The following is a 229905-nucleotide window of genomic DNA, read 5'->3' as shown; positions in this document are numbered from 1 at the left end:
ACCCGGACCAACATCGAGTTCCTGATGCAGATCGCCAAGTCGACACCCGGCGAGTAAGCAGCCCGATCGCCACGAGGCCCACCCGTTAGGGTGGGCCTCGTCGCTTTTGTCGCACAAGCTGTCTGATTCGGCACGTACGTGGTCGTGCGAACCTCCGGTATCCCTCTCCTCGATCCGCCGGAGGATTTCGATGATCGTGCCCGGCTACCGGGACCACCCGACCGAGCCCTGGGACCCGGACAGCCCGGCCGACCCCGGTGAGGCGGAGGATTTCCTGCGCCGGTGCTACACCGAGAACCCCCGGCTCGGCCCGGTCGAGCCCCGGCTCGCCATCATCCGCGCGCAGATCGCCGCCACCGGCACCTACGTGCACACCCCCGACGAGCTGACCCACGGCGCCCGGATGGCCTGGCGCAACGCCAGCCGTTGCATCGGCCGGCTCTACTGGCGGAGTCTGCTGGTCCTCGACCGGCGCCGGGCGCGGACCGCCGACGAGATCTACTCCCTGCTGGTACGTCATCTGCAGACCGCCGGCGACACCCAGATCCGCCCGGTGATCAGCGTCTTCGCCCCGGCCCGGCCCGGCCAGCCGTACGCCCGGGTCTGGAACGAGCAGCTCATCCGGTATGCCGGCTACCGCACCGAGGACGGCGACACGGTCGGTGACCCGCGGCTGCGCGAGTTCACCACCGCGGTTCGGGCCTTCGGCTGGCGGGGCAAGGGGGAGGCGTTCGACGTGCTGCCCCTGGTGGTCGAGACTCCGTCCGACGGGATCCGCCTGTACGAGCTGCCCGAGCAAACCATCTGCGAGGTGCCGATCAGCCACCCCGAGTACGCCTGGTTCACCGAGCTCGGGCTGCGCTGGCACGCCGTACCGGCGATCGCCAACATGCGGCTCACCATCGGCGGGGTGCACTACCCGCTGGCCCCGTTCAACGGCTGGTATCTGGGCACCGAGATCGGCGCCCGCAACCTGGCCGACGCCGACCGGTACAATCTGTTGCCGGTGCTCGCCGCCCGGATGGGCCTGGACACCAGCCGGGAGTCGACGCTCTGGCGCGACCGGGCCCTGGTCGAGCTGAACCGGGCGGTGCTGCACAGCTTCGAACGGGCCGGGGTGAAGATGAGCGACCACCACACCGAGTCGCGGCGGTTCCTCCAACACCTGAACAACGAGGAGCGGGCCGGCCGCCCGGTGCCGGCCGACTGGACCTGGATCGTGCCGCCGATGTCCGGCGGGATCACCCCGGTCTTCCACCGGTACTACCGGGAGATGGACCTGCGGCCGGCCTTCTACCTCGACGACGAGGCGGCGGCACTGGCCCGTGAAGGGATGCGCGGCTGCCCGCATCCGCACTGACGTCTCAGGCGAACTCGTTGACCGCGAAGTCGTCCCGGTGGCGCCAGGCGGCGTCGGTGCGGACGTGCTCCGCGCGGACCCACTTGAGCAGCTTGAGGGGGAAGTCGGCGGCCGGGATCCGTCCGGTCACCCGGACCACGTACCCCTCGGAGGTCTCCTCGCTGCGCTGCGCGGCCCAGGCGGCGCACGCCTCGGAGAGGCTCCCGCCGCGGTAGAGGAGCGGGACCATCGGCAGCTCCAGCCGGCGGGCCCAGTCGACCGTGTCGTCCCAGCCGAGCAGGGTGTCGGTCTCGTCCCAGATGCCGAAGACCAGGAACACCCCGGGCAGGTCGGTGTAGGCGACGCTGCGGCGGGCCCACATCGACTCGCCGCAGACCCGCCACCCGTCCGGAATCCGGTACGACGTCATCGCCCACAACGCCTTCGCCGGGCGGTCCCACGGGTGGGTGCCGGAGTCGGGGGAGCGGGCGTACATGGCGTCGCGGGTGAAGGTGAGGTTCCCGCCGTCCATCTTCTCGGTCACCACGAGCTCGCCGTCCAGCCACGACAGGTCCGTCTGGATCCGGTCGTCGGCCGAGGCGCCCGGGGAGCCGGGCAGATGGCAGGTCCGCGGATACTTCCGCACCTCAGAAGTCCCCCTCCGCCACCTGGAACACGGTCAGGCCGAGCGCACGCCACATGCGTACCACCTGCTGCCGGTCGTCGAACACCCCGACGACCCGCCACCGGTCCCGGATCTCGGTGTCGAAGATCTCCCGCTTGACCACCGCATCCTTCCGGCTGTCGCCCTCCGGGCGCAGGAACAGGCCTTCGTACGGGACGTCGACGAACAGCTCCAGCCAGGCCTCCGTCTCCGCCCGGCACACCTCGTCGCGGCCGGAGCAGAAGACGATGGCGTGCCCGGCCGCGTGCATCGCCCGGACCGCCGTGATCACCGCCGGGTTCGGCTCGTCCTCGCCGACCCGGTGCCACTCGAACGGACTGCGGCCGGTCATCAGCGCGACCGTGCCGTCGATGTCGACCAGCACCACCGGCGGCAGCTCCGGATCCGGCGCGTAGACCACCCCGGGGCCGCCCGGGTCGACGAACGGCACCGGCAGCGGCACGTTGCGCCCGGCCAGATAACGCTCGTGCATCCGGCGGATGACGTCCGCGCCGACCCGGTCCTGCTCGGGCCGCCCGGCGTCGCGCCGGACACACTCGGCCAGCGGCACGTCGGTGAAGTCGTGCACCTCGAACGACGCGCCGTAGCGGACGGCGAGCTCGGCCCACTCCCGGACCACCCTGGCCCGCAGATTGGTGTCGTCCACGATCACCGAGGCCCGGGCGCGCAGCAGAGCCTCGACCGCGGCCCGCTGCGCGTGCGTCACCTGCGACTCCGACCACTGGGTGAAGAGCCGCTCGCCGTGCAGCATCCGCCGGAGGTCGTCCCGGTTGACCCGGACCACCCCCGGCTGCAGCTTCCGGGCGAACGTGGTCTTCCCGGACGCGGGCAGGCCCCGCGTGATCAACAGTCGTGTCATTCCTCGGTTCCTCCAGCGGCCGCCCGGTCGGCGGACGGTCGCACCCGCTGCCACAGACCCGGACGGTAATCATGACCGTCCAGGCGCTGGAACAGCTCACCCCGGTGCGGGCTGCGCACCGCGGCCAGCGCGAACTCCTTGCGCCCCCACCCGTCGGGCAGGGCGGCGACGATGCCGGCGTAGGCCGCCTCGACCGCGGCGGCGCGCGCCTCGACCTCGGCGGTCAGCTCCGCGGCGACGCCACGGGCCCATACGTGGAACTCGTCCGGCAGCGGCTCCAGCAGGGCGTCGAGGTCACCACCGGTGGCGAGGATCTCCCAGACGCTGCGCGGGGTGAGGCCGGTCACCAGGCGATGCAGGCGTACGTAATCCGCGTATTTGATCTTTACGCGCTGATCGGCCTCGGTGAAGTGGACGACCAGCCCTTCCCGGCCGGCGCGCGGCGCGGCGGCGAGCGCCTCGGCCAGCGTCGCGTAGCCGAACGTCTCGACCACCGGGCCCGGCCAGTCCGGCACCGCGGCCGGGCCGTGCGAGCGGCCGGTGGCGATCTCCACGGCGCCGAGTAGCACCAGGTCGTCGAGCCCCTGGTAGTCCACCACGATCCGGTTGGCCGGAAAGATGATCTCCACGAGCACGGTGAGGCCGTCCGGCGGCGTGAACGACCCGTACCGGGTGCGCAACAGTGTGGTGGCATGGATCGCCTGGTCGGAAGCGAACGACCCCCTCGTGGCGACGGCGTAGCCGGAGCCGTCGTGGTAGATGATGCCCAGGCTGCCGTCGACCTTGTCGGTGACCGCCACCGGCGCGGCGGCGTCCAGGGCCGGTGCCTGCGCCTCGGTGTGGTTGAAGAACTTGGTCAGCGGCCGGGCCACGATCCGTCCCGACGCGTCCACGATCAGGCCGCGGCAGGCCAGCGTCACCGGTGTCCACGCGCCGGAGTACTGGCAGGCCTCGGTGTAGTTGTAGATGGTCAGCGGCAGGTGGGGGTGACGCTGCGTCCGGACCAGCCCGTTCTGGACCGCTTCGGTCAGCGTGACCGGATCGAAGACGTCGTGCAGCAGCGTCATGGCAGGGTCTTTCGTGAGCGGGAATGACGGGAAGGCCGCTCACGTTATGGCTTGCGAAACCAGTTGCACCTCCTGATTTCCGGCCGGTACGGGAGGCATGGCAGACTGGTACATCGGCCAGTAAGGGTTCCGGTTCCCGCTCTCACTCATCACAGAGCGACCCGGCGGCCCGCATCATCGAGAGGGACCGAGAAGACATGAAGAGCGGTATCCACCCGGAGTACACGACCACCGAGGTCATCTGCTCCTGCGGCAGCACCTTCAGCACCCGTAGCACCGCCAAGGGCGGCGAGATCCGCGTCGAGACCTGCAGCGCCTGCCACCCGTTCTACACCGGCAAGCAGCGCGTCCTCGACACCGCGGGCCGGGTCGCGAAGTTCCAGGCGAAGTACGCCAAGGTCAACGCCGCGAAGAAGAAGTAACTGCTTCAACGGCGCCCGTCCCGGAGAACCGGGGCGGGCGCCGTTCGCATGTGCGTCCGTTTTTCCAGGCCCGGAGATTGAAGAAGATGAGCAACGACCGTTTGAGCACGCTTCTCGCCGAGTACGCGGACCTGGAGAAGCGGATGGAGGACCCGTCGATCCACGCCGACCAGGCGCTGGTCCGCCGGGTGGGCCGCCGGTTCGCCGAGCTGGCGCCGCTCTACGCGGCGCACGCCGAGCTGGAGGCGGCCCGCGCCGATCTGGCCGCCGCCAGGGAGCTGGCCGCCGAGGATCCGGCCTTCGCCGGTGAGGTGGAGGCGGTCGCCGCCGTCCTCCCGGCGCTGGAGGAGAAGCTCGGCGAGATGCTGATCCCGCGCGACCCGAGCGACGCCAAGGACGTGATCATCGAGATCAAGGCGGGCGAGGGCGGGCAGGAGTCCGCGCTGTTCGCCGGCGACCTGCTGCGCATGTACACCCGGTACGCGGAACGCCGCGGCTGGGTGGTCGAGGTGATCGACTCGCAGGAGTCGGACCTGGGCGGCGTGAAGGACATCTCGGTCGCGGTGAAGACCAAGGGGGTGCCGGAGGGCGGTCACGGGGTCTGGTCCCGGATGAAGTGGGAGGGCGGCGTGCACCGGGTGCAGCGCGTCCCGGTCACCGAGTCGCAGGGCCGGATCCACACCTCGGCGGCCGGCGTGCTGGTGCTGCCCGAGGCCGAGGATGTGGACGTCCAGATCGAGCCGGGTGACCTACGGATCGACGTCTATCGCTCGTCCGGGCCGGGTGGGCAGTCGGTCAACACCACCGACTCCGCCGTCCGGATCACGCACCTCCCCACCGGCACCGTGGTGAGCTGCCAGAACGAGAAGAGCCAGCTGCAGAACAAGGAGTCGGCGATGCGCATCCTGCGGTCCCGGCTGCTCGCCCAGGCGCAGGAGGCGGCGGACGCCGCGGCCGGCGACGCGCGCAAGGCGCAGGTGCGGACGGTGGACCGCTCCGAGCGGGTGCGGACGTACAACTTCCCGCAGAACCGGATCACCGACCACCGGATCGGCTACACCGCGTACAACCTGGACCTGGTGCTCGGCGGTGAGCTGGACGCGGTGCTGGACGCGCTGGCCGAGGCGGACCGTCAGGCCCGGCTCGCCGGTGACACGGAGCTCAGCCGGCGGTAGTGAGCCCGGCGGCGGCGACCAGGTCCGTCACGCCGAGCCGGCCGCCGCCGTAGCAGAGCAGGCGGGGGCCGGTCATCGAGCAGGTGTCGGTCCGGCCGGGAAGTGAGCCGAGCAGCGCTTGCCGGCCGGTCGCCGGATCCCAGCGGGCGACCGCGACGTGGTTCACCGGCGCGGTGACGTCCCGCAGCACCACCAGATACCTCTTCCCGGTCACGGTCAGCACCGCGCCGCCGGGCGGCGCCGTCGCCACCGTGGCCCCGGTCCGGGAGTCCACCACGGTCCAGGCGGACTGCTCGTCCCGGCTGCCGACCAGCAGATGGCCGTCGTCGATCCGCTCGATGGAGGACTCGGCCAGCTGCCAGCGCCGCGCGCCGGTCGCCGGGTCGAGTGCGATGGTCAGATGCGTGTCGCTGACGCACACCACCGGGCCGCAGTCCTGCACGTACACCGCTCCGGAGGCGGTGGCCCGCCACGTCTCGGTCAGTGTGTCCACCCGGTAGGCGGTCACCGCGGTGTCGGCCGGGGTCCGCCGGATGTCGTAGAACAGGCCGTTGAGCACCTGGGGTTGCCAGGACGAGCCGGGGGTGCCGGCCTGCGGCGGGTCGATCCGCCGGGTGGCCAGCGGCACCCCGTCGCTGAGGCGCAGCGTGGTGATCTCGCCGCCGGTGGTGTCGAAGACGATCCGCCCGTTGTCGACCACGGCGTTCTCCACCGGGGTGATCGGGCGCTGCCAGAGCTCCGTCGCGTCGGTGGCCCGGACCAGGTGCAGCCTGGTGATCAGACCGGTGTCGTCGCGGTCGCCGAGCAGCACCTCACCGGCGGTGGCGCCCACCTGGTCGCCGTCGCGCTGCCAGATGGTCCGGCCGGTGTGGCCGTCCACCGCCATCGTGCCGGTGCCGAAATAGGCCACCCCGTCGGTGAGCTGCACGGTCCGGGTGTGCAGCGCGGAGTAGAGCCGGCCGTTCTCCGGGCTCCACGACAACCCGTTCGGGAACTCGCCGTGGGTGGCCGCCCAGCGGGTCGCGCCGGTGGCCGCGTCGAGCGCCCTGACCTCCGGTCTGCCCGGGTCGCCGCTGTTGATCAGGACGATGTCCTGGACGGCGTACGGGTAGGAGTCCACCGGGACCGTGGCGGACCAGCTCTCGGCCAGGGTGGGTGGCGCGGGGCGGGCGGCACCGCCCAGGCCGACCGCGCAGAGCACGGCCAGCCCGGCCGCGACCGCCCGGCTCACGGTATGCCGGCGGAACCGGAACTCCGGTCCCGGCTCCGGCTCGGCGTCCGGCGGACCCACCTGGCCCAGCTCGATCACGGTCATCGTGCCGTCGATCCTATGACCGGGGTCATATCCGGGCGACCGGCGCCCGGTCTGCCTCGTGGCCCGGCGCCCGGTCTGCCTCGTGGCCCGGCGCCCGGTCTGCCTCGTGGCCCGGCGCCCGGTCTGCCTCGTGGCCCGGCGCCCGGTCTGCCTCGTGGCCCGGCGCCCGGTCTGCCTCCTGGCGCGGCACCCGGTCACCGGAGCCGGCGCAGCGCCGGGTGTCGACGATCGCCGCGGGCCGGCTGACCAGCTCGGCCAGGGCGACCGCCGCCGGCCGGACCCGCCACCGGGGGCGGCGGCCGGACGTCGGCCGGCGCCGGCTCGCCCGGTCCGGTGACGGTCATCTAGGTCGGTTTCCGGCTCGCCGCGGCGGCCGCCAGGGCGGCGCCGAGGCCCCGCCCGTTGGTGCCCACCTCGGACCAGCCGGCGGCCAGCCCGATCGGGGTGCCGGGGACCAGCACCTGCCAGTTCTCCGCGGCCGCGGCGGCGCTGATCCGGCGGGACACCTCGGCCGCCTGGTGCGGGCCGGCGCCCGGCAGCACCAGGACGAACTCGTCGCCGGCGAACCGGGCCACGAAGTCGCCGCGGCGCATCACCCGGGCCAGCACCCCGGCGATCCGCTGCAGCACCAGGTCGCCGCAGTGTCGGCCGTGCCGCATGTTGACCGTGGTGAACCCGACGATGTCGCAGACCCCGATCGCGGCGCGCTCGCCCCGGGCCAGCAGGGCGTCCACATAGTGCTCCAGCTGGCGGCGGTTGGGCAGGCCGGTGAGCGGATCGGTGAGCGTCTCGTCGCCGTAGCGGTGCGGGTCGCGCTGGGTCTCCTGGGCGTCCAGCCGGGCCGCGACCCCGTCCAGATAGCCGTCGCGGAGCTGGTCGATGCGCTGGGCGGCGAGCCGGAACGCGTACCGGTCGGCGGCGTGCGCGGCGGCGTGGTCGCCCGCGCTGGCGTGGCAGATGCTGCGCAACCGGGCCGGCTCGGGGGCGCCCAGCACCTCGGCCGAGACCGGCACCGTCTCGAGCATGGTGAGCGCCCGCTCCGGCTTGCCGGCCGCGATGGTCAGGCAGACCGCGCCGAGGTGCTGCAGGTCGCGGGTGCGGACGCTGTCGCCGCCGCCGGTCAGCCAGCGGGCCGCGCCGTCCTCGGTGGGCTCGCCCAGGGCCGCGCGGCGGGCCAGCGCGTAGCCGTAGACCGCGCGGCTGCCCGGGCGCAGCTGGTCGGTCGCGACGTACCGGGACAGCTCGGCGTCGATGTCGCGCAGCACCCGCAGGCAGCCGTCGGTGTCGCCCTGGTGGTCGAGGGAGACCGCGTTGCGCAGCCGGATGCCGGGGGCGGCGAACACCTCGGGGGTCAGCCCGGCGCTCGCCCCGACCTCGCGGGCCTGCTCGATCGCGGTCAGCGCCTGGCCGTGGAAGCCGAGATACGAATACGCCATGGCGAGGTCGTGCCAGCCCCAGGCGGTCTCCTCGTCGGCCTCCGGCACCGCAGCCAGCGAGCGGGCGGCCTGCACCAGGTGGGTCACCCCGCGGTCCAGATTGCTCTGCAGGTGGGCGCCGAGGGCGGCGAAGGCGTGCATCTGGCCACGCAGATAGGGGTCGGGGACCTCGCGCACCGCCTCGGCGGCCGCCGCCATCGCGACCGCGAGCTCGGCGACCCGGCCCAGGTTGATCAGCGCACCGAAGCGCTGGATCAGCGCGTAGGCGCGGGTGGTCGGATCGGTGGCGGTGGACAGCACCGCGTCCAGGATCGGCAGGGCCTGGGCCGAGCGGCCGTTCTGCTGCAGGCCCCCGGCCCGGCGCAGATCATCGGCATGCTCCGCGAGCTGGTCCAACCAACCCACCAGGCGCCTCCCCGGGCTCGGCGCGGCGCTGGGCGACCCGGCCGGTCCCCGGCGTGCGCGACGTCTCATGATTATGCCGTGACACCGCCTGACGAACACCCCCGCCGGACCCGTCTGGCACCCGAACTCGCATCGGCGGCCGCCGAACTCTCCGCGTCCGGTGTGTCCTCTCCGCGGGTCGACGCCGAGTTGCTCGCCGCCCACGTGCTGAATGTGCCCCGCGGGCGGCTGATACTGATCGACGCGATCCGCGCGGACGAGGCGGCCCGGCTGCGCGAGTTGGTCGCCGCGCGGGCCGAGCGGATCCCGTTGCAGCACCTGCTCGGCACGGCCGCGTTCCGGCACCTGGAGCTCGCGGTCGGGCCCGGGGTCTTCGTGCCCCGCCCGGAGACCGAGCTGCTGGCCGGCTGGGGCATCGAGCGGACCGCGCCGGGCGCGCTGGTGGTCGACCTGTGCAGCGGCAGCGGAGCGATCGCGGTGTCGGTGGCCACCGAGTCGGGCGCCGGCCGGGTGCTCGCCGTGGAGCGGTCGGCGGACGCCCTGCCCTGGTTGCGGCGCAACAGCGCGGGCGTCGGCAACCTGGAGGTGGTCGAGGCCGACGTGACCGATCCGGGTCTGCTGTCCGACTTGCACGGTCAGGTCGATGTGCTGCTCTGCAATCCGCCGTACGTCCCCGACGGCACCCCGGTGCCCCCCGAGGTGTCCGATCACGACCCGGCCGAGGCGGTCTTCGGCGGGGCCGACGGGCTGTCGGTGATCCGGCCGGTCATCGCGAACGCCGCGGCGCTGCTCCGGCCGGGCGGCTGGATCGGCGTCGAACACGACGACGTGCACGGTGCGGCGGTGCCCGGCCTGCTGCGCGCGGACGGCCGGTTCACCGAGGTGACCGCGCACGACGATCTCACCGGCCGGCCCCGATACGCCACCGCCCGCCGCCGGTGACGGCATGGCAGACTGCACGTCGTGATGCTCTACGACTGCACCGCCATCGCCGATCGTGATCGTGGCATCGCGGCGGCCGTCGAGGCGGCCAGGAGCGGTGAGCTCGTGGTGCTGCCCACCGACACGGTGTACGGGATCGGCGCCGACGCGTTCACCTCGCACGCGATCACCCAGCTGCACCACGCCCGCGGCTCGGACCGCCGGGTGCCGCCGCCGGTGCTGGTCGGCTCCCGGCACACCCTGGACGGGCTGGTCTACTCGCTGCCCCGGGCCGCCCGGGACCTGGCCGACGCGTTCTGGCCGGGCGCGTTGACCATCCTGGTGGAGCATTCGCCGAGCCTGCAGTGGGACCTGGGGGAGACCGGCGGCGTGGTCGCCGTCCGGATGCCGCTGCACCCGGTCGCCCTGGAGGTGCTGCGCGAGGTCGGCCCGATGGCGGTCACCACCGCGAACAAGGTCGGCTCGCCCTCCCCGCTGACCGCCGAGGAGGCCCGCGACCAGCTGGAGTATGCAGCGCGCGTCTACCTGGAGGCGGGCCCGGCGACCGACCCGTGGCCGAGCACGGTGGTCGACGTGACCGGTGACGTGCCCCGGGTCCTGCGGGTCGGCTCGATCCCGGTGGAAAAACTGCGCGACGTCGTTCCGGAGATCGTCGAGGGGCAGGCCTGAGGTGGCGCCGTTCACCGTCCTGCACATCTGCATGGGCAACATCTGCCGGTCCCCGATGGCCGAGCGGCTGCTCGACCGGGCGGTCCGGGACCGGGCCGAGACGTCCGGCGGCCCGTTGCTGCGCAGCGTCAGCGCCGGCACCGGCGGGTGGCACGAGGGCGAGGAGATGAATCCGCCGGCCGCCCGGCAGGTTCGCGCCCGGCGTGGCTCCGACGACGGCTTCCAGGCGCGCAAGCTGCGCGGCGACTTCATCGACGAGGCCGACCTGATCCTCACCGCGACCGCCGACCAGTTCGACTACGTGGTGGCGCTGCGCCCGGACGCCGCCGACCGGACATTCGTGCTCGGCGAGTTCGGCCGGCTGCTCGGCGCGGTCGACGCCGCCGCGCTGCCCCCGGCCAAACCCGAGGCGGAGTCGGTCCACCAGCGCGGGGCGGCCATCGTCGAGGCGGTGGCCCGGCTGCGCGGCGCCGAGGCGCCGCTGCTCACCGACGACCTGGACGACCCGTGGGGCCGCGGCGACCAGACCTTCCAGCGGGTGGCCGACGAGATCGAGGACACCACCGTCCCGTTCGCCACGTTGCTGCTCCCGTGAGCCGGCTTGCCCCGCCGGACGCCGCGGGCATCGACCGGGCGGTCGCGATTCTGCGCGCCGACTCGGTGGTCGCCTTCCCCACCGAGACCGTCTACGGCCTCGGTGCGAACGCGTTCTCGAAACAGGCGATCGGCGAGGTCTACCGGCTCAAGAACCGGCCCGCCTGGAACCCGCTGATCGTGCACGTGGCCACGGTCGAAGCGGCCCGTGCCCTGGCCGCCGAGTGGCCGGCCGCCGCGGACGCGCTGGCCGCACGGTTCTGGCCCGGCCCGCTCACCCTGGTGGTGCGCCGCGCCGCGCACCTGGCCGGGGTCGGCGCGGACAACGACACGATCGCCGTGCGCATCCCGGCGCACGAGGTGGCGCTGCGCCTGCTCGAGGCCAGCGGACTGCCGCTCGCCGCCCCCAGCGCCAACCGCTCCGAGTCGATCTCGCCGACCACCGCCGGCCACGTGCTGCGCAGCCTGCCCGACGTGCCGCTGGTGCTCGACGGCGGCCCGTGCTCGTGGGGCATCGAGTCGACCGTGCTGGACCTGACCACCGGGGTGCCGACGCTGCTGCGCCCGGGCGCGCTGAGCCTGCGCGCGCTGCGCGAGGTCACCGGCACGATCGCGCTGCGCGACACGGAGACCGCGGACGGCACGGCCCGGCCGTCACCCGGGATGAGCCGCCGGCACTACGCGCCGCGCGCCAGGACCATCATGCTGCCGGCGCTGCGGGAGGCGGACCGGTCCGGGCTCGCCGGGCCCGTGGCGATCCTGTCGTACGAGGGTTGCCCCACCCCGTCGTACGACCTGATCGAGATCCTCTCCGCCGACCCCCGTGAGTATGCGGCGGACCTGTACGCCGCCCTGCACCGCCTCGACGACGCGGGCGCCGGCACGATCCTGGTCCAGGAGCCGCCGCGCACCGAGGACTGGCTGGCCGTCCGCGACCGCCTGTCCCGCGCCGCCGCCTAGCCTCGCGGGCCCGCACCGGCGGAGCCGGCGCGGGCCCGGATTGCTCATCCCACCGGTCGCACGAGCTCGCCGGACCGGTTGCCGGCCCGGTCCACCGCGATGACGTGGACGGTGTGCGGCCCCGGCGACAGGCCGTCGAGCGGGATCACCCCGCGGCCGAACCGGACGTCGACCCATCCCGCGGCGTCGCTGTCGGCGGGCGCGTCGACGGCGTACCGGAAATGGTCGATTCCCGACTCGTCGAAGGACCCGACCGTCAGGGCGGCCGGAGCCCCGGAGTCCGGGACGGTCGCCGGGTACCGCCGCACGCCGCCGCTGTCCCAGCGGACCAGCAGGTCTCCCCGCGGATCGCGGATCATGTCGGCGGCGCCGGTCCAGGCGCCCACCGGGAAGACCCCGTCCCGGGTGGTGAACCCGCCGGCGTCGTCGGCCACCCGGGCGGTGGCGGCGCCGTCCGCGGTGCGCAGCACCACGGCCCGATGCCCGTCGATCGTGTCGGCGTACATGCCGACCGTGCCGGTGTCGCCGGCCGGCCGGATCACCACCGGCACGCCGGCCGTCAGGTCGCCGGACGCCGGACTGCCGAGCACCGGACAGCCGAGTACCCGACCGTCGGCACAGCGCAGCACCAGGTCGTCCCGGCCGTCGCCGAGCACGTCACCGGCGGTCAGCTCGGCGATGCCGCGGCCGTCGCACCAGCCGCCGGACGGCGCCGCCACCGGCTGTCCGGGGTGCGCCGGCGACTGCCCGGCCCGGAACGGAACGGGCACCACCGAGACCGCGTCGGTCCCCTGCCGGATCACCACGTCGTCGAGCCGGTCGCCGAGGTTCAGCGGTGCCATGTCGCGGACGTCGTCCCACCGCAGGTAGCCGCCGTCCGGAGCCATCGCCGGGGTGACCGTGCCGGTGTCCCAGCGGGCCACCACGGCGGGCGCCTCCGGGTCGGTGAACAGGCCCGCCGTCAGGTGGGTCGCCCCGGCGAAGCCGAACTCGGCGTCCGCCAGCGCGGGTTGTTCCCGCGTCCCGTCGGCGCCGATCCGGTAGCGGTGCAACCGGCCGTCGTCGGCGGGCGCCGCCCTCTGCCGCCGGCCACGGGTGACCAGGTCGTCCACGCCGTCGCCGTCGAAATCGCCGAGCGCCGTGGCGGCGACCACGTTCCGGCCGTCGGCCGCGGCCGCCTGGACCTGCGCGAAGGGCTGGAAACCGCTGCTGCCGCCGGGATAGGCGTACAGGCTGCCGCTGTTCCAGCGGACGAAGAGGTCGTCGTAGTGATCAGCGGCGCCGGGCCGCGGGCCGTACGCGTCGCCGAAGGCGATGTGCCGCGCGTCCGTCAGGCTGCCGGCCGGCATCAGCTGCCGCGCCGGCGCGGCCGTGGCCCCGGTGATGGTGATCGCGGCGAGCGAGCCGTCGTCCCGGCGGATGATCAGGTCGTCCCGGTTCTTCGCCGGGTCGCCGTCGACATCCCCGGCGGTGATCTCCGTGACGCCGTTCAGGCTCCACACCGGCAGCACCGGCGTGCTGACCCGCAATCCGTCCTTGCCGTAATAGACGAACAGACTGTTCCGGCTCCAGCGGACCGCGAGATCGGCGAGGTGGTCGCCGTCGAAGTCGCCGGCGGCGATCCCGGCCGCGTCCGACCAGCCGCTGCCCTGGGTGCTGCGCACCACCACGGGCCGCCCCAGCCGGCCGCCGGGCAGGCCGGGATACAGGTCGACGGCGCCGTCGTACCAGCGGACCACCAGGTCGTCGATCGCATCGGCGGTGAACTTCCCGGTCACCATGTCGGTGGCCCCGGACCAGCCGCTCCGGGAATCCGGAACCAGCTGGTCGGCGGCGGGCTGGACGACCGGTACGGCCGGCGGCTGCCGGTCGTCGGCCCAGACCGCCTCGCCGCGCAGGATCTTGTGATCGCGGCGGCTGAACCCGGGATCGACGGTGTCGCCCCGCACCCAGCGCACCTGCGCGGCCGAGCCGAACATGTAGTCGAACTTGCGGGCCGGCTTGGGCCTGCCCGCCTCGTCGGTGCCGGCGAAGGTGGTGGTTTCGCCGGACCGGCAGAACGCCAGTTGCCGGCACCCGTCGGTGAAGTAGGCGCGGTCCTGCTCGTCGACCTCGCGGAAGGCGCCGGTGCCGCCGCCACCGGAGTAGAACGCCCCCAGGTTCGGGTCGAACGGGTCGGCGTTGAAGTCGCCGGCGAGGATGATCGGCCGGCCGGCCGCCCAGCTGGTCATCTGCGCCGCGGCCTCCGGCATGCCCTGGTCGACGCTCACCGTGTCGAGGTGCACCGTGCAGGCCAGACTGTCCCGGCCCTGGACGACGGTGCCCATGCAGAGCACTTCGCGCTTCTCCTCGGAGGCCGCCGTCGCCGTCCGGCCCTGGTCCCACAGCTCGGTCAGCTCGTGGGAGTAGGTGGTGGCCGGCGAATCCGTGCGCACCAGCACGGCATCACCGAAGTCGTCGTCGGCGGTCACCCCGGGCACCAGCCACTTGTCGCAACCGTTGTCCCCGGACCGGTTCGTCCACCAGGCGATCCGGTAATTCGCCGGGAGCCGGTGGGCGAGCAACTCCCGCTGCCCCGCGCACATCTCCTGGAACACGGCGACGTCCGAGTCCCAGGCCCGGACCTGCTGGGCGACCCGGTCGGCCCAGGTGTCCGCCGCCTCCAGTGGCCGGCAATCGGCCTGATACGACCCGCACACATTGAAGCTCAGCACCCTGACCGACCGGGCTGTCGCGGCTTCGGCCCGTCCACCGGGCGGTCCGAACGCCAGCACCATCAGCGCGACGATGAACGCCGCCATCCCCCGTTGCCTTGCGAAGATCATGCGAAAGTGTGCCACGGCATCGACGTCCGGCACTGCCCCGGTCGGCTAGGCGCGGCGGATCGCGTCCACCTCGATCTCGATCTTCATCCGCTCGTCCAGCAGGCCGCAGACCAGCATCGTCGCGGCCGGGCGGACGTCGCCGAAGGCCTCGCGCAGGGCCGGGCCGCAGGCCGGGAAGTCGGCCGCGTCGGTGAGCAGGTAGCGGACCCGGACCACGTCGGCGAGCGAGCTCCCGGCCTCGGCCAGCGCCGCCGCGATGTTCCGCAGGCACTGCGCGGCCTGCTCACCGGGGTCGTCCGAGATGGTCATCGACGCGTAGTCGAAGCCGGTGGTGCCGGAGACGAACACCCGGTCGCCGTCGGCCACCGCCCGGGCGTAGGCGAACTCCTCCTCGAACGGCGAACCGCTGAAGATCCTCAATTCTCCGCTCCCCGGGCGATGTTGCGGGCCATGCCGTTGAACACGATGCCATGGAACGGCCAGACCGACGCCCAGTAGAGATGCCCGGCCAGCCCGTGCGGCAGGAACACCGCCCGCTGCCGGTAGACCGAGCCGCCGTCGCCGTCCGGCTCGGCGCGCATCTCCAGCCAGGCCCGTCCGGGCACCCGCATCTCGGCGCGCAGCCGCAGTAGCCGGCCGGGCACGATCTCCTCGACCCGCCACCAGTCCAGCGCCTCGCCGACCCGCAGGTGTTCCTGGTCGCGCCGGCCGCGGCGCAGGCCGACGCCGCCGGCCATCCGGTCCAGCCAGCCGCGCACCGACCAGGCCAGCGGGAACGAGTACCAGCCGTTCTCCCCGCCGACGCCCTCGATCACCCGCCACAGCCGGTCGGCCGGGGCGTGCACCTCGCGGGCCCGCTCGTCGGTGTAGATGCTGCCGCCGGACCATTCCGGGTCGCTGGGCAGCGGCTCGGCGGCGAAGTCCCGCCCGGAGGCGCCGGTCCAGCGGGTCTCCACGTCCGCGTCCCGGATCCGGCCCAGGGCCAGCCGGACCGACTCGTCGAAGCCGAGCGGCGGCGGGCCGGGCAGCAGCGTGGCCAGGTCGTTCTCCCGGGCCACCGCCTCGTGCACCAGGCTGGCCACCAGCGGGCGGGCGATCGCGTTCGGCACCGGGGTGACCAGGCCGACCCAGTGCGCCGACAGCCACGGGCTGAGCACCCGGGTGGGCAGCAGGACCCGGCGGGGCAGGCCGGCCACGACCGCGTACCGCCGCATCATCTCGGCGTAGGTCAGCACGTCGGCGCCGCCGATGTCGAAGCCGCGGTGCACGTCCGGCGGCAGGTCGGCCGCGTCGATCAGATACCGCAGCACGTCGCGGACCGCGATCGGCTGGATCCGGTTGTCGACCCAGCGCGGGGCGACCATCACCGGCAGCCGCTCGGTGAGGTAACGCAGCATCTCGAAGGAGGCCGAGCCGGACCCGATGATCACCGCGGCCCGCAGCACCGCGGTCGGCACGCCGCCGGCCAGCAGGATCCGGGCCACCTCGGCGCGCGAGCGCAGGTGCGGTGAGGGCACGTCGCCGGGCGGCGGCTCCGGGCCGCCGAGGTAGATGATCCGGCGTACGCCCGCGGCCCGGGCCGCCGCGGCGAAGTTGGCCGCCGCCTCCCGGTCGCGGCGCTCGAAGTCACCCTGGCCCAGCGAGTGCACCAGGAAGTAGGCGACCTCGATCCCGTCGAAGGCCGGCGCCAGGGTGGCCGGATCGGCGAGGTCGCCCTCGACGATCTCCACCTGGCCGGCCCACGGGACGTCGCGGAGGCGGCCGGCGCTGCGGGACAGGCAGCGCACCCGATGGCCGGCCTCGACCAGCCGTGGAGCCAGCCGGCCCCCGATGTACCCGGTAGCTCCCGTGACAAGACAGCGCATAACTCCAGACTGTGCCCCGAACGGGGGTGCTTCAGCCATATGCTCGATCCAGGCCGCGTTCGCCGAGCTCGGGAGGCCTGGTGGAAACGTTCTGGGGTCCGGATTTCGCCGCGCTGGAGCGGGACGACCCGGAGATCGCCGACGTGCTGCTCGACGAGCTGACCCGCCAGCGCGAGACGCTGACGCTGATCGCCAGCGAGAGCTTCGCCTCCCCGGCGGTGCTGGCCGCGCTCGGCTCGACGCTGGCCAACAAGTACGCCGAGGGCTATCCGGGCAACCGGTACTACGGCGGCTGCGAGCACGCCGACCGGGCCGAGGAGCTGGCGGTCGGCCGGGCCGTCGAGCTGTTCGGCGCCGACCACGCGAACGTGCAGCCGCACTCCGGGGCCTCGGCGAACCTGGCCGCGTACGCCGCGCTGGCCGAGCCGGGCGACCCGGTGCTGGCGCTGGGACTGCCGCACGGCGGGCACCTGACCCACGGGAGCCGGGCGAACTTCTCCGGCAAGTGGTTCCACCCGATCGCGTACCGGGTCGACCCGGCCACCGAGCTGATCGACTACGACGAGGTGCGCGACCTGGCCCTGGCGCACCGGCCCAAGCTGATCATCTGCGGCGCGGTGTCGTACCCCCGGCTGATCGACTTCGGCCGGTTCCGGGAGATCGCCGACGAGGTCGGCGCCTACCTGATGGTCGACGCGGCGCACCTCATCGGCCTGGTGGCCGGCCACGCCGTGCCGTCCCCGGTGCCCTACGCCGACGTGGTCACCTGCACCACCCACAAGGCGTTGCGCGGTCCCCGCGGCGGCATGATCCTCTGCCGGGCCGACCTGGCCCGGCGGGTGGACAAGGCGGTCTTCCCGTTCGCCCAGAACGGGCCGATGATGCACGCGGTGGCGGGCAAGGCGGTGGCCCTGCGCGAGGCGGGCACCGCGGCCTTCCGGAGGTACGCTTCGCAGACCGTGCGTAACGCGCAGGCGCTGGCCTCCTGGCTGACCGCCGAGGGGATGCGCCCGGTGACCGGTGGCACCGACACCCATCTCGCCGTGCTCGACCTGCGCGAGCTGGGCGTCAGCGGCCGGGACGCGGAGGCGCGCTGCGCCGCCGCCGGGATCGCCGTCAACAAGAACGCCATACCGTACGACCCGGAGAAGCCCGCCGTGGCCTCCGGGATCCGGGTCGGCTCGCCGAGTGTCACCTCGCAGGGCATGGGGGAGGCGCAGATGCGCCGGATCGCGGAGCTCGTCGGGATGGCGGTGCGCTGCGATCCGGAGACGGCCACCGGGACGACCCGGCTGGCCGCCGTCGGCGAGGAGGTGACCGACCTGGTGCGGCGCTTCCCGTTCTACCTGAAGCAGGAGGTTCTGGCGTGAGCGGCGTAATCCCCGCGGCGGTGGAGAAGGACGTGGACGACGACCTTCCGCTGCCCGATCTGCCGCCCCTGCCCGCCGACCCGCGCTGGAAGGTCGAGCATCTCGGCTTCCTGACCGCGGTCTCGGTCGCGCTGCTCCTGTGTGCCGCCTCGGCCGGCTTCCTGTCCGGCGGTCCGGCCTACGCCCTGGCCGCGGCCGGTGGCGTGCTGATCGTGACGGTCAGCCACACGCTGACCACGCTGATCGTCGCCTGGGCCGACACGGTCCGCCCGGCCCTGGTCATGCCGCTGGGAATGTTGACGTATGTCGTCAAATATTCTTTGTTCGGGATTATTCTGGCGTTTGGCGTCTCGTCCGATTGGCCTGCCAAGACGGCGCTGGGGCTCGGTGTCGTGGCCGGGGTCATGGTCTGGACCGGCGTGCAGGCCTGGCAGGTAACCCGGGCGACACTCCGAAGGTGATCTGCAGCACGAATATCACCCCAGCTCAGCGGAGGTTTAGCTGATCAACTGCCACGATCCGGTGATGTGTCCCGCCGTGCCTTGTTCCGTTTTGGCGCGACAGGAGTACCGTGTGCTTCCAGTTGCGAGACCCCTGACGCCTGGACAACTGCGGTTGTGCGGGGGGTCCCGCTTAGCTTCGTATTAGCTGCTGATATCGTTCGGGCCGTCATGACCGGCCAAGAACCTCCCCACGACAAACGCGGTGACGAAGGCCCCACCCCGCCCGATTCCGGTGCGGGCATGACGGCAGTCACCTACCTCATCGCGGGCATGTTGGTCTGGGGTGGGATCGGGTGGCTGGTCGACCACTACGTCGGAACTGAGGGCATCTTCGCCGGCATCGGCGCGGTCCTCGGCATCGGCCTAGGTGTGTACCTCATCGTGCGCCGGCTCGGCGCCTGACAGGAAGGGCCATGGTGATCGTTCAGTCGGCGGTCCTCGCGGCAGAGTTCCCGCCCAGCGTCGAGGACTTCTACCTGCCCAGCATCCTGCCGTGGGGCGCGGAGAGCAATTACTGGTTCACCAAGATCACGGTGCTCGTCTGGATCGCGGTGGCGGCGATCATCGTCTTCTTCCTGGCCGCGTACCGGAAGCCGCAGCTGGTCCCGACCAAGAAGCAGTGGCTCGCCGAGAGCATCTACGGCTTCGTGCGGAACAACGTCGCGATCGACATGATCGGTCCGCGCGGGGTCAACTTCGCGCCGTACCTCACCACGCTGTTCATGTTCATCATCGTGAACAACTTCTTCGGCATCCTGCCGTTCGTGCAGCTCTCGCCGAACTCGCACATCGCGTTCCCGGCGTTCCTCGCGGTCATCAGCTATGTGATGTTCATCTATGTCGGCGCCCGGAAGCACGGCTTCTTCAAGTACCTGAAGCACGCGCTGATCCCGCCGGCCCCGTGGTTCATCCTGCCGCTGCTGATCCCGATCGAGTTCTTCTCGAACTTCCTGGTCCGCCCGTTCTCGCTGGCCGTCCGTCTGTTCGCCAACATGTTCGCCGGGCACATGCTGCTGCTGGTGTTCACGCTCGGCGGGTTCGCGATGATCAGCGCCAACGGCTTCCTCGCCCCGGTGTCGATCCTGTCCTGGGCGCTGAGCATCGCGCTGACCTTCCTCGAGTTCCTGGTGATCTGTCTCCAGGCCTACGTCTTCACGGTGCTGACGGCGAGCTACGTCCAGGGCGCGCTCGCCGACGGGCACTGATTTTGTCCCACCCGCAACACCCCGTTTGTCGTCCCGCGTGACAGTCACGCGAGATACCAGGAGGAACTGAGAATGCTGCTCTCCGAAGTTGTTGGTAGCACCGCCGCCATCGGTTACGGTCTCGCTGCCATCGGCCCGGGTATCGGTGTCGGTCTCGTCTTCTCGGCCTACATCCAGTCGACCGCCCGCCAGCCGGAGTCGTCCCGCCTGACCCTGCCGTACGTCTGGATCGGCTTCGCGGTCGTCGAGGCGCTCGCTCTGCTGGGCATCGCGTTCGGCTTCATCTGGGCCGGCAAGTAACTCCCTCTGCCTCGTTGGGAGGTCTCCATGCTCACGTATTTGGCTGAAGGGGCCGCGAAGACGCCGAACCCGATCCTTCCTGCCTGGCAGGAGATCGTCGTCGGGACGGTCGCGTTCATCGTGCTCTGCTTTGTCCTGATGAAGTTCGTCTTCCCGCAGATGGAGAAGACGTTCCGCGCTCGCGTGGACGCGATCGAGGGCGGCATCAAGCGTGCCGAGGCCGCCCAGGCGGAGGCGAACGAGCTGCTCGAGCAGTACCGCGCGCAGCTCGCCGAGGCCCGGACCGAGGCCGCCCGCATCCGCGACGAGGCCCGGGCCGACGCCGAGGGCATCCGGCAGGACGTGCTGGCCAAGGCTCGCGAGGAGTCGGACCGCATCATCGCGGCCGGCAACGAGCAGCTGGCCAACCAGCGCGAGTCGATCGTCCGGGAGCTCCGTGCCGAGGTCGGGACGCTGGCCGTGGACCTGGCCGGCAAGATCGTCGGTGAGGCGCTGGCCGACGAGGCCCGCACCCGTGGCACCGTCGAGCGCTTCATCGCGGACCTCGACGCCGCCGGCACGGCGGGCGGGCGCTGATGGCGTCCGGCGTGACCAACCAGGCCTACGCCGACGCGGCGGAGCGGCTGCACGCCGCCACCGCCACGTCGACGGGCGCGCAGCTGGCCACAGTCGCCGACGAGATCCTGTCGGTGGCCGGCCTGCTGCGCGGTCAGCCCCGGCTGCGCCGGGCGCTGACCGACCCGTCCCGGCCCGGCGAGGACCGCGGTGATCTGCTCCACTCGCTGCTGTCCGGCAAGGTCACCAAGGTGACCGTCGACGCGCTGGCCGCCCTGGTGGCCGGCCGGTTCTCCAAACCCGGCGACCTGCTGGACGCCACCGAGCGGCTGGGTGTCGACACGCTGCTCGGTGCCGCCCAGAAGGACGGCAAGCTGGCGGAGGTCGAGGACGAGCTGTTCCGGTTCGGTCAGATCGTCGCCGGCAGCCCGCAGCTGGTGGCCACGCTCAGTGACATCGGTGCGCCGGTCGCGCCCCGGGCTAAGCTGGTCCGGGATCTGCTCGACGGCAAGGCGCAGCCCATCACGGTGTGGCTCGTCCGGGTCGCGCTCGAGGGATTCGGTGGCCGTGGCTTCGAGGCCTCGCTGACCCGGCTGGTCGAGCTGACCGCCGCCCGGCGGGACCGTGAGGTGGCGTATGTGACGGTTGCGAAGCCGATCACCGACGCCGAGGAGTCCGCGCTGGGCGCCAAGCTCGCCGCGATCTACGGTCGTGAGGTCTCGCTGAAGGTGGACGTCAATCCCGCCATCATCGGCGGGGTCAGCGTCCGGGTCGGCTCGGATCTCTACGACGGGACGATCCTGCGGCGGCTGAACGCCGCCAAGCAGGCGTTCGCCAAATAGTCTTTTTCCCCTCGATTTCCTATCGAGAAGCCCCTCGGTGGCGGCGACGTCCCGAGCTAGACAGAGAAGGCAGAGGATGGCCGAGCTGACCATCTCCTCGGACGAGATCCGGGGGGCGCTAGAGCGCTACGTCTCGTCCTATTCGCCCGAGGTCTCCCGCGAGGAGGTCGGCATCGTCTCCGATGCGGGCGACGGTATCGCGCACGTCGAGGGCCTGCCCTCGACGATGGCGAACGAGCTGCTCGAGTTCGCCGACGGCACGCTGGGCGTCGCGTCGAACCTCGACGTCCGTGAGATCGGCGCCGTGATCCTGGGCGACTACGCGAACATCGAGGAGGGTCAGCCGGTCAAGCGCACCGGCCGGGTCCTCTCGGTCCCGGTGGGCGACGCCTTCCTGGGCCGCGTGGTCGACGCCCTGGGCCAGCCGATCGACGGTCTCGGCGAGATCGCGAACGAAGGCTTCCGCGAGCTGGAGCTGCAGGCGCCGAACGTGATGGCGCGCCAGCCGGTGAAGCAGCCGCTGCAGACCGGCATCAAGGCGATCGACGCCATGACGCCGATCGGCCGTGGCCAGCGCCAGCTGATCATCGGCGACCGCAAGACCGGCAAGACCACGGTCGCGCTCGACACGATCATCAACCAGAAGGCGAACTGGGAGTCGGGCGACCCGGCCAAGCAGGTGCGCTGCATCTACGTGGCGATCGGTCAGAAGGCCTCCACCGTCGCCAGCATCCGGGGCACCCTGGAGGCGCAGGGCGCGCTGGAGTACACGACGATCGTGTCGGCTCCGGCCTCCGACCCGGCCGGCTTCAAGTACATCGCCCCGTACACCGGCTCGTCCATCGGACAGCACTGGATGTACAACGGCAAGCACGTCCTGATCGTCTTCGACGACCTGACCAAGCAGGCCGAGGCGTACCGCGCCGTGTCGCTGCTGCTGCGCCGCCCGCCGGGCCGCGAGGCCTACCCGGGCGACGTCTTCTACCTGCACTCCCGTCTGCTGGAGCGCTGCGCCAAGCTCTCCGACGAGCTGGGTGGCGGCTCGATGACCGGTCTGCCGATCATCGAGACGAAGGCCAACGACATCTCGGCCTTCATCCCGACCAACGTCATCTCGATCACCGACGGTCAGATCTTCCTCGAGACCGACCTGTTCGCCTCGGGTGTCCGCCCGGCGATCAACGTCGGCACCTCGGTGTCGCGCGTCGGTGGCTCGGCGCAGGTCAAGGCGATGCGGACAGTCTCCGGCCGGCTCCGTCTCGACCTGGCCCAGTTCCGTGAGCTGGAGGCCTTCTCGGCCTTCGCCTCCGACCTGGACCGCGCGTCGCGGGCGCAGCTGGAGAAGGGCGTCCGGCTGGTCGAGCTGCTCAAGCAGCCGCAGTACTCGCCGTACTCGACGGTCGACCAGGTCATCGCGATCTGGGCGGGCACCACCGGCCAGCTCGACGACATCCCGGTCGCCGACGTCCGTCGTTTCGAGCAGGAGTTCCTGCAGTGGTTCAAGTCGCACCAGAGCGACGTCTACACCGCGATCGAGTCGACGAATCTGCTGACCGACGACAACCTCGAGTCGCTGAAGTCGGGTGTCACCGAGTTCAAGAAGTCGTTCCAGTCGAGCGCGCCGGCCGAGAGCGGTAACTGAGCATGGCCGGTCAGGTACAGGCGCTGCGTCGGCGGATCAAGACGGTCAAGTCGACCAAGAAGATCGCCAAGGCGCAGGAGCTCGTCGCGACCAGCCGGATCGCGAAGGCCCAGGAACGGGTCAACGCGTCCCGGCCGTACTCGGTGGCGATCACCAAGGTGCTGGCCGCCCTGGCGTCGAACGCGTCGGTGGACAACCCGCTGCTGGTCGCGCGTGAGCGCGTCCAGCGGGCGGGCGTCCTGCTGATCACCAGTGACCGGGGCCTGGCCGGCGCCTACAACGCCAACGCCATCCGGACCGCCGAGCAGCTGATCACTCAGCTCCGCTCGGAGGGCAAGGAGGTGGCGCTGTACGTGGTGGGCCGCAAGGGGGCCAGTTACTACCGGTTCCGGAACCGGGAGATCGCGGCCAGCTGGACCGGCTTCTCGGAGCGTCCGACCTTCGCCGACGCCAAGAAGATCGGTGACGGTCTGATCGAGGCGTTCGCGGCCGGTTCGGAGACCGCGGGCACCTTCGGTCCGGAGGGCATCGCCGGCGTCGACGAGCTGCACATCGTGAGCACCGAGTTCAAGTCCCTGATGACCCAGACCGCGAACGCCAAGCCGCTCGCCCCGGTCCAGGTCGAGGACGAGACCGAGGGGCAGTCCGACGGGCTGCGTCCGGCATACGAGTTCGAGCCGGACGCCGACGAGCTGCTCGACGCGCTGCTGCCGAAATACCTCAACACGCGGATCTACGCGGCGTTGCTGGACTCGGCGGCCAGCGAGTCGGCCTCCCGGCGGCGGGCGATGAAGAGCGCGTCGGACAACGCCGACGACCTCCTCAAGCGGTACACGCGCGAGATGAACTCCGCGCGGCAGGCTGCGATCACCCAGGAAATCAGTGAGATCGTCGGCGGCGCCAACGCGCTGGCCGCGGCGGGAAGTGATGTGTGATGACTGTTCTTGCCACCTCCGGTGCATCCGAGCCCACCAAGGCGGAGACCGCTGTCGGCCGTGTCGTCCGGGTCATCGGCCCGGTCGTCGACGTCGAGTTTCCCCGTGACGCCATGCCTCCGATCTTCAACGCGCTGCACGTCGAGGTCACCCTCTCCGAGGGCACCAAGAAGCTGACGCTGGAGGTCGCCCAGCACCTGGGTGACAACCTGCTCCGCGCGATCTCGATGCAGCCGACCGACGGCCTGGTCCGTGGCAAGGAGGTCACGGACACCGGCGCGCCGATCTCGGTGCCGGTCGGTGACGTGACCAAGGGCCACGTGTTCAACGCCCTCGGCGAGGTGCTCAACGTCGACCCGTCGACGCTGGACATCCAGGAGCGCTGGTCGATCCACCGCAAGCCGCCGGCGTTCGCCGACCTCGAGCCGAAGACCGAGATGCTGGAGACCGGCATCAAGGTGCTCGACCTGCTCGCGCCGTACGTGCGCGGTGGCAAGATCGGCCTGTTCGGTGGCGCGGGCGTGGGCAAGACCGTGCTGATCCAGGAGATGATCATCCGGGTCGCCCGCAATTTCGGTGGCACCTCGGTGTTCGCCGGCGTCGGCGAGCGCACCCGTGAGGGCAACGACCTCATCCTGGAGATGGACGAGGGTGGCGTGCTGGACAAGACCGCCCTGGTCTTCGGCCAGATGGACGAGCCGCCGGGCACCCGTCTGCGGGTCGCCCTGACCGCCCTGACCATGGCGGAGTACTTCCGGGACGTGCAGAACCAGGAGGTGCTGCTCTTCATCGACAACATCTTCCGGTTCACCCAGGCCGGTTCCGAGGTCTCCACCCTGCTCGGCCGCATGCCGTCGGCCGTGGGTTACCAGCCCACCCTGGCCGACGAGATGGGTGAGCTGCAGGAGCGGATCACCTCGGTCCGGGGCAAGGCGATCACCTCGCTGCAGGCGATCTACGTGCCCGCCGACGACTACACCGACCCGGCGCCGGCCACCACCTTCGCCCACCTGGACGCGACCACCAACCTGGAGCGGTCGATCTCGGACAAGGGCATCTACCCCGCCGTGGACCCGCTGGCCTCCAGCTCGCGGATCCTGGCCCCGGAGTTCGTCGGCGCCGAGCACTACACGGTGGCCCGTGAGGTCCAGCGGATCCTCCAGAAGTACAAGGACCTGCAGGACATCATCGCCATCCTCGGTATGGACGAGCTCTCCGAGGTGGACAAGGTCACGGTCGCCCGGGCTCGCCGGATCGAGCGGTTCCTGTCGCAGAACACCTACGCGGCGGAGCAGTTCACCGGTGTTCCCGGCTCGACGGTCCCGCTGAAGGAGACCATCGAGGCGTTCAAGAAGATCTCCGAGGGTGAGTACGACAACTACCCGGAGCAGGCCTTCTTCATGTGCGGTGGGCTTGAGGACCTGGAGAAGAACGCGCACGAGCTGATGAAGGGCTGATCTCAGCCCTCGTCAAGTCCGACGTACGACGAAGCCGTGCCGGTGCTCACCGGCACGGCTTCTCGTTGTGCTGGGCGTGAAAGGTGTCCTGGGAACGAGGAACGTCCCGCGCTGGGCCCGGCTCGCCGCCGTGTTCGGCTCGGTGCTGATGATGATCAGCGGTGGAGTGCTGGTCGGTGGGCGAGCGCTGATCTCGCGGTACACCGCCGGGCTGGACGCCGACGGCAGCCTGATCGGCGCGGGCACCGGTGCCGCCGAGATCCGGGGCCCGATCAACATTCTGCTGGCCGGGATCGACCCGCGGGACGACCACACCGCGCCGCTGTCCGACTCGATCATCGTGGCGCACATCCCCGCCTCGATGGATCAGGTCTACCTGTTCTCCATCCCGCGGGACCTCTATGCGGCCATCCCGCCGTTTCCGCCGACCGGCTTCGCCGGGACCAGATCGAAGATCAACGCCGCGATGTCGTACGGCAGCCAGGTCGCCGGTGGCCGTCACGACGTGCGGCAGGGGTTTCGCCTGCTGGCCCAGACGGTCAGCGGGCTCACCGGGATCCGGGACTTCCAGGCCGGCGCGATCATCAACTTCGGCGGCTTCAAACAGGTCGTCGAGGCGATGGGCGGGGTGACGATGACCGTGGACATGCCGGTCCGCTCGGAGCACCTGCGGCCGGACGGGCGGCCCCGGCCCCGCCGGCCGGAGTGCGCCGACAACTCCTGCCCGCACCCGTACATCGGGCCGCAGAAGACGTACCGGCCGGGCACCTACCACCTGCAGGCCTGGGAGGCGCTGGACTACTGCCGGCAGCGGTACGGGCTGCCGCACAGCGACTACGACCGGCAGCGCCACCAGCAGCAGTTCCTCAAGGCGATGGCGAAGCAGGCGCTGAGCCGGGGCATGGTGACCAACCCGGCGCGGATGTTGCGGGTGCTGGACGCGGCCGGTGACGCGCTCACCTTCGACGGCAACGGTCACAGTCTGCTCGACTGGGGCCTGGCCCTGCGCAACCTGAACACCGACGACATGGTCTCGATCAAACTGCCCGGCGGCGCGCTGGTGGAGAACGGCACCTATCTCGGCGAGCAGTTGGCGCCCGGCACCGGGGATTTCTTCGCGGCCGTCCGGGAGGACCACATCCAGGAGTTTCTGCTGGCCCACCCGGAGTTCGTGAACCGGAACAGCTAGCCCCGGGCGAACGCCGGCGCCCGGCGCCGTTTAGACTTTCACCCGAACAGGTCTGCAGCGTCAGAGGGAGACAGCGTGGCCAACCAACTTCACGTCGAGGTCGTCGCCGTCGAGGAGAAGGTCTGGGCCGGTGAGGCCGAGATGCTCGTCGCGCGCACCACCGAGGGTGAGATCGGTGTGCTGCCGGGCCACTCTCCGCTGCTCGGCCTGCTCAAGGAGCCGTCCCAGGTGCGGGTGAAACTCGCCGGTGGTGAGCAGCTCACCTACGACGTCGCCGGTGGCTTCCTCTCCATCGACGCGAACGGCGTCACGGTGCTCGCCGAGAGCGCGACGCCGGCCACCCCCGAGCAGCACTGACCTCCGGCGATGCGGGTTCTGGAAGTTTTCGGGATCTGCCTCGTCGCGCTGCTCGCGCTGCTGTTCGCCATCTTCTTCCGCCGCCGGCTGCTGATGCTCGGCGGCGGCACCATCCGCCTGCAGGTCCGCACCAGCACGATGGTGCCGGGCCGCGGGTGGTCGCCCGGGCTGGGCCAGTTCGTCGGTGACGAGCTGCGCTTCCACAAGATGTTCAGCCTGGCGTTCCGGCCCAAGCGGGTGCTCGACCGGCGCACCCTGGCGATCGCCGAGCGTCGCCTGCCGACCGGTCCCGAGCGGCTCACCATGCCCGGCCACTGGGTGGTGCTGCGCTGCGCCACGGCCGGCGTCGACCTGGAGATCGCCATGGCCGAGACCACGGTGACCGGGTTCCTGTCCTGGCTGGAGGCGGGCCCGCCGCGCGATCCGGGCAGTGTGCCCGGCCGCTCCATCTTCGGCCCCCGCTCCCTCGAAAGCTGACGACCGCCTCTCGCGGATTGGCCGTCGCGGACCCGCGGCCGGGCGCCTAGCGTCGGGTTCATGCGGATTCGTATCGTCGACGCCTTCACCGACCGCCCGTTCGCCGGCAACCCGGCCGGCGTGCTGATCCTGGACGGGGACGGGTTTCCCGCCGCCGACTGGATGCAGCGGGTGGCCGCCGAGGTCAACCTGTCCGAGACGGCCTTCCTGCACCGCCTCCCGGCCGGCTCGGACGCCGGCTGGGCGCTGCGCTGGTTCACCCCGGGCGCCGAGGTCGCCCTCTGCGGCCACGCCACCCTCGGCACCACGCACGTGCTGCACCGGGCCGGGCTGCTCGACGGCGCCGCGGTCCGCTACGCCACCCGGAGCGGCATCCTGGCGGCGACCGTCGCCGCCGACGGACTGATCACCATGGACTTCCCGGCCGCCCCGCTCAGCCCGGTCGAGGTGGCCCCGGAGCTTGCCGCGGCTCTCGGCGTCGACGCCACGGCCGGTTTCTGGACCGGCCCGAACACCGACGACATCCTGATCGAGCTCGCCGACGAGGCGGCGGTCCGCGGTCTCACCCCGGATTTCGGCGCGCTGGCCCGGCACACCCGCCGTGGCGTGGCGGTGACCGCCCGGTCCGCGGAGCACGACTTCGTGTCCCGTTTCTTCGCCCCGGCGGTGGGCGTCAACGAGGATCCGGTGACCGGTTCCGCCCACACCGCGCTGACCCCGTACTGGGCCGGGCGGTTGGGCCGGACCGAGCTCACCGGATACCAGGCGTCGGCCCGCGGCGGTGTGGTCCGGGTGGCCCTGCGTGGCGACCGCGTCGACCTGGCCGGTCACGCGGTCACCACGATCGACGGCGAGCTTCAGGTGGCGATCTCCGCCTCGTAACCCCAGCCGTCCTCCAGGTACGCCGCGTAGCTGTCCGGTCCGCCGGCGTGCGGGTGCCGGTCGGCGAACATCAGCGACCACCCGTGCGCCGGTGCGGCGGCGGCCAGCCGGTCCACCTCGGCCGGCCCGGCCGCGGCGAACGCCAGATGGTTGAGGCCGGGCGCGAGCCGGTCGTGGACGCCGCCGGAGAGCGCCGGCGACTGCTCCATCACCAGGTAGGTGCCGCCCGGGTGCCGCCAGGACCGGCCGCCCGGCCAGTCCTGGAACGGCGCCCAGCCGAGCTCACCGAGCAGCCAGTCCCACGGCCGCAGCGACCCGGTGAGATCCGGCACCCAGAGCTCGACGTGGTGCAGCCCGCCGGAGGTCACCGGGAGCCGCCGGGCACCCACTTCACGTCGCCGTCCGGGTTCGCCACCCGGGAGAGGATGAACAGCAGGTCGGAGAGACGGTTCAGGTATTTCGCCGGCAGCACCCCGGTCCGCTCCGGGTCCGCCTCGATCAGCGCCCACGCCGACCGCTCCGCCCGCCGGGCCACCGTCCGGGCCACGTGCAGCAGGGCCGCCCCCGGGGTGCCCCCCGGGAGGATGAAACTGTCCAGCGCGGCCAGCCGCTCGTTGAACTCGTCGCACCACCCTTCGAGGCGGGTCACGTACTCCTCGGTGATCCGCAGCGGCGGGTAGGGCGGGTTCTCGTCCAGCGGGTTGCCGAGATCCGCGCCCAGGTCGAAGAGGTCGTTCTGGATGCGGCCCAGTACCACGCGGACGTCGTCGGGAAGCGAACCGAGAGCCAGAGCGGTGCCGAGAGCCGCGTTGCACTCGTCGGCGTCGGCGTACGCCGCGATCCGTGGATCGGTCTTGGCCGCCACCTCGTTGTTGACCAGCCGGGTCTGCCCGGCGTCGCCGGTTCGGGTGTAGATACGCGTCAGATGCACAGCCATACGCCCACCCTATGCAGTCCCGGCGGGCCCCGGCCCATACGATGGCCCGCGTGGATGTGATCAGGGTGAAGGGCGGCGCGCCGCTCACCGGGGACGTCACGGTCGGTGGCGCCAAGAACTCGGCGCTCAAGCTGATGGCGGTCGCGCTGCTCGGCGAGGGCCGCAGCGTCGTCGCCAACGTCCCCCGCATCACCGACATCGCGATCATGGCCGAGGTGCTGCGCCGGCTGGGCTGCGACGTCACGCTGGAGGGCACCGACGCGGTCATCGACGTGCCGCTGGAGCCGGGCGCCGAGGCCGACTACGACCTGGTCCGCCGGCTGCGCGCGTCGATCTGCGTGCTCGGCCCGCTGCTGGCCCGCCGGGGCTACGTGCGGGTCGCGCTCCCCGGCGGCGACATGATCGGCTCCCGCGGTCTGGACATGCACGTCTCCGGCCTGGCCAGGATGGGCGCGGAGATCTCCAACGAGCACGGCTTCGTGATCGCGTCGGCCCCGGCCGGCCTGCGCGGCACCAAGATCTGGCTGGACTTCCCGAGTGTCGGCGCCACCGAGAACCTGCTGATGGCCGCGGTGCTGGCCAAGGGCGTCACCGAGATCGACAACGCGGCCCGCGAGCCGGAGATCGTCGACATCTGCGACATGCTCACCGCGATGGGCGCCCGGATCGCCGGCGCCGGCTCGTCCACGCTGGTCATCGAGGGGGTGGACGGCCCGCTGCGGCCGGTCCGGCACACCACGATCGGCGACCGGATCGTCGGCGGCACCTGGGCGTACGGCGCGGCCATGACCCGTGGCGACGTCACCGTGCACGGGGTGCGCCCCGAGTTCCTCGACATCGCCCTGGACAAGCTGGTCACGGCCGGCGCCACGGTGGAGCCGGGGGACAACAGGTTCCGGGTCCGGATGGCCGAGCGGCCCCGGCACGTCGACATCGTCACGCTGCCCTACCCGGGTTTCGCCACCGACCTGCTGCCGATGGCGCTGGGCCTGGCCGCGGTCGCCGACGGCCCGTCGCTGATCACCGAGAACATCTTCGACGGCCGGTTCATGTTCGTGAACGAGATGGTCCGGCTCGGCGCGGAGATCCGCACCGACGGGCATCACGCGGTCGTCAACGGGCGGGAGCGGCTGTCCGGGGCGCCGGTCCGGGCCACCGACATCCGGGCCGGGGCCGGCCTGGTGATCGCCGGGCTGTGCGCGGACGGGGTCACCGAGGTCGGTGAGGTGCACCACATCGATCGGGGGTACCCGGACTTCGTGGCCGACCTGGCGCGTCTCGGCGTGGAGGTGGAGCGCACCGACGTACCGGAGCCGTCCTTCGATTTCTAGCTCGATCCGACGAGGCGGCGGGCTTCCTCCACCTCTTCGGCGAAGACCAGCACGCACACCCGGCCGTCGCGGCGGGTCGCGCTCGTGGCGCGGATGCCCGCGGCGGACAGCAGCCGCCGGATCTCGTCGGCGATCTCGGGCTCGTCGGTGACCGCGGCCGGGGACAGCAGGCCGTAATCCTCCTGCTCGCCGAAGATCGCGAGGCCGTCCGCGTAACCGTCCGCACCGACGGTGGGTTGCAGGCCCATGCGCCAGAAGACGGCGCCGAGAAAGCCGACCAGACCGACGGCGATCAGCGGGCCGATCAGATACCAGCCGTCGCTCGTGGCCATGCGCACAGTCTGGCACCGTCAGGGTGGGATTTCCGGGCCTTTGCCCCGATCGGGAAGCACCCCTTAGTTTCCGTTAAGTAACCCCGCTACACTGTCGCCCTCTAACGAAGGAGTGGAGCATGGCGGGTCGTCTCGCGGTCATCGGGTCGGGATTGATGGGTTCCGGCATCGCGCAGGTCTCGGCGCAGGCCGGTTGGCAGGTCACCATGCGGGACGTCGACGACGCCTCGCTCAAGCGCGGGCTCGGTGCGATCCGCGATTCGCTCAGCCGCTTCGCGGCCAAGGGCCGGATCGCCGAGGGCGACGTCGAGGCCACCCTGCAGCGGATCACCCCGACCACCGATCTGGAGGCGGTCGCCGAGGCCGACATCGTGATCGAGGCGATCTTCGAGAAGGTGGAGGCGAAACACGACGTCTTCAAGCAGCTCGACAAGATCTGCAAGGCGGGTGCGGTGCTCGGCACCAACACCTCGGCCATCCCGATCACCCAGATCGCCGCGATCACCTCGCGCCCCGAGTCGGTGGTCGGCATCCACTTCTTCTCCCCGGTCCCGATGATGAAGCTCGTCGAGCTCGTCCGCGGCTACCAGACCTCGGACGCGACCGTCGCCGCGGCCCGCGACTTCGCCGAGGGCGTCGGCAAGACCTGCGTCGAGGTCAAGCGGGACGTCGCCGGCTTCGTCTCCAACCGGCTCTTCTCGGCCCTGCTGGTCGAGGCGATCAAGCTGGTCGAGTCGGGGGTGGTCTCCGCCGCCGACCTGGACACGGTGATGAAGCTGGGCTTCGGGCACGCGATGGGCCCGCTGGCCACGGTCGACCTGACCGGTCTCGACGTGATGCTGAACGCGGCGGGCAACATCTACCGCGACACGCAGGACGAGAAGTTCTTCCCGCCGGAGCTGCTGCAGCGGATGGTGACCGCCGGGGATCTCGGGCGCAAGACCGGCAAGGGTTTCTACAGCTACTGACCGGTCGCCATCTCGGCGGTCGCTTCCTGGACCGTCGCATCTCCCGCCGAAGCCCCGTGGTTGCTACCGCGGGGCTTCGCCGCTTGGCGGTACGCCGTGGCCGGCCCGCCGTGCGTCACCGGTTTCAGTGGGTGGCGAAGGAGAGCGACAGGAGGGTGGCGGCGACCATGCCGCCGAGCAGGGTGAGGCCGATGCCGCCGATGTCCAGGCGGGCGTGCAGGCGACGGTGCGCGAGCACGGCGGCGGCCGGAACCCCGGCGGACGGGGCGATCAGGAAGGTCAGCCACCCGAGGCCACGGATCAGCAGCCCGCCGAAGACGGCGGTGTGGCCGAAAGTGACCAGGCCGGCGGCGATCAGGCCGGCGACGGTCGAGGCGATCGCGCCGATCAGCGGGAGCAGGGGCAGCGACCAGCGGGGCAGTGGGCGGCGGCTCCCGGGGCGGAAACGGTCGTCGATCCGGTCGGCGGCGCGGGCCAGCAGGGCGCGCGGCGACTGGCGGCCGGGGACGACGACGCTGCCGTCGATGTCCGGGGAGTCGGCCGAGCCGGCCGGGCGGCGTTGCAGGGCGACCCGGGGGAGGGCTTCGATCGGCGCGGGTTCGGGGACTTCGCCGAGAGCGCGGACCCGCATGCCGCGGGCGCGCCGGAGCTGGTCCCAGAGCCGGGCCGCCTCCCGGTCGACGTCGAGCACCTGGGCCGCGGCCGCGCCGGCCCAGCGGTCGGCGGCCAGGGCGTCGTTCTCGGCGCGGGACAGTTCGCCGGCGGCCCGCGCCGCGCTGTCCTGATAGGCCTGTTCAGCCTGGCCGAGTTCGGCGTCGCGGCGGCGGGTCACCTCGGCGAGGGCGCTCACCATCAGCTGGTAGTCGCGGGTGGGCGGCTGCCGGTCACGTGCGGTCACTGGTCACCTCATAGGGGATGATCACTTCCGGGGTGCGGTGCACCGATCGGTCGAAGAACAGCGCCCGCCTCGGGCGCGGGTACCACGCCGGGCCGCCCGGCTGCGGGTGCAGCGGGGCGAGGTCGGCGCCGTGCACGTCGAGGGCGACCCAGGCGCCGATCGCGTCGAAGCGGGCGCCGACGCCGCCGAGGTCGTCGCGGAGGCGGGGGACCGACCGCCACCAGCCGAGGGTGTGGGTGCGCCGCTCGGGGCCCTCGGCCAGCAGAGTCCGCAGGCCGGGCTGCCGGGCGGCGTCCAGCGCGAACCCGATCACGTAGTGCGGGACGTCGGTGAACGCCAGGTCGAAGTGGACGTTGCCGGCGTCGTACCAGTCCGCCGACGGCAACTCGGTGTACAACCGGTTCGCGGCCGCCTGCGCCGACGGGTCGAGGCAGATCACGCTGAAGTGGGCCGGGCCCTGCGCGGCCAGGCTGAGCGCCGCCGCGGACAGCACGTCGCAGGCTTCGGTGACCCGGGTGCCGAGCACCGCCAGGTTGCGTCCGGGCATCCGGCCCAGCCGCAGCCGGGCGGGCTGCGCGGCCACGTCGATCCGCTCGCCGAGCACCGCGCCCGGCGACGACCCGATCGGCGCGTCCCCGGCCGGCATCCGGCCGGCCGGGCGCAGCGACCCGGGCAGCCGGGGCACCGCGTCCCCGTCGAAGATCCGTGGTTCGGCGCAGCCGGCCGGCCGTTCCCGCCACAGGGTGCGCTGCAGGGCGCGCCAGACGAGACGGTCACCGGCGTCCGGCAGGCGGACGATCCGGTTCGCCCCGGACAGCCCGGACTCGGTGTTCACCACCGCGTGGAAGCGGGGGATGACCGCGGCGGCCAGGTTGTCCTCGGCCAGGATCCGGCGCGCCTTGGGCAGCGCGATCCGCAGGGTGAACTGGGCGATCAGCCCGGGCCGCCCCCACAGCGCCTGGATCCCGGCCACGTCCTGGCTGGCCAGGATCAGGTGGATGCCCTGCGAGCGGCCCCGCCGGGCGAGGTCTTCGAGCAGGTCGACCGCCTCGTCGGCGACCGCGTCCCGGCCGGCCAGCAGCACCTGGAACTCGTCGATCACCGCGACGATCCGCGGCCAGTGCCCGGCCGGGTCCTCGGCCCGCAGCTCGGACAGTTTGCCGGCATCGCAGCGTTTCGCCGCCTGCGCCCGGGTGCGCAGTTCCTCACCCAGGTGCCGGAGCATGGCCAGGCCGAACTCCCGGTCGCCGTTGACGTTGATCCCGGCGAGCCGCACCTGCGGCAGCCAGCTCGGGTCGCGCGGGCCGGGGGCGTACCGGGCGAACGACACCCCTTCCTTGAAGTCCAGCAGGTACAGCGCCAGCTCTTCGGGCCCGTACCGGGTGGCCAGCGAACCCAGCCAGGTGTAGATCAGGTTGGTCTTGCCGGACCCGGACGGCCCGCCGATCAGCGCGTGCGGCGGGTCGTCGCCGAGCGGCACCTCGACCAGTGTCCCGTCGGTGCTGTCGCCGATCGGGGCGACCAGCCCGTGCACCGACGACTCGGTCCAGTGCTTGGCCGGCTCCAGGTCGGCGAGCCGGGCCGGGCCGGCGCCGGCCTGCAGCCGCTCGGCGGTGGTCCGGCAGAAGGCCGCGATCCGGTCGGGTGGGGGCGGCGGGTCGAGGCGGATCTCCAGGCTGCCGAGCGAGCCGCAGGTGGCGATCTGCTCCCGGACCACGATCCGTTCGATGCTCGGATCGTCCGCCAGTTCCAGGCCGCGGACCACCAGGTGCACGCCACAGGCGACGCCGGTCCGCACGATCCGGCCCAGTTGAGCCCGCTGCGCCGTGGTCATCTCCACCGAGGTGGCCCGGTCGGCGAGCAGCACCACCAGTTTCCACGGCTCCAGGCGCGGCCCGGGCCGGGCGGCGACCATGTCGGCCAGCGTCGGGTACTGCCCGCCGAGCGACTCGTGCACCCGGCAGATGTGCTCGGCCAGGTCGTCGAGGAGCGAGCCGAGTCCGCCCGGCCCGACGAAGGTCGGGTTGAGCGGCGCGAACGGGGCCAGGGTGCCGCCGAGGTTTTCCGGGTCGTAGACGGTCAGGTGCACGTCCCCGGCCCGGGTGCTGCCCAGCGCCCGCAGCAGCACCCCGGTGATCAGGTCGTCGACCTGCGGGGACGGACCGCTGACATGCAGGTGCACGGCGTCCAGCAGCGGGATCAGCCCGGGCAGGGCGGCGGTCTCCTCGAAGGTGATCGCGCCGATCCGGAGCAGGCCGGGCCGGCTGCCCGGATCGGGTTCGCTGGGTGACCACAGCCGCCACGGCGCACCGGCCGCGCCGGTGGCGCTGGAGGTGGCCAGGCCGCGCAGGTGCCCGGCGAGCCGGGTGGCCTCGCCGCGGAAGCGTCGCTCGATGTCGTCGCGGGCCGCCTCGCGGGCTTCGGCGAGCTGGTTGAGGCAGGTGGCGTACGCGTCGCGGACCAGCCGTCGCCGGCCCTGCGCCTCGCCGCGCGCCGACTCGGCGGCGGCCAGCACCGCCCGGGCCGTGCCGCGTGCTTCGGCGAGCTCCTGGCGGACCGCGGCGACCAGCGCGTTGCGGTGACTACCCACGCGACCCCCCGGACTCCATGTGGGGGGATTTTAGCGATTTTCCACCATTACGACGGATTGGACGCTGCGTGTCGTGATCTGTCGTCAGAAAGGGCCTCGCTCCACAGGTGGCCCGCGACGATCATCGCGGCCTCCCGGTGCCACTGCCGCATGGTGTCCTCCGGCACGTTGCGCCGGAACCAGTCGACCGCCATCCGGGCCTCCCGGCTCAGCCCGTCCAGCCGCTGCCGCCGTGCGTACGGATCCAGCCCGAGCACCCCGCAGAACTGCAGCGTGTTGTAGTACCGCCAGTCCTCGGTGGTACCGAACGGGCCGGTCGGCCGCAGCGCCGACACCGACTCGCGCAGCACCGCCCGCAACTCCCGGGCCCGGGCCCGCGGCTGGTCGTCCCCACGCCCGGCGATCCGCCGGGCCACCACCGGCAGACCGGTCAGCGGGCTGCGGGACAGCCGGTTCAGATCGTTGAAGTCGGCCAGTGCCCGCCGGGTCAACCGGAGGAACTCCGGCTCGCCCAGCTCGGCCAGGGTCCGGCGCTCCCGGCGGCGCAACAGCGCGTCCGCGTTCAGGAACAGCGCGGCCCGGTCGTGGCGCAGCCGCACGTCCCCGGCCAGCGCGACCCGGTCGAGCAGCCGGCTCATCCGCCCGGTCAGCCCGGCCGCGGCCGCGGCGACCCCGACCGGCACGAACTGCAGGCAGGTCACCACGGCGTCGGCGGGAACGACGTACAACGTCAATGTCGCCGGCAGGCCGACCAGAACCAGGACGGCGGCCGCGGCGGCCAGCGACCGGCGCAGGTCGGGCCGGAGCCGCTCACCGCCGGTCACCGCGTGCGCGACAGCGATCAGATAGCCGAACACCAGCAGGTCCACCCCGGAGGCGGCGAGCGCCGGCACCGGGCCGCCGGCATCGAGCGGGACCAGCAGCGCGGTCATCGCCGCCGCGTACAGCAGAGCCATCAGGGTCAGGGCGAGCGGCAGGCGACGCGGCACCACCTGCGCCCGCCCGCGCCACAGCAGGAACAGCGCACCGCCCAGCGGGGTCAGCCCGACCAGCTTCCCGGCGCCCGGCAACGCGATCACCAGCAGCTGGAACGAGACGCCGAGGACCAGGGCGCCGACGTCGATCGGGCGCCGCTCGGCCGGCGGCAGCGGCAGCAGCGCGACCACGCTGCCGGCCCAGGCCAGGGCCGGCAGGCAGATCAGGATCTGGGCGGTCCGCCCACCGGGGTCGACGGTCCAGGCGGCGACCCCGACGCCGTACGCGGTCAGGCCGGCGCTCGCCCAGCGCAGTGCCGGCCGCCCCGGGTCCCGGCCGATCAGGTAGGCGGCGAGCCACCAGCTGAGGGCGAACGCGGGAACGGCGAAGGCGAGCACCCGCAGAGTCAACCAAACAGGCGACGCGTTTCGACACCCGCGAGCCGCGCCTGCTTGCGCCGCTTCCGTCGCTGGAACACCCAGACCGCGGCCCAGACCAGCAGGACCAGGCCCACCAGGACCAGTACCGGCAGGAGAATCGCCAGCACCGAGAGCAGCACACTGGTGATGTCCTCGGCGGTGCTGGCCACCGGGGCACCGAAACCGGCCGTGGTGACGTTCACCACCGGCCGGGACGCCGCCTTCACCCCGTGCACGCAGAACGCGATCAGCACCCCGGCCGCGATCGGCACCCACTGGTGCGAGCCGAAGAACTGCCCCGGGTCGGTGACGGTGGCCGTCTCCGACGACGAGCCGGCCCCGAACGCCAGGCCGCCCGCGGTCGGCCGGACCAGCGTCTGCACCACGTCGTTGAAGTGGTCCACCACCGGCACCTTGTCGGCCACCACCTCGATGGCGAGCAGGATCGCCAGGATCACGATGGTCCAGCCGTTCTGCAGCCACGACCAGCCGTGCGGAAGATCGATCGCGTCCGTGTAGCGGGCCAGCAGGCCCATACTGAGCAGGGGGATGTATGCATTGAGGCCGGCGGATGCCGCCAGCCCGGTGCCGGTCAATGCTTCTAACACGATCTCAGCATGGCACCGGCACGCTCGTCCTGCCGGACGGGGCGGGTCGGGTAGGGTCGCCGGGTGCGTCTGGTCATCGCGAAATGCTCCGTGGATTACGTCGGACGGCTCTCCGCTCATCTCCCGCTCGCCACGCGGCTGCTCATGGTCAAGGCCGACGGCTCGGTGTCGATCCACGCCGACGACCGCGCCTACAAGCCGCTGAACTGGATGAGCCCGCCCTGCAGGCTGCAGGAGGCGCCGGGTGTCTGGAAAGTGGTGAACAAGGCCGGCGAGGAGCTGCGGATCACCCTGGAGGAGGTCTTCCAGGACTACTCCTACGAGTTGGGTGTCGACCCCGGCCTGCAGAAGGACGGTGTCGAGGCGCACCTGCAGGAGCTGCTCGCCGAGCACCCGGAAACCTTCGGCGAGGGCTACACGCTGGTCCGCCGCGAGTTCATGACCGCGATCGGCCCGGTCGACCTGCTGCTCAAGGACGCCGGCAACGCCTCGGTCGCGGTCGAGGTGAAACGCCGCGGCGAGATCGACGGCGTCGAACAGCTCACCCGGTACCTCGAACTGATGAACCGGGACCCGCTGCTCGCTCCGGTCAAGGGCGTCTTCGCGGCCCAGGAGATCAAGCCGCAGGCCCGGGTCCTGGCCACCGACCGCGGCATCCGCTGCGTCGTCGTGGACTACGACAAGCTGCGCGGCATGGAACGCGACGAGCTCACCCTGTTCTGACCGGTCACTCCAGCGTGATCGCGGCCAGCCCGGCCGCGATCCGCTCGGCGGCCTTCCGGCCGGCGTACTGCTTGATCAGGCCTTCTTTGGCGACCCCGCGCACCCGGACCACCGTCTCGCAACCGCGGTGCTCGCCGGCCCCGCCCTCCCCGTGCGTGCCGCCGCTTTCGGCGACGACCGCCACCGTGACGACGGCCGGGTTCAGGTCCATCGCCCCGGAACCGACCACGGCCCATAGCCGGCCGGCCGGCCGCCCGGCGCGGTGCAGCACGGCCCCGGCGATCCTCTCCGCCTCGTCGCGGGGCAGCGGCAGGGCCACCTCGACCTCGTGCACGTCGGCCGGCATGAGCCGCGCCACCAGGCCGGACAGGGGGCCGCCGAGTCGCCTCAGGCCGTCGGCCAGCAGCGCGTTCTCTTCCGGGGTAACCGCATCCACCACGACGCCGATCCTGACATTGCGACGCCGGTGCCGAGGGCCCGGGTCCACCCCGCGTAACCCGTCGGACCCTTGATTCTTCGCATTACGCTCGGTGACGTGAAGACGCGGGTGACGGTCGCCGCGGTTGCGCTGCCGCTTCTCGGCCTGGCCTGGCTGGCCACGATGGCGCGGCTGGTCATCGGCGCCATCGGCGAGGGGCTGGTGGTGAATGCGAACGCCGGCCAAGGTGCCGCGGAGACAGCGGCCGCGGAGCGGGCCACGGCCGATTTCCGGCGCTGGGCGACCATCGCGGTGATCGAGCTCGCCGCCTTCACCGTCGCCGCGTTCGTGGCGCGGATCCGCTGGGTGGGGTGGGTCTCGCTGGCCGTCACCGTCGCCTTCGGCGGCTTCGCCGGGCTGTCCCTGCGGGACGACCCGGCCGGCCCGCAGCCACGGCCCACGCCGACCGTGTCGCAGTGCATCGAGCGCAGCGGGGGCGACACCCGATGCCCCGGGGGATGAGTCAGTCGCGCAGCGGCCCGGGAACCTCGACGTCGGCGAAGGCGGCCACCGTGCGATCGGCGTACGCGTTCATGTCGCCGCTCTCCATCGGCCCGTCCCACGTACGCGGCAAGGGGGTTGTCGTCGTGCCGGGCGCGACGCGCCGGACGATCTCGTCCAGCACCTTTTCCGCGTCGCCGACCCACAGATGTTTGGCACCGGGCACCGGGACGACCTCGGCCTGCGGTATCGCGGCGAAACGCTCGGCCGCGGCGTCCGGGCGCAGGTAGTCGTCGAATTCCGGGATGAGCGCGGTGACCGGTTTCCCGTCCGCCGCCCACGCCGCCAGGTGGGCGGGCTGCGAGAAGCGCAGCGGTGGCGAAAGCAGGATCGCGCCCTGCACCGCCGGGTCCAGGCCGTACATCAGGGTCAGATCGGTACCGAAGGACCAGCCGAGCAGCCAGATGTTCGGCAGGTCGTGGAACTCCGCGAATTCGATGGCGGCGGCCACGTCGTATCTCTCGTCGGTGGCGGCCGCGAAACTGCCGCCACTGGTGCCGCGGACGCTGCCGGTGCCCCGCGTGTTGAAGCGGAGCACGGCGAGGCCGGCCAGGGCGGGCAGGCGCCACGCGGCCTTGCGGAAGACGTGGCTGTCCATCATGCCGCCGTGGGTGGGCAGCGGGTGCAGGCAGACGAGGGTGGCGACCGGCTCGCGGTCCAGCGGGACGGCCAGCTCACCGACCAGGGTGACGCCGTCCGCGGTCTGCAACTCGATGTCCTCCCGCTTGGCGGGCAGGATGGAGTTGGCGCGGATCTGGTTGCTCATGACCGCCATCCTCACCCATAGCGGGGAGCGTTGCGCGAGCGCTCCACCCCCGGGCCGCGCCGGTCCCGGGCCCGCCAGCAACCGGTGTGCCAGTGCCGGCGGTCGTCGCCGGCGCCGTCGTGCGGCCAGGCGACGATGTGCGCGACGCCGGGCCGGATGTCCTGCAGGCAGCCGGGGCACAGATAGGTCTTGGTGGCGGCCGCGCCGAAGATGTTACGCACCATCCAGTCCCCGTCCTGCCACTGCTGGACGCGCTGCTCGGTGATGCCGGGGCGTTGCGACCCGGTGTCGGGTTCGGCGTCGCGGCGGGGACGGTTGCGGCGGGGACTCACGAGTTAAGAGTACGTAGTGACTCATCGGTAACATTGAGCCTAGACTCCCGGCATGACGGCGACTCACGTTCCCGGCCTGCCCGTGATCGAGGACGGCCAACTGATCTCCACCAACCCGGCGACCGGCGAGGTGGCCGGCCGCGTGCCGGCCGCCGACGAGAAGGCGGTGGTGGCCGCGGTCGAGCGGGCCCGGGCGGCCGCCGCCTGGTGGCAGGGCCTCGGCTGGGACGGCCGCCGGACCCGGCTGCTGCGCTGGCGCACCCTGCTCGTCGAGCGGATCCAGGAACTGGCCGAGCTCACCCGGCTGGAGAGCGGCAAGCCGGTCAACGACGGCATCATCGAGGTGACCGCGGCCGTCGAGCATCTCGACTGGGCGGCCCGGAACGCGAAGCGGGTCCTCGGCCCGCGTCGGATGCGGACCCGGCTGCTGCTCGCCGAGCACGTCGGCCACCTGGAATACCAGCCGTACGGCGTGGTCGGCGTGATCGGCCCGTGGAACTATCCGATCGTCACCCCGATCGGCCCGATCTCGGGGGCGCTGGCCGCCGGCAACGCGGTCGTCTTCAAGCCGAGTGAGTACACGCCGGTGGTCGGCCAGTGGCTGGCCGACACGTTCGCCGAGATCGTGCCGGAGCACCCGGTACTGCAGGCCGTGCACGGGCTGGGCGACGTCGGCGGGGCACTGTGCCGGTCCGGAGTGGGCAAGGTGTCGTTCACCGGGTCCACGGCCACCGGCAAGAAGGTGATGGCCGCCTGCGCGGAGAACCTGGTGCCGGTGGTGATCGAGGCGGGCGGCAAGGACGCGCTGATCGTCGACGAGGATGCCGATGTGCAGGCGGCGGCCGAGGCCGCGGTCTGGGGCGCGATGACCAACGCCGGGCAGACCTGCATCGGCATCGAGCGGGTGTACGCGGTCGCCCCGGTCTACGACGCGTTCGTGAGCGCCGTGGTGGAGAAGGCCGGCAGACTGCGCACCGGCGAGGAGATCGGCCCGATCACCATGCCCCGACAGCTGGAGATCATCCGCGATCACATCGAGGACGCGCTGGCCCGTGGTGGCCGGGCGGTGCTCGGCGGGGCCGACGCGGTGAGCCCGCCGTACGTCGCCCCCACGGTGCTGGTCGACGTCCCGGACGACTCGACCGGGATCCGCGAGGAGACCTTCGGGCCGACGCTGACCATCACCAGGGTCCGCGACGCGGAGGAAGCGATCAGCAAAGCCAACGACACGGCGTACGGGCTGGGTGGCTCGGTCTTCGGGAAGAAGAACGCGATCCGCATCGCCCGGCGGCTGCGCTCCGGCATGGTGGCGGTGAACGGCACGCTGACCTTCGTCGGGATGGGCAACCTGCCGTTCGGCGGCGTCGGCGAGTCCGGGTTCGGCCGGATCCACGGCGAGGACGGGCTGCGCGAGTTCGCCCGGCCGAAGGCGATCACCGTGCGCCGGGCGCGGTCGCTGCTGCCCGCGATGACCTTCGAGCGGACCCCGGCGCAGGTGCAGCAGATCGTCAAGGCCCTGCGCCTGCTGTACGGACGGAAACCGTAGTCTGTCCGGGTGACCGACCACCCCGCGGTTGAGGTAAGCGATCTCACGGTGAGTTATGGCGCGACCCCGGTGCTGGACGGGGTCGCGCTCACCGTTCCGGCCGGCACCGCCGTCTGCGTCACCGGGGAGAACGGCATCGGCAAGTCCACCCTGCTGCGCTGCGTCAGCGGCCTGCAACGGGCGGACGCCGGCCGGATCCGGGTGTTCGGCGCGACGCCCGGCTCCAGCCCCGAGTTCTGGGCCGCGGTGGTCACCACCGTCGAGCCGCCCACCTGGTATCCGGGGCTCACCACGCGCGAGCACGTCGAGCTGGTCTGCCGCGCCCACGGCCAGGATCCGGACGAGGCCGGCGTCGACGAGGCGCTGGAGCGGTTCGGGCTGGCCGGGCACGCCGACGCGATCCCGCCGTCGCTGTCCTCCGGGCAGAAGCAGCGGCTCACCCTGGCGATCGCGCTGATCCGGCCGAGCTCGCTGCTGATCCTGGACGAGCCGGAGCAGCGCCTCGACCCGGACGGCCGGGCGATGGTCGCCGCGATGCTGGTGGACTATCTCGCCACCGGCGGTTCGCTGCTGATGGCCAGCCACGACGACAAGTTCGCGGTCGCCTCCGGGGCCGAGCTGACCACGATGGAGTCGCTGACCCCATGACGATCATGGTCGAGTTGGGCCCGGTCCGCCGCTGGATCCACCAGCGCCAGGTCTCCCATCGGGAGCGCGGGGCGACGCTGGGCAACCTGTACGTCGCCGCGCTGGTCGTCGCGGTCTTCGGCGCGATGACACACCGGCAGCTCACCAGGGGTTTCTGGCCGGCCCACCCGGATCTCGGGGCGCTGCCCGCACTCGCTCTCGGGCTGCTCGGCATCGGCTTCCTGACCATGACGCTGCGCGCGATCGGTCCGGTCACGCTCGGCCGCCCCGCGGCGTACTTCCTGCTCACCGCACCGGTCAGCCGCCGCCGGCTGCTGCTGCCGTCGTTGCGGTTCGCCGCGCTCGGCGCGGCCTTCGCCGGCGCGCTGATCACCTTCGCGATCACCGGGCACGCCGCGCCGCACGACCGGGTGCCCGCACTGATCCTCGGCGGCGCGCTGATCGGCATCGGTCTGCTGCTGGTCGCGGTGGTCGCGCAACGGGTGCGCCGCTGGGCCACGCTCACCGACCGGCTCGCCGTGCTCACCGTGGCCACCGGCGTCGCGCTGCTGGTCATCGACCGGGTCACCGCTGCCGATCGGCCCGCCTCCGGCGGATGGCCATCGGCGCCGGCGCTGCTCGCGGTCGCGGGTGCCCTCACGGTCGCGGTCACGGCCGGGTTCCTCGTGACGGTACGTCTGCTGCCCCGCACTCCGGACGACCGGATCCTGGAAGCCTCGAAGGTGACCGGAACCCTGTTCGACACGGCCTTCGGGATGGAGCCGTCGTTCGTCACCGAGATGGTCGCGCGGCGCTACTGGGCGAACCGCCGGCTGCGCACCACCCGCCCGCCGGCCCGCCTTCCGGTGCTGACCGGCCAGGACTTCCTGCTGGCCCGCCGCCGCCTGCCCCGGCTGCTGTGGCTGCTCGCCGCCACCCCGATCCCGCTGCTGCTGACCGCCGCCCCACCCTGGGTCGCCGCCCTCGCCCTGCTGCTCGGCGCGATGATCGCCGGTGGCACCACGACCGCCACGGTGAACACCGACGCCGGCAACCCGGTGCTGCTCCGGCTGTTGAGCCTGAGCTCCCGGCAGGCGCTGACCCAGCGTCTCTGGGTCCCCGGGGTGCTGGCGTTCGCCTGGTCGCTGATCGCGCTGATCCTGATGGAGACCACCGGGCATCTGCCGGCCGGACGGTGGTGGCTGCTCAGTGTCCCGGCCGGGGTGATCGGCGGGGTCGCCGCGGTCCGCCGGGCCCGCGCCGGATTCGTCCGCAACGACCTGCTGCCGCTGGACACGCCGATGGGCACGGTCTCCACCGGCCCGGTGGTCTACGCGGTCGCCGGCCCCGACGCCCTGATCCTGGGCATCCCGATCGTGATCGCCTTCGGCCGGGGCACCCCGCTGAGCCTCGACCTGCTGCTGATCCAGACCGCTCTGGCCCTGCTGGGCGCCCGCGCCTACCTGGCCGGCACGACCGACTCGGCCCGGGTGGACCTGCAGCCCTGATCCGGCTCGCACGGCGCCGCGGCCGGAGCGGTCGCCGCACTTCGGCGGTCACCACCACTCACTGCTCGGGCCGGAACTTCTTGCGCAGCAGGTCCAGCTGCGCGCGGTCGGTGATCCATTCCCGGACCAGGCCGCACTGCAGGCAGATCACCCGGGAGAACGGGATCGTCCGGAAGGCGCTGACCGTCATGCCGCTGCGGTTGTAGCCGTCGTTCATGCTGCTCGGCACGCAGATGATCTCAGCGCTCCCGCAGTGCGGGCACGTGAAGGTGGTGGCATCCATGGCTTGATGATCACAGTCGTTCGCCGGCGGTGGCTCTCCGTCCTCGCCTCGCACCGGCCCACGCCGTACGACGGGGCGGTGACCTCGACGCCGGAAACCGGGCCGGAGCGCCGAGTGGGTGGATCCGGGGTGAGCGGCCGGAGAACAGATCACGGGTGCGGCAGCATGGGGGAATGAAGCGCCGCTGGCTTTTCGCCGATCAGTTGGGGCCGCATTTTCTGGACGAGCCGGGGCAGCCGGCTCTGCTGATCGAATCGAAGGCGGTGTTCCGGCGCCGCGCCTTTCACCGGCAGAAGGCTCATCTGGTGCTGTCGGCGCTGCGCCACCGGGCGAGGGAGGGTGACGCGCGGCTGGTGCGCGCCGAGACGTACCGGGAAGGGGTCGGCGAACCGGTCAGCGTGTGCCATCCGACCTCACGGGCGGCCCGCGGTCTGGTCCGGCGACTGCCGGATGTCGAGATGCTCGGGCCGCGCGGGTTCGTCACCTCGCCGGAGGACTTCCTCGCCTGGGCCGGTGGGCGGGAGCACCTGCGGCTGGAGGACTTCTACCGGTATGCGCGCCGCCGGCATGACGTGCTGATGGACGGTGCCGAGCCGGTGGGCGGGCGGTGGAATCTCGACGCCGACAACCGGGAGCCACCGCCGCGGGGGGCCGGGCGGCTGGACGTGCCGGTGCCACCCGTGATCCGCGAGGACGAGATCGACGAGGAGGTGCGCGCCGACCTGGACCGCTGGGAGCGGGAGGACGGGATCACCTTCGTCGGGCACGACGGGCCGCGGATGTTCCCGGCGACGCGGGCCGAGGCGCTGGAGCGGCTGCGGCACTTCGTCGAGCATCGGCTGCCGTCGTTCGGGCCGCACGAGGACGCGATGCTGGCCGGTGACCCGCTGATGGCGCACAGCATGCTCAGCCCGGCGATCAACCTGGGGCTGCTGGATCCGCTGGAGGTCGTCGAGTGCGCCGAGGACGCGTACCGGCAAGGGGCTGCGCCGCTGGCCAGCGTGGAGGGTTTCGTCCGGCAGATTCTCGGGTGGCGGGACTTCATCTGGCACCTGTACTGGTATTTCGAGCCGCAGTACCGGGCCGTGAACGAACTGCGGGCGCGTCGCGAGCTGCCGGAATGGTTCGCTCGCCTGGACGCCGACGCGGTGCAGGCGCGCTGCCTGTCCGACGTGCTGGCCGGGGTGCGCGACCGCGGTTGGGTGCATCACATCCCGCGGCTGATGGTGCTGGGCAACTACGCGATGCAGCGCGGCTGGCGGCCCGGGGCGGTGGCCGACTGGTTCCACCGGTGCTTCGTCGACGGCTACGAGTGGGTGATGACGGCCAACGTGATCGGGATGAGCCAGTTCGCCGACGCCGGACGGATGAGCAGCAAGCCGTACGCCGCGGGCGGCGCCTACCTGAACCGGATGAGCGACTACTGCCGCGGCTGCCGGTACGACCCGAAGGTGCGCGTGGGTGAGCAGGCCTGCCCCTACACGGCCGGCTACTGGGGTTTCCTCGCCCGCAACGAGGAGGCGCTGACCGGCAACCACCGATTGGCCCAGCCACTGCGTCTGCTGCACCGGCTGACCGACCTGGACACCCTGGTCGAGCAGGAGGAGCAACGCGGCTCCCGGGCGCCGTAGTCGCGACCGACGCCACGGTGACCAGGCACTCGGCCCGCCGTGAAGAGGAGACCGGGTGCCGGACGGGCCGGCCGCGCGGCTCCGGGGCCTCATCGGGCTCCGGAGCGACGGCTTCGGGCGCGGCTTCGGTCGACATGGGACCGGACGGTATCGCCCGGGCGCAAGCGTTCGCCGGCCGGTTCTACTCCGCGTCGGCGGGCACCCGGCTCGCCTGCGGAACGGTCACCTTGGCGGACGCGGACACCTTTTCCGACGACTTGTCCACCGGAGCCGACCCGGAAGCAACCGGAGCCGACCCGGCGGCGACGGGGGCGGACCCGGAAGCAACGGGGGCGGAGCCGGAAGCAACAGGGGCGGACCCGGAAGCGACGGGGGCGGAGCCGACGGCGGCCGACTCCTGATCGTCGGGGGAGGCGGCGGCCGCCAGCACCGCGGCGGCGGCCAGCTCGGCCACCCGCTTCGCCTCCATCTGCACCTGCCGGCGGACGTCCGCGGCATGCCGCTCAGCGGCCTCCCCGGCCCGCTTGGCGTCGGCCACCCGCTGCAGCTCGGACTCCAGTTCCCGGGCCGCCTCGGCCTGGCGCTGCCGGACCCGCTCGGTCTCCTGCTCGGCGGCCTCCGCCTGCTCCCGGGCGGCGGCCAGCCGGCGTTCGGTCTCGGTGACCTCGGCCTGGGCGGCCTCCAGCTCCCGGCCGGCCTGGGCGATCTTCTCCTGGTGCGCGGCCAGCTCCTTGCGGGTGGCGGTGGCCTGCTCGTCGGAGCGGCGCAGCACCTCCTCCGCGTACTTGTCGGCCTCGCTGCGCAGGTCGGCGCACTGCTTCTCGACGCCGGAGCGCATCTGGCCGAGCTCCTCGATCACCGCGTGCCGGCGCAGCGCCAGCTCGTGCTCGACGGCGGCCTTGAGGTCGGCCTGCTCCCGCTCGGCCTCGGTGCGCCGGGCGGTGATCTCCTGGTTCGTCTTCTCCCGCAGGGCTTTGAGCTCCTGCTCGGTCTGCACCCGGGTCGACTGCACGTAGCCGTCCACCTCGGCGCGCAGCCGCTGTGCCTCGGCGGCCGCCTTGTCGGCCAGGTGCTGCGCCTCCGCCCGCGCGCGGGCCAGCAGGGCCTCGCTCTCGGTGCGGATCTGCTCGGCGGTCTGCCGGGCGGTGGCGACCGCCTTGTCGGCGGCGGCCCGCTTGGCGGCGTCCGCCTTCTCCTCCTCGGCCCGGCGGGCGGCCAGCGCGATCTCGAAGTCGCGGATGCCGTCGTGGGCATGCGCCTCGGCCTCGGCCCGGATCCGTTCGGCCTCGGCGAGCCGGCCGGCGATGTCGTCGGTGGCCGACGCCTTGATCGCCTCGGCCTGCTCCTCGGCGAGGACCAGGATCTGCTCGACCCGGGGGCCGAGATGCCGGAAGGAGACCTCACCGGACATCCCGGAGTTGCGCCGGGCCTGGGTGATCTCCTGCTGCAGCCGCTCGATCTGGGCCGCCATCGCCTGGATCTGCGAATACGCCTGCTCCCGCTCGGCGGCGAGCGCGGCGATCTCGTTCTCGGCACGGGCGACGTAGCGTTCGACCTGCTTCCGTTCGTAACCGCGGATCGCGAACTCGAAGCTGGGCTCGGTGGCCGAGTCTCCGTTCAGGCCGAAGATTTCACCGCCGTGCGACATGCTTTCCATCCTCACATACGCGTAGTCCCGGGGCGTGTGGTTACACACCGGCTTGCGGGGGACTACGCGGGTAGTTACGAATTGTCCGACCGGGCGCCGGGCGGAACACAGGCTACGCGCCAAAACGAGTCAGGCCGCCCCGGAGAAACTCCGGTACGGCCTGAGTCACACAAAGCCGACCCGAACAACCGTCGCGCACCCGGGAGGAGAGCGCAACCGCAGGGGTCAGGAGTTGGTCTTGGCGGGCTCCGCCTCGGCCTCCTCGGCCGGCTCGGCCGGTTCCGCCTCGGCGGCCGGCTCGGCGGCCTTCTGAACGGCGGCGGCGACCGCGGCCGGGGCCGCACCCACGCCGGGAACCAGGCCGGACAGACCGGACAGCATCTGGCCCAGCTGGTTGGTGACCGCGTCCTTCTGCCGGGTCAGGTCCTCGACCTCGCGGCGGGCCGCCTGGGTGGTCAGCTCGGCCTCGGTGCGGGCCTCGCTGAGCAGGCGGGTGGACTCGGAACGGGCCTCGGAGACGGTCTTGTCGGCGAGGGCGCGGGCCTTCTCCACCGCCTCGGCGGCGGTGCGCTCACTCTCGATGCGGCGGCTCTCGGCGCGCTGCTCGATCTCCTTGGCGCGGTCCTCGGCGGCGCGGGCCCGCTCCTCGGCCTCGGACACCATCTTCTGCGTGGCGGCGACCTGGGCGGCGTGCCGCTGCGACTCCTCGGACTCGGCCTTCTCCCGGCGCTCGGCGATCTCCAGCGCCAGGGCCTGCAGGTCCTTGTCGCGCTTGTCGCGGGCGTCGGCGAGCATCTTGGTGGCCTCGGCGCGTTTCTCCTCGGCCTCCCGGCCGGCCTTGGCCCGGGCCTGGGTGATCTCCCGCTCGGCGGTGGCGCGCAGCGAGGAGACCTCGCGCTCGACCGTCGACTTGAGCTCGGCCACCTCGTGCGCGGTGACCGTGCGCAGCTGCTTGGTCTCCCGGTCGGCGTCGGAGCGCAGCGTGTCGGCCTCGCGACGGGCCTGCACCCGGGTCTCGGCGGCCTCGCGCTCGGCGTGCGTGCGGACCTGGCCGGCCTCACGCTCGGCGGTCGCCTTCATCGCGGCGGCCTCGGCGCGGGCCTTGTCGGTGATCTCCCGGGCCTCGAGGCGCGCGGCGGAGAGGATGCCCTCACTCTCCCGCTTGGCCTCGCCGCGGTGGTCGTTGGCCTGCTCCTCGGCGAGCCGGAGAATCTGCTCGACCCGGGTGCCCAGCCCGGAGAGCGTCGGCCGGTTGTTCTCCTCCAGCAGTTTGTTGCTGTCGGCGAGTTTCTGCTCCAGCACGTTGAGCCGCTGCTCGGCCTGGCGGAGCCGGCGCTGGGCGTCGTTCATCCGCTGTTCGGCCTCACCGCGGGCCTGCTCGGACTGGTTCAGCGCGGCGAGCAGCCGGCCGATGTGTCCGTCGACCTGGTGACGGTCGTAACCACGCAGGACGACCGTGAAGTCGTGCTGGGTGTTCGCGGTCTCGAAGAAGGCCAGGTTCTGATCCTGCTGCTGGGGCATTGCGCCATCCTGGCGAGAAGGGGGCCGAGTTGCAAGGGCGGGGTGACTCTCAGACCCCAATGTAGATCAGCTTTGACCTGGAACGCAGACGGGTGCCGGGCCGTTCGGGGGACGACCGTCACTCACCCGGCCCGTCCGGCGTGGTCCCGTCGCTACCTGCTGAGTCGGGGCTTCGGGGGCGCAGCGTCCCGCTGAGGGGTCGGTCGGCCCTGCTCAATGGCACCGATCCTGCCAGCCGGCCGGTCCGCCGTCAGGCTGAATCACCCGGTCGGCGTACCGGCCCGGCCGGCTCGACCAGCTCGACCAGCACCCCGCCGGCGTCCTTGGGGTGCACGAAGTTGATCCTCGATCCGGCCGTGCCGCGTTTCGGGGTGTCGTAGAGCAGCCGCATGCCGCGGGCCCGCAGAGCGTCCGCGGCGGCCTCCACGTCGGCCACCGTGTAGGCGAGTTGTTGCAGGCCGGGGCCGCTGCGGTCGAGGAACTTGGCGATCGCCGAGTCGGGCCGGGCCGGGGCGAGCAGCTGGATCCGCGGGCCCGCGCCGTCGCCGACGGCGAGCATCGCCTCCCGGACACCCTGTTCGTCATTGGTCTCTTGATGCACACACCGCAAACCGAACTTTTCCCCATAGAAGCGGATGGCCTCGTCCAGGTCGGGCACCGCGATGCCGACATGGTCGATCCGGAGGAGGCCGATCCCCGGCAGGTCGTCGCCGGCGAGTGTGAGATTCTCGCGCCGACCGGTACTCGATGTGTCGTCAGTCATGCCATTAGTCTCGGACCTGACTCTTCGTTAAGCCGGCCGGGGTGTCCACCGCACCCGGCCGCCGCAGATCGGACGTGACCCGTGACCAGCTCTGTGATCGTCAGTGGCGCCCGCACCCCGATGGGGCGGCTGCTGGGCAACCTCAAGCACCTCCCCGCCACCGCGCTGGGTGCGCACGCCATCGCCGCCGCCCTGGCCCGCGGCGGCGTCGCCCCCGACCAGGTGCAGTACGTCATCATGGGCCAGGTGCTGCAGGCCGGCGCCGGCCAGATCCCGGCCCGCCAGGCGGCCGTCGCGGCCGGCATCCCGATGTCCACCCCGGCGCTCACCATCAACAAGGTCTGCCTCTCCGGGCTCGACGCGATCGCGCTGGCCGACCAGCTGATCCGGGCCGGCGAGTGCGAGATCGTGGTGGCCGGTGGCATGGAGTCGATGACCAACGCGCCGCACCTGCTGATGGACCAGCGCAAGGGGACCAAGTTCGGCGACACCACGGTCCGTGACCACATGGCGCTCGACGGCCTGACCGACCCGTGGGCCGGGGTGTCGATGGGCGAGTCCACCGAGGTGGCCGGCGGCACGCTGAACATCAGCCGGGCCGAGCAGGACGCGTTCGCCGCGCTCAGCCACCAGCGGGCGGCCGCCGCGCAGCGCGAGGGCCGGTTCGCCGAGGAGATCGAGCCGCTGCCCTCCGGTGACCGTCGGGCGCCCGGCCCGATCGACACCGACGAGGGGGTGCGCCCGGACACCACCGCCGAGGGCCTGGCCAAGCTGCGCCCGGCGTTCCGGCCGGACGGCACGATCACCGCGGCCACCTCGTCGCCGATCTCCGACGGCGCCGCCGCGGTCGTGGTGATGAGCCGGGCCAAGGCCGAGGAGCTGGGCCTGACCTGGCTCGCCGAGATCACCGCGCACGGCAACGTGGCCGGCCCGGACAGCTCGCTGCAGTCGCAGCCGGCCAACGCGATCAAGCACGCGCTGGGCAAGGCGAACCTGACCGTCGAGGACCTCGACCTGATCGAGATCAACGAGGCCTTCGCGCAGGTGGCGATCCAGTCGATGCGCGAGCTGAAGGTCGACGAGAGCAAGGTCAACGTCAACGGCGGGGCGATCGCTCTCGGTCACCCGATCGGGATGTCCGGCGCCCGCCTGGTCCTCACCCTGGCGCTGGAGCTCAAGCGCCGCGGCGGCGGCACCGGTGCGGCGTCGCTGTGCGGCGGCGGTGGCCAGGGCGACGCGCTGATCATCAAGGTTCCTGCATGAGCCGTACGCGTGATGTGCCCTCCCTGGTCGCCAAGGCCCGGGAGGGCGATCCGCGGTCGGTCGCCCGGCTGATCAGCCTGGTGGAGAACGGCGACCCGGCACTGCCCCAGGTCGCCGCCGCGATGGCGCCCTACGCCGGCCGTGCCCAGGTGGTCGGGCTCACCGGCGCCCCCGGCGTGGGCAAGTCGACCACCACCAACGAGCTGGTCCGCGCCCTGCGCGCGGCCGGTCGCCGGGTGGGTGTGCTGGCCGTGGACCCGTCCAGCCCGTTCACCGGGGGTGCGATCCTCGGCGACCGGGTGCGCATGCAGGAGCACACCGCGGACCGGGGCGTGTACATCCGCTCGATGTCCAGTCGCGGTCAGCTCGGCGGACTCTCCGCGGCCACCCCGCAGGCCGTCCGGGTCCTGGAGGGAGCCGGCTGCGACGTGGTGCTGGTCGAGACGGTCGGGGTGGGTCAGGCCGAGGTGGAGATCGCCTCGCTGGCCGACACCACGCTGGTGCTGCTCGCCCCGGGGATGGGCGACGCGATCCAGGCGGTCAAGGCCGGGGTGCTGGAGATCGCCGACGTCTTCGTGATCAACAAGGCGGACCGGCCGGGTGCGGACAACACGTACCGCGACATCCAGGGGATGCTGGCGCTCGGCGAGCGGACGGCCGGTGACTGGCGGCCGCAGGTGGTCCGCGCGGTCGCGGTCAAGGGCGAGGGTGTCGACGACGTGGTCGCCGCGATCGAGAAGCATCGCGCCTGGATGACCGAGAGCGGCGAGTTGCGGGCCCGCCAGGAGCGCCGGGCGGCGGCTGAGGTCGCGGCGCTGGCGCTGGGCACGCTGCGCGCCCGGATCGGCGATCTGCGCGACGGCACCGCGCTGCCCGCGCTGGCCGCCAGGGTGGCGGACGGCGCCATCGACCCGTACGCGGCCGCCGACGAACTCCTGAGCGGCCTCTAGGAACCGAACTGGGCCATGGTCGCCTGGATCATGGTCCAGTCCCAGGTCAGCGTGCCGTTCTCCAGGTCACGCACCACCGCGCGCAGCCAGTCCAGCTCGGCGCGCAGCAGGGCGGACCGGTATTCGTCCTCCAGCAGGAACAGGCGCGGCAGCCCGGGCGGTGCCTGGGCGTCGATTCCCGCGGCCCGCTCGGTGAGCGCCTCGATCCGGCGGTGCAGCAGCTCCCGGGTCTCCGCCGGGCTCAGCATGGCGAGGAACGCCAGGGCCACCGGGAACTCCGGGAACTCCCGGGCCGGCGCCGGCAGCATCTCCAGCAGCCAGCGGCGCAGCATGGCGCGTCCCTCGTCGGTGATCTCGTAGACCGTCCGCTCCGGCCGCCCGGCCTCGCGGACGGTCTCCCCGGCGCGCGCCAGGTTCTCCCGGACCAGCCGGTCGAGAGCCTGGTAGACGCTGTTGCGCTGGGCGACGTTGACGAGCTGGTCCTGCCCGCGCTCCTTGATCACCTGCTGCATCCGGTACGGGTGCATCGGCGCCTCCGACAGCAGCGCCAGCAGCAGCATCGCGGTGGGGGAGCGTTTCATGCCGATCACCCTACGGTCCCCTGGAGCGGCATAGTCATTTTATGTATAGTCATTACATGACTAAAAATGCTGCCGTGATCGGCGGGGGCGTGGCCGGCACCGCCGCGGCCATCGCCCTGCACAGCGCCGGGTTCGACCCGGTCCTCTACGAACGCACCGCGCAAGGCGTGGCCGACGAGCGCGGCGCGTTCCTCACCGTCGCGATCAACGGGCTCACCGCGCTGGCCGCGCTCGGCCTCGACCCGGCGAAAGTGCTGGACAAGGGCTTCCCCACGCCGGCCATGGAGCTGCTCGGCGCGTCCGGGCGGCCGCTCGCCAGGATGTCGCTGGGCGAGGGCACGCTCACCATCCGGCGCTCCGACCTCTCCGCGCGGCTGCGGGCCGAGGCCCAGGCCAGGGGCATCCCGGTGATCCACGGCGCGGCACTGACCCGGGCGGTCACCGGTGCGGACCGGGTCGAGGCGGAGTTCGCCGACGGTCGCCGGGTCACGGCGGAGCTTCTGGTGGGAGCGGATGGGCTGCGTTCGCGTACGCGGCAATCGCTTGATCCTTCCGCGCCGGAACCGCACTATCTCGGGCTGCTGAACGCCGGGGGTTTCACCGCCGGCCCGGTCGATCCGCGTCTGGCGCCGCCGCCCGGCCTGATGCGGATGGCCTTCGGCCGGCGGGCGTTCTTCGGCTGGGCGACCGCGCCCGACGGCTCGGTCTGGTGGTTCGCCAACCCGCCCAGCAAGCGGCCGATCGACGCCACCGCCGTCACGCCGGCATCGTGGCGGGCGCATCTGCTGGACCTCTTCGACGGCGACCCGTCGTCACCGGCCGCCGAGCTGATCCGGGCCAGCGACGAGATCGTCGGACCGTGGAACACCGAGGACATGGGCCCGATCCGGACCTGGCACGACGACCGGATCGTGCTGGTCGGCGACGCGGCGCACGCCCTCGCGCCGACCTCCGGGCAGGGCGCCTCGCAGGCCCTCGAGGACGCCGTCGTGCTGGGGCACGCGCTGCGGAGCAACCCCACGATCACCACCGGATTGCGGGCGTACGAGAGCAGCCGCCGTCCCCGGGTGGCGAAGGTCGCCGCGCACGGCCGCCGCGGCAACAGCAACAAGGTGATGGGGCCGGTCGGGGCGGCCATCCGGGACGCGATGCTGCCCACGATCTTCCGCCTGCTCAACCGGAAGGGCGACCCGCAGGCGTGGATCTTCGAGCACCGGCTGCCGCCGTTGCCGGTCAGGCCTTAGTAATCGTTCAGTTCTGGCTCTAGGATGGCTCGCATGGACGCAGCCGAGATCCAGGCCGGGCGCGAGCGCTGGCAGCGCCGCTACGACGCGGCCCGCAAACGCGACGCCGACTTCACCACGCTCTCCGGGAACCAGGTGGACCCGGTCTACGGCCCGCCGGCCGGAGCCACCCACCCCGGCTTCGAACGGATCGGCTGGCCGGGCGAGTTCCCGTACACGCGCGGCCTCTATCCGACCGGCTACCGCGGGCGGACCTGGACCATCCGGCAGTTCGCCGGCTTCGGCAACGCGCAGCAGACCAACGAGCGGTACAAGATGATCCTGGCCGCCGGCGGCGGCGGGCTCAGCGTGGCGTTCGACATGCCGACCCTGATGGGCCGCGACTCCGACGACGCGCACTCGCTCGGCGAGGTCGGCCACTGCGGGGTGGCGATCGACTCGGCGGCCGACATGGACGTGCTCTTCGACGGCATCCCGCTGCAGGACGTCACCACCAGCATGACGATCTCCGGCCCGGCCGTCCCGATCTTCGTGATGTACCTGGTGGCCGCCGAGCGGCAGGGCGCCGACCTGAGCAAACTCGACGGCACCCTGCAGACCGACATCTTCAAGGAGTACATCGCGCAGAAGGAGTGGCTCTTCGCCCCCGAGCCGCACCTGCGACTGATCGGCGACCTGATGGAGTACTGCGCGGCCGAGATCCCCAAGTACAAGCCGCTGTCGGTCAGCGGCTACCACATCCGGGAGGCCGGGGCGACCGCCGCGCAGGAGCTCGCCTACACCCTGGCCGACGGGTTCGGCTACGTCGAACTCGGCCTGTCCCGCGGGCTCGACGTCAACCAGTTCGCGCCCGGGCTCAGCTTCTTCTTCGACTCGCACCTCGACTTCTTCGAGGAGATCGCGAAATTCCGCGCCGCCCGCCGGATCTGGGCCCGGCACCTGCGCGACGAATACGGCGCCACCAGCGAGAAAGCACTGTGGCTCAAATTCCACACGCAGACCGCCGGGGTGTCGCTGACCGCCCAGCAGCCGGTCAACAACGTGGTCCGGACCGCGGTGGAGGCGCTCGCCGCGGTCCTCGGCGGCACCAACTCGCTGCACACCAACGCCCTCGACGAGACGCTGGCCCTGCCCACCGACGAATCCGCCGAGATCGCCCTGCGCACCCAGCAGGTGCTGATGGAGGAGACCGGGGTGGTCAACGTGGCCGACCCGCTCGGCGGATCGTGGTACGTGGAGGCGCTCACCGACCGGATCGAGGCCGAAGCCGAGGAGATCTTCCAACGGATCCGCGACCTCGGACACGACGGCAGCGTGACGGCGGGCATTCTGCGCGGCATCGAGGACGGCTGGTTCACGGCGCACATCGCCGAGGCGGCCTTCGCGTACCAGCAGGCCTTGGAGAAGAACGACAAGCGGATCGTCGGGGTCAACGTGCACACCGGCACCGTCGCCAAGGAGCTGGAGATTCTGCGGGTGTCCCACGAGGTCGAGGTGGAACAGCGGCGGGTGCTCGGCGACCGCAGACGCCAGCGGGACGCGGCGCGGGTCAAGGCCGCGTTGGACGAGCTGGTGGCGGTGTCCCGGACCGAGCAGAACATGATCCCGGCGATGCTGGAGGCGGCCCGGGCCGAGGCCACCCTCGGCGAGATCTGTGACGCCCTGCGGGACGAGTGGGGTGTCTACCGGGAGCCGGCCCGCTTCTAACATTCACGGCTTTTTCCCGGCGGTCCGTGGGTTGCTCTGTGACGTCCGATATCGCCCGCCCGGCGGCGGCGCGAACAGGCCGGACAGCGTGCGAGACTAGGTAACCATGAGCGACCCACGGACCACTCCGTCGATCTTCACCCGCGGCGCGGTCGATCTCAGCGCGCTGCGTACCCCGGCGCCGGCCAAGCCGGCCGCGCCGAGCCGATCCGCCGCCGCCGACGGCGCACCGGCCGGCGGCGTGCCGGGCACCCTGCCGGGCCTCGCCCCGGAAACGATCGTCGACGTCACCGAGGCCAACTTCCAGAGCACCGTGCTGGAGCGGTCGCTCACCGTCCCGGTCGTCCTCGACTTCTGGGCCGACTGGTGCGGGCCCTGCAAACAGCTCTCCCCGGTGCTGGAGAAACTCGCCGTCGAGGGCCAGGGCGCGTGGGTGCTCGGCAAGGTCGATGTGGACGCCAACCCGCGGCTCGCCCAGGCGTTCCGGGTGCAGGGCATCCCGATGGTGCTCGCCGTCATCCAGGGACAGCCCGTCGAAGGCTTCACCGGGGTGCTCCCCGAGATCCAGGTCAAGCAGTACATCGACGCGGTGCTCAAGGCCGCCGGGGTCAGCACCGGCGCGGCCGCGCCGGAGGACCCGCGGCTGGACGCCGCCGACGACGCGCTGATGGTCGGTGACCTCGACGCCGCCGAGGCGGCGTACCGGAAGATTCTCGCCGAGTCACCCGCCGACGCGGCCGCCGAGGCGGGCCTGGCGCAGGTCGAGCTCTACCGCCGGATCGGCGGCGCCGACGCCGAATCGGCGCTGGCCCGGGCCGCGGCCGCCCCCGACGACATCGAGGCGCAGCGGCTCGCCGCCGACATCGAGGTGCTCAGCGGGCAGGCCGACGAGGCATACGCGCGGCTCGTGGCTCTCGTCAAGAAGACCAGCGGAGAGGATCGTGACGTGGTGCGCAAGCATCTGCTGTCGCTGTTCGCCGTCGCCGGGCCGGACGACCCGGCGGTGGCGGGCGCGCGGCGGGCACTGGCCAGCGCGCTGTTCTAGCCACCGTCAGACGACACAAGCGGGGGAGGGCGTCGTGCGACGCATCGCCGTTCTGGACGCGCCGTCCAATCTCGGCCTGCGCCCGCCGACGCCCACATCGGTGCCGGGCTGCGCCAAGGCGCCCGGCGCCCTCCGCGACCAGGGGCTGCTGCCCCGGCTCGGCGCCCGCGACGCCGGCTGCCTCACCCCGCCCCGATACGACCCGGGTGACTGGCGTCCCGGCGACGGCGTCGCGCACGCCGCCGAAATCGCGGCATACTCGCGCGCCCTCGCCGACCGGATCGGCGCCATCATCGACGGCGGCGAGTTCCCGGTCGTGCTCGGCGGCGACTGCTCCATCCTGATCGGCTCCGGGCTGGCCATGCACCGGCTCGGGGAAGCCGTCGGCGGCCGGATCGGCCTCGTCTTCGTGGACGGTCACTCCGACTTCCGGCACCCCGGCAACGCGTCCTACGTGGGCGCCGCCGCCGGCGAGGACCTCGCCCTGGTCACCGGCCGCGGCCAGGCCAACCTGGCGGCGATCGAGAGCCGCCGCCCCTACTTCCGCGACATCGACGTGGTCGTCCTCGGCATCCGCGCCCAGGACGAATATCGCCTCGACCTGCAAGCCGCCGGCATCGTCACCCGCCCGGTCCCGATGCTGCGCGCCGAGGGCGCCGCCCGCAGCGCGCAGTGGGCCCGCGACCAGCTCGTGGACTGCGCGGGCTACTGGGTGCACGTCGACGTCGACGTGCTCGACCCGGCGGTGATGCCGGCGGTCGACGCACCGGACCCGGGCGGGATCGCCTTCCCCGAACTCGAACTGCTACTGACCGGGCTCGTCGAATCACCGCACTGCCTCGGCGTGGAGATCACCGTCTTCGACCCGGACTACGACCCGGACGGCCGCTACGCCGCGGAGATCACCTCAGCGGTGGTGAGCGGCCTGGCGCCGGTCCGCACGGTGACGCCGCGGCCCGACCTGATCGCCGCCCGCAAGGACCTGGCCAACCAGCCCGCCGCGGCGCCGGCCGCGCGGAATGAGTCGGCCCCTGCCGTCGGGTCGGCTGTGGGGGCTGGGGTCCGGGCGGAGTCGGCCTCTCCCGCTGAGGACGCCGCCGTCGTGGGGGCTCCCGCGTTTGCCGAGGCCGTCGAATCTGCTCCCGCCGCGGAGCTTGGCCCGGCTTCTGGGCGTGCCGCGCTTGCGGAGCCCGCCGGGCTTGCCGCGCTTGCGGAGCCCGCCGGGCTTGCCGCGCTTGCGGAGCCCGCCGGGGCTGCCGAGGCGGAGGCGTCGGTTATCGCGCCGTCGGTGGCTGAGCGGGCCTCCGATGGCTTTTTAGCCGAAATTTCGGACAGTGGTGCGGAGACCGGTGCGGAGCCTGAGCGGGCGGGAACCCCCGCTGAGGACCCCATCGATCGCGACCCAGCCGAATCGACCGGCGAGGAGCTGTCCGACGGCGACCCGGCCGCGCCGGTTGGTGGTGGGCTGTCCGACGGCGACCCGGCCGGGCCGGTTGGTGGTGGGCTGTCCGACGGCGACCCGGCCGGGCCGGTTGGTGGTGGGCTGTCCGATGAGGAGCCGGCTGCATCGGTAGATGTTGGGATGTCCAGCGACGATGCGGTCGCGCCGGTTGGTGGGCCTTCCGGTGACGATGCGGCGATACCGGTTGGCGAGGAGCTGCCCGGCGAGGAGCCGGCAGATGCGATCGGCGAGACGCTGTCCGACGAGGAGTTGAGCGAGCCGGGAGCTGCGTCCGAGTCCGAGTCCGAGTCCGAGTCTGAGCTTGAAAACGATAAGGACGGCCCGGTTTCGGTCGTTCCCGCGGCCGAAAAACCGGTGCGACCCGAGATCCCGCTGCTCTCCCGGCCGCTGGGCTCGGCGCCGCTGCTCGACTCGGAGCCGCTGCCGGCCACCAGGCCTGGCATGCTGCGCCCCCGCACCCCTGCCGACCCGCCCGCTGTCGGCGCCGCCGCCGTGCCGCGGCCGGGCTTCGGCCCAGCGATCCCGCCGGTCTACTGACGAGCGAGCCCCGTCACCGGCGGGGCTCGCCTGTTCCGGCGGGCTTGAGGTGGGCGGTGGTGAGTGGGCCGTCCCGGGTGGGGCCTGTCTTCGTATGGTGGTGAGCGAGCCGCACCGGTGGTGGTAAGCGAGCCGCACCGGTGGTGGTGAGCAAGCCGCCCGGGTAGTGGTGAGCGGGCCGCACCGGTGGGCGGGCAAGCCGCACCGGGTGGTGGTGGGCTTGCCGCCCGGGTAGTGGTGGGCAAGCCGCATCGGTGGGTGAGCGAGCCGCACCGGTCGGTGGGCAAGCCGCACCGGTGGTGGTGGGCTTGCCGCACCGGTGGTGGTGGGCTTGCCGTTCGCGGGGGTCACTTCGTCAGAGTGGTCAGGAACTGGTTGACGATGGGGACGGCGGCTTCGGCGCCGGCGCCGCCTTTCTGCACCATGACGGCGAAGGCGATGTCGTCCTGGTAGCCGATGAACCATGAGTGGGTCTCGTCGGAGCCGGTGGCGAATTCGGCGGTGCCGGTCTTGCCGTAGACCGGCTTGCCGGGGACGGCTTTGAGGGCGGTGCCGGTCCCGCCGGTGACGACCTCGCGCATCATCGAGCGCAGCGCGGGCAGCGCGGCCGGGTTCAGGGCGGCGGGGGCGGGCGCGGCCGGCGGGGCCGGGTCGAGGACCAGTTTGGGGGCCTGGAAGCCGCCCTTGGCCACCGCGGCGGTGGCGACCGCCATCGCGATCGGGCTGACCGCGGTGGTGCCCTGGCCGAACGTGGCGGCGGCCAGCTCGGTCGGGCTGGCCCCGTCGGACACCTTGCCGGTGAACGCGTCGACGCCGATGGTCCAGCCGCCGCCGAGGCCGAGCGCGGCGGCGGCCTGCTTCAGCCCGTCGGCGCCCAGCTGGCTGGACAGGCCGACGAACGCGGTGTTGCAGGACTTCGCGAAGTCGACGTGGAACGGCACCTTGCCGAGCGCCTCGTCGTGCGAGTTCTTGAACGTCTGCCCGTCGACGACCCGGGTCCTGGGGCATTCGACGACCGTGTCGGCGGTGACCTTCCCGGTGCTGAGCAACCCGTACGCCGAGATCATCTTGAAGGTCGAGCCGGGCGGCACCTGGCCGGTCAGCGCGGTGTCGACCCCGCCGGCGTCCGGCCCGTTGGCGACGGCGAGCACCGAGCCGTCGCTGATCCGCAGCGCCACCATCGAGCTGGGCAGTTTCTGCGCGCCGATCGCCCGGTCGGCCGCGTTCTGGGTGGCGGTGTCCAGGCTGACCCTGATGTCCTTGCCGTTCACCGGCGGGGCCGTGAAGATCGGCTTCTCCTGGACCGACGCGTCGGCCGCCTCGGCGGAGGCCACCACGGACAGGCCGGGGGTGCCGCGCAGCTGCTGGTCGTACCGGCCCTGCAGGCCGCCGTGCCCGACCTGGTCGCCGGCGGTCAACTCGCTCGGCCGGTTGTCCAGGTCGTCCTTGGTGGCCGGGTCGACCGTGCCGAGCAGGGCGCGGGCGAACACCCGGGTGGGTGCCAGCTGCCGGGTCTCCTCCCGGAACACGGTGCCGGGCAGGGGCCGCACCTGATCGCGGATCGTGTCGTAGTCGGGCCGGCGCAGGGTGACCAGGTCGAGGAAGGCGCCGGGGTCGGCCTTGGCGACCCGGTCCTTGAGGCCGGCCAGATCGACGTCGACCTTGATCTTCTTGAACGCGGCGGTGAGCGCCTTGGTCAGCGCCGGCAGATTCGTGATCTTCTCCGGGCTGACCCCGATGACCACCACCTTCTGCGGGCCGACCAGGGGCTTGCCGGCGGCGTCCAGGACGGTGCCGCGCTGGGCGGGCACCCGGTGCAGCCGGAATTTCTCGCCCTGGTCGAGCTGGGGCTGCAGCACGGCCGGCTCCCAGATCACCTGCCAGCCGTCGCCGCTGCGCCTGGTCATCCGGACGCTGGACCTGTACTCCCAGATGACGTTGCCGGGCAGAGTCCACTTCAGGTCGATCGGCGTGGTGGCGACGTCGCCGGACTCGGTCGGGTCGCCGGCCACCGAGACGGCCAGGGGCTGGTCCTTGAGGTCGCCGTAGGTGCTCTTGATCGCGGCGAGCACGTCGGCCGAGGCGATCTTTCCGCCGCCGGCCGTGACGAAGCCCACCTTGCCGAGGTCGCCGTTCTTCCAGCCGTTGACGAAGTCCACCACGGTGTCCTGTGGCTTGTCGCCCGAACACCCCGCTAAGCCGGCGGTGGCCAGCGTGAACAGGGCAGTCAATCCGACAGTGGCGCGGCGCATGAGGTTTCCCCCCGTGGGTACGTCTTGCTGGGCTGCTCGCACGGTAGTCCTCGAAGGCCCGCCGCGCCGCCCCGCATCGGGCGAAAGCTCGCATACCTGCCCACCTGTCGGGCTGGCACACCCGGGGTGTGAAGCTGTCGCGCCCCGTCGTTCTAGGCTGTGCCCGACACGTTCGAACCCACAGTGCCGTGGGTGAGGGGAGCGCCGGACCATGCCTGTCGCCGACGAGGCAGCGACCGATTCTGATCAGAAAGATTCCAGGGGGCCAGGGCCTGATCTTCCAGCGCCCGGTCCCGGGCTGGCCCTGACCGGCCGGCTCGGAGCCTCCACCGACCAGGGAGAGCTCGACGAGCCGCTCCCGAATGCCGAGCGCCTGGTCGCCCAGGCCGTGGAGCGAGCCGGCGACGACCACGCCACCGCGTTGCTGGTCGACCGCTTCTGGCGGTTCGCACCCGACGAGGAGCTGGTCGGGTACACCCCGGAGGAGATGTTCACCGCCGCGGTCGAGCACCGCGAGCTGGCCCGCAACCGTCTCCCCGGCGAGCTGAAGCTGGATCTCACCGAGCCGCGCGGCGCCCAGTCGCACACCGTGCTGCAGGTCGTCACCGACGACATGCCGTTCCTGGTCGACTCGGTGATCGCCCTGCTCACCGCGCACAACCTGCAGGTCCACCTGATGGTGCACCCGCTGATCGTGGTGCGCCGCGAGCCGCTCGGCGCGCTCAGCGAGCTGGAGGCGGACGTCGAGCCGGACGACGCCATCGAGGGCGACATCGTGGAGAGCTGGATCCGGATCGAGATCGACCCGGTCCGTCGCGGCGAGGCCCGCGACCAACTGCTCAACGAGGTCCGCCGGGTGCTCACCGACGTGCGCGAGGCGGTCGAGGACTGGCCGCGGATGCGCCAACGGGCCCTGGTGATCTCCGACGAGCTGGCCACCGCCCGCGGCTCGGACCGTCGGCTGCCGGTCCCGGAGAAGGACGTCACCGACTCGATCGAGCTGCTCAAGTGGCTCGCCAACGACCACTTCACCTTCCTGGGCTACCGCGAGTACCGGCTGGACGACGGGGTCCTGACCGCGGTGCACGGCAGCGGCCTGGGGATCCTGCGCGGCGAGAGCCGCCCGCGCCGGCTGGACACGATGGCGCCCGAGGCGTACGAGCGGGCCATGGAGAAGCGCCTGCTGGTGATCACCAAGGCGAACTCCCGGGCCACCGTGCACCGTTCGGCGTACCTGGACTACATCAGCGTCAAGGTCTTCGACACCGCCGGCGAGGTGGTCGGCGAGAAGCGGTTCCTCGGCCTGTTCTCCAGCTCGGCGTACCGGACCAGTGTCCGGGAGTTGCCGGTGGTCAAGCGCAAGGTGACCGAGGTGATGGACCGCTCCGGCCTGTCGCCGCGCGGCCACTCGGGCAAGGACCTGCTGCAGATCCTGGAGACGTATCCGCGGGACGAGCTCTTCCAGATCAAGACCGATGACCTGTACGAGGCGGTCATCGGCGTGCTGCGGATGGCCGGCCGCCGTCAGCTGCGCCTGTTCCTGCGCCGGGACGGGTACGGCCGGTTCATCTCGTGCCTGATCTACCTCCCCCGGGACCGGTTCACCACCGGCAACCGGCTGCGCATGCAGGAGATCCTGCTGCGCGAGCTGAACGGCGTCGGGGTCGACTACACCACCCGGGTGACCGAGCGGATGCTGGCCCGGGTGCACTTCATCGTGCGCACCGACCCGGCCGCGCCGCCCGGCAACCTCGACCCGAACGTGCTGGCCGAGCAGCTCGCCGACGCCACCCGGATGTGGGACGACGACTTCTCCCTGGTGCTGGAGCGCAAGCTCGGTGACGAGCCGGCCAAGGAGCTGTTCAACCGGTACGCGCACGCCTACCCGGAGAGTTACAAGAACGGCCACACGCCGTACGAGGGCATGCAGGACCTGGCCAAGCTGGAGCTGCTGGAGGAGCCGGGCCAGCTGGAGATGCACCTGTACCGCCGGCGCCGGCTGGGGGCCGACGGGTCGCCCGAGCCGGACGACCACGACATCCGGTTCAAGGTGTACCGGTTCGGTGAGCCGATGATGCTCTCCGCCGTGCTGCCCGTGCTGCACTCGCTGGGCGTGCAGGTCAGCGACGAGCGGCCGTACGAGATCCGCCGCGACGACGGACTGGTCTACCTGTACGACTTCGGGCTGACGCCGCCTAAGGTGCACCGGGACCTGTCCGAGGTGCGCCCGCAGGTGGAGAACGCGTTCGCGGCCACCTGGCGGGGCGAGGCCGAGGTCGACGGCTTCAACGAGCTGGTGCTGCGCGCCGGGCTCACCTGGCGCCAGGTGGTGGTGCTCCGGGCGTACGCGAAGTATCTGCGTCAGGCCGGGAACGTCTTCTCCCAGCGGTACGTGGAGTCCACCTTCATCGCGTACCCGGAGATCGCCCGGCTGCTGCTGCAGCTGTTCGAGGCCCGGTTCTCGCCGGCCCTGCAGATCGGCGAGTCGGATCGCACCCGGCGCGCGGGTGAGGTGGCGGCGAGGATCACCGAGCTGCTCGACCAGGTGGAGAGCCTGGACCAGGACCGGATCCTGCGGTCCTACCTGACGCTGATCGAGGCGACCCTGCGGACCAGCTTCTATCAGCGGGGTCCGGAGGGGCGGCCGAAGTCGTACGTCGCCTTCAAGCTGAACCCCGAGGCGATCCCGGACCTGCCGCAGCCCCGGCCGAAGTACGAGATCTTCGTCTACTCCCCGCGGTTCGAGGGCGTGCACCTGCGTTTCGGCGCGGTCGCCCGGGGTGGCCTGCGCTGGTCGGACCGGCGCGAGGACTTCCGGACCGAGGTGCTCGGCCTGGTCAAGGCGCAGATGGTGAAGAACTCGGTGATCGTGCCGGTGGGCGCCAAGGGCGGCTTCGTGCTCAAGCAGAAGCCGGGCGACCGGGACGAGGCGGTGGAGTGCTACAAGCGCTTCGTGACCGCCCTGATGGACGTCACCGACAACATCCTGAGCGGCAAGATCGTGCCGCCGGTGGACGTGGTCCGGCATGACGGCGACGACCCGTACCTGGTGGTCGCCGCGGACAAGGGCACCGCGACGTTCAGCGACATCGCCAACGAGATCTCGGTCGGCAAGGAGTTCTGGCTCGGCGACGCGTTCGCCAGCGGCGGCTCGGCCGGCTACGACCACAAGAAGATGGGGATCACCGCCCGGGGGGCCTGGGAGTCGGTCAAGAAGCACTTCCGCGACCTGGGCAAGGACACCCAGTCCGAGGAGTTCACCGTGGTCGGCGTCGGCGACATGTCCGGCGACGTGTTCGGCAACGGGATGCTGCTGTCCGAGCACATCCGGCTCGTCGCGGCCTTCGACCACCGGCACATCTTCCTGGACCCGGCGCCGGACGCGGCCACGTCGTACGCCGAGCGCCGCCGGCTGTTCGACCTGCCGCGCTCGTCGTGGGCGGACTACGACGCCGGCCTGATCAGCGAGGGAGGCGGCGTCTACCCGCGGAGCGCGAAGAAGATCCCGGTCAGCCCGCAGGTACGCGCCGCGCTGGACCTGGCCGGGTCGGTGACCGCGCTCAGCCCGGTGGAGCTGATGCGGGCGATCCTCAAGGCGCCGGTCGACCTGCTCTTCAACGGCGGCATCGGCACCTACGTCAAGGCGGCCGGCGAGTCGCACGCCGAGGTGGGCGACAAGGGCAACGACGCGATCCGGGTGAACGGTTCGGAGCTGCGGGTCAAGGTGGTCGGCGAGGGCGGCAACCTCGGGCTGACCCAGCGCGGGCGGATCGAGTTCGCGCGCGCCGGCGGCCGGGTCTTCACCGACTTCATCGACAACTCGGCCGGGGTCGACTGCTCGGACCACGAGGTCAACATCAAGATCCTGCTCGGTGGAGCGGTGACCGACGGCGAGCTCGGCATGCCGGAGCGCGACGAGCTGCTGGCCGCGATGACCGACGAGGTCGGCGCGCTGGTCCTGCGGGACAACTACGAGCAGGCGACGGCGCTGGCCAACGCGCGGGCACAGGCGCACTCGCTGCTGCCGGTGCACCGGCGGATGCTGATCGCGCTGGAGCACCGCGGTGAGCTCAACCGGGAGTTGGAGGCGCTGCCCACGGACCGCGAGCTGGCGCTCCGGTACGAGAACGGCGAGGGGCTCAGCGCACCCGAGTTCGCGGTGCTGCTCGCCTACGTCAAGATCAGCCTGGAACGCGAGGTGCTCGCCGACGAGCTGGTCGACGAGGCGTGGACCAACCAGGTGCTGCACCGGTACTTCCCGACCCCGCTGCGCGAGCGGTACGCCGCGCGGATGGCCGGTCACCGGCTGCGCCGCGAGATCATCTCGACCGCCCTGGTCAACGAGGTGGTCAACCGGGGCGGTACGTCGTTCGTCTTCCGCGCCATGGAGGAGAGCGGGGCGTCGGCCGCCGACGTCATCCGCGCCTACGTGGTGATCCGGGACGTGTACGGTCTCACCGAGATCTGGGCGGCGGCCGAGGCGCTGGACAACAAGGTGCCCACTCCCGCGCAGACGCTGGTCTTCCTGGAGACCCGGCGACTGCTCGACCGCGCGGTCCGCTGGCTGGTCAGCACCCGCCGCTCGCCGATCGACGTGGCCGGCGAGATCGCCAAGCTACGTCCCGGCGTGGCGACGCTGCTGCCCCAGCTCCCCGAGGTGATCGTGGGGGCGGAGCGCCGCTCGTTCGAGGAGCGGGTGACGACGCTGGCCGGCAAGGGCGTCCCGGACGACCTGGCGGACAAGGTGAGCCGGGTCTTCTACGGCTTCGGGCTGCTGGACATCCTGGAGACGGCGACCGCCATCGAGCGGGACGTGACCGAGGTGGCCCAGGTCTACTTCGTGCTCTCGGAGCGCTTCGGTGTCGACGCACTGCTGTCGCAGATCTCCCGCCTGCCCCGGGGTGACCGGTGGCAGACGCTGGCCCGGATGGCGTTGCGGTACGACCTGTACGCCGCCCTGGCCGCGCTCACGGCCGAGGTGCTGCAGTCGACCCCGGAGACCGCCTCGCCGGACGACCGGGTCTCGGAGTGGGAGCAGGTCAACGCGGCGTCGATCGCGCGGGCGTCGAACGCGATGGGTGACGTCGGGGAGTCCCCGGCCGACCTGGCGGCGCTGTCCGTGCTGCTCCGTCAGATCCGCACCCTGGTGAAGACCTCGTCGGCGGCCTGATCGGCGCGCTGGGCCTGCCGGCCGAGGTCGGCGGGCCCAGCGCTGGACAGTGACGTCGCTCACCGCGACAGCGGGCGGCGCGCGGGTCGGCCAGCCGGCATCAGCGCGCGGGAAACAAGCGTGAAAATGCCGGTGAGCCGGGCCGCGGCGGACTGCTCCCGAAGTCCGTTGCCGCGCCCGGCTCACCCGTGGCGTCGTGGGGGCATTTTCCCGATGGCACCCCGCGACGTCTCCCCAGATCCACCTTCGGATATGACGCTACGTGAGGGTCGCCGGGAGCGGGAAGTGCTCAGCGTGCACTCTGGCCGTTCGTATGAGGGGATTTAACCCTCGGTTATCCGCTTTTTCCGACATCGGCTACGGACCGTGACTACACGCCGTCGTAACGTTCGGTGATCAGACCCAGGGCGGCGGCGGCGACCTCGGCGCTGGCCAGGCTGGCTCCGTGGGTGACCAGGAAGGCGCGTGCCCCGTCCGGTCGCCAGGTCGACGGCCAGCCCATCTCCACCACCGCCACGGGCCAGGCCGCGGCCAGCTTCTCGGCCAGCTCCCGGCTGGCCGCCGCCTGATGCACCCGCCGCCCGACCAGCACGATCGGCCGCCCCGCGGCGCGCGCGATCAGCTCGTCCGCGCTGGTCTCGGCGGCGTTCACGTCGATCTGCTCGACCGCGCCGAGGAACGGCCGCAGGCCCCACGGCAGCTTGCCCTCGGCGATCGAGTAGCCGCTGCCCAGCTGTACGACCAGCGGGGCGGCCAACGCGGCCGGGTCACCCTCGACCAGCAGCGCCCGGCGGGCTGCGGTGCGGCCCAGCTCCGCCGAGGTGGTCGCGGCGGTGCGGCCCGGCGCGGCCGAGGTGGTTGCGACGGTTGCGGCGGTACGGTCCGGCGCAGGTGGGACGGTTGCGGGGATGCGGTCCGGCGCAGGTGGGACGGTTGCGGGGATGCGGTCCGGCGCAGGTGGGACGGTTGCGGAGATGCGGCCCGGCGCAGGTGGGACGGTTACGGCGGTGCGGCCCGGTGCGGTTGCGGTGGTCGCGGCGGGGCGGGTGATCCGCTGGTGTGCCGCCCAGGCGGCGAGGTCGGCGTTGCGGGCGGCCGCCTGCTCAAGACGTACGACCGCGAGCCGGCCGTCACCGACCGCGGCCGCGACCTCGTCGGCGACCGCGAGCACCAGCTCCCTGTCCACCTCCGCGCCGATGCAGAGCAGGTCGGCGCCGGCCGCGAGGGCGGCGACCGCGGCCTGCGGGATCCCGCCCGCGGCGCCGGCCGCGCCGCGCATCTCCAGGGCGTCGGTCACGATCACGCCCGCGAACCCGTACTCGTCGCGGAGCAGACCCTGCAGCGCGGCCCGGCTGAACGTCGCCGGCCCGTCGCCGGTCAGCGCCGGCACCCGGATGTGTGCGCTCATCACCGCCCGCGCGCCGGCCGCGACGGCCGCCGCGAACGGGGGGAGATCCCGCTCCCGCAGCACCGGAAGCGGCACGTCGACGGTCGGAAGATCGAGATGAGAATCGGTCACGGTCGCGCCATGGCCCGGAAAATGTTTGGCACACGCGGCCACTCCGGCCGACTGCAGGCCGGCGATCGCGGCGCCGGTGTGCCGGGCGACCAGTCCGGGGTCCGCGCCGAACGAGCGGGTGCCGATGATCGGGTTCTCGGCCACCGAGTTCACGTCGACGGTCGGCGCCAGGTCGAGGTTCACTCCGGCGGTGGCCAGGTCGGCGCCGATCGCGGCGTACACCTGCCGGGTGAGGTCGAGGTCGTCGGCGGCGCCCAGCGCGGCGTTGCCCGGGTAGGGGCTGCCGGTCCGGTGGCCGAGCCGGGTGACGTCGCCGCCCTCCTCGTCGATCGCGATCAGCGCGTCCGGGCGAGCCGACCGCAACCGCGCGGTGAGCTGGGATAATTCGTCGGATGAACCGACATTGGTGCCGAAGAGGGTGTGTCCTGCGAGGCCGTCGGCGAGCAGATCCAGTGCCCAGTCCGGGGCGGACGTCCCGGGGAAGGCGGCGAGCAGGGTGCGCAGGGCGAGGCGGCGGAGCCCCGGGTCGATGGCCATGGTGTCCTTCCGGTGACGGAGCTCTGGCCACCGGCGGCGGCGAGCTGCCATGATCGCTCGGAGTCGATAGCCACCGTACGGGCGGGCACCATCGCCGACCGTTACGCTGCGGCTGCTCTCCGAGCGCCGACACTGTAACAGGAAAGAATCCTTACCATTAGGGGTACGACCATGGCCGCCACCCGCCTCCCGGGCACCCCCCGGTTGCTGCGCGCCCTCAACGACCGCGCGGCGCTGGACCTGCTGCTCAGCCGAGGTCCACTGACCCGGGCCCAGATCGGCGAGCTGACCGGCCTCAGCAAGGTCACCGCCTCCCAGCTGGTCGAGCGTCTGGAGGAGCGTGGCCTGGTCCGCCGGGTCGGCGAGCAGGCCGGCGGCCGCGGGCCGAACGCCCAGCTGTACGCGGTCACCCCGAGCAGCGCGCACGTGATCGGTGTCGACGTCGGCCCGGACTCGGTGATCGCCGCGTGCGCCGACATCACCGGCGCGGTGATCGGCCGGGCCGAGCTGAGCACCAAGGACACCGACGACCCGGTCGGCGTGGTGCACCAGGCGGTGGTCCAGGCCGCCGCGGACGCGGGCACCGACATCACCTCGGTGCGCCGGGTCGTGCTCGGCACCCCCGGCCTGGTCGACCCGGCCACCGGCGAGATCTCCTTCGCCTGGGACCTGCCCCGCTGGCATCGCGGCCTGCTCGCCGACCTGCGTCGCGACCTGAGCACCCCGGTGGTCTTCGGCAACGACGTGAACCTGGCCGCGATCGCCGAGTCCAGCAACGGTGCCGCCCGCGGCGTGTCCGACTTCGCCCTGGTCTGGATCGGTCGCGGGGTCGGTCTGGCCAGCGTCATCGGCGGCCGGTTGCACCAGGGTGCGACCGGCGCCGCCGGCGAGATCGGCTACCTGCCGGTGGGTGGCGCCGAGGTGCCGCACAACGCCTCCAAGCGCGGAGTCAAGGGCGCCTTCCAGACCCTGGCCGCCGCCGAGGCGGTCAAGGCGATCGGCAAGCAGCACGGCTTCCGGGGCGCCGAGGCCGCCGACGTGGTGCGCGCCGCGGTCGCCGCCGGCCCGGCCGGTGAACCGGTTCTGGACGAGCTGGCCCGCCGGCTCGCCCTCGGTGTCGCGGCCACCTGCCTGGTGCTCGACCCACCGCTGGTGGTACTGGCCGGCGAGGTGGGCCGGGCCGGCGACGCCGCGCTGGCCGACCGGGTGGAGCGCGAGGTCGCCGCGATCACGCTGGTCTCGCCCAAGGTCGTGGTGACCGGGGTGGCCGCCGAGCCGGTGCTGCACGGTGCCCTGCACACCGCCCTGGACGCGGTCCGCGACGAGGTGTTCGGATCGACCACCGACTGACCGGGTGAGCCGCGGCACGCCGTCGCCGGGAGCGGTCCGCGCACATGGTTGGATGGACGGCGTGCTGGAGGCTGCCGTAACCGTTCCGCCCGACGAGGACACCGTCATCGCGTTCGACCGCGTCAGCGTGGTCCGCGGCGGGAGTCACCTGATCAACAGCCTGTCCTGGCAGGTGGAGCTGGACGAGCGATGGGTGGTGCTGGGCCCCAACGGCGCCGGTAAGACCACCCTGCTCAACATCGCGTCCGGCCGGCTGCACCCGACCCGCGGCCAGGCCTGGGTGCTCGGCGACAGACTGGGCCGGGTCGACGTCAACGAGCTGCGCACCCGGGTCGGGATCACCACCGGCCGGCTCGCCGACCGGATCCCGCCGGACGAGAAGGTGCTCGACGTCGTGGTCACCGCCGCCTGGTCGGTGGTCGGCCGCTGGCGTGAGGAGTACGACCCGCAGGACGTCGCCCGGGCCAGGGAGCTGCTCGCCCAGCTGGGCATGGGGGCGCTGGCCGACCGGGAGTTCGGCACCCTCTCCGAGGGGGAGCGCAAGCGCACCCAGATCGCCCGCGCGCTGATGACCGACCCCGAGCTGATGCTGCTCGACGAGCCCACCGCCGGTCTCGACCTGGGCGGCCGGGAGACCCTGATCGGTCACCTGACCGAGCTGGCCCTCGACCCGGACGCGCCGGCCATGGTGCTGGTCACCCACCACGTCGAGGAGATCCCGCCGGGCTTCACCCACGGGCTGCTGCTGCGCGAGGGCAGTGTGGTCGCGGCCGGCCCGCTCGGCGAGGTGATGACCGCGGAAAACCTGACCAAGACGTTCGGCCTGCCGCTGCTCGTCGACCGTTTCGGCGACCGGTACACCGCCCGGGCGGCCTGACGTGCCACCCCGGGTGGTGGTCGTCGGCAGCGCCAACATGGACCTGGTCGGCCTGGCCGCGACCCTCCCGCGGCCCGGCGAGACGGTGCTCGGCGACGACTTCGTGATGACCCCCGGCGGCAAGGGCGCCAATCAGGCGATCGCCGCGGCCCGGGCCGGCGCCGCCACGACGTTCCTGGGCGCGATCGGCTCCGACGCGTTCGGCGTGACGCTCGGCGCCCGGCTGGCCGCGACCGGGGTCGACATGGCCCACGTGCGCACGAGTTACGGCCCGTCCGGCGTCGCGGTGATCATGGTGGACCGGGCGGGGGAGAACTCGATCCTGGTCAGCCCGGGGGCCAACCGGACGTTCGTGGACCTGACCGAGGCGGAGCGGGCCTGCATCGCCGGGGCCGACGTGCTGCTCTGTCAGCAGGAGATCCCGGCCGGGACGGTGGCGGCGGCACTGGCCGCGGCCCGGGCCGCCGGGACGCGGACGATCCTGAACGCGGCGCCCGCGCGGGAGTTGTGGCCCTCCGTGCTGGACCTGGTTGATTTGCTGGTGGTCAACGAGACCGAGGCCCGGGCCCTCACCGACATCACCGATTCCTCGGCGATGTCCGGCTTGCTGGCGCTGGTGCCGCGGGTGGTGCTCACGCTCAGCGGCAACGGCTCCCGTTACGCCGACCGGGACGGCACCGACGTGCACGTGCCGGCCTTCCCGGTCGAGGTCGCCGACACCACGGCGGCGGGCGACGCGTTCACCGGCGCCCTCGCGGTCGCCTGGGCGGAGGGCCGCGCTCTGGTCGAGGCGGTGCGCTGGGCGAACGCCGCCGGCGCGGCCTGTGTGCGCAAGGTCGGCGCCAGCAACGCCCTGCCGGAACGGGCCGAGATCGAAGCGATCTTCGCCGGCTGACCATCGGGCCGGGGTGCGCCCGGCTTCACCGGGAGACCCGCAGGCCCCAGGCGATCAGCGGCGCCTGCAGCGGCAGCCGTCCGAAGGCGATCGCCCGCCGGGCCGGCGGGGCGTGCCGCCAGTCCCAGGCCATCTTGACGTTGGCCGGGAAGACCGCGGCGAACAGCGCGGCGGCGGCCAGTCCACCGGCCCGCCGGGTCCGCGGATGGGCGACGGCCGCGGCCACCGCCAGCTCGGCGGCCCCGCTCAGGTAGGTCCACGTGCGGGGCGAGCCGGGCAACGCCCGCGGCACGATCGCGTCGAACGGTTTCGGCGCCACGAAGTGCAGCACGCCGCTGGTGGTGAGCAGGGCGGCCAGCCCGGCCGCGTCCCGCCTCACCGGGGCACCGCCGGCTCCAGCGCGCGCAGCAGGGCCCGGTAGATCCGGCCGAACCGCTGCGCGTTCGTGGTGCGCAGCAGCAGCACGTCGCCGGCGGGCACCCGGCCCCAGATCTCGATGGTGCGACTGCCCGCGTCGTAGGACCGGTCGACCCGCTCCAGCAGCAGGTCGGCGACCGGCACCACGGCCAGCCCGACCAGCACGCCGCCGATCAGCATCGCGACGGTGTGCAGCGCATCGGTGTGGAGCAGCAGCGCCACCACGACCGCCAGGGCGCCGACCGCCAGCGGCGACAGGATGGCCAGGCCGAGCGCGCCGCGCCGGGCGATCACCGACCAGGACCGGGCACCTCTGGTGTGCCAGATCCGGCGCACCTCGGGCAGCCGGAAGTCGCGGCCGTTCATATGGATCCCGGACGAAGTGATCAGCACGTCCGGATCCCGGTAGTACGTGGTCATCTCTCCTCCCCCGGGGACCCAATCTAACCGGTACCCGTCGTAGGCTGGCGTCCAAACGGCTACCAACGGAGGTCGGCGTGGGCGAGTTCGTACGGCTGGAGATCGCGGACGGCATCGGCACCATCCGGTTCGATCGGCCCCCGATGAACGCGCTGAACACCCAGGTCCAGGAGGAGCTGCGGGCGGCCGCCACGGCCGCGGCCGGCGACGAGTCGGTGCGCGCCGTCGTGGTCTGGGGCGGGGCGAAGGTGTTCGCCGCCGGCGCCGACATCACCGAGTTCACCACGGTCACCTACCAGCACATGGTGGGCCGGGCCGCGGCGCTGTCCGGGGCGTTCGACGCGGTCGCCCGGATCCCCAAGCCGGTGGTCGCCGCGGTCACCGGGTTCGCCCTGGGCGGCGGCTGCGAGCTGGCCCTGGCCTGTGACTGGCGGGTGGTGGCCGAGGACGCCAAGCTGGGCCAGCCGGAGATCAAGCTGGGCATCATCCCGGGGGCCGGCGGCACCCAGCGGCTGGCCCGGCTGATCGGCCCGGCCCGGGCCAAGGAGCTGATCTTCTCCGGCCGGATGGTCGAGGCCGACGAGGCGCTGCGGATCGGCCTCGCCGACCGGGTGGTCCCGGCCGAGAAGGTGTACGAGACGGCACTCGACCTGGTCCGCCCGTTCGTCACCGGGCCGGCCCTGGCGCTGCGCGCCGCCAAGCAGGCGATCGACGCCGGCCTGAGCATGGATCTGCCGGCGGGTCTGGCGCTGGAGTCGCAATTGTTCGCCGGGTTGTTCGCCACCGACGATCGGGTGGAGGGCACCACCGCTTTCGTCGAGAAGCGCAAGCCCAAGTTCACCGGACAGTAGCGAGCCGTGGTCCTGTCACCGGGACCGCCTAGACTGCGGGGCATGTCCATCGACCAGGGAGGCCCGAAGTATGCCCTCGGCATCGACTTCGGCACCTCGAACACCGTCGCCGTCGCACGGTGGCCGGACGGGCGTGCCCGTCCGATCCTGGTCGACGGCTCACCGCTGCTGCCCTCCGCCGTGTTCGCCCAGGCTGACGGCACGGTGCTGGTCGGCCGGGACGCGGTGCACAGCGCCCGGCTGGAGCCGGCCCGCTTCGAGCCGAACCCGAAACGGCGCGTCGACGACGGCTCGGTCCTGCTCGGCGAGCAGGAGTTCGAGGTCGTCGACCTGATCACCGCGGTGCTCGCCCGGGTGGTCGAGGAGTGGCACCGCGCCGTCGGGCCGTACCGTCCGGAGACCACGCTGACCTGCCCGGCCACCTGGGGCGCCACCCGGCGCACGCTGCTGGCCGAGGCGGCCGCCCGGGCCGGCCTGTCCGGCGTGCGGCTGGTCGCCGAGCCGGTCGCCGCCGCGACGTACTTCGCCGAGGTGCTGGGCCGGGACGTGCCGATCGGCTCGGTGCTGATGGTGCACGATTTCGGCGCCGGCACGTTCGACGCCAGCCTGGTCTCGCGCACCGCCACCGGCTTCGAGGTGCTCGCCGTCGACGGCCGCGACGACCTGGGCGGCCTGGACGTCGACGCCGCGCTGGTCGAGCACCTGCGCGGCGACTCCTGGCAGCGGGTGCTGGAGCCGTCCACGGTCGAGGAGCGCCGGGCCCGCCGCGCCCTCTGGGACGACGTGCGGATCGCCAAGGAGCGGCTGTCCCGCGCCCAGTCCGCCGACTTCGTGGTCCCGCTGCTGGACACCGAGGTGCACCTGACCCGCGAGGAGCTGGAGCAGGTCGCCCGCCCGGTGCTGGAGCAGACCGTCCGGATCACGCAGAACCTGCTGAAGTTCGCCGACCTGCCGGAGGGCCGGCTGGCCGGGGTGTTCCTGGTCGGCGGCGCCAGCCGGATCCCGCTGATGGCCACCCTGCTGCACCGCGAGCTGGGCGAGCCGCCGGTGGTGATCGAGCAGCCCGAGCTCGTGGTGGCCGAGGGCAGCATCCTGGCCCAGGCGGCGCTGCTGACCTCGGAGCCGGCCGCGCCCGGGCTGACCGGGCAGATGCGGTTGCCGTCGCAGACGTTCGGCGAGGAGACCGAGGTGGCGTCGGTGGCTCCGGCGCCCGAGCCGGTCGAGGTCACGCCGGTGCCCGCGCCCGCCGCGACGCCCACCCCGGCGGCGGCCGAAACCGCGCCCGCCGCGACGACGCCGGTCACGATGACGACACCGGACCCGGTCGACAACCGGGAGACCGAGATCCGCCCGGAGCTCGTCGTCCCGCTGCACCTGCGGCCGCCGGTCGACCCGTGGGCGGACGCGGAGCCGCCCACGTGGCAGCCCGACCCGGATGCCACCCTCCCGACCAGCCCGTCGCCGGCGATGCGGCACACACCCGTACCGCATCGGCAGTCCGCGCCGAAAGCGGCGCCGCAGACGACCGCTTCCGGCCGTGCCGTGGTCGCCCCGCCGCCGGCGCCGAAGCAGCGGCCCAAGCCGCCGCAGAGGGCCAAGCCGGCACCCCGGCAACAGCAGCAGCCGCAACGACCGACCGGGTCGAAGCGGCGCCGCAGCCGGACGCTGCGCTTCTTCCAGATCGTGCTCAGCGTGCTGACGATGATCTGCGTCCCGCTCGCCGCGCTGATCCTGTCCTTCGGCTACGGCAACGGGAAACCGCTGCAGAGGGACGCGGTCGAGGTCTTCCAGGACATCGGCACCCTGCTGCACCTGTACCAAGACCAGAAATGACGCCGGTCGAGGGCCACGGCGGGGAGCTCGCGCTCGCGGCCCTGCGGGCCTTCGGGGTGACCGAGATGTTCACCCTCTCCGGCGGTCACGTCTTCCCGCTGTACGCGGCCGCCCACGAGTCCGGTTTCGGGCTCTACGACGTCCGCCACGAGCAGTCCGCGGTCTTCGCGGCCGAGGCGGTGGCCAAGCTGACCCGTCGCCCGGGTCTGGCCGTGCTGACCGCCGGCCCGGGGGTGACCAACGGCATCTCCGGGTTGACCAGCGCCTATGTCAACGGCTCCCCGGTGCTGGTGCTGGGCGGCCGCGCGCCGGCTTTCCGCTGGGGTTCGGGCAGCCTGCAGGAGCTGGACCACGTGCCGCTGGTCGCGCCGGTCACCCGGTATGCCGCGACGGTCACCGGCACCGCGGACATCCCGGGCGCGATCGGGGCGGCCCTGACCGCGGCGCTCACCCCGCACCGCGGCCCGGTCTTCCTGGACGTCCCGCTCGACGTGATCTTCTCCACCGGCCGGGCCGCGGCGCCCGGCGAGCCGGCGATCGGGGTGCTGGAGCCCGACCCGGACGAGGTGGCCACGGCCGCCCGGCTGCTGCGGGACGCGGCCCGCCCGGTGATCGTGGCCGGTTCCGACGTGTGGGCCGGCGACGCGGTCGCCGAGTTGCGGACCGCCGCCGAGGCGCTGGACGTGCCGGTGTTCACCAACGGGATGGGCCGGGGCGCCCTGCCGCCGGGGCATCGGCTCGCCTTCTCCCGGGCCCGGCGGACCGCTCTGGGCCAGGCCGACGTGGTCGCGGTGATCGGCACCCCGCTCGACTTCCGGCTGGGATTCGGCGATTTCGGGTCCGCACGGGTGGTGCACGTCGTGGACGCGCCGGAGCAGCGCGCGACGCACGTCACCCCGGCTGTCTCGCCCGCCGGGGACCTGCGCCGGATTCTCGCCGCGCTGGCCGGTACGACGGGCGGGCACCCCGAGTGGATCACCACGCTGCGGGCCGTCGAGGACGCGGCGAGGGCCCGCGACGCCGAGGCGATGGCCGCCGAGACCGATCCGATCCGGCCGGCCCGCGTCTACGGGGAGCTGCGCAGGGTGCTGGCCCCGGACGCGGTCACGATCGGCGACGGCGGCGACTTCGTGTCGTACGCCGGCCGATTCCTGGAGCCCGCCCGGCCCGGCACCTGGCTGGACCCGGGGCCGTACGGCTGTCTCGGCACCGGCCTGGGCTATGCGATGGGCGCCCGGGTCGCCCATCCCGGCCGGCAGATCTGTGTGCTGATGGGCGACGGCGCCGCCGGTTTCTCCCTGATGGACGCGGAGTCCCTGGTCCGGCAGGGGTTGCCGGCGGTGATCGTGGTCGGCAACAACGGCATGTGGGGTCTGGAGAAACACCCGATGCGTGCGCTGTACGGCTTCGACGTGGCCGCCGATCTGCAGCCGGGCCTGCGCTACGACGAGGTGGTGCGCGCGCTGGGCGGCGCCGGCGAGACCGTGGCCAGGGCGTCCGAGCTCGGCCCGGCCCTGCGGCGCGCGTTCGACTCGGGCGTCCCCTACCTGGTCAACGTCCTCACGGATCCGGCCGACGCGTACCCCCGGAGTGCGAATCTGGCGTAGAGCGACACCCATGTCGGCCCATACCCGTAGACGGCGACGGATCGTCCGATCCGGACAGTCACGGGACGCGACGGGTTCACATCCCTATTTCAGCGTCCGGGTCTGCTCGATCCGGTGAGACCGCTACCGCGATCGAAATGAGCGGGCACCTGAGGCAACCGTACGGTCGACCTGTTGGTCCTTCCTTTGACAACCGGCGACAACGGGGAGGGTGCGTGGATGCCGAGGAACGCGTACGGCAGGCATATGAGGCCTACTACCGACGGCTGGTCATCCAGGCCACGGGCCTGGTAGGTGACCTTGCCGAGGCGGAGGACGCCGTGCACGAGGCCTTCGCGCGGGTGCTGGCCTCGCCGCAGTCCTTCCTGCGGGCCGACGACGCCGAGCGGTGGTTGCGGGTCGCGGCCCTCAATGTCGCCCGGACCCGCTACCGGCGGCGGTGGCTGTTCGACCGCCTGGTCCGTTCGGGCCGTGTGGCGATCGCCCCGGCCGCGGTACCGGGGATATCCAGTGATCGGGTGGCGCTGTTCGCCGCGTTGCGGCGGCTGGCGACACCGACCCGGGAAGCGGTGGTGCTGCACCACCTGGCCGATCTGTCGGTGGCGGAGGTCGCCGCCACCCTCAACGTGCCGGTGGGCACGGTCAAGGCCCGGCTGGCCCGAGGGAGAGCCGCGCTCGCCCACCATCTTGCCGACGATGAATTCCACCCACTGCCCGCGGAGGTAGGCCATGCGTGAACCCAGCTTCGACAAGCTGCGCTCCGATGTCGGTGACGCGGTGCGCCAGCCCGACTTCACCACCGTGCAGCACAGGGCCGGCCGGATGGGCCGGCGCCGGCACGCCCGGCGCTGGGCGGTCACCGGCGCAGCGGTGATCGCGGTCACCGGTGCGGTCCTGGCGATGCCCGGCCTGGGCGATGACCGCAACGGAGCCGCCTACGCCTCGTGGACCGCCAGTCCGGAGACGCTGTCCGCCGGGGACGTCCAGGCCATCAGCCGGGGCTGTGTGGCGAAGATCGATCCACTCTTCGGCTACACCACGGCGCAGCTGGCCGCCGCCCGCAAGATCGTCTCCGAGCGCCGCGGGAGATACGGCTTCCTCTCGATCGTCACCCACGACTGGGTCACCACCTGCTTCCGAGACAGCACCGGCACCGTGCGGAGCCCCAGCAACATGGGGCGACCGGTCAGTGACGAAGCGCTCGGCCGCACGGGTATCGAGCTGCAGGGCTGGGGTGAGCTGCAAGCCGGCGAAGGCTACATCCTGATCATGGCGGGGCACCTCGGCACCGACGTCACCGCGGTAGACGTCAACGTGCCCGACGGCAGGACGGTACACGCCACCGTCGACGACCACTACTTCCTGGCCTGGCTGCCCCAGAAGGCAGGCGACGGCGCCGGCATCACCTTCACGATGACACTCACCGACGGAACGACCATCAAGGACATCTCGGCGAGGAAACTGACGGATAAAATGGGGACCGGCGAACTCGCCGATTCGTCCGGCCCATCATGATGGCCTCGCGGTCGGCGCGTGCATCCGTCCCGGCCCGGTGACACCGGTTGGCGGTCGTTTCTAAGGTTCGTCGTCCTGGTGCAGCTCGCGCTCCCACTGGGCGAGCAGTTCACGGTCGCGGCGGGACTGCTCGGAGTCCATCGCGCGCAGGAAGTCCGGGTCGTCGTCCGGTGCGGACGGCCGGGGGGCGGGGCGGCGGGCGGCCGTCCGCACCGGGCGGCCCCACAGGAAGTAGGCGATCGGGCCGGCCAGCGGGACGAGCACCACCACCAGCACCCAGAACGGCCGGGGCAGGACACGCACCCGCTCCGCCGACAGGCAGGCGATCAGTGCCAGGATCAGCAGGACCAGCGCGACCGCGGTCAAGAAGATGAACAACCGGACCATGCCGCAATGATGCCCCGCCCGCGGCGTACCGGCGACGATCAGAGCATGACAACCAGCCCGCCGAGGACCGCGAACGCCGCGGTGATCAGCGCGTACGCCCGGATCGTCCGGGCCGGCGACCGCGGCGGGCGGGCCCGCAGGGCGGGGGAGCGGTGCAGACCCAGACCGGTCAGCGTGGCCCAGCCGGTCATCGCGGCGCCCGCGATCAGCCATTGCGCCGGCCCGGCCGCCGGGTGGAAGGCGGGGCGGACGGCGAGCAGTGCGACCGCGGCCGCCGACATCCCGGTGCGCCGCCAGGCCAGACGGGTGCGTTGCGCGGCGGCGCCCGGATCGCTCATGCTGCGAAAATCCGATAGAGGACCATGCTGACCAGCAGCACCGCGCCGAGCGCCACGACGATCGCGAGGATCGCCGGGAACCGGGAGCGGGGCAGGTCGACACCGAGCCGCATGGCCCGCTCGGCGCGCGCCCAGTGATCAACGGCACGCAGGGCGACCACCCCGCCGAGGATCAGCAGCGCGATCGCGATGATCTCGCGGAGCCGGACGATCGGCAGCGGCGGCAGGAACTGGGCGCAGGCCAGGCCGCCGGCGATCAGCGCCAGGCCGGTGCGGATCCAGGCCAGGAAGGTCCGTTCGTTGGCCAGCGAGAACCGGTAATCCGGCGTGGTGCCCTCCGAGTGGGCGCTCTCCGGGTCGAACCACTGCAGCAGGCCACCGAACACCCGCCGATTATTGACCGGATCGGTCAAGAAGGTGATGCCACAGATTGCGTACTTCGTCACTCACGCACGCCTCCCGGAGGTGGCCGCAGCGGCACCAGGGCGAGTCAGGATCGGATCTGCCATGGGCGTGCGGCTCCGTTTCTCCGCGGTGTGCGAGAGGATGGGGGCCGGTCAGGTGCACCGTGCCGGACATGTCAGGAAACCTCCTCATGGAAATGCTAGTGAGGTGTGTCACTCCGGGTGGCCGGCAATCGAGAAGCTACTGGCGGGTAACCTTTTCGTCATGCCCGCGGCCAGGCTTGGCCGGCCGACGTGCGAGAGTCGATCGCAACGGTGCGTTCAATACAGGAGGGTCGTAGTAGCGCGATGAACATCGTCGTACTGGTGAAGCAGGTGCCCGACTCCGGTGCCGAGCGCACCCTGAGCGCGAGCGACAACACGGTCGAGCGGGGCCCGGGGAACGTCATCAACGAGATGGACGAGTACGCCATCGAGGAGGCGCTGAAGATCAAGGAGGCGCACGGTGGTGAGGTGACCGTCCTCACGGTCGGCCCCGCGGGTGCGACCGACTCGATCCGCAAGGCCCTCTCGATGGGCCCGGACAAGGCCGTCCACGTGCAGGACGACGCCCTGCACGGCTCCTGCGCGGTGGCCACCTCCAAGGTGATCGCCGCCGCCCTCGGTCAGCTGAACGCCGACCTGATCCTCTGTGGCGCCGAGTCCACCGACGGCCGGGTCCAGGTCCTGCCGCACATGCTCGCCGAGCGCCTCGGCGTGGCCGCCCTCACCGGCGCCCGCAAGCTCACCGTCGACGGCTCGCAGCTCACCATCGAGCGGCAGACCGACGAGGGCTACGAGGTGGTCACCGCCGCGACGCCGGCCGTGGTCAGCGTCTGGGACACCATCAACGAGCCGCGGTACCCGTCCTTCAAGGGCATCATGGCCGCCAAGAAGAAGCCGCTGCAGAGCCTCTCCCTGGCCGACCTGGGTGTGTCCGCCGACGAGGTCGGCTTCGCCGGCGCCACCAGCCAGGTGCTGGAGTTCGCCAAGCGCCCGGCCCGCTCCGGCGGCGCCAAGGTCATCGACGAGGGCACCGGCGGCGAGCAGCTCGTCGCGTACCTCGCCACCGAGAAGTTCGTCTGAGAGAGGGTCTCGTCATGGCTGAAGTACTCGTTGTCGTCGAGGCCGGCGTCAAGAAGGTCACCCTCGAGATGCTCACCATCGCCCGCGGGCTGGGCGAGGTCTCCGCGGTGGTGTTCGGCGAGGCCGACCAGGCCAAGCTCGCCGAGTTCGGCGCCGCCAAGATCTACACCGCGTCCGGCGAGGACGTGGAGAACCACGGCGCGGCCCCCAAGGCCACCGCGATCGCCGAGCTGGTCAAGCGCGTGCAGCCGGCCGCCGTGCTGCTCGGCTCCACCCAGGAGGGCAAGGAGATCGCCGGTCGCCTGGCGGTCAAGCTGGACAACGGCCTGCTGACCGACGCGGTCGAGCTGGCCGCCGACGGCACCGCCACCCAGGTGGTCTTCGCCGGCTCCACGATCGTCAAGTCCAAGGTCACCCGCGGTATCCCGATCGTGACGATCCGTCCGAACTCGACCACTCCGGTCGCCGCCCCCGCGTCGCCGTCGGCCGAGGCGCTCGCGGTCACCGTCAGCGACTCGGACAAGCTGGCCACCATCACCCAGCGGGTCGCCGAGCAGAAGGGTTCGCGCCCCGAGCTCACCGAGGCCGGCATCGTCGTCTCCGGCGGCCGCGGCGTCGGCAACGCCGACAACTTCAAGCTGGTCGAGGAGCTCGCCGACCTGCTCGGCGGCGCCGTCGGCGCGTCCCGCGCGGCCGTCGACTCCGGCTACTACCCGCACCAGTTCCAGGTCGGTCAGACCGGCAAGACGGTGTCGCCGCAGCTCTACGTGGCGCTGGGCATCTCCGGGGCGATCCAGCACCGGGCCGGCATGCAGACCTCGAAGACGATCGTCGCGGTCAACAAGGACCCGGAGGCGCCGATCTTCGAGCTCGCCGACTTCGGCGTGGTCGGCGACCTGTTCAAGATCATCCCGCAGGCGGCGGACGAGATCCGCAAGCGCAAGTAAGGCTCGCTCCCCGTTACGGCCCGGCGGTTCGCTGCCGGGCCGTTTCCCTTTTCGCGGTACGGGGTCCGGCCGCAGCCCCGTGGGTCCACGCCCGGCCGCGGCGACCCCCGGATCGCTGGGCGGCATCCGGGCTGGGGGCGGCCCCTCGCGGTGGTCCGCCCTCTGCGGGGGCTGACGACCGCCGGCCGGCCTTCCGATCGTCGGTCCGCTGACCGCCGGCGCTCCGCCGCCCGAAGCGTTCCACGGAACAGGTTCTAGAGTTGGTAGATATGGCCTACCTCGATCATGCGGCGACCACGCCGATGCTGCCCGCAGCGCTGGACGCCTATGCGGCCGCGGCCCGGGCGATCGGCAACCCGTCCTCCCTGCACGCGGCCGGTCGCAGCGCCCGCCGGATGGTCGAGGAGTCCCGCGAGCGGATCGCCGCGGTGATCGGCGCCCGGCCCTCCGAGGTGATCTTCACCGGTGGCGGGACCGAGGCGGACAACCTGGCCACCAAGGGCGTCTACTGGGCGCGGCGCGACGCTGACGGCAAACGCCGCCGGGTGGTCGCCTCGTCGGTCGAGCACCACGCCGTGCTCGACGCGGTCGACTGGCTGGGCCGGCACGAGGGCGCCACGGTCAGCCTGCTGCCCGTCGACGGCGCCGGGCGGGTCGATCCGGACGGTTTCGCCGACCTGGTGCGCGCGCACGGCGACGAGATCGCCGTGGTCAGCGTGCAGTGGGCGAACAACGAGGTGGGCACCGTGCAACCGGTGCCCGCCCTGGCCGCGATCGCGGCCGGCGCCGGCATCCCGTTCCACACCGACGCGGTGCAGGCGGTCGGCCAGGTGCCGGTCGACTTCGCGGCCGCCGGCGTGGCCGCGCTCACCCTCACCGGGCACAAACTCGGCGGTCCGGTCGGCGTCGGCGCCCTGGTCCTGGGCCGGGACGTGAGCTGCACGCCGCTGCTGCACGGTGGCGGACAGGAACGCGACGTGCGCTCCGGGACCCTGGACACACCCGGCGTGGTGGCGTTCGCCGTGGCCGTCGAGACCACCGTCCGGGAACGCCTCGACTATGCCGAGCGCGTCGCCGCCCTGCGCGACGAACTGGTCCGGCGGGTGCTGGCCGCGGTGCCGGACGCGATCTACAACGGTGACCCGGACCACCGGCTGCCCGGCAACGCGCACTTCTCCTTCCCCGGCTGCGAGGGCGACGCGCTGCTGCTGCTCCTCGACGCGCAGGGGATCTACTGCTCGACCGGGTCGGCGTGCTCGGCCGGGGTGGCGCAGCCCAGTCACGTGCTGCTGGCGATGGGCGCGGACGACGCCCGGGCCCGGTCGTCGCTGCGCTTCTCGCTCGGGCACGACAGCGGCGAGGCGGATCTGGACGCGCTGCTCGCGGCGCTGCCGGCGGCGGTGGAGCGGGCACGACGGGCGGGGTCCTGGAAGACGCCCCGTTAGACGGCGGGGTGCTCACCGCGTACGAGCCCATCGTGTGGTGACCGGTTCCTGGTGGTTTTCTCGGCGGGATCCGTGCGCGACGAGGGGTGCGACGGGGCCCGGATAGGCTGGTGGCATGCGAGTTCTTGCGGCCATGTCCGGCGGTGTCGACTCCGCGGTCGCGGCGGCCCGGGCCAAGGATGCCGGGCATGACGTGACCGGGGTGCATCTGGCTCTGGCGCGTAACCCACAGACCTATCGGACCGGCGCGCGCGGTTGCTGCACGCTGGAGGATTCGCGGGACGCGCGGCGCGCCGCCGATGTGATCGGGATCCCGTTCTACGTCTGGGACATGGCCGACGAGTTCCACGCCGGCGTCGTCGACGACTTCGTCGAGGAGTACGCGGCGGGCCGCACGCCGAACCCGTGCCTGCGCTGCAACGAGAAGATCAAGTTCGCGGCGGTGCTGGACCGGGCGGTGGCGCTCGGCTTCGACGCCGTGGTGACCGGGCATCACGCCCGGCTCGGGGCGGACGGGCTGCTGCGGCGCAGTGTCGACCTGCCCAAGGACCAGTCGTACGTGCTGGCCGTGCTGACCCGCGAGCAGCTGGATCGGGCGATTTTCCCGCTCGGTGACTCCACGAAGGAGCAGGTGCGGGCCGAGGCGGCCGCGCGGGGGCTGGCGGTGGCGGACAAGCCGGACTCGCACGACATCTGCTTCATCGCCGACGGTGACACCCGGGGCTTCCTGGAGCGGCGCCTGGGCGCCGCGCCCGGGGACATCGTGGACGGTCGGACCGGGGCGAAGCTGGGCACGCACAACGGGGCGTACGGGTTCACGATCGGCCAGCGGAAAGGGCTGGACCTGCGGGTTCCGGCCCCGGATGGGCAGCCCCGGTATGTGCTTTCGATCACGCCCGTGTCGAACACCGTGACGGTGGGCCCTCGGGAGGACCTCGAGGTGGACACGGTCACGGCCACGCGTCCGATCTGGCACGACGGTTCCGACGAAACGGAGTGCGAGGTGCAGCTCCGGGCGCACGGGGAGGTGGTGGCCGCCACGGTCGCGGTGGATTCCTCGGGATTCGTCGCGACGTTGCGGACGCCGGCTCGCGGGGTTGCCGCGGGGCAGGCGATCGTGGCCTACCGGCCGGATGCCGCGGGGGACATCGTGCTGGGATCGGCGACCATCACGGCCGCGACGCGGTCATCCGCTGCGACGACCCTGCCGGAGTCCGCGCATGCCTGATCTTCCATGGCCCGCCGGTGCCGCGACCGGGATCGGATCCCTGCCCGGCACGGACGTCGCCGAGGCGCAGCGGATCGTCCTCGGTGAGCTGCCCGCCCTGCCGCACCTGCCCGAGCTTCCCGAGCGTGGCCCGGGCGCCGACATGATCGGGCGCGGCGCCGGGTTCCTCGTCGAGCTGCCGGTGCAGCTCTACGCCGGGCGCTGGCAGATCGCCGCGCGGCCGGGCCGGGACCTGCGGCGTACCGCCGATCTGCTGGAACGCGATCTGGACCAGCTCACCGAGCAGGCCGACGGCTTCACCGGCGCCGTCAAGATCCAGGCGGCCGGCCCGTGGACCCTCGCAGCGAGCGTCGACCTGCCGATCGGCGGCCGGCTGCTGCGCGACCCGGGCGCGGTCCGGGACCTCACCGACTCGCTCGCCGAGGGGCTCCGGCGGCACGTCGCCGACGTCCGCAAGCGGGTGCCCGGCGCCACCGTGCTGCTGCAGCTCGACGAGCCGTCGCTGCCGTCCGTGCTGGCCGGGCGGGTGCCGACCGAGAGCGGGCTCGGCGCCTACCGGGCGGTCGACGGCCCGGACGCCGCGGCCCGGCTGCGGACCGTGGTGGCGGCGGTGGACACCCCCACCGTGCTGCACTGCTGCGCGCCGGACGTGCCGTGGCAGGTGATCCGGGACGCGTCGTTCGCGGCGGCCGCCTTCGATCTGTCGCTGCTCAAGGATCTGGACCCGGTCGGCGAGGCGATCGAGGCCGGGCTGGGCCTGCTGGTGGGCGCCGCGCCGACCCGCCCGGTGGCCGAGCGGCGACCGGACGCCAAGCAGATCGCCGAGCGGGTGCAGACCCTGTGGCGCCGGCTCGGCTTCCCGGCCGCCCGGCTGCCCCGGCAGGTGGTGATCACGCCGGCCTGTGGGCTCGCCGGTGCGCCCCAGCCGTACGTCCGGGCCCTGCTCAAAGCCTGTCACGAAGCGGGCCGGCGGATCTCCGAGGTGTGATCCCGAAATTGTCGGGGGGTGGGACTACCGTGCGTCCTAGGTGTTCGCAGACACGGAGGTTCCGGTGACCACACCCAGCGCAGAGCCCACGGCGGTGGCCGCCGCCCGGCACGCCGAGCTCGCCGACGAGATCCGCGACCATCAGTATCGGTATTACGTGCTCGACGCCCCGATCATCTCCGACGGCCGGTTCGACACGCTCCTGCGCGAGCTGGAGGCGCTGGAGACCGAGTTCCCCGCGCTGCGCACCCCCGAATCGCCGACCCAGCTCGTCGGCGGCTCGTTCTCCAGCGACTTCGCCCCGGTGCGGCACGCCGAGCGGATGATGTCGCTGGACAACGTGTTCAGTTTCGACGAGCTGAGCACCTGGGCCGAGCGCACCGTGCGGGACGCCGGTGGCCCGGTGGCGTTCCTCTGTGAGCTCAAGGTCGACGGCCTGGCGATCAACCTGACGTATGAGAAGGGCAGGCTGGTCCGCGGCGCCACCCGGGGCGACGGCCGCACCGGCGACGACGTGACCCCCAACGTGCGCACCATCCGCGAGATCCCGGAGCGGCTGGCCGGCGACGATGTGCCCGACCTGCTCGAGGTGCGCGGCGAGATCTACTTTCCGGCCGAGGCGTTCGCCGATCTGAACGCGTCGCTGGTCGAGCAGGGCAAGGCCCCGTTCGCCAACCCGCGCAACGCCGCCGCCGGCAGCCTCCGGCAGAAGGACCCGCGGGTCACCGCCTCCCGCGGCCTGCGCATGGTGGTGCACGGCATCGGCGCGCGCGAGGGTTTCCACCCCACCTCGCAGTCGCATGCCTACGAGGCACTCCGGGCGTGGGGGCTGCCCACCAGCAGCCGGTGGAAACTCGTCGACGACATGCCCGCCGTCCGAGAGTTCATCGAGTATTACGGCGAGCACCGGCACGACGTCGAGCACGAGATCGACGGTGTCGTGGTCAAGGTCGACTCGGTGGCGATCCAGGGCCGGCTCGGCTCCACCAGCCGGGCGCCGCGCTGGGCGATCGCCTTCAAGTATCCGCCCGAGGAGGTCACCACCAGGCTCCTCGACATCGCGGTCAACGTCGGGCGCACCGGCCGGGTCACCCCGTTCGCGGTGCTGGAGCCGGTGCTGGTGGCCGGGTCCACGGTCGCCCAGGCCACCCTGCACAACGCGCAGGAGGTGGCCCGCAAGGGCGTGCTGATCGGCGACACCGTGGTGCTGCGCAAGGCCGGCGACGTGATCCCCGAGGTGCTCGGCCCGGTGATCGACCTGCGCCCGGATGACGCCCGGGCGTTCGTGATGCCCACCGAGTGCCCGTCCTGCGGCACCACCCTGGCCCCGGCCAAGGAGAACGACGTCGACATCCGCTGCCCCAACAGCGAGTCCTGCCCGGCCCAGCTGCTGGGCCGGCTGGCCACCCTGGCGAGCCGCGAGGTGCTCGACATCGAGGTGCTCGGCGAGAAGTCCGCGGCCGCCCTGCTCGAGTCCGGCGTCCTGCACAACGAGGGCGACCTGTTCGACCTGACCGAGGACGACCTGCTGCGGGTGCCGTTCTTCGTCAACAAGAACGGCAAGCTCGGTACGAATGCCGGCAAGATGCTGCAGAGCCTGGCCGAGGCGAAGGGCCGGCCGTTCGCGCGCTATCTGATCGCCCTGTCGATCCGGCACGTGGGACCGACGGCGGCCACCGCGCTGGCTCGGGAATACGGGTCGATGGATCGGCTGGAGGAGGTGCTCGCCCAGACCGCGGCGCAGCCGGCCGCGGTCGCGGCCAGCGCTGAGGCCGCCTCCCTCGCCCAGGCCGCTTCCGCCGTTGAGGCCGCTTCCGCCGCTGAGGCCGCTTCCACCGCCGAGGCCGCCGGCACCTCCGCCTCGGTCGCCGGATCCGCTGCCTCTTCCGGGTCGGTCTCCTCCGATGCGTCCGGCTCCGGTGCGGCTTCCCCGGGGACCGCGGACCCGGCCAGGGGAAGCGACGGGGCGGATTCCGCGGACCCTACCGGGGAGGGCGACGGGGCGGATTCCGCGGACCCGACCGGAGAGGGTGACGGGGTGGATTCCGCGGGGGCCGCCGTCGAGCAGGCGAAGCGGAAGGCCAAGGCGATCGATCCACTCGCCGCCGTCGACGGGGTCGGGCCGATCATCGCGGACAGTCTGCGCGAGTGGTTCACCGTGCCGTGGCATCGGGAGATCGTCCGCAAGTGGCGCGAGGCCGGCGTGACGATGGTCGACGAGCGGGTCGAGGCCGGTCCGCGCACGCTGGAGGGGCTGACCGTGGTGGTCACCGGGACGCTGGCCGGCTTCACCCGGGATCAGGCGGCCGAGGCGGTCACCTCCCGCGGCGGCAAGGTCAGTGGCTCGGTGTCGAAGAAGACCGGCTTCGTGGTCGTCGGGGAGAACCCGGGCGGCAAACACGACAAGGCCGTCAGCCTGAAGGTGCCGGTGCTCGACGAGGCCGGCTTCGAGGTGCTGCTGAAGGACGGTCCGGAGGCCGCGCGGGAGGTTGCCGAGCTGGGCTGAGGCGACGGTCCCGACGGCGCGCGGAGGGACAGCACCAGGCGGTGACCTGTCATGCCATGGAGTGAATTGCGGCTTTGGTTGCTTCTGCGGATTCCGTTACGGGTAAGACGTTGGCGGCATTTGCGCGATTTAGATCTATGGTGTGAGCGATCGGTGATCGAGGCCAATCGTGGAGGTCGCATGGATGCCGTTCGTCCCCGTACGGCCGCCTCCGGGCCGCGTCGGCGGCGCGCGCTGCTCGTCACCGTGGGTTCGACCGCGGGCGCGGAGCTGAGTCTCTGGGGGGCCGCGCCCGGGATGTTCCGCGGGCTGCCGGCCGTCTACTGGATCATGGCGGGGCTGGCGGTGGCCGCCGACCTGCGGCCGCACCCGCTGCCCGGCCGGCGGGTCAGCCGGGTCGTGCTGCCGTCCATCTGCTTCACCTTCGCCATCGTGCTGGCCTGGGGTCTGCTGCCGGCGCTCGCCGTGCAACTGGTCGCGGTGACCGTGGCCGGCGCCCGGATGCGCCAGCCGGTCCCGCGCACGGTCCACCTCGCCCTGCAGCACGTCGCCGGCCTGGGCGCGGCGGCCCTGGTCATCGCACTGACCGGCGGGCGGATCAGCCCGAGCCCCGGTCCGCGCGACGTGGCGCTCACCTGTGCCGCGGCGGGCGCCTGGATCGCCGCCCGATACGCCGTGGCGTCCCTGGTGCGCCGGTGGACCGCGGAACGGCGTACCCGCAATCGCCGCCGGGCCCCGGCGGACCTGATGGCGACGGCGGCCCTGCTTCTGCTGTCCCCGGTGCTGCTCGTCGCCGCGCGGGTCAGCCCGGCCCTGCTGCCGCTCGCCCTGGTGGCGCTGCACGCCGTGCACCGGATGGTCCGCTGGGCCGGCGAGTCGGAGCGGGCCACCCGGGTCGACCCGCTGACCGGCCTGCCGAACCGCCGCGCCCTGCAGTCGACCATGTCCGAGCGCGGCCCGGACCGGCAGCGCGCGCTGATCCTGCTCGACCTGGACCGGTTCCGCACCGTCAACGACGCGCTCGGGCACGGTGCCGGCGACCGGCTGCTGGCCCGGGTCGCCGACCGGCTGACCGCCGCCGTGCCCCGGCACGACCTGGTGGTCCGGCTCGGCGGCGACGAGTTCGCGGTGCTCGCCACCCGGGTCGAGGGCGCCGCCTCGGCCCGCCGGATCGCCGAGCATCTCACCGAGGCGCTGAGCCGGCCGTTCCCGATGGACGGCACCCCGGTCGAGCTGACCGCCTCGATCGGGATCGCGCTGCAGTCCGGCCGCCGCGACGGCGCCACCCTGCTGCGCGAGGCGGAGACCGCGATGTACGAGGCCAAGCAGCGTGGTGACCAGGTGGCGGTGCACGGCCCGGACGCGCCGCACGCCTCCCCGGAACGGCTGGCCCTGCTCGCCGACCTGCGTGACGCGCTGCGGCACGACCCGCCCGCCGACGGGATAGTCCTCTACTACCAGCCGCAGATCGCCATCGCGACCGGCGAGGTGGTCGGCGTCGAGGCGCTGCTGCGCTGGCGACACCCGCGGCGCGGCCTGGTCGGTCCGGACGAGCTGCTCCGGGTGGCCGAGCCGACCCCGGTGATGCGCCTGCTCACCGCCCGGGTGCTGGACGAGGTGATCGCCCAGCTGGCGCGGTGGCGCTCGGAGGGGATGCCGCTGCGGGCCGCGGTCAACGTGAGCGCCCGGGACCTGCACGCCGGGGAGGTCGCCGACCGGGTCGGCCGGCTGCTGCGCGACCACGAGGTCCCGGCCGACCTGCTGCAGCTGGAGATCACCGAGAGCGCGCTGATGACCGACCCGCACCGGGTGCTGGACACGATCACCCGGCTGGACCGGATGGGTGTGGCGATCTCCCTGGACGACTTCGGCACCGGCTACTCCTCGCTGCAGCACCTGCGTCGGCTGCCGCTGGCCGAGGTGAAGATCGACCGGTCGTTCGTGCTCGGCATGGCCACCGATCCGGGTGACGCGGCGATCGTGCGCTCGGTGATCGGGTTGGCCGACTCGCTGGGGCTGCGCGCGGTCGCCGAGGGGGTCGAGGACGAGGCCACCTGGCTGCTGCTCGCGGCGGCCGGCTGCCATGCCGCGCAGGGCTGGTTCCACGCCCGTCCGATGCCCGCCGACGAGTTGGTCGAGTGGTTGTCGCGGTACCGGCCGATTCGCCCCGGGGTTCGGCGCGGGCCGTGGATCCCGGCGAAATAGACTCGGTGCCTGCATGCACGCATACATCAAGAACGAGGGGGCAGGATGGCCGCCATCTCCCGCGAAGAGGTAGCGCACCTGGCGCGCCTGTCGCGGCTCGCCGTGACCGAAGAGGAGCTGGATCGATTCGCGGGTCAGCTCGACGTGATCCTGCAGTCGGTCGCCCGGGTCGGTGAGGTGGCCGCGGAGGACATCCCGCCGACCTCGCACTCGGTGCCGCTGACCAACGTGTACCGCGACGACGTTCCCCAGCCGAGCCTCGACCAGGACGCCGCCCTCTCCGGCGCGCCCGACGCGTACGAGGGCCGGTTCCGGGTGCCGCGCATCCTGGACGAGGAGGACTGATCGTGACCGACCTGACCAAGCTGAGCGCGGCCTCGCTGAGCGGGCTGATCGCGGCACGCGAGGTGTCGGCTGTCGAGGTCGCCACCGCGCACCTGGACCGGATCGCGGCCGTCGACGATCGGGTGCACGCGTTCCTGCACGTCGACCGGGAGGGCGCGCTGGCCGCCGCCCAGCGGGTCGACGACGGCGAGATCACCGGTCCGCTGGCCGGCGTGCCGATCGCGGTGAAGGACGTGGTGACCACCAAGGGCATCCCGACCACGGCCGCGTCGAAGATCCTGGAGGGCTGGAAACCGCCGTACGACGCGACGATCGTCGAGCGTCTGAAAGCGGCCGGCATGCCGATCCTCGGCAAGACCAACATGGACGAGTTCGCGATGGGCTCGTCGACCGAGTACAGCGCGTACGGCCCGACCAACAACCCGTGGGACCTGGGCCGCATCCCGGGCGGCTCGGGCGGTGGCTCGGCGGCGGCGCTCGCGGCGTACGAGGCGCCGCTGGCGATCGGCACCGACACCGGTGGCTCGATCCGCCAGCCGGGTGCGGTGACCGGCACGGTCGGCGCGAAGCCCACCTACGGCGGCACGTCCCGCTACGGCCTGATCGCCTTCTCGTCATCGCTGGACACCCCCGGCCCCTGCGGGCGTACCGTCGAGGACACCGCGCTGCTGCACGCCGCGATCGCCGGCCACGACCCGCGCGACTCCACCTCGATCGCCCAGCCGGTGCCGGACGTGGTCGCCGCCGCCCGCCGTGGCCTGCAGGGTGACCTGACCGGGGTGAAGCTCGGCATCGTCAAGGAGTTCGCCGGCGACGGCTCCGAGCCGGGCGTCCTGGCCGCCTTCAAGGAGTCGCTGGAGGCCCTGGTCAAGCTCGGCGCCGAGATCGTCGAGGTGTCCTGCCCGCACTTCCAGTACGCGCTCCCGGCGTACTACCTGATCGCGCCCAGCGAGTGCTCGTCGAACCTGGCCCGTTTCGACGGTGTCCGTTACGGCCTGCGGTCCGGCGACGACGGCAGCCGCTCCCTGGAGGAGGTCATGTCGCTGACCCGCGAGGCCGGTTTCGGCCCCGAGGTCAAGCGCCGGATCATCATCGGCACGTACGCGCTGTCCAGCGGCTACTACGACGCCTACTACGGCCAGGCGCAGAAGGTCCGCACCCTGATCACCCGCGACTTCGAGGCCGCGTTCGAGCAGGTCGACGTGCTGGTCTCGCCGACCACCCCGTTCGTCGCGTTCCCGTTCGGCTCGCGCACCTCGGACCCGTACCAGATGTACCTGGCCGACCTGTTCACCATCCCGACCAACCTGTACGGCGGCCCGGCCATCTCGGTCCCGTGCGGCCTGTCCGAGGGTCTCCCGGTCGGCTTCCAGATCATGGCCCCGACCATGGCCGACGACCGCATGTACCGGGTCGCCGGCGCCCTGGAGTCCGCCATCGGCACCTTCACCCCGCCGACCCTCTGAGCAGCGGCACCGGCACGGCTCTCGCAGCCGTGCCGGCGCCGTCGCCCTACTTCGGGGTGGACGGGGAATCGAGCCAGCTGTCGATCAGCTTGCTGTAGTCCGTGCCGGTCTTCTCCCGGACGAAGGCGGTGAACGCGGCCCGGTCCTGGTTCGTCCCCTTGTGCTCGGCGACCCACGCCTTCATCAGGTCGAAGAACTTCTTGTCGCCCAGGGCGTCGTTGAGCTGCTTGAGCATCGCCGCGGTGCACCGGTAGACGTTGCTCTCGGCGAAGTTGGCGGCTTTCGGCTTGCCGGGCGGGCCCACCGATTTGCGCAGCCGGGCGTCCTGCTGGCGGAGGAAGGTCTCCAGCTGGGCGTCGGTGAGCTTGTAGACCTTCTGCTCGTACAGGTACTGCATGTACTGGGCGAAGCCCTCGTTGAGCCACAGGTCGGTCCAGTCGGACGGGGTGACCGCGTCGCCGAACCACTGGTGGGCGTACTCGTGGACGAGGATCTCGTCGAAGTACGCCGGGTCGAACTTCTGGCCGGTGGCCTGACGGCCGATGCTGAGCATCTGCTGGGTCTCCATGGCCGAGACCGAGTCGCTGAGCACCGCGCCGGCGGTGTCGAACGGGTACGGGCCGAGTTGTGCCTCGAGCCAGCTGACCAGTTGCGGCGACTTCTTCAGCTCGGTGAGCAGTCTGTCGTCGGTCTTCGCCACCGTCCAGTAGGTGAACTTCAGGCCGTGCGCGCCGGTCTGCGACGTCTTGCGGAACCGGTCGACGGCGAGCGTGGTCAGGTACGCGGCGGTCGGCGCCGCCGAGCTGTAGTGGTACGTGGTGCCCTCGACCGGGCCGGGGGTGCCGCTCGCGGCGGCCGCCCAGCCCTGCGGCACGGTCACCGCGATGTCGTACAGCGCCTTGTCGGAGACCAGCTCGTTGGCCGGGTACCAGGTCATCGCGCCCCACGGTTCCTGCATGGTCCACAGGCCGCCGCTCCTGGTCGGGCGCAGGCCGACGCCCTCGGCGGCGTCGCCGCGGTGGGACGGGTAGGCGACCTGTCTCGGTGTGCCGTGGTAGTCGACGACCAGGGTCACCGGCTGTTCGGCGGTCAGGGTGGCGGGGACGGTCAGCTTGTCCTTGGCGAGCGTGCCGGTGGCCGGCCGTCCGTCGACGGTGACCTTGTCGACGGCCAGGTTGGCGAAGTCGAGACTGATCTCACTCGCCGCGGTGACCGGGCGGATCTGCAGGGTCGCCGTCCCGGTCAGCACCTTGCTCGTGGGCTGCCAGTCGAGTTTCAGGTCGTAGTGCAGGACGTCCAGGCCGGCATTGCCGTGCTCGGGGTACAGCCGGTCGGCGACCGTGACCGACTTCCCGCCCTGCCAGGCGGTGTAGTCGATCGCGGGGGCGGCGGCGGGCTGCGACGCGGTGGCGACGGCGGGTGGTGCGGCCTTGTCCGTGCAGCCGGCGCACAGGACCGTCGCGCCGAGCGCCACGACGGCGAGATATCGATGCATGCCGCGCAGGTTATCGTGAGGAATATTCGCGGTGGAACCGATGAACGGCCGCTCGCAAACCCGACGACGGGACGTCATACCGGACGACTAGGCTAGTCGGGAAGTACGTACACCCGATGCCGCAGTGAGCCGGAGCCGAAGCACATGACCACGATCGCGCTGCCGTCCTACGACGACGCCCTCAGCCGTTACGAGCCGGTCATCGGCCTGGAGACGCACGTCGAGCTGGGCACCCAGACGAAGATGTTCTGCGGCTGCCGGACCGAGTTCGGCGCCGAGCCGAACACCCAGGTCTGCCCGGTCTGCCTGGCCCTGCCCGGCGCCCTGCCGGTGATGAACCGGGCGGCCATCGAGGCCACGATCCGGATCGGTCTCGCGCTGAACTGCTCGATCGCGTCGTGGTGCCGGATGGCCCGGAAGAACTACTTCTATCCCGACATGCCGAAGAACTTCCAGACCTCGCAGTACGACGAGCCGCTCTGCGTCGACGGATACGTGGACGTCACGGTCGACGGCAAGGAGTACCGGGTCGAGATCGAGCGGGTGCACATCGAGGAGGACACCGGCAAGACGCTGCACGTCGGCGGCGCCACCGGTCGCATCCACGGCGCCACCGAGTCGCTGGTCGACTACAACCGGGCCGGCATCCCGCTCGTCGAGATCGTCACCAAGCCGGTCCCCGGCCTCGGCGCGCTCGCCCCGGAGATCGCCAAGGCGTACGTCGCCGAGCTGCGCGACATCGTCCGCTCGCTGGGCGTCTCCGACGTGCGGATGGAGCAGGGCTCGATGCGCTGCGACGTCAACACCTCGCTGAACAGGCCGGGCGAGGAGTGGGGCACCCGGACCGAGACCAAGAACGTGAACTCGCTGCGGTCGGTCGAGCGGGCCGTCCGCTCCGAGATCATCCGGCAGGCCGGTCTGCTCGACGAGGGCGTCCGGATCTTCCAGGAGACCCGGCACTTCCAGGAGACGACCGGCGACACCCGGCCCGGCCGCTCCAAGGAGACCGCGACCGACTACCGCTACTTCCCCGAGCCCGACCTGGTTCCGATCGCGCCCGACCCGGCGTGGGTCGAGGAGCTCAAGGCGTCCCTCCCGGAGAAGCCGAGCGTCAAGCGGGCCCGCCTCCGCGAGGACTGGGGGATGACCGAGATCGACATGCAGTCGGCGGTCAACGCCGGCGCGATCGAGCTGATCGAGGAGACCATCGCGGCCGGCGCCTCCCCGGCCGGTGCCCGCAAGTGGTGGCTGGGTGAGCTGGCCCGCCGCTCCAACGAGCTGGGCGTCGAGCTGGCGCAGGTCGGCGCCACCCCGGCACAGGTTGCTGAGCTGCAGAAACTCGTCGACGACGGGAAGCTCAACGACAAGCTGGCCCGCCAGGTGCTGGAGGGCGTGGTCGGTGGTGAGGGTTCGCCGGCGCAGGTGATGGCCGCCCGCGGCCTCGAGGTGGTCTCCGACACCGGCGCGCTGCAGGCCGCGGTTGACGAGGCGATCGCCGCGAACCCGGACATCGCGGACAAGATCCGGGACGGCAAGGTCGCCGCCGCCGGTGCGCTGGTCGGCGCGGTCATGAAGACCACGCGAGGCCAGGCCGACGCCAAGACCGTCCGCGACCTCATCCTTTCCCGGCTCGGCGTCTCCTGATTGCCGCGGTACGCCGTAATCCGCCCGGCCCGTCGCCCCGACGAGCCGGGCGGGTCCGGTTCAGCGGCTCGGCGTGACGGGTGGATCCGGTTCAGCGGCTCGGCGTGACGGGCGGGTCCGGTTCAGCGGCTCGGCGTGACCGCCGGGCTGCGTCCCGCCCCTGACGGCACCGAGGTGGCCGGAGTGACAGCCGGCTGCTCCTTGTCCAGGCCGACCACGTTGCGCTGCATCTCGACGTTCGATTCGCCGGTGCCGCCCAGCCGGATGTCGTCGTACGCCTTCAGATTGTGGTTCTCGTCGAAGTAGAGGACCGACAGGGAGAGCGGGGTGGGCTCCTCGCCCTCCAGACCGCGCAGGCCGGCGCCGCCGGTGGAACCCTCGACCATCAGCCGGGTCGCGATCGGCGGCGGCGCGGCGGCCGCCGACACCGACGGGGTGGGGGAGGGGGCCGCCGAGGCGGACGGGTCCGGGGCCGGCGGCTTCCAGGCCGGCAGCATGGCCACCGAACGCTGGTGCCGGTGCCCGGCCAGCACCAACGGCACGACACCGGCCAGCGGCGGAGCCATCTCCGGGTCGTGGATCAGGGCGATGTCGACCTTTTTGCCGGAGTCGCGGATGGTCTTGGCGAGCCGGTCGCCGGCCGCGGTGAGAATCTCCGAACCGGAGGTGTCACCGGCCTTGTTCGTCTCGCTCTTGTCCGGGGTGAACTGCGGATCCCCGATGCCGGCGACGGTCAGCCCGTCGACCGTGGTGAGCTTGTCGTCCAGCACGACCGCGTTGCGCTGGCGGGCGACCGCGGACTGGATCGCCACCGAGTCGTGGTTGCCGCGCACGTAGAGATACGGCACGTTCAGCGACGGGATGCTCGACACGTACGACGTCTCGGCGCTGCTGCCCCAGTCGACCATGTCCCCGGTGTCGATCACCGCGTCGATGTCGAAGGTCTGCACCACGGTGCGGATCAGGCCCCACGACGACGGGTTCAGGTGCAGGTCGGAGACGTGCAGGATGCGGGTGGTGTTGCCGGCCGGCTCGTACACCGGCAGCGCCGACACCGTGGTGTAGATCCGGCTGACGTTGCTGACGATCTGCTGCAACTGCTCGGCGTACCGCCCGTAGTTGTCGGCGATCCGTCGCGCGTCACCGACCACGGCCGGGGCGTTCACCAGCAGTCCCTCGTACCGCGGCTCGCTGATCGCGTCGGGCCGCAGGGTGGCGGCGGCCACGCCGAAACTGCCGGCGCCGACCACCAGCGCGGTCACGCCGGCCGCCGCGGTGCGCCGGACACTGCGGAAGATCAGGGCGGCGGCCAGGATCGCGCCCAGCACGGCCAGCCCGATGGCGCGCAGGGCCAGCCGGGTGACGCCGGTGGTGACCTCCTCGACCGCCCGGTCCCCGGCCGAACTGATCGCCGCCGGATTGTCGATCAGCGCCTCGGTGCGGCTCTGGTCCAGCGAGCCGAGCGCCACCTTGAGGTGCAGGGCGCCGCGGTGGCTGTCCAGGTGCAGCGAGCCGAGCGGCGGGATGTCCACCTCGGTGCCGCCGGCCAGGGACGGGCTCAGCGACATCTCGGCGCGGAACGGTCCGACGTTGATGCCGGTGTGCGCGAACAGCATCACCCCGATCATCGCGGCGGTGATGCTGACCAGGCCGACCGCGGCGCTGATCCGGGCGCCGCGGAACCAGCGGTGCCGCCACACCCGGACGGTGGAGTCGGCGGTCGAACGCAGGCGTCGGCGCCAGGAGGGCGTGGGCTCACTCATCGGGGCCTCACCTGCCCAGCCCGGCCCGGCCCGAAACAGTCATCGCCGTCTCATCCCCCCGCACGGTCATCCGTCGTCGCGCTCCCGCCCCGCTCACCGGCACCGCGGTGGCTGGGCAGTCGTCGTGGTCATCGCCGGCTCAGCTCCGGCCGGCGCCGCCGTCCGAGAAGACGAGCCGGATCAGGCGGTCGTCCTCCGGATCGGGCTCGCCGGCGTCCTCCTGGTTGGAGGTGCTCACCCAGAGCGAGCCGTCCGGCGCGGCGACCAGCGCCCGCAGCCGGCCGTACTTGTCGGTGAGCAGCTGTTGCGGGGTGCCCAGCACGGTGCCGTTGGCGGTCACGTTGAGCAGGTAGATCCGCTTGCCGAGCAGACAGGCGGTGGCGACCAGGCTCTCCATCGCCGCCACGCCGCCGCACGACGACTCGGCGCTCGGCCAGGCGGCCAGCGGATCGGTGAGCTTGCTGTCGCCCGCCTTACCGTCGGCTTTCGGCCAACCGTAGTTGCTGCCCTTCTCCACGATGTTGAGCTCGCCGAATTTCGGCTGGGTGCTGTCGGTGGCGAACATCCGTTTCGTCTTGTCCCAGGTGATGCCCTGCACGTTGCGGTGCCCGGAGCTCCAGACCGGCGAATCCTTCACCGGGTTGCCCGGGGCCGGCTTGCCGTCCCGGGTCAGCCGCAGGATCTTGCCGCCCAGACTCTTCGGATCGGGCGCCTGGGTGCCGGTGGTGGTGCCGTCGCCGGTGCCGGCATAGAGGAAACCGTCCGGCCCGAAGGCGAGCGCGCCGCCGTTCTGCTGGGCCGAGCGGGGGATGCCGGTCAGGATCGGCTCCAGCGGTTTGCCGAGAACCAGCCGGCCGATCCGGTTGTCGGTGGCGGTGGAGTAGTAGACGAAAACCGTCTTGTCGGACGCGTATTTCGGGGAGATCGCGATGCCGAGCAGGCCACCGTCGCCGGAGGCGCGCACCTCGGGCAGCCGGGCCGCCTCGGCGACCTTGAGACCGTCGGCGTCCGACCCGGGGCCCACCTTCAGGATGCGGCCGGTGTCGCGCTCGGTGACCAGGGCCGACCCGTCGGGCAGGAAGGCGATGCCCCACGGCACGTCCAGACCCTTGGCCAGCACGGTGGCCACCACGTCGGGCTCACCCGGGTCGGCGCTGGAGGTGGCGGCGACCGAGGGGCCGGGCAGGTTGGGCGCGCTGCCGGCCTCATCCGGGCCGGGCGGGCCGAAGCTGCACCCCGAGGTCAGGGCCAGCACGACGGCGAGTGTCGCGATCGCGGCACGGGCCCGGCGGGAACGCACGGCGGAACCACCCCCTAGCTTGTCTGCCGATCAGGGTAGCCGCGTCCGCTGACAACTCCCGGGGAAGTGGTCACCGGTCCACTTCGGCGGGGTCCGCCGCGTCGACCGGCTCGTCGGTGCCGGTCGCGGGCTCGTCGGCCGGCTCGTCGGTGCCGGTCGCGGACTTGCCGGCCGCGTCCAGCACCAGCGAGACGTTGTCCCGGGTCACGCCGGTCAGCCGGATCACGTTCCCGTTGTCGAGCAGGGCCGACACCCGGCCGCGCTGGTCGGGTGCCAGCCCGGTGATCCGGCTCCAGGGCACCCGGGTGCCGCCGAACAGGGCCCGGACGAGCACCTCGTCCGGGAAGACGTCGGTGCCCGAGCGCCACGCCCAGACCAGCGCGGTCAGCGGGATCAGCAGCAGCGGCGCGAGCGCCCAGGAGGTGCCGGCCAGCGGCACCGCGCTGACCACCGCGATCCCGGCGGCGACCAGGGCGGTGCCGGATTTACGGACGCGGAGGGCGGGACGTCGGCTCACCCGGCCATTGTCCCACTCGCGTTCGACGAGCCCCACCCGGGTTTTCCGGCCCTCCGGCCCCCGGCCCGCACCGTCATCCACAGGGTCGGGCGCCGGAGTCGTCCACCGGCCCGATTGACCGCCGTCCGTCCATGGTCGACGATCCGGGATGAGGCCACCCGTAACCCGTTCCGGCGAATCCTCGTTGTTCGGGTGCAACGACCTCTTGTTCCGCCCCGCATGTCGGGAGCCGTTCCCCCGGCACGAACGCAGAGGACCTGTCGTGGCTGTGTCGCCCCTCGCGCCGGCCCGGCCGAGCAACACCGGCCGGGCGGCCCTGTTGGCCGTCTGCTCGGCGGCCGCGCTGGTGCTGCTCACCGGCGTTTTCGGCCTGTTGCCCGGCCCGCTCACCCTGGCCGTGGGCGTGGGCGTCGCCGGCCTGTGCGCGTCCGCCTACCTGGTGCACGCCGCTCTCGACATCCACCACGCCGACGGCACCTTCGTGGCCTGCCGCGGCGCCGGCTTCGTCGGAATGGGCGCACTGGCCACCGCCCTCACGGCGCTGATCCCCTGGTGGTCGCCGCCGCACGCGGTGCTCTGGCTGACCGCCGGGCTGGGCGTGGCCGCCGGCTGCTACGTGCTGGGCGCCGCGCTGCTGCCCAACGCGGCCCGCACCTGGCCGATCCGGCTCCGGCGCGGCTTCGACGGCCTGGGCCTCGGCGTCAGCCTGGGATACGCGGCCTATCTGATCCCGCCCGACGGACAGACCCGCCCGGCCGCCCTTCCGGCGCTGCTGATCACCGCGGGCGGCGTGTCGATCGTCACGGTCGTGGTGCTGCGCGCTCGGCCCCGCCCGGTCCCGACGGTCTGGTGCGGCTGCGGGGCGGCCGTGGTGCTGGCCGCGCTCGCCGCCCTCGCCGAGGTGCTGGCGCTCGGCCTGACCGGGCCGGCCGTGCCGCTGCTCGGGCTGGCGATGGTGGCCGGGCTGGCCGCGGCGGCCGGCGGCGGTTCCCGTCGCGGCCTGCCGGTGCCGCCCGCCGAGCCGCGCAGCCCTGATCAGTATCTGGCGAGCTATCCGCTGCTGGCGGTCCCGGCCGTGGTCGGGGTGGCCGCCGCGCTCTGGCACCTGGTCACCACCCGGCACTTCGACGCCGGGGGGATCGTCTTCGGCATGGTGATGGTCAGCGTGCTGGTCCTGCGCGAGCTGCTGGTGGTCCGCGACATCCGGCGGTACGCGGGCCGGCTGCGGATCGCCGAGGCGCACTTCCGGTCGCTGGTGGCCGGGGCCACCGACCTCACCCTGGTGCTCGACGACCGGCTCACGGTCCGGTGGCAGTCACCGGCCGCGGCCCGGCTGTTCGGGCTGCACGACAACGAGGTGGTCGGCCGGGCGTTCGGCGACCTGATTCATCCGGAGGACGCCGGCGACGCGCTCGCGGTGATCGGGTCGGTGCTCGCCGGTGAGCACGAGGGCGGGCCGCCGGTGCTGGTCAGCGCCCGCCTGCGGGACGGCTCGCAGCTCTGGCGGGACACCGAGTCCACGATCTCCGACCAGCGCGCGGTGCCCGAGGTGGCCGCCCTGGTGGTGCACGTGCGTGACGTCGGCGAGCGCCGGCACCTGGAGCGCACCCTGCACCGGATGGCCTACCTCGACCAGCTCACCGGCCTGGCGAACCGGCGTGCCCTGATGCGCGACCTGCTGGCCGCCCGCCGCCGGCCGGGTGGTCCCGGCACCCTGCTGGTGATCGACCTGCACGGGCTGGCCGAGGTGAACGACACGCACGGCCGGGCGGTCGGCGACGCGGTGCTGACCGAGGTGGCCCGCCGGCTGCGCGCGCTGTCCGGCGGCGAGGACGTGCCGGCCCGGCTGGCCGGCGACGAGTTCGCGGTGCTCACCCCGGAGTCCGCCGTCCCGGCCTATGCGCTGGCCACCCGCCTGGTGTCGGCCCTCGCCGAGCCGTGCCAGCTGCCCGGGGCGCAGGTGCGGCTGCACACCAGCGTCGGCCTGGCCGAGCTGGCCGGCGCCGCCGGCCCGGAGGAGGTGCTGCGCCAGGCCGACCTGGCCCGGCAGCGCGCCGCCCAGCTGGGCCGGGACGCCGTCGAGTGGTACGACCCGGACGTCGAGCTGCACCTGCAGCGCCGGATGGAGCTGGAACGCCAGCTGCCCGGCGCCGCCGCCCGGGGCGAGCTGGACCTGGTCTTCCAGCCGGTGAGCGACCTGCGCGACGGCCACCCGGCCGGGGTGGAGGCGCTGCTGCGCTGGCGGCATCCGGCGCTGGGCACGATCCGGCCCGAGGAGTTCCTGCCGATCGCCGCGGGGCTGGGGATCACCGACACGCTGAACGAGTGGGCCCTCAACGACGCCTGCCGCCACCTGCGGAACTGGACCGGTGGTGACGACGACTTCTGGGTGTCGGTCAACGTCGGTCCGCGGGAGCTGCTCACCGCCCGCTTCCCGGAGCAGGTGCGGACCACCCTGCGGCGGCACGCGGTGACCCCGGAACGCCTGGTCGTCGAGGTCGCGCAGACCTGGATCGCGGAGGACGTGCCGGCCGTGGTGGCGGCGCTCGCCGGACTGCGCCGGCTCGGGGTCCGCGCGGCGCTGGACGACTTCGGCTCCAGCCAGACGTCCCTGACCCACCTGCGCCGGCTGCCGGTCGACATGGTGAAACTGAGCGCCGAGCTGGCCGGTGCGGAGGCCGGGAAACCGGTGCTCGACGTGGTGGTGGGACTGGCCAAGCGGATCGGTCTCGACCTGGTGGCCAAGGGCCTGGAGACACCGGAGCAGATCGAGCGCGTCCTGGCCGCGGGCTGCCGGTACGGCCAGGGCACGGCGCTGGTGCCCCCGGCCCCGGCCGAGCGGATCGAGGCCTACCTGGAGACGCACCGCGCCGACCGCGGCAGCTGACCGGTCGCCGCCACCGCCCGCCGCGGGTCAGGCGGGGCGGGGTGGGGCGGTGCTGCCGCGGGGGGTGAGGTGCGCGGTCTGGGCTTTGACGTTGCCGACCCGTCTGCCGTCGATGGCGGTCAGGAGCTCGCGGGCGGCCTGGGCGCCGTAGCCGGAGACGTCCCGGCTCAGGGCGGTCAGCGGGGGGTGGACCAGGCTGCACAGCGGGGAGTCGTCCCAGGCGACGATGGACAGGTCGCCGGGGACGGAGAGGCCCATCTCCTGTGCGACGGCCAGGCCGGCGACCGCCATCACGTCGTTGTCGTAGATGATCGCGGTGGGGCGGCCGCCGCCGATCAGCAGCCGGCGGGTGGCACGGCTGCCCTCCTCGCCGGTGTAGTCGGCCGGGACGGTGACCGCGTCGCCGAGGCCCAGGGCGGCGCAGACCTCGTTGAACGCCTTCGTGCGGACCTGGGTGTGCAGCAGGTCGGGCACCCCGCTGACCCGGGCGATCCGGGTGTGGCCGAGCGCCACCAGGTAGCGGACCGCCTCGGTGATCGCGCCGCCGTCGTCGGACCAGATCTGGGTGACGCCGCCGGGCTCGCCGGAGCCGCCGATCACCACCGCGGGCAGCTGCAGCTGCTGCAGGACCGGGATGCGGACGTCGTTCTCCCGGAGGTCGGTGACGATCACGCCGTCGATCCGGCGCTCGCCCCACCAGCGGCGATAGACCTCCACCTCCTGCTCGGGGGTGGCGACCACCTGCAGGGTCAACGCGTACGACTGGGCGCCGAGCTCGGCCTCGAAGCCGCTGATCAGGCCCATGAACCAGGGCTCGATGCCGAGGATCCGGGCGGGCCGGCACAGGGTCAGACCGACGGCTCGGGCGCGGGCGCCGGAGAGGGCTCGGGCGGCGCTGTTGGCGTTGAAGCCGATCTCCTGGGCGATGGCCAGGATCCGCTTGCGGGTCGCCTCGGACACGCCGGGCTGGCCGTTCAGCGCGTAGGACACGGCGCCCTTGGACACGCCGGCCCGCCGGGCGATGTCGGCGATGGTGGGCCGTTTCACGCAGTCTCCCGTTCCGGGGGTGGTCCGAATTGCCGCTGAGCCTATCCGGCGGTGATGCGGCGAACCGGACCCGACCAGGTGATCCATAGTGTACTTGACCGGTTAAGTCAGGGGGAGATCAATCGGGATCCCTCTCGGGGCCCGCCGAGCATGATGTCGTGGGCGGTCAGCTCGCCGATCAACTCCACCCGGTCGGCCACCGGCGGGTAACCGCTCGCGGTCACCGTGTAGGCGCCGGGCACCAGGTCGGCGAAGGCGTACCGGCCGTCGGCGTCGGTCCAGGTGGTGGCGACCACGGCGCCGGCCTCGTCGACCGCCATCACCGAGGCTTCCGGGACCGGGTGCCCGGAGGCGGCCGCGCGGACCTGTCCGGTCAGCGTGCCGTTGCCGGCCAGCAGCAGGTCGGCGCGGCTGACCCCACCGGTGTCCAGGACCACGGTGCGGGCGGCCGGGCGGGCGCCGGGCGCGATCCCGGTCAGCGTGTACTCGGCCGGGTACAGGCCGGCGAGCACGTATCCGCCGTCCGGGCCGGTGATCGCGCTGGCGACCACCGCGCCCGCGGCGTCGGTGAGGGTGACCGTGGCCGCCGCCACCGGCCGGTCGTGCTGATCGACGACGTCGCCCTCGATCCGCCCGCCGGCCGCCAGGCGGACGTCGCGGGCGTCGGCTCCGGTCACGGTGAGCCGGATCGCCGCCGGTTGATGCCGGTCGGCGGCGCAGATCAGCAGGTACGCCCCGGCCACCTCCGGGGTGAGCAGGTACCGGCCGTCCGGTCCGGTCACCGCCCGGGCCGCCTGGCCCCCGGCGAGGTCGGCCAGGGTGAGCCGCGCCCCGGTCAGCGGCCGCTGGTCAAGGCCGGTCACCACGCCACTGAGCGAGAGCGCGTCGACCGACCGGGCGGGCGGGGAGGGGGAGTGGGGCGATCGGGAGGACGCGGGGCTGGCGGTGGCCGATCCCGGGGACGGGGAGAGGTCGGTGGCCGAGCCCGAGGACGGGGAGAGCTCGGCGGGGCCGGCCGGCGCGGAGCCGCGCAGCGGCACCTGGGGCAGGAACGCGAACAGGATCAGCGCCACCGTCAGCACCCCACCCGCCACCAGGCAGATGTCGGCGATCGTGGCGGCGAACCCGCTCTCGAACGGCCGCGCCAGTACCGGGTCGACGTGCCGCAGGAACGAGGTGTCGTCGAGCGAGCCGCCGAGCACCCGCCGGTTCGCCGGGTCCGCCATCAGCTTCTGGAACGCCGGATCCGCCCCGGCCACCCGCAGCGCGTCCCGGATCCGGTCGCCCACCCGGGAGAAGAGCAGGCTGAGGAAGACCGCGGTCCCGGCGGTCGCCCCCATCTGCCGGAAGAAGGTCGCCGACGCGGTCGCCACCCCCATGTCCTGTGGCGGCATCGCATTCTGCACGGCCAGTGTGACCGGCTGCAGCACGAAACCCAGGCCGAGACCGAACAACCCCATGAAGACCCCGGTTCGCCAGTACGGGGTGTCCACCGCGAGTGAGTGCATCAATCCCATCCCACCGATCATCAGCGGGGCGCCCAGCATCGGCCAGACCCGGTACCGCCCGGTGGCGCTGATCGCCCGACCGGAGATCAGCGAGCCGGCCATGATCCCGGCGGTCAGCGGCAGCAGTTGCAGCCCGGAGCGGGTGGGCGAGGCGCCGTGCACGATCTGCAGGTAGAGCGGGAGCAGGGCGAGCCCGCCGAACATCCCCATCCCGGTCACGAACCCGGCGAACGAGGTGAGGGCGAACGTCCGGTTCCGGAAGAACCGCAGCGGGATCAGCGCCTCGGCGCCCATCCGGGCCTCGGCGACCAGGAACGCGACCAGTCCGGCCGCGCCGACGGCGTAGCAGAGCACCGTGCGGCTCCCCGTCCAGCCCCAGGTCCGGCCCTGTTCGGCAGCGGTCAGCAGGGGCACCAGGCAGACGCACAGCGCGACCGCACCCCACCAGTCGATGCGGTGGTCGCGGCGGGTGTGCCGCAGGTGGAGCACCTTGGCGACCACGACCAGGGCGACCGCGCCGATCGGCACGTTGACCAGGAACACCCAGCGCCAGCCGGACAGGCCGAGGATCTCGTCGGCGCCGGCGAAGAAGCCGCCGATCACCGGGCCGAGCACGCTGGACGCGCCGAACACGGCGAGGAAGTAGCCCTGGTAGCGGGCGCGTTCGCGGGGCGGGACCAGGTCCCCGATGATCGCCAGGGCCAGCGAGAACAGGCCGCCGGCGCCCAGGCCCTGCACCGCGCGGAAGACCGCGAGCTGGTACATCGAGGTGGCGAACGAGCAGGCCGCGGACCCGACCACGAAGATCGTGATGGCGGTGACGAAGAACCGCTTCCGGCCGTAGATGTCGGAGAGCTTGCCGTACAGCGGGGTGCTGATCGTCGCGGTGATCAGGTACGCGGTGGTCACCCACGCCTGCAGGCTGAGCCCGTGCAGGTCGTCGCCGATGGTCCGGATCGCCGACGCGACGATGGTCTGGTCCAGCGCGGCCAGGAACATGCCGAGCATCAGGCCGGAGAGCACCTGCAGGATCTGGCGATGGCTGAGCGGCGGCGCGCCGCCGGTGGCACTCATTCGGCTTACTCCTCGCGATAACGGTTCCTGCATCGATACCGAGGAGCTGGGGCCGGAGGTTACCGGCTAAGCGGGGACCGTTTTCCGCTTCGCGGACCCGGCGTACGCATTCCCGGCTCCAAGGGATCCGCCAGTCAGGACTCAGGAATCACTCAGCTTTCGCTGAGCCGGTCCAACGCGGCCTCCCGCAGGCTCGCGAATCTTCGCAAGCTAAGAGGAGTCCGATGAAATCCCATCTCGCCCGATGGTCGCTGGCCGCGGGGGTGACTCTCGCGGTGATCGCGCCGCTCGCGGGGAGCGCCGCCGCCACCGTGATCGCCCCGCCGACCCCGAGGGACGGCCGGCTCACCCAGGTCGGCCCGATCGCCGAGCACGGCTTCCCGGCCTGGTACCGGGACAGCACCGGCGCCCGGCTGGAGCCCTGCACCACCCTCGACGACCCGCTCTGTGCCGTGCTGCCGACCGAGGTCCCCAACGCGGACCTGCCGGTCTCCTACCCGGACAACTTCCCGGGCGAGTTCTTCTACCAGCTCGCCGACGCGACCCTGACGCTCACCGACGGGACCAAGGCCACCATCGGCCTGAACGTCGAGGGCGCCTGGGCCAACAACGCGGTGATCCCGGGCGACCAGATGGTCTTCGGCCGGGTCCGGATCCGCTTCGCGGCGGCGGCCGGCCGCCGGTTCCGGATCACCCATCCGTACGGCATCGACGACCTGACCGCGGACGACAAGGGCGTCCGGATGACCGAGGACGCCGGCGCCATCCCCGGCGCGTTCGGCAGCGTGCTCAACGGCCGGGTCGGCCCGTTCCTCAAGTGGGACCCGGCGGTCGCGCCGGCCGCCCCGATCGGCTACATCGGCGACCCGGGCGTCACCCATCCGGTGGTGGGCAGCCCGTACGGCACCAACTTCGTCCGGATCGAGGAGCTCGACCCGCAGTCCGGCGCGGTGCTCGGCCAGGTCGGCTTCACCGACCAGTTCACCGTGCAGGGCCGGTACGCCACCAACGCGGGCGTCGACGTCGACCAGGCCACCTTCACCAGTGGCCCGGACGGCTCCGGCGCGGTCGAGGTGTACGCCACCAGCGAGCCCGGTCAGGCGATCGAGATCGCCGCGAACCCGGCGCTCGGCATCCGCGGCACCCGGCTGCGCGGCTCCGGCAACGGTCGTTACTACGGCCGCTTCGCGGTGGCCGGGCCGCTGCCGGCCGGTGCCTCGGTGGAGATCGTCAACGCCTCGGACCGGCCGGTCGCCCGCAAGACCCGCAGACTGGTCGACGTCGTGCAGATCACCGAGGCGAGGTACGACGCCGACGCGCAGACCCTGACCGTGGCCGCCACCAGCAGCGACCGGGACGCCCAGCCAGGCGTGCTGAGCGTGGCCGGGTACGGCCCGATCACCGGCCAGCCGTTCACCGGCGTGCTGGCGGCGCCCGCCACGGTCACCGTCAACTCGTCCAGCGGCGGCGCGGCGACCGCCTCGCTGCTCGGCTCGGGCGCGGGGTTCGGCCCGGCCCGTCCGGTGGCCGGGGCCACCACGGACGCCTCGCCGGTCGCCGGCCAGGTCGTGAAACTCGACGGCACCGGCTCGACCGGGGAGATCGACGCGTACAGCTGGACCCAGACCGCGGGCCCGGCGGTCACCCTGACCGGTTCGGCGACCGCCACCGCGTCGTTCGTCGCGGCGACGCCCGGCACCTACACCTTCTCGCTGACCGTGTCCGGGCCGGGCGGGCAGAGCCTGCCCACCGCCGTCACGGTGACCGTGGTCCCGGCCGCCAAGCCGGTGGCGGTGGCCGGCGCCGACCAGACGGTGCTGCGCGGCAAGGTGGTCGCGCTGGACGGCAGCGCGTCGACCGGGGCCGAGTCGTACAGCTGGAAGCAGATCTCCGGGCCGGCGGTGACCCTGGCCGGGGCGTCGTCGGCGAAGCCGACCTTCACCTTCCCGGCGCAGGCGCTGCCCGCCGCGCCCGGGCCGAACGCCGGTTTCGTCTTCGACAACGACCCGGTGGTGCTGGAGCTCACCGCGACCAACCCGAACGGGACGGCCACCAGCCGGATCACCGTCCGGCCGCAGGCCGAGACGTTCCCGGGCGGGGTCACCGCGCGGTACCGGACCGGCAACAACGAGTGGCGGATCACCGGCACCAGCAGCCTGATCGCGGGTCAGCGGATCACCGCGGTGCTCGGTGACACGCTCACCGGCCGGGTGATCGGCACCTCGCCGGTCGACGCGGCGGGTGCGTACAGCATCCGGGTCACCGGGCCGGCGCCCGGCGCGGTCCGGACGATCAGCGTGGTCACCACGGTCGGCGGCCGCCAGCTGGCGGTCGCGGTGACCATCACCAACTGAGTCACCGGACGCGACACCGCGGCGGCGGTCCCCTGAGCAGGTCTCAGGAGGCCGCCGCCTGCTGTTTGCGCAGGTAGATGGCGGTGGCCGCGGACACCTGGGCGGCCACCGCGTCGCGGATCAGCGAGGCGGCGTGGCCGACCTTGCCGTCCGGGCACTCGCGCAGCAGATGCGCGTGCACCAGCGCGTCGACGCAGCCCAGCACCTCGGTGACCGGCTGCCCGGTGAGCCCGGCCAGTTCGGCCGCGCCCAGGTCGCCGAGCACCGCGCAGACCCGCAGCAGCTCCCAGGCCAGCGGCGGCATCCACTCGGTGCGCCGCCGGGCCACCTGCATGGCCACCGCGCCGGCCACCTCGGCCGGCCGCCGGGCCACCGCCACCAGGGCCGGGATGCCACCGGTCAGGGCCGGCACCGCCGGATCGCCGAGCGGCTCCAGCTCTGCCGGGGTGAGCGGGCTGAGCCGCATCACCACCGGCGTGCCCAGCCCGGCCAGCGGGCGCCCGGACAGCTGGGACGGGTAGTCGTAGGTCAGCACGATCCGCAGGCCCGGGCAGTGCCCGCTGAGCCAGGCGAGCTCGGCGACGCTGGCCGCGTCCAGATCCCGGGCGTCGTCGACGGCCAGGTAGACGGTCTCCGGCCGGTCGAAGGTCTGCCCGATCAGCTCCAGGTCGGCCTGGCACAGCGGCTGGTCGGGCCGGGCCCGGTCGACCGCCCCGATCGCCTCGGGCGCCGCGTCCAGCGCGGTCAGCGCGCTGCGCAGCCAGGACAGGCGGAGCACGCCGACGGCCGGGCCGGCGTCGCCGATGCCGATCCGCCCGGGGGTGTGCCGGCCCAGTTCGGCCAGGAACGCCGACTTGCCGGAGCCGCTCGGCCCGACGAAGTGCACCACCGGCGGGGTGCCCGGCTCGACCATCAGCCGGATCTCGGTGAGCCGGCCCAGGAACCGCTCCCGGAGCGCCGGCTGCGGTGGCCGGGCGACCGGCGGCGCCGGCTGCGGCGTCGGGGCGACCGGCGGAACCGGGGGTGGCGTCGGGGCGACCGGCGGAACCGAGGCCGGCACGGGCGTGGTGGCCGCGGGCGGAGCCGGAACCGGGGCCGTTTCGCGGCCGGCCAGCACCGACTGCTTGATCATGGCGAGCTCGGCGGACGGGGCCACCCCGAGCTCGCTGTTGAGTACCTGGCGGCAGCGCTCGAAGATGCGCAGCGCGTCGTCCGGGCGGCCCATCGCCACCGCGGCGGTCATCGCGGCGTGGTAGCCGGACTCCAGGAACGGGTTCAGCTCGATCGCCTCGTGGGCCAGCCGCAGCGACCGCGGGGCGTCCTCGGCGAGCGCCGCGGCGGCCAGCCGGAGCAGCGCGTTGACCGCGGCGACCGAGACCTCGGCGCGCACCGGCTCGGCCCAGTCGGCGTACGGGTCCTCGGGGAACGGCAGGTGCCGGGCCAGCTCCAGGATCTGCTGGTGCACGGCCAGGTCGTCGGGTCCGAGCGAGTCCAGCCGGCGGACCAGGTGCCGCAGGTCGGCCAGGTCGAGCCCGGCCCGCGCGGTGTCGAACAGGTAGCCGCCGGAACGGGTGACGATGAACCAGCTGGCCGGCCCGCCCTGCGGCTGCAGCCGGCGGCGGATCACCGAGACGTAGTGCTCCAGCGCGCCGGCGTGGTTGCCCGGCAGGTCCTCGCCCCACACCGCGTCGGCCAGGGCGTCCTTGGACTGGATCCGGTCGTGCCGGGCGGCCAGCACGGCGAGCACCTGGCGGGCGCGGCGGGGCAGCTCGCCGGCGGGCAGGACGCCGCCGTCACCGTCGACGACGGTGAGTTGTCCCAGCACGCTGACCTGTAGCCACACGTTGTGGTGATCGCCCGAAGCGGGCCGGAGTTGAGAAACGGACCTCAGTAAGGCCAACGGAACCCCTCAGCGGCCGACTCTACGTTTCGCATCCCTGTGCAAACCCTGGGAAGAAGAGGTGTGGGATGGGCCGCGGGAATCTGAGTCGGCGCGACGTGCTCAAGGGCGCGCTCGCGCTCGGTGGCGGTGGACTGATCGTGATGACCGCCGGCGGTGAGGTGGTGGCGGCGTCGAGTCAGCTCGCCGCCAAGAACATGCCGACCCCGTTCACGAACATGTTCCGCCGCCCGCCGGTGCTGATGCCGGCCGAGGAGGGCGTGGACGACATGGGCCCGTACCAGAAGTACCGGCTCACCCAGAAGCTCGGCCGGGCCAGCATCGTGCCCGGTCTGACCACCACGATCGCCGGTTACAACGGGATCTTCCCCGGCCCCACCATGCGGGTCCGGCAGGGCACCCGGACCGAGGTCCGGATCTGCAACGCGCTCTCCGACGTGAACAAGCTCAACGGACGGCCGTTCAGCACGGTCACCCACATGCACGGCTCCGCCTCCCTGCCGCAGTACGACGGTTACGCCAACGATCAGACGAAACCCGGTCAGGTGAAGACCTACAAGTACCCGAACTGGCAGCAGGGCCGGACCCTCTGGTACCACGACCACAACCACGGGGACACCGCGCAGAACGTGTACTCCGGCCTGGCCGCCCAGTATCACCTGAAAGACCCGTACGAGACGGCGCAGTTGCCGCAGGACGAGTTCGACGTGCCGCTGATCGTCAGCGACGTGGCGTTCAACGCGGACGGCTCGGTCGCCTTCGTGCCGGAGGGCAACTCCGGCTTCATGGGCGACATCATCATGGTCAACGGGGTGCCGTGGCCGAAGATGAAGGTCAAGCCCCGGGTGTACCGGTTCCGGGTGTTGGCCGCCACCATCTCCCGGTCGTTCCGGTTCGCGCTGAGCACCGGCGACCCGTTCTACATCGTAGGCAACGACGCCGGCATGACGCCCAAGGTGAACGCGGTGCAGTCCTGGCGGCAGGGCGGGGCCGAGCGGTACGAGGTGCTGATCGACTTCCGGAAGTACAAGCCGGGCACCAAGGTCGACCTGCAGAACCTGAGCAACAAGAACAACGTCGACTTCGCCAACACCGGCAAGGTGATGCAGTTCGAGGTGGTCGCGGACAGTGGGCCGGCCGACACGTACAAGATCCCCTCGACTCTCGACCTCGGTCCGCAGCCCTTCGCGAACCGCGGGGCGATCGAGGTCAACAAGCTGAAGCCGGAGATGGCCACCGCGCGGCGCCGGCTGCGGGTGGAGCGCAAGCAGGGCGAGTGGACCGTCAACGGGGAGACCTGGGCGGACGTCGAGGCCTCCAACTTCACCCGGATCCTGGGCAACCCCAAGCCGTACGACGTGGAGATCTGGGACCTGGTCAACGAGTCGGGCGGCTGGTACCACTCGTTCCACATCCACCTGATCGACGCCCAGATCATCGGGCGCAACACCACCGCCGACGGTAAGGCGCATCCCTGGGAGGGTGGCGGCAAGGACGTCTTCTACCTGGGCGAGAACGAGACGGTCACCGCGCTGATGCAGTTCACGACGGGGGACGGCAACGCCGGTGGCCGGTACATGACGCACTGTCACAACCTGGTGCACGAGGACAGTGACATGATGATCCAGTTCGCGGTCGGTGACCTGGAGACGAACAACCCGATCATGATGGATCCGCCGCGGCCGGAGACCGAGGCCGAGATGCCCGCGGTCTACGCTCCGAGCTACCCGCTGGGCACCTGATGGTCGCCAAGCTCCGCGGACCGGCGCTCAGCCTGCTGCTGGTGCTCGCCGCGTTCACGGTCGCGGCCTGGTCGGGCGGCTGGTTCGCCACCCGGCCGCCCGGGTCGCCGGCCGCGGCCGCGGTGATCAGCGACGACGCCGGCGACGAGATCGCCACCACCACCTTCGACGGGCCGATGGTGCGCAAGCGGGCGGCGCTCGCCGTGCACCCGGCCAAGGGCGCCGACCGGGCGCACATCGCGGCCGAACTCCGGACGGCGGCGACGGCCGCGGGGATCGGTGAGCTGACCGACGCGACGTTCGCCGTGTTCAGCGCCGACCTGCTGCGATATCTGGTGCCGGAGGTGACCCTGGTGCTGCCCGAGGGGATCACGGTGCAGCGGGCCGAGGCGTTCATGCGGGACCACCAGCCGGACGACGTGGCGTTCTACGTCGCGCAGACGGTGCTGGTGCACGACGTGACCTTCGCGGTGGTGACCGGCGGGGTGGCGCCGGCCGAGGCGCAGCGGCGGGAGGACGCCGAGGGCATCCTCAGCGACTCGCTGAACCACTACGTGACCACCGTGCAGCCGGCCGGGCTGACCGTGCGCTACTTCGGGGCGCTGCTCAGCGACGGTCAGATCGGGGCGGTGCGCACGGCGATGGCCCGGGCGGCCGGGACGACGGCGGATCGGGTGAGTGTGGCGGCCAGCGAGCCGGGGGCCGGCGTGGACCTGTCCGGCGGCCTGCCCGACCTCGACGCACAGGCGGAGCATCACGGACATTAACCCCATGATGTCGTACGGCGGCAATCGGATGTTGATCTTGATAGATCGGCTTCAGCTCGGCTAAAGCTGGACCTCAGCCGCCCATCCCAATATGTACGAAATTCCCGTGCTAAACGGGCATCGTTCCGGGAGGGCAAGCTTGCTGAAGCCGAAGCTCCGTTCCGTCGGCGTCGCGCTGGCGGTGCTGGTCGCCGTGATCATCACGGCGCCGGCCGCCGCCGTGGCCGCCCCGATCGGCCAGGGGTTCACCGTGACCCCGGCCGACCTGGCCTACATCCTGCAGCAAATCAAGATCGCTGAGGCGCACGTGGCCGGCACCACCAGCGCGACCGGACCGTGCGGCGCGCTGGCGATCGGCCCGCTGCAGCCGTTCGGCCTGCGCACGGTCGACGGCTCGTGCAACCACCTCGGCAAAGGTCAGGAGCTCTTCGGCGCGGCCGACCGCAGCTTTCCGCGACTCGTCCCGGCCCAGCTGCGCCCCGGCTACACCGGCCGGAACGCGACCGACGCCGCCCCGCGGCAGATCAGCAACCTGATCGCCGACCAGAGCCGGGCGAATCCGGCGGCGGTCGCGGCGGCCCACGGCGGCGACCCGGCGGCCGGCATCCCGAACGTCACCCCGGACGCCGGCCTGTCCGCGCCGTACAACTCCTGGTTCACCCTCTTCGGGCAGTTCTTCGACCACGGCGTCGACCAGACGGTCAAGGGCGGCGGCGCGGTGATCATCCCGCTCGCCGCCGACGACCCGCTGGTGATCAGCGAGAAACTGCCGCCCGGCCTGCGGTTCATGATCCTCTCCCGGGCCGCCGGGGCCGGCGACGCCAAGAACACCGACACGCCGTACGTCGACAACTCGCAGACCTACTCGTCGCACGCCGCCCACCAGGTCTTCTTGCGCGAGTACGACGAGCGCGCCCAGGACACCGGCCGGCTGCTCAGCGGTGCCGCCGGTGGCCTGCCCACCTGGGACGACGTGCGGCGCCAGGCCCGCGACGTGCTCGGCCTGCAGCTGAGCGACACGGACGTGCTGAACGTGCCGGCGGTGCTGGCCGACGCGTACGGCGACTTCGTCCCCGGGCCGGCCCGCGGCCTGCCGCAATACGTGACCGCCAGCGGACTGGTCGAGGGGGACACCGCGGCCCCGGTCGCCGTGCCGGCGAACGTGCTGCATTTCGACACGCCCTTCCTGGCCGACATCGCGCACGCCGCCGACCCGTCCCAGCCGGGCTACGACCCGGCCCTGCTCGGCCGGCACTACGTGGCCGGGGACGGCCGGGTCAACGAGAACATCGGGCTGACCGCGATCCACCAGATCTTCCAGTCCGAGCACAACCGCCTGGTCGGCGACATCCAGCGGGTCGCCGCCGAGGCCGGGACCGGCGCCGAGTGGACCGGTGAGCGGCTCTTCCAGGGCGCCCGGTTCATCAACGAGATGGAATACCAGCACCTGGTCTTCGAGGAGTTCGCCCGCAAGATCCAGCCGGCGATCGACCCGTTCGCCGGCTACCAGGAGCAGATCGACCCGGCGATCACCGCGGAATTCGCGCACGCCGTCTACCGCTTCGGCCACTCGATGCTGACCGAGACCATCGCCCGCACCACCGCGGACGGCGGCGACGACTCGATCCCGCTGCTCGACGGCTTCCTCAACCCGGACGCGTTCACCGACCACGGGACGCTCAGCCCGGAACAGGCCGTCGGCGAGCTGGTCGACGGGATGGCCGCGCAGACCGGTAACGAGATCGACGAGTTCGTCACCGACACGCTGCGCAACAAGCTGCTCGGGCTGCCCAGCGACCTGGCCGCGATCAACATCGCCCGGGGCCGGTCCGAAGCCATGCCGTCGCTCAACGCCTTCCGGCGCGGCGTGCGGCTCACCCCGTACGTCAACTGGGCCGACTTCGGCGAACACCTGCGACACCCCGCGTCGCTGGTCAACTTCATCGCCGCGTACGGCAACGACCCGTCGATCCGGGCGGCGGACACCGTCCCCGCGAAGCGGGCGGCCGCCCAGGCGTTGCTGAACTCGCCGGACTTCCTCTACGCCCCGGCCGCCACCACCGGCGTCGACGACATCGACCTGTGGATCGGCGGGCTCGCCGAAGCCGCCGTCCCGTTCGGCGGACTGCTCGGCAGCACCTTCAACCACGTGTTCGAACGGCAGCTGACCGCCCTGCAGAACGGCGACCGCCTCTACTACCTGGCCCGGACCGCCGGGATGAACCTGCGCACCCAGCTCGAAGGCAACACCTTCGCCGAGCTGATCATGCGGAACAGCACCGTCCGGGGGCTGCGGGCGGACACCTTCGCCACCACCGACTGCACCTACGACCTGACCCGGCTCACCTTCGCCGGCAGCCGCGTCCTCGACGACCCGGCCTCCGCCTGCGACGAATCCGCCCAGCTGCTGCGCCTGCCGGACGGCACCGTCACGCAGCGCGCGAAATCCAAGGCCCAGTCCCTCTGGCTCGGCGGCGAGGACACCGACCGGGTCGGCGGCGGCATCGACGACGACACCGTGTGGGGCGCCGAGGGCGACGACGTTCTCGACGGCGGCAGCGGCAACGACGTGCTGATCGGCGGCGAGGGCGACGACATCCTCACCGACCCGGCCGGCAACGACATGCCCCGCGGCGGCCCCGGCGACGACGCCATCGACGCCGGCCCCGGCACCGACGTGGTGCTCGGCGGCGACGGCCACGACTTCACCGACGGCGGCGCCAACGGTGACGAGACCTTCGCCGGTGAAGGCGACGACCTGATCTACGCCGGCGACGGCGCCGACACCGCGCAGGGCGACGCCGGCGACGACTGGATCGAAGGCGGTGACTCCGCCGACACGCTGCACGGCGACAGCGCCAACCCGTTCCCCCTCGACGACGCCAACCGGGCCGGCAACGACGTGCTGCTCGGCGAGGGTGGCGACGACGACTACGACATGGAGGGCGGCGACGACATCGGCGTCCAGGGACCCGGCGTCGACCGCTACCGGGGCGGCACCGGATACGACTGGTCCGTCGCCGACCCGGCCGACCCCCAGCCGATCGACGCCGACCTGCTGCGCAACCTGGCCGAACCGGTCACCGCCGACACCCAGGACCGCTACCGCGAGGTCGAAGCGCTCTCCGGCGGCGCCGGCAACGACGTCCTCCGCGGCGACGACGTGGTGCCGACGCAGTCGCCACTGCTCGGCTGCGACGCGCTGGACGCCGCCGGAATCGCCCGGATCCCCGGACTCGACCGGATCGTGCCGGCGCCGCTCACCCCGCAGTCGGTGGTCACCAACCGCACCGGGCAGCCCTGTCACCTGCAGGGCAACGTCTGGGGAGCGGGCAACATCCTGCTCGGCGGCCCCGGCGACGACACGCTGCAGGGGCGCGGCGGCGACGACGTCATCGACGGCGACCGCTACCTCACGGTCCGGCTCGTGGTCCGCGACGCCGACGGGCACGAGATCCGCTCGGCGCACTCGATGCGCGACCTCGAAGCCGACGTCCTCACCGGCACCATCAAGGTCAAGGACATCGCCTTCGTCCGCGAGATCGCGACGGCGCCCGGCGTCGACACGGCCGTGTACAGCGGCGACCGGGCCGCCTACGCGATCACGCCGGTGACCGGCGGCCTGCAGGTGTCCGGGCCGGACGGCACCGACCTGGTCCGCAACGTCGAACGGCTGCAGTTCGGCGACCAGACCGTGGACGTGACCGGGCTCCAGGCGTACCTCGGAGTGTCGGCGTTCGCCGGGGCGGGGGCGGCAACCGTGCTGATCACCGTGCCGGAGGGGGCGTCGGTGAACGGGCTGACTCTGGAGCGGACGTCCAGCGAGGGGGTGGTGCGGACGTCGTTGGCGGCTTCCGCCCGCAGTGTGGTGGTGGCCGGGTTGACGGCGGGGGTGGCTTACACGTTCCGGGTGCGGGCGGAGAGCGCTGCGGGGAGTGGCGCGTTCAGTGCGCCGTCGGATCCGGTGACGCCGGATGCCGCGTCCGCGGACCCGTCGGGGGCGGGTGCTCCGGGGACCGGTGGTCCTACGACCGCTCCTGGCACGGCTGTTCCTACGATCGCGGTGCCGACGACCGCTCCTGGGGTCGGTACTCCCACTGTCGCCGTTCCCACGGTTGCCGTTCCTACGATTGCCGCTCCTACGGTCGCGCCTCCGGCGCCGACGAATCCCGCGCGGCCGGTGATCCCGGTGGCTCCGGACGCTCCGCGGATCGGCCTGGCGACCGCCGGCGACGAGAGTGCGACCGTCCAATGGACAAAGCCGGTCAATGATGGCGGAAGCCCGATTTACGGGTATGAAGTTCAAGCCCTCGATGACCAGACCGGCATCGTCGTGGGCGTGGACGCCGCCGACGCCAACGCCACCTCCCTCACCATGACCGGCCTCACCAACGGCCAGCCCTACGCTTTCTGGGTCCGCGCCGTGAACGCCGCCGGAGCCAGCGACTTCTCCGCCATCTCCAACCGCGTGATCCCCGGTCCCGCCGGCGGTGCCGGCGCCCCGTCGGGCGGTTCGTCCGGCGGTGCGGGTTCCTCGGGCGGTGCCGGTTCGTCCGGCGGTGCCGGTTCGTCCGGCGGTGCGGGTTCGTCGGGCGGCTCGGGCTCGGCGGGTGGTTCCGCCGGCGGATCCTCCGGTGGCTCTTCCGGTGGCTCTTCCGGCGGGTCGTCGGGTGGCGGCACGCCCGGTGGTTCCGGAACGACGCCTCCGTCGACCGGTCCCGGCACGCCGGCCGGCCCGGCCGACCCGTCGACGACCGAGCGCACCGTTCCCGGAGCTGCCCGGATCGGCACCCCGGTCGCCGGCAACGCGCTGGCCGTGGTTCGCTGGACCGCCCCGGTCAGCAACGGCGGCTCGCCGATCCTGCGCTACGAGATCCGTGTCCTGGACTCCAGGAATCGGCAGGTCGGAACGCTCCGGGACGCTGACGCCACCGCCGCCGCCCAGACAGTGAAGTCCCTGGTGAACGGCACTTCGTACCACTTCCGGGTCCGAGCCGTGAACGAACTCGGCGCCGGCCCGTGGTCCGGATCGAGCGGCGCGGTCGTCCCGCGGACCACCCCGCCCGCCCCGCGCTCACTGACCGCCACACCCGGAAAGGCGGGTGGCGCCGGCACCACCGTCCTGCGCTGGACGCCGCCGTCCTCCACGGGGGGTGCCCCGATCACCGGGTACCGCCTCACCGTCCAGCGTCTGACCGGCAAGGGGAAGCCCACCGGCGCCTCGGTGACGTTCGCCTTCTCCGGCTCCGTCAGGTCGGCGACGTTCACCGCCCCTGGCGGTGTCCCGGCCGGAACCCGGTACCGCTTCACCCTGCGCGCGGTGAACACCGCCGGCCAGGGTCAGGCCCGCTCGGTCCTCGGTTCGGTCCGCTGACCCGGCGCATTACGCAGAATCACCGTGAGGCCGGCACCCGCACCGGGGCCGGCCTCGCGGCCTGAGCGACCCCCTTCGCCAACCATCAGAATGCCCCGACACCGTCGGCAGCGCTGCGCCGGCGCCTCCGCCACCACCGAAGCGAACTCCAAGGTCAACTCCAACACCCGGTCCCGGGCAGCCCGCGGGCACCAAGGGCGCGGTGGCCGGAGCATTCAGCGGGTTTCCGTGACCAACCGCGGATGTGGAAGGGTGCGGCGATTGTCCTGGACGCGCCAGCGGCCAAATCGCCGTGCCCACTCGCCCCCGATGGGCGACGATCGGTTATCGGCCGCAGCGCATGACATCAAGATCTTCGCTATCGATCTTCGATGTTGGTTTCAGCGTCGTTCCCCAGCCCTGTCGCGTGGCGGAGAAGGCAATGTCGCTCGTCGAGGAGGCGGCCTTCCGCGGCCGGGGAGAATGGCGGCCCGGGAAGCCCCGAGCCGCCATGATCGCCACCGTGGGAACTATTCCGGAACCCGCCGGTAAGCGCCGTCGCTCGCGCTGGTCGCCATCGATGCGTAGGCGCGCAGCGCCGCCGAAACCGGCCGCTGACGGTCGACCGGCGAGTACGGCTTGGGCCGCCGTTCCTCCTGGTGCCGCCGCTGCGCCAGCGTCTCGTCGTCGACGTTCAGGGTGATGCTCCGCCCCGGGATGTCGATCGTGATCTCGTCGCCGGTCTGGACCAGTGCGATCAGTCCGCCGCCGGCCGCTTCCGGGGAGACGTGGCCGATGGACAGGCCGGAGGTGCCGCCGGAGAAGCGGCCGTCGGTGATCAGCGCGCACGCCTTGCCGAGGCCGCGGCCCTTGAGGAAGGACGTCGGGTACAGCATCTCCTGCATGCCGGGACCGCCACGCGGACCCTCGTAGCGGATGATCACGACGTCGCCGGCGACGACCTCCTTGCCGAGGATGCCGGTGACCGCGTCGTCCTGGGATTCGTAGACCCGGGCCGGGCCGGTGAATTTCCAGATGGACTCGTCGACGCCGGCGGTCTTGACGACGCAGCCGTCCGGGGCGAGGTTGCCGAAGAGGATGGCGAGGCCGCCGTCGACGGTGTACGCGTGTTCGACGGACCGGATGCAGCCCGCGGCCGCGTCGGTGTCCAGGGTGGCCCAGCGGTTGGTGGTGCTGAACGGCTCGGTGGTGCGCACCCCGCCGGGGGCGGCGTGGAACAGCTCCAGCGCCTCGGGGGTGGGCGACCCGCCGCGGATGTCCCAGTCGGTGAGCCAGGCGTCCAGGGACGGAGCGTGCACGGCGCGGACGTTCGTCTTCAGGGAGCCGCCGCGGTGCAGCTCGCCGAGCAGCGCGGGGATGCCACCGGCCCGGTGCACGTCCTCCATGTGGTATTTCGGGCTGTTCGGTGCGACCTTCGACAGGCAGGGCACCCGACGGGAGATCGCGTCGATGTCCGCGACGCTGAAGTCGATCTCCGCCTCCCGGGCGGCGGCCAGCAGGTGCAGCACCGTGTTGGTGGAGCCGCCCATCGCCACGTCCAGCGCGACCGCGTTCTCGAACGCGTCCCGGCTGGCGATCGAGCGGGGCAGCACCGACGCGTCGTCCTTCTCGTAGTACTCCTTGGCGATCTGCACGATCAGCCGGCCGGCCTCGGTGAACAGCGCCTTGCGTGAGGCGTGCGTGGCCAGCGTGGAGCCGTTGCCGGGCAGGGACAGGCCGATCGCCTCGGTCAGGCAGTTCATCGAGTTGGCGGTGAACATGCCGGAGCAAGAGCCGCAGGTCGGGCAGGCCGACCGCTCGATGGTGTCCAGCTGGGCGTCGGTGACGTTGTCGTTGGCGGCGGCGCTCATCGCGTCGACCAGGTCCAGCTTCTCGTGGACGATGCCCTCGATGGCGACCGTCTTGCCGGCCTCCATCGGGCCACCGGAGACGAACACCGTGGGGATGTTGAGCCGCAGCGCGGCGATCAGCATGCCGGGGGTGATCTTGTCGCAGTTCGAGATGCAGACCAGGGCGTCGGCGCAGTGCGCGTTCACCATGTACTCCACCGCGTCGGCGATCAGCTCGCGGCTGGGCAGCGAGTAGAGCATGCCGCCGTGACCCATCGCGATGCCGTCGTCGACCGCGATCGTGTTGAACTCGCGGCCGACGCCGCCGGCCGCGGCGATCGACTCGGCGACCAGGCCGCCGAGGTCCTTGAGGTGCACATGCCCGGGTACGAACTGGGTGTAGCTGTTGGCGATGGCGACGATCGGCTTGCCGAAGTCGTCGTCGGTCATGCCGGTGGCGCGCCACAGGGCGCGGGCACCGGCCATCGTCCGACCGTGGGTCGAGGTCCGGGAGCGCAGCTCAGGCATTTCCCCATAGTGCCACCGAGCAGGGCCGCGACGGCCAGCGACGTCCACAGCGCGGGACGCGAACCCTTCCGTGATCGATGAAGATCCGGCAGAGTGGCAGCGTGCACTCACCGTCCGGTATGGAGCTGGCGGGCCTCGCGGGCCTGCTGGCCGCCGTCCCGGCGGTCGCCCTGCTCGGGCGCTCCGGCCGCCGCCACACCGGGGACGCCCGCCGGGCCCACCTGCTGCTCGCCGGCGGTGGCGCGCTGATCACCGCGGCCGCCCTGGCCGGGATGGCCACCGCGCTGCTCACCGAGCACCACCACGGCCTGGCCAGCCGGACGCTGGCCACGCTGATGGCGATCGGCATGGGATGCGGCACGCTGACCCTGCTGGCCGGCACGGTGGCGCTGCCCGGCGCGGCCCGCGGCCCGGCCGCCGCGCTGCGGCACGTGCTGGACGGGCTGGTGATCGCGGCCGCGGTCTGGTTCGTCGGCTGGGTGCTGATCGTCCGCCCGACCCACCTGCTGGGCGCCGCCACGCCCTACGAGTGCGTCGCGGTGATCCTGCCGGCCGGGCTGGCGGTGGCCGGCCTGGGCCTGACCGGGGTGCTGGCCCTGCACGCGCACCGGCCGCGGCGGCACAGCGTGTGGGTGGGCGCCGGGGTGAGCCTGACCGCCGCGGCCTCGGCCGGGGTGTCCAGCGGTGTCTGCCGGCGGGGTGACGAGCTGGTGCTGAGCTCGGTGCTGCTGCTCAGCGCCGGGCTGTTCCTGATCGCCGGCGCGGTGCGGGCCGCCGACCGGCCGGTGCGGGTGACCGGCGACGTGCTGGAGCGCGGCGGGGCGTACGCGGTGGTTCCGATGATCGGCGTGGTCGGCGCGCTCGGCTATCACCTGACGCGCGGCGGGACGCTCGACGCGTACGGCTATTTCGGCCTCAGCGTGGAGGGCCTGGCCCTGGTCGCACGGCAGTTCCTGGCCCTGGACGACGTCCGGCGCTACACGGTCCAGCTGCGCCAGCGGGAGAAGCACTTCCGCGACCTGGCGCACACCGATCCGCTGACCGGCCTGGCGAACCGGCGCGGCCTGCAGCTGGCGCTCCGGGAGGGCGACCGGTGCAGAGCCCTGATCGGCATCGACATGGACGGCTTCAAGACGGTCAACGACCTGCGCGGGCACGACGTCGGTGACGCGGTGCTGGCCGAGGTCGGCGCCCGGCTCAAGCGCAACCTGCTGACCGGTGACGTGGCGGCCCGGCTGGGCGGCGACGAGTTCGCGGTGCTGATGCGCGCCGAGCCGGAGGAGGCGGTGCTGGCCGCGCACCGGCTGCTGGCCGTGCTGGGCGAGCCCTACGAGGTGGACGGCGGTCAGATCTTCCTGTCCGCGAGCGTCGGCGTGGCCAGCACCGGTGAGCTGCTGCACGACGCCGACCTGGCGCTGCGCTACGCCAAGCAGCGCGGCAAGAACCGGGTCGAGCAGTACCAGGCGGGGTACGACGAGCTGCTGCGCCGGCGCGGCACGCTGACCGGCGAGCTGCGCCACGCGATCGACCGCGATCAGCTGCGGCTGGTCTTCCAACCGGTGGTGGCGTTGCCGTCGATGCGCCCGGTGGGCGCCGAGGCGCTGCTCCGCTGGACGCACCCGGAGCTGGGACCGGTCCGCCCGGACGAGTTCATCCCGGTGGCCGAGGAGTCCGGGTTGATCAACCGGATCGGCGCCTGGGTGCTGGAGAACGCCTGCCGGCAGCTCGCCGACTGGCTGGCCGCCGGGCACGACATCTGGATGTCGGTGAACCTGTCGCCCAAGGAACTGCACAACGCCGACTACGCCGGGCAGGTCGCCGAGATCCTGGCCGACCTGGGTGTCCCGCCGCAGCGGCTGGTGCTGGAGGTGACCGAGCACGCGGTCGCCACCGACATGGAGGAGCTGGTCCGCCGGCTGGCCGAGCTGCGCGCGACCGGGGTGCGGATCGCGCTGGACGACTTCGGTGCCGGCTATTCGTCGCTCACCCAGCTGCGCACCCTGCCGGTGGACATCCTGAAGATCGACCACGCGCTGGTGGCCGAGCCGGAGTCGCGGACCGGCACGGCGGCGCCGCTGGTCGACGTGGTGGTCCGGCTGGGGCACCGGCTGGGGCTGGAGGTGCTGGCCGAGGGGATCGGCACGCCGGCCCAGCGCGAGGTGGTGGAGGAGGCCGGCTGCCGGCTCGGCCAGGGCTCGCTGTTCGGCTGGGGGGTGCCGGCCGAGCACTTCGAGTCGCGGCTGCGCACCATGCGGCCGAGCGGTCCGCGGCCACTGCCGGCGCCGCGTTCCGGCCCGCCGAAGAATGCGGCGGCGCGCAGCCAGGTGGTCCGCCTCGGCCCGGGAATGCGGCAGCTCAGAGCGTTGCTGCCGACCGATCCGGAGTTCGCGGCGCGGGTCGCCGATCAACTCGATGATCAAAATGTGGGATCAGTTGACTCAGGCCGTGAGATGGGGCAAGGTTAGTCGCATGTGCTTCGCGTCCCGAGTACTTCTCTAAGCGCACCACTCCTCACGAGGAGGGTGCGCTAGGTCCCGTGCATTCGCACGAGGACCTTTTTTGTTGCTCCAGTACCGGACGCCAAACCCGAAAAGGTCTAATGCCATGACGAGACCCACGCCCGAGTCCCTCGCCCACCGAGCCACGCCGGCCACCGTCGCGGCGGCCGTGAACACCGCCCCGGCCTCGACCGCTCCGGTAGCGACCACGGGCGCCGGCGCGCTCGTCCGGTCGCTCGAGGCGCTCGGCGTCGAGGTCGCGTTCGGCATTCCGGGCGGGGCGATCCTGCCGGCCTACGACCCGCTGTTCGACTCGAAGGTCCGGCACATCCTGGTCCGGCACGAGCAGGGCGCGGGCCACGCGGCGACCGGTTACGCGCAGGCCACCGGCAAGGTCGGGGTGTGCATCGCGACCAGCGGCCCGGGTGCGACGAACCTGGTCACCCCGATCGCCGACGCGTACATGGACTCGGTCCCGATCGTCGCGATCACCGGCCAGGTGGCCCGCCCGTCGATCGGCACCGACGCCTTCCAGGAGGCGGACATCCAGGGCATCACGCTGCCGATCACCAAGCACAACTTCCTCGTGCAGACCGCCGAGGAGCTGCCCCGGATCGTGGCCGAGGCGTTCCACCTGGCGGCCACCGGCCGACCCGGCCCGGTCCTGGTCGACATCCCCAAGGACGTGCTGCAGCAGCAGACCACGTTCACCTGGCCGCCGACCCTGGACCTGCCCGGTTACCGGCCGACCCTGCACCCGCACGGCAAGCAGATCCGTGAGGCGGCCCGGCTGATCGCCCAGGCCAAGCGCCCGGTGCTCTATGTCGGCGGCGGCGTGCTCAAGGCCGGCGCCACCGACGGGCTGCGCAAGCTGGCCGAGCTGACCGGCATGCCGGTGGTCACCACGCTGATGGCGCTCGGCGCGTTCCCCGACTCGCACCCGCAGCACCTGGGCATGCCCGGCATGCACGGTACGGTGCCTGCGGTCTACGCCCTGCAGAAGGCGGACCTGCTGGTCACCCTGGGCGCCCGGTTCGACGACCGGGTGACCGGCAAGCTGGACTCGTTCGCGCCGGACGCCAAGGTGGTGCACGCCGACATCGACCCGGCCGAGATCGGCAAGAACCGGCACGCCGACGTCCCGATCGTCGGCGACGCCCGGCACGTGATCGACGAGCTGATCGCCGCGGTGTCGGCCACCGCCGGCGGCGTCGAGCAGTACCCGGCCTGGTGGGCCACGCTCAACGACATCCGCGAGCGGTACCCGCTGGGTTACGACGAGCCGACCGACGGCACCCTCGCCCCGCAGTACGTGATCGAGCGGATCGGCGCGCTGGTCGGCCCCGACGCGATCTACTGCGCCGGCGTCGGCCAGCACCAGATGTGGGCGTCTCAGTTCATCCGGTACGAGAAGCCGGGCACCTGGCTCAACTCGGGCGGCGCCGGCACCATGGGCTACGCGGTGCCGGCCGCGATGGGCGCCAAGGTGGCCCAGCCGGACACCCAGGTCTGGGCGATCGACGGCGACGGCTGCTTCCAGATGACCAACCAGGAGCTCGCCACCTGCGCGCTGGAGGGCATCCCGATCAAGGTCGCCGTGATCAACAACGGCAACCTGGGCATGGTCCGGCAGTGGCAGACCCTGTTCTACGACGGCCGCTACTCGAACACCGAGCTGGGCACCCACAAGCACCGCATCCCGGACTTCGTGAAGCTGGCCGAGGCGCTCGGCTGCATCGGCCTGCGCTGCGAGTCGAAGGACGACGTCGACAAGGTCATCCAGCAGGCCATGGAGATCAACGACGCGCCGGTGGTCATCGACTTCACGGTCGGCAAGGACGCCATGGTCTGGCCGATGGTGGCGGCCGGCACCAGCAACGACGAGATCATGTTCGCCCGGGACGTGCGTCCCACGTTCGAAGAGGACGACCTCTGATGTCCAACAAGCACACGCTGAGCGTGCTGGTGGAGAACAAGCCCGGTGTGCTGGCCCGGGTCAGCGGCCTGTTCTCCCGACGCAGTTTCAACATCGACTCCCTGGCGGTCGGCGAGACGGAGAACCCGGACGTCAGCCGCATCACGATCGTGGTGGACGCCGAGTCGTCTCCGCTGGAGCAGGTCACGAAGCAGCTCAACAAGCTGGTGAACGTCCTGAAGATCGTGGAGCTGGACCCGGCGCAGTCGGTCCAGCGCGAACTCCTGCTGGTCAAGGTGCGCGCCGACCGGGCGCAGCGCGGCCAGGTGCTGGAGACCGTCGAGCTGTTCCGGGCGCGCGTGATCGACGTCGCTCCGGACACCCTGACGATCGAGGCCACCGGCAACCCCGACAAACTGGATGCGTTGCTGCGCGACCTCGAGCCGTACGGCATCAAGGAGATGGTGCAGTCGGGCCTCGTGGCCATCGGCCGGGGATCCCGCTCCATCACCACGGGCCCAGCCCTGCGTGCCGCCTGATTTTTCAAGACCAGAGAAGAAGGAAGTCATGACCGCCGAAGTGTTCTACGACGACGACGCCGACCTGTCGATCATCCAGGGCAAGAAGGTCGCCGTCATCGGCTACGGCAGCCAGGGCCACGCCCACTCGCTGTCGCTGCGCGACTCGGGTGTCGAGGTCGTCGTCGGCCTGCAGGAGGGTTCCAAGAGCCGTCCGAAGGCCGAGGAGCAGGGCCTGACCGTGAAGACTCCGGCCGAGGCGTCCGCCTGGGCCGACGTGATCATGGTGCTGGCGCCGGACACCGCCCAGCGCAAGATCTACGCCGAGTCGATCGCCCCGCACCTGACCGCCGGCAAGGCGCTGTTCTTCGGCCACGGCCTGAACATCCGCTTCGAGCTGATCAAGCCCCCGGCCGACGTCACCGTCGCGATGGTCGCCCCGAAGGGCCCCGGCCACCTGGTCCGCCGCCAGTACGTCGACGGCAAGGGCGTCCCCGCCCTGATCGCGGTCGAGCAGGACCCGGACGGCAACGGCCAGGCGCTCGCCCTGTCGTACGCGAAGGCGATCGGCGGCACCCGCGCCGGCGTCATCAAGACGACGTTCAAGGAGGAGACCGAGACCGACCTCTTCGGCGAGCAGGCCGTCCTCTGCGGCGGCACCGCGGCCCTGGTCCAGACCGGTTTCGAGGTGCTCACCGAGGCCGGTTACGCCCCGGAGATCGCCTACTTCGAGTGCCTGCACGAGCTGAAGCTGATCGTCGACCTGATGTACGAGGGCGGCATCTCCCGGATGCGCTACAGCGTCTCGGACACCGCCGAGTTCGGCGACTACGTCTCCGGCCCGCGGGTGATCAACGCGGAGACCAAGCAGGAGATGAAGCGGATCCTCGCCGACATCCAGTCCGGCGAGTTCACCCGCCACCTGATCGCCGACGACGAGGCGGGCGGCCCGGAGCTCAAGAAGTACCGCGAGCAGGGCGCGCAGCACCCGATCGAGGTCACCGGCAAGAAGCTCCGCGACATGATGAGCTGGGTGGACAGGCCGATCACCGAGACGGCATAGTCGGACGAAAGGGCGCCTGGTCGATTGCGGCCAGGCGCTTTTTCCTGCCCGAAATCAACGTCGAATTCCTCATATACGCAGGTCCAGCGGGGTGCAGATCGCATGCTCCCGCGCGGGCCGGGCCACGGCGATCTGGCCGCTGGCGCGTCCACAACGATCACCGCGGCCCTTCACTGCCCGTGGGTGGTCACCGAAAACCCGGTGCGGCTCGAACGGCGCACGGCGGGTCGCGGAAAACGCCGTACCATCTAATCTCGTCTATGCCAGCGAGTTGGGTGGAGGCTTGGTGACTTCCATTGTCCTGGTAACCGAGGAATTGGCCCCGGCCGCAATCGATGTTCTCGCCACGGATTTCGAGGTCCGTGCGGTGGACGGCACGGATCGGTCGGTGCTGCTCGACGCCCTGCGAGAGGCCGAGGCGGTGATCGTCCGGAGTGCGACGCGGATCGATGCCGAGGCCCTGGAACACGGTCCGCATCTGCGTGTGGTGGCGCGCGCCGGCGTGGGGCTGGACAACGTCGACATCGCCGCCGCGACCGCTCACGGGGTGATGGTGGTCAACGCGCCGACCAGCAACATCATCTCGGCGGCGGAGCAGGCGGTGGCCCTGCTGCTGTGCACCGCCCGGCACACCGCGACCGCCAGCGCCGCCCTCAAGGCGGGTCGGTGGCAGCGCGCGAAGTTCACCGGGGTGGAGGTGTTCGGCAAGACCGTCGGCGTGGTCGGTCTGGGCCGGATCGGCGTGCTGGTGGCCCAGCGGATGGCCGCGTTCGGCACCACCGTGATCGCCTACGACCCGTATGTGCAGCCGGCCCGCGCCGCGCAGCTCGGCGTCCGCCTGGTCACCCTGGAGGAGCTCCTCCGGGAGAGTGATTTCGTCTCGGTGCACCTGCCCCGCACTCCCGAGACGCTGGGGCTGATCGGCGAGAAGGAACTCGCCACGGTCAAGCCCGGCGTGCGGATCGTGAACGCGGCCCGCGGCGGCCTGGTCGACGAGCGCGCGCTGGCCGACGCGATCGCGGACGGCCGGGTGGCCGGCGCCGGCCTGGACGTCTTCGAGACCGAACCGCTCACCACCTCCCCGCTGTTCGGCTTCGACAGCGTGACGGTCACCCCGCACCTGGGCGCGTCCACGGCCGAGGCGCAGGACAAGGCCGGGCTGGCGGTGGCGCAGAGCGTGCGGCTGGCGCTGCGCGGCGAGTTCGTCCCGGAGGCGGTCAACGTGCGGGCCGGCGGGGCGGTCGACGAGGACGTGCGCCCGCTGCTGCCGCTGGCCGAGAAGCTGGGCCGGGTGTTCACCGCGGTGGCCGGTGGGGTGGCCGCCCGGGTCACCGTGGACGTGCGCGGCGAGGTGGCCACGCACGACGTCGAGGTGCTGCAGCTGGCCACCATGAAGGGCCTGTTCGCCTCGGTGGTGGCCGAGCGGGTCACCTACGTGAACGCGCCGCGGCTGGCCGCCGATCGGGGAGTGGCGGTGGAGCTGGCGACGTCGGAGGACGCCGGCGAGCACGCCGCCCTGATCGTGGTGCGCGGCGCGCTGGCCGACGGGCGGACCATCGCGGTGGCCGGGGCCGGCACGAAGCTGGTCGGGGTGGACGGGTTCGAGCTGGACCTGCCGGCCGACGGGGTGCTGCTGTTCGTCCGCTACCGGGACCGGCCCGGCGTGGTCGGCCGGATCGGCACCGGCCTGGGCGCGGCCGGGCTGAACATCGCGGCGATGCAGGTGGCTCGGGAGGCGGCCGGCGGGGAGGCGCTGATGGTGCTGCTGGTCGACTCCCCGGTCGAGCCGGAGCTGCTGGCCCGGGTGGCGGCTTCGGTGGACGCGAGCAGTGCCGTCTCGGTGGACCTGCGGGGCACCTGAGCGCGTCGTCGCCGGTCCCGGCCGGCGCTGTCCGCCGGCGTTTCCCCGCCCCTGACGGGCGCGCCGTCAGCGGACCTGCGTGGCGCGCAACGGCGGGTAGACCGTCCCGTCCTGCAGGTCGAGCAGGTCGAGGTTGAGCTCGGCGGCCAGCCGCTCGATCGTCTCCAGCACCTGGTCCGGGCAGTTCTCGTCGAGCCGCATCTGGATGTGGTCCGCGGCGGCGTGCAGCGGCGCGCTCGCCCACGGCGTGCCGGGCGCCGTCGCGCGCGGCCCACGATCCGGATAATTGCTGGTCAAAGCGTCGTAGAAGGCGACGACGCGGGGGTCGGCCGGGCGCTGCGGGTGCACGCCCTCGGCACACCGCGCATTGGCGGCGCGCACCTGTTCGGGCGCCGCCGCCGGGTCCATCGCCCACACCACTAGGTCGAAACTCACCGGCGCATGGTGCCATCACCGGAGCCCCCGGGCGCAGAAACCGTGGGCCGACACGCGGGGATGCGTCTTGCGCGTTTTTGGTCCGCATCGCTAGCGTTGTCCCCAGCCGCACGTCTCGGGTGGGCCTGTCTTCGGGTGACGGGATTCGCCGCGGGCCGCGCGGTCACCTTCTGGCGGGACCGAGCCACGCGTCATCGTCGCCACAGCCCCCGTGACCGTTTGCCGCGGTCCGGGGGCTGTTCGCTTCCGGGGTGGCCGACCGGGTCGAGAGTTCAAAAGATGGGACTCTCGTTCCGGTGTTCGGGAATCAGCGTTACCGTGTGTGTTGCTGAACCGGACGTGGGCAGGTCAGCCGGAGACAGGGGAGTCAGACGTGAGCGTGGCGCGGATCGCGGTCGTGGCCGGCGACGGCATCGGGACCGAGGTGACCGCGCAGGCGCGCAAGGTCATTGACGCCGTCCTCCCCGGAGTCGACTACCAGGAGTACGACCTGGGCGCCCGCCTCTACCACCGCACCGGCGAGGTCCTCCCGCGGGCCGTCGAGGACGAGCTGGCCGGCCACGACGCGATCCTGCTCGGCGCGATCGGCGACCCGAGCGTCCCGCCGGGCGTCCTGGAGCGCGGCCTGCTGCTGAAGCTGCGGTTCGACTTCGACCAGTATGTGAACCTCCGCCCGTCGAAGCTCTGGCCCGGCACCACCAGCCCGCTCGCCGGGGTGAAAGCCGGCGAGATCGACATGGTCGTGGTCCGCGAGGGCACCGAGGGTCTCTACGTCGGCGCCGGCGGCGTCCTGCACCGGGACACCCCCGCCGAGATCGCCACCGAGGAGAGCCTGAACACCCGGCACGGCGTCGAGCGGGTCATCCGCGACGCGTTCCAGCGCGCCCAGCGCCGCGAACGCCGCCACCTCACCTGGGTGCACAAGACCAACGTGCTCACCCACGCCGGCAACCTGTGGTCCCGCACGTTCGCCGCGGTCGCCGCGGAGTACCCCGAGATCACCACGGAGTACCAGCACATCGACGCGGCCAGCATGTTCATGGTCAGCAACCCGCAGCGCTACGACGTGATCGTCACCGACAACCTGTTCGGCGACATCCTCACCGACATCGCCGCCGCGGTCACCGGTGGCATCGGCATGGCGGCCAGCGGCTCGGTCAACCCCGAGCGGAAATACCCGTCGACCTTCGAGCCGGTGCACGGCTCCGCCCCGGACATCGCCGGCAAGGGCATCGCCGATCCGGCCGCCGCGATCCTCTCCGCCGCCCTGCTGCTGGAGCACCTGGGCCGGCACGCCGAGGCCGGGCGAGTAACCGAGGCGGTCGCGGCCGAGGTCGCGTCCCGCACGCCGGGCGCGCCGCTGCGTACCGCCGAGGTCGGCGACCGCGTCGCCGCCGCGCTCTGAGCCGGCTCGCCGCCGCGGTCTGAGCGGATTCCCTCCGTACGCCCGGGTTACCCGGGCGTAAACCCCGTGCCCGTTGTTTTAACGACCGTTCGGGGTACATTCATGGGCGCACTCCGGGTGCCCCTCGCATGCTTATTTCTGCAGAAAGCAGGTCCCCTTGCCATGAGCGGTGGTGACAACCTCGACTTCGAGATCCGTCCGAATCCCGCGCCCGTAGGAGACGCTGAGCGCGCCGCCCTGCTGGCGAACCCGGGGTTCGGACGGATCTTCACCGACCACATGGTCACCGTGCGTTATGCCGACGGCAAAGGCTGGTATGAGCCGCGGGTCGAGGCCCGGGCGCCGATCCCGATGGATCCGGCCAGTGCCGTGCTGCACTACGCGCAGGAGATCTTCGAGGGCCTGAAGGCGTACACGCTGCCCGACGGTGGGGTCGCCATGTTCCGCCCGGAGGCGAACGCCGCCCGGTTCGCCCAGTCGGCGGAGCGGATGGCCATGCCGGCCCTGCCCGAGGACCTGTTCCTCAAGTCCCTGCACGAGATCATCTCGATCGACCGGCAGTGGATCCCGGGCGGCGAGGACGGCAGCCTCTACCTGCGGCCGTTCGCCTACGCCAGTGAGGTCTTCCTCGGCGTCCGCCCGGCCCAGGAGTACCTCTTCCTGGTGATCGCCTCCCCGGTCGGACCGTATTTCTCCGGTGGCGTCAAGCCGGTCTCGGTCTGGGTCACCCCGGACTACACCCGGGCGGCTCCCGGCGGCACCGGCGCGGCCAAGTGCGGCGGCAACTACGCAGCCGGCCTGTCCGCCCAGGCCGAGGCCATCGAGCACGGCTGCGACCAGGTCGTCTACCTGGACGCGGTCGAACGGAAGTACATCGACGAGCTCGGCGGCATGAACGTCTTCCTGGTCCTCGACGACGGCACCCTGGTCACCCCGCCGCTGACCGGCACGATCCTGCCCGGCATCACCCGCGACTCGGTGATCAGACTGGCCGAGCGCGCCGGCCGCCGCGTCGAGGAGCGGGCGATCAGCCTCCAGGAGTGGCGCGACGGCGCCGCCTCCGGCCGCGTCCGCGAGGCCTTCGCCTGCGGTACGGCGGCGGTGATCACCCCGATCGGCACCATCCGCAGCCTGGACGGCGACTTCACCATCGCCGACGGCGGCCCCGGCGAGATCACCATGGGTCTCCGCAAGGAGTTGGTCGACATCCAGCGCGGCCGCGCCGAGGACACCTTCGGCTGGGTCCACCGCGTCTTCTGACGTCATCCACCGGGTTATCGATCCGTACCCACCGCTTCTTATGACGGTCGGCCCACGCGTCTTCTGGCGCGTGGGCCGACCGCTTTCTTCTCTCCGCGTGATCAGCCACCGACTCCACCGGCTGTGATCGACCTTTTCGTCTGCCGCCGACGCCAGTAGTGACAGCCGTTAACCCCTGTCGTGCGACTAGCCTTTATGCGTCAAGCTGTCTAGCGTCAATGTCATGCCCAGCCAAACGCACGAGACCCTCATCGAGATGTTCCGGGGCCGGCCGGCGCTCGCGGCGGATGTGCTCGACCGGACGTTGCGGATCCCCGTGCCGGAATTCGACGAGGCGCTCCTGGCCTCCGCCGAGCTCGCCGACGTCGCGCCCACCGAATACCGAGCCGACGCCGTCGTCACCCTGAGCCGGGCGGGCGTCGCGGTGCTCGCCGTCATCATCGAGGTGCAGCTCCGCGTCGACCAGCGCAAGCGCTTGTCCTGGCCGGCCTACGTGGGCACCCTCTACGCCCGGGTCGGCTGCCCGGTCGCGCTGCTGGTCGTCTGCCCACACCCCAAGATCGCCACCTGGGCGGCAACGGCGATCGCCGTCGGCCCGCCCGGCTCGACGGTGGCCCCGATCGCGCTCGGCCCCGAACAGATACCCGTCGTCACCGATCCCGACGAGGCTCGTTCCAGTCCCGAGCTGGCAGTCATGTCCACCCTCGCCCACCTCGCCCACATCACCGACTCCGAGCGGACCGCGCTGCTCAACGCCACATTCACCGGACTCGACACCATCGAACCGAGCCGCGCCGCTCTATACACTGACCTCATGCTCGCGGTCATGCCGCAGGCGGCTCGGAAGCTCCTGGAGGATTACATGATCACTACGGATAACCCTTACCAGAGCGACTTCGCCCGCCGCTACTTCGCCGCGGGTGAGGCCCGGGGTGAAGCCCGGGGTGAAGCCAAATCCGTCCTGGCTGTCCTCCATGCACGCGGCATCGAGACGCCGGAGTCGTTCCGCGCCAAGTTGATGGCCTGCACCGACGAGGCCCTGCTTGCCCGGCTGATCCAGCAGGCGGCCACTGCCGAGCAGCTGGGAGACCTGGACCCCGTTGACTGATCCGGCTCCTGACGTGCATCCGCAGATCCCGCCGTCCACCGGACGTCCGAGCCATGGCGCGCAGAGCGAGGCTGAGCTTGCCATGATCGCCGCGAGTCACCACTACCGCAGCGACTTCGCCCGCTGCCACTTCGCTGAGGGCTGGATCAATGGCCGGGCACAAGCCCGGGCAAAGACCCGGGCACAGGGCAAGGCCGAGTCCATTCTGACCGTCCTCGATGTGCGCGGGATTGAGACGCCGGAGTCGTTCCGCGAGAGGTTGATGGCCTGCACCGACGAGGCCCTGCTCGGCCGGCTGATCAGGCAGGCCAGCACTGTCGAGCAGCTGGACGACCTGGACTCGCTGGACTCCCTAGACGAACCCGAACCGTAGACGTTCCGGGCTCACCCGCCGGATGGCTCGGGCTTGCCGAGCGCCAAAGCGAGGCTGTGGCCGCCGCCGGCGCCTTTGCAGCCGCCGCCAGACGCAACTGGCTGCGGCCTGCGCATATCGGCGTGCCGCCGTCAGCCACCTCGTTGCCTGACCACCGCGTGGCGGCGCGGTTCTCAGCGGGTCGCGTTGGGAACTTCAGTCCTCGTCGCCGCGGCGGTTGCGTTTGATCTGGGCTCGGCGTTTCTTCTCGCCGATGCGGCGTTCGACCGAGCCGCGCGTCGGTTTGGTGGCGCGCCGCTGGCGGGGCGGGGCCGCGATCGCCTCGCCCACCCGCATGGCCAGGCGGGCCTCGGCGGCCTCCCGGTTGCGGAGTTGGGAGCGGTGCTCGGAGGCGGTGATCGTCAGCACCCCGTCGACCAGGCGGCTGCCCAGGCGTTCGACGGCCCGCTCCTTCAAGGCGGGCGAGAGCAGCCCGGAGGCGAGCAGGTTCCAGGACAGCTCCACCCGGGAGTCGGTGGTGTTGACGCCCTGCCCGCCGGGCCCGCTGGAGCGGGAGAAACGCCACGAGAGCTCGGCCTCGGGGATGGCCAGGCCGGGCCGGATCAGCACGTCGGCCATGACGTCCCTTTCGCAGAATGCCGGTGATCGAGTACGCGGCAAGTCTGGCACCCGTCCGCTCGATCCCGCCACGGGGTTATCCACGGACACCGGGCGGGGTCGCCGAGACGAACGCGGCGGACACCGGGCGGGGCCGCCGGGACGGCGGATGCGGGGCGCAGGAGGGACGGAACCGAGCGATACACGGCATGATGGGTCGGGTGACGTCACCATCCGCACCGGTCGCCACGACCGGGTATCCGTGGCCTATCGAAACCACGCGGCTGGCGAACGGCCTCCGGGTCGTCGTCAGCGAGGACCGGACCGCCCCGGTCGTCTGCGTCAATCTCTGGTATGACGTCGGCTCGCGGCACGAACCGCCCGGTCAGACCGGTTTCGCGCACCTCTTCGAGCATCTGATGTTCGAGGGCTCGCAGCATGTGAAGAAGACCGAGCACATGCGGCTCGTGCAGGGCAACGGCGGTTCGCTGAACGCGACGACGAACCCGGACCGGACGAACTACTTCGAGAGCATGCCGTCGGAGCATCTGGAGCTGGCGCTCTGGCTGGAGGCCGACCGGATGGGCGGCCTGGTTCCGGCACTCACCCAGGAGACGCTGGACAACCAGCGCGAGGTGGTGAAGAACGAGCGCCGCCAGCGGTATGACAACGTGCCGTACGGGGACGCCTGGCTGCGTCTGCTGCCGCTGCTCTACCCGCCGGGGCACCCGTATCACCATGCCACGATCGGCTCGATGGAGGATCTGAACGCGGCCGCCCTGGAAACCTTCCAGGCGTTCCACGCGCAGTATTACGCGCCGAACAATGCGGTGCTGACGGTCGCCGGGGATGCCCCGCCGGCCGAGGTGTTCGCGCTGGCCGAGAAGTATTTCGGCGGGATCGAGCCGGTGCCGGGGATTCCGCCGGCGCCGAACGGGCATCTGGCCGGGCCGGCGACCGAGCCGGTGCGGGAGACGGTGACCGCGGCTGTTCCGGCGCCGCGGATCTACCTGTCGCACCGGACGTATCCGTTCGGCACCGCCGGCTATGACGCGATCACCGTGCTGGCCACGGTGCTGGGCAGTGGCCGGGGCAGCCGGCTCTACCAGCGGCTGGCCGACGGCAAGCGGATCGCGCAGCCGGATTACATCGGGTCGTACGGGGTCGATCTGGCGCACGCGCCGGCTCCGCTGATCGTGACCGCGACCGCGAAGGACGGGGTGAGCGTCGACGAGTTGGAGGCGGGCCTGGACGAGGTGCTGCGCAGCCTGGTCGACGAGCCGGTCACCGAGGAGGAGCTGAACCGGGCCAAGGCGCTGCTGACCACCGGCTGGTGGCGGCAGGTGTCCACGGTCGGCGGCCGGGCCGACACGCTGGGGCGGTATGCGACGCAGTTCGGTGATCCGGCGACCGCCGGGTACCGCCTGCCGGCGTGGCTGGCGGTGACCGCCGACGATGTCACCGAGGCGGCCGCCCGCACGCTGCAGAAGGAGTCCCGGGTCACCCTCACCTACCTGCCGGAGAAGGCGGAGGAGGCAGCATGAGTCTCGTCACGACACGCCCCGAGCCGGGCACGGCCCGCCCGTACGCGTTCCCGTCGGTCCGCCGGGTGACCGCGCACGGCGGCACGGTGATCGCCGCGCACCTGCCGGGTCAGATGCTGGCCACCGCGATCCTGCTGCTGGACGCCAGCGCCGCCCGCGAGCCGGCGGGCCGGGAGGGCACCGCGACGGTGCTCGCCAAGTCGCTGGAGGAGGGCACGAGCAAGCGCGATTCCGCGGCGTACGCGCTGGCTCTGGAGGGGTTGGGCGCCGAGCTGTCCCCGTCGGTCGACTGGGACACCTTCCGGGTCGGCGTGTCGGCGCCGGCCCCGCAGCTGACCGGCGCGGTCCGGCTGGCCGCCGAGGCCGCCCGCACGCCGAAGCTGGATCCGGCGGATGTGGCCCGGGTCCGCGACGACGAGGTGACCGCGCTGCGGATGGACTGGGCGCAGCCGGGCCCGCGGGCGGACGCCGCGTTGCGCGGCGACCTGTTCGCCGGCGAGGGGCGGTACAGCCGGCCGTTGCACGGTGATCCGGCCTCGGTGGCCGCGGTGACCGTCGACGACGTGCTCGCCTTCCACCGCGAGTGGATGCTGCGGCCGGGGGTGCTGCTGGTCGCCGGTGACCTGGACGGGCTGGACCTGACCGAGCTGGCCGAGGCCGCGTTCGCCGGCACGTCCGGGCAGGCCCTGGCCGTGGAGGCGCCGCTGGGCCTGGTGGTTCCGGCGAAGCCGCACGTGATCCTGGTGGACCGGCCGGGCTCGGTGCAGTCGACGCTGCGGGTCGGTCACCGGGCGCCGGAGCGGGCCACCCCGGACTACGTGCCGATGACGCTGATGGCCACGGTGCTGGGTGGGGCGTTCACGTCCCGGCTCAATCACCTGATCCGTGAGGTGAAGGGTTACACGTACGGGATCCGCGGCTCCTATGCGATGACCCGCCGGGCGGGCCGTTTCGAGGTGGCCGCCGGGGTGCAGACCGCGGTGACCGGGCCGGCGATCGCGGACACGCTCGGCGAGATCCGGCGCACCCAGGTGGACGGGGTGACCGAGGCGGAGCTGGCGGTCGCCCGGTCGTGGCGGGCCGGTCAGCTGTCGGTGGAGATGCAGACGCCGGGGGCGATCGCCGGGGCGCTGGCCACCCTGGTGGTGCACGGGCTGCCGGACGACTATTTCGAGACGCTGCGCCGGGAGTATCTGGAGGCCACCGTCGAGCAGGTGTCCGCGGCCGCGGCCCGGCACCTGGCGGTGGACGGGCTGACCCTGGTGGTCGAGGGCGACGGCGAGAAGATCCGGGCGGAACTGGCGGAGTTCGGCGACCTGACCGAAGCGGCACTCTGAGCCCACTCCGGGGCGTCACCCGCCGGTGACGTCCCGGAGCTGGTCACGGGTCGATAGCGTCGGCCCCATGACGATCACCGAGGCGCCACCGGTCACGACCGGACGGCGCGGAGCGACGATCCTGTTCTGGCTGCTGCTCACGCCCGGTCTGGTCTGGACGGTGATCCGGCTCAGCGGCTGGGAGGCCGGTCGGCTCATCCAGGTGCTGCCGTTCACCCCGTACGTGGCAGTCGGATCGTGGTTGCCGGCCCTGCTGGCGCTGTTCTTCCGCCGGTGGGCGGCCGGCGCGGCCGGCGTTCTGATCGCGGTCGCGCTGGCCGCGTGTGTCCTGCCGCGCGCCCTGCCCGACCTGGACCGGGGCCCCTCGCACGGCGTCACGCTGCGGGTGATGACCGCGAACCTGCTGCTCGGCGGTGCCGACACGACCGAGATCACCCAGCTGGTCCGGGACAACGACGTGGCGGTGCTCGCGGTGCAGGAGTTCAGCCCGGCGGCGCAGGCCCGGCTGACCGAGGCCGGGCTGGACCGGCTGCTGCCCTACCATTCGCTGGCCGCCGAGCCGGGTGCCAGCGGTTCCGGGTTGTACGCGCGGTTCCCGCTGGCCGATCCGGGGCAGAAGCGCAACCACGGCGGGTTCCTGCAGACGTTCGGGACGTTGCAGGCGCCGGGCGCCGCCCCGGTCTTCGTCGAGTCGGTGCACCCGCTGGCGCCGTCGGCGCCGCTCACCTTCCACGCCTGGCGGGTCGACCTGCGCGAGGAGCCGCGGTCCGACGGCGACAATCCGAACCGGATCCTGCTCGGCGATTTCAACTCGACGCTGGACCACAGCGCGCTGCGGGACCTGATCTCGCACGGGTACCGGGATGCCGCGGACACCGTCGGCGACGGACTGATCGGCACCTGGGGACCGTACGACGGCGATATGATCCCCCCGGTGATCATCGATCACGTTCTGGTCGACGAGCGGATCGGAGTCCGTGAGGTGTCCGTGCACGGGGTGGACAGGTCGGATCATCGTTCGGTGATCGCCACGCTGACCCTGCCGGCGGCGTCGTGAACGTCACGATCCGTCCGGTGACGCTGACCGACGTGCCCGAGCTGACCGAGGTGATCAAGGCGAGCCGGGAGCACCTGGCGCCCTGGGAGCCGATCCGTGACGAGAGTTTCTTCACCGTCGCCGGCCAGTGGAAGATCCTCGACGATCTGCTGAACGCCGGGACCGGCCTGCCGCACGTGATCCTGGTCGACGGCGCGATCGCCGGCCGGGTGAACCTGCAGACCGTGGTGCGCGGCCCGTTCCAGTCCTGCACCCTGGGCTACTGGGTGGCGCCGGCGCACGGCGGGCGCGGGGTCGCCTCGTTCGCGGTGGGCGAGGTGCTGCGGCTCGCGTTCACCGAGTACGGCCTGCACCGGGTGGAGGCGGCCACCCTGCTGCACAACGTGCGGTCGCAGCGGGTGCTGGCGAAGAACGGCTTCGAGCGGTTCGGGATGGCCCCGCGCTACCTGAACATCGCCGGCGACTGGCAGGACCACTACCTGTTCCAGACCGTCGCGGAAAACTGGTTGGAGCAGCGCAAGGCCGAGTCCTAGTCTCGGGGGCATGCACAGCAGCAGCGTGATCACGACTACGCCGGCACGTCCCGGCGTCGAGTCGCGCTGACTCACCGACCCCGGGCGATCCGCCCGGGGCTTCGACACGGTGCCGTGCGGGTCGCTCCGACCCAGGAGACCCGTGATGATCGATCACCGCAAGCTCGGCCGTGAGCTGGACCTGTTCGACTCCGACCCGCTGATCGGCGCCGGCCTGCCGTTCTGGCTGCCGGCCGGCGCCGCCGCCCGCCACGAGGTGGAGTCCTACCTGCGCGAGCTGGAACGTCGCGCCGGCTATCAGCACGTCTACTCGCCGGCGATGGGCAAACGGCAGATGTACGAGATGTCCGGCCACTGGTCGCACTTCGCCGCGGACATGTTCCCGCCGATGCCGGTCGGCGACGACGAGCTGGTGCTGCGGCCCAGCCTGTGCCCGCACCACGCGCTGATCTTCAAGGCCCGCCGGCGGTCGTACCGGGAGCTGCCGCTGCGGATCGCCGAGATGGGTCAGATGTACCGCCAGGAGCGGTCCGGCGTGCTCGGCGGCCTGTCCCGGGTCCGCGCGATCGCGCTCAACGACGCGCACGTCCTCTGCGCGCCGGAACAGGCCGCCGAGGAGGTCGGCGGGGTGCTGCGGCTGATGCGCGAGGCGCACGACGCGCTCGGCCTGCGGCCGGCGTCGGTGCGCCTCTCACTGCGCGGGCCGGGCCGGCGATACGGCGGTCCCGAGTCCGGGTGGGCGCTTTCCGAGCGGTTGCTGCGGGGCGCGCTCGCCGACAACCGGATGGCGTACGTCGTAGGCCCCGGCGAAGCGGCCTTCTACGGCCCGAAGATCGACGTGCAGGTGGCCGACGCGGCCGGCCGGGAGTGGACCATCGCCACCGTCCAGCTCGACTTCCACCAGCCGGAACGCTTCGACCTGTCGTACGTGTCGGCGTCCGGGGCCCGGGCCCGCCCGGTGATGGTGCACCGCAGCCTGGCCGGGTCGATGGAGCGGCTGTTCGGTCAGCTGATCGAGGAGCACCAGGGAGCGTTCCCGGTCTGGTACGCGCCGGTGCAGGTGGCCGTGCTGCCGGTCGGCGCCTCGGGGACCGCCTCGTTCGCCGCCGACGCGGTCGCCGCGGGCCTGCGCGCGGTGGAGGTCCGGGAGGGCTCGCTCGGCGCCCGGATCCGGGCCGCCGCCAAGGTGCCGTACGTGGCGGTGATCGGCGCCCGGGAAGCCGCGGCCGGCCTGGTCTCGCTGCGGCTGCGGGACGGCCGGCAGCTGGACCCGATGCCCGGGTCGGCGGCGATCGCGCTGATCAGTGCGGTCGCCGCCGCCCGCCGACCCGGTCAGCTCCTGCCGAGTCCGTAGGTGAGCGCGTCGACCAGGGCGGTCCAGCTGGCCTCGACCACGTTCTCGTGCACGCCGACGGTGGTCCACTCGCGGTTGTGGTCGCCGGTCTCGACCAGCACCCGGGTGATCGCGTTGGTGCCGTGGCTGCCCTCCAGGATCCGTACCTTGTAGTCGTTGAGCTCGAACGACCTCAGCGCCGGATGGTGGTGGGAGAGCGCGGTGCGCAGCGCCTCGTCCAGCGCGTTGACCGGGCCGTTGCCCTCGGCCGTGGCGATCACCCGCTCGCCCTTGACCCGCAGCTTCACCGTCGCCTCGGAGATCACCTTGCCGTCTTCGCGGTGCTCGACCAGCACCCGGTACGACTCCAGGGTGAACGGGCGGGTCACGTCCTCGCCCGGCAGCTCGCTGCGCACCAGCAGCTCGAACGAGGCGTCGGCGGCCTCGAACGACCAGCCGGCCGCCTCCAGGTCCTTGACCTTCTGGGTGACCGAGGTGAGCGTGTCCGGATGGCCGGCCAGGTCGATGCCGAGCTCGCGACTCTTGAGCTCGATGCTGGCCCGGCCGGCCATCTCGGTCACCAGGATCCGCATGTCGTTGCCGACAACCGCCGGGTCGACGTGGTTGTACAGCAGCGGATCCACTTTGATCGCGCTCGCGTGCAGGCCCGCCTTGTGGGCGAACGCCGCGGCCCCGACATAGGCCTGGTGGGTGTCGGGGGCGATGTTGGCGATCTCGGCGAGCGCGGAGGAGACCCGCGTCGCCTTCTCCAGGCATCCGTCCGGTAGGACCTTCAGCCCGAGCTTGAGTTGCAGGTTGCTGACCACGGCGAACAGGTCGGCGTTGCCGGGGCGCTCGCCGTAGCCGTTCGCGGTGCACTGGAAGTGCCGCACCCCGGCCTCGACCGCGGCGACCGTGTTCGCGACCGCGCAGGCGGTGTCGTTCTGGCAGTGGATGCCGAGCCGGTCGGCGCTCACCCCGGTCCGCTCGACGACCTCGGTGATCGCCTTGGTGATCATCGAGGGGAGCATGCCGCCGTTGGTGTCGCACATGATCACGCGTTCGGCGCCGGCGTCGATCGCGGTCCGCACCACGCTCGCGGTGTACTCCGGGTCGAAACGGAAGCCGTCGAAGAAGTGCTCACAGTCGAGGAACGCCCGGCGGCCGTTGGCGACCAGGTGCCGGACCGTGTCCCGGACCATCGCCAGGTTCTCCTCCGCCGTGGTGCGCAGCGCCCGCTCCACGTGCCGGATGTCCGACTTGGCCACCACGCAGACCACCGGGGTGTCGGCCTCCAGCAGCGCCCGCACCTGCGGGTCGGCCGCCACGTCCACGCCGGCCTTGCGGGTGGCGCCGAACGCGACCAGCACCGCGTGCCGGAGGTTCAGCTCGGTCCTGGCGCGGGCGAAGAACTCGGTGTCCTTGGGCATCGCGCCCGGCCAGCCGCCCTCGATGAAACCGACACCGAAGTCGTCCAGCAGGCGTGCGACCGCGAGTTTGTCGGCGACCGTGTAGCTGATTCCCTCGCGCTGCCCACCGTCGCGCAGCGTCGTGTCGAACACCTGGTAGTCCATCGGGGAGGTCCTTTCAGTCGGCACCCACACAACAAAAAGACCCCCCGCGGATGCGGGAGGTCTGCGCGTCGGCGGAAGGAGGCCGGCGCGCTAGGTGCGAATAATCAGCACGAGGTGGGTCACGAGATGAAGCATGCCACTATCCGGGCTCAGGGGAGGCGCCGTTCCACTTATCGAGACTAGTTTTGTCACCGTGGTTGCCGAATCTTACTCGCGAAATCTCGGGTTCTCCGCCACCTACAACTTCCGCGACGTCGGCGGATACGCCGGCCTCGACGGCCGCACCGTGCGGTGGCGACGCCTTTTCCGGGCCGACTCGCTGCACCGCATCGGGGACGCCGACGCGGCCGCCTTCACCGCCCTGGGCATCCGCACCGTGATCGACCTGCGCCGTCCGCACGAGGTGGAGAAGTTCGGCCGGGTGCACGAACGCTACGGGACCGACTACCGCAACCTGGTGCTCAAGCACGTCGACTGGGAGGAGGTCGAGCACCCCGACGGGACGGTGCGCGAGCGCTGGCTGGCCGACCGTTACCTCAACTTCGCCGAGGACGGCCGGGAGGCGATCCTCGACGCGCTGCGGCTGATCGCCGACCCGGCGGCCGCTCCGGTCGTGGTGCACTGCATGGCCGGCAAGGACCGGACCGGCACGATCTGCGCGCTCACCCTGTCCCTGCTGGGCGTCTCCGACTCCGACATCGCCACCGACTACGGGCTGACCACCGAGGCGATGCGGCCGCTCACCGAGTATCTGCTGCGCGCCGACCCGGAAGCGGTCGAGGGCAACGAGCACATGTTCGACTCGCCGCCGGCCGCGATGCGGCTGTTCCTGGACGACCTGCGGGCGCTGCACGGCACGGTCGAGGACTACGTCCGGGAGATCGGGCTCACCAGCTCCGAGATCGACGCGATGCGGCGGCATCTGCTGGAGGGCTGAGGACGCCGGGATCGCCCGCCGGCCGGCGGGCGATCCCGGCACCGGATCAGGCCTGGAAGCGGGTACGCCGGCGGCGGGCGATGAGGAAGCTGACCGCGCCCGCGGCCACCAGCAGACCGCCGGCCCCGGCGATCGCGGCGCCCTGCGGGCCGGTGATCGGCAGGCCGGGCCCGTCCGAGCCACCGGTGCCACCGGTACCGCCGGCCGGGTTGAGCACCAGCAGCGCCTTGTCGTTCGACTTGTCGGTGTCCTTCGAGAAGATGTCGCACTCACACGCCGGGTTGGCCTCGACCGCCCCGGACGCGCCCGGCACGACCTTGTCGATCTTCAGACCGAATGTCCAGCTGACGGTCTCGCCGACCCGGAACAGGTAGCCGGTGGAGCAGACGTACTGCACCGCCTTCTTGTCGCTCTGGAGCCAGTCCGTGGCGACCGCACAGCCGTCCGGCACGGTGGTGACCTTGGCACCGGCCGGGATCGTGACGCGCAGCACGCTCGCCGCGTCGCCGGCGTGGTTGGTGTCCCGCGTCGCCGGGCCGTTGTTGCGCACCCCGACCGTGGCGTTGACCACGGTGCCGGCCGCGCCCGAGACCTTGTCGCCGATGGCCGCGATGTCGGTGCTCTGCTGACCGGTCACATCGACGTCGATCAGCGACCAGTTGTCGTCCGGGTTCGTGTCGGTCTGGCGGGCCCGCGAGGTGGCGGCGGCGACCTTCGTCAGCTTCAGCATGCCGCCGGTGCCGGCCGTGGTCTTCAGGGCCTTAGTCTGCGCGTCGTAGTCACCGACCGGCAGCCATTTGTACTCGGCCGCGCCGCCGCTGGGCGCCGCGGTGTCCGTGCGCACGCGGAACGGGAACTCCAGGGCGTAGGTGGCGCCCGGCTCGAGGTCCTGATCGAACCGGCAGTTCATCCGGATCTCGTGGTAGGAGCAGTTGGAGAACTGCGCGGTCGGCTCATAGGCGTAGTCCGCGTAACCGCTCAGGCCGACGCCGTGGACCGTCTTGTCGCTCTTGTTCGTCACCGTCACGGTGCCGGTGAAGGTCTCGCCGACCTTGACCTTGTGCTTGTCCGGCTTGCCGGCGACCAGGTCGACGCCCTCGGCGACGACGACGTTCGCGGTCGACTTGATCGGGGCCACACCGTCAGCGGCGAAGGTCGCGGTCAGCTTCCCGGTCGAGCCGATCGGCGTGGTGCGCGAGGCCTTCAGCGCGCCTTCCAGGTAACCCATCACACCGTACGGGCCGATGCTGATACCGAACGGCTGCTTGCAGACCAAGGTGGTCGGCGTCTGACTCGCGCAGTCTCCGAACTCGTCCGGGTTGGCCAGGGTGACCCCGGCCGGAGTGCCGGTGAGCTGGTACGTCATCACCGCGCCGGTGAGCTCGACCTCGCGGTCGGCCCGCAGCACCGGGGACACCTTGATCGCATACCCGGCGCCGATGGCGACATCGTCCAGGGTGACGTTGATTTTGGGCGTGGCGGCGAAGGCCGGTGTCGCCGTGGTGAGGGCGACGGCCGTGGCCGTGGCCAGTCCGGCGAGCAGGCGCCGGGCGGAGGGGCGGTGCATTGGAGAGTTCCTCCCGTGGAACGGTCCGAAGATCGCGAGCCCGCAGCATAGGGAAACCCCTGACCTGCCGACACGCCCGATGCAGGGGATCGCCTGGTTCCGTAGCCGAACCGCAACCCGCCGCACGGCGGTCAGGCGTCGAGATGGTCGACCGGGGCGCGCCCATCCGCCCGAGCCGCCGCCAGATGGGTCTGCAATCGCTGATACAGACGCGCGAGACGAGGGGAGTAAGGGTCCTCGCGGTCCGTAGCGGGCGGCGGATCACTTCACGTTCGATCGAAGGCGGACTTGCGGACATTCTGGACTCCCTGAAGCTGAAACCCGGGCGCCGAGATCATCGCACGTCGATGCGGGTGGCTGCCGGAACGATGTCGCGTATCGGGAGGGTCCATGGCTGCTCCCGAGCCGCAGCGGTCCGGGAGCGGACCGCGGGTCTCGCGGGGCGGCTGGGGGTGGACCACCGTAAGGGCACGCCCCGGCCCGGATGCTGCCCAGCGATCCGGGGGTGGCAGCGGTGTCGCGCTGACTCACGGGATGGGACCGGTGCGGTTGGGGGGACCGGGACCCCGTACCGCCGAAGTGTCTTTATCGGTGGTTGAAGGGGGCGACGGCCTCGCGGTTGCGGGCGGCCGCCTCCGGGCCGAGGAGGGCCTCGCAGACGCGGATCAGGCGGCTGCGGAGGGCGGCCGCGCGGCGGGCGAGTTCGCGTTGGCGGGCGACGTACTCGGCTTTGCCCTCCGGGGTTTCGATCTTGACCGGGGGGTGGCCGTAGGAGGCCAGGTCGTAGGGGCTGGCCTGCATGTCGAGGAGGCGGATCTCGCCGGCCAGGGCGAAGCAGTCGAGGGCGAGGGCGCCGGGCACGGCCGGGCCGAGTTTCTGCGCCCATTTGTGCACGTCCATCGCGGCGTGCAGGCAGCCGGGCTGGTCCAGGTCGACCTGGGTGGCGCGGGTGGGCTGCAGGCGGTTGAGGCCGACCGCCTCGGGGGTGAAGAAGCGGAACGCGTCGAAGTGGGTGCAGCGGATGGTGTGCTGCTCGACCACCTTGTCGGTCTCGGGCTGGCCCAGGCGCAGCGGGAGCGGGTGCCGGTGCTCCGGGTCGCGGTAGACCATGGCCCACTCGTGCAGGCCGAAGCAGCCGGAGAAGACCGGGCGGGACGCGGTGGCGGTGAGCAGACCGTGGATGTAGCGCACCGACTCGCCGCGGGCGTGCAGGAACGCGTCCTGGTCGAGGGCGACGACGCCGTCGTCGTGGGTCTGGTAGAACTTCCAGCCCGCGTGCTCGGCCAGGCCGTCGGGGGCGGCCACCAGGCCGGCGCCGACGCCCGGATGCCAGCGGCGCAGCATCGACGGGCGGGTGCCGTAGTAGTCGTAGAGGAAGTCCTCGATGGCGTGTTTCTCACCCGTCGCCCGGCGGGCACGGTGGCCCGCGGTCATCTGGTCGGCGCGCTCGGCGTGCGCCCGGGCGAGGGGTATCCAGGTGACCGAGGGCAGCGTGGTGGTGAGTGCCCTCACCTGCTTGATCCCCATCGCACCAATGTATCTAGCCGAAGCGATCAACACGATCACCGTTAGGCGCGAATGAGGTCCGCCACGGCATGTTCTTTCGGGGACCGGGCTGAGGTATTTCCGTCTTCTTCGGAATCGGGCGATTTGTGAACCGGGGCCGGCCAGCCCAGCCCGGGGGCTCCGGGCAGCGCGAAGCCCAGTCGGGGACCGAGTCCCAGAGTCAGGACAACGACAGAAGCCATACTCAACAATGTAGTACGTCTACTACAACTTTGATAGCGTGGTGGACATGACGGAGGCGGTAGTGCGGAGCATCGGCGGCGAGCAGTCGGTCGCCGAGCCGGTCATCGAGGTCCGCGACCTGCGGATGCGATACGGGCCCAGGGAAGTGCTGGACGGCATCTCCTTCACGGCGCGTCCCGGCGAGGTGATCGCGCTCCTCGGGCCGAACGGGGCGGGCAAGACCACCACCATCGAGATCCTGGAGGGCTTCCGGCGCCGGTCGGCCGGCCACGTCCGGGTGCTCGGCGCCGACCCGGAGCGCGGCGACGAGCGCTGGCGGGCCCGGCTCGGCGTGGTCCTGCAGTCCTGGCGCGACCACGGCAAGTGGCGGGTCCGTGAGCTGCTGCAGCACGTCGGCCAGCACTACACCCCGTTCAGCACCGGCCGGATCGTCCGGCCCTGGCCGGTCGACGAGCTGCTCGCCGCGGTCGGCCTGACCGCCGCCGCGCGGACCAGGGTCAGCCGCCTCTCCGGCGGGCAGCGCCGCCGCCTCGACGTGGCGATCGGCATCGTCGGTCGCCCCGAGCTGCTCTTCCTCGACGAGCCGACGGTCGGCTTCGACCCGGCCGCCCGCCGCGAGTTCCACGACCTGATCCACGGGCTGACCGACATGGCCGACACCACGGTGCTGCTCACCACCCACGATCTGGACGAGGCGGAGAAACTCGCCGACCGGATCCTGATCCTCGCCGGCGGCCGGATCATCGCGAGCGGCTCGGCCGACGCGCTGTCCCGCCAGGTGGCCGGCGAGACCGAGATCCGCTGGACCCGGGACGGGCAGCGGTTCGTGCACTCGGCGGCGGACGCCACGCCGTTCGTCCGCGAGTTGTTCCGGCAGTACGGGGAGCGGATCGGCGACCTCGAGGTGCGCCGGTCCAGTCTGGAGGACACCTACATGAAGCTGGTGCACGAGGCGGAGGGCGCCCGATGACCCCGATCCGGATGGGCCTGCGCCGCGGCGCGATCGAGGTGCGGCACACGCTGACCACGCCGAGCGACCTGTGGACCTACCTCTTCCCGTCCCTGCTGCTGCTCGGCACGATCTATTTCATGCGCGGCGCCACGGTGCCCGGCACCAGCTTCTCGCTGGGCGCCCGCACGCTGCCCAGCACGTTCGGCATGGGCTTCGCGACGACCGGGCTGATGACCACCGCTCAACTGCTGATGATCGACCGGGAGGACGGCACCCTGCTGCGGGCCAAGGCGGTGCCGCGCGGCATGACCAGCTATCTGATCGGCAAGGTGGTGCTGGTCGGCGGGATGGCGATGATCAGCTTCCTGCTCGTGCTGATTCCCGGCCTCTTCCTGGTCGACGGCCTGGACGTGACCGGCGGCGACTGGCTGACCATGCTCTGGCTGATCCCGCTCGGCCTGGTCGCCACCCTGCCGCTGGGCGCGGCGTTCGGCTCACTCTTCGAGGACCCGCGCAACATGGCACTGATCGTGCTGCCGATCTTCGGGAGCATCGCGATCTCCGGCATCTTCTATCCGATCAGCGGCTTTCCCGGCTGGCTGCAGGGTGTCGCCCAGAGTCTCCCGCTGTACTGGCTAGGGTTGGGCATGCGCTCGGTCTTCCTGCCCGACTCCCTGGCCTCGGCCGAGATCGCGCACTCCTGGCGGCACCTGGAAACGTTCGGCGTGCTGACCGGCTGGTCGATCCTCGGCCTCGTGCTGGCCCCGATCCTGCTGCGGCGGATGGCCGCCCGCGAGTCCGGGTCGGCGGTCGAGGCGCGACGCGAACGCGCCCTGCGGCGGGTGGGGCGCTGACCCGGCGATGGCGACGGAGATCACGTACAACCGGATCGCCATGCTCCGCGCGGAGCGCGGCATCTCCCGCCGGCAGCTGGCGGACGCCCTCGGCGTGCACTACCAGACCGTCGGCTACCTGGAGCGCGGCGAGTTCAGCCCCAGCCTCCACCTGGCCCTGCGGATCTGTCAGTACTTCGAGGTGCCGGTCGAGGTGGTCTTCGCGCTGGAGCCTTTCCCGCGGCTCGGGGCGGCTTCGCAATCGGCGTAGATTTTAGGGGTCCGTCCTTCTGCAGATGGGGATACCCGTGCGCTTCGCCCGTTTTGTTCATGCCGCTGGAGTGTCGTTCGGCGTCGTCGAGGGTGACGGCGCCTCCGGCCTCACGGTGGCCGAGATCAGCAGCCTGCCGTTCGAGAAGGTCGTCCGCACCGGCCAGCGCTGGGCCCTGCCCGACGTCCGGCTGCTCGCGCCGATCTTCTCCAGCAAGGTGATCGGCATCGGTCGCAACTACGCCGACCACGCCGCCGAGATGGGCAACGAGGTGCCCAAGGAGCCGCTGATCTTCATCAAGCCGTCCACCTCGGTGATCGGCCCCGGCGACGCCATCCGCATCCCCTCGGTCACCACCCAGGTCGAGGAGGAGGCCGAGCTCGCCGTCGTGATCGGCGCCACCGGTGCCCGCCGCCTCGACCGGGCCGCCGCCGAGAAAGCGATCTTCGGGTACACCTGCGCCAACGACGTCACCGCCCGCGACCTGCAGCGCAAAGATCCGCAGTGGACCCGGGCCAAGGGCTTCGACTCGTTCTGCCCGCTCGGCCCGTGGATCGAGACCGAGCTCGACGTCAGCGACCTGGAGGTCCGCTGCGAGGTCGGCCGCGACCCGGCGAACCTGGAGGTCCGCCAGATCGGCCGCACCAAGGACATGGTCTTCGACATCCCCAGCCTGGTGTCGTACGTCTCGCACGTGATGACCCTGCTGCCCGGCGACGTGATCCTGACCGGGACGCCGGCCGGGGTCAGCAGGATCGAGCCGGGGGACACGGTGTCGGTGAGCGTGCAGGGCATCGGGGAGCTGCGGAACTCGGTCGTCGCCCTCGACTGACCACCGCCATCGGGGAGGCGGATCCGGTCACGGCTGCGGCCTGCTCCCGATCCGCTTCCGATTGCGGCGTACGCCGTGGGCCGCCATACCCGCCCGGACCGGCCGTCCCCGGTTTGAGGGCGCGCCGCCCGCCCTGCCGTGCGGCCCTGGGTCCGATGGCGCTCGCCGCCCGCCCCCCGCCGTGTCGTCCTCGGTCCGATGGCGCGCCCCCCGCCGTGTCGTCCTCGGTCCGATGGCGCGCCGCCCGCCGTGCCGTCCTCGGCCCGATGGCGCGCCCCGCCCGCCGGGCTGTCCGGTGCCGTCGCATCGACCGGCGTTTGACCTGCTCGGACGCCTGGGGGTGGGTTACTGTCGGTGGGCGAGCCGTCACGCGGACCAGTTTCGGTAACCCGATTTGGCGGGCGGGGAGGGCTCGGGTAAAGTTCTCAACGGCTCGGCAAGCCGGGCCAAATGGGGTATGGGGTAATTGGCAGCCCGACTGATTCTGGTTCAGTTAGTCTAGGTTCGAGTCCTGGTACCCCAGCGTTACCAACCTCCGGGTTGGTGCCGCTGGAAGCGCTTCGGCGCAAACAGCAGTTCTGGTCCCGTCGTCTAGCGGCCTAGGACGCCGCCCTCTCAAGGCGGTAGCGAGGGTTCGAATCCCTTCGGGACTACATCGGAAACAACCCGCATCCATCGGATGCGGGTTGTTCGCTTTTCGGATCGTTTCCGGCCAAGCCGCTCGTCCGGACCGGTGAACCGGCTGCCTGACCATCAACCGCCGCCGGGCACTCCGCCCCGCCGGGCACTCTGCCCCGCCGGGCACTCTGCCCCGCCGGGCAGCCTTCTACGCCGCGCCCCGGCCTTGCGCCAGGCCGAGGCCCCGAGATCGTGGCCCTGCGCGGGTTGTGGCGCTGGGCCGGTTGTGGCGCTGGGCCGGTTGTGGCGCTGGGCCGGTTGTGGCGCTGGGCCGGTTGTGGCGCTGGGCCGGTTGTGGCGCTGGGCCGGTTGTGGCGCTGGGCCGGTTGTGGCGCTGGGCCGGTTGAGTCTCTGCGGCGTTTTTGGCCCCGCGTCAGCCCCGCTGTGGGCAGCGGTTGTGGGGGCCGTCACGGTGGGGCCGGTGGGGCAGGAGGTGATTCGGGGATTCGGCAAAGGTGCTGATAGAGTTCAGCGCGCCGCCCGGGCAGGGTGGTGGAAGAAAGTCTTGGTCCCGTCGTCTAGCGGCCTAGGACGCCGCCCTCTCAAGGCGGTAGCGAGGGTTCGAATCCCTTCGGGACTACCAAGCACAATGGCCCGCACCGTGATCGGTGCGGGCCATTTCTGTGTTCCGTGAAGCTTTGTGTCGCCGTCGGCTCAACGGAAGTCTTTAAGCCGAGTCCGATATCTCTGCCTGAAATGTGGCATTAGCAGACGGTGTGAGGGGTGCCGGGTCGGGTCCGGTGAGGGCGCCCGGTCTGGTGGTGCCCGGTTGGGTCGGATGAGGCCGCCCGCTCTGATGGTGCCCGGTTGGGTCGGATGAGGCCGCCCGCTCTGATGGTGCCCGGTTGGGTCGGGTGAGGGCGCTCGGTCTGGTGGTGCCAGGTTGGGTGGGGTGAGGGCGCTCGGTCTGGTGGTGCCCGGTTGGGTGGGGTGAGAGCGACCGGTTCGATGGCGGTGGCTCAATCGGGCGAGGGGCGATCGGGTCCGGTGGTGGCCGTTCGGTCCGGCGAGGGGCGATCGGCCCGACGACGGCGGCTCGGTCGCGGAAATGAATGCGCCCGATGGCGCGGGAGCGACATCGGGCGCGAGGTGGAGGTCGGGGCGGGTCGGGAGGTCGGGCCGGGGAGGGCTACAGCCCGGAGAGACGCTGGCCGGCTCGGACGACCGCCATGGCGTGGCGTTCGCCGGGGCGGCGGCCCAGGCGCTCGATCGGGCCGCTTATCGAGATGGAGGCGATGACCCGCCCGGTCCGGTCGCGGATCGGGGCGGAGACGCTGGCCACACCCGGTTCGCGTTCGGCGACGCTCTGCGCCCAGCCGCGGCGGCGGACCTCGGCCAGGGTGCGACCGGTGAACTTGCACCGGGGCAGCAGGGGCATGACGGCTTCCGGCGGCTCCCAGGCGAGCAGGATCTGGGCGGCGGAGCCGGCGACCATCGGCAGCACCGAGCCGACCGGGACGGTGTCGCGCAGGCCGCTGGCGCGTTCGGCGGCGGCGACACAGATGCGCTCGTCGGCGCGGCGCAAGTACAGCTGCGCGCTCTCCCCCGTGGCGTCCCGCAATGCGGAAAGCAGGGGCTCGGCGGCGGTCAGCAGAACGTCGGGTGCGGCGTTCGCCAACTCACCCAATCGAGGTCCGGGGCGCCATCTTCCTTGAGTGTCCCGGACCAGCATCCGATGGATCTCCAGAGCCTGTGCCAGGCGATGTGCGGTTGCCCGCGGAAGTTTGGTGCGCTCTACCAATTCGGCCAGGCTGGCGCCGTCGACACAGGCGGCGAGGATGACAACCGCCTTGTCGAGAACGCCTACACCGCTCATACTGTGTCCCACAAGCCGAAACATACATTCCAGAATTTAGGATGTCCAGATGGTGGGAGTCACTCCCGACAGCGGGAAACCCAGGACCCTGGCCGAGAAGGTCTGGGATGACCACGTGGTGCGCTCGGCCGAGGGAGAGCCCGACCTGCTCTTCATCGACCTGCACCTGCTGCACGAGGTCACCAGCCCGCAGGCGTTCGACGGTCTCCGGTTGGCCGGCCGCAAGGTCCGCCGCACCGACCTCACGCTGGCGACCGAGGATCACAACACCCCGACCGGGTATGCGGATCCCTCCTTCAACACCCGCCGCGGTGAGCTGCTGACCATCGCCGACACGGTTTCCCGCACCCAGATCGAGACCCTGCGGAAGAACTGCGCCGAGTTCGGCGTCGAGATCCGCCCGCTCGGTGACGTGAACCAGGGCATCGTGCACGTGATCGGCCCGCAGCTGGGCCTGACCCAGCCGGGCACCACGATCGTCTGCGGTGACTCGCACACCGCGACCCACGGCGCGTTCGGCGCGCTGGCCTTCGGCATCGGCACCAGTGAGGTCGAGCACGTGCTCGCCACCCAGACGCTGCCGCAGTCGAAGCCGAAGACGATGGCCGTCACGGTCGTCGGGGAGCTCGGCCCGGGCGTCAGCGCGAAGGATCTGATCCTCGCCCTGATCACGCAGACCGGCACCGGTGGCGGCAACGGCCACATCGTGGAGTACCGCGGCGAGGCGATCCGCAAGCTCTCCATGGAGGGCCGGATGACGATCTGCAACATGTCGATCGAGTGGGGCGCCAAGGCCGGCATGATCGCGCCGGACGAGACCACCTTCGCGTATCTGAAGGATCGCCGGCACGCCCCGCAGGGCGCCGACTGGGACGCCGCCGTGGCGTACTGGAAGACCCTGGTCACCGACGAGGACGCGGAGTACGACACCGAGATCATCCTGGACGCCACCAGGATCAGCCCGTTCATCACCTGGGGCACCAACCCGGGCCAGGGTGCCGCGTTGAACGACGTGGTGCCGAACCCGGCGGACTTCCCGGACGAGGTGGAGCGGGGCGCCGCCGAGCGCGCCCTGGCGTACATGGACCTCACCCCGGGCACCCCGTTCCGCGAGGTCCCGGTCGACGTGGTCTTCGTCGGCTCGTGCACCAACGGCCGGCTGGAGGACCTGCGGGCCGCGGCCGACGTGATCCGCGGCCGCAAGGTCGCCGCCGGCGTCCGGATGATGATCGTGCCCGGTTCCTACCTGGTGCGCGAGCAGGCGGAGGCCGAGGGCCTGGACAAGATCTTCACCGATGCGGGCGCCGAGTGGCGGTTCGCCGGCTGCTCGATGTGCCTGGGCATGAACCCGGACACGCTGAGCCCCGGGCAGCGCGCGGCGTCCACCTCCAACCGCAACTTCGAGGGCCGGCAGGGCAAGGGTGGCCGCACCCACCTGGTCTCGCCGCAGGTCGCCGCCGCCACCGCGGTGGTCGGCAAGCTGGCCGCCCCGGCCGACCTCTGAGCAGGAGTAAACAGACATGGACAAGTTCGTCACGCACAGCGGCAAGGTGCTGCCGCTGCGCCGCTCTGATGTGGACACCGACCAGATCATCCCGGCGGTGTACCTGAAGCGGGTCACCCGTACCGGCTTCGAGGACGGCCTCTTCAGCGCCTGGCGCGAGGACCCGTCCTTCGTGCTGCACAACCCGGCGCACGCCGGCGCCACCATCCTGGTGGCCGGGCCGAACTTCGGCACCGGCTCGTCCCGTCAGCATGCCGTCTGGGCGCTGCGCGACTGGGGTTTCAAGGTGGTGATCGCGGCCCGGTTCGGCGACATCTTCCGGGGCAACGCGCTCAAGGAGGGTCTGCTGCCGGTCCAGCTCGACCAGAAGATCGTGGAGAGCCTCTGGGATCTGGCCGAGAGTGAGCCGGAAAAGCAGATCACCGTCGACCTGGCCGAGCGGGTGGTGCGCGTGGATGACGCGGCGTACTCGTTCCCGATCGACGATTTCAGCCGTTGGCGTCTGCTGGAGGGGCTCGACGACATCGGACTGACGTTGCGCCACGAGGACGCGATTAGCGCGTACGAGAAGAGCCGTCCGTCTTTCAAGCCGGTCGTCGTTCTTTAACCCGAGACTGAATTCGCCCCTGTCGGTGTCGCCGATGGGGGCGAATTTCGTTGGGACACAACGGATTTTTGCCACGAATGTTTGTGTCTCCAGGTCAGAGGGCATACCGTGCGCGCAGAATGGCCTGCGACGGGCCAGTTCTCACGTCCGGGAGGAAACCGTGAACAAGGCCGAGCTCATTGAGGCGCTCGCCGTCAAGCTGGGGGACAGGAAGACGGCGACCATTGCGCTGGACGCGTTCATCAGTGAGGTGCAGAACGCCGTCGCCAAGGGTGACAAGGTCTCCCTCACCGGCTTCGGATCCTGGGAGAAGCGGACGCGTAATGCGCGCACCGCACGGAATCCGCGAACCGGTGAGCCGGTGAAGGTGAAGAAGACGTCGGTCGCCGCATTCCGGCCCGGCAACACCTTCCGGGACCTCGTCGCCAGCGGCAAACCGGCCAAGGTGGCGTCCGCCAAGAAGACCACGTCGGCGAAGGCGGCCGCCCCCGCGAAGACGACCGCGACCAAGACGGCCACGGCGAAGGCCACCGCCACCAAGGCCACCGCCACCAAGGCCACCGCCACCAAGTCGGCGGCGACCAAGGCGACGGCCACCAAGACGACCGGTACGACGGCGGCCAAGGCGACCGGTACGGCGGCCAAGGCGACCGGCGCGACGGCCAAGGCGACCGGTTCGACGGCCACCAAGGCCGGCAAGACGACGGTCACCAAGGCCACGCCGGCCAAGTCGGCGGCGAAGAAGACGGCGGCGCCGGCCAAGTCGGCGGCGAAGAAGACGGTCGCGCCGGCCAAGCCGACCGCGACGAAGGCGGCGGCCAAGAAGACCACCGCACCCGCCAAGACCACCACGACCAAGGCAGCGGCCAAGAAGACCACGGCCGCGGCGAAGAAGACCACCGCCCGCAAGACCGCGGCGCCGGCCCCGGCTCCGGCCCGGGCCAAGGGTGCCTCGACGGCCCGGGCCGCGTCGAGCCGCAAGGCGCGCTGACCGCACCGCACGACGAACAGGCAGGGCGTCCACCGTACGGGTGGACGCCTTTCGTTCGTCCCGGCCCCGTGCCGCCCCGGCTCTACGGTCCGGGCATGGAACGCGGACCGAGAGGGCTGCTCACCCGGGCATCGCTGGCCGCCGGCCTGTTCGCGGTGACCGTCGTCCCGGGATGGACGCTCGGCGATCTGGCCGAGCGTGCCACCGGCTGGCCGGCGCTGGACTGGTTGATCACCTGCGGCTGGTCCGGTGTGGTGGTGGCCGGGTACGCCCCGTGGACGTCGTACCGGGCGCGGGACGGACTGGCCGGCGCGGTCCCGCTCTACGGCTGGTATCTGGCCGGGGTGCTGAGCTGGCGGGTGGCGCTGCTGCCCTTTCGCGACTGGGAACCGCGCCGCGACGAGTTGTGGCGGGCCCGCTGGCTGACCGGTGACCTGATCGGTTTCTGGCGGGCCGATCAGGCCGGCGCGCGGCCGGTCACCAGCGCCCGATCGCGAGCAGTCGCTCGCCGGACCAGGTGAGCAGCCAGCCGTCGCCCTTGCGGGTCTTGAAGGGCTCCGGATCCGGTGCGTCGCGCAGGCCGGCGAGCAACTCCGGGATCACCTTGCCCTGGCTGCAGATCACCACCCGGTCACCGCGCCGCAGCTCGTCCAGCCGGCCGCGGGCCTCCTTGAGCCGCGCCGGCAGCCCGGCGGTCAGGTCGTCCGGCTCGGCGAACGCGATGTCCGAGACGATCGGCAGTCCGGTCGCCGCGGCCAGCGGCTGCAGCGTCTGGGTGCACCGCAGCGGCGTCGCGGCGACCAGCCGCCGCGGCTGGAAGGTGGCCAGCCGGGCGGCCACCCGCTGGGCCTGCCGGCCGCCCTTGACGCTGACCGGCCGCAGCGAGTCCGGACCGGACCAGTCTTTCCGGTCGCCGGCGTGCGCGTGCCGGACGAGCGCCACCACCGAGGTGATCGGCGGCAACCCGGCGACCCGGTCGAGCAGCGGCCGCTCGTCCGGATAGGTCAGTCGCGCGGCGGCGTCCGGCAGCGGCAGCCAGGCCAGCCTGTCGACCTCGGCGGTGTCCTGGATCGGGCCGGTCGTCCCGGCCCGCATCAGCCAGTACCGCACCGTTTTGGGGCGCCCACCGGGCAGCTCGTACGCGATCTCGGGCAGGGACATCTCCGGGATGCCGGCGACCCCGGTCTCCTCGGCCACCTCACGGACCGCGGCGGCCAGGGCCGGCTCGCCCCGCCGCAGGGTGCCCTTGGGCAGGCTCCAGTCGTCGTAGCGCGGCCGGTGGACCAGGCAGATCTCGGGCACACCGGCGCGGCCCGGGCGGTACAGGACCCCGCCCGCGGCGCGGACCGCTGCGGCCATCAGGCCTTCTTGCCGATGATGCGGCGCAGCAGGAGCTCCTGCAGGTGCGCCTGCGCCTTGGCGGTGTCGCCGCTGTGCCGGTGCCAGTCGCCGTCGCCGTCGAGGTCCCAGCCCTCGGTGCCGTCCGCCATGGACAGCTCCAGGACGTTGCGCAGCTCCTCGCGGGCCGACGGCATGGTCACCTTGACCAGCGCCTCGACCCGACGGTCCAGGTTGCGGTGCATCAGGTCGGCCGAGCCCATCCAGTATTCGGCGTCGTCGCCCGCGCCGAACCGGAAAATCCGGGAGTGTTCCAGGAACCGGCCGACGATCGAGCGGACCCGGATGTTCTCCGAGAGGCCGGGCACACCGGGGCGGATCGTGCACATCCCGCGGATGATCAGGTCGATTTTCACGCCGTCCTGCGAGGCGCGGTAGAGCGCGTCCGTGGTCTCCTCGTCGACCAGCGAGTTCACCTTGAACTGCACGAGCGCCTCGCCGCCGGATCGGGCGATCTTCGCCTGCTCGGCCAGCCGGTCCAGCAGGCCCCGGCGGACGCCGTGCGGGGCGACCAGCAGGCGGCGGTACGTGGTCTGCCGGCTGTACCCGGTGAGCACGTTGAACAGGTCGGTGACGTCGGCGCCCACCTCGGGATCGGCGGTCAGCATGCCGAAATCCTCGTACAACCGCGCCGTCTTGGGGTGGTAGTTGCCGGTGCCGATGTGGCAGTAGCGGCGCAGCTGGTTGCCCTCCTGCCGGACCACGAGCGCGGTCTTGCAGTGCGTCTTGAGCCCGACCAGGCCGTACACCACATGGCAGCCGGCCCGTTCCAGGGTGCGCGCCCAGGCGATGTTGGCGACCTCGTCGAACCGGGCTTTCACCTCGACCAGCACCACCACCTGCTTGCCGGCGGCGGCCGCGTCGACCAGTGCGTCGACGATCGGCGAGTCACCCGACGTCCGGTACAGCGTCTGCTTGATCGCCAGTACGTTCGGGTCGGCCGCCGCCTGCTCGATGAAGCGCTGCACGCTGGTGGAGAAGGAATGGTAGGGATGGTGGACCAGGATGTCCGACTCCCGCAGCCGGTTGAACACGCTGCGCGGCACCTCGCCGTCGGCCAGCTGCGGATGGGTCGCCGGGACGAAAGGGCGGTCCTTGAGATCGTCCCGATCGCACTCGCCGAACACCTGCCAGAGTGCCGACAGGTCGAGCAGGCCGGGCACCCGCAGCACGTCGTGGCTGTCCATGTCGAGCTCGCGGACCAGCAGGTCGAGCACGTGGTCGCTGATCGAGGCGGCCACCTCCAGGCGGACCGGCGGACCGAACCGGCGCTGCGCCAGCTCCCGTTCCAGGGCCTGCAGCAGGTCCTCGTCGCGGTCCTCGTCGACCTCCAGCTCGGCGTTGCGGGTCACCCGGAAGGCGTGCACCTCGAGGATCTGCATGCCCGGGAAGAGCTGGTCGAGATGGTTCGCGATCAGCTCCTCGATGGGCAGGAAGCGGACCGCGCGGCTGTCGTTCTGCACGGTCACGAACCGCGGCACGTTGTTCGGCACCTTGATCCGGGCGAACAGCTCGGGGTTGTCCCCGTCCGGATAGCGCAGGGCGACGGCCAGATTCAACGACCTGCTGGAGATGTACGGAAAGGGGTGCGCCGGGTCCACCGCGAGCGGCGTGAGCACCGGGAACACCTGCTCGCGGAAGAAGGTGCGCAGCCGGCCCTGCTCGGGGGCGTCCAGCTCGCGCCAGCTGACCAGCTCGATGCTCTCCGCGGCGAGTTTCGGCCGGACCTCGTCGGCGAAGCAGGCGGCGTGCCGGGTGACCAGGTCGGCGGTCCGGGCGGTGATCGTCTCGATCTGCTGCCGCAGGGTGGAGCGGTCACCGGTGCGGACCGGCAGTCCGGCGTTCAGCCGCCGTTTCAGGCCTGCGACCCGGACCATGTAGAACTCGTCCAGGTTGCTCGCGAAGATCGCCAGGAATTTGGCACGTTCCAACAGCGGCGTGCCCGGGTCCTCGGCCAGGGCCAGCACCCGGGCATTGAAGTCGAGCCAGGACATCTCCCGGTTGAGGAACCGGTCCTCGGGCAGGTGGTACTCGCCGTCGACCGGCTCCACCGGCAGCTCCGCCTCCGCCGCCTCGCCGCCGGCCGCCGCCGGCTCCGCGCCGATTCCCGCCTCCTGCACCGGGTCGGCCGGTGCGACGTCAACGGCGGGACCGGCGGGCACGACTCTGGTCAGGAAGCGGCCGTTCGGGCCACGCCGGCGGGATTCGGAGCTCCGGGGCGGGGTCTGCATGCGTCCATCATTGCCGCTCCGGCCGGAACGTGAAACGAACTACTGGATGATCGACTCAGGCGATTCCCGGAATTTTCACCTGGCGTACCACCCCGCCCGGTTCGGCCTCGATCGAGACCCGTTGACCGAGGCGCAGCAGCCGCAGCCCGGAACGGGCGAACGCGTCCGCCCCGAAGGCCAGTTCAGAGCCGTCGTCGAGGAGCAGCGTGCCGGTGCGGGTGGCCGGGTCGAAGGTCGCGATCGTGCCCTGCATTCCGCTGACGCTACCCGGCGCAGCCGGCCGGGGTGCACACCTGGTTGAGTCCGAGATCACGGAGCAGCTCACGGGTCCGCCGGCCGGCGCCCAGGGCCAGCACGGCGGCCAGGTCGGCGGGCGTGTCGACGTCCTGTCGCAGGCCCGGCCAGTCGCCGGCCAGAACGGTCGCGCCGGAGGTCCGGTGCGCGGCCGCCGAGCCCGGGCCGAACAGCGGATCGAGCCGCTGCCCGGGCGGCACGGCGAGCAGCACGGTCCCGGTCCCCGCGGCGTCCGGGACGAAACTGCGATGGGGTACGGCCGCAAGCGCCGCGTCGAGCTGGGCCGGGCGCAACGCCGGCAGGTCGCCGGTGAGCACCGCGCGATACGCGGCGAGACCGGCCACCTCGTCGGCGCCGGAGCGCATCGCGGCGTTCAGCCCGGCGCCCGGATCGGGCGCCACCTCGGCCCCCAGCCGTCGTACGGCGTGCCCGGCGACCGGATCGTCCGTGACGACGATCAACCCGGCCACCGTGGTGGCGCTCACCACAGCGGTCACGGTGTCGCAGAGCATCGCCAGCACCAGCTCCGGATGCCGTTCCTCGGGCACCGCGCCGCGCAACCGGCTCTTGGCCGCGTCCAGCCGCTTGACCGGAATCACCGTCATCCACTTCCGCACCGACACCCCGCAAGTCTGCATGACGTGTACCGGCAACACCCCTACCTGGTACGTCGGGCCGGCAGGGGGCATGATTTCGTCGCAGACGCAGGCGACATGGTCGCCGATCGAGGGACGGGAGAGGCCGTGGCGCAGCACAGGCTCGGATTCTGGCAGCGTTTCGCGGTGATGCTGGTGGTCCCCGTCATGACCGTCTGGACGAAGCGGACCTGGCTGAGGATGGACCGCATCCCGCAGGCGGGCGGGGTGATCCTGGTCCCCAACCACGTCTCGCACTTCGACCCGCTGGTCGTGGCGCACTACATCTACAAGGCCGGGCGCTGGCCCCGGTTCCTCGGCAAGGCCAGCCTGTGGCGGGTCCCGATCGTGGGACCACTGTTGGTCAAGACCAAGCAGGTCCCGGTCGAACGAGGCAGTGTGGAGGCGGTGAAATCCCTGGAGTCGCTGGTCGACGCGCTCACCGACGGCGGCGCCGTGGTCATCTATCCGGAGGGCACCACGACCCGCGAGCCCGACCTGTGGCCGATGCGCGGCAAGACCGGCGCGGCCCGGCTGGCGCTGCTCACCGGCGCCCCGGTGGTGCCGATCGCGAACTGGGGAGCGCAGCGCGTCTTCGACCCGCGCACCAACAAGCTCAAGCTGACCCGGGCCGGGGTCACCGTCACCACCGGCGACCCGATCGACCTGAGCCGGTGGGCCGGCGCCGAGCCGACCCGCGCGGTCCTCGACGAGATGACCGACCACATCATGCTCGGCATCCGTGATCTGCTGGGCACGATCCGCGACGGCGAGGCGCCGGCGCTCTACGACCGGCCCGCTCGGCGGGTCACGAAATCGGAGGACGCGTGATGAGGGCCGCCGTCATCGGATCCGGAGCCTGGGGCACCGCGTTCGCCAAGGTGCTGGGCGAGGCCGGCTCCGAGGTGACCATGTGGGCCCGGCGCGGGTCGGTGGCCGCCGAGATCCGGGACGAGCACGGCAACGAGGGCTCGCTGCCCGGCGTCCGGTTGTCGAAGCGGATCACCGCGACCACCGATCTGGCCGAGGCGGTCGACGGCGCCGAGCTGATCGCGATCGCGGTGCCGTCCCAGACGCTGCGCGGCAACCTCGCCGACTGGGCCGGCTACTTCCCCGGCGACGCCACCGTCGTGTCCCTGATGAAGGGCATCGAGCTGGGCACGCTCAAGCGGATGAGCGAGGTGATCGTGGAGACCGCGGGCGTGCCGGCCGAGCGCGTGGTGGTGGTCTCCGGGCCGAACGTGGCCCCCGAGATCGCCGCCGGGCAGCCCACCGCGACCGTGGTGGCCGGCGCCGACGAGGACCGCGCCAAGCAGGTGCAGCACGCCCTGGCCACGCCGTATTTCCGGCCGTACACCAGCGACGACGTGATCGGCTGCGAGCTCGGCGGGGCGACCAAGAACGTGATCGCCCTGGCCTACGGGATGGCGATCTCGATCGGCCTCGGTGACAACACCCGGGCCTCGTTGATCACCCGTGGTCTCGCCGAGACCGCGCGGCTCGGGGTGGCCCTCGGGGCCGACCCGCTCACCTTCGCCGGCCTGGCCGGGCTCGGCGACCTGGTCGCCTCCTGCTCGTCCCCGCTGGCCCGCAATCGGATGTTCGGCGAGCACCTGGGCCGGGGCGAGAGCCTGGAGCAGGCGCAGATCGCCACCCGGCAGACCGCCGAGGGGGTGAAGAGCTGCCTGTCCATCCGCGACCTGGCCCGCTCGCACGGGGTCGAGATGCCCATCGTCGAGCAGGTCGAGCGGGTCTGTCACGAGGGCGCCGACCCGCGGGTCGCGGTGAAACTGCTGATGACACGAGAGATGAAACCCGAGTGAGCTACTCCGACGGCACCCGCTCCGTCCACGCCGGCCTGCCCGCGCCCGAGGTGGGGCAGCCGTTCCTGCCCGGGCCGGTCTTCGCGGCGCCCTACCACCTGGACCCGGTCACCGGGCCGGGTCGCCACGGGTATGCGCGCACCGAGCAGCCGACCAGACAGGCCCTGGAGGCCGCGATCGGCGAGTTGGAGGGCGGTCCGGCACTGGCCTTCGCCAGCGGCCAGGCGGCCATCACGGCGGCGCTGCTGGCGGTGCTGAAAGCCGGCGACCGGGTGGCGCTTCCCGGCGACGGCTATTTCCCGGTCCGCGCGTTCGCCCACGGCGCCCTGACCGACCTGGGCGTGACGAGTGTGCTGGTGCCCACCGCCGGGCCGTACCCGGACTTCACCGGTCTGCGGCTGGTGATGCTGGAGACGCCGGCCAACCCGGGCCTGGACGTCGCCGACATCCGGGCGGTGGCCGCCGCCGCGCACGCGGCCGGCGCGCTGCTCGCGGTCGACAACACCGCCGCCACCCCGCTCGGGCAGAACCCGCTGGCCCTCGGCGCCGACCTGGTCGTGGCGTCCGGCACCAAGGCCCTGACCGGCCACTCCGACCTGCTGCTCGGCTACGTCGCGGCGACCGACCGCGAGCTGCTGGCCAAGGTCGAGACGTGGCGGAAACTGACCGGTGGCGTGCCCGGCGCGTTCGACTGCTGGCTGGCCCACCGGTCGATCGCCACGATGGACCTGCGGCTGGCCCGGCAGAGCGAGAACGCCGCCGCGGTCGCCGATCTGCTGGTGAGCCGCTCCGAGGTGACCGGGGTGCGCTGGCCCGGCCTCCCGAGCGATCCGTCGTACGCGGTGGCCAGTGTCCAGATGCGCCGGGTGCCCGGCATCGTCTCGTTCGACCTGGGCAGCGCCGAGCGGGTGGCCCGGTTCCTGTCGGCGGCGAAACTGGTCTTCGCGGCCACCTCGTTCGGCGGCGTGCACACCACGGCCGACCGGCGCGCCCAGTTCGGCGACGACACCCCGCCGGGCTTCGTCCGCTTCTCCTGCGGCATCGAGGACACCGCCGACCTGATCGCCGACGTCACCCAGGCGCTGGACGCCGCACGGTGACCGCCTGGCGCAGTTTCAGCGGCGACGAGGTGGCCGCGCTGACCCGGGGGGAGAGCTTCTTCGCGGCGCCGGGCGAGCGGGACTGCCCGGCCTGCGGCGGCCCGCACCTGCGGGCGTACTTCACCGCGCCGGCGAACGCCCGGCGTCCCACCCTGGTCAGCTACGTCTGGTGCACCGGCTGCGGCAGGTTCGTCGGCACCCGCGCGCGACACCCGGCGGGCCTGGTCTTCTCCGACCCGCTCGCGGCGCTGCCCGCCGGGGAACGCCGCGAGCTGGAACGCAGCCTGACGGGCTTCCTGGCCCACCTGGACACGCTGTGGGACTCGGGCGCCCTGCCGCAGACCTTCGCGGCCTGACGACGGGTGCGGCGCGACGTACGCCGCGATCGTCCTGATCGCTGCCGGGGTTCGCCGTCAACGGGCGACGAAGTCGTGCAGCCACTCCTGGGCGACCGGTTGGCCCGGGGCGACGCCGATCCGGCGCAGGGCCTCACCCGGACGGATGCCGAGCAGCGCCAGGGTCATGGTGGCGAGCAGGGTCGTGCGGCCGAGTTCGGCGCTCGACTGGGTGACCACGAAACGACCGGAACGGACCTCCCGGGCGAGCCGGGTGGCCAGCGCGACCATCTCGGTGGCCTCGCGGCGCGGAGCCGTCTCGTCCGGATCGGGGTAGTCGATCAGCTCGATCCCGACGCCGGCCGTCGCGGGCGGACGGTGCCGCGCGGTACAGACCAGGATGTGCACGCCGGCCCGGGCCAGAGCGGCGAGTTCCGGCGGTGACCACGGGGTGTCACCGGGGTGTGCCATGGTGGCCAATTGCCCCGGCCCCGGCCCGGCGATCACGTGGAGTGCTGGTCCCATGAACTGTTCGTCTCCCCCTGCCTCGGCAGCGGCCGCCGCGATCCCACATCTGGCTTACGCAGAGTAGGGTCACCCCCGGCATGCCCGCTAGCGAGAGGCGCAGAGAAGAGTGACAACCCCCCGGAAGACCCGTGTCGCGATCGTGTTCGGCGGACGCAGCACTGAGCACGCCATTTCCTGCGTGAGCGCGGGTGCCATCCTGGGTGCGCTCGACCCCGATCAGTACGAGACCGTCCCGGTCGGAATCACCCGGGAGGGTCGCTGGGTGCTCGCCGCCGGAGATCCGGCGCAGCTCGCCATCGCCGGTGAGCGGCTGCCCGAGATCACCGCCGGCTCGGGCAGCGCGGTGGTGCTTCCCGCCGACCCGACCGCCGCCGAGCTGATCGTGCGCGACCCGGCCGACGGCGTCGCCGAGCTCGCCGAGCTCGCCGGGGTCGATGTGGTCTTCCCGGTGCTGCACGGGGCGTACGGGGAGGACGGCACCATCCAGGGCATGCTGGAGATGGCCGGGATTCCGTACGTGGGGGCCAACGTCTTCGCCTCGGCCGCCGCCATGGACAAGGAGTTCACCAAGAAGCTGGCCGCCGCCGAGGGCATCCCGGTCGGGCCGTACGCGGTGCTCCGGGCCGGCATGTCGCTCACCGAGGCGGACAAGGAGCGGCTCGGGCTGCCGGTGTTCGTGAAGCCGTCGCGGGCCGGGTCGTCGACCGGCATCACCAAGGTCACCGACTGGGCCGACCTGGACGCGGCGATCACCAAGGCCCGTGAGATCGACCCCAAGGTGCTCGTCGAGGCGGCGATCGTCGGCAGCGAGATCGAGTGCGGCGTGCTGGAGGGTGAGTTCGGCGGGCCGCCGCAGGCGTCGCTGCTCGCCGAGATCCACATGGACGGCGCCGACTGGTACGACTTCGCGACGAAATACCTGGTGGGAAGCCGCTACACGATCCCGGCCGCGCTGCCGCACGATCTGACCCGGCAGGTCCAGGAGTACGCGCTGCGCACCTTCACCGCGCTGGACTGCGCCGGCCTGGCCCGGGTCGACTTCTTCGTCACCGCGGCCGGCGAGGTCTACCTCAACGAGATCAACACGATGCCGGGGATGACGCCGACCTCGATGTTCCCGCAGATGTGGGCGGCCACCGGCCTGGAGTACCCGAAGGTGGTCGACCGGCTGATCCGCACCGCCCTGCGACGCGGCACCGGCCTGCACTAACGGCCCGGGTCGCACCCGTTCGGCACGCCGGCGGTGATCGACTTGTCGGTCTTCAGCACGATGTCGGAGAACTCGTTGGCCCACTGGGCCCGCTTGTCGTACGTCGCCGGCACGGTCACCTGCACCGGGACCTCTCGGTCCATCGTGGTGAAGACGGTCTTGCCGGCGCCCTCGGTGTAATACCAGCAGACCTGGTCCATCAGCAGAAGGTCGGCGACCAGCGGCACGCACGTGCCGGAGGTGTCGTCGGCCTTCTCGCACATCCAGGGCCGGGTGACCCCGCAGGCCACGGTGATCGCGGGCTCGCCGTACGCCGCGTTCTGCTCCGGGCCGGCGCTGACCTTGCGGGCCGGCAGGTTCCGGATCCGGGCCGGCAGCTGCGAGGTGACCGCCAGGCACACCTGGGCGGCCCGGGCGTCCAGCTCGGGCGCGTCGACCCGGACCGGGGTGGTGGGCACCACGGCCGGGCCGCTCGCCGACGGCGCCGGGTCGGCCGCCGGCGTCGTCGACCTACTGATCTGCAGGTAGGCGACGAGCCCCACGATCAGGACCACCGGCACCGCGATCGCGGTCGCCCAGATGGCGGCGACCCGGGTGGTGTTGTCCGGCGTGCTGTCGTCCGGTTTCGCGGGGGTGTCGACGTCGACCATGGTTCAGAGGTTTACCACGGAGCACGTGAGGGTCCGGGTGATACCCGGCACGTACTGGACCTTGCTCACAATCAGGGTGCCCAATTCGTCCACGTTGTGCGCCTCGGTCAGTACGACCACGTCGTACGGGCCGGTGACCGCGTCGACTCGGACCACCCCCGGGATTTTCTCGATCGCCGCGGCCACGTCACGGGCCTTACCGACCTCGGTTTGAATGAGGATGTATGCCTGGACCACGATCGACTCCTATCCGCCACCGTCGGTGATCCCCGAAAAGTGAAACTACCGTACGAAGCGGCCCGGCAGCGGGACGCCACCATCGAAGGACGTGCCCGTGAGCATCGCAGAGTCCGGTGAATTCGGACTAATTGGTCGAATTGTGTCGCGACTCGACGCCGGTTCGGCCACCCTGCTCGGTCCCGGCGACGACGCGGCGGTGGTGCGCGCGGCCGACAGCCGGGTGGTGGCCTCCACCGACGTGCTCGTCGAGGGACGGCACTTCCGCCGCGACTGGTGCGGCCCGCAGGACGTCGGGCATCGCGCCGCCGCGGCCAACCTGGCCGACATCGCCGCGATGGGCGCCACCCCGACCGCGCTGCTGGTCGCGCTCTGCGTGCCGGCCGGCCTGGACGCCGGCTGGGCCGAGGGCCTGGCCGACGGGCTCACCGCCGAGGCGGCGCTCTGCGGGGCGGCCGTGGTCGGCGGCGACATGTCGGCCAGCCCCACACTCACCGTCGCGGTCACCGCGCTGGGCGACCTCGGCGGGCTCGACCCGGTCCGCCGCTCCGGCGCCCAGCCCGGCGACATCCTCGCCCTGTCCGGGCGGATCGGCTACGCGGCGGCCGGTTACACCGTGCTGTCCCGCGGCTTCCGGACCCCGAAGATGCTGGTCGAGGCGTACCGCCGGCCGGCCGTGCGGTACGCCGCCGGCCCCGAGGCGGCCCGGCTCGGCGCCACCTCGATGATCGACGTCTCGGACGGCCTGCTGCAGGACGCCGGGCACCTGGCCGACGCCAGTGTGGTGGCGATCGACATCCGGTCGGACGCCTTCGAGGTGCCCGATCAGATGCGGGACGCGGCCAAGGCGCTGGGGGTGGACCCCTACCAGTGGATCCTGGCCGGTGGCGACGATCATCCCCTGGCCGCGACCTTCCCGGCGGGGACCCGGCTGCCCGAGGGGTGGCGGGAGATCGGCTCGGTGCACGACGGATCCGGCGTCACCGTCGACCGCAAGCCGTGGTCCGGGCCGCTGGGCTGGGATCACTTTCGTTAGTCGGCGCCGTCGCTGATTACGCTGGCGGCGTGGTGCAGATCAAGATCAGGACGGCTCGGTTCGACGAGCCGGAGGTGGTGGAACTGGTCGCGGAGAACATGCGCGACCTCGCCGAGCGGTATGGCGGCACGGGCGACGACACGCCGATCCGGGCGGCCGACTTCCTTGCGCCGGACGGTGCGTTCCTCGTGGCCGTCCGGGCCGACGACGGTGCCCTGGTGGGCAGCGCCGGGTGGCGGCGGCACGGAACGGACGCCGAGCTCAAGCGGATGTTCACCCGGGCCGCGGCGCGCGGGCTCGGGGTGGCCCGGCGGATGCTGGCGGCGATCGAGGAGTCGGCCCGGGAGGCCGGCTGCGAACGGGTGATCCTGGAGACCGGGGACCGGCAGCCGGAGGCGATCGCGCTGTACGAGTCGGCCGGATACGTGCGGATCGAGGACTTCGGCTACTACAAGGGGCACGAGGGCGTGCTCTCGTACGGCAAGAAGATCTAGAAAGGAAAAACCCGCCGAGTCGGTGACTCGGCGGGTTTCCACACGATGGAGCTCAGGCGCGGGCAACCTTGCCGGCCTTGATGCACGAGGTGCACACGTTGAGCTTCTTGGTCGTCCCGCCACCGGCCGGAGTGCGCACCGACTGGATGTTCGGGTTCCAGCGGCGGTTGGTCCGCCGGTGCGAGAAGGACACGTTGTGGCCGAAGCCCGGTCCCTTGCCACAGACGTCGCACACGCTAGCCACGGGATACTCCTGGGTTTGAAACGAAGACTGAGAAGCGCCCAGGAATACTCGCCCAGGCAACCCGGCGAGCTTACCCGATGCTGCCGGGTGACAGCCAATCGCCCCCGGTCAGGGTGCGTACCCAGCGATTGTCAGAGGTGGTTAGTACGATTTTCGCGTGCTGGAGACCCTCGATGCCGCCGCCGTGCACCGCTGGTGCGACGGTGGGCTGGAGGCGCTCCGGGCCCACCAGCGCGAGATCGACGAGCTGAACGTCTACCCGGTGCCCGACGGGGACACCGGCACCAACCTGGTGCTCACCCTCACCGCCGCACGGGAGGCGGTCGAGTCCGCCCTGCACGAGGAGCCGCGTACGCCGATCGGCCGGCTGATGGGCCGGATGGCGCGCGGCGCGCTGCTCGGGGCCCGGGGCAACTCCGGGGTGATCGTGTCGCAGATCCTGCGCGGCATGGCCGACGCGTTCGCCAGCGCGGTCGCCGTCCGCGGCGCCGAGCTGGCGCACGCGCTGCGGCAGGCCAGCGAGGCGGCTTACGCGGCGGTGGCCCGCCCGGTGGAGGGCACCGTGCTCTCGGTCGTCGCGGCCGCCGCCGAGGGCGCCGGGCGGATCGGGTCGGACAGTCTGATCACCGTCGCCCGGGCGGCCGCGCGGGCGGCCGCCGAGGCGCTCGATCGGACGCCGCAGCAGCTTCCCGAGCTGGCCCGGGCGGGCGTGGTGGACGCCGGTGGGCGCGGCCTGTGCGTGCTGCTGGACGCCCTGGTGGACACGGTGGCGGAGACGGCGTTCTCACCCTCGCCGCCGCCGGTTCCGCTGCCGGCCGCCCCGGTCGTCGAGGACCACTGCGAGGGCCACGGCTACGAGGTCCAGTATCTGCTGGAGGCGCCCCCCGAGGCGGTGGAGCGACTGCGCGGTGCCCTGGCCGGGCTGGGCGACTCGCTGGTCGTGGTCGGCGATCCGCCCACGTGGAACGTGCACGTCCACGTCCCCGCCGAGGCGATCGGCCCGGCGCTGGAGGCGGGTGTCGAGGCGGGCCGGCCGTACCGGATCAGTGTCACCCCGCTGGCCGGGAAGCGGCCCGGCGCCGAGTCGCGCGGCGCGGTGGTCGTCGCCGCCGGCGACGGCCTGACCGCGCTCTTCGAGGCCGAGGGCGCGGTGGTGGTCGGCCGCAACCCGTCCACCGCCGAGATGCTGGCCGCGGTGCGCGCCTGTGCCGCCGCCGCCGTGGTGCTGCTGCCCAACGACGCGAACACGCTCGCCGTGGCCACCGCCGCGGCCCGCGAGGCGGAGGCCACCGGGCTGCGGGTCAGCGTGGTGCCGACCCGCTCGCCGGTGCAGGCGCTGGCCGCCCTCGCGGTGCGTGACCACTCCCGCCCGTTCGCCGACGACGTGATCGCGATGGCCGAGGCGGCCGGCGCCTGCCGCTACGGCGAGGTCTGCACCGCCCAGCGCGACGCCCTGACGGTGGCCGGCCCGTGCCGCGCCGGCGACCTGCTCGGCCTGGTCGACGGCGAGGTGCACGTGATCGGCGCCGATCTGACCGACGTCAGTCACCGCCTGCTCGACCGGATGCTGGGCGGCGGCGGCGAGCTGGTCACCCTGGTCCTCGGCGCGGACGCGCCGGCCGAGCTGGCGGACGACCTGCGGGGCCACGTGCACCGCATCTGGCCGTTCATCGAGCTGCAGTGCTACGCCGGCGGCCAGCCCCGCTACCACCTGCTGGCAGGAGTGGAATGACCACGACCGACACCCCGCTGACCAAGGTGCTGGGGGCCAAGACGGCGAAGGCGCTGGCCGAGCACCTGGAGCTGCACACGGCCGGCGATCTGATCTACCACTTCCCCCGGCGGTACGACGAGCGCGGCGAGCACACCGACCTGCGGCAGCTGGAGGTCGGCGAGCAGGTCACCGTGCTGGCCCAGGTGCAGGGGATCGGCGTCAAACCGATGCGCCAGCGCAAGGGCAACATGCTGGAGGTGACCATCGGTGACGGCTCCGGGGCCACCCTGACCTGTACATTCTTCAACCAGGCGTGGCGTGAGCGGGAGCTGACCCGGGGCCGCTGGGGGCTGTTCGCCGGCAAGGTCACCGAGTTCCGCGGCAAGCGGCAGCTCAACGGCCCGGCCTATCAGCTGCTCAAGGTGGACGCCACGCAGGACGAGGCGGCCGAGGAGATCGAGGAGTTCGCCGGCGCGCTGATCCCGGTCTATCCGGCCGCCCAGGCGGTGCCCACCTGGGTGCTCGCCAAGTGCGTGCGCACCCTGCTGGACACCTTCGAGCCGCCGCCCGACCCGATGCCCGCCGAGGTCCGGGCGGCGCGCAATCTGGTCGGCATCGGCACCGCCCTGCGGGAGATCCACCGGCCCAGTTCGGACGCCGCGCTCTACTCGGCGAAACACCGCCTGAAGTGGGACGAGGCGTTCGCGGTTCAGCTCACCCTGGCCCAGCGGCGGGCTCGCGCGGCGGCGGCTCCGGGCACGGCCCGGCCGCGCCGCCCCGGTGGTCTGCTGGACAGGTTCGACGCCGATCTGCCGTACGAGTTGACCGACGGCCAGCGATCGGTGGGGGAGGAGATCGCCGCCGATCTGGCCCGGGCGCACCCGATGCACCGGCTGCTGCAGGGCGAGGTGGGTTCGGGCAAGACGCTGGTCTCGGTGCGGGCGATGCTGCAGGTGGTCGACGCCGGTGGGCAGGCCGCCCTGCTGGCACCCACCGAGGTGCTCGCCACCCAGCACTTCCGCGGGATCGGTGCGCAGCTGGGCGCGCTGGGCCGGGCCGGTGAGCTCGACGGTGACCCGGAGGGTACGCAGCTCACCCTGGTGACCGGTTCGCTGGGGGCGGCGGCCCGGCGGGCGGCGCTGGCCAAGGTGGCGGACGGGAGCGCCGGGATCGTGGTCGGCACCCACGCCCTGCTCTACGAGGGGGTCGACTTCCGGGATCTCGGGCTGATCGTGGTCGACGAGCAGCACCGGTTCGGCGTCGAGCAGCGGGACGCGCTGCGCGCCAAGGCCGCCCGGCCGCCGCACGTGCTGGTGATGACCGCCACGCCGATTCCGCGGACGGTGGCCATGACCGTCTACGGCGACCTGGAGACGTCGGTGCTCTCCCAGCTGCCGCGCGGCCGGTCGCCGATCGCCTCGCACGTGGTGCCCGCCCTGGAGAAACCGGCCTACCTCGACCGGGCCTGGAAACGGGTGCGGGAGGAGGTCGCGGCCGGTCATCAGGCGTACGTGGTGTGTCCCCGGATCGGCGAGGGTCCCGAGGACGAGTCGCCTCCGTCGGACGACGAGCCGGCCCGGCGTCCGCCGCTCGCGGTGACCGAGGTGCTGCCGGCGCTGCGGGACATGTATCTCCAGGGTCTGCGGATCGAGATGCTGCACGGCAAGATGCCGCCCGAGGAGAAGGACGCGGTGATGCGCCGGTTCGCCGCCGGCGACGTGGACGTGCTGGTCGCCACCACGGTCATCGAGGTCGGCGTGGACGTGCCGAACAGCACCGTCATGATCATCATGGATGCCGACCGGTTCGGCGTCTCCCAGCTGCACCAGCTGCGCGGCCGGGTGGGCCGGGGCTCGGCGCCGGGCGTCTGCCTGCTGCACACCGAGGCGGTGGAGGGTTCCGCGGCCCGCGAGCGGCTGGATGCGGTGGCCGCCACCACGGACGGCTTCAAACTCTCCGAGATCGACCTGGAGCAGCGCCGCGAGGGGGACGTGCTGGGCGCGTCCCAGTCCGGCAAGCACTCGCATCTGCGGCTGCTGTCGCTGCTCCGGGACGAGAAACTGATCAAGGAGGCCCGGGTCGAGGCGGCCGGGCTGGTCGGCGACGACCCGGACCTCACCCGCTACCCGGCGCTGGCCGCGTCGGTCGCCGCGTTGGTCGACGAGGACCGCGCCGAGTATCTGGAGAAGGGATGATCGTTCACCTCTGCCCCCGGTCGGTCTGGGAGTCGGTTGCCGACAGTTACGCCGGCGACACCCTGGAGTCCGAGGGCTTCATCCACTGCTCCGACCCGGAGTGGGTGCACGTGCCGGCGACGCTGCGCTTCCGCGGCCGCACCGACCTGGTGCTGCTGGAGATCGACCCGGCGCGGGTGGACGTGCCGGTGATCTGGGAGGAGGGCGTCCCGCCGGGGCCGGACGGGCGGCTCTTCCCGCACATCTACGGGCCGTTGCCGGTCACCGCGGTGGTCGCGGTCCGCGACTTCCCGCCGCTGCCGGACGGCAGCTTCGCGCCCCTGCGACCCTGAACCCGCCCCGGCCGGCGCCGACCACCGGATCCGGAAACGGCGAGAGCGCGCCGGCCGATCGGCCGACGCGCTCTCTGGAGTGCGCTGTGCGTTCCGCTGTCAGGCGGTGAACCTCACCGGTGTCAGGCGGTGAACTTCACCTTGCGGCGACGGGCGATGAAGAACGCCACCACGCCGCCACCGACCAGCAGCGCCGCGATGCCCGCGATGCTGCCGGCGGCCGCACCGGTCACCGGCAGGGACGGGCCACCGCTGGGGCTGGGCGACGGCGTACCGACCGCGCCGCACTTGATGTCCTTGACCGCGACCTTGAGCGGTTCCATCTTGATGCCGGCGAAGTCCACCAGGGCGAACTTGACGTCGGTCAGCTTGAAGGTCGCCTTCTCCTCGGAGTCGGCCTTGACCGTGACGGTCTTGGTCTGGTCGCCGTAGGTCACCTTGGCGGTCACCGGGGTGACGTCCTTCGGGTTGTCGATCACGACGGTCACGTTGGTGCAGTCGTTCTGGATGGTGACGGCCGGCAGCGGGCAGTCCTCGGGACGGCTCCAGCTGTAGGTCTTCTCCTCCAGCCCGGGGGCGCTGACGGTCACGTCACCGGCGCCGGCCGGAACCTTGACGGCCTCGGACTTGCCCGCGGCCACCGTGACGGTCTTGGTCTCGCCACCGAACTTGACGGTGAAGGTCACGTCGTACTTGCCGAGCTTGCCGTTGTTGGTGAGGTTGACGGTCAGCTCACCGGTGCAGTCGGAGACCGGGGCGACGGCCGGGGTGGTGCAGGCCTTGGAGCCGCCGTTGTACCAGCCCTGCGGGCCCTTGGACCGGCCACCGAGGCCGCTGCCGCTGCCCAGCTTGCGGTCGCCGTACCGGGCGCCGTTCTGGGTCATCGGGTTGATGATGTCCTTCTCGGCACCGAAGAACAGGTCGACCTGGGTGTTGCAGTCCGGGGCCGCGACGTCGAGCGTGGCGGTGCGGTGCTGGTCGGTGATCGTGTCCGAGGCGTGCTCGTACTCGTACTGCGGCCAGTTGTCGCCGTCCTTGTCGCTCGCCTTCGGCGCGAAGTACGAGACCAGGGTGACCGGCTCGTCGTTGCAGAGCTTCGAGTCGTCGTCGAGCTTGACGACGGCCTTCCACTTGCCGTCGACCAGCGCGAAGGTGTGGTGGAACCGGGTGGCGGTGGCCTCACAGACCGGCGCCGGCGGGGTGCAGTCCTGCTTCAGCTGCACGTTGGCCGTGTTGTTCGGCGACGACTCGGTGAAGTTGTCCGTCGGCCACGTCGCGGTGAAGGACAGCTGCACCTCGGTGCCGCCGTCGAACACCTGCGTGAAGACGGCCTGGCCGTTCGCGTTGTTCTGCCGGCGGGGCAGCACGTAGCCCTCGGTGAGCTCGTGCCCGTTCGCGTCGACGGGCTTGGTCGCGCCGGCGGGGATCTTGAGGTCGTTGACCGTCGCGTCGGTGCCGAAGTCGTTGGTGAGGGTCCAGGTGACGACGTTCTTGCCGTCCGAGCCGCACGTGGCGGAACCGGTGACCCAGGCGTCGTGGGCACTGGCGGGTGCGGCCATGGCCGCGACGCCCGTCAGGCCGATGACCGCGCCCGCGAGGAGGCTAGCGGTGCGGCGAAGCGATGACTTGATTTTCACGCCTTCTCCTGCGGAGGGGAACAGGGGGGACTCACAGGAAGAGAAACGGAGACCGCTGTGGATGGGCAGCCGGTCTGCGACGACACCTCCCCGCGCCGTCGTGTCGGCGGCGTACCGACGACACAGCGGCGTTGACCTTAGCCAGGTCCCGGCGCCGGGGAAATAGTTAAGGCCTTTCCAAGGGTCTTGATACGCATTCGAGATCTTCAGTCGACGGTCCGGAATCCCGTCGATGCGCAGCGTGCTCATACAAGCCCGCAATTACGGTGAAATCGCGCGGCGGGGAGCAATGCCCGAGCGCGGCCGCCGACGGTTCATAGTGGGCGGCGAGAGTGGAGCGTGGGAGAGTTCCGCGTGGGCCCGTATCGCCCTGGCGTAGCGTCCTGGTGTGCTTCTCAGGAACTTCGGCGGGCGCGGATGACCAGGATCATCGCGGGTGACCATGGCGGCCGGCGGCTGCAGACCCTGTCCGGTGCGCAGACCAGGCCCACATCGGACCGGGTCCGGGAGGCTTTCTTCAGTGCTCTGGACACCATGACGGATCTGTCCGGAGCGCGGTTCGCCGACCTCTATGCCGGATCCGGCGCGGTCGGCCTGGAAGCGCTGTCCCGCGGTGCCGAACACGTCCTTCTGGTCGAATCGGACAGCAAGGCGGCCCGGGTCGTCCGGGACAACGTGGTGGCCCTCAAGGTCGGCCCGGCCGCGCGCCTGGTCACCGGAAAGGTGCTGCAGGTGCTCGCCGATCGCCCGGACGGGGGGCCGTACGACGTGGTCTTCGCCGACCCGCCGTACGCGGTGGGTAACGACGAGATGGACACAGTGCAACGAGCGTTGCTGGCCGGCGGCTGGCTGGCGCCGGACGCCGTGGTGGTGTTCGAGCGCTCCACCCGTACCGAGCCGCTGAGCTGGGTGGACGGCCTCACCGGCGACCGCACCCGGCGCTATGGCGAGACCACACTTTGGTACGGTCGCCGATCATGAGACGAGCGGTGTGTCCCGGCTCCTTCGACCCGGTCACCAATGGGCACCTCGACATCATCGGGCGGGCCAGCCGGCTCTTCGACGAGGTGATCGTCGGAGTGCTGATCAACCAGTCGAAGTCCGGACTCTTCCCGGTCGAGGAGCGCCTCGAACTGCTCAGCGAGGTGACCGCGGCGTACGACAACGTCCGGGTGATGTCCTTCCACGGGCTGCTCGTCGACTTCTGCCGGGACCAGGGCGCCGCCGTGGTGGTCAAGGGCATCCGCGCGGTCAGCGACTTCGACTACGAGTTGCAGATGGCGCAGATGAACATCGGGCTCTCCGGTGTGGAGACGCTGTTCATGCCCACCAATCCGCTGTACTCGTTCCTATCGTCCAGCCTGGTCAAAGACGTGGTCAAGTGGGGTGGCGACGCCTCGGCGTACCTTCCCGACCCGGTGCTGGCCCGGCTGGTCAACCGGCTGAAGCAGAATTAGAGAGACCCGGGCCGCGTCCGGCGTGCCGGAACCCGGCCCGGCGGCGGCACAGTAACGTGATCGCACCACGCTGGGTGGCGGTTCGACGACGGGAGTGAGGCACCGGTGGATCCGCTCGACCGTATCGACGAGCTCATCGAGCACGTCCAGGACGCGCGTTCCGTGCCGATGTCGCGGACGAACTTCATGTTCGACCGCGGCGAGATGATCGAAAGGCTCGAGGAGCTGCGCGCCGAGCTCCCCTCCGAGTTGCGCAAGGCGGCCGCGGTCCTGGACGAGCGGGACCGGATCGTCGAGGCCGGCCGGCGCGAGGCCGACCGGATCATCAGCGAGGGCGAGGCCGAGCACGCCCGCCTGGTGTCGGTGAACGAGATCACCGTGTCCGCCGAGCACGAGGGCGCCCGGATCATCGCCGAGGCGCGCACCGAGGCGCAGCGGCTGCGTGAGGAGGTCGACGACTACGTCGACACCGCGCTGGCCAACTTCGAGCAGTTCCTGACCAGGGCGCTGGCATCGATCGAGCGGGGCCGTGACAAGATGCACGCGCTCCGGGAAATCGGAACATTCCAGGGTGAGGACGCTGAACGCCCTCTCCCGTTTTGACAGCCCGATTCGACGACGTCCGGCAAGCTCAGGTAATGTTTTCGGTCGGCCTACCCATGGCTGAGGATCAAGATGCCCAAGTCACCGCAGAGTCACCTGGATCCCAGGAAGCCGCTGGTCGTCGACACGACGAAGCTACCGCGGCAACCTGGTGCGACGCGTGCCCTGAAACAGGTGGTTCCGGCACCGGCGGACCTCGGCCTGGAGTTGATCTCGGTCCCTGAGGGTTCCGACCTCGAGCTCGATCTGAGCATGACGTCGGTCTCCGAGGGGGTCTACGTCAGCGGTGCCGTGCGGGGCTCGCTCAACGGCGAGTGCGGCCGGTGCCTCAACGAGATCGACAGGTCCTTCGAGGTGACCATCGGGGAGATGTTCGCGTACGCGGACAGCACCACCGAGGAGACCACCGACGAGGACGAGGTCGGCCGGATGCAGGGCGACCTGATCGACCTGGAGCCGGCGGTACGGGACGCGGTGGTGCTGACCCTGCCGACCAATCCGCTCTGCCGGCCGGACTGCCCAGGGCTGTGCCCCGAGTGCGGGGTGCACTTCGACGACCTTCCCGCTGATCACAGTCACGAGGAAGTCGACCCCCGCTGGGCCGCTTTGCGCAATCTATCGAGTAACGAGGAGTAGGAACCGTGGCCGTCCCCAAGCGCAAGATGTCGCGCAGCAACACCCGCTCGCGCCGGGCGAACTGGAAGGCGACCGCGGTCTCGACCGTGGCGTGCCCCCAGTGCAAGTCGCCGAAGCTGCCGCACACCGCCTGCTCGGTCTGCGGCACCTACAACGGCCGTCAGGTCCTCGAGGTCTGACGTCGCCGAGTGACTCGCCCGATCATCGGGCGGCTCGTACCTGAGCAGTGGCGTTCCACCGGTGCCCCGGTTCCCGCACGGGAGCGGGGCACCGCGCGGATCGCCGTCGACCTCCTCGGCGGGGACCATGCTCCCGCCGTCGTGGTTGACGGCGCTCTGCGTGCCGTCACGGACGACCCGTCCCTGCACCTGACCCTCGTCGGCCCGGCCGAAGCCGCCGACGCGGTGCTCGCCGCCCTGCATCCGGCGCAGCGCCATCGCATCACCGCCGTGCCCGCCGGCACCGCCGCCGAAGCGGTCGCCGCCGGCCTGGCCGACGCCCTGGTCTCCGCGGGCGACACCGGCCAGACCGTGCTCGCCGCGGCACGCGCCCTGGGCCGCCGACCCGGAGTCCGCCGCCCTCCGCTCGCCGCCGTGCTGCCCACCGCCGCCGGCCGCCTCGTGCTGCTCGACGTCGGCTCGACCGTCGACCCGGACGAGCACACCCTGGTCATGCACGCCCGGCTCGGCGCCGCCTACGCCGCCGCGGTGCACGACGTCCCCGAGCCGCGGGTCGGCCTGCTCACCATCGGCACCGAACACGGCAAGGGCGACCGGCTGCGCCGGACCGTCGCGCCGCTGCTGGAGGAACTGCCGCTGCGCTACGCCGGCCTGGTCGAGGGCGGCGACGTCGTGCACGGCTTCGCCGCCGACGTCGTGGTCACCGACGGTTTCACCGGCAACATCCTGCTGAAAGCCCTGGAAGCGGCGCACGCCGGAAAACGATCCGACGAGGTGCGTGCGGCCGTACTGCTGGGTGTCCGCGGCATCGTGGTCGTCTGCCACGGCGCCGCCACCGGCCCGGACCTCGCCCAGGGCATTGCCTTCGCCGCCGACCTGCACCGCCGAGACGCCAACGCCGCAATGATGTCGTACAACGAGGTATCGCATGAATGACAAGCGCCGCCGTCCCCCCACCCTGCCCCTGGAAGAAGCCTTCGGCGTCCCGTTCGAGGCCGACCTGCTGGAACGCGCGCTGACCCACCGCTCGTACGCGTACGAGAACGGCGGGCTGCCCACCAACGAGCGCCTGGAGTTCCTCGGCGACTCGGTGCTCGGCGTGGTGATCACGTCGGCGCTCTTCCACAACCACCCCGACCTGCCCGAGGGTCAGCTCGCCAAGCTGCGGGCCAGCGTGGTCAACATGCACGCGCTCGCCGACGTGGCCCGCGGACTCGGCGACGGCGGCCTCGGCCCGCACCTGCTGCTCGGCAAGGGTGAGGAGACCACCGGCGGCCGGGACAAGGCGAGCATCCTGGCCGACACGCTGGAGGCGCTGCTCGGCGCGATCTACCTGGAGCACGGCCTGGAGACGGCCGGCGAGGTGATCCACCGGCTGTTCGACCCGCTGATGGCCGAATCGGCCGGCCGGGGCGCCGCGCTCGACTGGAAGACCAGCCTGCAGGAGCTGACCGCGGCCCTCGGGCTGGGCGTGCCCGACTACGTGATCGAGGACTCCGGGCCGGACCACGCCAAGACGTTCACCGCCTGGGTGGTGGTCGCCGGGGTCCGCTACGGCGGATCCGACGGGCGCAGCAAGAAGCAGGCCGAGCAGCGGGCCGCCGCGGCCGCCTGGCGAATGCTCACCGAGCGGAGCGAAGCAGATGGCGACGACAAGCCCGAGTAAGGCGGCGCCGGCCGTGACGGACACCCCGGAGCCGCCCGCCGCCCCGCAGACCCTGTGGGAGAAGGCCGGCGGCGGTCCCGGGGTCGCCGTCGCGGTCGGGCTGCTCGCGCTGACCCGGGTCGGCCAGCTCCTGATGATCTGGTGGCTGGGCGGCGCGTCGACGTCGCACGGCGGGGTGTGGCAGCGGTTGCTGGTCTGGGACGGCGGCTGGTTCCTGCGGGTGGCGAACAACGGTTACCCGCACGGCTACACCTACGACGAGAACCACGTGCTGCAGGCGAACGAGCTCGCGTTCTTCCCGCTGTACCCGTCACTGATCCGCGCGGTGTCGGCGCTCGGCGTGGCGCCCGGCACGGCCGCGGTCGCGGTGGCCTGGCTCGCCTCGATCGGCGCAGCGGTCGCGCTGCACCTGCTCGGCACCACGCTGTACGGCAAGCGGGCCGGGTGGGCGCTGGTGGCGATCTGCTGTTCGGCACCGGTGTCGGTGGTGCTGTCCATGGCGTACTCGGAAAGCCTGTTCCTGGCCCTCGTCGCCGGCATGCTGGCCGCCGCGCACCGCCGCGCCTGGCTGCCGGCCGCCGTACTCGGCCTCGGCGCCGCCCTGACCCGCCCGACCGGTGCCGCCGCCGCGATCGCCCTGGCGGTCGCCGCCGTGATGGCCCTCCGTGACGAACCCAACAGGATCAAACCGCTGGCGGCGGCCGCGACCGCGCTGGCCGGTGTCCCCCTGTTCCTGGGCTGGGTCGGCTGGCGGGTCGGCGACTGGACCGCCTGGTTCAAGATCCAGACGGCGGGGTGGGGCACGTCCTTCGACTACGGCCGCAGCACGGTCCGCTTCCTGCACGACACGTTCACCAGCGGCGACGGCTGGGTGCAGGTCAGTGTCGGCCTGATCCTGCTCGTCGCCCTGGCCGCCGCCGGCGTCGCCCTGGCCCAGAAACCGTGGCCGCCACTCGCGGTCTACGGCGTCGTCGCGATGATCCTCGTCTACGGCCAGGCCGGCTTCTACCACTCCAAGCCCCGCCTGCTGCTGCCCGTACTGTTGACCCTGCTGCCCGCAGTCCTCGCCGCCGCCCGCGCCCGCCCCCGGGTCGCGATCCTGTCGATCACCGCCTGGGCCGCCTTCGGCCTCTGGTACGGCGCCTACCTGATCACCGTCTGGCCCTACACGATGTGACGGCCGCACGCCCCGCCCCCTATGCCATGTGAGGACCCCCGTTGCCTGAGCTACCCGAGGTCGAAACCGTCCGGATGGGCCTGGCCAAGTGGGTGACCGGCCGCACCGTCTCGGCGGTCGAGGTGCACCACCCCCGGGCGATCCGCCGGCACCTGCCCGGCGACACCCACTTCATCGCCATGCTGACCGGCCGCACCATCCTGGACGTCGCCCGCCGGGGCAAATACCTGTGGCTGCCGCTGGACTCCGGCGACGCGATCATCGCCCACCTGGGGATGAGCGGCCAACTCCTGATGCAGCCCGGCACCGCCGACGACGAGAAACACCTGCGGGTCCGGTTCCGCTTCACCGACGACGGCCCCGAGCTGCGCTTCGTCGACCAGCGCACGTTCGGCGGCCTGTCCGTCTCGGAGGGCGGCGCCGACCTGCCCGCCGAGATCTCGCACATCGCCCGCGACCCGATCGACCCGCTCTTCGACGACGACGCCTTCTCCGCCCGCCTCCGCGGCCGGCACACCGAGGTCAAACGCGCCCTCCTCGACCAGTCCCTGATCTCCGGCGTCGGCAACATCTACGCCGACGAGGCCCTCTGGCGCGCCCGGCTGCACGGCACCCGGCCCACCGACAAACTGAGCAGACCGGCCGTCGCCCGCCTGCTGCAGCACGTCCGCGACGTTCTCGGCGAAGCCATCGTGGCCGGCGGGACGAGCTTCGACGAGCTGTACGTCAACGTGAACGGGGAGAGCGGCTACTTCGACCGCTCGCTCAACGCCTACGGCCGCGAGGGCGAACCCTGCAAACGCTGCGGGGCGATCATGCGACGGGAGAGCTTCATGAACCGTTCCTCGTTCAGCTGCCCCCGCTGCCAGCCCAAACCCCGCCTGACACACGCCGCCTGACGCGAGCTGCCTGAACCCGGCTGCCTGACCCTGGGCTGCCTGGCCCGCGCCGCGCCGCTGACGGGTGCCGCGCCAGTAACGGGTGCCGCGCCAGTAACGGAAGCCGCGCCAGTAACGGGCGCCGCGCCGGTGAGGCGCGGCGCCGGATGGGCCGGGGCGGGCGGGTTACCCGCGTACCGCGGATCAGTCGGCGCTGTGGGCGCCGCCGCCGGGAGCGCCGGCCGGGCTCAGGTCCGGGCCGGCGTCGGTGGCCAGACCGAAGCCGGCGCCGCGGCGACCCATCAGCCGGCGTGCCGCGGTGAGCAGCCCGGCCGGGACGCCGTGGACGATGTGCCCGTCGCCCGGTCGGGTGCCGTCGCCGTCCCAGCTCTGGTAGGCCGACCAGGGACCCTCGAAGGTGCAGATCCGGACACCGAGGTCGCGGTAGAGGGGGTGGGTCGGCACGCCCGGGTTCAGCACCACCCGGTGCAGGCCGCGGCGGGCGGCGAGGCGGACGGTGAGGGCCACCGGGCCGACGCCGCCGGAGCCGGCCGGGGCGCGGTCCAGGAACAGGCCCTCGACGCCGTCGGCCCGCCAGGCGTCCACGTCGGACAGGACGTCGGCCAGCGAGCGGCTGCCCCAGTCCAGGTCGATCCGGCCCAGCGACTGGTGCAGGGTGCGCCGGTCGCCGGGATGTTCCCGGACGATCCAGGTGTCGGCGTCGAGTTGCAGCTCGGGGCCGGGATGGGCGTACGCGGGGAACAGGGTCTTCACGGAGTCCTCCGGAGGTCGGCGGCGGTCATCGAGGCGGCGGCCGGGAGCGCGACCGCGGGCGGGAAAGTCCGGATCATGAGTTCCTCCGCAGATCGGCGGCGGTCAGGCCGACGATGATCAGCCCGGCCACGTGGGTGGCCGCCAGTACCGCCACCGCCGCTGCCAGCGGCCCGGAGCCCCGCTGCTGTAGCAGCGGCATGGCCAGCGTCGACAGCGGCACCGCCGCCAGGGTGGCGGCGATCCCGGTGCGGTTGCGGGCGGCGAGCAGGAAGGTGATCGCGAAGACCCCGCCGAGCAGGGTGCCGGCAGCCAGGGCGAGGACCGCGTCACGGCTGCCGGCGGTGCCGGTCAGACCGGCCGGCAGGCGGTACGCGGCGACCGCCAGCGCCGCGCCGGCGGCCAGCGGGGGCAGCAGGCCGGCCAGCGTGATCGCGGTGACGTTGCGGATGTGCCGGTTCAGGTCGTCGACGGATCCGGCGGAATCGAGGCCGGCTTCGATGCGGGCGGTGTGCCAGCCGATCAGCGCTTCCAGGATGGGCACCGCGAGCAGCAGGGGCAGCGCCGCCGGGGCGGGGGTGACAGCCGGACCGGATCGCCAGAGCAGGGCGACACAGACCGCCTGGGAGATGCCGATGACCAGGTAGGCGAGGCCGCGACGGCGTTCGGCCGCGGTCAGGCGCGGGATGCGGCATTCGCGGCCGAGCAGCACGGCGGGGCGGAACGCCCGGATCACCACGGCGACGACCGCGGCCGGAAGCAGCGTTTCCACCGGGACGTGCCGGGTCCAACCGGCCCCGGCGGCGGTGGCGAGCACGGCGGCGGCCAGCAGCCAGCACGGGATGTACCAGAGGATCACCGCGCTCTCGGCGCGGGTGACCAGGGCGGCGGTGACCGTGGCGAGCGCGGCGAGTCCGCCGGCGCCGACCGCGGCGGCGAGCAGGCGGTCGGGGCCGAGCAGGCCGGCCGGGGCGATCCAGACCAGGGCGCACCAGAGCGCGGTGACGGCGGCGAAGCCGGCGCCGATCAGGCGGACCGCGGCTTCCGGCCCGGCCCGCCGGGCGACGGTGACGCCGACGCTGGTCAGGGCCTGGGCGGCGGCCCAGCCGAGGAGCAGGGTGACGGCGGGGACGGGCCAGGCGACCCGGCTGAGCGCGCCGGCCGCGGCCACGGTGACGCTGAGCGGGCCGAGGTAGAGCAGGCAGCGCAGGATCACCGGGAGCAGGAAGGTCGGGGCCCAGCGGCGTTTGGCGCGCCGGCCGGTGCGGATCTCGGCACCGGGTTCGCGGTCGCCTTCGGCGAAGGCGCGCCAGGCGGCTTCGGCGGCGGCTGCTTTGGCGAGGCGGGCCGGGGTCAGCTCCCGCGAGCCTTCCGGATCCGGCAGATCGAACGGTTCCGCGGCGAAGGGTTCCGCGGCGAAGAGTTCCGCGGCGAAGGGTTCCGCGGCGAAGGGTTCCGCGGCGAAGGGCTCGTCCGCGGCGAAGGGCTCGTCCGCGAACGGCTCGGCGACGATCGACTCCGCCATGAAGGGCTCGGCGGCGAACGATTCCGCGGCGAAGGATTCCGCGGCGAAGGGCTCGGCGGCGAACGACTCCGCGGCGAAGGACTCCGGGATGAAGGGCTCCGCAACGATGGGGGCCTCGGCGTCGCGGCTCTGGTCCAGCTCCCACTGCTGGTAGCGGGCGTTCCAGGCGCCGTTGGGAATCTCCGGATCGGCGGCGCGGGAACGCCGCCGCGGAACGACCCGACCCGGCCTTCCGCTATCATACTCGGGCATTTCGCCCACATTAAACTCATCCGGGAACGCCCACTCCCGCCGAGGTCGCGGTGTGTCTCCCGGAAGCGGCTGCGCCGCATTCCGATCCCGTTCCACCCAGGCCCGCTGTCCACGTCCCGCGCCGCGGTGGTCCCTCTCCCCGATTGCGCGGTACGCGTGAGCCTCCCCCGCCGTCTCCGCGGGATCCTCGCCGGTGGTCTCCTCCGGCTGGGTGGCGAGCGCCCGCGCCAGCCCGGCGAACAGCAGCGTCTCCGCCGCCCCGTCGATCGGCGACCGGGGCTCCTGCGCGTGCCGCGCCGGCGTCCCGAACAGGAACGTCTCGGTCAGCGGCGTCACTTCCCGCCGTGGCGGCGCATCCGGTTCCGCGGCGACGTTCCACCCGGCCGGCCGGGTGAACAGGATCGTCTCGGCGGCCGGCAGCCCCTCGAAGTCCGGGTTCGCCCCGGCCGCTTCGGGCGCCGGCGCCGGGAAGAGCTGCGTCTCGGCCGGCGGCACCGGGTCCCCGGCGGCCGGGAACGGCCCGGGCTCGGGGGCCGGCGGCGGCTCGTCGCCGACGGCCGGTTTCACGAACAGCAGCGTCTCGGCGACCGCCGTCTCCCGCTCGGAGTCCGACATCACCTCGTACAGCCGCGCCCCCAGCCCGTCGGTCGCGGCGGGGCCGTGCTGACGGCGTACCGCATCGGCATTCTCCTCGTAGCGATCCGGGAGGGGAGGCCGCCGCCGCGCACCGGGCATCTCCTCCGGGCCCGGCCCGCCGAACCCGTGCCGGGGCTCGCCCGGCGCCGGCGCACGCCGTCGCCGGGTGCGGGCAGCGGTCCGCGAGCCTCCCGCGGTCCCGCGTGGGGGAGTGATCGTCATTTCAGTCCTCCCTGGTCAGCCAGCGCAACGTGGCCGGGGTCTCGGTCCGGGGCGCCGGAACGGCGAGCGCCAGTTCGAAAGCCGGCGCCGGGGGCGGCGCGGCAAGATCGGTGTAGAGAGCGCCGTACACCCGCACCACCCGGTCGACGGTGAAGTGGTTCAGCGCGCGCTGCCGGGCCGCGTCGCCCAGCGCCCGCCGGCGCGGTGTCGCCCGCAGCAGCTCGACGATCGCGATGGCCAGCTCGGACGGGTCGTCGGCGGGCACCACCACCCCGGTGTCGCCGAGCGTCTCGGCCGCCGGGCCGATGTCGACGGCCACCACCGGGCGACCCGACATCATGGCTTCGACCAGGCGGTACGGCGGGTCGGACGGGCCCGGCACGTGCGCCACCACCTGGCCGACGGTGAAACGCTCCCGCGGGTCGGCGGGCAGCGGATGCAGCCGGATCGCCCGGCCCAGCCCGGTCAACTCGATCTGGTCGGCGCAGTGCTCCTCGTGCGCGGCGGTCACCCCGACCAGGTGCAGCACGGCGCCCGGGAGAGCCGCCGCCACCTCGGTGAACGCGTCCAGCACCAGGGTCAGCCCACTGTCCGGACCACCGCTGCCGGCCCACACCACGGTCGGCGGATCCTCCAGCTCGGCAGCGCCCGGGAAGCTCTTCGGATCCACCCCGACCGGCACCTGTACCAGCCGGGTCGGCTCGGCGCCCAGATTGAGCGCCCAGCCGTGGTGGTACGCGCTCAGTGGCGCGATGATCTCCGCCTCGGCATACCCGGTCCGGGCCACCGCGCTGCGGAACCGCCGCAGCACCAGTCGGACCGCGGGTGACAGGCGTTCCTCGGCCGGCCGCTGCCGGGTGACCGGGGTGCGCGCCTCGGTCAGCAGCAGTGGCGTGCCCGTCCGCCACCGGCCGGAGAGCGCCGCGAGCAGCGGCGTGGTGCCGCCCACGCAGTGCACCAGATCCACTTCGGGAAACGGTACGGCGAGCGCCCGCAACGCGTGCCGCAGCAGCATGGCGGCGGTCCGGGCGTCGCGCACGCTGAGCTTCGGCAGGGTGTCCGGGACCGGCTGCGGCCCCCAGCGCCACGCGTCCATCAGCTTGTCGGCCAGTGGGAGGCGGGGCAGCGGGCTCGGCCGGTTCACCGCCATCTCCGCGATGGTGCGCAAACCCTCGGCGAACACGTCGGTCGCGGTCTCGTCGAGCAGGCCGTGACAGAGCTGGGCGACCGCGTCCCCGGCACCGCCGGGCAGGTGCGCGCGGCGGCGCTGGGCACCGGCCGGCTCCCGGCCCAGCGCGACGACGCGCGACGAGGCGACATGGGACGGAAGCGGGTAGGCGGGCGCGGACGGCAGTTCCCGGTCGGTGACGGTCAGCAGCTCGAAGCGGAAGCGGTGCAGTCCTTCGACGAGCGACCGGCACCATCCTCCGAGGGCGTCCCGGCGGTACGGGTATCCGCCGCCGGTGAGCAGACAGATGCGCTCGCGGGACGGGGTCGGATTCACGCTGGAGGCAACGACAGAAGACCCCCGGGCTAGCGGAGCATGTCAGCTAGGCGACAGAAATAAGACCCTTATGTCCTAATTTGTCGTCCATGTTTGCCCGTTTTTGCCCGAAAGGCCACGGTGTTCGGGGGGTAGTGCGCGGCTGCTGCGGGTGCGATGGGTGGCGGGCATCCGGCCCTGGCGTTCTCGGCGGGTGATGCCACCATTCGCCCACGGCATCGACAGATGATGGCCCGTCGGCGGCGTGGGTGGCGCGCAGTGGGGTGGGTGGGGTCGGTGGTTGGTGAGCGGACGCGGGATTTTCCTGATCAAATGAGTGGCCCGCAGGTGTCACCGACGCGTACGGTGTTGATCGAACTTCGTCGAGTGAGATGATCGGGCAGTGTCTCACTGTGGGCGACAAAACCGCCTTGAACACGCAAATTCGCTGTTCAAGAACCCCTGGTGGCGTGATTCACTAACGTCGGCCGCGCTGCTGCATGCGCTCGGCTTGACGGAGTAGGGGTAGGGGCGGACTATGGAGGGGTCGCCAGTCGCGCCCACTCATGCCCCGGCCCGCTTCGTGGCTTGAGCTTAAGCACCTAAAGGATTCCACCACAGCAGTGGCGGGATTCTGTGCTCACGCGTGCCCGTGAGTGCTTCGGTGCGGCAGTTTGCGCTGGGCGCGTCATGGCCGGCCGTTCCCGGCGAAGCATTTCATATACGAGACGCACCGCGTCACAAGGAGTCACGATGGCGAAGGCCCTCTACGGCCACGTAGGTGCGGCGCCCGATCGGCGCCTGCTCGACGAGGTCACCCGACTGCGTTCCAGGGTGCAATCCTTGGAGTTCGAGATCACCCGCCTCCGGGCGGAGAATGATCGTCTTGCGGCGGCGGCCGCCGAGGCGGACGACATTCTGCGGCTGACCGAGCCGGCCCTGACCTGAGCTCCACCGACCGCCGGGACGTTTCTGCGGGGTGACTGACCGGCGATCATCCCCCGAATGCACCACAACGCATCAAAGAAAAGCGCGCCTCCACATCCGTGGCGGCGCGCAGTTTTTTGTGCGGGATATGAGAACGGCAAAGGCCACACGCGGATGGTCAGCGTGACAAGCACCACGCGTGATCACGCCATGGCGTAGCGCATTATCGAGAACCGCAACCGCCCCTTCCGCGGGCGGAGCCGAACAGTGGCAGTCCCGTTGCGCCGGCCGCCACCGAAGATGCCGGCGACACGGGCCGCGATCCGGTCGCCGGGCGCGCCGCCGGATCCGATTGGGGCGCGCGGTATGCGCCATGCGGGCACGGATCGGACGGCGTGCGCGGTAACACGCCCCGCGGGCACGGCGCGCCGCCGGTGCCGGGCTGCGGCGTGCTGGAGGAACCCGGCTTGGCGGGATCGCGCCGGGTGCACTCCCGCGGTGCGGAGTGCCGGCGTCGGTGGTGCGGTGAAGGTGCCCCGGGATGCCGCGCGCGGAGCGCGCCGTGCGGGGGAAAGGGTGGATATTCCGGGTGGCGCGCGGAGTCGGGCGCGCCGTAGCGGTGCCTCACGCAACCCGTGCGGGTAGCCTGCCACCCAGCAGGAGACCGTTGACCACCGGCAAGGCACACCGCTGACCATCTTGTGGAAGTCCGCCGAACCGGAGAAAGATTGCCGACCTTCAGCAGACTGCCGACCCTCGGAGATCCGTGCACCTCAAGAGCCTGACGGTGAAGGGCTTCAAGTCCTTCGCGTCCGCCACCACGTTGCGGCTGGAACCGGGCATCACCTGTGTGGTGGGGCCCAACGGGTCCGGCAAGTCCAACGTCGTCGACGCCATCGCCTGGGTGCTGGGCGAGCAGGGGGCGAAGGCGCTGCGCGGCGGCAAGATGGAGGATGTCATCTTCGCCGGCACGGCCGGCCGGGCGCCGCTGGGGCGGGCCGAGGTGACGCTGACCATCGACAACAACGACGGCGCGCTGCCGATCGACTACACCGAGGTGTCGATCACCCGGCGGATGTTCCGGGACGGCGCCAGCGAGTACGAGATCAACGGCAACTCCTGCCGCCTGCTCGACATCCAGGAACTGCTCAGCGACTCCGGCATCGGCCGGGAGATGCACATCATCGTCGGCCAGGGCCGGCTGGACGCGATGCTGCACGCGAAGCCGGAGGATCGCCGCTCGTTCATCGAGGAGGCGGCCGGGGTCCTGAAACACCGTAAGCGCAAGGAGAAGGCGGTCCGCAAGCTCGACGCGATGCAGGTCAACCTGAACCGGTTGAACGACCTGACCGCCGAGTTGCGCCGCCAGCTCAAGCCGCTGGGCCGGCAGGCCGAGGTGGCGCGCCGGGCCGCGGGCATCCAGGCCGATCTGCGCGACGCGCGGCTGCGGCTGCTCGCCGACGACCTTTTCACCCTGCGTACGACGTTGGACCGGGAGATCGCCGACGAGGCGGCGATGAAGGACCGCCGCGCCGAGGTGGAGGCGGAGAACCGGGAGGTCCAGCGGATGCTGGCCGACCTGGAGTTCGCGCACGCCGAGGACGCGCCCCTGCTGCAGGCCGCGCAGGACACCTGGTACAAGCTGTCCACCCTGCAGGAGCGGTTCCGGTCGACGGAGCAGCTGGCCACCGAGCGGCTGCGGCACCTGGCCGCCACCCCGGACGACGAGCGGCCGGGCCGGGACCCGGACATGCTGGAGGCCGAGGCGGAGCGGGTCCGCGAGCAGGAGGAGGAGCTCCGCGAGGCGCTCACCGACGACCAGATGCGGCTGGCCGAGGCGGTCGAGCACCGGCAGGACCTGGAGCGGCAGCTGGCCGCGGCCGAGGGTGAGCTGCGCGCCGCCGCGAAGGCGATCGCCGACCGCCGCGAGGGTCTGGCCAAGCTGGTCGGCAACGTGAACGCGGCGCGGGCCCGGACGTCCAGCGCGGCCGAGGAGATCGAGCGGCTGGCCGCCGCGCACGAGGACGCGCTGATGCGGGCCGAGGCGGCACAGGCCGAGGTCGACGTGGTCGCCGCCGAGTCGTCGGACGCCGACCGGGACAACGCCGATCTGGACGCCCGGCACGACGAGGCGGTGGCCGCGCACGACAAGGCGGCCGCCGTGGTCCGCGAGCTGTCCGACGCGGAGCGGGCCGCGGAGAAGGACGCGGCCAGCCTCAAGGCCCGCGAGGAGGCGCTGGCGCTCGGCCTCAAGCGTAAGGACGGCGCCGGCGCGCTGCTGGCCAAGGCCGGTCAGGTGCCGGGTCTGCTGGGCAGTCTGGCGTCGATGCTCTCGGTGCGGCCGGGATACGAGACGGCGCTCTCCGCGGCCTTGGACACGCTCGCCGACGCGGTGGCGCTGGCGAGTCTGGACGAGGCGGTCGAGGCCGTCCGTACGCTGAAGATCGCGGATGCCGGCCGGGCCGCGCTGGTCATCGCCGCGCCGGCCGGGCCCGGTATGCAGGGATCGCTGGACGCCTTGCGTCCGGCGTTGCCGGAGGGTGCCCTGTGGGCGCCCGACGTGATCGACTGCCCCGAGCAGATCCGCCCGGCGCTCAACCGCGCCCTGCGGGACGTGGTGCTGGTGCCGGATCTGGCCGCGGCCGCCACACTGATCGCCGGGAACGCCGAGCTGCGCGCGGTCACCCCGGAGGGCGACGTGCTCGGGGCCTGGGCCGCGGCCGGCGGTTCGGCGAAGGCGACGAGCTACATCGAGGTGCAGGCCGCGGTCGACGAGGCGAAGGCCGGTCGGGCCGCCGCCGAGGAGCGGATCGCCGAGCTCAAGGAGCAGCTGTCCGAGGTCCGGGCCCAGGTCGCCGAGCTCAAGCAGGCGGTGCAGGTCGCGGCCCAGGCGAAGCGGGCCGCCGAGGGCGAGCGCAACGCGGCCGCCCGCCGGCTGGCCGAGTTGGGCGCCGCGGCCCGCTCGGCGAGGGCGGAGAGCGAGCGGCTCGGCGCGTCCCGGCAGAAGGCGGAGGCGGCCCGGGAGGCCGACCTGATGCGGGTGGCCGAGCTGGAGGAGCGGCTGCGGCTGGCCGAGGACACCCCGATCGACGAGGAACCGTCGACCGAGGAGCGCGACCGGCTGGCCGCGCTGGTGCCGCAGGCCCGGCAGAACGAGATGGAGGTCCGCCTCGCGGTCCGCACCGCCGAGGAGCGGGTCTCGTCGATCGCCGGGCGGGCCGATTCGCTGCTGCGTCAGGCGAACCAGGAGCGGCAGGCCCGGGAGCGGGCGGCGGCCCGCCGGGCGGCCCGGGCCCGGGGTGCGGAGATCGCGCGGGCGGTCGCGGCCGGGGCGGGCACCGCGCTGGCCCGGTTGACCGGATCGCTGGTCGCCGCGGCCGAGACCCGGGACCGGATCGCGCACGAGCGAACCAGTCGCGAGGCCGAGCTGCAGGAGGTCCGCGCCACCGCGAAGCGCCTGGTCACCGAGCTGGAGCGGCTGACCAGTGAGGTGCACCGGGACGAGATGGCCCGGGCCGAGCAGCGGATGCGGATCGAGCAGCTGGAGGTCAAGGCGGCCGAGGACTTCTCGCTCGACGTGGACACCCTGATCACCGAGTACGGCCCGGAGCAGCCGGTGCCGCCGACCCAGGCCGAGGTGGCCGCCGCGGAGCGGGACGGCAAGCCGGCGCCGGAGCCGGTCCCGTTCCACCGGGCCACTCAGGAGAAGCGGGCGAACAAGGCGGAACGCGACCTGACCATGCTCGGCAAGGTCAACCCGCTGGCGCTGGAGGAGTTCGCCGCGCTGGAGGAGCGTTTCAAGTTCCTCTCCGACCAGCTGGAGGACCTGAAGGCGACCCGCAAGGACCTGCTCACCGTGGTCAAGGACGTGGACGACCGGATCCTCGAGGTGTTCACCTCGGCGTTCGAGGACACCGCCCGCGAGTTCCAGCAGGTCTTCCAGGTGTTGTTCCCGGGCGGTGAGGGCCGGCTGATCCTGACCGACCCGGAGGACATGCTGACCACCGGTGTCGAGGTGGAGGCCCGGCCGCCGGGCAAGAAGATCAAGCGGTTGTCGCTGCTCTCCGGTGGGGAGCGCTCGCTGACCGCGGTCGCCATGCTGTGCGCGATCTTCCGGGCCCGGCCCTCGCCGTTCTACATCATGGACGAGGTCGAGGCGGCCCTCGACGACGTCAACCTCGGCCGGTTGATTACGCTCTTCCAGCAACTTCGGGAGAAGAGCCAGCTGCTGATCATCACGCACCAGAAGCGGACCATGGAGGTCGCGGACGCCCTCTACGGCGTCACCATGCGAGCCGGCGTCACGCAGGTGATCAGTCAGCGGCTCAACCGCGACACGGAGGATTAGAAGAGAATGCGCGACCGCGCCCGGGCCCTGCTCATCGACCTGGACGGCGTGCTGCGCCGCTTCGACCCGGCCCCGATGATCGCCGTCGAGGTGAGGTACGGGCTGAAACCGGCCGCCCTGCTGGAGACTGCGATGTCGTGGGACATCTACCGGCCCGCGATGGCCGGCGAGATCACCGACGAGGAGTGGATGCGGCTGGTCGCCGACCGGCTGCCGCTGGAGCCCGCCGAGGCGGCCGCCGCGGTGGCCGAGTGGCAGCCGGCCCGGCTCGGCGAGGTGGACCCGGACGCGCTGGAGTTCGTCCGCGGGGTGCGCGCCGCCGGCCGCCCGGTCGGGCTGGCCACCAACGCCACCGACCGGCTGCGCGCCGACCTCGACGCGCTCGGTCTGACCGCCGAGGTGGACGTGGTGCTCAGCTCGTGGGAGATGAAGGTGCACAAGCCCGCACCGGAGTACTTCGAGCAGGCGTGCCAGGCCATCGGCGTACCCCCCGGGCAGGTGCTCTTCGTCGACGATGACGACCGGGTGATCCGGGGCGCGCGGTCGGCCGGTCTGTCCGGATATCGGTGGGCCGGTACCGAGCATGTGCCGTATCTCCGGAAAGCGCTCGACATCGATTCGTGACCGGAATCCGGAACGATGGGGCGCATGTCGGCTTTTCGCGGCTTGACCGCGGTGCTCCTGCTCCTGGGTGTGGCGGCGTGCGACGTCGCCCACGACGGCGAGCCGCTGTACACCGCCGGCACCCCGGCGCCGGCGGGAAGCGGCCCGGCGCCGGCCGGCTTCGCGCCGGTCGGCCCGGGTGACCGGATCCAGCCGGGGCGGCAGCTCACCTTCGCGACCGTGCAGTCCGGCGGCCGGTGGATGCTCACCGTCGGCGCGGACGGGGTCGTGGTGCTCACCGACCATCTCGTCGACCAGGCGCTGTTCGTGGTCACCGAGACCACGCCGGGCGCCGGCCGGTTCCTGCTGAAGACGGCGACCGGCGAGCAGTCCTGCCTGCAGGTGCACTCGCCGGGCAGGGGCAGCGCGCTGCGGCTCAAGACGGCGCCCTGCGACCCGGCCCAGCACGATCAGATCTTCACCTTCCCGCTGGCGCACGACGGCAAGGGTGTGCTGATCGAGGTGAACGGTCTCTACGCCTTCGCCGCCACCGACGGCGGCCCGCTGGTGGTGCAGGAGAGCGGCGAGGGCGACGCGATGACCGCCTTCTCCGTCCGCGACCAGGGCCCCGCCTAACTGCCGGTGACGCCGTCGATCCGCTCGCGGAGCAGGTCGGCGTGGCCGTTGTGCCGGGCGTACTCCTCGATCATGTGGGTGTACACCCAGCGCAGGCTGATCGGCCCGCGCCGGCCCGGGAACTCGTGCTCCAGCGGCAGCTCGGCCACGGCCGCGTCACACACCTCGATCTCGGCGAGGAAGGCGGCGAAGTTGGCCTCCGCGTTCGCCCCCGGCACGTCGTCGAAGTCGCCGTCCTGGTTGTCGTCGGTGCAGTAGACGTCGCCCACCGTGGGGTCCTGCAGCGTGCGGTTGCGGAACCACCAGCGCTCCACCTCGGTCATGTGCCGGACCAGGCCGAGCAGGGTCAGCCGGGACGGCTCGGCGCTGGCCAGCTTGAGCTGCTCGGCGGTCAGGCCGGCGCACTTGAGCAGCAGCGTCTGCCGGTGATAGTCGAGCCAGCCCTGGAGCATGGCGCGCTCGTCGCCGGTGTGCGGTTCGGGTACGCGGTGCGCCTCGGGCGCGGTCCAGGTAGTCATCGACGCCATCCTGGCGCAGCCCGGCGCCCACCGCACCCCGATTTCACGGCCGGTACGTGGTCGCCACCACCTCGTGCAGCCGCCCGTCCTTGGTGGTGCCCTCGATGTGGGTCCGCGCGGTGGCGCCGTCCAGGATCAGCGTGCCGATCGCGTTGCCGAAGTACGGCCCGGAGAGCCGTTTCCACCGGATCAGCGGCTTGGCCGCCCCGGCCGACCGGGCCAGCCCACGGGCGACCCGGGCGACCGGTGGCAGCCAGCTGACCCGCATCAGCGGGCGCAGCGGCAGGGGCACCTCGTTGTGGATCGGGGAACAGGTCAGCTGCATCACCGGGGTGGCCATGGCGTGCCCGAAGTCGGCCCGGGCCACGTACGAGTGGTGCACGTCCCCGGAGAGCACGCTGATCGACGCGGGCGCCGCGTACGCCCCACCGGCGCCGACCCGGTGCCCGGGCGCGCCCACGCCGCCCTCACCGAGCCGCCGGAACAGCTCGCCGAGCGCCGCGAACGACTTGCCGAACGCGGCCCAGTGCTCCAGGTCGAAGGCGCGCCGCACCTTCTCCCCGAAGGCCGCCCAGCGCGGGCTCCAGGACTCGGTGATCGCCTCGTTCCACGCCTCCAGGTGGTGGATGGCGGGCGGCATCAGCCACGGCAGCGAGGAGCCGATCACCAGGTGGTCGTAGTCGCCGTGGGCCTGGTCGAGGAACCAGTCCCACTCGGCGGCCGGCAGCATCGCCCGGGCGCCCGGGGTGAGCACCCGGTTGCACCTGTTGTCCAGCACCACCAGCCGGGTGCGGCCCAGGTCCAGCGCGAAGCTCCACTGGTAGGGCACGTCGGTGTTCTCCGCCGAGCCCGGGTCGTCGACCGCCAGCCCGAACTCGCGCAGCAGGTCGGTGGCGTCTCCGGCGACCGACACCTTCTGGAACAGCGGGTCGGCGTCCAGCTGGTCCGGGCTCAGGTTGCCCAGGTGCTGATAGACCCAGTAGGAGCCGAGCCCGCCGGCGATCCGCTCCCGCCACCACGGCTGCCGGGCCATGTCGGCCCGCCAGGACGCCGAGGTGTTCCAGTCGTCGATCAGCTCGTGGTCGTCGAAGATCATCACGCTGGGCACGGTGGAGAACAGCCAGCGCACCTCCGGGTCGCGCCACGACTCCAGGTAGAGCTTCGTGTACTCCTCGAAGGTGACCACCTGGTCGGCCGGCCCGTCGTGCCCGGCCGCGCGGCGCCGGCGCAGGAACCGGCGCACCTTGTGCGAGGTCTCGTCGGCGTACACCTGGTCGCCGAGCAGCACCAGCAGGTCGGGGCGGTGCTCCGGCTCGGCCATCAGGCGCCGCGCGTACGCGTCCAGCGCGTCCGGCGGCAGCTGCCGCCCGGTGGCCTGCGGGGTGGCCTGCCGGCACGAGCCGTAGAGCAGGCTGACCGGCTGCGCGGCGTCGTCGGCGGCCCGGGTACGGATCACCGAGGGCGGGTACGGCGTGCCGGCGACCGGCCACACCTCACGGTCGTCGAGCAGCACCCGGTACGCGTGCGCGGCGTCCGGGGCGAGCCCGCCGACCACCACCAGGGCGTAGTGGTGCCCGTACGCCGAGAAGGTCGGGGCGGACCCGGCGGCGCCGCCGTCGGTCTCGACCCGCACCTGCGCGGGGGCGCTCGTCTCCACCCAGATCGTCGCGCGATCGGCGACGACCCGGCGGAGCACGGGCCCGATGAGGAGTTGCGCGGTCACGGCACCGGCCTTCCAATGGTCTGGGGGTGCCCACATCCTTCCCAATGACCACCCCGAATCGCCAGTACGTGGCCCACGCCACGGCCGGGCGGCGCATCTGTCAGGATTTCGGCATGGAATACGTGGTCACCGCATTGATCCTGCTGGTCGTCCTGGTCGTGGGCGCGGTGGGACTGGTCGTGCCCCGGATGCGCCGCAAGGAGCTTCCGCCGCCGACGGTTCCGCAGGTGCCCGCGGAACAGGAGCTGCCGCCGCTCATCGAGAAGCCGGTCGAGCCGGTCGAGCCGGTCGAGGTGGTTCAGGAGCCGCCGGCGCCGGTCGTCGAGACGCCCGAGCCGACCGCCGGCCGTCTGGTCCGGCTGCGGGCCCGGCTGGCCCGCTCGCAGACCGCCCTGGGCCGGGGTCTGCTCAGCGTCCTCTCCCGGGACCACCTGGAGGACGACGACTGGGAGGAGATCGAGGACAGCCTGATCACCGCGGACGTCGGCGTCGAGGCCACCCAGGTGATCGTCGCGCGGCTCAGGGAGCGGGTCCGGGTCCTCGGCACCCGGACCGTCGCCGGGGTGCGCGAGCAGCTCGTCGAGGAGCTGGTCGCGGCCCTCGAACCGGATCTGGACCGCAGCCTGCGGACCGCCCCGCACGACGGCCGCCCCGCGGTGGTCATGGTGGTCGGGGTCAACGGCGCCGGCAAGACCACCACCTGCGGCAAGATCGGCCGGGTGCTGATCGCCGACGGCCGGACCGTGCTGTTCGGCGCGGCCGACACGTTCCGCGCCGCGGCTGCCGAGCAGCTGGCCACCTGGGGCGAGCGGGTCGGCGCGGAGACGGTCCGCGGGCCGGAGGGCGGCGACCCGGCCAGTGTCGCGTTCGACGCGGTCAAGCGGGGCATCGACACCGGGATCGACACCGTGCTGGTGGACACCGCCGGCCGGCTGCAGAACAAGGTCGGCCTGATGGACGAGCTCGGCAAGGTCAAGCGGGTGGTGGAGAAGCACGGTCCGGTCGACGAGACGCTGCTGGTGCTGGACGCCACGACCGGGCAGAACGGGCTGGAGCAGGCCCGGGTGTTCACCGAGGTGGTGGATGTCACCGGGGTGGTGCTGACCAAGCTGGACGGCACCGCGAAGGGCGGAATCGTCATCGCGGTCCAGCGCAAGCTGGGTATTCCGGTCAAGCTGGTGGGCCTGGGCGAGGGCCCGGACGATCTGGCGCCGTTCGAACCCGCGGCCTTCGTCGAGGCCCTCCTTGGGGAGACCGCGTAGGCTCGGTCCTGTTTCACCGGACATTTCTCAGGGAGGCCGTGGGTGACGCAGGAGCCGCTGCGCGAGATACCGCTGCACGGTGGCAACGTCAGCACGGTGTCCCGGGTCGGTGACACGGTCCGGCGTAACGCCGGACCGTGGACGCCCGCCGTCCACGCGCTGCTCAACCATCTGGAGCGGGTCGGGTTCACCGGCTCGCCCAGCGCGCTGGGCATGGACGAGAAGGGCCGCGAGGTGCTCACCTACCTCGACGGCGAGTGCGGGGAGTATCCGCTGGCCCCGCACTGGGTGACCGAGGAGGCGCTGGTCACGGTCGCCACCATGCTGCGGATGTTCCACGACGCGCAGTACGGCTTCGTGCCCCCGCCCGGCGCGGTCTGGCGCTCGTTCGGCCCGCCGCCGCCGGACACCGAGGTGATCTGTCACCACGACGCCGCCCCGCATAACGTGGTCTGGCGGCCGGACGGCACGCTCGCGCTGATCGACTTCGACTTGGCCTCGCCCGGCTCCCGGATCTACGACGTGGCCTACGCCGCGTGGACCTGGGTCCCGCTGTTCAGCGACCGGGATTCGTACACGCTGGGCTGGAAACGGCCGAACCGGCCGCGCCGCCTGCGGCTGTTCGCCGACGCCTACGGGCTGATCCCGCGCGACCGGCACCGGCTGGTCCGCACCATAAGGAAACGGATCGTCGACCACGTCGAGGGAATCCGCCGGATGGCGGCCGCCGGCGACCCGGCCTTCGTCCGGATCGTGCACAAAGGACATCTACGCAGGCCGATGCGGGATCTCCGGTTGCTGGATTACGAACGGCACACCCTGGAGTACGCCCTCCGGTGATCAACGGCTTGTGAGAGTTTCTTCACACGTCGGAAACAACCCGTGACGCGCCGGAAATCGCGCGTAGACCGTGCTCGAAACAGCCAGCCGACACAGTCTGCGTCGAACCGGCCGACACGGCGAAGCTGCCCCTCGGTCGCGTGTTGGAGAGGACACCTGATCCGAGAGGAGGCAGAGCGATGGACACCGGTAATACCGCGTGGTTGCTCCTGTCGTCTGCACTCGTTTTGCTCATGACCCCCGGCCTGGCGCTCTTCTACGGTGGCCTCAACCGGTCCAAGGGCACCCTGAACATGATGATGATGAGCTTCTCCAGCATCGGGATCGTCTCGATTCTGTGGGCGCTCTACGGCTTCAGCCTCTCGTTCGGCGCCAGCGGCAACGCCCGCCTGAACAACATCATCGGCAACCTCACCCAGTACGGCGGCACCGACATCAGCTGGGCCGGTGACCTCTGGGGCACCACGAAGATCCCGGTCTACGTCTTCATGGCCTTCCAGATGATGTTCGCCATCATCACGGTCGCCCTGATCAGCGGCTCCCTCTCGGATCGCCTGAAGTTCGGCGGCTGGGTGCTCTTCGCCATCGGCTGGTTCACCGTCGTCTACGTCCCGGTGGCCCACTGGGTCTGGGGCGGTGGCTGGATCGGGGCGAAACTGCACGCCCTCGACTTCGCCGGTGGTACCGCGGTGCACATCAACGCCGGCGCCGCGGCGCTCGGTGTGATCCTGGTCCTCGGCAAGCGGGTCGGCTGGCCGCGGGACAACATGCGCCCGCACAACGTCCCGTTCGTCGCCCTCGGTGCCGGCCTGCTCTGGTTCGGCTGGTTCGGCTTCAACGCCGGCTCCGAGCTGACCGTCGACAGCGTCACCGGTGTCGCGTTCGTCAACACGCAGCTCGCCACCGCCGCCGCGCTGGTCGGCTGGGTCGCCGTCGAGTGGATCCGGGACAAGAAGCCGACCCTGGTCGGCGCGTCCTCCGGCGCCGTCGCCGGCCTGGTCGCGATCACCCCGGCCTGTGGCTTCATCGCCCCGCTGCCGGCCGTGCTGCTCGGCCTGGTCGCCGGTGCGGTCTGCGCCCTGGCCGTCGGCCTGAAGTACCGCTTCGGCTACGACGACTCGCTCGACGTGGTCGGCGTCCACTTCGTCGGTGGCTGGATCGGCTCGCTCTCCATCGGCCTGTTCGCCACCAACAAGGCCAACAGCGCGATCTCCAGCGCGCTCGGCGCCAAGGACGGCCTCTTCTACGGCGGCGGCTTCACCCAGCTCGGCCGGCAGTTCGTCGGCAGCGCCGCGGTCACCGTGTTCTCCCTGGTCGTGGCGGCCCTGATCGCCTACGTCCTGAAGGCGATCAAGCTGCTGCGGGTCAGCACCGAGGCGGAGATCGGCGGCATCGACATCGCCGACCACGGCGAGAGCGCGTACGACTTCACCCCGGCCGCCGGGTCCGGTGGCGGCAGCGCCTTCGCCCTGGCGGGCCTCGGGGCGGCCAGGACGGTCGACGCCGACGGGAAGGCTGACACCAGCCAGAAGGTCGCCGGTTAATCTCACTCATGGCTGCTGAAGTGGAAGGACTGAGCATGAAGCTGGTGACCGCGGTCATCAAGCCGTACCAGCTCGACGCGGTGAAGGAGGCTCTGCACGCCCTGGGCGTCGCCGGGCTGACCGTGAGCGAGGTGCAGGGATACGGCCGGCAGAAGGGCCACACCGAGGTGTACCGGGGCGCCGAGTACACCGTCGAGTTCCTCCCCAAGATCAAGGTGGAGGTGATCACCGACGAGATCGACGTGGAGAAGATCGTCGACGCGGTGGTGACCGCCTCCCGGACCGGCAAGATCGGCGACGGCAAGGTCTGGGTGACGACAGTCGACGACGTCATCCGGGTCCGCACCGGCGAGCGCGGCCTCGACGCCCTCTGATCCCATGACCAACCCGTTGAGTGAGCCCCCGGCCCCGCCCGCACGGCCGACGGCCGGTGGCTCGCTCGACAAACTGCGCGACCACATCGGGGCCGCGGCACGCGACGAGCGCGCCGCGGCTCTCGACGTCTGGCTGCGTCAGCTGTTCCCCAGTCACCTGCCCGGCGTCAGCCTGCTCGCGGTGGGCGGGCTCGGTCGGCGCGACTGCGCGCCGTACAGCGACCTCGACCTGGTGTTGGTGCACCGCGGGGTGGCCGGCATCGACCGGATCGCCGCCGCGCTGTGGTATCCCATCTGGGACGCCCGGCTCGGCCTCGACCACTCGGTGCGCACCCTGCCCGAGGCGCTGTCGGTCGCCCACGACGACGTCAAGGTCGCGCTCGGGCTGCTCGACGCCCGGCACGTGGCCGGCGACGAGACACTCTCCGCCGAGCTGATCGCGGCCACCGGCGACCAGTGGCGGCGCACCGCCGTACGCCTGATGCCGCAGCTCAAGGAGCTCACCGAGACCCGCTGGGCGAGCCACGGCGAACTGGCCTTCCTGCTCGAAGGCGACCTCAAGGAGGCGGCCGGGGGGCTGCGCGACGTCACCCTGCTGCGCGGCGTCGGCCGGGCCGGGATCGCCGACACCATGCGTCCCGCGGTGCGCGCCGCCACCCTGCGGCTGCTCGACACCCGGGACGCCCTGCACCTGGCCGTCGGCCGTCGCGTCGACCGGCTGGTCGCCCAGGAACGCGGCGCGGTCGCCGGCCTGCTGGAGATCGAGGATCCGGACGCCCTGCTGCGCCGCGTCTCCGGCGACGCGCGGACCGTCGCGCACGCGGTCGACGACGCCTGGCGGGCGATCGACCGGTTGCGCGGCACCCGCCGCCGTGGCGGCATCCCGTCCGCACCGTCGCGCCGCCCGGTCGCCCGGGACGTGGTCGAGCAGGACGGCGAACTCGTGCTGGCCCGCACCGCGATCGGCCCGGTCCCCGACCCCAGCCTGTCCCTGCGGGTGGCCGCCGCGGCCGCCACCGTGCAATTGCCGATCGCCCGGGCCACCTGCGAGTGGCTGGCCGCGTTCTGCCCGCCGCTGCCCACCCCGTGGCCGGCCGCCGCCCGCGCCGCCCTGGTCTCGCTGCTCGGCGCCGGCCCCGGCCTGCTCCCGGCCTGGGAGACCTGCGACCGGTACGGGCTGATCGACGCCTGGCTGCCCGAGTGGGCCCGGATGCGCAGCCTGCCGCAGCACCACCCGATCCACCGGTTCACCCTGGACCGGCACCTGGTGCAGACCGCTTACGAGGCGACCCGGCACGCCCGTGAGGTGGACCGCCCCGACCTGCTGCTGATCGGTGCCTTCCTGCACGACGTCGGCAAGGGCCTGCCCGGCGACCACAGCCTCGTCGGCGCCCCGATCGCCGCGGACATCGCCACCCGGATCGGCCTGCCACCGGCCGACGTGGCCACCGTCGAACGGATGGTCCGGCTGCACTTGCTGCTGCCCGACATCGCCACCCGCCGCGACCTGAGCGACCCGAAGACCATCTCCACGGTTGCCGAGCAGGTCGGCGACCCGGCCACCCTGGACCTGCTGCACGCGCTGGCCCGGGCCGACTCGATGGCCACCGGCCCGGCCGCCTGGTCGGACTGGAAGGGCCGGCTGATGGCCGAGCTGGTCCGCCGGGTGCACACCGCGCTGGACACCGGCGCCCTGCCGGAGCCGCCGGAACCCGATCCGGAACTGCTCAGCGGCACCCTGCCGGTGGTGCACCTGGACGGCGACCGGGTGTCGGTGGCCGCGGCCGACCGTCGCGGCCTGCTCGCCGGGGTGGCCGCCTGCCTCGCCATGCACCGGCTGGACGTGGTCGCGGCGAACACCGGCACGGTGGACGGGCGGGCGATCGTCGAATTCCTCACCCAGCCGCGGTACGGGACGCCGTACGAGCCGGTCGCGCTCGCCGCCGACCTGCGCCGCGTCGCGTCGGGGGACGTCTCGGTGACCCAGCGGGTGCGGGCCCGGGCGATGAGCGCCCGCGGTGGCACCGCCGAACCGAAGGTGATCTGGCAGCGGGCCGCGGCCACCGGCGCGGTCGTCCTGGAGCTGCGCGCCGCCGACTCGCCGGGCCTGCTCTACCGGGTGACCGCGGCGCTGGACGAGGCCGGTGCGGAAATCCGGGCGGCCCGCATCTCCACCCTCGGCGGCGACGTGGTCGACGCGTTCTACCTGGTCGGCGACTGGTCGTCGGACAGCGAACGGGACCGGGTGCGCGACGCCGTGCTGACCGCGGTGTAACCGGCGGGCCGCGACGACCGTTGTAGAACCCGATGATCGGGTCACTGCTGGACGAACAACCGGCGACGCTGGTCGCCGCCGCGGTGCGCAACCGCGCCGTCGGCCTCCGCGACGAGCTGGCCTATGCCGGGCTGCGCGGCACCGGCACGTTGAGCCAGCTGCTGGCCGCCGCCCGTGCCGGGCGCCGCGACTGGCTGCGCGAACGGGGCTGGGCGGTGCAACCCGCCCGGCTGGCGATGCTCGCGCAGATCATCGCGCTGCAGGACGTGCTGCCCGGCGACCGGGCCGACGCGCTGGCCCTCTTCGAGCTGCTCGGCCCACGGGCGGTGCCACCCCGGCAGCGCGCCGTCTACGCCCAGCTGGCCGGGTCCGCCCGGATGCGGGTGGACCGGCAGGTGCGCCGGGAGATCGCCACCGACCTGGCCAACCCGTTCCGGCATCCCGGCCGGTCGGTGCGACGGTGGCTGCGGCGCTTCACCGAGGGGCTGCCGGAGCCCGCGGTCCGCCTGGACGACCGGGCCGACCTGCCGCCCTTCGACCGGCTGACCACGGCCGCGCCGGCGCCGATCGAGCGGCCGGAGAAGATCAGCGTGGTGGTCACCGCGTACCGGCCGGACGAGGGTCTGCTCACCGCCGTCCGGTCGATCGTCCGGCAGTCCTGGCGCAACCTCGAAATCCTGCTCGTCGACGACGCCTCCGGGCCCGGATTCGACGACGTGCTGCGGCGCGCGGTGGCGCTCGACCCGCGGGTGCGGCTGCTGCGGCAGAACGTCAACGCCGGCACCTACGTGGCCCGCAACGCCGGGCTGGACGCCGCCACCGGCGACTTCGTCACCTTCCAGGACTCCGACGACTGGTCCCACCCGCGCCGCCTGGAGCTGCAGGTCACGCCGCTGCTGGCCGATCCGCGACTGGTCGCCTGCACCTCCGACGGGCGCCGGGTCACCGCCGACCTCGTGGTCACCCGGCTCGGCCGGCGCGGCGGCAAACTCAACCCGTCCGCGCTGCTGCTGCGCCGCACCCCGGTCCTGGACCGGGTCGGCTACCTCGATGTGGTCCGCAAGGGCGGCGACTCCGAGTACATCGAGCGGATCGTCGCCGCGTTCGGCCCGCGCGCGGTCCGCCACCTGCCGATCCACCTCGCGCTGATCCGGCTCTCCGGCGGCTCGCTGTCGCGCGCCGAGATCCTGCCCTACTGGATCCACCCGGCCCGCGCCGTCTACCGCTCCGGTTACGTCGCCTGGCACCGCCGGATCGCGGCCGGCGCCACCCCGGCCCACCGGCCGCGCGACGGCGCGAACCGACCCTTCCCGGCGCCCGCCCACCTGTTGCGCTCCGATCGGATTCACCCTTCGATTGCCGCGTACGACGTGATCGTCGCCGCCGACTGGCGCACCCTCGGCGAGAGCCAGCGGTCCGCCCTCGCCGAGATCGACGCCCTGCTCGCCGCCCGGATGCGGGTAGCCGTCCTGCACCTGGAGGACTGGCGGCGGCCCGCCCGGGAACGGATCCCGGTACACCGCACCATCCAGGACCGGGTCAACGCCGGGCGGCTCGGCCAGGTCGCCCTCACCGACGACGCCGAGTGCGGCCTCCTGCTGATCCGGCAGGCCGAGCTGCTCCGCTTCCCCCCGGCCGAACTCCTCTCCCCGCCGTCCCCACCCTCCGCGTCGCCCACCGTTCCGGGAGGTGGACTGCGTCCGGGCCGGGTGCTGGTGCTGGTCGACGAGGAGCCGAGCGGGGCGGTGCGGCCGGTGCCGGTCCTCGGCGCCGAACCGCTGTGGTGCCCGCAGGGGCCGGACCTGCGTGCGGCCCTCACCAGGCTGCCGCTGACCGATTTCGACCTCCCCACGGTCGCTGTGGCGCAGTCCCTGCCGGGGCGGTCGCCGTCCGCACGGCCGGTGGTCGGCGCCGAGATCACCGACCGGCGGCAGCTGGCCCTCCTGGACCGGCTGACCGGGATGGACGTCCGGATCCGGGTCGCCGACGGGGTCCACCTGCCCCGGCAGCCGGCCGGCCGGCTCGTCTACCGCACCGCGGACCTCAGGTCGCTGGACTTCCTGGCCCAGCTCGACTTCTACCTGGACTCGGTCGGCTCGCGGCGGTCGGTGCTGGACGCCGTGGCGATGGGCTGCGTGGTGCTGACCACGGTCCCGGGCCCGGTCGGGCTCCGCTGCCGCCCGGACCGGGTGGCGGGGGCCATCACCCAGATCGTGGCGGATCCGGACCGGGCCGCCGAACGACTCCGCCAGGACCGGTCGACGCTGCGCACCGCCCACGATCCGGCCCTGTTCGTCTCGCGGGTGGCGGCGCTGCTGTCAGCCACCACCTCGGAGCCGGCACCGGACATTTCGGGTGCTGCGGCATCGGACCCGGGCACCTCGGGAGTCGTCGACCCGGGTGCTGCGGCATCGGACCCGGCCACCTCGGGAGTCGTCGACCCGGGTGCTGCGGCATCCGACCCGGCCACCTCGGGAGTCGTCGGTGCGGGGGCCGCGGCTTCGGATGCCGCGGGGGCCCCGGTGCTGCCGGCCGAGGCGGGGGCGGCGGTGCGTAACGCTCCGTAGGTTGCGCCGTTAGGGGATGGAGTGGTCGCCCCCGCGGCCGCGCGCAGGCACGGGAGGTGGCAGTTCCATGGTCCGCAAACTACGCCGGCTGGCCGGCCGGGCACGGGCTCTCGGCCCGCTCACCATCGGCGCCGTGGTGATCACCTCGCTGCTGGTCGCCGCGGTCACCGTGGCCGCCGTGTACGACGCGGCCCGGATCGCGGTCTGCCTGCTCGCGCTGCTGCTCGCGGTGGCGGTGGCCGGGGTGCTCCGGGTCAACCTGCGGCTGGCCGGGATGCGGGCCGACCGGCGGGAGATCCGCGACCTGCGGGTGGTGCTCGACCAGACGCAGCGCCGGGTGGTGTCCGCGGTCGAACGCCAGCGGCTCAACACCGAGGACCGGCACCGGGAACTGTTCGACGCGGTGGCCCGGGTCCAGCGGATCGCCGACCGCGGTGTCCGGGACCTGCGGTTCGCCGTGCCCCGCGAGGTGGAGGCGACCGTGCAGCTCTTCCAGGGGCTGACCCCGCGCGCGCCGATGCCGTCCTCCGGCGACTTCGCGCTCAACCCGACCGACCTGCTGGAGCTGCTCTTCCTGGTCCGCACCCGGCGGCCGCGGCTGGTCCTCGAACTGGGCAGCGGGACGTCCACGGTGTGGCTCGCCTACGTGCTCGAACAGGTCGGCGGCCGGCTGATCTCCCTCGACCACGACCCGGACTACGCCGCCCGCACCCGCGCCGCGCTGCGGGCCCACGGGCTGACCGGGGTCGCCGAGGTCCGCGATGCCCCGCTCACCCCGGTCGAGCTGGGCGAGCGGTCCTTCCCGTGGTACGACCCGGCCGCCCTCGACGACCTGACCGGCGTCGACCTGCTGCTGGTCGACGGACCGCCGGCCGCGGTCGGCCCGGACAGCCGGTATCCCGCCCTGCCCGTCCTCGAACCCCGCCTCGCCGACCGCGCCACCATCGTCTTCGACGACGCGAACCGCAGCGATGAACAGGCCGCCATCGAGAACTGGCTGGCCGCCGTCGACGGCCTCGCCCGCGAAGGCGAGCTGCTCGGCCGCCACGCCGTTCTCTCCTACGACCGCTCCACCAGACTCACCACAGCTACGGCTACCGCGCCCCGCTGACCCGCGCCACCGTTCGGCCGCGCGCCGTCGGCCCGCGCTGCCGTTCGGCCGCGCGCCGTCGGCCCGCGCTGCCGTTCGGCCGCGCGCCGTCGGCCCGCGCTGCCGTTCGGCCGCGCGCCGTCGACCCGCGCTGCCGATCGGCCCACGATCATGGGCGGCAGGCAAAGAAGCAGGCCCCCGCCGCAGGGGGATCGGCGGGGGCCTGCTCATGGGCCGGCAAAGCCGGCTTGCTTGGGGATTCCGCGACCAACAGCGGATGTGGAAGGGCTGGGCGATTGTCCTGAACGCGACAGCGGCCAAAGCGCTGTGCCCGCTCGCCCCCGATGGGCGACGATCAGTTGTCGGCCGCGGCGCACGACATCTGCTGCGAGCATTCGACCTTGCTTCCGACCGTCAGATTCCGCCTGGCCCGGCCGGATCAGTAACCGAAGTCCTGCGTGAAGTAGGGTGCGCCGCCCTTGCTGTAGATCGCGCCCACTCCCACCGTCTTCGACTGGCAGTTGAGGATGTTGGCGCGGTGTCCCGGGCTCTTCATCCAGGCCGCGACGACGTCCTTGCCGCTGCGGTATCCCCAGGCGATGTTCTCCGCGGACGGCTTCGGGTACCCGGCGGCCTTCTCGCGGGCGACGAAGTCGGAGCCGCCCTTGCCGGTGTGGCTGAACGCCCCACCCTGAGCCATGTACGCGCTGTGCCCGCGAGCCGCGGTGATCAGCCGGGCGTCGACCTTCAGGGCGGCGCAGCCGTGCGCGGTCCGCTGGGCGTTGGTGAGCTTGACGATGTCGGCCTGCAGCGTCGCCTCGGAGACTCCGGCGGCGTCGGCCGGGGTCGCCAGCAGCGTGACGCCGAGGGCGGCGGCCGGGGCGAGGGCGGCGACGACGGCAAGGCGGCGGAACAGCGAGCGCAAGATGATCCCTTTCGGAAAGCGGCGCCCGGCTTGTCGCCGGGCTCACCGTTCCCTTCGGCGTCCCCTGTCGCAGCGATGATCGCGGATCGGGAGTGCCCGGGTCGCCGATCGGTTGCCGCCCTCCGCACCCGTTCCACAACTTGCGGCAGCAGTGCGCGCCCCGTGCCGCGACCGCCCGCTGCCGTGCCCGCCCTGCCGTGTGCCCCTGCGTCGTGTCCGCCCTGCGTCGTGTCCGCCCTGTGCCGTGCCCCGCTGCCGTGTGGCCCGCCGGGAGTCGCGGGCGGCGGACGGCGCGGTCGTGGCGGGTCAGCCGGCGGTGCGGGGCTTCGGCAGCTCGGCCGGGCGTAGCTGGGTCAGGACCGCGTCGGCGTACACGCCGTGGTGGTGGCGGCGGGCGAAGTCGCGGCCGCGGCCGCTCTGGGCTGCCCAGCGTTCCGGGCTGCGGTGCATCCGCCGCATCGTCGGGTGCAGGTCGTCCGGGGTGCAGTAGACGGCCGCTGAGCCGTATTCCGCCTCCCTCTCCGGGGGGAGCAGCAGGACGCAGCCGGCGGCCAGGGCGGGCAGCAGGGTGGCCGGGGGGTCACCCAGGCCGAGGTAGAAGTCGATCTGGTGCAGGAAGCCGCGCGGGGTGACGTCCGGCTCGCGGTAGACGAGCCAGTTCAGCGGGGTGCGCCGGCCGAAGGCGGTGGTGGCGTCGGCGGACCGGTCCAGCACGCGGACGTCGCATTCCGGGGCGTCGCGGACCAGTCGGCGCAGGGTTCGCAGGTGGTCGGGGCCGTCAGCGGTGGCCCGGCCGAGGATCGGGCGGTCGCCGGCGGGCCGGGTGCGGACCGCCTGCCAGCGGCGCGGGTCGACGGTGCACGGCAGTGGGACGGTGACCGGTTCGACGCCGAACAGGCGGATCGAGGCGGCGGTCAGCGCCTCCGCGGCGGGGGACCAGTCCGGATCGTGCTCGATCACGACGTGGTCGGCGCTGATGCCGCTGGGCAGGCCGGCGGCGAAAGCGATCGCGGCCGGGCCGCGGACCACCAGAAGCCGGGTGTGCGCGCGGTCGGCGAGGAACACCTGGCGGACCTCGGCCAGGTTGATCATGCGTTGGACCTCCGGGTCGAGGTTGCGGCCGGCGGCGTCGAGGGTGGGCAGGTGCAGCAGGGCCATGGTGACGGCGCGGCCGGTCAGGGCGCGCAGCGGGCCGGCGCTCTCCGGTGCGGTGAAGTCGCCGGCCAGGATCAGGTCGTAGGTTTCCGGCCGGGCGGTGCCGGTGAGCAGGGCGGGGGCGGCGAAGGCGCGGCTCTGCGGGGTGCGTGGCCGGCGGGCCGGTTCCCGGCCGGCGACGATCCGGGTGTGCCAGGCCTGGCATGCCGACAGGTACGCCTGCCGGGCCGGGTGCAGCCAGCCGGGGGCCTGATCGGCGCTGGACAGCGAGCCGCCGGAGAGCCGGATCAGGGCGAGGGTCTCCCCGCCGAGGTGCTGGACGGCGGGCCGGCCGAAGACCGCGCGGGCCCGTTCGACGTATTCCGCGTCCGCGCCCTTGCGGACGGTGTCCAGGTAGCCGAGCCGCTCCAGGGCCGGCTCCCGCCGGATCATCAACGACGAGAGGTTGTACGTCCGATGGTGCGGATGCCCCGGGCGGGTGATCACCAGGTCGCCGGTGACGCGCATCCCGGCGGACGTGACGGCCACCAGGCCACGGTCGGCGAGCAGCGGCGCCACCTGGCGTTCCAGGCGTAGCGGGTGGGACCAGTCGTCGGAGTCCTGGAAGGTGACGAACTCGCCGGCAGCCGCGTCCAGGGCGGCGTTGCGGGCCAGGTAGGTGCCGCCGTTGACGGGCATCCGCAGCACCCGGATCCGCGGGTCGAGGGCGGCCGCCCGGTCCAGGATCGCGGTGTCCGGGGAGCCGTCGTCGACGATCAGGATCTCCTGGTCCGGCCAGCTCTGCGCGATCAGCGAGCGGATCGTGACGAGCAGCGCCGGCTCGGGCCGGTAGGTGGTGACGATGGTGCTGATCAGGGTCCCGCCGGCGGTGGTCGGGGCGATCCCGGGCCGGATCCGGTCGAAGCGCGGCCCGGCGCCCTCGGACAGGGCGATGCCGGGCGCCGGGAGCAGGCCGTTGAACCGCGTCAGCCAGGTCGATGGTGCGGCCAGGTCGACGGCGAGCGCCTCGCGGATCGGCCGGGGCACCGCACGGTAGCGCTCCAGCAGGTCGGCCGCCCGACCGGCCGGGAACGCGAGTTGCACATGCAGACCCTGGTGGGCGGGGGCAATCGCGGCCGGCCCGTGGGCCCGCAGCAGGGCGTCGAACAGGGCCAGCCCGTCGGCCCGGTCCTCCGGCTCCAGATCTTGCAGGGCGATCACCCGGGCCAGTTCGCCGACGTCCCACGGGTCGGCCCGGTCCGGCAGGGGGCGTCCGGCGCGGGCCCGGCTGAGCAACTGGTCGAGGTCGGTGACGCCGGCGGCGTACGCGAGCAGCGCCCGGGCGTCCGCGGACCGGGCTCGCAGCGCGGCCGTCGCGGGCCCGTCCGGGCCGGTCTTGCGCAGGCTCCGCAGATGCCGGTCGAGCAGGGCGGATCCGTACGCGCCCGGGGTGATGTGCGTCCGCATGGAATGCCCAACGCCCCGGCCCGGCCCGGCGTGACGTGATCACCCCGCGGGTCGTTGCACCCGGGGGGCAAAAGCCGAGCAGGGGGAGTGCACGAGCATGACCGCGACCGTCCATGACGTGGCGATCCTCTCCGACTTCCGGTATCCGGGCGGGAACTCGGCGGCGATCGCGGCCGAGGTGCGCGCGCAGGCCGAGGCCGGGTTGCGGACCGTCCTGGTGCACGTGCCGTCGCCGCACAACCGGGACGGGTTGCCGTTCAGCCCGCGGATCGCCGAGCTGCTCCGCGACGGGTCGGCCGAGCTGGCCACGCCGGACGCGGTGACCCAGGCCAAGCTGCTGGTGATCCGGCAGCCGCGGATCTTCACCGAGGACCTGGCGGTGGTCCCGCGGATCCGGGCCGGGCGCACCGTGATGGTGCTCAACCAGGCGCCCGGGGATGCCGCCGATCCGGCGCGGTACTACGACTTCGCCGAGGTGCGCGACCGGGTCGAGTTGTACTTCGGTCCGGAGATCGAGTGGATGCCGATCAGCCCGCAGATCCGGCAGGGCCTGTCCGATTTGTCGGACCAGGACTGGCATGAGATCATCGATGTGGGCGAGTGGCCCAACGATGTCCCGCGGAAGCGGGACATCCCGGTGATCGGCCGGCACGGGCGCGCCGACCTGGTCAAATGGCCCCCCACCGCGGGCGAGCTGCTCCAGGCTTACCCCGACAAGCCGGACATCAGGGTACGCGTTCTCGGTGGCGGTGAGATCGCCACCCGCATCCTCGGCCGCCGCCCCACCAACTGGGAGATCATCCCGTTCGGCCAGGAGGAGCCTCTCGCCTTCCTGCGCAGCATCGATTTCTTCGTCTACTTCCACCACCCCGATCTGGTGGAAGCGTTCGGCCGCACGATCCTGGAGGCGATGGCCGCCGGCGTTCCCGCCATCATCGGCGAGCACTTCCGCCCGATCTTCGGTGACGCGGCCCTGTATGCCACCCCGGCCGGCGTCGAGCCCCTCGTCCGCCGCCTGTGGGCCGACCCGGCGTCCTACCGCGCGGTCGCGGCCAAGGCCCGCGAGTTCGTCGACACCCGCTACGGCGTCGCCTCCCACCTGGCCCGCCTCGCCGACCGCGGCGCCGGCGCCCGCCCCGCCGCCCACCGGGCTTCCGGCACGGCCCGGCACGGCGAGCCCACCCCCCGCCCCCGCCCGGTCCTGATGCTCAGCGACAACGGCGCGGGCCTCGGCCACCTGTCCCGTCTGATGGCGATCGGCCGGCGTCTGCCCGAGCAGCATCCGGCGGTGATCGCCACCCAGTCGTACGGCGCCTCGGTCGCCCACCGCGAGGGTTTCCTCACCGAGTACCTGCCGTCCCGGACCGTTCTGGGCCTGGCCAAGCAGCGCTGGGCCGGTTTCCTGCAGGCCCGCCTGGAACACCTGGTCGACCTGCACCGCCCGGCCGTGGTCGCGGTCGACAGCGTCCCGCACGAGGGCATCGTGGCGGCCGCCGCGGCCCGCCCGGACGTCACCTGGGTGTGGGTGCGCCGACCGATGTGGCGGCGCGGCACCGGCGCCGAGTGGATCGCCCGGGGCGCCGCCTTCGACCGGATCCTGGAGCCCGGCGAGTTCGCCGCGGCGGTCGATCGGGGCCCGACCGTGGCGGACCGGGCCGGCGTGCACGCGGTCGACCCGATCATGCTGCTGGACCGGGCGGACCTGGCCGCGCCGGACGAGGCCCGGGCCGCGCTGGGCCTGGAACCGGGCCGTCCGGCCGCGCTGCTGCAGCTGGGCGCCGGGAACATCAACGACATCGCCTCGCCGGTCGGCCGGATCGCCCGGCAGCTGCGCGAGGCCGGGTTCCAGGTGCTGCTCGCCGAGTCGATGATCGCGACCGAACCGATGCCGCCGGTGCCCGGGGCCACGGTGGTCAAGGTGTACCCGATCAGCCGGTATCTGCGCGGATTGGACCTGGTGGTCAGTGCGTCCGGTTACAACTCCTTCCATGAGCTGCTCGCTTTCGGCGTGCCGGCGGTGTTCGTGCCGAACCGGGAGACGTCCCTGGACGACCAGGTGGCCCGGGCCCGGTTCGCCGCCTCCTCCGGGGCGGCGCTGTGGGTGGAGGACCCGGACAGCGACGAGCTGGACCGGGTGCTGGCCGAGGCGGTCCGGCCCGAGGTGCGCGAACAGCTGGTGCGCCGGTGCGGGGAGGTGGGCTTCGACAACGGAGCCGGGGCCGCGGCACGCTGGCTGGCGGAACTCGCCGCCGAAACCGTACGAAGAGCCGAGAACGTACGAAGCGGAGCGTGAACATGTCCGATCTGTCCACCAAGCCGGAGCTGGAGAGACTGCACTGGGAGATCGCCGCGCTGACCGGGCGGATGCGGTCGGTCGAGTTGGAGCGCGACTCCTGGCGGGCCCGCTGCGACCGGCTCGTCGAGCAGCGTGACCGGGAGCGCGAGAAGAGCCGGAAGCTGGCCGACAGCGGCTCGTACCGGCTGGGCCGGGCCCTGGTGTCGTTCGCCCGCGACCCCTGGCACACCTCACCGCGGCTGGTCCGCGGACTGGCCCGGCGGCTGCGCCCGGCCCCGGCCGGCTCGGCGGTCGTGCCCGGGCAGGCCGGCCGGCCGCCGGTCGCCCCGCGCCGTCCGGCCCACCTGTACGTGGCGATCGGGCTGGACCACGACGCCCTGCGGGACTTCCTGGTGACGGTCAACCAGCGGCTGCTGGTGACGCCGGACCACCGGCCGGTGGTGCTCACCGACGATCCGGCGTTCGCCCTGCTGCGCAAGCTCGGGGTGCTGATGGAGTACCTGCCGGACCGGGCCACCTGGGAGCGGCACCGGCCCGACCGGGCCTGGGACGACCTGCTCGCCGAGCGGCTTGCCCAGCTCTGCCGGGACCACAACACCGAGCGGACCGTGGTGGTGGACCGGCTGCACCCGCCGGCCCTGGCCGACCTACTGAACACGCGGTAGCGCCGCGTCCAGCAGCGGCGCCACCGTCTGGGCGAAGGTCGTGGTCAGGTGGTTGGAGTCGCGGTAGGCGAGCACGTTGCCGATCACCGGCGGGCAGAAGTCGGTGCACAGCCACGGATCCGGGTCGACCACGGTGACCCCGGTCAGGCCGGGCAACACCGAGCGTTGCGCCGGCCCGCGCAGGGCCGACGTGGCGGGCTTGCCGCACCGGTTGATCCGCTTCAGGCGCGCCTGGCGGGCCACGCAGACCGGGACCCGCTCACCACCCAGGTACGGGGTGTCCTCGATCAGCGCGACCTTCGCCGCCCCCAGTGCGGCGAAGGTCCGCTGCCAGCCGGCCCGCCACTGCGCCGCCTCGTCGGTGCGGGTGTCGACCGGCCGGTAGTTGAAGCTCGACCCGATCACCACGAGCGCCGGTCTCAACGCCCGGATCCGGGCCTCGGCCGAGGTGTGGAACGCGGCGCACTCGGTGTACTCACGTTTCAGCCCGTCGTGCCAGAGCGGCAGGTCCGCGGCCGAGCACGACGACTTGCTGATCGACACCAGCCGCCAGTGGTGCTGCTCGGCCAGCCGGTCCATCGCCGGGAACCACTGCGCGGCGTGCGAGTCGCCGTAGAGCACGACGGTGGTCGTCGACCCCGGGTCGCCGTATTCGCAGCCGGCCGGCGCCACCAGGACCGGCGCCTCGACGTGGCAGCCGTCCGCCCACACGCGGGCCTTGTCCTGGTTGACCCGGGCCAGCGTGGGGGTCAGGTTGGCGGGCAGCTCGCGCAGGCCGCGGGAGGCCCGGACCGCCCGGGTGACCACCGCGTACGGGTCGGTGGCATGCGCCGTGGCGGCCCGCAGGTCACGGATCGCCGCCCCGGCCGGCACCGGGTGCGGCAGCAGCGCGATGGTGACCGCGGTGGCGGCGACCAGGGCGGACAGGGCGGCGCCCAGCCCGAGCGCCGGGGCGGTCCGCACGCGCAGCCACGGGTGGTGCCGCACCGGGTTCTCCACCAGGTGGTAGGTCACCCAGGCCAGGCCGAGCCCGGCCGCGGCGAGCAGCAGCGACAGCGGCAGTGACGGATCCCGGCCGAGCGCGGCCGGCCCGATCAGCAGCAGCGGCCAGTGCCACAGGTACCAGCCGTAGGAGAGCCGGCCGACCGCCTGCAGGGGCCGGGCCTCCAGCAGGGGCAGGCCGCCGATCAGCACGGCGGTCGTGCCGGCCACCGGGAGCAGGGCGTAGAAGCCGGGGTACGCGGTGGCGTCGTCGCACCACAGCGCCGCCCCGAGGATCGCGGCCAGCCCGGCACCGCCCAGCCACCCGTTGCGGACCTTCGGCGCGAACAGGGCCACCAGCGCCCCGGCGCCCAGTTCCCAGGCCCGGGTGTGCGGGCCGAAATAGGCCCACGGCGCCGACCGGGTGGTTTCCCACACCCCGGCGGTGAACGAGGCGAGCACCAGCCCGATCAGCACCGGCCGGCGCCGCGGCAGCATCAGCAGCAGCGGCCAGATCAGGTAGAACTGCTCCTCCACGGCCAGCGACCAGAAGTGCTGGAACGGCGACGGCGGTGCGTCGGCGTTGAGGTAGTCCGTGCCGGTCAGCGCGAACCGCAGATTGGCGACGTACCCGGCGGCCGACAGCGCGTCCCTGGCCAGGTCGCCCATCCGGATCGGCGGCAGCCACAGCCGGGCCGCGAGCAGCGTGCTGACCAGCACCAGCGCGGCGGCCGGCAGCAACCGCAGGGCACGCCGGGCGTAGAAGCGGCGGATCGACATCCGCCCGGCCGCCCGCTCCCGCAGCAGCAGCGAGGTGATCAGGAAGCCGGAGATCACGAAGAAGACGTCCACGCCCACGTAGCCGCCGGCGGCGAACGGCACCCCGGCGTGGCCCAGCACGACCAGCAGCACCGCGACCGCGCGAAGGCCCTCGACGTCGGACCGGAAGTTCGGCGAGAGGCTCATCGCCCTCTAACGCTCCGCCCCGGCGCGGGGTGTCGGGTGGTCGTCCACGTCGCAACCTCGTTCCGGCGGCCCTCGTTGCGTTTGCTGTGACTGCCCAGACGCTGAGTGCCCCCGCCGATCCGGACACCGGCCCGCAGCGGCGGTCCGGGCAGCCGACGGTCGATCCGCGCCCGCTGTGGCGCGGCGTGCTGCTGCGCTCGGCACTGGTCCCGCTGATCGTGCTGTCCCCGCTGGTCGCCGCGCAACCCAGTGCCGACCACCGGTTCAACGTCTACGCCAACGGGGCACGCTACCTGACCCGCCCGTGGGAACTCGTCGGCGCGGCGGTCACCTCGGTCCCGCAATACCTGAACCTGGGCAACTTCCGCCCGCTCGGCCGGATCGCCGAATGGCTGCTGGACACCCTCACCTTCGCGCTCACCGACGTGTTCGGCCTGCCCGCCAACATCTCGCTGCGCCTAGTCTCCTTCCTCAGCGCGATCCTGCTCACCCTGGCCGCGGTGGTGCTGACCGAGTGCGTGACCACCCGGGGCCGGGCGTTCGCCGGCCCGCCGTCGCTGCCCGTCGCGGTGCTGCCGTTCGCGGCCGCCGGCGGTTTCGTGGCCGCCGGCCGGACCAGCACCACGATCCTGTTCGGCGGGCTCTACTTCCTCACCGCGGCGCTGGTGCTCCTGGTCGCCGCCGCGGCGGCGCACCTCACGAACAACACCGGACTGGGCGTACGCCCGATCGTGCTCGCCCTGACGCTCGGCCTCACCCTGGCGGCCTTCAACGAGATGGCCTGGCTGGCCCTGCCACTGGCCACCGTGGTCGTCCCGATCCGCGCCCGGCTGATCCTGGGCCGGTCCTGGCGGGACACCCTGACCGGGGCCGGCGCCCGGTTCACCGGGCTGCTCTGGGCCGGGTTCCTGCCGGTCGCCGTCCCGGTCCGGCTGATCATCGCGGCCCGGTGCGCGGCCGGGCGCTGCTACTCCGGCTCCGATGTGGCGCTGCCCGGCGCCCCGGGCGCGCTGCCCAACCGGCTCACCGCGTGGATCCCGCCGCTGATGTGGCAGCGGGCGAGCGAGGGACCGTACGGTCACACCCTCGGCCCGGCCCTGCTGCTCGCCCTGCTCGCGATGCTCCCGCTGGTGTGGAAGCTGCGGCGGGAGCTGCCCGGCCACCCGGCCGCCGACCGCCGGCAGGTGCTCGCGCTGGCCGCGACCGCGCTGGCCGTGCTGGTCCCGGCCGCCGCCATGGGCGCCCTCAACGAGCAGATGCAGCACCTCGCCGCGGCCGGCTGGTGGGGGCTGGGCTGGCGGGACAGCGCGCTGGCCGGGGCCGGCGGCGCCCTGCTGACCGTGGCCCCGATCGCCACCCTGCGGCAGCACCGGGCCCGGCTCGCCGCAGTGCTGCTGCTGGCCGTCGTCGCGGCGGCCGGCGCCTCGGCCAACCGCGACTACCGGGCCGGCACCGCGTCGGAGAAGCCGGCGTTCGTGCACGACCGGGTGGCCCAGGAGATCGTCGACTTCGACCGCTCGGCGGCCGGCGACGCCCGTCGGTGCGAGCTGCGCCGGCAGTTCCGGGACAGCCTGCCACCGGGCCGCCGGACCGGATACCCGCCCGAGCTGCGCCGCTTCGACCAGGCCGTCGACGAGGCGACCCGCGAGCTGGCCGGGCGGCGCTTCTGCACCGGGGCGCCGGCATGACCCCCGGCCGCGTCTCCGTGGTCGCGCCGGTCTACAACGAGGGCGCCGGGGTCGACCGGTTCGTCGACCGGATGCGCGAGGTGCTCGCCGGCCACGACTACGAACTGGTGCTCGTCGACGACGGCTCGGCCGACGACTCGTGGCGCCGGATCGCCGGGCACGCCGCGCACGACCCGCGGGTGCGCGGGCTGCGGCTGTCCCGCAACTTCGGCAAGGAGGCCGCGCTGCTGGCCGGCCTGGAACACGCCGACGGTGACGCGGTCATCGTGATCGACGCCGACCTGCAGCACCCGCCGGCCGCCATCCCGGACATGATCCGCCGCTGGCGGGCCGGCGCCCAGGTGGTCGAGGCGGTCAAACGCAACCGGACCGGCCAGTCGCTGAGCAGCCGGCTGGGCGCCCGGGTGTTCAACCACGCGTTCACCCGGATGACCAAGGTCGACCTGGTGAACGCCACCGACTTCCGGCTGCTCGCCCGGCCGGCGCTGGACGCGCTGCTGCAGATGCCCGAGCACTCGTCGTTCTTCCGCGGCACCAGCAGCTGGATCGGCTTCACCCGGGAAACCGTGGAGGTGGACATCGACCATCGGGAGGGCGGCGCGTCCCGGTGGACCGCCCGCTCCCTGTTCCGGCTCGCGGTCAACGGGCTCACCTCGTTCACCTCCGCCCCGCTGCACCTGGTCACCCTGGTCGGGCTGGCCTTCGCGGCGTTCTCCGCGGTGCTCGGGGTGCAGACCCTGGTCCGCTGGATGCAGGGGCACTCGGTGGCCGGATTCCCCACGGTGATCCTGCTGCTGCTGGTCACCGGGACGTTCGTGCTGCTCGGCCTGGGGGTGATCGGCGAATACCTGGCCCGGATCCACGAGGAGGTCCGGGGCCGGCCCCGCTACCTGCTCCGGGACCTGGCCGGTCCGCGCCGGATGGCCGAGCATTCCGGCGGCCGCCTCGGCCCGCTCGATGTCCCGGTGGCCGAGCGGGCCGGCGGGGGACTACGGTCGCTCGATGTCCCGGAGCAGTGGGTGGAGCGTGCGGAGCGGCGGTGAGCCGGTCCGGGCGCTGCTGCCCGGTCCGCGCCTGGCCCGCGTGGTCCGCTACGGACTCAGCGGCGGCGCCAGTGCCCTCACCCACTTCGGCATCGGTCTGTGCGGCGTCCACCTGCTGCACCTGCGCCCGGTGGTCGCCTCCACGACCGGGTTCGTGGCCAGCATCGCGGTGTCCTACGCGCTGCAGCGCTGGTGGGTCTTCCGCTCGACGACGGGCCACGCGATCGCCGGCTCCCGGTTCCTGATCGTCACCGCGGTCGCCTTCACCATCAACACGCTGGTGCTGTGGCTCGGCACCGAGGTGCTCGCCGCGCCCTACCCGATCGTCCAGCCGATCGCGCTGACCCTGATTCCGCTGGTCAACTACTTCCTCAACTCCCGCTGGACCTTCGCTCACCGTTGAGCCCGGGTGGCCGGGCACTCGACTCCCGCTGGACCTTCGCTCACCGTTGAGCCCGGGTGGCCGGGCACTCGACTCCCGCTGGGCGGTCGCTCACCGTTGAGCCCGGGTGGCCGGGCACTCGACTTCCGCGGGGCCTCGGCGAGCCGCTGGGCCCGCGGGGCCGGGTTTCGCCGTCCGGGACCACCCACGGACCGTGAAGAGGCCGGCGATCGCCCTGGACGCGCAGCGGCCAGATCGCCGGCCTCGGCCCGCGCGGGAGCATGCGATCTGCACCCCGCTGGACCTGCGGATATCAAGATTTTGGTCTTGATATGGATCGCGAAGTCAGAGTCGATGCGCTTCCCGGCCCGTGGTGACGCCCCGGGTGTCGAAGAAGCGCTTCGCCAGCCGCGCCAGGTGGTCCGCGTCGTACTCGCGGTGGTTCTGCACCAGGATCACCAGGTCGGCCGAGGCCACCGCACCCTCCAGATCCTCCGTCCGGGACACCGGAACACCCCCGATGTCCCAGGTGCCCACGTGCGGGTCGTGGTAGGACACCGTCGCGCCCAGCGCGGCCAGTTGGCGGGCCAGCGGCGCCGCCGGCGACTCCCGCTGGTCGGCGATGTTCGGCTTGTAGGTGATGCCGAGCAGCAGCACGGTCGCCCCGCGCACCGCCTGCCCGTCCGCGTTCAGCAGGTTCTGCGCCCGCCGCGCCACGTACGCCGGCATCGTCGCGTTGATCTCCTGCGCCAGCTCCACGAACCGGAACGGGTATCCCAGCTTGCTGCGCACGTTGTGGGACAGGTAGTTCGGGTCGATCGGGATGCAGTGTCCGCCCACCCCCGGACCCGGGTAGAACGCCTGGAAGCCGAACGGCTTGGTGGACGCCGCGTTGATCACGTCCCAGAGGTCGATGTCCAGCTCGTGGCAGAACCGGGCCATCTCGTTGACCAGCGCGATGTTGACGTGCCGGTAGGTGTTCTCCAGCAGTTTCGCGGTCTCGGCCTCCCGGGTGCCGCGCGCCCGCACCACGGTTTCGATGAACCGGCCGTAGAAGCCGGCCGCCGCCTCGGTGCACGCGGTGGTGTACCCGCCGACCACCTTCGGGGTGTTGTGCGCGCCGTACTCGGCGTTGCCCGGGTCGATCCGCTCCGGCGAGAAGGCCAGGTGGAAGTCGATCCCCGCGGTCAGCCCGGAGAGCCGCTCCAGCAGCGGCCGGACCACGTCGTCGGTGGTGCCCGGGTAGGTGGTCGACTCCAGCACGACCAGCATCCCGGCGCGCAGGTTGCGGCCCACCGAGCCGGTCGCGCCGGTCACCGCCCGCAGGTCCGGGCCGTCGCCCTCGGAGAGCGGGGTGGGCACGCAGATCACCGCGGTGCGCGCGGTGGCGATCTCGGTCTCGTCGGCGGTCGCCCGGAACCCGCCGGCCAGCATCTCGGCCACGTCGGCGTCGCTCAGGTCGTCGACGTGCGACCGGCCGGCGGCCAGCGACTTGACCACGGTCTCGTCGACGTCGAAGCCGAGCACCGACATGCCGGCCCGGATCGCCTGCTGGGCCAGGGGCAGTCCGACGTACCCCAGGCCGAGGATGACAACGTCGTAGCTCAAGGAATTCTCCTGGTGAGTTGCGGGGACGGGGCGGGTGCCGGCCGGCGGGGGCCGGTGGGCCGGTGCGTGAGTTCGAACGGGGACGGGAACGGCAGGTAGGCCGGCAGGAACTCGGCCAGCAGCGCCCGCTGCTCGGGCACCGCGGCCTCGCCGCTGTCCACGTCGTTGAGGCAGAGCGTGTCGGCGTCCCGGGCGCGCAGCAGGGCGGCCAGCCGCAGCGGGGTGTGCGGGTCGGCCAGGTCGGCGTACCGGTGCCGGATCTCGCCGGGGATCGCCCGGCCGGTCAGGAACGCGTAGTACTGCTGCAGCGAGGAGAGCATCGACACGTCGTCCGGGTGCCGGAACTGGTGTTCCGCGGTGCCCCGGACCTCCTCGGCGAAGCGCCGCTCGATCTCCTGGAGCACGCTGCGTCGCGCCGGGTGCGGGGTGTGCATCATCTTGCGGGTCAGCACCCGCCCGAAGGCCTGCTCGATCAGCCGCCGGTTGTTCTTGGCCGCGGCGTCGGCCGGCCGGTCGCCGGGCCCGCGCGGGGCCAGGTCGACCAGGGACGGCGACGGAAAGAAGCGGGTCAGGCCGGTCGCGGTGAAGAACAGGTCCGGGGTGACCGGCCGGCCCAGGAACACGTCGTCGTTGAGGTAGAGGAAGTGCTCGGCCAGCCCCGGGATCCGGTGCAGCCGCGACTCGATGGCCTGCGAGTTGAAGGTCGGCAGGGTGCCGGTGCCGCCGAAGATCTCCCGATGCCCGACCACGGTCAGCCGCGGATGCCCGCGGTTCAGCCAGGCCGGCGCCTGCCCGTCGGTGACCAGGTAGACGTGCCGCACCCAGGGCGCGAAGCAGTGCAGCGCGCGCATCGAGTAGCGCAGCTCGTCGCGGCTGGCGTACCGGGAGTCGTTGGCCGCCTGCGCGTGCAGCCCGGCCACCCACGGGTTGCCGGCCAGCGCCTCGGCCTTGCGCCGGCGCCACGCCGGGTCGCCGCCGTCCACCCAGGTGTAGACCGCGTCGATCGGGAAGTCGATCCGGTCCGGGACGGCGGTGGTGAAGACCCGTCGGGTGCGGTGCAGGCTGTGGTCGTCGGTCGCGCGGAACGCCCCGAAGGTCGCCTCGGGAGCGGTCACCACCGGCTCGCCGGCCGGGAACCGGTCCGCGACCGGATTGCGCCGCGGCGCCGTCAGGTGGTCCCGGTCGGTTCGCCAGAACTCCACGTCACAGCCGAACTCGGGACCCAGCACCAGGCCGCCGGCCGGGTCGGTGACCGGCCAACAGACGCTCACCACCCGTCGGTCCCGGCGGATCATCCCGCGATCACCGCCCGCGAGCCGCCCCAGGAGGCGGTCCACCAGGTCGCGATCGGTTTCCGGTACGCCGAGGGCGGTCCGCCGCGGGTCGGTGCCCGGCACCCGGAACCAGTCGACGCCGGCCGCGTCCAGGGCCGCGGTCACCCGGTCGAGGTTGGCCCGGCGCACCTCGGCCGGGCTGGTCGCGGTGACCACCCGGGCCCCGCGGACGACCCGGCCGGCCAGCGGGGCCAGGGTCCGGGCGACCCGCAGCCGGCGGTCCGGCGCGATCCGGGGCAGCAGGCGGTTCCCGGCCTGGGCGATCCGCCGCCGGATCGGCCAGGGCGCCCGCCGCAGCATCGCCCGCAGGGTCACGTCGTCCTCTCGCCGCACCACGCGTGCTTCAACGCCGCGGCGGAGACGGAAGTTGCGGTCTATACCTTTTATGGGTGGATGTCGGTAATTACGCATGTCCCACCCCTAGGGGAACGTCTCAGGGGCACGGCGGATGCGCGAGGTTGCACCGGCACGGCATGGTGGTAGGCAGTCGATGACCGGGAGGCTCGGGATGGGCAAAGCAGTGATGTTCGTGCTGGCGCTGATCGGCGGTGTGGTCGTGGTGAGCTGGGTCTTCCACGCGCTGTTCGGTGCGTTCTTCTACCTGCTGCTGGTCGCCGCGGTGGTCGGCGGCGGGCTCTGGCTCTACGGCAAGGTCAAGCGCGAGATCGCCCCGGGGACCCGCACGCAGCGGCGGATCGAGGCGGCCACGAAGACCTACCGGATGCGCAACCGGTGAGCGTTCCGCCCGCCAAGTAGTCTTGCGGACGACGCCATCACCACCGACCAACGGGAAGTCGCACCGTGTTTGACACCCTGAGTGACCGCCTGTCCGGGATCTTCACCAAGCTTCGCGGTAAGGGCAAGCTCACCGACGCCGACATCGACGCCACCGCACGCGAGATCCGTCTCGCGCTGCTCGAGGCCGACGTGGCGCTTCCGGTGGTCAAGGCGTTCATCGCCAACCTCAAGGAGCGGGCGCGCGGCGCCGAGGTCTCCCAGGCGCTGAACCCCGCCCAGCAGATCATCAAGATCGTTCATGAAGAGCTGATCAACACGCTCGGTGGCGAGGGGCGGCGGCTGGTCTTCGCCAAGCAGCCGCCCACCGTGATCATGCTGGCCGGTCTGCAGGGCGCCGGCAAGACCACGCTCGCCGGCAAGCTGTCCCGCTGGCTCAAGAACCAGGGCCATCAGCCGCTGCTGGTCGCCGCCGACCTGCAGCGGCCCAACGCGGTCAACCAGCTGCAGGTGGTCGGCGGCCGGGCCGGGGTCGACGTCTACGCGCCCGAGCCGGGCAGTGGCGTCGGCGACCCGGTCAAGGTGGCGAAGGACTCGATCGAGGTCGCCAAGCGCACCGCCAAGGACATCGTCATCGTCGACACCGCCGGACGTCTCGGCATCGACGAGGAGATGATGCAGCAGGCCCGGGACATCCGCGCCGCGGTCAACCCGGACGAGGTCATCTTCGTCATCGACGCGATGGTCGGCCAGGACGCGGTGCAGACCGCCGAGGCCTTCCGCGACGGCGTCGGCATCACCGGCGTGGTGCTGTCCAAGCTCGACGGCGACGCCCGCGGCGGCGCCGCGCTCTCCGTTCGGCACGTCACCGGCCAGCCCATCCTGTTCGCCTCCACCGGCGAGAAACTGGAAGACTTCGACCTCTTCCATCCCGACCGGATGGCCAGCCGGATCCTCGGCATGGGCGACGTGCTGACCCTCATCGAGCAGGCCGAGCAGGCCTTCGACGAGGATCAGAAGGAGAAGATGGCCAGCAAGCTGCTCGGTGGCGAGCAGTTCACGCTGGAGGACTTCCTCGACCAGCTGATCGCGGTCCGCCGGATGGGCCCGATCGCCAACATCCTCGGCATGATGCCCGGCATGGGCCAGATGAAGGACCAGCTGGCCGAGCTCGACGACAGCCACTTCGATCGGGTCACCGCGATCATCCGCTCGATGACCCCGCAGGAGCGCACCGAGCCCAAGGTGATCAACGCGTCCCGCCGGCTGCGCATCGCCAACGGCTCCGGCGTCACGGTGATGGAGGTCAACCAGCTGCTCAACCGCTTCGCCGACGCGCAGAAGATGATGAAGCAGATGAGCGGGATGATGGGCCTGCCCGGCGGTCGCCGGTCGGCCACCAAGAGCTCGAAGAACAAGCGCAAGGGCAAGAACAACAACCGGCCGCGGACGGGTGGCGGGCTGCCCGGGGGGATGCCGGCCGGCTTCCCCGGCGGGATGCCGCAGCTGCCGCCGGGGCTGGACCCGAACGCCCTGGCCGGCGGAGGCATGCCGCCCGGCTTCAAGCTGCCGAAACTCGACTTCAACAAGCTGAACAAGCCGAAAGACGACGAACGGTAACTAGGCATGGCGCGTCTTGTCGCGGCGCTAGTATGGTTGGAGGCGATCCCATCAAGGAGGAGCCGGTGACCGCTGCGCCGCACTTGAGCGAGTTCGAGATGATCGACTATCTGCTCGGCCGAGACGACCTGACCGTCGACGACATCGCAGACCTTCCCGAGGATCTCCGATACGAGTTGATCGACGGAAGGCTCGTCTTGTCACCCCTCGCCATGCCGTTCCATCAGTACCTGAGCTTCCAGGTCGCTACCGCGGTTCATGAGTTCTGCCCGGACAGCGTCCTTGTCAACGTGGAGCAGGCGGTCCTGCTGGACCGCAGGAACGAGTTGCGTCCCGACATGGTTCTGGTGCGAGAGGAGGGCGCGCTGAGGTCACCGGTCAGGCCGGAGGATGTGCCGTTGGTCGTGGAAGTCATCTCAGAGTCCTCGAAGAGGTTCGACCGGACCGGGAAGCTGAAGAAGTACGCCTACGTCGGAATCACGAATTACTGGATCATCGATCCATTGGCCGATGACGTCAGCTTCACCCAGTTCGCGCTAGGCGCGGACGGTTCCTATCGGCAGTTGCTGGAGACCAGCGACCTGGTGACGGTCGACCAGCCCTGGCAAGTCACGCTCGATCTGCCGGCCTGGACGCGGCGACGCGATCGCATTCGTGCGGTGGCCCGGCCGGACATCTGAGGCGCTGATCCGGTAGGACTGTTCCATGGCGTTGCATGTGCGTGGGACGGTTTTGCCGGACGGTGAGGTCCGGGACATCTGGCTGGTGGGCGATCGGATCACCTTCGAGCCGGTGGGCGGGGCCGAGACGATCAGCGACGGCGGGTTCATCGTGCCGGGGCTGGTCGACGCGCACTGCCATCTGGGGATCGCCTACGGCGCGAAACCGATCGAGAGCCTCGACCAGGCGCGCGAGCTGGCGCACACCGACCGGGACGCCGGGGTGCTGGCGCTGCGCGACGCGGGGTCGCCGTTCCCGTACCCCGAGTTGGACGACGAGCCGGGCATCCCGCGCCTGGCCCGGGCCGGCCGCCACGTGGCGCCGCCGCGCCGTTATCTGCGGGACATCGGCGTGGAGGTGCCCGCCGAGGAGGTCGCCGCCGCGGTCACCGCCCAGGCGAAGGCCGGCACCGGCTGGGTGAAGCTGGTCGGCGACTGGATCGACCGCTCGGTCGGCGATCTCGCCCCGAGCTGGGATGCCGAGACCATGGCCGCCGCGGTCGAGGCCGCCCACGCGGCCGGCGCCCGGGCCGCGGTGCACACGTTCTCCGAGGAGGGCGTCGAGATCATGGTGAAGGCCGGGGTGGACTCGGTGGAGCACGGCACCGGCCTGTCGCTGGAACTGATCGACGAGATGGCCCGCCGGGGCACCGCCCTGGTCCCCACGATGATCAACATCCGGACCTTCGGGAAGATCGCCGACCAGGCCCGGGAGAAGTTCGCCGGCTACGCCGACCACATGCTCGCCCTGCGCGACAACTTCCCCGAGGTGGTGCTGGCCGCGCACGAGGCCGGCGTGCCGATCTACGTGGGCACCGACGCGGGCGGCGGGATCCGGCACGGCCTGGCCGCCGAGGAGATGCTCTACCTGCACGAGGCCGGCATCCCGGCGGCCGACGTGCTGGCCGCCGCCTCCTGGAAGGCCCGCGCGTGGCTGGGCTTCCCCGGCCTGGTCGAGGGCGGCCTGGCCGACCTGGTCGTCTACGACGCCGACCCGCGCGCCGACCTGCGCGTGGTCCGGGCGCCCCGCCGGATCGTGCTGCGCGGCGCCGTCATCCGCTAGCGGGTGAACCGCCAGCTGTACAGGCCCTGCCCGGTCGGGCAGGTGAGCAGCCCGGTGTCCCAGTCGCACCGCCCGGAGATCTCCGGCATCGTCCCGAGCGTCACCTTCCGGTAGTCGATGTTGGAGACGCCCCGGGCGGTGAACCGGCCGTCGCCGGCGTCCCGGGTCAGGGTCAGCACGTTCCCGTCGTCGATGAACCCGCCGATCCCGTTGTCGGAGTACCGGGCCTGCCCGTTCTCGTCGTACAGCGCGGTGCCCTTGTCGCCGCCGCCACTGGTCATCACGTGCCCGAGCCGGACCGACGACGTGCCGCTCAGCGGCACCGCTCCAGTACGGCGCAGCACGGTGCCGCCGACGGCGTCGATCAGGAGAAGTCGTACGTCGCTGCCGTCGGTCTCGTACAGGCAGAGCCGGTCGTGGCCGCACGGGAAGTACCGGTCCATCGCCCAGGAGCCCTGCCGGTCGTAGAGGATGCGCTGCGGCGTGCCGATGCCGAGTCCCCCGGGGGTCGACTCCTCGGTGTAGACCATGCCCTCGTAGGCGATCAGTTCTTGCGCGTCCCGCCGGGCCCGTGTCTGGGATTGCACCTTGCCGGTCCGGATGTTCCGGATCACCACCTGCCCGCCCGAGGTGATCGACACCAGCCGGTCGTCGGTGACCGGGAACGCCTTCTCCGACTCCGGGGAGAACAGCGCCGCCCCGCCCCCGGAGACGTCCTCGGAGGCGTCCGCCCCGGTCAGCATCCCGCTGATCATCGTCGCCCCGGCCGCGGCGGTCCACAGCCGCCGGCCGCCGGCCAGGTCGTACGCGTCGATCCGCCCGGTGGTTTTGGACAGCCGCACCACCACGTCGCGGTGCAGGACCAGCCGGTCGCCGGTGGTGTGCGGCAGCTGCCAGCGTTTCGCCCCGGTGGCCGGGTCGTGGAACTCCAGGACCCGGTTGTCGGGCGCCTTGATGTCCTCGACGGCCGGAGCCGGTTGACGGACCAGGATCACCGACTTCGCCGTGGTGGCTACCCCCAGGTAGGTGCTGTCCAGCCCGGGCAGCGTCCAGAGGGTCCGCCCGGTGCCGGCGTCGATCGCGATCGCCCGGGTCTTCGACAGCCCGATCACTCGGTCGCCGGCGATCCGCGCCGCCGTCCAGGTCTCCCCGGCCGGGGCCGGCAGCGGCTCGCCGAGTGGCGCCAGCCCGCGGATCCGGGACGGCGTGGTGGCCGGCAGCACCGGGTCGGTGAGCCGGTGCTGCCGCACCGCCAGCACCCCGGCCCCGGCCAGCACCAGCACCACGGCGGCGGCACCGGCCAGCACCGCCCGCTGCCGGGTGCGCAGCTGGGCGCCGCGGCGTCGGGCCTGCTCGGCGGTGCCGATCGGGACCGCGTCGGCCTGCCGCCCCAGCGTGGTGAACAGTTCGTCGAGATCAGTGGACACGGTTGGCTCCTTCCTCCACCGCGCCGAGGGCGGCCGCGAGCGCGGCCCGGCCCCGGGAGAGCCAGGATTTGACGGTGCCCAGCGCGACGCCGGTCTCGGTGGCGATGTCCGCGACCGAACGGTCCAGCAGGTAGTGCAGGGCGAGCGCGCGCCGCTGGGCGTCGGGCAGCTCGCGCATCGCCCGGACCAGCAGCACCAGGTCCTCCGACGGCGGGGCCACCGGTGCGGGTGGCGGCTCGGCGGCGGCCCGCGCGCGGCGGATGCCGAGCCGGCGCCAGCGGTCGGTGGACAGCCGGTTCACCACCAGTCGCAGCCACGCCTCCGGGTCCTCGTAGCCGGACACCCGGCGCCAGCGCTGCCAGGCTCGGGCGTACGCCTCCTGGACCAGGTCCTGCGCCTCACCCGGATCCCCGGTCAGCCCGTACGCGTAGCGCAACAGCCGCCGGGAGGTGTCCCGGTAGAAGCCGTCGAAATCCATCCGTCACCCCGTCCCTATCCGATGAGGGACACGGGATGCCCACCCGGCCGGTTGCGCCCGGCCACGACTACGATGCTTGCTCATGGCTCGCGTGCTCACTCCCCGTGCGGAGGATTTCCCCCGCTGGTATCAGGACCTCATCGCCAAGGCGCAGCTCGCCGACAACGGCCCGGTGCGCGGCACGATGGTGATCCGGCCGGTCGGCTACGCGATCTGGGAGCGTATGCAGGCCGACATGGACGCCCGGATCAAGGAGCAGGGCGTACAGAACGCGTACTTCCCGCTCTTCATCCCGGAGAACTACCTGCGCCGCGAGGCCGACCACGTGGAGGGCTTCTCGCCGGAGCTGGCCGTGGTCACCCACGCCGGCGGCAAGGAGCTCGCCGAGCCGCTGGTGGTCCGCCCCACCAGTGAGACGGTGATCGGCGAGTTCATGGCCAAGTGGGTCGACTCGTACCGTGACCTGCCCCTGCTGCTGAACCAGTGGGCCAACGTGGTCCGCTGGGAGCTGCGCCCGCGCACCTTCCTGCGCACCACCGAGTTCCTCTGGCAGGAGGGGCACACCGCGCACGCCACCGAGCAGGACGCCCGGGACCACGCCCGCGAGATCCACAAGCACGTCTACCAGGCGTTCATGGAGGAGCTGCTGGCCATCCCGGTGGTGCCCGGCCGCAAGACCAAGGGTGAGCGGTTCGCCGGCGCGACCAACACGATGACCGTCGAGGCCATGATGGGCGACGGCAAGGCGCTGCAGATGGGCACTTCGCACGAGCTCGGGCAGAACTTCGCCAAGGCGTTCGACATCACCTACTCGTCCGCCGACCGCACCGTCGAGCACGCCTGGACCACCTCGTGGGGCACGTCCACCCGGATGGTCGGCGGCCTGATCATGGTGCACGGCGACGACAACGGCCTGCGGCTGCCGCCGCGGCTGGCGCCGATCCAGGTGCAGATCATGGTGGTCAAGGCCGGCGAGGGCGTCACCGAGGCGGCCACGCAGCTGCGCGACGACCTCAAAGCAGCGGGCGTACGCGTGAAGCTCGACGACCGGGCGGACATCCCCTTCGGTCGCCGGGCGGTGGACGCCGAACTGCAGGGCATCCCGATCCGGGTCGAGGTCGGTCCCCGCGACCTGGCCAACGGCAACGCCGTGGTGGCCCGGCGGATCGACGGCACCAAGTCGCCGATCGCGCTGGCCGAGGTGGCCGCCGCGGTGGTCGCCGCGCTCAAGGCCGACCAGCAGCGGCTCTACGACGACGCGCTGGCCTTCCGGGTGGAGCGCACCGTCGACGTGAAGACGCTGGGCGAGGCGATCGAGGCGGCGCAGACCGGCTGGGCCCGGGTGCCGTGGTCGGCGATCGGCGAGGCCGGGGAGAAGGAGGCGAACGGCAAGGCGGTCACCGTCCGCTGCCTGACCCGCGAGGACGGCTCGATGCCCGAGTCGGACACCGAGGACGGTCTGGTCGCCTACCTCGGTCGCTCGTACTGATCGCCACCGGCGTGCGTTTCACCGAGGGCCGGCCGGTCCTCTACCGGAACTTCTCCGCCGACCGGCTGGTCAACGTCCGCCCGTGCCGGGTGGTCTCGGACGACGACCGCGGGCTGCTGCTCTGGCTGGCCCGCGGCACCCCGGTGATCATCGACGTCCACCGGGACGGCCGCGGGACCCGGGACATGCCGTTCGCCGAGTGGGCGGTCGCGCCGCGCAAGCGGATCGTGAGCACCTGGGCCGGCCCGGGTGTCCTGAAGTTCATCCCGCCCGGCGCCGACCACTCGGTCTGGTTCTTCCGCACCGAGCGGGACACCTTCAAGAACTGGTACGTGAACCTGGAGGCGCACGCGATCCGCTGGGACGACGGTGACGTCGCCGGGGTCGACGTGATGGACCAGGATCTCGACATCCACGTCGACCCGGACCGCACCTGGCGGTGGAAGGACGAGGACGAGTTCGCCGAGCGGCTCGCCCTTCCGGAGCACTACTGGGTGCCCGATCCGGAGGCGGTGTGGGCCGAGGGGCGCCGGGTGATCAAGCAGATCGAGGCGGGGGAGTTCCCGTTCGACGGCACCTGGACCGACTTCCGGCCCGATCCGGGATGGCCCGTTCCGGCGGAGATCCCGCCCGGCTGGGACCGTCCCGGGGCACGATGACACCCGATTGGGATCCCGGCCATCCGATCTGGCAGAATGGCTTGTTGGTATCCGGCATGTCGTGAGGCGCCCTCTAACCCCTCACCGCACGGCCAATCCACGAGGCATCGGCCCCGCATCCCCACGCGGGTTCCGGTCGGCTCACCCACGCAGTCACCAGGAGCGAATACACCGTGGCCGTTAAGATCCGGCTCCTGCGGATGGGCAAGATCCGCAACCCGCAGTACCGCATCGTCGTCGCCGACTCGCGCACCAAGCGCGACGGCCGCGCCATCGAGTACATCGGCATCTACCAGCCGAAGGAACACCCCTCGCTGATCGAGGTCAAGTCCGACCGCGTCCAGTACTGGCTCGGCGTCGGCGCGCAGCCGAGCGAGCCCGTGCAGCGGATCCTGGAGAAGACCGGCGACTGGCAGAAGTTCAAGGGCCTGCCGGCCCCGGCGCCGCTGCTGGTCGCGCCGAGCAAGCAGAGCAAGACCGAGGTCTACGAGGCCGAGGCCAAGGCTGCTGCCGGTCTCGCCGACACCAAGCCGGCCGCCACGCCGAAGAAGGCGAAGGGCGAGGCCAAGCCGGCCGCCGCGCCGGAGGCCGCCGAGGCCAAGCCGGAGCAGACCAAGGTCGCGGACCCGGCCGAGCCGAACCGCGAGGCTGTCGCCGAGACGGCAGAGGACCCGGCCGGTGCCGGCGCCGACGCGAGCTGACGGGGCGCTCCGGCCGGCGCTGGAGCACCTCGTCAAGGGCATCGTCGACAACCCGGACGACGTCCGGGTCCGCCTGGTCGACTCGCGCCGCGGCAAGCGGCTCGAGGTCCGCGTGCACCCCGAGGACCTGGGAACGGTCATCGGGCGTGGCGGGCGCACGGCCAAGGCGCTGCGTCAGGTGATCGGGTCGATCGGTGGGCGCGGCATCCGCGTCGACATCGTCGACGCGTACTGATCGATGCTGCTCGTCGTCGGCCAGATCGGTAAACCGCACGGCATCCGGGGCGAGGTCTCGGTGGTCGTGCGGACCGATGAGCCCGAGGCACGCTTCACCGCCGGGCAGGTGTTCACCACGGAGGTCCCCCGGGACCGCCGGGTGAGCACCGGCCCGGCGGCCGCGTCCGCCCCCGGCGCTCTCTTCGAAGTTCCGAAACAGCTCACCCTCGAGTCGATCCGCTGGCATCAGGGCCGCGGCATCGCGGTGTTCGAGGGCATCCACGACCGCAATCTCGCCGAGGCGATGCGCGGCGTGTTCCTGCAGGTGGACAGCGCTGAGCTGGCCCCGCCGGAGGACCCGGACGAGTTCCACGACCACCAGCTGATCGGGCTGCGGGTGGAGTCGCTCGACGGCACCGAGCTGGGCACCGTGCAGCGGATCGAGCATGCTCCGTCCTCGGACCTGATCGTGCTGGCCAAGTCCGGCGGCGGGACCGCGTTGATCCCGTTCGTCACCGTGATGGTGCCGACCGTGGACATCCCCGGCGGCCGCGTGGTCGTCGATCTCCCGGAAGGTCTGCTCGATCTGTGAAGGTCGACATCATCTCGATCTTCCCGGACTACTTCGCCCCGCTCGATCTCTCGCTGATCGGTAGGGCGCGGACCACCGGGACGCTGGATCTCACCGTGCACGATCTGCGCACCTGGACCCATGACGTGCACCGGACGGTGGACGACAGCCCGTACGGGGGCGGTCCCGGCATGGTGATGCGCCCCGAGCCGTGGGGTGAGGCGCTGGACGCGGTCGGCAGCCCGGAGGCGACCCTGGTCGTGCCGTCCCCGGTGGGCCGACCGTTCACCCAGGCCGATGCGTACGAGCTGGCCGCTCTTCCGCATCTGATCTTCGCCTGCGGACGGTACGAGGGGATCGACCAGCGGGTCATCGACGACGCGGCCGATCGGATGCCGGTGCGCGAGGTGTCGCTCGGTGACTATGTGCTGTTCGGCGGTGAGGTCGCGGTGATCGTGATCATGGAGGCGATCACCCGGTTGCTGCCCGGGGTGCTCGGCAACGCCGACTCGCTGACCGAGGAGTCGCACGCGGCCGGCCTGCTCGAGGCCCCCGTCTACACCAAGCCGGCGTCATGGCGGGGCCGGGACGTGCCGGACGTGCTGCGCTCCGGTGACCATGGGCGGATCGCCCGCTGGCGGCGTACCGAGAGCTTCGTGCGAACCGCGAGCCGGCGGCCGGACCTGTACGCGGCGTACCCCCCGGAGAACCTGGACAAGAAGGACCGCAAGGCGCTGGCCGAGGCCGGATTGGAGCTCCCGCCACCCGGTGTGGCAAAGTAGGGAGGTTGCCGTCTCGGCTCCGCGCTGCGGGACCGTGACGAGGACCCCTCGAAAGCGTGGGGGGTCAGATGTGCCCATCCGCGTCACCGGCTTCCGGGGCGCACGAGTAATACAAGGATGCAGCGATGAACACGCTGGACGAACTCGACGCCCAGTCGCAGCGCACCGACCTCCCGGACTTCCGGGCCGGTGACACCCTCAAGGTGTACGCCCGGGTCGTCGAAGGCAACCGTTCCCGTGTCCAGGTCTTCCAGGGCGTCGTGATCGGCCGCCAGGGCAGTGGCCTGCGCGAGACCTTCAAGATCCGCAAGATCAGCTTCGGCGTCGGCGTCGAGCGGACCTACCCGTTCAACAGCCCGGCGATCGACAAGATCGAGGTCGTCACCCGCGGTGACGTCCGTCGCGCCAAGCTCTACTACCTGCGTGAGCTCCGCGGCAAGAAGGCGAAGATCAAGGAGCTGCGGGAGAAGCAGTCCGTCTGACCCCTCTGCTCCGGCAGGCCCGGGCTGCTCCGGCAGGCCCGGGCGCAAGCGCATTAAGCTTGCCCGTGTGCCGGATGATGAACCATTCCAGTCCTACCGCCCGTAATTCCCTCTAGCCGGGAAACTCGGGCGGTAGTGCTGTATCCGGGGGCGGTTCGGCCGGGATTCGTCAGGAGATGCGAAGCGTGGATCCGATGGAAGGGTATCGACCGTCCCGGCGGCGGTCGCTCATCAGGCGCAAGGAAATGCCCCTCTGGCAGGAGTTGCCGCTGCTGCTCGTGGTGGCGTTCTGCCTGGCCGTGCTCATCCGCACCTTCCTGGTCCAGGCCTTCTACATCCCCTCCGGGTCGATGCAGACGACGCTGGAGCTCAAGGACCGGGTCCTGGTCAACAAGGTCGTCTACGACATGCGGGACCCGCTGCGCGGCGAGATCGTGGTCTTCCGCGGCACCGACAACTGGGCGCCCGAGGTGACCGAGCCGGTCAGCAACACGTTCGGGGCGAAACTCGGGCGTACGATCGGTGACCTGGTCGGGGTGAGCCGCCCCGGTGAGCGTGACTTCATCAAACGGGTGATCGGCCTTCCGGGTGACAAGGTCGCCTGTTGTGACGACCAGGGCCGGATCACGGTGAACGGGATCGGCATCGATGAGGCTTACATCGCGCCGGGCCACAACTCCGACCTGAACCAGCCGCCGATCGCCGGGCAGTGCACCAGCCGCAAGTTCGCCGAGATCACCGTGCCGCCCGGTCAGATGTTCGTGATGGGCGACCACCGCAAGGTGTCCCAGGACGCCCGCTGCCAGGGTCCGGTCCCGATTAAGAACGTGATCGGTCGCGCCTTCGTGACCGTCTGGCCCACCAGTAGATTTACGACGCTCGAAGTCCCGGACGTCTGGAAACAGTTCGCGCAACAGCATCCGACGGCCGCCGCCGGGCCACCCGGACCGCGCCCGCGGCAGGATCCCCGGGTGGCCGGCAGCCTGTTTCCGCTGCTGATCACCGCCGTGTGGTCCGCGCGTTCCAGCATGTCGTTCCGGACTCGACGACGTAGGCTCCGAGCGTGATTGACGAGCAGACCGAAAAGCGCCGCGGGTCGTTCTGGCGCGAGCTTCCCATTCTGCTGGGCGTGGCGATTCTGGTCGCCGTCCTGGTGCGCGCCTTCGTCCTGCAGACGTTCTACATCCCGTCCCCGTCCATGGAGCACACGCTCAACGTGTGGGACCGGGTGCTCGTCAACAAGCTCGTCTACGACTTCCGTGACCCGAAACGCGGCGAGATCATCGTTTTCAAGGCGCCCACCGAGTGGCAGTCCGGCAACGAGGGCGAGGACTTCATCAAGCGGGTCATCGGCACCCCGGGCGACCGGGTGGTCTGCTGCGACACCCAGGGCCGGCTGACCATCAACGGGCACTCGCTGGACGAGCCGTACATCTACACCGACGCGGACGGCAACCGGAACCAGGTGGCCGACGAGAAGTTCGACATCACCGTGCCGGCCGGTCGGCTCTGGGTGATGGGCGACCACCGGGAGGCCTCCGGCGACTCGCTGGAGCACTATGAGCAGAGCACGGCCACCGACACGGCCGGCAAGATGGCCGATTCGACGATCACCATCGACTCGGTGGTTGGGCGGGCGTTCACGATCTTCTGGCCGGCCGGCCGGGCGACCTGGCTGACCGTGCCCGACACGTACGACGCGATCCCGGACGCCGCCGGTCACTGATCCTCGGGCTCCGCTCCGGGCCGCGGCGCGGTGGCCGGCCGCTCATCGATCACGGGCCGGTTCGAAAGATCGTCTGGGGGCGCATACGCTTGACCGGTGACCGACTCGAACCAGCCCGCCGTCGTGGCGCGCCGTGCCGGCCGGGTGCTCCTGGTCGATCGGGCCGGGCGCGCCCTGCTGCTGCGCGGCGGTGATCCGGCCCGGCCCGGGCTGCACTGGTGGTTCACCCCGGGCGGCGGCCTGCAGGACGCGGAGAGCACCGTCGAGGCGGCGGCCCGCGAGCTGGCCGAGGAGACCGGGCTGCGGGTGTCGCCCGGCGAACTGGGCGGGCCGATCCGGCACGAGCACGCCGAGTTCTCCTACAACGGGCGCGACTACCGGCAGGAACAGGACTTCTTTCTGCTCCGGGTGGCGGTCTGGCAGGTCGACACGGCGGGGATGGACGCCGAGGAGCGGCTGACCATCACCGAGCACCGGTGGTGGTCGGCGGCCGAGATCGAGGCCAGCGCGGAGCTGATCTATCCGGCCGATCTGGCGGAGTTGCTCCGGTCCCAGGTCGACGGGCCCGCCGCGGCTTCTGAGGGCACCGCGGGCGTCGCGGCTTCCGGGGGCGTCGCGGCTTCCGGGGGCACCGCGGGCGTCGCGGCTTCCGGGGGTGCTGCGGGTGCGGCGGCTGCTTCGGGAGCGCCGGTGCATGCGGCTGACGGCGTACCGGAAATGGGCTTTTGATGTTGGCTCCCGCCCGCACCGTGGTGCGCCGAGAGGCCGGGCTCTACGCGTTGGAGCAGGCGTTGCAGCGGCGCGGTTTCGCGCATGTCGCCGGCGCCGACGAGGCCGGGCGCGGCGCGTGCGCCGGTCCGCTGGTCGCGGCGGCCGCCGTGCTGCCGGCCGGCAAGCGCGGAGAGGTGCCCGGGCTGGCCGATTCCAAGCTGCTCACCGCGGCGGCCCGGGAACGTGTCTACGACGAGGTGGTCAAACGCGCGCTGGCCTGGTCCGTGATGATCATCCCGCCGACCGAGGTGGACGCCCGCGGCCTGCACGTCTGCAACCTGGCGGCGATGCGCCGGGCGCTGGCCTCGCTGACCGTCCGCCCGGAGTACGTGCTGACCGACGGGTTCCCGGTCGACGGGCTCGGCGTGCCGGGCCTCGCGGTGTGGAAGGGCGACCGGGTGGCGGCCTGCGTCGCGGCGGCCAGCGTGCTGGCCAAGGTCACCCGGGACCGGATGATGGTGGAGCTGGACGGGAAATTCCCGGAATACGGCTTCGCCGTGCACAAGGGTTATATAACGGACGAGCACAGTGCCGCGCTGCTGCGGCACGGGCCCTGCGCCGAGCACCGCTTCTCGTATGTGAACGTCGCCGCCGCCTCCGGGCGCGGCAACGTGCCGCCGCGAGCGCGCCGCCCGGCAGCCCGGCCGGCGGACCCCGCGCCGTCGCTGTTCGATGTTTCCGTTACCGAGCCGCTGCTGCTTCCGCGCGCGGCTGAGGGTACCGTCGGCGTGGCGTCGGGCGAGCAGCCTCAGCCGTCGCCGTCGGTGGGGGAAGATGAGGCCATGGAGGGCGAGACACGATGAGCGCAGAGGATCTCGAGAAGTACGAGACCGAGATGGAGCTGCAGCTCTACCGGGAGTACCGCGACATCGTCCGCCAGTTCTCCTACGTCGTGGAGACCGAGCGCCGGTTCTACCTGGCCAACCAGGTGGACCTGCACGTGCGCAACTCCGACGGCGAGGTGTATTTCGAGGTCGAGATGCACGACGCCTGGGTCTGGGACATGTATCGCCCGGCCCGGTTCGTCAAGAACGTGCGGGTGATGACGTTCAAGGACGTCAACGTCGAGGAGCTGGAGAAACCGGACATCTCACTGCCGGACGACGCCGGCTTCGGCGGCTGACGGGTTATCCACAGCGGGGCGTTGTCCACAGGGCGGGTCGCCGGCCGGCGTGCGGCCGGCCAGACTCGCCCTCATGTCTTTCCTGCTCGCCCTCCTGCTGGCCGTCGGACTGCTCGGACTTCCGCACGAGTCGCCGCCGGGTCTGAGATTCGGCTGGCCACTCCTGCCGGCCCGGGTGACGCGGCCCTTCCTGGCGCCCCCGGAGCCGTGGCTCCCCGGGCATCGCGGGGCCGACCTGGCCGGGCAGCCCGGCGATCCGGTGCGGGCGGCCGCGGCCGGCACGGTCGTCTACGCCGCGGTGCTGGCCGGGCGCGGCGTGGTCAGTGTGGCGCACGCCGGCGGGCTGCGCAGCACCTACGAGCCGGTCGACCCGGCGGTCACGGCCGGCTCGACGGTCACCGGCGGCCAATTGCTGGGCCGGCTCGACCCCGGGCATCCGGGATGTCCGGTCGCGGCGTGCCTGCACTGGGGCGTACGCCGCAATGATCTTTATCTTGATCCGTTGATCCTGCTGGGTATCGGGCGGGTGCGGTTGCTACCACTGCCAGTGGTGCAGCAGGCTGGGTAGGCGATCGGCCAGATGGTGATACTCCTCCGGCCGGTTGTAGATCTGCGCGCT

The 229905-nt window shown here is 72.1% G+C and carries 200 protein-coding genes, 3 tRNA genes and 1 pseudogene (2 of these 204 only partly in view); 138 read left to right on the top strand and 66 right to left on the bottom strand.

Annotated elements, in window-relative coordinates:
• On the top strand, nt 1-57 hold the 3' end of the coding sequence (rho, locus tag ACSP50_RS36810) for a transcription termination factor Rho (RefSeq protein ID WP_043512903.1). It extends 2010 nt beyond the left edge of the window; only the last 57 of its 2067 coding nucleotides appear in the window; the start codon falls outside the window, past its left edge; its stop codon occupies nt 55-57.
• Nucleotides 58-190: 133 nt separating this feature from the next.
• On the top strand, nt 191-1360 hold the full coding sequence (locus ACSP50_RS36805) for a nitric oxide synthase oxygenase (protein ID WP_014694410.1): 1170 nt from the start codon (nt 191-193) through the stop codon (nt 1358-1360).
• 4 nt (nt 1361-1364) lie between these two features.
• Here ACSP50_RS36805 and ACSP50_RS36800 read toward each other — a convergent pair whose 3' ends face one another.
• Genes ACSP50_RS36800 through ACSP50_RS36790 form a run of 3 tightly spaced genes read right to left on the bottom strand, consistent with a single transcriptional unit; the run spans nt 1365 to nt 3950 of the window.
• A complete protein-coding gene (locus ACSP50_RS36800; RefSeq protein WP_014694409.1) occupies nt 1365-1985 on the bottom strand; it encodes an RNA ligase family protein in 621 nt (206 codons plus the stop codon).
• A gap of 1 nt (nt 1986) precedes the next feature.
• Nucleotides 1987-2883 carry an AAA family ATPase gene (locus ACSP50_RS36795; protein ID WP_014694408.1) on the bottom strand — a complete coding sequence of 299 codons (897 nt, stop codon included), beginning with the start codon at nt 2881-2883 and terminating at the stop codon, nt 1987-1989.
• Nucleotides 2880-3950 carry an RNA ligase gene (locus tag ACSP50_RS36790; protein ID WP_014694407.1) on the bottom strand — a complete coding sequence of 357 codons (1071 nt, stop codon included), beginning with the start codon at nt 3948-3950 and terminating at the stop codon, nt 2880-2882. The genes ACSP50_RS36795 and ACSP50_RS36790 overlap by 4 nt, the downstream gene beginning before the upstream one ends.
• Before the next feature lie 197 nt (nt 3951-4147).
• Here ACSP50_RS36790 and rpmE point away from each other — a divergent pair, with 197 nt between their 5' ends.
• Entirely contained in the window at nt 4148-4372 is a 225-nt protein-coding gene (gene rpmE / locus ACSP50_RS36785; protein ID WP_014694406.1) for a 50S ribosomal protein L31, read from the top strand.
• A gap of 86 nt (nt 4373-4458) precedes the next feature.
• The gene (gene prfA, locus ACSP50_RS36780; protein ID WP_014694405.1) at nt 4459-5547 is read left to right on the top strand and encodes a peptide chain release factor 1; all 1089 of its coding nucleotides are present in this window, start codon (nt 4459-4461) and stop codon (nt 5545-5547) included.
• Here the strand turns inward: prfA and ACSP50_RS36775 are convergent.
• Nucleotides 5534-6862, bottom strand: coding sequence for a PQQ-binding-like beta-propeller repeat protein (locus ACSP50_RS36775; RefSeq protein WP_014694404.1), 1329 nt, complete (start codon nt 6860-6862; stop codon nt 5534-5536). The two genes, prfA and ACSP50_RS36775, sit on opposite strands and share 14 nt — an antisense overlap.
• A 344-nt stretch (nt 6863-7206) precedes the next feature.
• Nucleotides 7207-8703: a diguanylate cyclase gene (locus ACSP50_RS36765; RefSeq protein ID WP_014694403.1), complete on the bottom strand. Its 1497-nt coding sequence runs from the start codon at nt 8701-8703 to the stop codon at nt 7207-7209.
• Between the two features lie 78 nt (nt 8704-8781).
• Between ACSP50_RS36765 and prmC the strand changes: the two genes are divergently transcribed.
• From prmC to ACSP50_RS36745, 4 genes are read left to right on the top strand one after another with little or no spacing between them, the layout of a single operon-like run.
• A complete protein-coding gene (gene prmC, locus ACSP50_RS36760; RefSeq protein ID WP_231956787.1) occupies nt 8782-9645 on the top strand; it encodes a peptide chain release factor N(5)-glutamine methyltransferase in 864 nt (287 codons plus the stop codon).
• A 24-nt stretch (nt 9646-9669) separates the two neighbouring features.
• Nucleotides 9670-10314: an L-threonylcarbamoyladenylate synthase gene (locus ACSP50_RS36755; RefSeq protein ID WP_014694401.1), complete on the top strand. Its 645-nt coding sequence runs from the start codon at nt 9670-9672 to the stop codon at nt 10312-10314.
• A gap of 1 nt (nt 10315) precedes the next feature.
• Complete coding sequence (locus ACSP50_RS36750; RefSeq protein WP_014694400.1) at nt 10316-10909, top strand: low molecular weight phosphotyrosine protein phosphatase; 594 nt, start codon at nt 10316-10318, stop codon at nt 10907-10909.
• A complete protein-coding gene (locus tag ACSP50_RS36745; RefSeq protein ID WP_014694399.1) occupies nt 10906-11868 on the top strand; it encodes an L-threonylcarbamoyladenylate synthase in 963 nt (320 codons plus the stop codon). Before ACSP50_RS36750 ends, ACSP50_RS36745 begins: the two co-directional genes overlap by 4 nt.
• Before the next feature lie 44 nt (nt 11869-11912).
• Here the strand turns inward: ACSP50_RS36745 and ACSP50_RS36740 are convergent, their stop codons facing one another.
• Genes ACSP50_RS36740 through ACSP50_RS36730 form a run of 3 tightly spaced genes read right to left on the bottom strand, consistent with a single transcriptional unit; the run spans nt 11913 to nt 16558 of the window.
• Nucleotides 11913-14693, bottom strand: coding sequence for an endonuclease/exonuclease/phosphatase family protein (locus tag ACSP50_RS36740; protein WP_155123719.1), 2781 nt, complete (start codon nt 14691-14693; stop codon nt 11913-11915).
• Between the two features lie 45 nt (nt 14694-14738).
• Complete coding sequence (locus ACSP50_RS36735) at nt 14739-15113, bottom strand: RidA family protein (RefSeq protein ID WP_014694397.1); 375 nt, start codon at nt 15111-15113, stop codon at nt 14739-14741.
• Nucleotides 15110-16558, bottom strand: a complete 1449-nt coding sequence (locus ACSP50_RS36730) for an SDR family oxidoreductase (protein WP_014694396.1) — start codon at nt 16556-16558, stop codon at nt 15110-15112. The genes ACSP50_RS36735 and ACSP50_RS36730 overlap by 4 nt, the downstream gene beginning before the upstream one ends.
• Nucleotides 16559-16638: 80 nt before the next feature.
• Here ACSP50_RS36730 and glyA point away from each other — a divergent pair, with 80 nt between their 5' ends.
• The 14 genes from glyA (at nt 16639) to ACSP50_RS36665 (ending at nt 28272) form a co-directional block, all read left to right on the top strand.
• Nucleotides 16639-17928, top strand: a complete 1290-nt coding sequence (gene glyA, locus ACSP50_RS36725) for a serine hydroxymethyltransferase (protein ID WP_014694395.1) — start codon at nt 16639-16641, stop codon at nt 17926-17928.
• On the top strand, nt 17925-18389 hold the full coding sequence (locus ACSP50_RS36720; protein ID WP_014694394.1) for a hypothetical protein: 465 nt from the start codon (nt 17925-17927) through the stop codon (nt 18387-18389). Before glyA ends, ACSP50_RS36720 begins: the two co-directional genes overlap by 4 nt.
• A gap of 210 nt (nt 18390-18599) precedes the next feature.
• Entirely contained in the window at nt 18600-18833 is a 234-nt protein-coding gene (locus ACSP50_RS42825) for an AtpZ/AtpI family protein (protein ID WP_014694393.1), read from the top strand.
• Nucleotides 18830-19636 (top strand): F0F1 ATP synthase subunit A, encoded by an 807-nt coding sequence (gene atpB / locus ACSP50_RS36715; RefSeq protein ID WP_043512894.1) that lies wholly within the window; start codon nt 18830-18832, stop codon nt 19634-19636. The genes ACSP50_RS42825 and atpB overlap by 4 nt, the downstream gene beginning before the upstream one ends.
• A 72-nt stretch (nt 19637-19708) precedes the next feature.
• Complete coding sequence (locus ACSP50_RS36710; RefSeq protein ID WP_014694391.1) at nt 19709-19936, top strand: ATP synthase F0 subunit C; 228 nt, start codon at nt 19709-19711, stop codon at nt 19934-19936.
• A gap of 27 nt (nt 19937-19963) precedes the next feature.
• A complete protein-coding gene (locus tag ACSP50_RS36705) occupies nt 19964-20512 on the top strand; it encodes a F0F1 ATP synthase subunit B (protein WP_014694390.1) in 549 nt (182 codons plus the stop codon).
• A complete protein-coding gene (locus tag ACSP50_RS36700; RefSeq protein ID WP_014694389.1) occupies nt 20512-21333 on the top strand; it encodes a F0F1 ATP synthase subunit delta in 822 nt (273 codons plus the stop codon). Before ACSP50_RS36705 ends, ACSP50_RS36700 begins: the two co-directional genes overlap by 1 nt.
• 76 nt (nt 21334-21409) lie before the next feature.
• The gene (gene atpA / locus ACSP50_RS36695) at nt 21410-22975 is read left to right on the top strand and encodes a F0F1 ATP synthase subunit alpha (protein ID WP_014694388.1); all 1566 of its coding nucleotides are present in this window, start codon (nt 21410-21412) and stop codon (nt 22973-22975) included.
• Between the two features lie 2 nt (nt 22976-22977).
• A complete protein-coding gene (locus ACSP50_RS36690) occupies nt 22978-23910 on the top strand; it encodes a F0F1 ATP synthase subunit gamma (RefSeq protein ID WP_014694387.1) in 933 nt (310 codons plus the stop codon).
• The gene (atpD, locus tag ACSP50_RS36685) at nt 23910-25367 is read left to right on the top strand and encodes a F0F1 ATP synthase subunit beta (protein ID WP_014694386.1); all 1458 of its coding nucleotides are present in this window, start codon (nt 23910-23912) and stop codon (nt 25365-25367) included. The genes ACSP50_RS36690 and atpD overlap by 1 nt, the downstream gene beginning before the upstream one ends.
• Before the next feature lie 148 nt (nt 25368-25515).
• Nucleotides 25516-26556, top strand: a complete 1041-nt coding sequence (locus ACSP50_RS36680) for an LCP family protein (protein WP_080128275.1) — start codon at nt 25516-25518, stop codon at nt 26554-26556.
• 75 nt (nt 26557-26631) lie between these two features.
• A complete protein-coding gene (locus ACSP50_RS36675) occupies nt 26632-26913 on the top strand; it encodes a F0F1 ATP synthase subunit epsilon (protein WP_014694384.1) in 282 nt (93 codons plus the stop codon).
• 9 nt (nt 26914-26922) lie between these two features.
• Nucleotides 26923-27390 carry a DUF2550 domain-containing protein gene (locus ACSP50_RS36670; RefSeq protein ID WP_014694383.1) on the top strand — a complete coding sequence of 156 codons (468 nt, stop codon included), beginning with the start codon at nt 26923-26925 and terminating at the stop codon, nt 27388-27390.
• A gap of 60 nt (nt 27391-27450) precedes the next feature.
• Nucleotides 27451-28272 (top strand): PhzF family phenazine biosynthesis protein, encoded by an 822-nt coding sequence (locus ACSP50_RS36665; protein WP_014694382.1) that lies wholly within the window; start codon nt 27451-27453, stop codon nt 28270-28272.
• Here the strand turns inward: ACSP50_RS36665 and ACSP50_RS36660 are convergent.
• Both ACSP50_RS36660 and ACSP50_RS36655 read right to left on the bottom strand, forming a co-directional pair.
• A complete protein-coding gene (locus ACSP50_RS36660) occupies nt 28248-28640 on the bottom strand; it encodes a VOC family protein (RefSeq protein WP_014694381.1) in 393 nt (130 codons plus the stop codon). The two genes, ACSP50_RS36665 and ACSP50_RS36660, sit on opposite strands and share 25 nt — an antisense overlap.
• Complete coding sequence (locus ACSP50_RS36655) at nt 28637-29209, bottom strand: cob(I)yrinic acid a,c-diamide adenosyltransferase (protein ID WP_014694380.1); 573 nt, start codon at nt 29207-29209, stop codon at nt 28637-28639. The genes ACSP50_RS36660 and ACSP50_RS36655 overlap by 4 nt, the downstream gene beginning before the upstream one ends.
• Before the next feature lie 41 nt (nt 29210-29250).
• Here ACSP50_RS36655 and murA point away from each other — a divergent pair, with 41 nt between their 5' ends.
• Complete coding sequence (murA, locus tag ACSP50_RS36650) at nt 29251-30540, top strand: UDP-N-acetylglucosamine 1-carboxyvinyltransferase (RefSeq protein WP_043512890.1); 1290 nt, start codon at nt 29251-29253, stop codon at nt 30538-30540.
• On the opposite strand, the gene ACSP50_RS36645 is transcribed toward murA, so the two are convergent.
• On the bottom strand, nt 30537-30872 hold the full coding sequence (locus ACSP50_RS36645) for a hypothetical protein (RefSeq protein WP_014694378.1): 336 nt from the start codon (nt 30870-30872) through the stop codon (nt 30537-30539). The two genes, murA and ACSP50_RS36645, sit on opposite strands and share 4 nt — an antisense overlap.
• A 119-nt stretch (nt 30873-30991) precedes the next feature.
• Between ACSP50_RS36645 and ACSP50_RS36640 the strand changes: the two genes are divergently transcribed.
• Complete coding sequence (locus ACSP50_RS36640) at nt 30992-31840, top strand: 3-hydroxyacyl-CoA dehydrogenase family protein (protein WP_014694377.1); 849 nt, start codon at nt 30992-30994, stop codon at nt 31838-31840.
• A 124-nt stretch (nt 31841-31964) separates the two neighbouring features.
• Here ACSP50_RS36640 and ACSP50_RS36635 read toward each other — a convergent pair whose 3' ends face one another.
• From ACSP50_RS36635 to ACSP50_RS36620, 4 genes are read right to left on the bottom strand one after another with little or no spacing between them, the layout of a single operon-like run.
• Entirely contained in the window at nt 31965-32738 is a 774-nt protein-coding gene (locus tag ACSP50_RS36635; RefSeq protein WP_014694376.1) for a hypothetical protein, read from the bottom strand.
• Nucleotides 32725-35328, bottom strand: coding sequence for an FtsK/SpoIIIE domain-containing protein (locus tag ACSP50_RS36630; protein ID WP_014694375.1), 2604 nt, complete (start codon nt 35326-35328; stop codon nt 32725-32727). The genes ACSP50_RS36635 and ACSP50_RS36630 overlap by 14 nt, the downstream gene beginning before the upstream one ends.
• Before the next feature lie 47 nt (nt 35329-35375).
• Complete coding sequence (locus ACSP50_RS36625; RefSeq protein WP_014694374.1) at nt 35376-36713, bottom strand: hypothetical protein; 1338 nt, start codon at nt 36711-36713, stop codon at nt 35376-35378.
• Nucleotides 36710-37330, bottom strand: coding sequence for a DUF4126 domain-containing protein (locus ACSP50_RS36620; RefSeq protein WP_014694373.1), 621 nt, complete (start codon nt 37328-37330; stop codon nt 36710-36712). The genes ACSP50_RS36625 and ACSP50_RS36620 overlap by 4 nt, the downstream gene beginning before the upstream one ends.
• Before the next feature lie 63 nt (nt 37331-37393).
• On the opposite strand from ACSP50_RS36620, the gene nucS reads away from it, so the two are divergent.
• Complete coding sequence (nucS, locus tag ACSP50_RS36615; RefSeq protein WP_014694372.1) at nt 37394-38053, top strand: endonuclease NucS; 660 nt, start codon at nt 37394-37396, stop codon at nt 38051-38053.
• Between the two features lie 4 nt (nt 38054-38057).
• Here the strand turns inward: nucS and ACSP50_RS36610 are convergent, their stop codons facing one another.
• Complete coding sequence (locus ACSP50_RS36610; RefSeq protein WP_014694371.1) at nt 38058-38492, bottom strand: hypothetical protein; 435 nt, start codon at nt 38490-38492, stop codon at nt 38058-38060.
• Between the two features lie 96 nt (nt 38493-38588).
• Between ACSP50_RS36610 and ACSP50_RS36605 the strand changes: the two genes are divergently transcribed.
• Nucleotides 38589-38993 carry a hypothetical protein gene (locus tag ACSP50_RS36605; RefSeq protein ID WP_014694370.1) on the top strand — a complete coding sequence of 135 codons (405 nt, stop codon included), beginning with the start codon at nt 38589-38591 and terminating at the stop codon, nt 38991-38993.
• 1 nt (nt 38994) lies between these two features.
• Here the strand turns inward: ACSP50_RS36605 and ACSP50_RS36600 are convergent, their stop codons facing one another.
• Entirely contained in the window at nt 38995-39798 is an 804-nt protein-coding gene (locus tag ACSP50_RS36600; protein WP_014694369.1) for an alpha/beta hydrolase, read from the bottom strand.
• An 11-nt stretch (nt 39799-39809) separates the two neighbouring features.
• Nucleotides 39810-40130, bottom strand: coding sequence for a hypothetical protein (locus ACSP50_RS36595; protein WP_014694368.1), 321 nt, complete (start codon nt 40128-40130; stop codon nt 39810-39812).
• Between the two features lie 52 nt (nt 40131-40182).
• Between ACSP50_RS36595 and ACSP50_RS36590 the strand changes: the two genes are divergently transcribed.
• The 3 genes from ACSP50_RS36590 to ACSP50_RS36580 are packed head-to-tail and all read left to right on the top strand — an operon-like array spanning nt 40183 to nt 43811.
• Nucleotides 40183-41676: an aldehyde dehydrogenase family protein gene (locus tag ACSP50_RS36590; RefSeq protein ID WP_014694367.1), complete on the top strand. Its 1494-nt coding sequence runs from the start codon at nt 40183-40185 to the stop codon at nt 41674-41676.
• A gap of 9 nt (nt 41677-41685) precedes the next feature.
• Nucleotides 41686-42324, top strand: coding sequence for an ATP-binding cassette domain-containing protein (locus ACSP50_RS36585; protein WP_014694366.1), 639 nt, complete (start codon nt 41686-41688; stop codon nt 42322-42324).
• On the top strand, nt 42321-43811 hold the full coding sequence (locus tag ACSP50_RS36580) for a DUF6297 family protein (protein ID WP_014694365.1): 1491 nt from the start codon (nt 42321-42323) through the stop codon (nt 43809-43811). The genes ACSP50_RS36585 and ACSP50_RS36580 overlap by 4 nt, the downstream gene beginning before the upstream one ends.
• 58 nt (nt 43812-43869) lie before the next feature.
• On the opposite strand, the gene ACSP50_RS36575 is transcribed toward ACSP50_RS36580, so the two are convergent.
• Nucleotides 43870-44094: a hypothetical protein gene (locus ACSP50_RS36575; protein ID WP_014694364.1), complete on the bottom strand. Its 225-nt coding sequence runs from the start codon at nt 44092-44094 to the stop codon at nt 43870-43872.
• Between the two features lie 173 nt (nt 44095-44267).
• Between ACSP50_RS36575 and ACSP50_RS36570 the strand changes: the two genes are divergently transcribed.
• Complete coding sequence (locus tag ACSP50_RS36570) at nt 44268-45725, top strand: cryptochrome/photolyase family protein (RefSeq protein ID WP_014694363.1); 1458 nt, start codon at nt 44268-44270, stop codon at nt 45723-45725.
• Between the two features lie 181 nt (nt 45726-45906).
• Here the strand turns inward: ACSP50_RS36570 and ACSP50_RS36565 are convergent, their stop codons facing one another.
• From ACSP50_RS36565 to mce, 3 genes are all read right to left on the bottom strand, one after another.
• Nucleotides 45907-47373: a hypothetical protein gene (locus tag ACSP50_RS36565; protein WP_014694362.1), complete on the bottom strand. Its 1467-nt coding sequence runs from the start codon at nt 47371-47373 to the stop codon at nt 45907-45909.
• Nucleotides 47374-47598: 225 nt separating this feature from the next.
• Nucleotides 47599-48894 carry a hypothetical protein gene (locus ACSP50_RS36560; protein ID WP_014694361.1) on the bottom strand — a complete coding sequence of 432 codons (1296 nt, stop codon included), beginning with the start codon at nt 48892-48894 and terminating at the stop codon, nt 47599-47601.
• A gap of 250 nt (nt 48895-49144) precedes the next feature.
• Nucleotides 49145-49657 (bottom strand): methylmalonyl-CoA epimerase, encoded by a 513-nt coding sequence (gene mce, locus ACSP50_RS36555; RefSeq protein ID WP_014694360.1) that lies wholly within the window; start codon nt 49655-49657, stop codon nt 49145-49147.
• 120 nt (nt 49658-49777) lie between these two features.
• Here mce and ACSP50_RS36550 point away from each other — a divergent pair, with 120 nt between their 5' ends.
• Nucleotides 49778-50920 (top strand): acetyl-CoA C-acetyltransferase, encoded by a 1143-nt coding sequence (locus ACSP50_RS36550; RefSeq protein WP_052311815.1) that lies wholly within the window; start codon nt 49778-49780, stop codon nt 50918-50920.
• Nucleotides 50917-51870, top strand: a complete 954-nt coding sequence (gene meaB / locus ACSP50_RS36545) for a methylmalonyl Co-A mutase-associated GTPase MeaB (RefSeq protein WP_014694358.1) — start codon at nt 50917-50919, stop codon at nt 51868-51870. Before ACSP50_RS36550 ends, meaB begins: the two co-directional genes overlap by 4 nt.
• Here meaB and ACSP50_RS36540 read toward each other — a convergent pair.
• The gene (locus ACSP50_RS36540; RefSeq protein ID WP_014694357.1) at nt 51867-52451 is read right to left on the bottom strand and encodes a PadR family transcriptional regulator; all 585 of its coding nucleotides are present in this window, start codon (nt 52449-52451) and stop codon (nt 51867-51869) included. The genes meaB and ACSP50_RS36540 overlap by 4 nt on opposite strands.
• 56 nt (nt 52452-52507) lie before the next feature.
• Here ACSP50_RS36540 and ACSP50_RS36535 point away from each other — a divergent pair, with 56 nt between their 5' ends.
• The 4 genes and pseudogenes from ACSP50_RS36535 to ACSP50_RS36520 form a co-directional block, all read left to right on the top strand.
• On the top strand, nt 52508-53695 hold the full coding sequence (locus ACSP50_RS36535; RefSeq protein ID WP_043512884.1) for an NAD(P)/FAD-dependent oxidoreductase: 1188 nt from the start codon (nt 52508-52510) through the stop codon (nt 53693-53695).
• Between the two features lie 33 nt (nt 53696-53728).
• On the top strand, nt 53729-55402 hold the full coding sequence (locus ACSP50_RS36530) for a methylmalonyl-CoA mutase (RefSeq protein ID WP_014694355.1): 1674 nt from the start codon (nt 53729-53731) through the stop codon (nt 55400-55402).
• Between the two features lie 106 nt (nt 55403-55508).
• The gene (locus ACSP50_RS36525; protein ID WP_014694354.1) at nt 55509-56447 is read left to right on the top strand and encodes a tetratricopeptide repeat protein; all 939 of its coding nucleotides are present in this window, start codon (nt 55509-55511) and stop codon (nt 56445-56447) included.
• A 34-nt stretch (nt 56448-56481) separates the two neighbouring features.
• Nucleotides 56482-57385, top strand: a pseudogene (locus ACSP50_RS36520) (arginase family protein); the annotation flags it as partial.
• A 1408-nt stretch (nt 57386-58793) separates the two neighbouring features.
• Here the strand turns inward: ACSP50_RS36520 and ACSP50_RS36515 are convergent.
• Nucleotides 58794-60698: a penicillin-binding transpeptidase domain-containing protein gene (locus tag ACSP50_RS36515; RefSeq protein WP_014694352.1), complete on the bottom strand. Its 1905-nt coding sequence runs from the start codon at nt 60696-60698 to the stop codon at nt 58794-58796.
• A gap of 211 nt (nt 60699-60909) precedes the next feature.
• On the opposite strand from ACSP50_RS36515, the gene ACSP50_RS36510 reads away from it, so the two are divergent.
• Nucleotides 60910-65868 (top strand): NAD-glutamate dehydrogenase, encoded by a 4959-nt coding sequence (locus ACSP50_RS36510; protein ID WP_014694351.1) that lies wholly within the window; start codon nt 60910-60912, stop codon nt 65866-65868.
• Nucleotides 65869-66238: 370 nt separating this feature from the next.
• Here ACSP50_RS36510 and ACSP50_RS36505 read toward each other — a convergent pair whose 3' ends face one another.
• Nucleotides 66239-67924 (bottom strand): glycoside hydrolase family 3 N-terminal domain-containing protein, encoded by a 1686-nt coding sequence (locus tag ACSP50_RS36505; RefSeq protein WP_014694350.1) that lies wholly within the window; start codon nt 67922-67924, stop codon nt 66239-66241.
• 171 nt (nt 67925-68095) lie between these two features.
• On the opposite strand from ACSP50_RS36505, the gene ACSP50_RS36500 reads away from it, so the two are divergent.
• The 3 genes from ACSP50_RS36500 to ACSP50_RS36490 are packed head-to-tail and all read left to right on the top strand — an operon-like array spanning nt 68096 to nt 71046.
• Nucleotides 68096-69274, top strand: coding sequence for an ROK family transcriptional regulator (locus ACSP50_RS36500; RefSeq protein ID WP_014694349.1), 1179 nt, complete (start codon nt 68096-68098; stop codon nt 69272-69274).
• Between the two features lie 52 nt (nt 69275-69326).
• Nucleotides 69327-70151, top strand: a complete 825-nt coding sequence (locus ACSP50_RS36495; RefSeq protein ID WP_014694348.1) for an ABC transporter ATP-binding protein — start codon at nt 69327-69329, stop codon at nt 70149-70151.
• Nucleotides 70152-70188: 37 nt separating this feature from the next.
• Entirely contained in the window at nt 70189-71046 is an 858-nt protein-coding gene (locus tag ACSP50_RS36490; RefSeq protein WP_369793977.1) for a ribokinase, read from the top strand.
• A gap of 25 nt (nt 71047-71071) precedes the next feature.
• Here the strand turns inward: ACSP50_RS36490 and ACSP50_RS36485 are convergent, their stop codons facing one another.
• Together ACSP50_RS36485 and ACSP50_RS36480 are read right to left on the bottom strand one after the other, a co-directional pair.
• Nucleotides 71072-71425, bottom strand: coding sequence for a membrane protein (locus ACSP50_RS36485; RefSeq protein ID WP_014694346.1), 354 nt, complete (start codon nt 71423-71425; stop codon nt 71072-71074).
• Complete coding sequence (locus ACSP50_RS36480; protein WP_014694345.1) at nt 71422-71883, bottom strand: DUF6232 family protein; 462 nt, start codon at nt 71881-71883, stop codon at nt 71422-71424. The genes ACSP50_RS36485 and ACSP50_RS36480 overlap by 4 nt, the downstream gene beginning before the upstream one ends.
• A 77-nt stretch (nt 71884-71960) precedes the next feature.
• On the opposite strand from ACSP50_RS36480, the gene ACSP50_RS36475 reads away from it, so the two are divergent.
• From ACSP50_RS36475 to ACSP50_RS36455, 5 genes are all read left to right on the top strand, one after another.
• Complete coding sequence (locus ACSP50_RS36475; protein WP_014694344.1) at nt 71961-72734, top strand: enoyl-CoA hydratase/isomerase family protein; 774 nt, start codon at nt 71961-71963, stop codon at nt 72732-72734.
• A 42-nt stretch (nt 72735-72776) separates the two neighbouring features.
• Nucleotides 72777-74567 carry an Hsp70 family protein gene (locus ACSP50_RS36470; RefSeq protein ID WP_014694343.1) on the top strand — a complete coding sequence of 597 codons (1791 nt, stop codon included), beginning with the start codon at nt 72777-72779 and terminating at the stop codon, nt 74565-74567.
• A complete protein-coding gene (locus tag ACSP50_RS36465; protein WP_014694342.1) occupies nt 74564-76174 on the top strand; it encodes an acetolactate synthase in 1611 nt (536 codons plus the stop codon). Before ACSP50_RS36470 ends, ACSP50_RS36465 begins: the two co-directional genes overlap by 4 nt.
• A 215-nt stretch (nt 76175-76389) precedes the next feature.
• On the top strand, nt 76390-76911 hold the full coding sequence (locus ACSP50_RS36460; protein ID WP_014694341.1) for a sigma-70 family RNA polymerase sigma factor: 522 nt from the start codon (nt 76390-76392) through the stop codon (nt 76909-76911).
• Nucleotides 76904-77689, top strand: coding sequence for a hypothetical protein (locus ACSP50_RS36455; RefSeq protein WP_014694340.1), 786 nt, complete (start codon nt 76904-76906; stop codon nt 77687-77689). The genes ACSP50_RS36460 and ACSP50_RS36455 overlap by 8 nt, the downstream gene beginning before the upstream one ends.
• Nucleotides 77690-77749: 60 nt before the next feature.
• Here ACSP50_RS36455 and ACSP50_RS36450 read toward each other — a convergent pair whose 3' ends face one another.
• The 3 genes from ACSP50_RS36450 to ACSP50_RS36440 are packed head-to-tail and all read right to left on the bottom strand — an operon-like array spanning nt 77750 to nt 78800.
• Nucleotides 77750-78076, bottom strand: a complete 327-nt coding sequence (locus ACSP50_RS36450; protein ID WP_014694339.1) for a PLDc N-terminal domain-containing protein — start codon at nt 78074-78076, stop codon at nt 77750-77752.
• Nucleotides 78077-78114: 38 nt separating this feature from the next.
• Complete coding sequence (locus tag ACSP50_RS36445; RefSeq protein WP_014694338.1) at nt 78115-78414, bottom strand: DUF202 domain-containing protein; 300 nt, start codon at nt 78412-78414, stop codon at nt 78115-78117.
• Nucleotides 78411-78800 carry a YidH family protein gene (locus tag ACSP50_RS36440; protein ID WP_043512877.1) on the bottom strand — a complete coding sequence of 130 codons (390 nt, stop codon included), beginning with the start codon at nt 78798-78800 and terminating at the stop codon, nt 78411-78413. Before ACSP50_RS36440 ends, ACSP50_RS36445 begins: the two co-directional genes overlap by 4 nt.
• A gap of 366 nt (nt 78801-79166) precedes the next feature.
• Here ACSP50_RS36440 and ACSP50_RS36435 point away from each other — a divergent pair, with 366 nt between their 5' ends.
• The 9 genes from ACSP50_RS36435 to gatA all read left to right on the top strand — a co-directional run bounded on the left by ACSP50_RS36435 (nt 79167) and on the right by gatA (nt 91073).
• Nucleotides 79167-79943 carry an electron transfer flavoprotein subunit beta/FixA family protein gene (locus tag ACSP50_RS36435; protein WP_014694336.1) on the top strand — a complete coding sequence of 259 codons (777 nt, stop codon included), beginning with the start codon at nt 79167-79169 and terminating at the stop codon, nt 79941-79943.
• Nucleotides 79944-79957: 14 nt separating this feature from the next.
• On the top strand, nt 79958-80890 hold the full coding sequence (locus ACSP50_RS36430) for an electron transfer flavoprotein subunit alpha/FixB family protein (protein WP_014694335.1): 933 nt from the start codon (nt 79958-79960) through the stop codon (nt 80888-80890).
• A gap of 269 nt (nt 80891-81159) precedes the next feature.
• Nucleotides 81160-82335: a cysteine desulfurase family protein gene (locus ACSP50_RS36425; RefSeq protein WP_014694334.1), complete on the top strand. Its 1176-nt coding sequence runs from the start codon at nt 81160-81162 to the stop codon at nt 82333-82335.
• Between the two features lie 115 nt (nt 82336-82450).
• Nucleotides 82451-83563, top strand: a complete 1113-nt coding sequence (gene mnmA, locus ACSP50_RS36420) for a tRNA 2-thiouridine(34) synthase MnmA (RefSeq protein ID WP_052311814.1) — start codon at nt 82451-82453, stop codon at nt 83561-83563.
• Nucleotides 83556-84551: a methionine synthase gene (locus tag ACSP50_RS36415; RefSeq protein ID WP_014694332.1), complete on the top strand. Its 996-nt coding sequence runs from the start codon at nt 83556-83558 to the stop codon at nt 84549-84551. Before mnmA ends, ACSP50_RS36415 begins: the two co-directional genes overlap by 8 nt.
• 40 nt (nt 84552-84591) lie before the next feature.
• Nucleotides 84592-87057 carry an NAD-dependent DNA ligase LigA gene (gene ligA, locus ACSP50_RS36410; protein WP_052311813.1) on the top strand — a complete coding sequence of 822 codons (2466 nt, stop codon included), beginning with the start codon at nt 84592-84594 and terminating at the stop codon, nt 87055-87057.
• 180 nt (nt 87058-87237) lie between these two features.
• Nucleotides 87238-89262 carry a bifunctional diguanylate cyclase/phosphodiesterase gene (locus tag ACSP50_RS36405; RefSeq protein ID WP_014694330.1) on the top strand — a complete coding sequence of 675 codons (2025 nt, stop codon included), beginning with the start codon at nt 87238-87240 and terminating at the stop codon, nt 89260-89262.
• 45 nt (nt 89263-89307) lie between these two features.
• Nucleotides 89308-89607 (top strand): Asp-tRNA(Asn)/Glu-tRNA(Gln) amidotransferase subunit GatC, encoded by a 300-nt coding sequence (gene gatC / locus ACSP50_RS36400; RefSeq protein WP_014694329.1) that lies wholly within the window; start codon nt 89308-89310, stop codon nt 89605-89607.
• Between the two features lie 2 nt (nt 89608-89609).
• A complete protein-coding gene (gene gatA / locus ACSP50_RS36395) occupies nt 89610-91073 on the top strand; it encodes an Asp-tRNA(Asn)/Glu-tRNA(Gln) amidotransferase subunit GatA (RefSeq protein WP_014694328.1) in 1464 nt (487 codons plus the stop codon).
• A gap of 46 nt (nt 91074-91119) precedes the next feature.
• Here the strand turns inward: gatA and ACSP50_RS36390 are convergent, their stop codons facing one another.
• A complete protein-coding gene (locus tag ACSP50_RS36390; RefSeq protein ID WP_014694327.1) occupies nt 91120-92568 on the bottom strand; it encodes a M1 family metallopeptidase in 1449 nt (482 codons plus the stop codon).
• 144 nt (nt 92569-92712) lie between these two features.
• Between ACSP50_RS36390 and gatB the strand changes: the two genes are divergently transcribed.
• A complete protein-coding gene (gatB, locus tag ACSP50_RS36385; RefSeq protein ID WP_014694326.1) occupies nt 92713-94212 on the top strand; it encodes an Asp-tRNA(Asn)/Glu-tRNA(Gln) amidotransferase subunit GatB in 1500 nt (499 codons plus the stop codon).
• A gap of 122 nt (nt 94213-94334) precedes the next feature.
• On the opposite strand, the gene ACSP50_RS36380 is transcribed toward gatB, so the two are convergent.
• From ACSP50_RS36380 to ACSP50_RS36370, 3 genes are all read right to left on the bottom strand, one after another.
• The gene (locus ACSP50_RS36380; protein ID WP_014694325.1) at nt 94335-95975 is read right to left on the bottom strand and encodes a metallophosphoesterase; all 1641 of its coding nucleotides are present in this window, start codon (nt 95973-95975) and stop codon (nt 94335-94337) included.
• Between the two features lie 139 nt (nt 95976-96114).
• The gene (locus ACSP50_RS36375) at nt 96115-97275 is read right to left on the bottom strand and encodes a sorbosone dehydrogenase family protein (RefSeq protein WP_014694324.1); all 1161 of its coding nucleotides are present in this window, start codon (nt 97273-97275) and stop codon (nt 96115-96117) included.
• Nucleotides 97276-97345: 70 nt separating this feature from the next.
• Nucleotides 97346-97792, bottom strand: coding sequence for a PH domain-containing protein (locus ACSP50_RS36370; RefSeq protein ID WP_099344231.1), 447 nt, complete (start codon nt 97790-97792; stop codon nt 97346-97348).
• 262 nt (nt 97793-98054) lie between these two features.
• On the opposite strand from ACSP50_RS36370, the gene ACSP50_RS36365 reads away from it, so the two are divergent.
• Nucleotides 98055-100679, top strand: a complete 2625-nt coding sequence (locus ACSP50_RS36365) for a bifunctional diguanylate cyclase/phosphodiesterase (RefSeq protein ID WP_014694322.1) — start codon at nt 98055-98057, stop codon at nt 100677-100679.
• Nucleotides 100680-100706: 27 nt separating this feature from the next.
• On the opposite strand, the gene ACSP50_RS36360 is transcribed toward ACSP50_RS36365, so the two are convergent.
• Nucleotides 100707-101726, bottom strand: coding sequence for a LacI family DNA-binding transcriptional regulator (locus tag ACSP50_RS36360; RefSeq protein WP_014694321.1), 1020 nt, complete (start codon nt 101724-101726; stop codon nt 100707-100709).
• Nucleotides 101727-101833: 107 nt separating this feature from the next.
• A complete protein-coding gene (locus ACSP50_RS36355; protein WP_014694320.1) occupies nt 101834-104308 on the bottom strand; it encodes an MFS transporter in 2475 nt (824 codons plus the stop codon).
• Between the two features lie 224 nt (nt 104309-104532).
• Between ACSP50_RS36355 and ACSP50_RS36350 the strand changes: the two genes are divergently transcribed.
• The gene (locus ACSP50_RS36350) at nt 104533-106662 is read left to right on the top strand and encodes a PKD domain-containing protein (protein WP_014694319.1); all 2130 of its coding nucleotides are present in this window, start codon (nt 104533-104535) and stop codon (nt 106660-106662) included.
• Nucleotides 106663-106705: 43 nt separating this feature from the next.
• Here the strand turns inward: ACSP50_RS36350 and ACSP50_RS36345 are convergent, their stop codons facing one another.
• The gene (locus ACSP50_RS36345) at nt 106706-108505 is read right to left on the bottom strand and encodes a BTAD domain-containing putative transcriptional regulator (RefSeq protein ID WP_043512873.1); all 1800 of its coding nucleotides are present in this window, start codon (nt 108503-108505) and stop codon (nt 106706-106708) included.
• 125 nt (nt 108506-108630) lie between these two features.
• On the opposite strand from ACSP50_RS36345, the gene ACSP50_RS36340 reads away from it, so the two are divergent.
• From ACSP50_RS36340 to ACSP50_RS36330, 3 genes are all read left to right on the top strand, one after another.
• Nucleotides 108631-110304: a multicopper oxidase family protein gene (locus ACSP50_RS36340; protein ID WP_014694317.1), complete on the top strand. Its 1674-nt coding sequence runs from the start codon at nt 108631-108633 to the stop codon at nt 110302-110304.
• Nucleotides 110304-111071, top strand: a complete 768-nt coding sequence (locus ACSP50_RS36335; RefSeq protein WP_014694316.1) for a hypothetical protein — start codon at nt 110304-110306, stop codon at nt 111069-111071. Before ACSP50_RS36340 ends, ACSP50_RS36335 begins: the two co-directional genes overlap by 1 nt.
• A 139-nt stretch (nt 111072-111210) precedes the next feature.
• The gene (locus tag ACSP50_RS36330) at nt 111211-116445 is read left to right on the top strand and encodes a peroxidase family protein (protein ID WP_014694315.1); all 5235 of its coding nucleotides are present in this window, start codon (nt 111211-111213) and stop codon (nt 116443-116445) included.
• 509 nt (nt 116446-116954) lie between these two features.
• Here ACSP50_RS36330 and ilvD read toward each other — a convergent pair.
• Nucleotides 116955-118802, bottom strand: a complete 1848-nt coding sequence (gene ilvD, locus ACSP50_RS36325; RefSeq protein WP_080128134.1) for a dihydroxy-acid dehydratase — start codon at nt 118800-118802, stop codon at nt 116955-116957.
• 77 nt (nt 118803-118879) lie between these two features.
• Here ilvD and ACSP50_RS36320 point away from each other — a divergent pair, with 77 nt between their 5' ends.
• From ACSP50_RS36320 to serA, 5 genes are all read left to right on the top strand, one after another.
• Entirely contained in the window at nt 118880-121267 is a 2388-nt protein-coding gene (locus tag ACSP50_RS36320) for a bifunctional diguanylate cyclase/phosphodiesterase (RefSeq protein WP_014694313.1), read from the top strand.
• 139 nt (nt 121268-121406) lie between these two features.
• On the top strand, nt 121407-123236 hold the full coding sequence (locus ACSP50_RS36315; protein WP_014694312.1) for an acetolactate synthase large subunit: 1830 nt from the start codon (nt 121407-121409) through the stop codon (nt 123234-123236).
• The gene (ilvN, locus tag ACSP50_RS36310) at nt 123236-123754 is read left to right on the top strand and encodes an acetolactate synthase small subunit (protein WP_014694311.1); all 519 of its coding nucleotides are present in this window, start codon (nt 123236-123238) and stop codon (nt 123752-123754) included. The genes ACSP50_RS36315 and ilvN overlap by 1 nt, the downstream gene beginning before the upstream one ends.
• 28 nt (nt 123755-123782) lie before the next feature.
• Nucleotides 123783-124796, top strand: a complete 1014-nt coding sequence (gene ilvC / locus ACSP50_RS36305; RefSeq protein WP_014694310.1) for a ketol-acid reductoisomerase — start codon at nt 123783-123785, stop codon at nt 124794-124796.
• Nucleotides 124797-125082: 286 nt separating this feature from the next.
• Nucleotides 125083-126657, top strand: coding sequence for a phosphoglycerate dehydrogenase (gene serA, locus ACSP50_RS36300; protein ID WP_014694309.1), 1575 nt, complete (start codon nt 125083-125085; stop codon nt 126655-126657).
• A gap of 66 nt (nt 126658-126723) precedes the next feature.
• On the opposite strand, the gene ACSP50_RS36295 is transcribed toward serA, so the two are convergent.
• A complete protein-coding gene (locus ACSP50_RS36295) occupies nt 126724-127065 on the bottom strand; it encodes a hypothetical protein (RefSeq protein WP_014694308.1) in 342 nt (113 codons plus the stop codon).
• Between the two features lie 400 nt (nt 127066-127465).
• Between ACSP50_RS36295 and ACSP50_RS36290 the strand changes: the two genes are divergently transcribed.
• The 4 genes from ACSP50_RS36290 (at nt 127466) to ACSP50_RS36275 (ending at nt 131238) form a co-directional block, all read left to right on the top strand.
• Entirely contained in the window at nt 127466-128497 is a 1032-nt protein-coding gene (locus tag ACSP50_RS36290) for a 3-isopropylmalate dehydrogenase (RefSeq protein WP_014694307.1), read from the top strand.
• Nucleotides 128498-128659: 162 nt separating this feature from the next.
• Nucleotides 128660-129757, top strand: coding sequence for a branched-chain amino acid aminotransferase (locus ACSP50_RS36285; protein ID WP_014694306.1), 1098 nt, complete (start codon nt 128660-128662; stop codon nt 129755-129757).
• Between the two features lie 223 nt (nt 129758-129980).
• Entirely contained in the window at nt 129981-130865 is an 885-nt protein-coding gene (locus tag ACSP50_RS36280) for a hypothetical protein (RefSeq protein WP_014694305.1), read from the top strand.
• Nucleotides 130866-130878: 13 nt separating this feature from the next.
• Nucleotides 130879-131238, top strand: coding sequence for a hypothetical protein (locus ACSP50_RS36275; RefSeq protein WP_052311812.1), 360 nt, complete (start codon nt 130879-130881; stop codon nt 131236-131238).
• Nucleotides 131239-131433: 195 nt separating this feature from the next.
• Here the strand turns inward: ACSP50_RS36275 and arfB are convergent, their stop codons facing one another.
• The gene (gene arfB / locus ACSP50_RS36270; protein WP_014694303.1) at nt 131434-131856 is read right to left on the bottom strand and encodes an alternative ribosome rescue aminoacyl-tRNA hydrolase ArfB; all 423 of its coding nucleotides are present in this window, start codon (nt 131854-131856) and stop codon (nt 131434-131436) included.
• Between the two features lie 191 nt (nt 131857-132047).
• Between arfB and ACSP50_RS36265 the strand changes: the two genes are divergently transcribed.
• The 5 genes from ACSP50_RS36265 to thrS all read left to right on the top strand — a co-directional run bounded on the left by ACSP50_RS36265 (nt 132048) and on the right by thrS (nt 137660).
• Complete coding sequence (locus tag ACSP50_RS36265) at nt 132048-133379, top strand: pitrilysin family protein (RefSeq protein ID WP_052311985.1); 1332 nt, start codon at nt 132048-132050, stop codon at nt 133377-133379.
• The gene (locus ACSP50_RS36260) at nt 133376-134716 is read left to right on the top strand and encodes a pitrilysin family protein (protein ID WP_014694301.1); all 1341 of its coding nucleotides are present in this window, start codon (nt 133376-133378) and stop codon (nt 134714-134716) included. The genes ACSP50_RS36265 and ACSP50_RS36260 overlap by 4 nt, the downstream gene beginning before the upstream one ends.
• A gap of 67 nt (nt 134717-134783) precedes the next feature.
• Nucleotides 134784-135773: an endonuclease/exonuclease/phosphatase family protein gene (locus tag ACSP50_RS36255; RefSeq protein WP_014694300.1), complete on the top strand. Its 990-nt coding sequence runs from the start codon at nt 134784-134786 to the stop codon at nt 135771-135773.
• Nucleotides 135770-136306 carry a GNAT family N-acetyltransferase gene (locus ACSP50_RS36250; protein ID WP_014694299.1) on the top strand — a complete coding sequence of 179 codons (537 nt, stop codon included), beginning with the start codon at nt 135770-135772 and terminating at the stop codon, nt 136304-136306. The genes ACSP50_RS36255 and ACSP50_RS36250 overlap by 4 nt, the downstream gene beginning before the upstream one ends.
• Nucleotides 136307-136451: 145 nt before the next feature.
• Nucleotides 136452-137660, top strand: coding sequence for a threonine--tRNA ligase (thrS, locus tag ACSP50_RS36245; protein WP_014694298.1), 1209 nt, complete (start codon nt 136452-136454; stop codon nt 137658-137660).
• Here the strand turns inward: thrS and cimA are convergent.
• Complete coding sequence (cimA, locus tag ACSP50_RS36240) at nt 137639-139213, bottom strand: citramalate synthase (protein ID WP_014694297.1); 1575 nt, start codon at nt 139211-139213, stop codon at nt 137639-137641. The genes thrS and cimA overlap by 22 nt on opposite strands.
• A 193-nt stretch (nt 139214-139406) precedes the next feature.
• Here cimA and ACSP50_RS36235 point away from each other — a divergent pair, with 193 nt between their 5' ends.
• Nucleotides 139407-140150, top strand: coding sequence for a tyrosine-protein phosphatase (locus ACSP50_RS36235; RefSeq protein WP_043512865.1), 744 nt, complete (start codon nt 139407-139409; stop codon nt 140148-140150).
• A gap of 46 nt (nt 140151-140196) precedes the next feature.
• Here the strand turns inward: ACSP50_RS36235 and ACSP50_RS36230 are convergent, their stop codons facing one another.
• Entirely contained in the window at nt 140197-141717 is a 1521-nt protein-coding gene (locus tag ACSP50_RS36230) for an LPXTG cell wall anchor domain-containing protein (RefSeq protein WP_014694295.1), read from the bottom strand.
• A 585-nt stretch (nt 141718-142302) separates the two neighbouring features.
• Nucleotides 142303-143244 carry a hypothetical protein gene (locus ACSP50_RS36225; RefSeq protein ID WP_014694294.1) on the bottom strand — a complete coding sequence of 314 codons (942 nt, stop codon included), beginning with the start codon at nt 143242-143244 and terminating at the stop codon, nt 142303-142305.
• Nucleotides 143245-143512: 268 nt separating this feature from the next.
• Here ACSP50_RS36225 and ACSP50_RS36220 point away from each other — a divergent pair, with 268 nt between their 5' ends.
• From ACSP50_RS36220 to ACSP50_RS36185, 7 genes are all read left to right on the top strand, one after another.
• Nucleotides 143513-144436, top strand: a complete 924-nt coding sequence (locus ACSP50_RS36220) for an ABC transporter ATP-binding protein (protein ID WP_052311984.1) — start codon at nt 143513-143515, stop codon at nt 144434-144436.
• Nucleotides 144433-145272, top strand: coding sequence for an ABC transporter permease (locus tag ACSP50_RS36215; protein WP_014694292.1), 840 nt, complete (start codon nt 144433-144435; stop codon nt 145270-145272). The genes ACSP50_RS36220 and ACSP50_RS36215 overlap by 4 nt, the downstream gene beginning before the upstream one ends.
• Before the next feature lie 7 nt (nt 145273-145279).
• A complete protein-coding gene (locus tag ACSP50_RS36210; protein ID WP_014694291.1) occupies nt 145280-145522 on the top strand; it encodes a helix-turn-helix transcriptional regulator in 243 nt (80 codons plus the stop codon).
• Nucleotides 145523-145559: 37 nt separating this feature from the next.
• A complete protein-coding gene (locus tag ACSP50_RS36205) occupies nt 145560-146354 on the top strand; it encodes a fumarylacetoacetate hydrolase family protein (RefSeq protein ID WP_043512864.1) in 795 nt (264 codons plus the stop codon).
• A gap of 451 nt (nt 146355-146805) precedes the next feature.
• Nucleotides 146806-146877: transfer RNA gene (locus ACSP50_RS36195), tRNA-Gln, on the top strand.
• 57 nt (nt 146878-146934) lie between these two features.
• Nucleotides 146935-147007, top strand: a tRNA-Glu gene (locus ACSP50_RS36190).
• Between the two features lie 532 nt (nt 147008-147539).
• Nucleotides 147540-147615: transfer RNA gene (locus ACSP50_RS36185), tRNA-Glu, on the top strand.
• A gap of 546 nt (nt 147616-148161) precedes the next feature.
• Here ACSP50_RS36185 and ACSP50_RS36180 read toward each other — a convergent pair.
• Complete coding sequence (locus tag ACSP50_RS36180; RefSeq protein WP_014447202.1) at nt 148162-148848, bottom strand: IclR family transcriptional regulator; 687 nt, start codon at nt 148846-148848, stop codon at nt 148162-148164.
• A 49-nt stretch (nt 148849-148897) separates the two neighbouring features.
• Between ACSP50_RS36180 and leuC the strand changes: the two genes are divergently transcribed.
• The 4 genes from leuC to ACSP50_RS36160 all read left to right on the top strand — a co-directional run bounded on the left by leuC (nt 148898) and on the right by ACSP50_RS36160 (nt 152471).
• Nucleotides 148898-150352 carry a 3-isopropylmalate dehydratase large subunit gene (gene leuC, locus ACSP50_RS36175; RefSeq protein ID WP_014694289.1) on the top strand — a complete coding sequence of 485 codons (1455 nt, stop codon included), beginning with the start codon at nt 148898-148900 and terminating at the stop codon, nt 150350-150352.
• 16 nt (nt 150353-150368) lie between these two features.
• The gene (leuD, locus tag ACSP50_RS36170; protein ID WP_014694288.1) at nt 150369-150959 is read left to right on the top strand and encodes a 3-isopropylmalate dehydratase small subunit; all 591 of its coding nucleotides are present in this window, start codon (nt 150369-150371) and stop codon (nt 150957-150959) included.
• Nucleotides 150960-151119: 160 nt separating this feature from the next.
• Entirely contained in the window at nt 151120-151950 is an 831-nt protein-coding gene (locus ACSP50_RS36165) for an HU family DNA-binding protein (protein WP_014694287.1), read from the top strand.
• A gap of 95 nt (nt 151951-152045) precedes the next feature.
• Entirely contained in the window at nt 152046-152471 is a 426-nt protein-coding gene (locus tag ACSP50_RS36160; RefSeq protein WP_014694286.1) for a hypothetical protein, read from the top strand.
• Here the strand turns inward: ACSP50_RS36160 and ACSP50_RS36155 are convergent.
• Genes ACSP50_RS36155 through cofC form a run of 4 tightly spaced genes read right to left on the bottom strand, consistent with a single transcriptional unit; the run spans nt 152428 to nt 156478 of the window.
• Nucleotides 152428-153309 carry an NUDIX hydrolase gene (locus ACSP50_RS36155; protein WP_014694285.1) on the bottom strand — a complete coding sequence of 294 codons (882 nt, stop codon included), beginning with the start codon at nt 153307-153309 and terminating at the stop codon, nt 152428-152430. The two genes, ACSP50_RS36160 and ACSP50_RS36155, sit on opposite strands and share 44 nt — an antisense overlap.
• Nucleotides 153309-155579: an RNA degradosome polyphosphate kinase gene (locus ACSP50_RS36150; RefSeq protein WP_014694284.1), complete on the bottom strand. Its 2271-nt coding sequence runs from the start codon at nt 155577-155579 to the stop codon at nt 153309-153311. The genes ACSP50_RS36155 and ACSP50_RS36150 overlap by 1 nt, the downstream gene beginning before the upstream one ends.
• A 55-nt stretch (nt 155580-155634) precedes the next feature.
• Nucleotides 155635-155832: a cold-shock protein gene (locus ACSP50_RS36145; protein ID WP_014694283.1), complete on the bottom strand. Its 198-nt coding sequence runs from the start codon at nt 155830-155832 to the stop codon at nt 155635-155637.
• 10 nt (nt 155833-155842) lie between these two features.
• On the bottom strand, nt 155843-156478 hold the full coding sequence (gene cofC, locus ACSP50_RS36140; protein WP_014694282.1) for a 2-phospho-L-lactate guanylyltransferase: 636 nt from the start codon (nt 156476-156478) through the stop codon (nt 155843-155845).
• Nucleotides 156479-156616: 138 nt separating this feature from the next.
• Between cofC and ACSP50_RS36135 the strand changes: the two genes are divergently transcribed.
• The 4 genes from ACSP50_RS36135 to ACSP50_RS36120 are packed head-to-tail and all read left to right on the top strand — an operon-like array spanning nt 156617 to nt 159787.
• The gene (locus tag ACSP50_RS36135) at nt 156617-157339 is read left to right on the top strand and encodes a 1-acyl-sn-glycerol-3-phosphate acyltransferase (RefSeq protein WP_014694281.1); all 723 of its coding nucleotides are present in this window, start codon (nt 156617-156619) and stop codon (nt 157337-157339) included.
• Nucleotides 157339-158331, top strand: coding sequence for an NAD(P)H-dependent glycerol-3-phosphate dehydrogenase (locus tag ACSP50_RS36130; RefSeq protein WP_014694280.1), 993 nt, complete (start codon nt 157339-157341; stop codon nt 158329-158331). Before ACSP50_RS36135 ends, ACSP50_RS36130 begins: the two co-directional genes overlap by 1 nt.
• On the top strand, nt 158328-159431 hold the full coding sequence (locus ACSP50_RS36125) for a cystathionine gamma-lyase (RefSeq protein WP_014694279.1): 1104 nt from the start codon (nt 158328-158330) through the stop codon (nt 159429-159431). The genes ACSP50_RS36130 and ACSP50_RS36125 overlap by 4 nt, the downstream gene beginning before the upstream one ends.
• Entirely contained in the window at nt 159428-159787 is a 360-nt protein-coding gene (locus ACSP50_RS36120; RefSeq protein ID WP_014694278.1) for a hypothetical protein, read from the top strand. The genes ACSP50_RS36125 and ACSP50_RS36120 overlap by 4 nt, the downstream gene beginning before the upstream one ends.
• A 57-nt stretch (nt 159788-159844) precedes the next feature.
• Here the strand turns inward: ACSP50_RS36120 and ACSP50_RS36115 are convergent, their stop codons facing one another.
• Nucleotides 159845-160291: a hypothetical protein gene (locus ACSP50_RS36115; protein ID WP_014694277.1), complete on the bottom strand. Its 447-nt coding sequence runs from the start codon at nt 160289-160291 to the stop codon at nt 159845-159847.
• A 109-nt stretch (nt 160292-160400) separates the two neighbouring features.
• Here ACSP50_RS36115 and ACSP50_RS36110 point away from each other — a divergent pair, with 109 nt between their 5' ends.
• Complete coding sequence (locus ACSP50_RS36110) at nt 160401-161504, top strand: D-alanine--D-alanine ligase family protein (RefSeq protein ID WP_014694276.1); 1104 nt, start codon at nt 160401-160403, stop codon at nt 161502-161504.
• Here the strand turns inward: ACSP50_RS36110 and ACSP50_RS36105 are convergent.
• Nucleotides 161501-162154, bottom strand: coding sequence for a DUF3515 family protein (locus tag ACSP50_RS36105; RefSeq protein WP_014694275.1), 654 nt, complete (start codon nt 162152-162154; stop codon nt 161501-161503). The genes ACSP50_RS36110 and ACSP50_RS36105 overlap by 4 nt on opposite strands.
• Nucleotides 162155-162157: 3 nt before the next feature.
• On the bottom strand, nt 162158-162391 hold the full coding sequence (locus ACSP50_RS36100; protein WP_014694274.1) for an Lrp/AsnC family transcriptional regulator: 234 nt from the start codon (nt 162389-162391) through the stop codon (nt 162158-162160).
• Between the two features lie 97 nt (nt 162392-162488).
• Between ACSP50_RS36100 and ACSP50_RS36095 the strand changes: the two genes are divergently transcribed.
• On the top strand, nt 162489-163427 hold the full coding sequence (locus ACSP50_RS36095; RefSeq protein WP_014694273.1) for a thiamine-phosphate kinase: 939 nt from the start codon (nt 162489-162491) through the stop codon (nt 163425-163427).
• A gap of 29 nt (nt 163428-163456) precedes the next feature.
• Nucleotides 163457-163921 carry a GNAT family N-acetyltransferase gene (locus ACSP50_RS36090; RefSeq protein WP_043512859.1) on the top strand — a complete coding sequence of 155 codons (465 nt, stop codon included), beginning with the start codon at nt 163457-163459 and terminating at the stop codon, nt 163919-163921.
• A gap of 52 nt (nt 163922-163973) precedes the next feature.
• Here the strand turns inward: ACSP50_RS36090 and rpmB are convergent, their stop codons facing one another.
• A complete protein-coding gene (gene rpmB / locus ACSP50_RS36085; RefSeq protein WP_014694271.1) occupies nt 163974-164165 on the bottom strand; it encodes a 50S ribosomal protein L28 in 192 nt (63 codons plus the stop codon).
• A 157-nt stretch (nt 164166-164322) separates the two neighbouring features.
• Between rpmB and ACSP50_RS36080 the strand changes: the two genes are divergently transcribed.
• The 3 genes from ACSP50_RS36080 to ACSP50_RS36070 are packed head-to-tail and all read left to right on the top strand — an operon-like array spanning nt 164323 to nt 168406.
• Nucleotides 164323-165897 (top strand): DAK2 domain-containing protein, encoded by a 1575-nt coding sequence (locus ACSP50_RS36080; RefSeq protein ID WP_014694270.1) that lies wholly within the window; start codon nt 164323-164325, stop codon nt 165895-165897.
• Complete coding sequence (gene recG / locus ACSP50_RS36075) at nt 165894-168074, top strand: ATP-dependent DNA helicase RecG (RefSeq protein WP_014694269.1); 2181 nt, start codon at nt 165894-165896, stop codon at nt 168072-168074. The genes ACSP50_RS36080 and recG overlap by 4 nt, the downstream gene beginning before the upstream one ends.
• Nucleotides 168071-168406, top strand: coding sequence for a DUF952 domain-containing protein (locus ACSP50_RS36070; RefSeq protein WP_014694268.1), 336 nt, complete (start codon nt 168071-168073; stop codon nt 168404-168406). The genes recG and ACSP50_RS36070 overlap by 4 nt, the downstream gene beginning before the upstream one ends.
• A gap of 122 nt (nt 168407-168528) precedes the next feature.
• Here ACSP50_RS36070 and ACSP50_RS36065 read toward each other — a convergent pair whose 3' ends face one another.
• Nucleotides 168529-170043 (bottom strand): hypothetical protein, encoded by a 1515-nt coding sequence (locus ACSP50_RS36065; protein WP_014694267.1) that lies wholly within the window; start codon nt 170041-170043, stop codon nt 168529-168531.
• A 417-nt stretch (nt 170044-170460) separates the two neighbouring features.
• On the opposite strand from ACSP50_RS36065, the gene rsmD reads away from it, so the two are divergent.
• The 9 genes from rsmD to mutM all read left to right on the top strand — a co-directional run bounded on the left by rsmD (nt 170461) and on the right by mutM (nt 176660).
• Nucleotides 170461-171024 carry a 16S rRNA (guanine(966)-N(2))-methyltransferase RsmD gene (gene rsmD, locus ACSP50_RS36060; protein ID WP_014694266.1) on the top strand — a complete coding sequence of 188 codons (564 nt, stop codon included), beginning with the start codon at nt 170461-170463 and terminating at the stop codon, nt 171022-171024.
• Complete coding sequence (coaD, locus tag ACSP50_RS36055; RefSeq protein ID WP_014694265.1) at nt 171021-171500, top strand: pantetheine-phosphate adenylyltransferase; 480 nt, start codon at nt 171021-171023, stop codon at nt 171498-171500. The genes rsmD and coaD overlap by 4 nt, the downstream gene beginning before the upstream one ends.
• A gap of 105 nt (nt 171501-171605) precedes the next feature.
• Nucleotides 171606-172103: a hypothetical protein gene (locus ACSP50_RS36050; RefSeq protein WP_014694264.1), complete on the top strand. Its 498-nt coding sequence runs from the start codon at nt 171606-171608 to the stop codon at nt 172101-172103.
• A gap of 72 nt (nt 172104-172175) precedes the next feature.
• Nucleotides 172176-172739, top strand: coding sequence for a DUF177 domain-containing protein (locus tag ACSP50_RS36045; RefSeq protein ID WP_014694263.1), 564 nt, complete (start codon nt 172176-172178; stop codon nt 172737-172739).
• A gap of 5 nt (nt 172740-172744) precedes the next feature.
• Entirely contained in the window at nt 172745-172918 is a 174-nt protein-coding gene (gene rpmF, locus ACSP50_RS36040) for a 50S ribosomal protein L32 (RefSeq protein WP_014694262.1), read from the top strand.
• A gap of 24 nt (nt 172919-172942) precedes the next feature.
• Nucleotides 172943-173854 carry a phosphate acyltransferase PlsX gene (locus tag ACSP50_RS36035; protein WP_369793976.1) on the top strand — a complete coding sequence of 304 codons (912 nt, stop codon included), beginning with the start codon at nt 172943-172945 and terminating at the stop codon, nt 173852-173854.
• Nucleotides 173847-174584 (top strand): ribonuclease III, encoded by a 738-nt coding sequence (gene rnc, locus ACSP50_RS36030; protein WP_014694260.1) that lies wholly within the window; start codon nt 173847-173849, stop codon nt 174582-174584. Before ACSP50_RS36035 ends, rnc begins: the two co-directional genes overlap by 8 nt.
• On the top strand, nt 174562-175761 hold the full coding sequence (locus ACSP50_RS36025) for a mannosyltransferase family protein (RefSeq protein WP_014694259.1): 1200 nt from the start codon (nt 174562-174564) through the stop codon (nt 175759-175761). Before rnc ends, ACSP50_RS36025 begins: the two co-directional genes overlap by 23 nt.
• 41 nt (nt 175762-175802) lie before the next feature.
• A complete protein-coding gene (mutM, locus tag ACSP50_RS36020) occupies nt 175803-176660 on the top strand; it encodes a bifunctional DNA-formamidopyrimidine glycosylase/DNA-(apurinic or apyrimidinic site) lyase (protein ID WP_014694258.1) in 858 nt (285 codons plus the stop codon).
• 183 nt (nt 176661-176843) lie between these two features.
• Here mutM and ACSP50_RS36015 read toward each other — a convergent pair whose 3' ends face one another.
• From ACSP50_RS36015 to ACSP50_RS36005, 3 genes are all read right to left on the bottom strand, one after another.
• Nucleotides 176844-177413 (bottom strand): spherulation-specific family 4 protein, encoded by a 570-nt coding sequence (locus ACSP50_RS36015; RefSeq protein ID WP_014694257.1) that lies wholly within the window; start codon nt 177411-177413, stop codon nt 176844-176846.
• 73 nt (nt 177414-177486) lie between these two features.
• Nucleotides 177487-180045 (bottom strand): hypothetical protein, encoded by a 2559-nt coding sequence (locus ACSP50_RS44475; protein ID WP_014694256.1) that lies wholly within the window; start codon nt 180043-180045, stop codon nt 177487-177489.
• Between the two features lies 1 nt (nt 180046).
• Complete coding sequence (locus ACSP50_RS36005; protein ID WP_014694255.1) at nt 180047-181549, bottom strand: DUF3492 domain-containing protein; 1503 nt, start codon at nt 181547-181549, stop codon at nt 180047-180049.
• Nucleotides 181550-182281: 732 nt separating this feature from the next.
• Here ACSP50_RS36005 and ACSP50_RS36000 point away from each other — a divergent pair.
• The 4 genes from ACSP50_RS36000 to ACSP50_RS35985 all read left to right on the top strand — a co-directional run bounded on the left by ACSP50_RS36000 (nt 182282) and on the right by ACSP50_RS35985 (nt 188042).
• Entirely contained in the window at nt 182282-182476 is a 195-nt protein-coding gene (locus ACSP50_RS36000; protein ID WP_014694254.1) for a hypothetical protein, read from the top strand.
• Nucleotides 182477-183221: 745 nt separating this feature from the next.
• A complete protein-coding gene (gene smc / locus ACSP50_RS35995; RefSeq protein ID WP_014694253.1) occupies nt 183222-186803 on the top strand; it encodes a chromosome segregation protein SMC in 3582 nt (1193 codons plus the stop codon).
• A 6-nt stretch (nt 186804-186809) separates the two neighbouring features.
• A complete protein-coding gene (locus ACSP50_RS35990) occupies nt 186810-187427 on the top strand; it encodes an HAD family hydrolase (protein WP_014694252.1) in 618 nt (205 codons plus the stop codon).
• A 24-nt stretch (nt 187428-187451) separates the two neighbouring features.
• The gene (locus ACSP50_RS35985; RefSeq protein WP_080128132.1) at nt 187452-188042 is read left to right on the top strand and encodes a hypothetical protein; all 591 of its coding nucleotides are present in this window, start codon (nt 187452-187454) and stop codon (nt 188040-188042) included.
• On the opposite strand, the gene ACSP50_RS35980 is transcribed toward ACSP50_RS35985, so the two are convergent.
• A complete protein-coding gene (locus tag ACSP50_RS35980) occupies nt 188039-188560 on the bottom strand; it encodes a DinB family protein (RefSeq protein WP_014694250.1) in 522 nt (173 codons plus the stop codon). The two genes, ACSP50_RS35985 and ACSP50_RS35980, sit on opposite strands and share 4 nt — an antisense overlap.
• A gap of 43 nt (nt 188561-188603) precedes the next feature.
• Complete coding sequence (locus ACSP50_RS35975; protein ID WP_014694249.1) at nt 188604-190283, bottom strand: alkaline phosphatase D family protein; 1680 nt, start codon at nt 190281-190283, stop codon at nt 188604-188606.
• A gap of 113 nt (nt 190284-190396) precedes the next feature.
• Here ACSP50_RS35975 and ftsY point away from each other — a divergent pair, with 113 nt between their 5' ends.
• The 7 genes from ftsY to ACSP50_RS35940 all read left to right on the top strand — a co-directional run bounded on the left by ftsY (nt 190397) and on the right by ACSP50_RS35940 (nt 200256).
• On the top strand, nt 190397-191545 hold the full coding sequence (gene ftsY / locus ACSP50_RS35970) for a signal recognition particle-docking protein FtsY (RefSeq protein WP_043516227.1): 1149 nt from the start codon (nt 190397-190399) through the stop codon (nt 191543-191545).
• A 42-nt stretch (nt 191546-191587) separates the two neighbouring features.
• The gene (locus ACSP50_RS35965; RefSeq protein ID WP_014694247.1) at nt 191588-192385 is read left to right on the top strand and encodes an aminoglycoside phosphotransferase family protein; all 798 of its coding nucleotides are present in this window, start codon (nt 191588-191590) and stop codon (nt 192383-192385) included.
• 179 nt (nt 192386-192564) lie between these two features.
• The gene (locus tag ACSP50_RS35960; protein WP_014694246.1) at nt 192565-193929 is read left to right on the top strand and encodes an ammonium transporter; all 1365 of its coding nucleotides are present in this window, start codon (nt 192565-192567) and stop codon (nt 193927-193929) included.
• Nucleotides 193930-193964: 35 nt separating this feature from the next.
• A complete protein-coding gene (locus tag ACSP50_RS35955; RefSeq protein WP_014694245.1) occupies nt 193965-194303 on the top strand; it encodes a P-II family nitrogen regulator in 339 nt (112 codons plus the stop codon).
• Nucleotides 194304-194307: 4 nt separating this feature from the next.
• On the top strand, nt 194308-196578 hold the full coding sequence (locus ACSP50_RS35950; RefSeq protein ID WP_014694244.1) for a [protein-PII] uridylyltransferase: 2271 nt from the start codon (nt 194308-194310) through the stop codon (nt 196576-196578).
• A gap of 32 nt (nt 196579-196610) precedes the next feature.
• Nucleotides 196611-199145 (top strand): glycosyltransferase family A protein, encoded by a 2535-nt coding sequence (locus tag ACSP50_RS35945; RefSeq protein ID WP_014694243.1) that lies wholly within the window; start codon nt 196611-196613, stop codon nt 199143-199145.
• Nucleotides 199146-199212: 67 nt separating this feature from the next.
• A complete protein-coding gene (locus ACSP50_RS35940) occupies nt 199213-200256 on the top strand; it encodes a class I SAM-dependent methyltransferase (RefSeq protein WP_014694242.1) in 1044 nt (347 codons plus the stop codon).
• A 418-nt stretch (nt 200257-200674) separates the two neighbouring features.
• Here the strand turns inward: ACSP50_RS35940 and ACSP50_RS35935 are convergent, their stop codons facing one another.
• Entirely contained in the window at nt 200675-201160 is a 486-nt protein-coding gene (locus tag ACSP50_RS35935; protein WP_014694241.1) for a CAP domain-containing protein, read from the bottom strand.
• Between the two features lie 306 nt (nt 201161-201466).
• On the bottom strand, nt 201467-203761 hold the full coding sequence (locus tag ACSP50_RS35930; protein WP_014694240.1) for a glycosyltransferase family A protein: 2295 nt from the start codon (nt 203759-203761) through the stop codon (nt 201467-201469).
• A gap of 97 nt (nt 203762-203858) precedes the next feature.
• On the opposite strand from ACSP50_RS35930, the gene ACSP50_RS35925 reads away from it, so the two are divergent.
• Both ACSP50_RS35925 and ACSP50_RS35920 read left to right on the top strand, forming a co-directional pair.
• Nucleotides 203859-206054, top strand: a complete 2196-nt coding sequence (locus ACSP50_RS35925) for a glycosyltransferase (RefSeq protein WP_014694239.1) — start codon at nt 203859-203861, stop codon at nt 206052-206054.
• Between the two features lie 2 nt (nt 206055-206056).
• Nucleotides 206057-206722 carry a hypothetical protein gene (locus ACSP50_RS35920; protein WP_014694238.1) on the top strand — a complete coding sequence of 222 codons (666 nt, stop codon included), beginning with the start codon at nt 206057-206059 and terminating at the stop codon, nt 206720-206722.
• Here ACSP50_RS35920 and ACSP50_RS35915 read toward each other — a convergent pair.
• A complete protein-coding gene (locus tag ACSP50_RS35915; protein WP_014694237.1) occupies nt 206705-208669 on the bottom strand; it encodes an acyltransferase family protein in 1965 nt (654 codons plus the stop codon). The two genes, ACSP50_RS35920 and ACSP50_RS35915, sit on opposite strands and share 18 nt — an antisense overlap.
• A gap of 86 nt (nt 208670-208755) precedes the next feature.
• Here ACSP50_RS35915 and ACSP50_RS35910 point away from each other — a divergent pair, with 86 nt between their 5' ends.
• From ACSP50_RS35910 to ACSP50_RS35900, 3 genes are read left to right on the top strand one after another with little or no spacing between them, the layout of a single operon-like run.
• Entirely contained in the window at nt 208756-210357 is a 1602-nt protein-coding gene (locus tag ACSP50_RS35910) for a hypothetical protein (RefSeq protein ID WP_014694236.1), read from the top strand.
• A complete protein-coding gene (locus tag ACSP50_RS35905) occupies nt 210354-211400 on the top strand; it encodes a glycosyltransferase family 2 protein (protein ID WP_014694235.1) in 1047 nt (348 codons plus the stop codon). The genes ACSP50_RS35910 and ACSP50_RS35905 overlap by 4 nt, the downstream gene beginning before the upstream one ends.
• Entirely contained in the window at nt 211360-211803 is a 444-nt protein-coding gene (locus ACSP50_RS35900; protein WP_014694234.1) for a GtrA family protein, read from the top strand. The genes ACSP50_RS35905 and ACSP50_RS35900 overlap by 41 nt, the downstream gene beginning before the upstream one ends.
• A 324-nt stretch (nt 211804-212127) precedes the next feature.
• Here the strand turns inward: ACSP50_RS35900 and ACSP50_RS35895 are convergent, their stop codons facing one another.
• Together ACSP50_RS35895 and ACSP50_RS35890 are read right to left on the bottom strand one after the other, a co-directional pair.
• The gene (locus tag ACSP50_RS35895; protein ID WP_014694233.1) at nt 212128-213390 is read right to left on the bottom strand and encodes a nucleotide sugar dehydrogenase; all 1263 of its coding nucleotides are present in this window, start codon (nt 213388-213390) and stop codon (nt 212128-212130) included.
• Nucleotides 213387-215060, bottom strand: a complete 1674-nt coding sequence (locus ACSP50_RS35890) for a stealth family protein (RefSeq protein WP_231956786.1) — start codon at nt 215058-215060, stop codon at nt 213387-213389. Before ACSP50_RS35890 ends, ACSP50_RS35895 begins: the two co-directional genes overlap by 4 nt.
• A 172-nt stretch (nt 215061-215232) precedes the next feature.
• Between ACSP50_RS35890 and ACSP50_RS35885 the strand changes: the two genes are divergently transcribed.
• The 4 genes from ACSP50_RS35885 (at nt 215233) to ACSP50_RS35870 (ending at nt 218861) form a co-directional block, all read left to right on the top strand.
• On the top strand, nt 215233-215460 hold the full coding sequence (locus tag ACSP50_RS35885; protein ID WP_014694231.1) for a hypothetical protein: 228 nt from the start codon (nt 215233-215235) through the stop codon (nt 215458-215460).
• Nucleotides 215461-215525: 65 nt separating this feature from the next.
• Nucleotides 215526-217079: a signal recognition particle protein gene (ffh, locus tag ACSP50_RS35880; protein WP_014694230.1), complete on the top strand. Its 1554-nt coding sequence runs from the start codon at nt 215526-215528 to the stop codon at nt 217077-217079.
• Between the two features lie 65 nt (nt 217080-217144).
• Nucleotides 217145-217759, top strand: coding sequence for a Uma2 family endonuclease (locus ACSP50_RS35875; protein ID WP_014694229.1), 615 nt, complete (start codon nt 217145-217147; stop codon nt 217757-217759).
• Between the two features lie 25 nt (nt 217760-217784).
• The gene (locus ACSP50_RS35870) at nt 217785-218861 is read left to right on the top strand and encodes an amidohydrolase family protein (protein WP_014694228.1); all 1077 of its coding nucleotides are present in this window, start codon (nt 217785-217787) and stop codon (nt 218859-218861) included.
• Here ACSP50_RS35870 and ACSP50_RS35865 read toward each other — a convergent pair.
• Nucleotides 218858-220288: a PQQ-binding-like beta-propeller repeat protein gene (locus tag ACSP50_RS35865; RefSeq protein WP_014694227.1), complete on the bottom strand. Its 1431-nt coding sequence runs from the start codon at nt 220286-220288 to the stop codon at nt 218858-218860. The genes ACSP50_RS35870 and ACSP50_RS35865 overlap by 4 nt on opposite strands.
• Nucleotides 220278-220766 carry a SigE family RNA polymerase sigma factor gene (locus ACSP50_RS35860; protein WP_014694226.1) on the bottom strand — a complete coding sequence of 163 codons (489 nt, stop codon included), beginning with the start codon at nt 220764-220766 and terminating at the stop codon, nt 220278-220280. Before ACSP50_RS35860 ends, ACSP50_RS35865 begins: the two co-directional genes overlap by 11 nt.
• An 82-nt stretch (nt 220767-220848) precedes the next feature.
• On the opposite strand from ACSP50_RS35860, the gene proS reads away from it, so the two are divergent.
• The 13 genes from proS (at nt 220849) to ACSP50_RS35795 (ending at nt 229854) form a co-directional block, all read left to right on the top strand.
• Nucleotides 220849-222255, top strand: a complete 1407-nt coding sequence (proS, locus tag ACSP50_RS35855) for a proline--tRNA ligase (RefSeq protein WP_014694225.1) — start codon at nt 220849-220851, stop codon at nt 222253-222255.
• A gap of 11 nt (nt 222256-222266) precedes the next feature.
• Entirely contained in the window at nt 222267-222914 is a 648-nt protein-coding gene (locus ACSP50_RS35850) for a DUF402 domain-containing protein (RefSeq protein WP_014694224.1), read from the top strand.
• 173 nt (nt 222915-223087) lie between these two features.
• On the top strand, nt 223088-223615 hold the full coding sequence (rpsP, locus tag ACSP50_RS35845; RefSeq protein ID WP_014694223.1) for a 30S ribosomal protein S16: 528 nt from the start codon (nt 223088-223090) through the stop codon (nt 223613-223615).
• The gene (locus tag ACSP50_RS35840; protein ID WP_014447131.1) at nt 223593-223850 is read left to right on the top strand and encodes an RNA-binding protein; all 258 of its coding nucleotides are present in this window, start codon (nt 223593-223595) and stop codon (nt 223848-223850) included. The genes rpsP and ACSP50_RS35840 overlap by 23 nt, the downstream gene beginning before the upstream one ends.
• A gap of 6 nt (nt 223851-223856) precedes the next feature.
• Nucleotides 223857-224423: a ribosome maturation factor RimM gene (rimM, locus tag ACSP50_RS35835; RefSeq protein ID WP_172898923.1), complete on the top strand. Its 567-nt coding sequence runs from the start codon at nt 223857-223859 to the stop codon at nt 224421-224423.
• Complete coding sequence (gene trmD / locus ACSP50_RS35830) at nt 224420-225184, top strand: tRNA (guanosine(37)-N1)-methyltransferase TrmD (protein WP_014694221.1); 765 nt, start codon at nt 224420-224422, stop codon at nt 225182-225184. Before rimM ends, trmD begins: the two co-directional genes overlap by 4 nt.
• 125 nt (nt 225185-225309) lie before the next feature.
• Complete coding sequence (gene rplS, locus ACSP50_RS35825; RefSeq protein ID WP_014694220.1) at nt 225310-225666, top strand: 50S ribosomal protein L19; 357 nt, start codon at nt 225310-225312, stop codon at nt 225664-225666.
• 176 nt (nt 225667-225842) lie between these two features.
• Nucleotides 225843-226733, top strand: coding sequence for a signal peptidase I (gene lepB, locus ACSP50_RS35820; protein WP_043512852.1), 891 nt, complete (start codon nt 225843-225845; stop codon nt 226731-226733).
• Nucleotides 226730-227392: a signal peptidase I gene (lepB, locus tag ACSP50_RS35815; RefSeq protein WP_014694218.1), complete on the top strand. Its 663-nt coding sequence runs from the start codon at nt 226730-226732 to the stop codon at nt 227390-227392. The genes lepB (ACSP50_RS35820) and lepB (ACSP50_RS35815) overlap by 4 nt, the downstream gene beginning before the upstream one ends.
• Nucleotides 227393-227488: 96 nt before the next feature.
• A complete protein-coding gene (locus ACSP50_RS35810; RefSeq protein ID WP_014694217.1) occupies nt 227489-228121 on the top strand; it encodes an NUDIX hydrolase in 633 nt (210 codons plus the stop codon).
• Entirely contained in the window at nt 228121-228966 is an 846-nt protein-coding gene (locus ACSP50_RS35805) for a ribonuclease HII (protein ID WP_014694216.1), read from the top strand. The genes ACSP50_RS35810 and ACSP50_RS35805 overlap by 1 nt, the downstream gene beginning before the upstream one ends.
• Nucleotides 228963-229286: a DUF2469 domain-containing protein gene (locus ACSP50_RS35800; protein ID WP_014447123.1), complete on the top strand. Its 324-nt coding sequence runs from the start codon at nt 228963-228965 to the stop codon at nt 229284-229286. The genes ACSP50_RS35805 and ACSP50_RS35800 overlap by 4 nt, the downstream gene beginning before the upstream one ends.
• 73 nt (nt 229287-229359) lie before the next feature.
• A complete protein-coding gene (locus ACSP50_RS35795; protein ID WP_014694215.1) occupies nt 229360-229854 on the top strand; it encodes a M23 family metallopeptidase in 495 nt (164 codons plus the stop codon).
• Here the strand turns inward: ACSP50_RS35795 and ACSP50_RS35790 are convergent.
• Nucleotides 229822-229905, bottom strand: partial view of an aminotransferase class V-fold PLP-dependent enzyme gene (locus tag ACSP50_RS35790; protein WP_014694214.1) — the end only. It continues 1104 nt past the right edge of the window; the window shows 84 of its 1188 coding nt (coding positions 1105-1188); its start codon lies beyond the right edge, outside the window; it ends in the stop codon at nt 229822-229824. The genes ACSP50_RS35795 and ACSP50_RS35790 overlap by 33 nt on opposite strands.

Source organism: Actinoplanes sp. SE50/110 (assembly GCF_900119315.1).
Classification (GTDB): domain Bacteria; phylum Actinomycetota; class Actinomycetes; order Mycobacteriales; family Micromonosporaceae; genus Actinoplanes.
Note: the sequence above shows the minus strand (reverse complement) of the source record. Positions and strands in the feature narration are given on the sequence as shown.

What these genes read in the sequence shown, in the direction of transcription:
- ACSP50_RS36805 (WP_014694410.1), top strand. Translation starts at nt 191, where the DNA reads ATGATCGTGCCCGGCTACCGGGACCACCCGACCGAGCCCTGGGACCCG.
- ACSP50_RS36795 (WP_014694408.1), bottom strand. Translation starts at nt 2,883, where the DNA reads ATGACACGACTGTTGATCACGCGGGGCCTGCCCGCGTCCGGGAAGACC.
- ACSP50_RS36790 (WP_014694407.1), bottom strand. Translation starts at nt 3,950, where the DNA reads ATGACGCTGCTGCACGACGTCTTCGATCCGGTCACGCTGACCGAAGCG.
- rpmE (WP_014694406.1), top strand. Translation starts at nt 4,148, where the DNA reads ATGAAGAGCGGTATCCACCCGGAGTACACGACCACCGAGGTCATCTGC.
- prfA (WP_014694405.1), top strand. Translation starts at nt 4,459, where the DNA reads ATGAGCAACGACCGTTTGAGCACGCTTCTCGCCGAGTACGCGGACCTG.
- ACSP50_RS36775 (WP_014694404.1), bottom strand. Translation starts at nt 6,862, where the DNA reads ATGACCGTGATCGAGCTGGGCCAGGTGGGTCCGCCGGACGCCGAGCCG.
- ACSP50_RS36755 (WP_014694401.1), top strand. Translation starts at nt 9,670, where the DNA reads ATGCTCTACGACTGCACCGCCATCGCCGATCGTGATCGTGGCATCGCG.
- ACSP50_RS36740 (WP_155123719.1), bottom strand. Translation starts at nt 14,693, where the DNA reads ATGATCTTCGCAAGGCAACGGGGGATGGCGGCGTTCATCGTCGCGCTG.
- ACSP50_RS36730 (WP_014694396.1), bottom strand. Translation starts at nt 16,558, where the DNA reads ATGCGCTGTCTTGTCACGGGAGCTACCGGGTACATCGGGGGCCGGCTG.
- ACSP50_RS42825 (WP_014694393.1), top strand. Translation starts at nt 18,600, where the DNA reads ATGACCGGCCAAGAACCTCCCCACGACAAACGCGGTGACGAAGGCCCC.
- ACSP50_RS36710 (WP_014694391.1), top strand. Translation starts at nt 19,709, where the DNA reads ATGCTGCTCTCCGAAGTTGTTGGTAGCACCGCCGCCATCGGTTACGGT.
- ACSP50_RS36705 (WP_014694390.1), top strand. Translation starts at nt 19,964, where the DNA reads ATGCTCACGTATTTGGCTGAAGGGGCCGCGAAGACGCCGAACCCGATC.
- ACSP50_RS36700 (WP_014694389.1), top strand. Translation starts at nt 20,512, where the DNA reads ATGGCGTCCGGCGTGACCAACCAGGCCTACGCCGACGCGGCGGAGCGG.
- atpA (WP_014694388.1), top strand. Translation starts at nt 21,410, where the DNA reads ATGGCCGAGCTGACCATCTCCTCGGACGAGATCCGGGGGGCGCTAGAG.
- ACSP50_RS36690 (WP_014694387.1), top strand. Translation starts at nt 22,978, where the DNA reads ATGGCCGGTCAGGTACAGGCGCTGCGTCGGCGGATCAAGACGGTCAAG.
- atpD (WP_014694386.1), top strand. Translation starts at nt 23,910, where the DNA reads ATGACTGTTCTTGCCACCTCCGGTGCATCCGAGCCCACCAAGGCGGAG.
- ACSP50_RS36680 (WP_080128275.1), top strand. Translation starts at nt 25,516, where the DNA reads ATGATGATCAGCGGTGGAGTGCTGGTCGGTGGGCGAGCGCTGATCTCG.
- ACSP50_RS36670 (WP_014694383.1), top strand. Translation starts at nt 26,923, where the DNA reads ATGCGGGTTCTGGAAGTTTTCGGGATCTGCCTCGTCGCGCTGCTCGCG.
- ACSP50_RS36665 (WP_014694382.1), top strand. Translation starts at nt 27,451, where the DNA reads ATGCGGATTCGTATCGTCGACGCCTTCACCGACCGCCCGTTCGCCGGC.
- ACSP50_RS36655 (WP_014694380.1), bottom strand. Translation starts at nt 29,209, where the DNA reads ATGGCTGTGCATCTGACGCGTATCTACACCCGAACCGGCGACGCCGGG.
- murA (WP_043512890.1), top strand. Translation starts at nt 29,251, where the DNA reads ATGGCCCGCGTGGATGTGATCAGGGTGAAGGGCGGCGCGCCGCTCACC.
- ACSP50_RS36645 (WP_014694378.1), bottom strand. Translation starts at nt 30,872, where the DNA reads ATGGCCACGAGCGACGGCTGGTATCTGATCGGCCCGCTGATCGCCGTC.
- ACSP50_RS36640 (WP_014694377.1), top strand. Translation starts at nt 30,992, where the DNA reads ATGGCGGGTCGTCTCGCGGTCATCGGGTCGGGATTGATGGGTTCCGGC.
- ACSP50_RS36600 (WP_014694369.1), bottom strand. Translation starts at nt 39,798, where the DNA reads ATGAGCAACCAGATCCGCGCCAACTCCATCCTGCCCGCCAAGCGGGAG.
- ACSP50_RS36590 (WP_014694367.1), top strand. Translation starts at nt 40,183, where the DNA reads ATGACGGCGACTCACGTTCCCGGCCTGCCCGTGATCGAGGACGGCCAA.
- ACSP50_RS36580 (WP_014694365.1), top strand. Translation starts at nt 42,321, where the DNA reads ATGACGATCATGGTCGAGTTGGGCCCGGTCCGCCGCTGGATCCACCAG.
- ACSP50_RS36575 (WP_014694364.1), bottom strand. Translation starts at nt 44,094, where the DNA reads ATGGATGCCACCACCTTCACGTGCCCGCACTGCGGGAGCGCTGAGATC.
- ACSP50_RS36570 (WP_014694363.1), top strand. Translation starts at nt 44,268, where the DNA reads ATGAAGCGCCGCTGGCTTTTCGCCGATCAGTTGGGGCCGCATTTTCTG.
- ACSP50_RS36565 (WP_014694362.1), bottom strand. Translation starts at nt 47,373, where the DNA reads ATGTCGCACGGCGGTGAAATCTTCGGCCTGAACGGAGACTCGGCCACC.
- ACSP50_RS36560 (WP_014694361.1), bottom strand. Translation starts at nt 48,894, where the DNA reads ATGCCCCAGCAGCAGGATCAGAACCTGGCCTTCTTCGAGACCGCGAAC.
- mce (WP_014694360.1), bottom strand. Translation starts at nt 49,657, where the DNA reads ATGACTGACGACACATCGAGTACCGGTCGGCGCGAGAATCTCACACTC.
- ACSP50_RS36550 (WP_052311815.1), top strand. Translation starts at nt 49,778, where the DNA reads ATGGGGCGGCTGCTGGGCAACCTCAAGCACCTCCCCGCCACCGCGCTG.
- meaB (WP_014694358.1), top strand. Translation starts at nt 50,917, where the DNA reads ATGAGCCGTACGCGTGATGTGCCCTCCCTGGTCGCCAAGGCCCGGGAG.
- ACSP50_RS36540 (WP_014694357.1), bottom strand. Translation starts at nt 52,451, where the DNA reads ATGAAACGCTCCCCCACCGCGATGCTGCTGCTGGCGCTGCTGTCGGAG.
- ACSP50_RS36535 (WP_043512884.1), top strand. Translation starts at nt 52,508, where the DNA reads ATGACTAAAAATGCTGCCGTGATCGGCGGGGGCGTGGCCGGCACCGCC.
- ACSP50_RS36530 (WP_014694355.1), top strand. Translation starts at nt 53,729, where the DNA reads ATGGACGCAGCCGAGATCCAGGCCGGGCGCGAGCGCTGGCAGCGCCGC.
- ACSP50_RS36525 (WP_014694354.1), top strand. Translation starts at nt 55,509, where the DNA reads ATGAGCGACCCACGGACCACTCCGTCGATCTTCACCCGCGGCGCGGTC.
- ACSP50_RS36515 (WP_014694352.1), bottom strand. Translation starts at nt 60,698, where the DNA reads ATGCGCCGCGCCACTGTCGGATTGACTGCCCTGTTCACGCTGGCCACC.
- ACSP50_RS36510 (WP_014694351.1), top strand. Translation starts at nt 60,910, where the DNA reads ATGCCTGTCGCCGACGAGGCAGCGACCGATTCTGATCAGAAAGATTCC.
- ACSP50_RS36505 (WP_014694350.1), bottom strand. Translation starts at nt 67,924, where the DNA reads ATGGCCATCGACCCGGGGCTCCGCCGCCTCGCCCTGCGCACCCTGCTC.
- ACSP50_RS36500 (WP_014694349.1), top strand. Translation starts at nt 68,096, where the DNA reads ATGGCCGCCACCCGCCTCCCGGGCACCCCCCGGTTGCTGCGCGCCCTC.
- ACSP50_RS36495 (WP_014694348.1), top strand. Translation starts at nt 69,327, where the DNA reads ATGGACGGCGTGCTGGAGGCTGCCGTAACCGTTCCGCCCGACGAGGAC.
- ACSP50_RS36490 (WP_369793977.1), top strand. Translation starts at nt 70,189, where the DNA reads ATGGACCTGGTCGGCCTGGCCGCGACCCTCCCGCGGCCCGGCGAGACG.
- ACSP50_RS36480 (WP_014694345.1), bottom strand. Translation starts at nt 71,883, where the DNA reads ATGACCACGTACTACCGGGATCCGGACGTGCTGATCACTTCGTCCGGG.
- ACSP50_RS36470 (WP_014694343.1), top strand. Translation starts at nt 72,777, where the DNA reads ATGTCCATCGACCAGGGAGGCCCGAAGTATGCCCTCGGCATCGACTTC.
- ACSP50_RS36465 (WP_014694342.1), top strand. Translation starts at nt 74,564, where the DNA reads ATGACGCCGGTCGAGGGCCACGGCGGGGAGCTCGCGCTCGCGGCCCTG.
- ACSP50_RS36455 (WP_014694340.1), top strand. Translation starts at nt 76,904, where the DNA reads ATGCGTGAACCCAGCTTCGACAAGCTGCGCTCCGATGTCGGTGACGCG.
- ACSP50_RS36450 (WP_014694339.1), bottom strand. Translation starts at nt 78,076, where the DNA reads ATGGTCCGGTTGTTCATCTTCTTGACCGCGGTCGCGCTGGTCCTGCTG.
- ACSP50_RS36445 (WP_014694338.1), bottom strand. Translation starts at nt 78,414, where the DNA reads ATGAGCGATCCGGGCGCCGCCGCGCAACGCACCCGTCTGGCCTGGCGG.
- ACSP50_RS36435 (WP_014694336.1), top strand. Translation starts at nt 79,167, where the DNA reads ATGAACATCGTCGTACTGGTGAAGCAGGTGCCCGACTCCGGTGCCGAG.
- ACSP50_RS36430 (WP_014694335.1), top strand. Translation starts at nt 79,958, where the DNA reads ATGGCTGAAGTACTCGTTGTCGTCGAGGCCGGCGTCAAGAAGGTCACC.
- ACSP50_RS36425 (WP_014694334.1), top strand. Translation starts at nt 81,160, where the DNA reads ATGGCCTACCTCGATCATGCGGCGACCACGCCGATGCTGCCCGCAGCG.
- mnmA (WP_052311814.1), top strand. Translation starts at nt 82,451, where the DNA reads ATGCGAGTTCTTGCGGCCATGTCCGGCGGTGTCGACTCCGCGGTCGCG.
- ACSP50_RS36415 (WP_014694332.1), top strand. Translation starts at nt 83,556, where the DNA reads ATGCCTGATCTTCCATGGCCCGCCGGTGCCGCGACCGGGATCGGATCC.
- ACSP50_RS36405 (WP_014694330.1), top strand. Translation starts at nt 87,238, where the DNA reads ATGGATGCCGTTCGTCCCCGTACGGCCGCCTCCGGGCCGCGTCGGCGG.
- gatC (WP_014694329.1), top strand. Translation starts at nt 89,308, where the DNA reads ATGGCCGCCATCTCCCGCGAAGAGGTAGCGCACCTGGCGCGCCTGTCG.
- ACSP50_RS36390 (WP_014694327.1), bottom strand. Translation starts at nt 92,568, where the DNA reads ATGCATCGATATCTCGCCGTCGTGGCGCTCGGCGCGACGGTCCTGTGC.
- gatB (WP_014694326.1), top strand. Translation starts at nt 92,713, where the DNA reads ATGACCACGATCGCGCTGCCGTCCTACGACGACGCCCTCAGCCGTTAC.
- ACSP50_RS36380 (WP_014694325.1), bottom strand. Translation starts at nt 95,975, where the DNA reads ATGAGTGAGCCCACGCCCTCCTGGCGCCGACGCCTGCGTTCGACCGCC.
- ACSP50_RS36355 (WP_014694320.1), bottom strand. Translation starts at nt 104,308, where the DNA reads ATGAGTGCCACCGGCGGCGCGCCGCCGCTCAGCCATCGCCAGATCCTG.
- ACSP50_RS36350 (WP_014694319.1), top strand. Translation starts at nt 104,533, where the DNA reads ATGAAATCCCATCTCGCCCGATGGTCGCTGGCCGCGGGGGTGACTCTC.
- ACSP50_RS36340 (WP_014694317.1), top strand. Translation starts at nt 108,631, where the DNA reads ATGGGCCGCGGGAATCTGAGTCGGCGCGACGTGCTCAAGGGCGCGCTC.
- ACSP50_RS36335 (WP_014694316.1), top strand. Translation starts at nt 110,304, where the DNA reads ATGGTCGCCAAGCTCCGCGGACCGGCGCTCAGCCTGCTGCTGGTGCTC.
- ilvD (WP_080128134.1), bottom strand. Translation starts at nt 118,802, where the DNA reads ATGCCTGAGCTGCGCTCCCGGACCTCGACCCACGGTCGGACGATGGCC.
- ACSP50_RS36320 (WP_014694313.1), top strand. Translation starts at nt 118,880, where the DNA reads ATGAAGATCCGGCAGAGTGGCAGCGTGCACTCACCGTCCGGTATGGAG.
- ACSP50_RS36315 (WP_014694312.1), top strand. Translation starts at nt 121,407, where the DNA reads ATGACGAGACCCACGCCCGAGTCCCTCGCCCACCGAGCCACGCCGGCC.
- ilvN (WP_014694311.1), top strand. Translation starts at nt 123,236, where the DNA reads ATGTCCAACAAGCACACGCTGAGCGTGCTGGTGGAGAACAAGCCCGGT.
- ilvC (WP_014694310.1), top strand. Translation starts at nt 123,783, where the DNA reads ATGACCGCCGAAGTGTTCTACGACGACGACGCCGACCTGTCGATCATC.
- ACSP50_RS36295 (WP_014694308.1), bottom strand. Translation starts at nt 127,065, where the DNA reads ATGGACCCGGCGGCGGCGCCCGAACAGGTGCGCGCCGCCAATGCGCGG.
- ACSP50_RS36285 (WP_014694306.1), top strand. Translation starts at nt 128,660, where the DNA reads ATGAGCGGTGGTGACAACCTCGACTTCGAGATCCGTCCGAATCCCGCG.
- ACSP50_RS36280 (WP_014694305.1), top strand. Translation starts at nt 129,981, where the DNA reads ATGCCCAGCCAAACGCACGAGACCCTCATCGAGATGTTCCGGGGCCGG.
- arfB (WP_014694303.1), bottom strand. Translation starts at nt 131,856, where the DNA reads ATGGCCGACGTGCTGATCCGGCCCGGCCTGGCCATCCCCGAGGCCGAG.
- ACSP50_RS36265 (WP_052311985.1), top strand. Translation starts at nt 132,048, where the DNA reads ATGGGTCGGGTGACGTCACCATCCGCACCGGTCGCCACGACCGGGTAT.
- ACSP50_RS36260 (WP_014694301.1), top strand. Translation starts at nt 133,376, where the DNA reads ATGAGTCTCGTCACGACACGCCCCGAGCCGGGCACGGCCCGCCCGTAC.
- ACSP50_RS36255 (WP_014694300.1), top strand. Translation starts at nt 134,784, where the DNA reads ATGACGATCACCGAGGCGCCACCGGTCACGACCGGACGGCGCGGAGCG.
- thrS (WP_014694298.1), top strand. Translation starts at nt 136,452, where the DNA reads ATGATCGATCACCGCAAGCTCGGCCGTGAGCTGGACCTGTTCGACTCC.
- cimA (WP_014694297.1), bottom strand. Translation starts at nt 139,213, where the DNA reads ATGGACTACCAGGTGTTCGACACGACGCTGCGCGACGGTGGGCAGCGC.
- ACSP50_RS36230 (WP_014694295.1), bottom strand. Translation starts at nt 141,717, where the DNA reads ATGCACCGCCCCTCCGCCCGGCGCCTGCTCGCCGGACTGGCCACGGCC.
- ACSP50_RS36225 (WP_014694294.1), bottom strand. Translation starts at nt 143,244, where the DNA reads ATGGGGATCAAGCAGGTGAGGGCACTCACCACCACGCTGCCCTCGGTC.
- ACSP50_RS36220 (WP_052311984.1), top strand. Translation starts at nt 143,513, where the DNA reads ATGACGGAGGCGGTAGTGCGGAGCATCGGCGGCGAGCAGTCGGTCGCC.
- ACSP50_RS36215 (WP_014694292.1), top strand. Translation starts at nt 144,433, where the DNA reads ATGACCCCGATCCGGATGGGCCTGCGCCGCGGCGCGATCGAGGTGCGG.
- ACSP50_RS36210 (WP_014694291.1), top strand. Translation starts at nt 145,280, where the DNA reads ATGGCGACGGAGATCACGTACAACCGGATCGCCATGCTCCGCGCGGAG.
- ACSP50_RS36180 (WP_014447202.1), bottom strand. Translation starts at nt 148,848, where the DNA reads ATGAGCGGTGTAGGCGTTCTCGACAAGGCGGTTGTCATCCTCGCCGCC.
- leuC (WP_014694289.1), top strand. Translation starts at nt 148,898, where the DNA reads ATGGTGGGAGTCACTCCCGACAGCGGGAAACCCAGGACCCTGGCCGAG.
- leuD (WP_014694288.1), top strand. Translation starts at nt 150,369, where the DNA reads ATGGACAAGTTCGTCACGCACAGCGGCAAGGTGCTGCCGCTGCGCCGC.
- ACSP50_RS36160 (WP_014694286.1), top strand. Translation starts at nt 152,046, where the DNA reads ATGGAACGCGGACCGAGAGGGCTGCTCACCCGGGCATCGCTGGCCGCC.
- ACSP50_RS36155 (WP_014694285.1), bottom strand. Translation starts at nt 153,309, where the DNA reads ATGGCCGCAGCGGTCCGCGCCGCGGGCGGGGTCCTGTACCGCCCGGGC.
- ACSP50_RS36150 (WP_014694284.1), bottom strand. Translation starts at nt 155,579, where the DNA reads ATGCAGACCCCGCCCCGGAGCTCCGAATCCCGCCGGCGTGGCCCGAAC.
- ACSP50_RS36145 (WP_014694283.1), bottom strand. Translation starts at nt 155,832, where the DNA reads ATGCAGGGCACGATCGCGACCTTCGACCCGGCCACCCGCACCGGCACG.
- cofC (WP_014694282.1), bottom strand. Translation starts at nt 156,478, where the DNA reads ATGACGGTGATTCCGGTCAAGCGGCTGGACGCGGCCAAGAGCCGGTTG.
- ACSP50_RS36130 (WP_014694280.1), top strand. Translation starts at nt 157,339, where the DNA reads ATGAGGGCCGCCGTCATCGGATCCGGAGCCTGGGGCACCGCGTTCGCC.
- ACSP50_RS36115 (WP_014694277.1), bottom strand. Translation starts at nt 160,291, where the DNA reads ATGGGACCAGCACTCCACGTGATCGCCGGGCCGGGGCCGGGGCAATTG.
- ACSP50_RS36105 (WP_014694275.1), bottom strand. Translation starts at nt 162,154, where the DNA reads ATGGTCGACGTCGACACCCCCGCGAAACCGGACGACAGCACGCCGGAC.
- recG (WP_014694269.1), top strand. Translation starts at nt 165,894, where the DNA reads ATGACCACGACCGACACCCCGCTGACCAAGGTGCTGGGGGCCAAGACG.
- ACSP50_RS36070 (WP_014694268.1), top strand. Translation starts at nt 168,071, where the DNA reads ATGATCGTTCACCTCTGCCCCCGGTCGGTCTGGGAGTCGGTTGCCGAC.
- rsmD (WP_014694266.1), top strand. Translation starts at nt 170,461, where the DNA reads ATGACCAGGATCATCGCGGGTGACCATGGCGGCCGGCGGCTGCAGACC.
- coaD (WP_014694265.1), top strand. Translation starts at nt 171,021, where the DNA reads ATGAGACGAGCGGTGTGTCCCGGCTCCTTCGACCCGGTCACCAATGGG.
- ACSP50_RS36045 (WP_014694263.1), top strand. Translation starts at nt 172,176, where the DNA reads ATGCCCAAGTCACCGCAGAGTCACCTGGATCCCAGGAAGCCGCTGGTC.
- rnc (WP_014694260.1), top strand. Translation starts at nt 173,847, where the DNA reads ATGAATGACAAGCGCCGCCGTCCCCCCACCCTGCCCCTGGAAGAAGCC.
- ACSP50_RS36025 (WP_014694259.1), top strand. Translation starts at nt 174,562, where the DNA reads ATGGCGACGACAAGCCCGAGTAAGGCGGCGCCGGCCGTGACGGACACC.
- ACSP50_RS44475 (WP_014694256.1), bottom strand. Translation starts at nt 180,045, where the DNA reads ATGACGATCACTCCCCCACGCGGGACCGCGGGAGGCTCGCGGACCGCT.
- ACSP50_RS36000 (WP_014694254.1), top strand. Translation starts at nt 182,282, where the DNA reads ATGGCGAAGGCCCTCTACGGCCACGTAGGTGCGGCGCCCGATCGGCGC.
- ACSP50_RS35990 (WP_014694252.1), top strand. Translation starts at nt 186,810, where the DNA reads ATGCGCGACCGCGCCCGGGCCCTGCTCATCGACCTGGACGGCGTGCTG.
- ACSP50_RS35985 (WP_080128132.1), top strand. Translation starts at nt 187,452, where the DNA reads ATGTCGGCTTTTCGCGGCTTGACCGCGGTGCTCCTGCTCCTGGGTGTG.
- ACSP50_RS35980 (WP_014694250.1), bottom strand. Translation starts at nt 188,560, where the DNA reads ATGACTACCTGGACCGCGCCCGAGGCGCACCGCGTACCCGAACCGCAC.
- ftsY (WP_043516227.1), top strand. Translation starts at nt 190,397, where the DNA reads ATGGAATACGTGGTCACCGCATTGATCCTGCTGGTCGTCCTGGTCGTG.
- ACSP50_RS35960 (WP_014694246.1), top strand. Translation starts at nt 192,565, where the DNA reads ATGGACACCGGTAATACCGCGTGGTTGCTCCTGTCGTCTGCACTCGTT.
- ACSP50_RS35955 (WP_014694245.1), top strand. Translation starts at nt 193,965, where the DNA reads ATGAAGCTGGTGACCGCGGTCATCAAGCCGTACCAGCTCGACGCGGTG.
- ACSP50_RS35950 (WP_014694244.1), top strand. Translation starts at nt 194,308, where the DNA reads ATGACCAACCCGTTGAGTGAGCCCCCGGCCCCGCCCGCACGGCCGACG.
- ACSP50_RS35945 (WP_014694243.1), top strand. Translation starts at nt 196,611, where the DNA reads ATGATCGGGTCACTGCTGGACGAACAACCGGCGACGCTGGTCGCCGCC.
- ACSP50_RS35940 (WP_014694242.1), top strand. Translation starts at nt 199,213, where the DNA reads ATGGTCCGCAAACTACGCCGGCTGGCCGGCCGGGCACGGGCTCTCGGC.
- ACSP50_RS35930 (WP_014694240.1), bottom strand. Translation starts at nt 203,761, where the DNA reads ATGCGGACGCACATCACCCCGGGCGCGTACGGATCCGCCCTGCTCGAC.
- ACSP50_RS35925 (WP_014694239.1), top strand. Translation starts at nt 203,859, where the DNA reads ATGACCGCGACCGTCCATGACGTGGCGATCCTCTCCGACTTCCGGTAT.
- ACSP50_RS35920 (WP_014694238.1), top strand. Translation starts at nt 206,057, where the DNA reads ATGTCCGATCTGTCCACCAAGCCGGAGCTGGAGAGACTGCACTGGGAG.
- ACSP50_RS35915 (WP_014694237.1), bottom strand. Translation starts at nt 208,669, where the DNA reads ATGAGCCTCTCGCCGAACTTCCGGTCCGACGTCGAGGGCCTTCGCGCG.
- ACSP50_RS35905 (WP_014694235.1), top strand. Translation starts at nt 210,354, where the DNA reads ATGACCCCCGGCCGCGTCTCCGTGGTCGCGCCGGTCTACAACGAGGGC.
- ACSP50_RS35900 (WP_014694234.1), top strand. Translation starts at nt 211,360, where the DNA reads ATGTCCCGGAGCAGTGGGTGGAGCGTGCGGAGCGGCGGTGAGCCGGTC.
- ACSP50_RS35885 (WP_014694231.1), top strand. Translation starts at nt 215,233, where the DNA reads ATGGGCAAAGCAGTGATGTTCGTGCTGGCGCTGATCGGCGGTGTGGTC.
- ACSP50_RS35870 (WP_014694228.1), top strand. Translation starts at nt 217,785, where the DNA reads ATGGCGTTGCATGTGCGTGGGACGGTTTTGCCGGACGGTGAGGTCCGG.
- ACSP50_RS35860 (WP_014694226.1), bottom strand. Translation starts at nt 220,766, where the DNA reads ATGGATTTCGACGGCTTCTACCGGGACACCTCCCGGCGGCTGTTGCGC.
- proS (WP_014694225.1), top strand. Translation starts at nt 220,849, where the DNA reads ATGGCTCGCGTGCTCACTCCCCGTGCGGAGGATTTCCCCCGCTGGTAT.
- rplS (WP_014694220.1), top strand. Translation starts at nt 225,310, where the DNA reads ATGAACACGCTGGACGAACTCGACGCCCAGTCGCAGCGCACCGACCTC.
- lepB (WP_043512852.1), top strand. Translation starts at nt 225,843, where the DNA reads ATGCGAAGCGTGGATCCGATGGAAGGGTATCGACCGTCCCGGCGGCGG.
- ACSP50_RS35805 (WP_014694216.1), top strand. Translation starts at nt 228,121, where the DNA reads ATGTTGGCTCCCGCCCGCACCGTGGTGCGCCGAGAGGCCGGGCTCTAC.
- ACSP50_RS35800 (WP_014447123.1), top strand. Translation starts at nt 228,963, where the DNA reads ATGAGCGCAGAGGATCTCGAGAAGTACGAGACCGAGATGGAGCTGCAG.
- ACSP50_RS35795 (WP_014694215.1), top strand. Translation starts at nt 229,360, where the DNA reads ATGTCTTTCCTGCTCGCCCTCCTGCTGGCCGTCGGACTGCTCGGACTT.